The organism is Paludibacillus litoralis (genome assembly GCF_037646705.1).
Lineage (GTDB): Bacteria > Pseudomonadota > Alphaproteobacteria > Rhodobacterales > Rhodobacteraceae > Pikeienuella > Pikeienuella litoralis.
Window position 1 is genome coordinate 1 of record NZ_JBBHER010000001.1, and the last position, 228,253, is coordinate 228,253.

The 228,253-nt window shown below is 68.1% G+C and carries 203 protein-coding genes, 2 tRNA genes and 2 riboswitches (1 of these 207 cut by a window edge); of the genes, 91 read left to right on the forward strand and 114 right to left on the reverse strand.

Translation table 11 applies throughout. The features are described 5' to 3' along the window. Positions 1–543: tetratricopeptide repeat protein (locus WG921_RS00005; RefSeq protein WP_461786843.1), on the forward strand; the 543-nt coding region annotated here is incomplete at its 5' end. Positions 544–692: 149 nt separating this feature from the next. Here WG921_RS00005 and WG921_RS00010 read toward each other — a convergent pair. The 6 genes from WG921_RS00010 to WG921_RS00035 all read right to left on the reverse strand — a co-directional run bounded on the left by WG921_RS00010 (position 693) and on the right by WG921_RS00035 (position 6,039). Next, the gene (locus WG921_RS00010) at positions 693–1,892 is read right to left on the reverse strand and encodes a glycosyltransferase (RefSeq protein ID WP_340107110.1); all 1,200 of its coding nucleotides are present in this window, start codon (positions 1,890–1,892) and stop codon (positions 693–695) included. Between the two features lie 177 nt (positions 1,893–2,069). After that, positions 2,070–2,768 (reverse strand): M48 family metalloprotease, encoded by a 699-nt coding sequence (locus WG921_RS00015; protein ID WP_340107111.1) that lies wholly within the window; start codon positions 2,766–2,768, stop codon positions 2,070–2,072. A gap of 54 nt (positions 2,769–2,822) precedes the next feature. Next, on the reverse strand, positions 2,823–3,593 hold the full coding sequence (locus WG921_RS00020) for a class I SAM-dependent methyltransferase (RefSeq protein ID WP_340107112.1): 771 nt from the start codon (positions 3,591–3,593) through the stop codon (positions 2,823–2,825). Next, complete coding sequence (locus tag WG921_RS00025) at positions 3,590–4,648, reverse strand: glycosyltransferase family 4 protein (RefSeq protein WP_340107113.1); 1,059 nt, start codon at positions 4,646–4,648, stop codon at positions 3,590–3,592. Before WG921_RS00025 ends, WG921_RS00020 begins: the two co-directional genes overlap by 4 nt. After that, a complete protein-coding gene (locus WG921_RS00030; RefSeq protein WP_340107114.1) occupies positions 4,645–5,037 on the reverse strand; it encodes a 6-pyruvoyl trahydropterin synthase family protein in 393 nt (130 codons plus the stop codon). Before WG921_RS00030 ends, WG921_RS00025 begins: the two co-directional genes overlap by 4 nt. 6 nt (positions 5,038–5,043) lie before the next feature. Further along, positions 5,044–6,039, reverse strand: a complete 996-nt coding sequence (locus WG921_RS00035) for a zinc-dependent alcohol dehydrogenase (RefSeq protein ID WP_340107115.1) — start codon at positions 6,037–6,039, stop codon at positions 5,044–5,046. A gap of 50 nt (positions 6,040–6,089) precedes the next feature. On the opposite strand from WG921_RS00035, the gene mdoH reads away from it, so the two are divergent. Next, positions 6,090–7,922 carry a glucans biosynthesis glucosyltransferase MdoH gene (gene mdoH / locus WG921_RS00040; RefSeq protein WP_340107116.1) on the forward strand — a complete coding sequence of 611 codons (1,833 nt, stop codon included), beginning with the start codon at positions 6,090–6,092 and terminating at the stop codon, positions 7,920–7,922. Positions 7,923–7,988: 66 nt separating this feature from the next. On the opposite strand, the gene chrA is transcribed toward mdoH, so the two are convergent. The 8 genes from chrA to WG921_RS00080 form a co-directional block, all read right to left on the reverse strand. Continuing rightward, on the reverse strand, positions 7,989–9,215 hold the full coding sequence (chrA, locus tag WG921_RS00045) for a chromate efflux transporter (RefSeq protein ID WP_461786844.1): 1,227 nt from the start codon (positions 9,213–9,215) through the stop codon (positions 7,989–7,991). Between the two features lie 282 nt (positions 9,216–9,497). Beyond that, a complete protein-coding gene (locus tag WG921_RS00050) occupies positions 9,498–10,049 on the reverse strand; it encodes an RSP_2648 family PIN domain-containing protein (protein WP_340107117.1) in 552 nt (183 codons plus the stop codon). Between the two features lie 120 nt (positions 10,050–10,169). After that, positions 10,170–10,337 (reverse strand): RSP_7527 family protein, encoded by a 168-nt coding sequence (locus tag WG921_RS00055; protein WP_340107118.1) that lies wholly within the window; start codon positions 10,335–10,337, stop codon positions 10,170–10,172. 133 nt (positions 10,338–10,470) lie between these two features. Further along, the gene (locus WG921_RS00060; protein WP_340107119.1) at positions 10,471–11,040 is read right to left on the reverse strand and encodes a sarcosine oxidase subunit gamma; all 570 of its coding nucleotides are present in this window, start codon (positions 11,038–11,040) and stop codon (positions 10,471–10,473) included. Beyond that, complete coding sequence (locus tag WG921_RS00065; protein ID WP_340107120.1) at positions 11,033–14,065, reverse strand: sarcosine oxidase subunit alpha family protein; 3,033 nt, start codon at positions 14,063–14,065, stop codon at positions 11,033–11,035. Before WG921_RS00065 ends, WG921_RS00060 begins: the two co-directional genes overlap by 8 nt. Further along, positions 14,066–14,374, reverse strand: coding sequence for a sarcosine oxidase subunit delta (locus tag WG921_RS00070; RefSeq protein WP_340107121.1), 309 nt, complete (start codon positions 14,372–14,374; stop codon positions 14,066–14,068). 177 nt (positions 14,375–14,551) lie between these two features. Beyond that, a complete protein-coding gene (locus WG921_RS00075; protein WP_340107122.1) occupies positions 14,552–14,749 on the reverse strand; it encodes a hypothetical protein in 198 nt (65 codons plus the stop codon). A 158-nt stretch (positions 14,750–14,907) separates the two neighbouring features. Further along, positions 14,908–16,152: a sarcosine oxidase subunit beta family protein gene (locus WG921_RS00080; protein WP_340107123.1), complete on the reverse strand. Its 1,245-nt coding sequence runs from the start codon at positions 16,150–16,152 to the stop codon at positions 14,908–14,910. A gap of 203 nt (positions 16,153–16,355) precedes the next feature. Between WG921_RS00080 and ccmI the strand changes: the two genes are divergently transcribed. From ccmI to WG921_RS00115, 7 genes are all read left to right on the forward strand, one after another. Beyond that, a complete protein-coding gene (gene ccmI, locus WG921_RS00085) occupies positions 16,356–17,894 on the forward strand; it encodes a c-type cytochrome biogenesis protein CcmI (protein WP_340107124.1) in 1,539 nt (512 codons plus the stop codon). Then, the gene (gene ruvX / locus WG921_RS00090) at positions 17,891–18,388 is read left to right on the forward strand and encodes a Holliday junction resolvase RuvX (protein ID WP_340107125.1); all 498 of its coding nucleotides are present in this window, start codon (positions 17,891–17,893) and stop codon (positions 18,386–18,388) included. The genes ccmI and ruvX overlap by 4 nt, the downstream gene beginning before the upstream one ends. Continuing rightward, complete coding sequence (locus WG921_RS00095; RefSeq protein ID WP_340107126.1) at positions 18,385–18,639, forward strand: DUF1289 domain-containing protein; 255 nt, start codon at positions 18,385–18,387, stop codon at positions 18,637–18,639. Before ruvX ends, WG921_RS00095 begins: the two co-directional genes overlap by 4 nt. Before the next feature lie 451 nt (positions 18,640–19,090). Then, the gene (locus WG921_RS00100; protein ID WP_340107127.1) at positions 19,091–20,062 is read left to right on the forward strand and encodes a DctP family TRAP transporter solute-binding subunit; all 972 of its coding nucleotides are present in this window, start codon (positions 19,091–19,093) and stop codon (positions 20,060–20,062) included. 69 nt (positions 20,063–20,131) lie between these two features. Further along, positions 20,132–20,647, forward strand: coding sequence for a TRAP transporter small permease (locus WG921_RS00105; RefSeq protein ID WP_340107128.1), 516 nt, complete (start codon positions 20,132–20,134; stop codon positions 20,645–20,647). A gap of 9 nt (positions 20,648–20,656) precedes the next feature. After that, on the forward strand, positions 20,657–21,952 hold the full coding sequence (locus WG921_RS00110) for a TRAP transporter large permease (protein WP_340107129.1): 1,296 nt from the start codon (positions 20,657–20,659) through the stop codon (positions 21,950–21,952). Between the two features lie 9 nt (positions 21,953–21,961). Then, positions 21,962–23,470 carry an amidase family protein gene (locus tag WG921_RS00115; protein WP_340107130.1) on the forward strand — a complete coding sequence of 503 codons (1,509 nt, stop codon included), beginning with the start codon at positions 21,962–21,964 and terminating at the stop codon, positions 23,468–23,470. A 64-nt stretch (positions 23,471–23,534) separates the two neighbouring features. On the opposite strand, the gene WG921_RS00120 is transcribed toward WG921_RS00115, so the two are convergent. The 4 genes from WG921_RS00120 to WG921_RS00135 are packed head-to-tail and all read right to left on the reverse strand — an operon-like array spanning position 23,535 to position 29,789. Further along, positions 23,535–24,344, reverse strand: a complete 810-nt coding sequence (locus tag WG921_RS00120; protein WP_340107131.1) for a TIGR03084 family metal-binding protein — start codon at positions 24,342–24,344, stop codon at positions 23,535–23,537. Further along, on the reverse strand, positions 24,337–26,316 hold the full coding sequence (locus tag WG921_RS00125; RefSeq protein WP_340107132.1) for an acetyl/propionyl/methylcrotonyl-CoA carboxylase subunit alpha: 1,980 nt from the start codon (positions 26,314–26,316) through the stop codon (positions 24,337–24,339). Before WG921_RS00125 ends, WG921_RS00120 begins: the two co-directional genes overlap by 8 nt. Positions 26,317–26,359: 43 nt before the next feature. After that, entirely contained in the window at positions 26,360–27,982 is a 1,623-nt protein-coding gene (locus tag WG921_RS00130) for an acyl-CoA carboxylase subunit beta (RefSeq protein WP_340107133.1), read from the reverse strand. 1 nt (position 27,983) lies between these two features. Then, a complete protein-coding gene (locus WG921_RS00135) occupies positions 27,984–29,789 on the reverse strand; it encodes an acyclic terpene utilization AtuA family protein (protein WP_340107134.1) in 1,806 nt (601 codons plus the stop codon). 261 nt (positions 29,790–30,050) lie between these two features. Here WG921_RS00135 and WG921_RS00140 point away from each other — a divergent pair, with 261 nt between their 5' ends. The 4 genes from WG921_RS00140 to WG921_RS00155 all read left to right on the forward strand — a co-directional run bounded on the left by WG921_RS00140 (position 30,051) and on the right by WG921_RS00155 (position 34,278). Then, entirely contained in the window at positions 30,051–31,175 is a 1,125-nt protein-coding gene (locus tag WG921_RS00140) for an ABC transporter ATP-binding protein (RefSeq protein WP_340107135.1), read from the forward strand. A 156-nt stretch (positions 31,176–31,331) separates the two neighbouring features. Continuing rightward, complete coding sequence (locus tag WG921_RS00145; RefSeq protein ID WP_340107136.1) at positions 31,332–33,476, forward strand: acetate--CoA ligase family protein; 2,145 nt, start codon at positions 31,332–31,334, stop codon at positions 33,474–33,476. After that, positions 33,463–33,861 (forward strand): hypothetical protein, encoded by a 399-nt coding sequence (locus WG921_RS00150; RefSeq protein ID WP_340107137.1) that lies wholly within the window; start codon positions 33,463–33,465, stop codon positions 33,859–33,861. Before WG921_RS00145 ends, WG921_RS00150 begins: the two co-directional genes overlap by 14 nt. A gap of 12 nt (positions 33,862–33,873) precedes the next feature. Further along, positions 33,874–34,278: a MaoC family dehydratase gene (locus tag WG921_RS00155; RefSeq protein WP_340107138.1), complete on the forward strand. Its 405-nt coding sequence runs from the start codon at positions 33,874–33,876 to the stop codon at positions 34,276–34,278. Between the two features lie 310 nt (positions 34,279–34,588). Here WG921_RS00155 and aptA read toward each other — a convergent pair whose 3' ends face one another. Further along, positions 34,589–35,929, reverse strand: a complete 1,341-nt coding sequence (gene aptA / locus WG921_RS00160) for an omega-aminotransferase AptA (RefSeq protein WP_340107139.1) — start codon at positions 35,927–35,929, stop codon at positions 34,589–34,591. Between the two features lie 113 nt (positions 35,930–36,042). Between aptA and WG921_RS00165 the strand changes: the two genes are divergently transcribed. Continuing rightward, complete coding sequence (locus WG921_RS00165) at positions 36,043–37,497, forward strand: aminotransferase-like domain-containing protein (RefSeq protein WP_340107140.1); 1,455 nt, start codon at positions 36,043–36,045, stop codon at positions 37,495–37,497. 15 nt (positions 37,498–37,512) lie between these two features. Further along, positions 37,513–38,613 (forward strand): NAD(P)/FAD-dependent oxidoreductase, encoded by a 1,101-nt coding sequence (locus WG921_RS00170; protein WP_340107141.1) that lies wholly within the window; start codon positions 37,513–37,515, stop codon positions 38,611–38,613. Between the two features lie 8 nt (positions 38,614–38,621). Here the strand turns inward: WG921_RS00170 and WG921_RS00175 are convergent, their stop codons facing one another. Genes WG921_RS00175 through WG921_RS00185 form a run of 3 tightly spaced genes read right to left on the reverse strand, consistent with a single transcriptional unit; the run spans position 38,622 to position 42,341 of the window. Beyond that, complete coding sequence (locus tag WG921_RS00175; RefSeq protein ID WP_340107142.1) at positions 38,622–39,512, reverse strand: SDR family oxidoreductase; 891 nt, start codon at positions 39,510–39,512, stop codon at positions 38,622–38,624. Positions 39,513–39,524: 12 nt separating this feature from the next. Beyond that, on the reverse strand, positions 39,525–40,610 hold the full coding sequence (locus WG921_RS00180) for an MBL fold metallo-hydrolase (protein WP_340107143.1): 1,086 nt from the start codon (positions 40,608–40,610) through the stop codon (positions 39,525–39,527). 3 nt (positions 40,611–40,613) lie between these two features. Next, complete coding sequence (locus tag WG921_RS00185) at positions 40,614–42,341, reverse strand: acyl-CoA dehydrogenase (protein WP_340107144.1); 1,728 nt, start codon at positions 42,339–42,341, stop codon at positions 40,614–40,616. A gap of 187 nt (positions 42,342–42,528) precedes the next feature. Between WG921_RS00185 and WG921_RS00190 the strand changes: the two genes are divergently transcribed. Both WG921_RS00190 and WG921_RS00195 read left to right on the forward strand, forming a co-directional pair. After that, on the forward strand, positions 42,529–43,503 hold the full coding sequence (locus WG921_RS00190) for an L-threonylcarbamoyladenylate synthase (RefSeq protein ID WP_340107145.1): 975 nt from the start codon (positions 42,529–42,531) through the stop codon (positions 43,501–43,503). Next, positions 43,500–44,918 (forward strand): FAD-binding oxidoreductase, encoded by a 1,419-nt coding sequence (locus WG921_RS00195; protein WP_340107146.1) that lies wholly within the window; start codon positions 43,500–43,502, stop codon positions 44,916–44,918. Before WG921_RS00190 ends, WG921_RS00195 begins: the two co-directional genes overlap by 4 nt. A gap of 22 nt (positions 44,919–44,940) precedes the next feature. Here the strand turns inward: WG921_RS00195 and WG921_RS00200 are convergent, their stop codons facing one another. The 11 genes from WG921_RS00200 to WG921_RS00250 form a co-directional block, all read right to left on the reverse strand. Further along, positions 44,941–46,611: a hypothetical protein gene (locus WG921_RS00200; protein ID WP_340107147.1), complete on the reverse strand. Its 1,671-nt coding sequence runs from the start codon at positions 46,609–46,611 to the stop codon at positions 44,941–44,943. A 93-nt stretch (positions 46,612–46,704) separates the two neighbouring features. Continuing rightward, positions 46,705–47,439 (reverse strand): DNA repair protein RecO, encoded by a 735-nt coding sequence (gene recO / locus WG921_RS00205; protein WP_340107148.1) that lies wholly within the window; start codon positions 47,437–47,439, stop codon positions 46,705–46,707. Positions 47,440–47,442: 3 nt separating this feature from the next. Then, positions 47,443–47,868: a PaaI family thioesterase gene (locus tag WG921_RS00210; protein WP_340107149.1), complete on the reverse strand. Its 426-nt coding sequence runs from the start codon at positions 47,866–47,868 to the stop codon at positions 47,443–47,445. A 42-nt stretch (positions 47,869–47,910) separates the two neighbouring features. Further along, a complete protein-coding gene (locus WG921_RS00215) occupies positions 47,911–48,243 on the reverse strand; it encodes a DUF1491 family protein (protein ID WP_340107150.1) in 333 nt (110 codons plus the stop codon). Continuing rightward, complete coding sequence (gene era, locus WG921_RS00220; RefSeq protein ID WP_340107151.1) at positions 48,240–49,187, reverse strand: GTPase Era; 948 nt, start codon at positions 49,185–49,187, stop codon at positions 48,240–48,242. The genes WG921_RS00215 and era overlap by 4 nt, the downstream gene beginning before the upstream one ends. Continuing rightward, positions 49,180–49,866 carry a ribonuclease III gene (gene rnc, locus WG921_RS00225; protein ID WP_340107152.1) on the reverse strand — a complete coding sequence of 229 codons (687 nt, stop codon included), beginning with the start codon at positions 49,864–49,866 and terminating at the stop codon, positions 49,180–49,182. Before rnc ends, era begins: the two co-directional genes overlap by 8 nt. A 6-nt stretch (positions 49,867–49,872) precedes the next feature. Further along, a complete protein-coding gene (gene lepB / locus WG921_RS00230; RefSeq protein WP_340107153.1) occupies positions 49,873–50,643 on the reverse strand; it encodes a signal peptidase I in 771 nt (256 codons plus the stop codon). A 70-nt stretch (positions 50,644–50,713) separates the two neighbouring features. Beyond that, positions 50,714–51,121, reverse strand: a complete 408-nt coding sequence (acpS, locus tag WG921_RS00235) for a holo-ACP synthase (RefSeq protein WP_340107154.1) — start codon at positions 51,119–51,121, stop codon at positions 50,714–50,716. Continuing rightward, positions 51,118–51,750 (reverse strand): LysE family transporter, encoded by a 633-nt coding sequence (locus WG921_RS00240; protein WP_340107155.1) that lies wholly within the window; start codon positions 51,748–51,750, stop codon positions 51,118–51,120. The genes acpS and WG921_RS00240 overlap by 4 nt, the downstream gene beginning before the upstream one ends. Next, positions 51,747–52,517: a pyridoxine 5'-phosphate synthase gene (locus tag WG921_RS00245; protein ID WP_340107156.1), complete on the reverse strand. Its 771-nt coding sequence runs from the start codon at positions 52,515–52,517 to the stop codon at positions 51,747–51,749. Before WG921_RS00245 ends, WG921_RS00240 begins: the two co-directional genes overlap by 4 nt. A gap of 32 nt (positions 52,518–52,549) precedes the next feature. Then, positions 52,550–53,185 carry a GntR family transcriptional regulator gene (locus WG921_RS00250; RefSeq protein ID WP_340107157.1) on the reverse strand — a complete coding sequence of 212 codons (636 nt, stop codon included), beginning with the start codon at positions 53,183–53,185 and terminating at the stop codon, positions 52,550–52,552. Positions 53,186–53,339: 154 nt separating this feature from the next. Between WG921_RS00250 and ftsY the strand changes: the two genes are divergently transcribed. From ftsY to WG921_RS00265, 3 genes are all read left to right on the forward strand, one after another. After that, on the forward strand, positions 53,340–54,407 hold the full coding sequence (gene ftsY, locus WG921_RS00255) for a signal recognition particle-docking protein FtsY (RefSeq protein ID WP_340107317.1): 1,068 nt from the start codon (positions 53,340–53,342) through the stop codon (positions 54,405–54,407). A 407-nt stretch (positions 54,408–54,814) separates the two neighbouring features. Next, positions 54,815–55,717 (forward strand): DMT family transporter, encoded by a 903-nt coding sequence (locus WG921_RS00260; protein WP_340107318.1) that lies wholly within the window; start codon positions 54,815–54,817, stop codon positions 55,715–55,717. 48 nt (positions 55,718–55,765) lie between these two features. After that, a complete protein-coding gene (locus tag WG921_RS00265; RefSeq protein WP_340107158.1) occupies positions 55,766–56,362 on the forward strand; it encodes a septation protein A in 597 nt (198 codons plus the stop codon). Positions 56,363–56,395: 33 nt separating this feature from the next. On the opposite strand, the gene WG921_RS00270 is transcribed toward WG921_RS00265, so the two are convergent. Beyond that, on the reverse strand, positions 56,396–57,391 hold the full coding sequence (locus WG921_RS00270) for a 2-hydroxyacid dehydrogenase (protein ID WP_340107159.1): 996 nt from the start codon (positions 57,389–57,391) through the stop codon (positions 56,396–56,398). A gap of 94 nt (positions 57,392–57,485) precedes the next feature. On the opposite strand from WG921_RS00270, the gene WG921_RS00275 reads away from it, so the two are divergent. Next, positions 57,486–57,995: an SH3 domain-containing protein gene (locus tag WG921_RS00275; RefSeq protein ID WP_340107160.1), complete on the forward strand. Its 510-nt coding sequence runs from the start codon at positions 57,486–57,488 to the stop codon at positions 57,993–57,995. Positions 57,996–58,377: 382 nt separating this feature from the next. After that, positions 58,378–59,496, forward strand: a complete 1,119-nt coding sequence (locus WG921_RS00280; RefSeq protein ID WP_340107161.1) for a TRAP transporter substrate-binding protein — start codon at positions 58,378–58,380, stop codon at positions 59,494–59,496. 70 nt (positions 59,497–59,566) lie between these two features. Here the strand turns inward: WG921_RS00280 and WG921_RS00285 are convergent, their stop codons facing one another. Together WG921_RS00285 and WG921_RS00290 are read right to left on the reverse strand one after the other, a co-directional pair. Continuing rightward, positions 59,567–61,357: a TRAP transporter large permease gene (locus WG921_RS00285; RefSeq protein WP_340107162.1), complete on the reverse strand. Its 1,791-nt coding sequence runs from the start codon at positions 61,355–61,357 to the stop codon at positions 59,567–59,569. After that, the gene (locus tag WG921_RS00290; protein ID WP_340107163.1) at positions 61,350–61,958 is read right to left on the reverse strand and encodes a TRAP transporter small permease subunit; all 609 of its coding nucleotides are present in this window, start codon (positions 61,956–61,958) and stop codon (positions 61,350–61,352) included. Before WG921_RS00290 ends, WG921_RS00285 begins: the two co-directional genes overlap by 8 nt. 272 nt (positions 61,959–62,230) lie before the next feature. Here WG921_RS00290 and WG921_RS00295 point away from each other — a divergent pair, with 272 nt between their 5' ends. The 4 genes from WG921_RS00295 to WG921_RS00310 are packed head-to-tail and all read left to right on the forward strand — an operon-like array spanning position 62,231 to position 66,474. Continuing rightward, positions 62,231–62,860 carry a paraquat-inducible protein A gene (locus tag WG921_RS00295; protein WP_340107164.1) on the forward strand — a complete coding sequence of 210 codons (630 nt, stop codon included), beginning with the start codon at positions 62,231–62,233 and terminating at the stop codon, positions 62,858–62,860. After that, positions 62,857–63,486, forward strand: coding sequence for a paraquat-inducible protein A (locus WG921_RS00300; RefSeq protein WP_340107165.1), 630 nt, complete (start codon positions 62,857–62,859; stop codon positions 63,484–63,486). The genes WG921_RS00295 and WG921_RS00300 overlap by 4 nt, the downstream gene beginning before the upstream one ends. Then, complete coding sequence (locus WG921_RS00305; protein ID WP_340107166.1) at positions 63,479–65,896, forward strand: PqiB family protein; 2,418 nt, start codon at positions 63,479–63,481, stop codon at positions 65,894–65,896. Before WG921_RS00300 ends, WG921_RS00305 begins: the two co-directional genes overlap by 8 nt. A gap of 5 nt (positions 65,897–65,901) precedes the next feature. Next, a complete protein-coding gene (locus tag WG921_RS00310) occupies positions 65,902–66,474 on the forward strand; it encodes a PqiC family protein (RefSeq protein WP_340107167.1) in 573 nt (190 codons plus the stop codon). A gap of 12 nt (positions 66,475–66,486) precedes the next feature. Here the strand turns inward: WG921_RS00310 and WG921_RS00315 are convergent, their stop codons facing one another. Next, a complete protein-coding gene (locus tag WG921_RS00315) occupies positions 66,487–66,795 on the reverse strand; it encodes a hypothetical protein (protein ID WP_340107168.1) in 309 nt (102 codons plus the stop codon). Further along, a complete protein-coding gene (locus WG921_RS00320; protein WP_340107169.1) occupies positions 66,792–68,663 on the reverse strand; it encodes an OmpA family protein in 1,872 nt (623 codons plus the stop codon). The genes WG921_RS00315 and WG921_RS00320 overlap by 4 nt, the downstream gene beginning before the upstream one ends. Positions 68,664–68,827: 164 nt before the next feature. Between WG921_RS00320 and WG921_RS00325 the strand changes: the two genes are divergently transcribed. Next, positions 68,828–70,048: an NAD(P)/FAD-dependent oxidoreductase gene (locus WG921_RS00325; protein ID WP_340107170.1), complete on the forward strand. Its 1,221-nt coding sequence runs from the start codon at positions 68,828–68,830 to the stop codon at positions 70,046–70,048. A 6-nt stretch (positions 70,049–70,054) separates the two neighbouring features. On the opposite strand, the gene dnaA is transcribed toward WG921_RS00325, so the two are convergent. From dnaA to mutM, 4 genes are all read right to left on the reverse strand, one after another. After that, entirely contained in the window at positions 70,055–71,407 is a 1,353-nt protein-coding gene (gene dnaA, locus WG921_RS00330) for a chromosomal replication initiator protein DnaA (RefSeq protein WP_340107171.1), read from the reverse strand. Between the two features lie 79 nt (positions 71,408–71,486). Beyond that, positions 71,487–71,927, reverse strand: coding sequence for a rhodanese-like domain-containing protein (locus WG921_RS00335; protein ID WP_340107172.1), 441 nt, complete (start codon positions 71,925–71,927; stop codon positions 71,487–71,489). Positions 71,928–72,332: 405 nt separating this feature from the next. Next, a complete protein-coding gene (gene rpsT / locus WG921_RS00340; RefSeq protein WP_340107173.1) occupies positions 72,333–72,599 on the reverse strand; it encodes a 30S ribosomal protein S20 in 267 nt (88 codons plus the stop codon). Between the two features lie 92 nt (positions 72,600–72,691). Next, the gene (mutM, locus tag WG921_RS00345; protein ID WP_340107174.1) at positions 72,692–73,543 is read right to left on the reverse strand and encodes a bifunctional DNA-formamidopyrimidine glycosylase/DNA-(apurinic or apyrimidinic site) lyase; all 852 of its coding nucleotides are present in this window, start codon (positions 73,541–73,543) and stop codon (positions 72,692–72,694) included. A gap of 97 nt (positions 73,544–73,640) precedes the next feature. On the opposite strand from mutM, the gene ubiE reads away from it, so the two are divergent. Both ubiE and ubiB read left to right on the forward strand, forming a co-directional pair. Further along, positions 73,641–74,453 (forward strand): bifunctional demethylmenaquinone methyltransferase/2-methoxy-6-polyprenyl-1,4-benzoquinol methylase UbiE, encoded by an 813-nt coding sequence (ubiE, locus tag WG921_RS00350; RefSeq protein WP_340107175.1) that lies wholly within the window; start codon positions 73,641–73,643, stop codon positions 74,451–74,453. Further along, the gene (ubiB, locus tag WG921_RS00355) at positions 74,453–75,997 is read left to right on the forward strand and encodes a 2-polyprenylphenol 6-hydroxylase (protein WP_340107176.1); all 1,545 of its coding nucleotides are present in this window, start codon (positions 74,453–74,455) and stop codon (positions 75,995–75,997) included. The genes ubiE and ubiB overlap by 1 nt, the downstream gene beginning before the upstream one ends. Positions 75,998–76,015: 18 nt before the next feature. Here the strand turns inward: ubiB and WG921_RS00360 are convergent, their stop codons facing one another. Beyond that, positions 76,016–76,525, reverse strand: coding sequence for a hypothetical protein (locus WG921_RS00360; RefSeq protein ID WP_340107177.1), 510 nt, complete (start codon positions 76,523–76,525; stop codon positions 76,016–76,018). A gap of 178 nt (positions 76,526–76,703) precedes the next feature. Here WG921_RS00360 and WG921_RS00365 point away from each other — a divergent pair, with 178 nt between their 5' ends. Further along, positions 76,704–77,819, forward strand: coding sequence for an NADH:flavin oxidoreductase/NADH oxidase (locus WG921_RS00365; RefSeq protein ID WP_340107178.1), 1,116 nt, complete (start codon positions 76,704–76,706; stop codon positions 77,817–77,819). Between the two features lie 10 nt (positions 77,820–77,829). On the opposite strand, the gene WG921_RS00370 is transcribed toward WG921_RS00365, so the two are convergent. Further along, complete coding sequence (locus WG921_RS00370; RefSeq protein WP_340107179.1) at positions 77,830–79,137, reverse strand: NAD(P)H-dependent oxidoreductase; 1,308 nt, start codon at positions 79,135–79,137, stop codon at positions 77,830–77,832. Between the two features lie 278 nt (positions 79,138–79,415). Here WG921_RS00370 and WG921_RS00375 point away from each other — a divergent pair, with 278 nt between their 5' ends. Beyond that, on the forward strand, positions 79,416–80,597 hold the full coding sequence (locus WG921_RS00375; protein ID WP_340107180.1) for a MalY/PatB family protein: 1,182 nt from the start codon (positions 79,416–79,418) through the stop codon (positions 80,595–80,597). A 23-nt stretch (positions 80,598–80,620) separates the two neighbouring features. Here the strand turns inward: WG921_RS00375 and ubiA are convergent, their stop codons facing one another. Further along, positions 80,621–81,595 carry a 4-hydroxybenzoate octaprenyltransferase gene (ubiA, locus tag WG921_RS00380; RefSeq protein WP_340107181.1) on the reverse strand — a complete coding sequence of 325 codons (975 nt, stop codon included), beginning with the start codon at positions 81,593–81,595 and terminating at the stop codon, positions 80,621–80,623. A gap of 24 nt (positions 81,596–81,619) precedes the next feature. On the opposite strand from ubiA, the gene WG921_RS00385 reads away from it, so the two are divergent. Genes WG921_RS00385 through WG921_RS00395 form a run of 3 tightly spaced genes read left to right on the forward strand, consistent with a single transcriptional unit; the run spans position 81,620 to position 84,308 of the window. Next, positions 81,620–82,336, forward strand: a complete 717-nt coding sequence (locus tag WG921_RS00385; protein WP_340107182.1) for a 16S rRNA (uracil(1498)-N(3))-methyltransferase — start codon at positions 81,620–81,622, stop codon at positions 82,334–82,336. Continuing rightward, positions 82,333–82,884, forward strand: a complete 552-nt coding sequence (locus WG921_RS00390; RefSeq protein WP_340107183.1) for a hypothetical protein — start codon at positions 82,333–82,335, stop codon at positions 82,882–82,884. Before WG921_RS00385 ends, WG921_RS00390 begins: the two co-directional genes overlap by 4 nt. Before the next feature lie 53 nt (positions 82,885–82,937). Then, on the forward strand, positions 82,938–84,308 hold the full coding sequence (locus WG921_RS00395; protein WP_340107184.1) for a glutamate--cysteine ligase: 1,371 nt from the start codon (positions 82,938–82,940) through the stop codon (positions 84,306–84,308). 80 nt (positions 84,309–84,388) lie between these two features. On the opposite strand, the gene WG921_RS00400 is transcribed toward WG921_RS00395, so the two are convergent. The 5 genes from WG921_RS00400 to WG921_RS00420 form a co-directional block, all read right to left on the reverse strand. Continuing rightward, positions 84,389–85,186 (reverse strand): ferredoxin--NADP reductase, encoded by a 798-nt coding sequence (locus WG921_RS00400; protein WP_340107185.1) that lies wholly within the window; start codon positions 85,184–85,186, stop codon positions 84,389–84,391. Positions 85,187–85,392: 206 nt separating this feature from the next. Continuing rightward, the gene (rpmG, locus tag WG921_RS00405) at positions 85,393–85,560 is read right to left on the reverse strand and encodes a 50S ribosomal protein L33 (protein WP_340107186.1); all 168 of its coding nucleotides are present in this window, start codon (positions 85,558–85,560) and stop codon (positions 85,393–85,395) included. Between the two features lie 99 nt (positions 85,561–85,659). Continuing rightward, positions 85,660–86,841: an MFS transporter gene (locus tag WG921_RS00410; RefSeq protein ID WP_340107187.1), complete on the reverse strand. Its 1,182-nt coding sequence runs from the start codon at positions 86,839–86,841 to the stop codon at positions 85,660–85,662. Then, complete coding sequence (locus WG921_RS00415; protein ID WP_340107188.1) at positions 86,841–87,527, reverse strand: NUDIX hydrolase; 687 nt, start codon at positions 87,525–87,527, stop codon at positions 86,841–86,843. The genes WG921_RS00410 and WG921_RS00415 overlap by 1 nt, the downstream gene beginning before the upstream one ends. A gap of 91 nt (positions 87,528–87,618) precedes the next feature. Next, complete coding sequence (locus WG921_RS00420; protein WP_413788552.1) at positions 87,619–88,008, reverse strand: DUF983 domain-containing protein; 390 nt, start codon at positions 88,006–88,008, stop codon at positions 87,619–87,621. A gap of 163 nt (positions 88,009–88,171) precedes the next feature. On the opposite strand from WG921_RS00420, the gene WG921_RS00425 reads away from it, so the two are divergent. The 4 genes from WG921_RS00425 to WG921_RS00440 are packed head-to-tail and all read left to right on the forward strand — an operon-like array spanning position 88,172 to position 90,288. Then, positions 88,172–88,663 carry an EF-hand domain-containing protein gene (locus WG921_RS00425; protein ID WP_340107190.1) on the forward strand — a complete coding sequence of 164 codons (492 nt, stop codon included), beginning with the start codon at positions 88,172–88,174 and terminating at the stop codon, positions 88,661–88,663. A 37-nt stretch (positions 88,664–88,700) separates the two neighbouring features. Further along, entirely contained in the window at positions 88,701–89,279 is a 579-nt protein-coding gene (locus WG921_RS00430; protein WP_340107191.1) for an RNA polymerase sigma factor, read from the forward strand. 20 nt (positions 89,280–89,299) lie between these two features. Continuing rightward, on the forward strand, positions 89,300–89,821 hold the full coding sequence (locus tag WG921_RS00435) for a hypothetical protein (protein WP_340107192.1): 522 nt from the start codon (positions 89,300–89,302) through the stop codon (positions 89,819–89,821). Continuing rightward, entirely contained in the window at positions 89,818–90,288 is a 471-nt protein-coding gene (locus tag WG921_RS00440) for a periplasmic heavy metal sensor (RefSeq protein ID WP_340107193.1), read from the forward strand. Before WG921_RS00435 ends, WG921_RS00440 begins: the two co-directional genes overlap by 4 nt. Before the next feature lie 20 nt (positions 90,289–90,308). Here the strand turns inward: WG921_RS00440 and WG921_RS00445 are convergent, their stop codons facing one another. Next, positions 90,309–91,694, reverse strand: coding sequence for a diguanylate cyclase (locus WG921_RS00445; protein ID WP_340107194.1), 1,386 nt, complete (start codon positions 91,692–91,694; stop codon positions 90,309–90,311). Between the two features lie 49 nt (positions 91,695–91,743). Continuing rightward, positions 91,744–92,109: a response regulator gene (locus WG921_RS00450; protein ID WP_340107195.1), complete on the reverse strand. Its 366-nt coding sequence runs from the start codon at positions 92,107–92,109 to the stop codon at positions 91,744–91,746. A 90-nt stretch (positions 92,110–92,199) separates the two neighbouring features. Here WG921_RS00450 and WG921_RS00455 point away from each other — a divergent pair, with 90 nt between their 5' ends. The 4 genes from WG921_RS00455 (at position 92,200) to rpoD (ending at position 97,356) form a co-directional block, all read left to right on the forward strand. Next, positions 92,200–92,478 (forward strand): DUF3572 domain-containing protein, encoded by a 279-nt coding sequence (locus WG921_RS00455; RefSeq protein WP_340107196.1) that lies wholly within the window; start codon positions 92,200–92,202, stop codon positions 92,476–92,478. A gap of 3 nt (positions 92,479–92,481) precedes the next feature. Next, complete coding sequence (locus tag WG921_RS00460; RefSeq protein ID WP_340107197.1) at positions 92,482–93,177, forward strand: hypothetical protein; 696 nt, start codon at positions 92,482–92,484, stop codon at positions 93,175–93,177. A 67-nt stretch (positions 93,178–93,244) separates the two neighbouring features. Then, the gene (gene dnaG / locus WG921_RS00465) at positions 93,245–95,218 is read left to right on the forward strand and encodes a DNA primase (RefSeq protein ID WP_340107198.1); all 1,974 of its coding nucleotides are present in this window, start codon (positions 93,245–93,247) and stop codon (positions 95,216–95,218) included. An 83-nt stretch (positions 95,219–95,301) separates the two neighbouring features. Continuing rightward, complete coding sequence (rpoD, locus tag WG921_RS00470) at positions 95,302–97,356, forward strand: RNA polymerase sigma factor RpoD (protein WP_340107199.1); 2,055 nt, start codon at positions 95,302–95,304, stop codon at positions 97,354–97,356. 27 nt (positions 97,357–97,383) lie between these two features. Here rpoD and WG921_RS00475 read toward each other — a convergent pair whose 3' ends face one another. Further along, a complete protein-coding gene (locus tag WG921_RS00475; RefSeq protein ID WP_340107200.1) occupies positions 97,384–98,403 on the reverse strand; it encodes a phytanoyl-CoA dioxygenase family protein in 1,020 nt (339 codons plus the stop codon). 419 nt (positions 98,404–98,822) lie between these two features. On the opposite strand from WG921_RS00475, the gene WG921_RS00480 reads away from it, so the two are divergent. Continuing rightward, positions 98,823–102,485, forward strand: coding sequence for a vitamin B12-dependent ribonucleotide reductase (locus WG921_RS00480; RefSeq protein WP_340107201.1), 3,663 nt, complete (start codon positions 98,823–98,825; stop codon positions 102,483–102,485). A 246-nt stretch (positions 102,486–102,731) separates the two neighbouring features. Here WG921_RS00480 and WG921_RS00485 read toward each other — a convergent pair whose 3' ends face one another. The 7 genes from WG921_RS00485 to WG921_RS00515 all read right to left on the reverse strand — a co-directional run bounded on the left by WG921_RS00485 (position 102,732) and on the right by WG921_RS00515 (position 109,252). Next, on the reverse strand, positions 102,732–103,937 hold the full coding sequence (locus WG921_RS00485) for a CaiB/BaiF CoA transferase family protein (protein ID WP_340107202.1): 1,206 nt from the start codon (positions 103,935–103,937) through the stop codon (positions 102,732–102,734). Beyond that, positions 103,934–104,710 (reverse strand): enoyl-CoA hydratase, encoded by a 777-nt coding sequence (locus WG921_RS00490; RefSeq protein WP_340107203.1) that lies wholly within the window; start codon positions 104,708–104,710, stop codon positions 103,934–103,936. The genes WG921_RS00485 and WG921_RS00490 overlap by 4 nt, the downstream gene beginning before the upstream one ends. Then, positions 104,707–105,144, reverse strand: coding sequence for a GlcG/HbpS family heme-binding protein (locus WG921_RS00495; RefSeq protein ID WP_340107204.1), 438 nt, complete (start codon positions 105,142–105,144; stop codon positions 104,707–104,709). Before WG921_RS00495 ends, WG921_RS00490 begins: the two co-directional genes overlap by 4 nt. Continuing rightward, entirely contained in the window at positions 105,141–106,421 is a 1,281-nt protein-coding gene (locus tag WG921_RS00500) for a TRAP transporter large permease (RefSeq protein ID WP_340107205.1), read from the reverse strand. The genes WG921_RS00495 and WG921_RS00500 overlap by 4 nt, the downstream gene beginning before the upstream one ends. 28 nt (positions 106,422–106,449) lie before the next feature. Continuing rightward, complete coding sequence (locus WG921_RS00505; protein ID WP_340107206.1) at positions 106,450–106,962, reverse strand: TRAP transporter small permease; 513 nt, start codon at positions 106,960–106,962, stop codon at positions 106,450–106,452. A 64-nt stretch (positions 106,963–107,026) separates the two neighbouring features. Continuing rightward, complete coding sequence (locus WG921_RS00510; protein ID WP_340107207.1) at positions 107,027–108,007, reverse strand: TRAP transporter substrate-binding protein; 981 nt, start codon at positions 108,005–108,007, stop codon at positions 107,027–107,029. A 66-nt stretch (positions 108,008–108,073) separates the two neighbouring features. After that, positions 108,074–109,252: a pyridoxal-phosphate-dependent aminotransferase family protein gene (locus WG921_RS00515; protein WP_340107208.1), complete on the reverse strand. Its 1,179-nt coding sequence runs from the start codon at positions 109,250–109,252 to the stop codon at positions 108,074–108,076. 87 nt (positions 109,253–109,339) lie between these two features. Here WG921_RS00515 and WG921_RS00520 point away from each other — a divergent pair, with 87 nt between their 5' ends. Further along, on the forward strand, positions 109,340–112,222 hold the full coding sequence (locus tag WG921_RS00520) for an FAD-binding and (Fe-S)-binding domain-containing protein (RefSeq protein WP_340107209.1): 2,883 nt from the start codon (positions 109,340–109,342) through the stop codon (positions 112,220–112,222). A 2-nt stretch (positions 112,223–112,224) separates the two neighbouring features. Then, the gene (locus WG921_RS00525; RefSeq protein WP_340107210.1) at positions 112,225–112,881 is read left to right on the forward strand and encodes a GntR family transcriptional regulator; all 657 of its coding nucleotides are present in this window, start codon (positions 112,225–112,227) and stop codon (positions 112,879–112,881) included. A 45-nt stretch (positions 112,882–112,926) separates the two neighbouring features. Here WG921_RS00525 and WG921_RS00530 read toward each other — a convergent pair whose 3' ends face one another. After that, entirely contained in the window at positions 112,927–113,277 is a 351-nt protein-coding gene (locus tag WG921_RS00530) for a hypothetical protein (RefSeq protein ID WP_340107211.1), read from the reverse strand. A gap of 239 nt (positions 113,278–113,516) precedes the next feature. Between WG921_RS00530 and ileS the strand changes: the two genes are divergently transcribed. Continuing rightward, entirely contained in the window at positions 113,517–116,438 is a 2,922-nt protein-coding gene (gene ileS, locus WG921_RS00535) for an isoleucine--tRNA ligase (protein ID WP_340107212.1), read from the forward strand. A gap of 34 nt (positions 116,439–116,472) precedes the next feature. Here ileS and WG921_RS00540 read toward each other — a convergent pair whose 3' ends face one another. Then, positions 116,473–117,210, reverse strand: a complete 738-nt coding sequence (locus WG921_RS00540) for a CDP-alcohol phosphatidyltransferase family protein (RefSeq protein WP_340107213.1) — start codon at positions 117,208–117,210, stop codon at positions 116,473–116,475. Between the two features lie 98 nt (positions 117,211–117,308). Between WG921_RS00540 and WG921_RS00545 the strand changes: the two genes are divergently transcribed. Next, positions 117,309–118,694, forward strand: a complete 1,386-nt coding sequence (locus WG921_RS00545) for an aminotransferase (RefSeq protein WP_340107214.1) — start codon at positions 117,309–117,311, stop codon at positions 118,692–118,694. Between the two features lie 176 nt (positions 118,695–118,870). On the opposite strand, the gene lpdA is transcribed toward WG921_RS00545, so the two are convergent. Genes lpdA through WG921_RS00565 form a run of 4 tightly spaced genes read right to left on the reverse strand, consistent with a single transcriptional unit; the run spans position 118,871 to position 123,811 of the window. Beyond that, positions 118,871–120,262 carry a dihydrolipoyl dehydrogenase gene (lpdA, locus tag WG921_RS00550; protein WP_340107215.1) on the reverse strand — a complete coding sequence of 464 codons (1,392 nt, stop codon included), beginning with the start codon at positions 120,260–120,262 and terminating at the stop codon, positions 118,871–118,873. 4 nt (positions 120,263–120,266) lie between these two features. Next, complete coding sequence (locus WG921_RS00555; protein ID WP_340107216.1) at positions 120,267–121,565, reverse strand: dihydrolipoamide acetyltransferase family protein; 1,299 nt, start codon at positions 121,563–121,565, stop codon at positions 120,267–120,269. A gap of 3 nt (positions 121,566–121,568) precedes the next feature. Next, the gene (locus WG921_RS00560) at positions 121,569–122,582 is read right to left on the reverse strand and encodes an alpha-ketoacid dehydrogenase subunit beta (RefSeq protein WP_340107217.1); all 1,014 of its coding nucleotides are present in this window, start codon (positions 122,580–122,582) and stop codon (positions 121,569–121,571) included. Between the two features lie 2 nt (positions 122,583–122,584). Next, complete coding sequence (locus WG921_RS00565; protein ID WP_340107218.1) at positions 122,585–123,811, reverse strand: 3-methyl-2-oxobutanoate dehydrogenase (2-methylpropanoyl-transferring) subunit alpha; 1,227 nt, start codon at positions 123,809–123,811, stop codon at positions 122,585–122,587. 331 nt (positions 123,812–124,142) lie between these two features. On the opposite strand from WG921_RS00565, the gene WG921_RS00570 reads away from it, so the two are divergent. Continuing rightward, positions 124,143–126,656: a cation:proton antiporter gene (locus tag WG921_RS00570; protein WP_340107219.1), complete on the forward strand. Its 2,514-nt coding sequence runs from the start codon at positions 124,143–124,145 to the stop codon at positions 126,654–126,656. Positions 126,657–126,687: 31 nt separating this feature from the next. Here WG921_RS00570 and WG921_RS00575 read toward each other — a convergent pair whose 3' ends face one another. The 10 genes from WG921_RS00575 to thiD are packed head-to-tail and all read right to left on the reverse strand — an operon-like array spanning position 126,688 to position 134,143. After that, complete coding sequence (locus WG921_RS00575; protein WP_340107220.1) at positions 126,688–127,437, reverse strand: ABC transporter permease; 750 nt, start codon at positions 127,435–127,437, stop codon at positions 126,688–126,690. Continuing rightward, positions 127,434–128,183, reverse strand: a complete 750-nt coding sequence (locus tag WG921_RS00580) for an ABC transporter ATP-binding protein (RefSeq protein WP_340107221.1) — start codon at positions 128,181–128,183, stop codon at positions 127,434–127,436. Before WG921_RS00580 ends, WG921_RS00575 begins: the two co-directional genes overlap by 4 nt. Continuing rightward, on the reverse strand, positions 128,180–128,869 hold the full coding sequence (locus WG921_RS00585) for a TenA family protein (protein WP_340107222.1): 690 nt from the start codon (positions 128,867–128,869) through the stop codon (positions 128,180–128,182). The genes WG921_RS00580 and WG921_RS00585 overlap by 4 nt, the downstream gene beginning before the upstream one ends. Beyond that, entirely contained in the window at positions 128,866–129,816 is a 951-nt protein-coding gene (locus WG921_RS00590; protein ID WP_340107223.1) for an ABC transporter substrate-binding protein, read from the reverse strand. The genes WG921_RS00585 and WG921_RS00590 overlap by 4 nt, the downstream gene beginning before the upstream one ends. Beyond that, positions 129,813–130,820 carry a HesA/MoeB/ThiF family protein gene (locus WG921_RS00595; protein WP_340107224.1) on the reverse strand — a complete coding sequence of 336 codons (1,008 nt, stop codon included), beginning with the start codon at positions 130,818–130,820 and terminating at the stop codon, positions 129,813–129,815. The genes WG921_RS00590 and WG921_RS00595 overlap by 4 nt, the downstream gene beginning before the upstream one ends. Beyond that, positions 130,817–131,419: a thiamine phosphate synthase gene (locus tag WG921_RS00600; RefSeq protein ID WP_340107225.1), complete on the reverse strand. Its 603-nt coding sequence runs from the start codon at positions 131,417–131,419 to the stop codon at positions 130,817–130,819. The genes WG921_RS00595 and WG921_RS00600 overlap by 4 nt, the downstream gene beginning before the upstream one ends. Beyond that, positions 131,416–132,177, reverse strand: a complete 762-nt coding sequence (locus tag WG921_RS00605) for a thiazole synthase (protein ID WP_340107226.1) — start codon at positions 132,175–132,177, stop codon at positions 131,416–131,418. Before WG921_RS00605 ends, WG921_RS00600 begins: the two co-directional genes overlap by 4 nt. Positions 132,178–132,179: 2 nt before the next feature. Then, positions 132,180–132,377 (reverse strand): sulfur carrier protein ThiS, encoded by a 198-nt coding sequence (gene thiS, locus WG921_RS00610; RefSeq protein ID WP_340107227.1) that lies wholly within the window; start codon positions 132,375–132,377, stop codon positions 132,180–132,182. Next, positions 132,367–133,347 (reverse strand): FAD-dependent oxidoreductase, encoded by a 981-nt coding sequence (locus tag WG921_RS00615; RefSeq protein ID WP_340107228.1) that lies wholly within the window; start codon positions 133,345–133,347, stop codon positions 132,367–132,369. Before WG921_RS00615 ends, thiS begins: the two co-directional genes overlap by 11 nt. Beyond that, positions 133,340–134,143 carry a bifunctional hydroxymethylpyrimidine kinase/phosphomethylpyrimidine kinase gene (gene thiD, locus WG921_RS00620; protein WP_340107319.1) on the reverse strand — a complete coding sequence of 268 codons (804 nt, stop codon included), beginning with the start codon at positions 134,141–134,143 and terminating at the stop codon, positions 133,340–133,342. The genes WG921_RS00615 and thiD overlap by 8 nt, the downstream gene beginning before the upstream one ends. A gap of 60 nt (positions 134,144–134,203) precedes the next feature. Continuing rightward, a riboswitch (TPP riboswitch) is annotated at positions 134,204–134,303 on the reverse strand. A 155-nt stretch (positions 134,304–134,458) separates the two neighbouring features. Between thiD and WG921_RS00625 the strand changes: the two genes are divergently transcribed. The 11 genes from WG921_RS00625 (at position 134,459) to WG921_RS00675 (ending at position 147,156) form a co-directional block, all read left to right on the forward strand. Beyond that, entirely contained in the window at positions 134,459–136,387 is a 1,929-nt protein-coding gene (locus WG921_RS00625; protein ID WP_340107229.1) for a hybrid sensor histidine kinase/response regulator, read from the forward strand. A gap of 113 nt (positions 136,388–136,500) precedes the next feature. Further along, positions 136,501–137,298 carry a GntR family transcriptional regulator gene (locus tag WG921_RS00630; protein WP_340107230.1) on the forward strand — a complete coding sequence of 266 codons (798 nt, stop codon included), beginning with the start codon at positions 136,501–136,503 and terminating at the stop codon, positions 137,296–137,298. Further along, entirely contained in the window at positions 137,295–138,380 is a 1,086-nt protein-coding gene (locus WG921_RS00635) for an Ldh family oxidoreductase (RefSeq protein WP_340107231.1), read from the forward strand. Before WG921_RS00630 ends, WG921_RS00635 begins: the two co-directional genes overlap by 4 nt. A 13-nt stretch (positions 138,381–138,393) precedes the next feature. Further along, a complete protein-coding gene (locus WG921_RS00640) occupies positions 138,394–138,675 on the forward strand; it encodes a UxaA family hydrolase (RefSeq protein ID WP_340107232.1) in 282 nt (93 codons plus the stop codon). Between the two features lie 10 nt (positions 138,676–138,685). Further along, on the forward strand, positions 138,686–139,837 hold the full coding sequence (locus WG921_RS00645; RefSeq protein WP_340107233.1) for a UxaA family hydrolase: 1,152 nt from the start codon (positions 138,686–138,688) through the stop codon (positions 139,835–139,837). A gap of 83 nt (positions 139,838–139,920) precedes the next feature. Continuing rightward, the gene (locus WG921_RS00650) at positions 139,921–140,952 is read left to right on the forward strand and encodes a TAXI family TRAP transporter solute-binding subunit (protein ID WP_340107234.1); all 1,032 of its coding nucleotides are present in this window, start codon (positions 139,921–139,923) and stop codon (positions 140,950–140,952) included. Between the two features lie 56 nt (positions 140,953–141,008). Beyond that, a complete protein-coding gene (locus WG921_RS00655; protein ID WP_340107235.1) occupies positions 141,009–142,898 on the forward strand; it encodes a TRAP transporter permease in 1,890 nt (629 codons plus the stop codon). 121 nt (positions 142,899–143,019) lie between these two features. Beyond that, positions 143,020–144,174, forward strand: a complete 1,155-nt coding sequence (locus WG921_RS00660) for a UxaA family hydrolase (RefSeq protein WP_340107236.1) — start codon at positions 143,020–143,022, stop codon at positions 144,172–144,174. Between the two features lie 44 nt (positions 144,175–144,218). Continuing rightward, entirely contained in the window at positions 144,219–145,169 is a 951-nt protein-coding gene (locus tag WG921_RS00665; RefSeq protein ID WP_340107237.1) for a tripartite tricarboxylate transporter substrate binding protein, read from the forward strand. A 21-nt stretch (positions 145,170–145,190) separates the two neighbouring features. Further along, positions 145,191–146,705 (forward strand): tripartite tricarboxylate transporter permease, encoded by a 1,515-nt coding sequence (locus tag WG921_RS00670; protein WP_340107238.1) that lies wholly within the window; start codon positions 145,191–145,193, stop codon positions 146,703–146,705. A 4-nt stretch (positions 146,706–146,709) separates the two neighbouring features. Then, a complete protein-coding gene (locus WG921_RS00675) occupies positions 146,710–147,156 on the forward strand; it encodes a tripartite tricarboxylate transporter TctB family protein (protein WP_340107239.1) in 447 nt (148 codons plus the stop codon). 265 nt (positions 147,157–147,421) lie between these two features. Here WG921_RS00675 and WG921_RS00680 read toward each other — a convergent pair. Then, positions 147,422–147,508: transfer RNA gene (locus WG921_RS00680), tRNA-Leu, on the reverse strand. 237 nt (positions 147,509–147,745) lie between these two features. Between WG921_RS00680 and WG921_RS00685 the strand changes: the two genes are divergently transcribed. Next, positions 147,746–148,732: a complex I NDUFA9 subunit family protein gene (locus tag WG921_RS00685; RefSeq protein WP_340107240.1), complete on the forward strand. Its 987-nt coding sequence runs from the start codon at positions 147,746–147,748 to the stop codon at positions 148,730–148,732. Between the two features lie 45 nt (positions 148,733–148,777). Here WG921_RS00685 and WG921_RS00690 read toward each other — a convergent pair whose 3' ends face one another. After that, the gene (locus tag WG921_RS00690; RefSeq protein ID WP_340107241.1) at positions 148,778–149,581 is read right to left on the reverse strand and encodes an undecaprenyl-diphosphate phosphatase; all 804 of its coding nucleotides are present in this window, start codon (positions 149,579–149,581) and stop codon (positions 148,778–148,780) included. A gap of 248 nt (positions 149,582–149,829) precedes the next feature. Here WG921_RS00690 and WG921_RS00695 point away from each other — a divergent pair, with 248 nt between their 5' ends. The 5 genes from WG921_RS00695 to queG all read left to right on the forward strand — a co-directional run bounded on the left by WG921_RS00695 (position 149,830) and on the right by queG (position 158,540). Further along, positions 149,830–151,260 carry an NAD(P)-dependent oxidoreductase gene (locus WG921_RS00695; RefSeq protein WP_340107242.1) on the forward strand — a complete coding sequence of 477 codons (1,431 nt, stop codon included), beginning with the start codon at positions 149,830–149,832 and terminating at the stop codon, positions 151,258–151,260. A 91-nt stretch (positions 151,261–151,351) separates the two neighbouring features. After that, on the forward strand, positions 151,352–155,884 hold the full coding sequence (gene gltB, locus WG921_RS00700) for a glutamate synthase large subunit (protein WP_340107243.1): 4,533 nt from the start codon (positions 151,352–151,354) through the stop codon (positions 155,882–155,884). Between the two features lie 120 nt (positions 155,885–156,004). Continuing rightward, positions 156,005–156,691, forward strand: a complete 687-nt coding sequence (gene mtgA / locus WG921_RS00705) for a monofunctional biosynthetic peptidoglycan transglycosylase (protein ID WP_340107244.1) — start codon at positions 156,005–156,007, stop codon at positions 156,689–156,691. A 56-nt stretch (positions 156,692–156,747) separates the two neighbouring features. Then, positions 156,748–157,416, forward strand: coding sequence for an FtsZ-binding protein FzlA (gene fzlA / locus WG921_RS00710; protein WP_340107245.1), 669 nt, complete (start codon positions 156,748–156,750; stop codon positions 157,414–157,416). A 2-nt stretch (positions 157,417–157,418) separates the two neighbouring features. Next, the gene (gene queG, locus WG921_RS00715) at positions 157,419–158,540 is read left to right on the forward strand and encodes a tRNA epoxyqueuosine(34) reductase QueG (protein ID WP_340107246.1); all 1,122 of its coding nucleotides are present in this window, start codon (positions 157,419–157,421) and stop codon (positions 158,538–158,540) included. Here queG and WG921_RS00720 read toward each other — a convergent pair. From WG921_RS00720 to lipB, 5 genes are all read right to left on the reverse strand, one after another. Next, entirely contained in the window at positions 158,532–159,170 is a 639-nt protein-coding gene (locus WG921_RS00720) for a response regulator transcription factor (RefSeq protein WP_340107247.1), read from the reverse strand. The genes queG and WG921_RS00720 overlap by 9 nt on opposite strands. Positions 159,171–159,253: 83 nt before the next feature. Then, positions 159,254–159,814 (reverse strand): DUF2244 domain-containing protein, encoded by a 561-nt coding sequence (locus WG921_RS00725; RefSeq protein ID WP_340107248.1) that lies wholly within the window; start codon positions 159,812–159,814, stop codon positions 159,254–159,256. 17 nt (positions 159,815–159,831) lie between these two features. After that, the gene (locus WG921_RS00730; protein ID WP_340107249.1) at positions 159,832–161,484 is read right to left on the reverse strand and encodes a cytochrome c oxidase subunit I; all 1,653 of its coding nucleotides are present in this window, start codon (positions 161,482–161,484) and stop codon (positions 159,832–159,834) included. 294 nt (positions 161,485–161,778) lie between these two features. Next, positions 161,779–162,201: a c-type cytochrome gene (locus WG921_RS00735; RefSeq protein ID WP_340107250.1), complete on the reverse strand. Its 423-nt coding sequence runs from the start codon at positions 162,199–162,201 to the stop codon at positions 161,779–161,781. Between the two features lie 12 nt (positions 162,202–162,213). Next, positions 162,214–162,870 (reverse strand): lipoyl(octanoyl) transferase LipB, encoded by a 657-nt coding sequence (lipB, locus tag WG921_RS00740; RefSeq protein WP_340107251.1) that lies wholly within the window; start codon positions 162,868–162,870, stop codon positions 162,214–162,216. Positions 162,871–162,975: 105 nt separating this feature from the next. Here lipB and WG921_RS00745 point away from each other — a divergent pair. From WG921_RS00745 to WG921_RS00765, 5 genes are all read left to right on the forward strand, one after another. Beyond that, positions 162,976–163,062 (forward strand) — tRNA-Leu (locus WG921_RS00745). 343 nt (positions 163,063–163,405) lie between these two features. Beyond that, positions 163,406–163,705 (forward strand): helix-turn-helix domain-containing protein, encoded by a 300-nt coding sequence (locus tag WG921_RS00750; RefSeq protein ID WP_340107252.1) that lies wholly within the window; start codon positions 163,406–163,408, stop codon positions 163,703–163,705. Between the two features lie 46 nt (positions 163,706–163,751). Beyond that, complete coding sequence (locus WG921_RS00755) at positions 163,752–165,473, forward strand: SulP family inorganic anion transporter (RefSeq protein ID WP_340107253.1); 1,722 nt, start codon at positions 163,752–163,754, stop codon at positions 165,471–165,473. Between the two features lie 216 nt (positions 165,474–165,689). Continuing rightward, positions 165,690–165,887 (forward strand): CsbD family protein, encoded by a 198-nt coding sequence (locus tag WG921_RS00760; RefSeq protein ID WP_340107254.1) that lies wholly within the window; start codon positions 165,690–165,692, stop codon positions 165,885–165,887. Positions 165,888–166,095: 208 nt separating this feature from the next. Then, positions 166,096–167,214 (forward strand): baeRF11 domain-containing protein, encoded by a 1,119-nt coding sequence (locus tag WG921_RS00765; protein WP_340107255.1) that lies wholly within the window; start codon positions 166,096–166,098, stop codon positions 167,212–167,214. A gap of 88 nt (positions 167,215–167,302) precedes the next feature. Here WG921_RS00765 and WG921_RS00770 read toward each other — a convergent pair whose 3' ends face one another. From WG921_RS00770 to WG921_RS00790, 5 genes are all read right to left on the reverse strand, one after another. Continuing rightward, positions 167,303–168,235: a 3,5-dioxohexanoate:acetyl-CoA acetone transferase gene (locus tag WG921_RS00770; RefSeq protein WP_340107256.1), complete on the reverse strand. Its 933-nt coding sequence runs from the start codon at positions 168,233–168,235 to the stop codon at positions 167,303–167,305. 2 nt (positions 168,236–168,237) lie between these two features. Continuing rightward, positions 168,238–169,161 (reverse strand): 3-hydroxyacyl-CoA dehydrogenase, encoded by a 924-nt coding sequence (locus tag WG921_RS00775; RefSeq protein WP_340107257.1) that lies wholly within the window; start codon positions 169,159–169,161, stop codon positions 168,238–168,240. 11 nt (positions 169,162–169,172) lie between these two features. Continuing rightward, positions 169,173–171,680: a branched-chain amino acid ABC transporter ATP-binding protein/permease gene (locus tag WG921_RS00780; protein ID WP_340107258.1), complete on the reverse strand. Its 2,508-nt coding sequence runs from the start codon at positions 171,678–171,680 to the stop codon at positions 169,173–169,175. Positions 171,681–171,684: 4 nt separating this feature from the next. Next, positions 171,685–172,563, reverse strand: coding sequence for a branched-chain amino acid ABC transporter permease (locus WG921_RS00785; RefSeq protein ID WP_340107259.1), 879 nt, complete (start codon positions 172,561–172,563; stop codon positions 171,685–171,687). A gap of 76 nt (positions 172,564–172,639) precedes the next feature. After that, complete coding sequence (locus WG921_RS00790) at positions 172,640–173,890, reverse strand: ABC transporter substrate-binding protein (protein ID WP_340107260.1); 1,251 nt, start codon at positions 173,888–173,890, stop codon at positions 172,640–172,642. A 149-nt stretch (positions 173,891–174,039) separates the two neighbouring features. Here WG921_RS00790 and WG921_RS00795 point away from each other — a divergent pair, with 149 nt between their 5' ends. Continuing rightward, on the forward strand, positions 174,040–174,714 hold the full coding sequence (locus WG921_RS00795) for a GntR family transcriptional regulator (RefSeq protein WP_340107261.1): 675 nt from the start codon (positions 174,040–174,042) through the stop codon (positions 174,712–174,714). A gap of 12 nt (positions 174,715–174,726) precedes the next feature. Beyond that, a complete protein-coding gene (locus WG921_RS00800; RefSeq protein WP_340107262.1) occupies positions 174,727–175,494 on the forward strand; it encodes an SDR family oxidoreductase in 768 nt (255 codons plus the stop codon). 89 nt (positions 175,495–175,583) lie between these two features. Here WG921_RS00800 and WG921_RS00805 read toward each other — a convergent pair whose 3' ends face one another. From WG921_RS00805 to WG921_RS00825, 5 genes are all read right to left on the reverse strand, one after another. Continuing rightward, complete coding sequence (locus WG921_RS00805) at positions 175,584–175,712, reverse strand: hypothetical protein (RefSeq protein WP_340107263.1); 129 nt, start codon at positions 175,710–175,712, stop codon at positions 175,584–175,586. 106 nt (positions 175,713–175,818) lie between these two features. Continuing rightward, on the reverse strand, positions 175,819–177,333 hold the full coding sequence (locus tag WG921_RS00810; RefSeq protein ID WP_340107264.1) for a multicopper oxidase family protein: 1,515 nt from the start codon (positions 177,331–177,333) through the stop codon (positions 175,819–175,821). A 72-nt stretch (positions 177,334–177,405) separates the two neighbouring features. After that, a complete protein-coding gene (locus tag WG921_RS00815) occupies positions 177,406–177,741 on the reverse strand; it encodes a hypothetical protein (protein ID WP_340107265.1) in 336 nt (111 codons plus the stop codon). Between the two features lie 196 nt (positions 177,742–177,937). Next, complete coding sequence (locus WG921_RS00820; RefSeq protein WP_340107266.1) at positions 177,938–179,323, reverse strand: ATP-binding protein; 1,386 nt, start codon at positions 179,321–179,323, stop codon at positions 177,938–177,940. Continuing rightward, a complete protein-coding gene (locus WG921_RS00825; RefSeq protein WP_340107267.1) occupies positions 179,320–179,979 on the reverse strand; it encodes a response regulator transcription factor in 660 nt (219 codons plus the stop codon). Before WG921_RS00825 ends, WG921_RS00820 begins: the two co-directional genes overlap by 4 nt. Before the next feature lie 145 nt (positions 179,980–180,124). Between WG921_RS00825 and WG921_RS00830 the strand changes: the two genes are divergently transcribed. From WG921_RS00830 to WG921_RS00850, 5 genes are all read left to right on the forward strand, one after another. Further along, a complete protein-coding gene (locus WG921_RS00830) occupies positions 180,125–180,442 on the forward strand; it encodes a PepSY domain-containing protein (protein ID WP_340107268.1) in 318 nt (105 codons plus the stop codon). After that, positions 180,435–181,790, forward strand: a complete 1,356-nt coding sequence (locus WG921_RS00835) for a ferredoxin reductase family protein (protein ID WP_340107269.1) — start codon at positions 180,435–180,437, stop codon at positions 181,788–181,790. The genes WG921_RS00830 and WG921_RS00835 overlap by 8 nt, the downstream gene beginning before the upstream one ends. 419 nt (positions 181,791–182,209) lie before the next feature. After that, positions 182,210–184,177, forward strand: a complete 1,968-nt coding sequence (locus tag WG921_RS00840) for a heavy metal translocating P-type ATPase (protein WP_340107270.1) — start codon at positions 182,210–182,212, stop codon at positions 184,175–184,177. Positions 184,178–184,809: 632 nt separating this feature from the next. Further along, on the forward strand, positions 184,810–185,895 hold the full coding sequence (locus WG921_RS00845; RefSeq protein WP_340107271.1) for an efflux RND transporter periplasmic adaptor subunit: 1,086 nt from the start codon (positions 184,810–184,812) through the stop codon (positions 185,893–185,895). Further along, positions 185,892–188,984, forward strand: coding sequence for an efflux RND transporter permease subunit (locus WG921_RS00850; RefSeq protein WP_340107272.1), 3,093 nt, complete (start codon positions 185,892–185,894; stop codon positions 188,982–188,984). Before WG921_RS00845 ends, WG921_RS00850 begins: the two co-directional genes overlap by 4 nt. 82 nt (positions 188,985–189,066) lie before the next feature. Here the strand turns inward: WG921_RS00850 and WG921_RS00855 are convergent, their stop codons facing one another. Both WG921_RS00855 and WG921_RS00860 read right to left on the reverse strand, forming a co-directional pair. Then, the gene (locus WG921_RS00855) at positions 189,067–191,397 is read right to left on the reverse strand and encodes a molybdopterin guanine dinucleotide-containing S/N-oxide reductase (protein ID WP_340107273.1); all 2,331 of its coding nucleotides are present in this window, start codon (positions 191,395–191,397) and stop codon (positions 189,067–189,069) included. A gap of 182 nt (positions 191,398–191,579) precedes the next feature. After that, positions 191,580–192,797 (reverse strand): D-amino acid dehydrogenase, encoded by a 1,218-nt coding sequence (locus tag WG921_RS00860; RefSeq protein WP_340107274.1) that lies wholly within the window; start codon positions 192,795–192,797, stop codon positions 191,580–191,582. A gap of 137 nt (positions 192,798–192,934) precedes the next feature. Further along, positions 192,935–193,025: riboswitch (glycine riboswitch) on the reverse strand. A gap of 102 nt (positions 193,026–193,127) precedes the next feature. Between WG921_RS00860 and WG921_RS00865 the strand changes: the two genes are divergently transcribed. From WG921_RS00865 to WG921_RS00875, 3 genes are all read left to right on the forward strand, one after another. After that, positions 193,128–193,901: a hypothetical protein gene (locus WG921_RS00865; RefSeq protein ID WP_340107275.1), complete on the forward strand. Its 774-nt coding sequence runs from the start codon at positions 193,128–193,130 to the stop codon at positions 193,899–193,901. Positions 193,902–193,990: 89 nt separating this feature from the next. After that, positions 193,991–195,094: a 3-isopropylmalate dehydrogenase gene (gene leuB / locus WG921_RS00870; protein WP_340107276.1), complete on the forward strand. Its 1,104-nt coding sequence runs from the start codon at positions 193,991–193,993 to the stop codon at positions 195,092–195,094. A gap of 5 nt (positions 195,095–195,099) precedes the next feature. Next, on the forward strand, positions 195,100–195,693 hold the full coding sequence (locus WG921_RS00875) for a GNAT family N-acetyltransferase (protein ID WP_340107277.1): 594 nt from the start codon (positions 195,100–195,102) through the stop codon (positions 195,691–195,693). A gap of 46 nt (positions 195,694–195,739) precedes the next feature. Here the strand turns inward: WG921_RS00875 and pheS are convergent, their stop codons facing one another. The 6 genes from pheS to WG921_RS00905 all read right to left on the reverse strand — a co-directional run bounded on the left by pheS (position 195,740) and on the right by WG921_RS00905 (position 201,139). Then, positions 195,740–196,819, reverse strand: coding sequence for a phenylalanine--tRNA ligase subunit alpha (gene pheS / locus WG921_RS00880; protein ID WP_413788548.1), 1,080 nt, complete (start codon positions 196,817–196,819; stop codon positions 195,740–195,742). 75 nt (positions 196,820–196,894) lie between these two features. After that, positions 196,895–198,337: an NAD-dependent succinate-semialdehyde dehydrogenase gene (locus tag WG921_RS00885; RefSeq protein WP_340107278.1), complete on the reverse strand. Its 1,443-nt coding sequence runs from the start codon at positions 198,335–198,337 to the stop codon at positions 196,895–196,897. 148 nt (positions 198,338–198,485) lie between these two features. Further along, positions 198,486–199,130, reverse strand: a complete 645-nt coding sequence (locus tag WG921_RS00890) for a VPLPA-CTERM sorting domain-containing protein (RefSeq protein ID WP_340107279.1) — start codon at positions 199,128–199,130, stop codon at positions 198,486–198,488. A 330-nt stretch (positions 199,131–199,460) separates the two neighbouring features. Beyond that, complete coding sequence (gene rplT, locus WG921_RS00895) at positions 199,461–199,823, reverse strand: 50S ribosomal protein L20 (protein WP_340107280.1); 363 nt, start codon at positions 199,821–199,823, stop codon at positions 199,461–199,463. Between the two features lie 17 nt (positions 199,824–199,840). Further along, complete coding sequence (rpmI, locus tag WG921_RS00900; protein ID WP_340107281.1) at positions 199,841–200,038, reverse strand: 50S ribosomal protein L35; 198 nt, start codon at positions 200,036–200,038, stop codon at positions 199,841–199,843. Positions 200,039–200,158: 120 nt separating this feature from the next. Then, the gene (locus WG921_RS00905) at positions 200,159–201,139 is read right to left on the reverse strand and encodes a FliM/FliN family flagellar motor switch protein (RefSeq protein ID WP_340107282.1); all 981 of its coding nucleotides are present in this window, start codon (positions 201,137–201,139) and stop codon (positions 200,159–200,161) included. 134 nt (positions 201,140–201,273) lie between these two features. Between WG921_RS00905 and WG921_RS00910 the strand changes: the two genes are divergently transcribed. The 5 genes from WG921_RS00910 to WG921_RS00930 all read left to right on the forward strand — a co-directional run bounded on the left by WG921_RS00910 (position 201,274) and on the right by WG921_RS00930 (position 207,265). Next, positions 201,274–202,113, forward strand: a complete 840-nt coding sequence (locus tag WG921_RS00910) for a flagellar motor protein MotB (RefSeq protein ID WP_340107283.1) — start codon at positions 201,274–201,276, stop codon at positions 202,111–202,113. Positions 202,114–202,278: 165 nt separating this feature from the next. Then, positions 202,279–203,592: a flagellar hook protein FlgE gene (locus WG921_RS00915; RefSeq protein ID WP_340107284.1), complete on the forward strand. Its 1,314-nt coding sequence runs from the start codon at positions 202,279–202,281 to the stop codon at positions 203,590–203,592. 55 nt (positions 203,593–203,647) lie between these two features. Beyond that, a complete protein-coding gene (gene flgK, locus WG921_RS00920; RefSeq protein WP_340107285.1) occupies positions 203,648–205,114 on the forward strand; it encodes a flagellar hook-associated protein FlgK in 1,467 nt (488 codons plus the stop codon). 28 nt (positions 205,115–205,142) lie between these two features. After that, positions 205,143–206,153, forward strand: a complete 1,011-nt coding sequence (locus tag WG921_RS00925; RefSeq protein ID WP_340107286.1) for a hypothetical protein — start codon at positions 205,143–205,145, stop codon at positions 206,151–206,153. Further along, a complete protein-coding gene (locus WG921_RS00930) occupies positions 206,150–207,265 on the forward strand; it encodes a flagellar basal body P-ring protein FlgI (RefSeq protein WP_340107287.1) in 1,116 nt (371 codons plus the stop codon). Before WG921_RS00925 ends, WG921_RS00930 begins: the two co-directional genes overlap by 4 nt. A 303-nt stretch (positions 207,266–207,568) precedes the next feature. Here the strand turns inward: WG921_RS00930 and WG921_RS00935 are convergent, their stop codons facing one another. The 6 genes from WG921_RS00935 to aroQ all read right to left on the reverse strand — a co-directional run bounded on the left by WG921_RS00935 (position 207,569) and on the right by aroQ (position 212,609). Further along, positions 207,569–208,675 (reverse strand): FliG C-terminal domain-containing protein, encoded by a 1,107-nt coding sequence (locus WG921_RS00935; RefSeq protein ID WP_340107288.1) that lies wholly within the window; start codon positions 208,673–208,675, stop codon positions 207,569–207,571. Continuing rightward, a complete protein-coding gene (fliP, locus tag WG921_RS00940) occupies positions 208,672–209,424 on the reverse strand; it encodes a flagellar type III secretion system pore protein FliP (protein ID WP_340107289.1) in 753 nt (250 codons plus the stop codon). The genes WG921_RS00935 and fliP overlap by 4 nt, the downstream gene beginning before the upstream one ends. Before the next feature lie 11 nt (positions 209,425–209,435). Next, the gene (locus WG921_RS00945) at positions 209,436–209,816 is read right to left on the reverse strand and encodes a FliM/FliN family flagellar motor switch protein (RefSeq protein ID WP_413788549.1); all 381 of its coding nucleotides are present in this window, start codon (positions 209,814–209,816) and stop codon (positions 209,436–209,438) included. Next, entirely contained in the window at positions 209,813–210,442 is a 630-nt protein-coding gene (locus WG921_RS00950) for a hypothetical protein (RefSeq protein ID WP_340107290.1), read from the reverse strand. Before WG921_RS00950 ends, WG921_RS00945 begins: the two co-directional genes overlap by 4 nt. Next, the gene (gene fliF / locus WG921_RS00955) at positions 210,439–212,007 is read right to left on the reverse strand and encodes a flagellar basal-body MS-ring/collar protein FliF (protein WP_340107291.1); all 1,569 of its coding nucleotides are present in this window, start codon (positions 212,005–212,007) and stop codon (positions 210,439–210,441) included. Before fliF ends, WG921_RS00950 begins: the two co-directional genes overlap by 4 nt. Before the next feature lie 149 nt (positions 212,008–212,156). Beyond that, entirely contained in the window at positions 212,157–212,609 is a 453-nt protein-coding gene (gene aroQ / locus WG921_RS00960; RefSeq protein ID WP_340107292.1) for a type II 3-dehydroquinate dehydratase, read from the reverse strand. A 212-nt stretch (positions 212,610–212,821) separates the two neighbouring features. Here aroQ and WG921_RS00965 point away from each other — a divergent pair, with 212 nt between their 5' ends. After that, on the forward strand, positions 212,822–213,772 hold the full coding sequence (locus WG921_RS00965) for a zinc ABC transporter substrate-binding protein (protein ID WP_340107293.1): 951 nt from the start codon (positions 212,822–212,824) through the stop codon (positions 213,770–213,772). Between the two features lie 13 nt (positions 213,773–213,785). Here WG921_RS00965 and WG921_RS00970 read toward each other — a convergent pair whose 3' ends face one another. Both WG921_RS00970 and WG921_RS00975 read right to left on the reverse strand, forming a co-directional pair. Beyond that, positions 213,786–214,688 (reverse strand): CobW family GTP-binding protein, encoded by a 903-nt coding sequence (locus tag WG921_RS00970; RefSeq protein WP_340107322.1) that lies wholly within the window; start codon positions 214,686–214,688, stop codon positions 213,786–213,788. Then, positions 214,676–216,319 (reverse strand): amidohydrolase, encoded by a 1,644-nt coding sequence (locus WG921_RS00975; RefSeq protein ID WP_340107294.1) that lies wholly within the window; start codon positions 216,317–216,319, stop codon positions 214,676–214,678. The genes WG921_RS00970 and WG921_RS00975 overlap by 13 nt, the downstream gene beginning before the upstream one ends. Before the next feature lie 190 nt (positions 216,320–216,509). Between WG921_RS00975 and WG921_RS00980 the strand changes: the two genes are divergently transcribed. The 5 genes from WG921_RS00980 (at position 216,510) to WG921_RS01000 (ending at position 221,968) form a co-directional block, all read left to right on the forward strand. Further along, complete coding sequence (locus WG921_RS00980; RefSeq protein WP_340107295.1) at positions 216,510–218,081, forward strand: ABC transporter substrate-binding protein; 1,572 nt, start codon at positions 216,510–216,512, stop codon at positions 218,079–218,081. Between the two features lie 69 nt (positions 218,082–218,150). Further along, positions 218,151–219,125: an ABC transporter permease gene (locus WG921_RS00985; RefSeq protein WP_340107296.1), complete on the forward strand. Its 975-nt coding sequence runs from the start codon at positions 218,151–218,153 to the stop codon at positions 219,123–219,125. Then, positions 219,125–220,009: an ABC transporter permease gene (locus WG921_RS00990; RefSeq protein WP_340107297.1), complete on the forward strand. Its 885-nt coding sequence runs from the start codon at positions 219,125–219,127 to the stop codon at positions 220,007–220,009. Before WG921_RS00985 ends, WG921_RS00990 begins: the two co-directional genes overlap by 1 nt. A 1-nt stretch (position 220,010) precedes the next feature. Continuing rightward, positions 220,011–220,994 (forward strand): ABC transporter ATP-binding protein, encoded by a 984-nt coding sequence (locus WG921_RS00995; protein ID WP_340107298.1) that lies wholly within the window; start codon positions 220,011–220,013, stop codon positions 220,992–220,994. Further along, complete coding sequence (locus WG921_RS01000) at positions 220,991–221,968, forward strand: ABC transporter ATP-binding protein (RefSeq protein ID WP_340107299.1); 978 nt, start codon at positions 220,991–220,993, stop codon at positions 221,966–221,968. The genes WG921_RS00995 and WG921_RS01000 overlap by 4 nt, the downstream gene beginning before the upstream one ends. 78 nt (positions 221,969–222,046) lie before the next feature. Here the strand turns inward: WG921_RS01000 and WG921_RS01005 are convergent, their stop codons facing one another. From WG921_RS01005 to WG921_RS01025, 5 genes are all read right to left on the reverse strand, one after another. Continuing rightward, a complete protein-coding gene (locus WG921_RS01005; protein WP_340107300.1) occupies positions 222,047–223,144 on the reverse strand; it encodes an NAD(P)/FAD-dependent oxidoreductase in 1,098 nt (365 codons plus the stop codon). Continuing rightward, positions 223,144–224,163, reverse strand: coding sequence for a histone deacetylase family protein (locus tag WG921_RS01010; RefSeq protein WP_340107301.1), 1,020 nt, complete (start codon positions 224,161–224,163; stop codon positions 223,144–223,146). Before WG921_RS01010 ends, WG921_RS01005 begins: the two co-directional genes overlap by 1 nt. 215 nt (positions 224,164–224,378) lie before the next feature. Beyond that, positions 224,379–226,295, reverse strand: a complete 1,917-nt coding sequence (gene uvrC, locus WG921_RS01015) for an excinuclease ABC subunit UvrC (RefSeq protein ID WP_340107302.1) — start codon at positions 226,293–226,295, stop codon at positions 224,379–224,381. A gap of 402 nt (positions 226,296–226,697) precedes the next feature. Next, positions 226,698–227,519 carry an SDR family oxidoreductase gene (locus WG921_RS01020; protein ID WP_340107303.1) on the reverse strand — a complete coding sequence of 274 codons (822 nt, stop codon included), beginning with the start codon at positions 227,517–227,519 and terminating at the stop codon, positions 226,698–226,700. Further along, positions 227,516–228,253, reverse strand: partial view of a calcium/sodium antiporter gene (locus tag WG921_RS01025; RefSeq protein WP_340107304.1) — the 3' portion only. The gene runs 207 nt beyond the window's last position; the window shows 738 of its 945 coding nt (coding positions 208–945); its start codon lies off the right edge, out of view; its stop codon occupies positions 227,516–227,518. The genes WG921_RS01020 and WG921_RS01025 overlap by 4 nt, the downstream gene beginning before the upstream one ends.

Genomic DNA, 228,253 nt, shown 5'->3' on the forward strand with positions numbered 1-228,253 from the left:
CGTGGTGATACGGACGAGATGTGGTGCATTGTTGACCGGGATATCGATCCGCGCGGGGCATGGGGGCCTCCGTTAAATGTAATGGTTGATCTGGCGGCGGTTCTATATCGGGCGGAGCTTTCGGGTGTAGAGGTTCCCCAAGAACGGTGGCAGATCGTTTGCGACTATGCCGCAGAGAAGTTTCCGAACCCCGGCTTAGGTTTTGCGGACGCACATGCAGCACTTGGATATGCGATGGCAGGAAGATCCGAGGCACTTCAACGGATCATTTTAGGTGCCAAGGGACCGGCAGCCGACCTTGTGCGATATCTGGCAGAGGCGTTCGGTGCCATCGCTGATCAGAACTGGTCGGGCGCGAATGACTTTTTGACAAAAGCGCTCTGGGATCACGCGCGGCTTGGTGGCAGTCGCGCGCAGCGTGATTTGATAGAATATGCGTCAGTCGGTGTCCTGCTGCGGTTGGGGCGTCATGACGAAGCGCGTAGGCAACTTGCCATGCATCGCCCCAAAGCAATTATCGGAAATGCCGTTAAGGGCATCTGACAATAACTTTTCTAAAGCAGACGTGGGCGCAAGCGCAGCGGATGGCAGCTCCGCCCGCGAGCCTCCTTCGCGGACTATTTTCACAGCTGCTTTTTCTCGTGGATAATAGGGTTTTCTTTTGTGGCTCGCTGGGCGGCGGAGGTCCGAGGTCAGGCCAGCGCCTGGAGCAGCTTCTCCTTTTCGGGCCAGAGCGTGGCGAGGTCGTAGCGCGTGCGGATGACGCGGCGGGCCGCGAGCCCGCGCGCGCGCATCGCCTCTCGGCTGTCCAGCGCCTCCGCGATCCGGGCCTCCAGCGCCGCCTGATCATGGAGCCCGCAAAAAAGCCCGGTGTCTTCGGTCATGAACTCGCGCACCGGCGCGCAATCGGAGACGATCAGCGGGCATCCGGTCGCCATCGCCTCCAGCATCGACCAGGAAACGACGAAATCGGCGGTCAGGTAGACATGGGCGTGGCTCGCCTGAAGCAGCCTGGCGTATTCCCTGCGGGGCTGAAGCCCGACGAAATGCGTGCGCGCGAGGTCGAGGCGGCCATCGAGTTCGGCCAGCATGCGGGTCTTCCAGCTTTCGCCTTCGGGAAGCCGCGCGCCATAGGCGACGCGGTCTTCGCCGCCGATAATCGCGTGAAGCCCCGGGCGCGCGGCCTGCAGGTTGGCGAGCGCGCGCATGAATTGCGGAAAGCCGCGATGCGGCTCCATCCCGCGGGTGATGAAGGTGACGATCTCCGGCATCCCGGCGAGGTCGAGCCCGGCGGCGGCCGGGACAGGCGCATCGGCGGGGCGGTGAAGAACGCAGTCGATCCCATCGTGAATCACCGTCAGCCGCTCGCGGAGCGCGGCGGGGAACCGGCCGGCCTGATACCGCGTCGGGCAGAGCGAGAGCGCGGCTCCCTCCATGTCGAGAAGGAGCGGGGCGTTCCGGGTCCGCTGCGCCAATTGCGCATTCAGATCAGGGGTGTGCGTCCCGAGCGAGAGCGTGTCGGGCGGGGGGTAACGATACCACCATTCAAGATAGGGGACGAAGCGCGCGTCCGGCCAGATGTCGCGGGCGAACATGCCCGACCCCCAGCCGGAATGAGCCATGACGATATCGGGCGCATATCCCTTCTCGCGCGCGGCGAGAAACGCGCGCGCGGCGGCCTGACCATTGATGACGGCTCTTTCGAAGCTCGCCGCGTAGGGGTGGACGCCGGATGTCGGGGCGCGGTGGCTCTTGTAGCGGAGAAAACGCGGATAGTCGCCGACGCCTTCGCGCGCGGTCGCGAAGCGGACGTCCCAGCCGCGCCGCGCCAGCCATTCGCCAAAAGCCCCGAACTGCGCGGGGAAATTGTCATGTGCGAAGAGTATCTTCATTCGCCAGTCCTCTCGCTCGGGGGACCATAGCCGCGCCGGCGGCGCCGGCAAGGCCGTCCTGAGGATGGCGTGTGAAACTCACGGGCGCGAAAGCGCGATCCGGGCGCCGGTCGAGGAGGGGGCGGGTGCGGCGCTCGCTTCCATCCCTGCGAAACATCAGGCCGCGGGGTCAGACAGCTAGTCCGTCTTCTCCATGACGCCGGCCCAGCCGGCGGCGCGCGCTCTGATCGCGGCGATGCGCTCCTCCGTCTCCGGGTGGCTGGCGAGCCAGGCGACGCCGCGCTGACCGGGCGCGTGTTTCGAGAGCTTTTCGAACATCGAGATCTGCGGCGCCGTCCCGAAGCCCGCTTTCATCATCAGCGCGGAGGCGTATTCATCCGCCTCGAATTCATCCCTGCGCGAGAGCCGGGACATCATCATCGCGGCGAGAAAGTTCGCGATGTAATAGCCGACGATGGGAATGAAGCGGCTGATGATCAGGCCGAGGGCCATGCGCGCCGCGTTCTGCCCGGTCCAGTCGATCATCCGGCGCTTGGCGTGGCCGCGCGCGACATGGCCCATTTCATGGGCGATGACGGAGCCGATCTCCCGCGCGGTGAACTCACCCTGCTTGTAGCGGTTGAAGAGCCCGGAGGTGATGAAAATGCGGCCATCCGGCGCGGCGAGCCCGTTTACGGCGTCCATCTGGTAAACATACGCCTGAAGATGGTCCACGCCGACCTGCCGCCCAAGGCGGCGGATCGTGGCCTCCAGTTCAGGATCGTCGATCAGCGCCGAATTCCGCTCGAGCTCCGCTTTCATCCGCGAGAGGCTCGCGCGCCACATCAGCCAGCCCCAGAGGGCCGCGAGGATTACGGGAAGGAGGATTCGCACCATGCGGTGAATATGAGAGCGGACGGCGCCATTGTCACGCTCGGCGACGCCGCCGCGTCAACCGGGCGGAAAGGCGAGAAGGTCGCGGTGGCCGATCCTGACCGTGTTCGCCGCTTCACGCGCCGCGCGCCAGTCCCGAAGCGCCGCCGGCGCGAGCGCGGCGCGAACCTCTCCGGCGGCCGCGCCGCCTGCGGCCAGCGCCTCGATCAGGGCCTGATCCTCCGGCCGGGCCAACCGCCAGTCGCTCTCGCCTTCATGAACGGCGTAGCCGAAGCCGCGAAGCGCGGCGGCGAGCGCGCCGTGCGCCGCCGGGCCGAGCGCCGGGCCGAAGCCCTTGTCGGCCCGCATGTCGCGGTGGAACGCGCCGAGCGCCCGGGCCTCGTGCGGCGGCTCGGGGCGCCAGTCCTCTTGTCCGTCATAGGTCAGCGCCGCGTAGAGGGGCGCGCGCGCGGCGGCGAGACGCGCGGCCAAGCGCCGTATCCAGTCCAGGGAGACCAGATCGAAGAAGGCCGAGGCGGTGATCAGGTCGGGCGCCGGTTCGAAAACGCCGCCGGGCGCGGCGGCGAGGTCGATGAGCACGATCTCCAGATCCGGACGGGGAGAAATGGCGGCGAGAAGCGCGGCGTCATGGTCGAGGATGCGCCAGCGCGCGGCGGGAAGACGGGGCGCGAGCGCGCGGCGCGTCGCCCCGGTCCCGCCGCCGAGATCAGTGATCAGGAGCGGCCGGCCGTCGGCCCATGTGGTCAGCCGGTCGAGAAGCCCGGGGTTGCGCGCCCTGTCGTCGGCCCCTGCGCGGAGCGCGAGCCAATCGGCGGAGAACCCGCTCACGCCGCGGCCCTGAGCGCCGCCTGAAACGCGGCCCATGTCGCGGGCCAGCCGGGGAGCGTCAGCGCGTGGGCGCGCGCGGCCGCGCCGATCCTGACGCGCTCTTCCCGATCATCGAGCAGCGCCGCGAGCGCCGCCGCGAGCGCCGGGGCGTCCTCCGCGGGAACCAGGCGGCGCGCGGCGTCCGGCGCGTCGGCGCCCGCCGCGCCCGTATCCGCCGCGATGACCGGAAGGCCCCGCATCATCGCCTCGGCGAAGGCCATTCCATAGCCTTCATAGCGGGAGGGAAGCGCGAAGATCGCGGCGCGATCATAAAACGCGTCGAGCGCCGCCCCGCTCGCCGCGCCTATGAGGCTGATGCGCGGCGCAAGCCCGGCGGCGCCGATGGCCGCGCGGATCGCCGCGGCGGTCTCCGGCGCCCGATCCTCCGGCCCGACGAAGGCCGCGCGCCAGCCCAGATCCGGGCGCTCCGCCGCGAGGCGTTCAAACGCGCCGACGAGCGTCAGATGATCCTTTCGCGGCAGGAGCGCGGCGACGGTGAGGATGAGCGGCGGGCTCTCCCCCTTCCCCCGCTGCTCGGCGGCGGGCGGCGCCGGATCGAGCCCCGGCGGCGCGACGGTGACCCGGCTCTCCGCGACGCCGAACTCGGCGACGAGGCCGCGTTTCGTCTCCGCGCTGGTCACGATCACATGCGCGGCGAGGGCGAGGGCGGCGCGTTCGCATTCCAGCAGCCGGCGCGCGGTCTCCGGCGGCAGGCCGGTCTCCTTCCCCAGCGGATGATGGCAGAGCGCGATCGGCCTGCGCGGCAGGTTCTCGATCAGGGCGGCGGGGAGCGCGCCATAGGCGAGCCCGTCGACGATCACCGGCTCCGGCGCCGCGGCGATGGCGCGCCGCGCCTCCGCCAGCGCCGCCGCGTCCGGAAAGGGGAATCCGCCGGGCAGCGCGAGCGCGGCGAGCGCCCCCCGGGACGCGGCGATCACGCGGCGGTCATAGATATAGCCGCCGGTGGGCGCCGCCGGATCGCCGGGGATGGCGAGCCGGGCGACGGCGGCCCTCAAAGCGCGCCTTCGTACCAGGCGAGCGCGGCGTGGCTTTCGTTCAGCGTGATCCGGAGGCGCTCCACCGCATCGCCGCCCGGGCCGAGCGCGCCGGCCTTCGCCGCGGCCGCGATCTCGTCGAAGATCCATTTCGCGAGCCATTCGGTGGTGGTCAGCTCGCCCTTCAACGTCTCGTCGAGGTCGGAATAGTTGATCTTGGCGAGGGCCGCCTTCAGCGCCTCGGTCGCGCGGCCGATATCGACGACGATACGCTCGGGGCCGAGGGTCTCGCGATAGAACGTGGCGTCGATGACATAGGTCGCGCCGTGCTTGTTTTGCGCCGGGCCGAAGACCTCCCCCGGCAATGAATGGGCGATCATGATGTGATCGCGAACCTGAACGGCGTACATGCGGCCTCACTCGTAGCGGATCACGGTCGCCACCCCTCCGGCGTCAGAGGCGAGGAGGGCCGGCGCCCGCGCGGCAAGCTCGCCGAAGGGCGCTTCGGTGTCAATCAGCGCGTCGAGCGCCGGATCGTCGAGAAGCTGAAGCGCCTTTTCGAGCCGGCGCCGCGCGGGCCAGCGCGGGCGGCGCGACGGGCTGACCCGCCCGACCTGGCTGGAGATGATCTGCAGGCGTTGCGAGTGAAACGCGCCGCCAAGCGGGACCGCGACGTCGCCCTCCCCATACCAGGAAAGCTCCACCAGCCGGCCCTCGGGCCCGAGGCAGCCGAGGGCCGCCGCCAGGCCTTCGGCGCTGGCGCTGGCGTGGACGGCGATATCGAAGGCGCGGCCGGGGATCTGGTCTGACGTAAAATTCACGTTAAGTTGCGCCGCAAGATCGCGCCGCCCCGTTAAACGGTCCATGAGGATCACATCCGCGCCCGGGATCCGCCGGGCGAGACGCGCGACAAGGCAGCCGATGAGCCCCGCGCCGATCACGGCGATGCGGTCCCCGGGGCCGGCGCCCGCGTCCCAGAGCGCGTTGAGCGCCGTCTCCATATTGGCGGCGAGCGTGGCGCGGCGCGGGGGAAGCGCGGCGGGAAGCGGAATGAGTTCGGCGGCGGGAAGGCGAAAGTGAGTTTGATGCGGATAGAGCGCGAAAACATCCCGGCCGATCAGAGCCGCCGGCCCGGCGACGACCTCGCCGACCATGGCGTAGCCGTATTTGACCGGAAACGGGAACTCCCCCTCCTGATGCGGCGCGCGCATGCGCGCCCATTCCGTGGCGGGAACGCGGCCCTGATGCACCAGGCGTTCCGTCCCCCGCGAGATCAGCGACCAGCGCGCGCGGATCAACGCGTCGCCTTCGCCAACCGCGCCGGCCCGGAGCGCCGCGCGGCCGGGCGCGACATGCCAGAGCGCAAGCGGGCGCCCGAAAAGATTCGCGCTGTCGTCGGTCGGTTCGGTCATTGCGGGACCATAGTGCGGCGCGGGACGGCGCGCATCGGAAAGACGAAGCGATGAATGAAATTTTTCGGCATCCGCCCGTGTCGGAGCTCCGCGCTCCCGCCGCCCCCGAGAAGGGGCGAACCCCGGCGGGTCTCCAGGCCACGCGCGCGTTGACGGCGCGGCGGGTCTTCGTCGCGCTCCTGAATATCGGCTCTCTCTTCGCTCTCGCGCTGGCGCTGGCCCGGATCTTCGCCGCCGGCGGCTGGTCGCCGGCCGATATCGTCATCTTCATCTGCTTTCTTTTCGGCGCGCCGTGGATCGTGATGGGCTTCTGGAACGCGGCGATCGGGCTTTGGCTGCTGCACGGCGCGCGGAACGGGGTTCTGGCGGCGGCGCCGCATCTCGCGGAGATCGATCCGGCGGCGCCGATCCGCTCGCGAACGGCGATTCTGATGACGCTCCGGAACGAGGACGCGGAGCGCGCGCTCTCCCGGCTCGCGGCGACGAAGCGCAGCCTCGACGCGGCGGGCGGCGGCGACCGGTTCAGCGTGTTCGTTCTCTCCGACAGCGACGATCCGGCGGTGATCGAGGCCGAGGCGGCGGCCTTCACGCGTCACCGGGCCGCGCTCGGCCCCGGCGCGCGCTACCGGCGCCGGGAGCGGAACACCGGCTTCAAGGCCGGAAACATCCGGGACTTTCTCGTCACCGAGGGCGCCGGATACGATTTCTTCCTCCCGCTCGACAGCGACAGCGCGATGTCCGGCGACGCGATCCTCTCGCTCACGCGGATGATCGAGGCGCATCCGCGCATCGGCATTCTTCAGTCGCTCGTCGTGGGCGCGCCGGCGACCAGCGCGTTCGCGCGGATCTTCCAGTTCGGCATGCGGGCGGGCATGCGCAGCTTCACGTTGGGCGCGGCGTGGTGGCATGGCGATTGCGGCCCCTATTGGGGGCATAACGCGATGGTCCGGATCGCGCCCTTTCAGGCGGATTGCGGATTGCCGGTCTTGCCCGGCGAGGGCCCGCTCTCCGGCCATATCCTCAGCCACGATCAGGTCGAGGCGGCGTTGATGCGCCGCGCAGGCTACGAGGCGCGGGTGCTGCCGGTGGAAAGCGCAAGCTTCGAAGACAACCCGCCGACGCTGCTCGAGTTCATCCGGCGCGATCTTCGCTGGTGCCACGGCAATATGCAGTATTGGCGCCTGCTCGGGCTTCGCGGGCTGAAGCCGATGAGCCGGTTTCAGCTCTTCGCGGCGATCATGATGTATTTCGCCGCCCCGGCGTGGATGCTGATGACGGTGGCGGCGGTCTTCAAGATCTATGAGCAGGATTACGGCGACGTCGATTTCGCTTTCGCGATCTCGATGTTCTTCGTGATCTTCGCGGTGTCGCTCTTCCCGAAGGTCGCCGGCTGGCTGGATATCGCGCTCAGGCCCGGCGGCGCGGCGGCCTATGGCGGGCGATTGCGGTTTTTCGCGGGCGCGGTGGTGGAGACCCTGTTCTCGATCCTGCTCGCGCCGGCTGTCGCCTTCCGGGTGACGCTCTTCATGGCCGGGCTCGTCTTCGGCGGGCGGGTCGGCTGGGCCGGTCAGCAGCGGGACGCGCATCGATTGAGTTGGGGAACGGCGGCGCGGGCGCTCTGGCCGCAGACGGTCTTCGGCTTCGCGCTGGCGACAATGGTGGCGTTGAACGCGCCGTCGGCGCTGCCCTGGGCGGCGCCGGTGCTGGCGGGGCTCTGCCTTTCGATCCCGTTCGCGACGCTGACCTCGCACCCGCGCCTCGGCCGGTGGGCGGCGCGCGCCCGGCTCTGCGCGACGCCGGAGGAGTTCGCGCCCACGCCGGGGCTGGCGCAGGCGCGGGCGGCGCGGGCGGGCCCCGCGCTTCCAGCGGTCAATCCGCGCTGAACGCCGGGGCTCTCTCAGGGGAGCGTGCGCGCTCGGCCCGTCCGTCTATCCGCGCGCGCTCCGCGGTCAGAATTGAGCGAAGGCTGCGCCGCCCGCCGCCATCAGCAGAACCACGACCGAGGGCGGCGCCCTCCAGACGGTGAGCAGGACGAACCCGACCAGCGCGAGCGCGAAATCGCGCGGATCGAAGATCGCGCCGGTCCAGACGGGATCGTAAAGCGCGGCGCCGAGAACGCCGACCACGGCCGCGTTTGCGCCGCGCATGGCGGCCTGCGCGAGCGGCCGGGCGCGAAAGGCGTCCCAGAACGGAAGCGCGCCGATCAGCAGCAGGAAACCCGGCAGGAAGATGGCGACGAGGCCGATCATCGCGCCGGCCGCGCCATTCGGCTCCGGCGTCATCACTGCGCCGAGATAGGCGGCGAAGGTGAAGAGCGGCCCGGGAACCGCCTGCGCCGCGCCATAGCCGGCCAGAAAGACATTCTGGTCCACCCAACCCGGAGCGACCACTTCGGCCTCGAGCAGCGGCAGGACGACATGGCCGCCGCCGAAGACGAGCGCCCCCGCCCGATAGAAGGCGTCAATCAGCGCCGCTCCTCCATGCGGCGCGACCGATGACAGAACCGGCAGCAGAAAAAGCAACAGGGCGAAGGTCGCGAGCGCGGCGATTCCAACGCGCCGCGAAACCGCGAACGCCAAGCGCCCCGCGGTCGGCGCGGCGCCGCCCCGGCAAAGCGCCAGACCGGCGAGCCCGCCCCCGGCGATGGCGGCGATCTGGCCGACCGACCCGGCCGCAAAAATCACGATGAGCACGGCTGCAACAGCGATTCCGGCCCGCCGCCGATCCGGCGCGAGTGTGCGGGCCATGCCCCAGACCGCCTGTGCGACCACCGCGACGGCGACGACCTTCAATCCGTGCAGGACCCCGGCCCCCGCCGGCCCCTCGAATGCGGACGCGCCGAACGCGAAGATCACGAGCAGCAGGGCCGAAGGAAGGGTGAAGGCCGCCCACGCGGCCAGCGCCCCGAGCGGGCCGCCTCGCAGCAGGCCCAGCGCGAAGCCGAGCTGGCTGCTGGCGGGCCCGGGCAGAAACTGGCAAAGCGCGACCAGATCGGCGTAACCGGCGTCGTCGATCCATTTTCGGCGCGTGACCAGTTCGTCCCGAAAATAGCCGAGATGAGCGATCGGACCGCCAAAGGAGGTCAGTCCGAGCTTCAGAAACACCCGGAAAACCTCGCGCGCCGAGCCGTTTTTCGGGGATGTTTCAGGCGTTGTGGCCTTCAGTTGCGACGTCACGAAACGACTCCCTTGCCCCGCCCCGCGCCCTCCTGAAAGCGCGCCGCCGCAGGCGCTCTTCGGCGGATGCGATGGCGTGAGCGTAGCCGAGCGTTTCCGAGCCGTCGATCTTCCGCATGGCGGTTTGACCCGAGGCGGCGAGCGTTCGGAAGGGATCTTCGCCGCGCGCCTGCGACAACCTGGCGGCGCGCCGGGGCGCCGATTTGGAGGCGCTTTCTCAATTGCGGCGATCTAAGGCCGCCGCCGGTCCGCGCGTCGGGTTGGTTCCGGGGCGGACCTGCTTCAGGCGTCCGGCCTGCTCCGCTCCCACGCCTTGCCGAGCCGGGGCAGCGCGGCGCGCTTCAGGAACGCCCGAAACGGCGCTCCCTTCGCAGCCGCGATATCGGCGAGCGGGCGCAGCGCCGCCTCCAGCCGCTGAGCGTCGCGTTTGAACGCCATCGAGAGATATTCGTCGGGGTGGAGCCGACCGACCCCGTGATGGCGAAGCAGCCGAAGCGGAAAATCCCGGGTGTTGAACGTGAGGATCGCATCCGCGCCTCCCATCCGCGCCGCCGCGATCACATGCGCGTCGGCCGGGTCCGGGGGCGAGATCCCGGCCTCGAGCCGCTCATAACCGCCGATCTCGGCGGCAGGAAACGCGGCTCTGAGCAGGGCTGCGTCGCCGCGCGCGCGGGCCTCGGCCTCCGGCCCCTGTTTCGCGGCCGTCGCGCGCGCCCATTCTTCCAGAACCCGCGCGGAAAAGAGCGGGGCGAGCCCGCCGGCCCGCGCATAGGCCAGCACGATCTCCCGCGTCGCGACGGGATAGAGAACGCAACTGTCGAGAAAAAGCCGCATCAGCGGCGCCGGAGGAAGAGGGACTTCAGCATCGGCGCACCATGGCGCCGCAAGTGCGAAAAAGAAAGCGGGCGGGGGAGCGCCCCGCCCGCTGGATCGTCATCGTGGCGTCAGGCCGCGTCAGTGCGCGTTGACCGCGCCAGCCGACGGTTTGACAAAGAGCGCATGAAGCCATTTCCATGCGCCGGTGACGCCGGCGCGCAGCATTTCTGCGCGCAGCCTGTGAGCGTGGGCGTAGACCGCCTGGACTTCCTCGTCGCTCGGGGCGACATATCTCAGATCGTTCATTCTCGTAAGCTCCTGGTATCCCGGCGCGCCAGTGTCGCGCGCCCTTCCGATACCAGGGTAGATAGGCGTCCGAGCGCCATGTTGCACTGCGTCATTAGGCAGCCCCGCCATGCGCCGGGCGCATGACGCAGCGCTAGAAGATGTGCGGGCCCGCGCCGGCGCGGGCGGATGTCTTCAGCCAATCGAAGACATGCGCGCCCAAAGACCGGAAGCAGATCAGAGTGAAGGCGTCGTCCGTCCCAAGCCAGAACGCCGCCGCGACCTGCCCGAACCGGGTTCGGCGGAGGTCCCCATGAACGAAGGCCTCCGGCGCCAGATCCACCGGCGCGCCGCGCGCGAGCAGCTCGCGCGCGCCGGGGCCGGCGATGCGGAACGCGGCGCGCGCGTCCGACACATTCACCGCGAGATGATGGCGCCCCGCCAGCCCGGCGCGGAGAGCCGCCTCCGCCGCCGGGGCCGCCGCATAGTCCGTGACGAACAACAGCTCGTCCGGCGCCATCCAGCCGAGCCCGCCGCCGCCCGCCTCGCTGAAGCGCCGGATCTCGGGCGGCGCGCAGCCGCAGACGGCCTTCACCGCCGCGGCGAACTCCGGATCGGCGAAATCGCCGCGAATCGTGACCATGCCAACCGGGCCGCGGTCGCGGATCGAGACCTCCGGCGCTTCGAAAGCCGCGCCGGCGGCGGCGGAGACGGGTTCAGACATTCTGCCGCGCTCCTTCCTTGTCATAGGCCGCCGGATCGACGATCCGGGCGCGGATCACCTCGCCGCCGCCAACCGGAAAGCTCAGCACCTCGCCCATCCGCGCCGCGCCGTTCACAATGAGGCCGAGCGCGATGGAGCGCCCCAGCGTCGGAGACCAGTAGGTCGATGTCGCGCGGCCGATGACCGTCGGCGGCGATGCGCCCGGGTCGGCCACGGCATGCGCCCCGTCCGGCAACATCCGCATCGGATCCTCCGTGGCGAGGCCGACGAATTGCGGGCGGTCTTCACGCCGCAAGAACACCCGCTCCTGCGCGCGTTTGCCGATGAAATCCGCCTTCTTCTTCGAGACCGCCCATGAGAGGCCGAGATCCTGCGGGGTGACGGTTCCGTCCGTCTCGTCGCCGATCATGATGAAGCCCTTTTCGGCCCGCATCACATGCACCGCCTCGGTGCCGTAGGGCGTGACGCCGTGTTCCGCCCCGGCGGCCGCGATCGCATCCCAGAGCGCCAGGCCGTGATTGGCGGGGACGGCGATCTCGTAGGAAAGTTCGCCGCTGAATGAGATTCGGTAGATCCGCGCGGGAACGCCCGCGACCTCGCCCTCCGCCAGCGCCATGAAAGGCAGCGCGTCGGCCGAGATGTCGATCCGGGTGAGCGAGGCGAGCGTCTCGCGCGCCTTCGGCCCGGCGATCCCGATCTGCGCGTATTGCTCCGTGAGATTGGCGGTGAACACCTTCAGATCCCACCATTCCGTCTGAAGCCATTCCTCCATCCAGCCATGCACGGCGTCGGCGCCGCCCGTGGTGGTGTGGCAGATGAATTCATTCTCCGCGATGCGCGCGACGACGCCGTCATCGAAGAGAAAGCCATTTTCGTTGCACATCAAACCATACCGGCAGCGGCCCGGCTTCAACGTCGACATCATGTTGGTGTAGAGAAGGTCGAGAAACCGCCCGGCGTCCGGCCCTTTCACCAGAATCTTGCCGAGCGTGGAGGCGTCGAGCATGCCGACGCCGCGCCGCGTCGCCAGCACCTCGCGGTTCACCGCGTCTTCGCGCGTCTCGCCGGGGCGGCGATAACAGAACGGTCGGCGCCAGTCCGCCACCGGCTCCCAATCCGCGCCCGCCGCCTCGTGCCGCGCGTGCATCGGCGTGCGGCGGAGCGGCTTGAACAGCGGCCCCGCCTCGCGCCCGGCGATCGCGCCAATGGAAATCGGCGTGTAGGGCGGGCGGAAGGTCGTCGTTCCCACTTCGGGAATCGGCGCGTTGAGGGTGTTGGCGAGAATGGCGAGGCCGTTGATGTTGCTCAGCTTGCCCTGATCGGTGGCCATGCCGAGCGTCGTGTAGCGCTTGGCGTGCTCCACGCTCTCGTAGCCCTCGCGCGCCGCCAGTTCGACATCGGCGGCGGTGACGTCGTTCTGAAAATCCAGAAAATGCTTCGTCCCATGCGCGTATCTGCCGGTGGAGGGCGCGAACCAGAGCGGCTCGAGCGGCGCCATCGCGGGCTCCTCCACCTCCAGCCGGGGCGCCGCCTCCATGGAAAAGCCAAGATCCGCCGCCGCCTTCGCTCCCGCCTCCCAGCCGTCGTTCAGCCCGTCCGAAGCGCCGAGACGGCCGTTCGCCGCGCCCGCGCAGAGGGTGTTGACGGCGCCGTCCGCGCCGATCGGCGCGCCCCGCTCCGGCGCCGGGCGGAACATCGCTTCGGCCTCGTCCCACGCGAGCTTGCCGCCGCAATGGGAGAAGAGATGCACGACCGGCGACCAGCCGCCGGACATCGCGAGGCAATCGCAGGCGATCTCCTCGGCGCCGCCCCCGACCCGGCCATCGGCCGCCCGCCGCGCGATGGCGACGCCGGTCAGCGCCTTGCCGCCCTTCGCCCGGACCACGATCGCGCCCGTCCGCACCGCGATTCCCAGCGCCCGCGCCCGCTCCGGCAGAGGGCCGGCGGCCTCCGGGCGGGAATCGATGATCGCCGGCGTCTGCAGCCCCGCTTCGAAGGCCGCGATGGCGGTGCGATACGCGTCGTCGTTATTGGTGAAGAGCGCGATCTTCCGCCCCGGCGCGACGCCCCAGAGCGCGATGTAATCGCGGACGGCCGAAGCCAGCATCACGCCCGGCCGGTCATTGTTCGCGAAAGCCAGCGGCCGCTCGATGGCGCCGGCCGCGATCACGATGCGCTTCGCCCGGACCCGCCAGAGGCGGTGGCGCGGCCCCTCCGCGAGGCCGAGGTGATCGGAGCAACGCTCGTTCAACAGCGCATAGCCGTGGTCGTAGAGCCCCGCCGCCTGACAGCGGGTGCGGATCGTGACATTCGGCATCGTCGCCAGCGCCGCCGCTTCGGCTTCCGCCCAATCGGCGCCGGGGCGCCCGTCGATGCGCAGATCCGCCTCGCTCAGCAGACGCCCGCCGATATGCGCGCTCTGCTCGACCAGAAGAACCCGCGCGCCCGCTTCGGCGGCGGCGCGCGCCGCCCGCAGCCCGGCTTGCCCGGCGCCGACGACGAGGACATCGGCGAAGGCGTGGAAATGCTCGTATTCGTCGGGGTCCGCCTCGCGCGGGGCGGGGCCGAGCCCGGCCGAGCGCCGGATCACCGGCTCGTAGAGATGCTTCCAGGCGATGCGGGGGAAGAGGAACGTCTTGTAATAAAATCCGGCCGGAAACACCGGCGCGACGGAGGCGATGGCCGCATTCACCGCGCCGACGTCATGGTCGAGGGTCGGCCAGTGGTTCTGGCTTCTGGCGGAGAGCCCGTCATGAAGTTCGGTCATCGTCGCGCGCTGGTTCGGCTCGGCGCGCGCGCCCTCGCCGACCGTCATCAGCGCGTTCGGCTCCTCGACGCCGGACGCGACCACGCCGCGCGGGCGGTGATATTTGAACGACCGCCCCATCAGAACCCGCCCCGACGCGAGCAGGGCCGAGGCGAGCGTGTCGCCGGCGTAGCCCTCAAGCCAGGCGCCGTTGAAGCGATAGTCGATCTTCCGGGACCGGTCGATCAGGCGACCGCCCTGGTTGAGGCGATGCGCCATCTATGTCCCCCGCCGTTTTTCGATCAGGTCCAGAAGCGCCTGCGGCGGGCCGACGACATCGGCCGGATAGGCTCCGTAGATCTCCAGCGTCATGGTGTCCCGGGCCAGATGAAACCACTTGCCGCAGCCGAAGGCGTGCCGCCACCGTTCAAAATGCGGGCCGCGCGGGTTCTTCCGCTCGAAGAGGTAGGCCTCGAACGCGGCGGCCGTGGACCCGGGCCCTCGCCGCGCGATATGCGCTTCGCCGCCGGCCTGGAACTCGGTCTCTTCGGCGGTCACGCCGCAATGGGGGCAGGTCAGCTGGAGCATGCCGGGCCTCTTCACGCAAAAAAGATCGCCGCGAAGAGGAACCGGCTGCGGCGATCATCGGTCGTCGCCTACTGGATGGCACAGGCGCGCCCCGCGCCGCAACGCAATCCCGACCTGTCGCCTCCAGGTTCCGACCAGATGGCGGCCCCGGCGCCTCGGCCGGGGCCGCCGCTTCGATCAGTCGCCGCTGGCCGGCGCCGCCGCGCCGCCGGTGGTCTCGCCGCCCGTCGGCGCCGCGGGATCGACGCTTACGGACGTCGCGTCGCCGCCAAACATCGCCATCCCGTCGCCAAAGACGAAATAGGCGATGATCGCGACCGCCACGATCAGGCCTCCGATGATATAAGCTCTGGAATTGCCGTCGCCTTGAGCCATGTCGCTCTCCTGTTTCACTGAACTTCACCGACAGGTGGAACGCAGCAAGCGGGGGAGGTGTCCCTCGCCCCGGTTCCCTGGTTAACATGGGATCGTGACGGCTCTGTGGCCACACCCCAAGGCGCCGCCGGGAGGGGCCGCGGGCCAGCGTCAGGCGGTCAGTGCGCCACCGCCGCCGCGACGCTCTCGTCGATCATCCGGCCCTCGCGAAAACGCTCCAGCCCGAAGGGGCCGGCCACCTCGTCCTCGCCATTCGCGATCAGCGACGCCGTCGCCCAGCCGGAGCCCGGGATCGCCTTGAACCCGCCCGTGCCCCAACCGCAATTGAGGAACATGCCCTCCACCGGCGCCTTGCCGATGATCGGGGAGCGGTCTCCGGTCATGTCGACGATCCCGCCCCACTGGCGCAGCATCTTGAGGCGGGAGAGCATCGGGAACGTCTCCTTCAGCGCCCGCACCGTCTCCTCGATGTGATGGAAACTGCCGCGCTGGGTGTAGTTGTTGAACCCGTCCGCGCCGCCGCCGATCACCATCTCGCCCTTGTCGGACTGGCTCATGTAGCCGTGAACGGTGTTCGCCATCACCACGATGTCGAGGCAAGGCTTCACCGGCTCGGTGACCAGCGCCTGCAAGGCCACCGATTCGATCGGTAGGCGAAACCCGGCCATCTCCGCGATGACGCCGGAATGCCCGGCGACGATCATCGCGACCTTCTTCGCCCGGATCGGCCCGCGCGTGGTCTGAACGCCGGTGACGCGCCCCTGCGCCACGTCGACGCCGGTCACCTCCGTTCGTTGCAGGATATCGACGCCGAGCGCGGAGGCCGCGCGCGCATAGCCCCAGGCGACGGCGTCATGGCGCGCGGTGCCGCCGCGCGGCTGCCAGAGCCCGGCGAGGATCGGAAAGCGCGGGCCGGAGATCTCGATGATCGGGCAAAGCTGCTTCACCCGCTCCGGGCTGACCATCTCGGTCTCGATCCCCGCCAGCCGGTTGGCGTGGGCGGTGCGGCGGAGCGCGCGAAGCTCATGCTCCGTCTGGCAGAGCATCATCACGCCCCTTGGAGAGAACATGATGTTGAAATTCAGCTCCTGGCTCAGATCCTCGTACAGCCCGCGCGCCTTCTCGTAGATCGTCGCCGACGGCTCCTGAAGGTAGTTCGAGCGGATGATCGTGGTGTTGCGCCCGGTGTTGCCGCCGCCAAGCCAGCCTTTCTCGAGCACGGCGACATTGCGCACGCCGTGATTCTTCGCGAGGTAATAGGCCGTGGCCAGCCCGTGCCCGCCGCCGCCGATGATCGCCACGTCGTATTCGGGTTTCGGCTCCGGCGCGGCCCACGCCCGCTCCCAGCCCTGATGGTAGCCGAGCGCCTCACGCGCGACCGCGAAAGCGGAATAACGTTTCATCCGGTCTCAGCCTTCTGTTCGTCGACAGATCCTCTATATCGCAGCTCGGTCGCCAATGGCGCCCCCGGGCGGCGCCGCGGCGCCGGATCGCGACATCTTCATGCCGCGCGGCGCCGGGGCTCATGCGAACGTGTGACTTCGCCGCGTTGCCGCCGGCGCGGCTTGCGGTTAGGTGTTGGCTGAAACCGAATGCGGAGCCCGATTTGGCCTTCTGGATCATCGCCGTCGTCGCCGCGCTCGTCGCGGTTTTCATCGTCATCCGGCCGCTCCTGAAATCGCGGACCGAAGCCGCGCCGCGCGCCGCGCATGACGCGCAGGTGTTTCGCGCCCAGCTGATCGAACTGGATCATGACATCGCGCGCGGGCTGGTCGCGGAGGCCGACGTGGAGCCGACGCGGCTGGAGATCTCCCGCCGTCTGCTCGCCGCCGACGCTGAAAGCCGCGCCACCGCCGGTCTGGTCGCCGCGCCGGCGGCGCTCTCGCGCGGGCTTGCGATCATTCTTGTCGTCTCGGCGCCGCTCGCCGCCGCCGCGCTTTACATGAACCTCGGCGCCCCGGGGGCGGCCGACATGCCCTTCGCCGACCGCGCCGAGGCGCAACGCCCGAGTCAGGAAGAGGCGGAGAGAATGATGGCCGGGCGGGGAAATCTCGCTCCGCCGGCCGGCGCCGACACGGCGGAGTTCGAGCAGCTGATCGAGCAGCTGGAGGAGCGGCTCGCGGAGACTCCCGACGACGAGCGGGGCGTCCTTCTTTACGCGCGCGCGCTGATGAACCTCTCCCGGTTCGACGAGGGCTGGCGGCAGTATGAGAAACTGATCCAGCTCCGCGGCGCGGCGGCCGACGCCAGCATCTACGCCGGAGCGGCCGAAGGCATGATCCTCGCCGCCGGCGGCTATGTCTCGCCCGAGGCGGAGGCCGCGCTTCTCGAGGTTCTGAAGCAGGAGCCGACAAATCCAGCCGCGCGTTACTATCTCGGCCGCCTTCAGGCGCAGGAGGGGGCGCCTGAGCGCGCGGCCGAGATCTGGACCCGCCTCCTGGACGAAAGCCCGCCGGACGCGCCCTGGGTCGCGCCGATCCGCTCGGAGATGGCGGCGCTCAACCTCGGGCCCCGGCCGCGCCGCGGAGACGGTCTGCCCGGCCCGACCCGTGAGGAGATGGAGGCCGCCGCGGCCTTGCCGGAGACGGATCGCCAGGCGATGGCGAACGATATGGTCGATCGACTCGCTGAGCGGCTGAAGACGCAAGGCGGGGACGTCGCGGAATGGCGCCGGCTGATCCGGAGCTATTCGGTCCTTGGCCGGAACGCCAGCGCGCAGGAGGCGCTGAAAGCCGCCGAAGCCGCCTTCGCCGGCGACCCGGCGGCGCTCGCCGCGCTCCGCGCGGACGCGCCGTCGCCGCCGCGCTCTGGGGCCGACTTCTCCCCGCCGCCCCAGGCGCCGCCCGGCGCCGCGCTTCGGGGGCCGACCGAGGACGAGATCGCCGCCGCCGCCGACATGGCGCCCGAGGACCGGATGGAGATGGTCCGCTCGATGGTCTCGCAGCTTCATGAACGGCTGCAGGATGAAGGGCGGGCCGGCGACGTCAACGACTGGGGCAGGCTGATGAGGTCCTACAATGTGCTCGGCGACGTCGACGCCGTGCGCGCGGTCTATGATGAAGCGATCCAGATCTATCGTGACGACGCGATCGGGCTCGCCTATCTGAAGGAGGCGGCGCTGCTGAACGGCGCCGAGTTCGATTGACCGGCGCCGCCGCCGCGCTCCTCACCGACGACATCGAGGAATTCGGAGCGGCGCTGGCGCCGGGGCGTCCCGTCTTCGGGCTCGACCTGGGTACCAAGACCATCGGCGTCGCCATATCCGACACCCGCCTCAGCATCGCCAGCCCGGCGGAGGTGATTCGGCGCGCGAAGTTCACGGTTGACGCGGCCGCTCTCCTCGCCCTCGCGGAGACGCGCGCCGCCGCCGGATTCGTCCTCGGCCTGCCGCGCAACATGGACGGCTCCGAGGGGCCGCGCTGCCAGTCGACCCGGGCTTTCGCGCGCAACCTTTCGCGGCTTACGCCGCTCCCGATCATGTTCTGGGACGAGCGTCTCTCCACCGTCGCGGTCGAGCGGACGCTGCTGGCGGCGGATCAGTCCCGCAAGCGCCGCGCGGAGGTGATCGACAAGATGGCCGCCGCCTTCATCCTTCAGGGCGCGCTCGACCGGCTCGCCTACGTCCGGCGGCCCGCATGAGCGCGGAGCGGACCGAGGACGATATCTGGCGGCGGGCTGAAATCGACAGCCCATGCGTCAAGATCTGCGTCATCCATCCGGAAAGCGGCTTTTGCATCGGCTGCTATCGGACCGGGGACGAGATCGCGGCGTGGTCCGGCATGACGCCGGCCGCCCGGCGCGTGGTGATGGAGGAGCTGCCCGCGCGTGAGGCGAAGCTCTCGCGCCGGCCGCGCCGGGGCCGGGCCGCCCGGCGCGGCGGCGCGGACTGAGAGCGGACTCCACAAGATCAGATGGAGAATTCAGGGCGGCCCGCCCCGACTCCTGCGCGTTAGCCGGAGGCGCGGGAAAATTATCATTGAGAGCAGGGCGGAGCTCCCATAGGGTCGGGGCTGATTGGGTGTTGTTCGGGCACCGATTCCGATTCGGGGGGAGTATGTTTCGGAACAATCCGCATCGGCATGTCCGCGGCGATGTCACGGACGGCGTGAGACCGGATGACCGTTCGGATTTCGGCCAAGCGAGCGATTCTCGCCTGCGCGAGACGTCGGAAGAGCGCCCCGACCATCATGAAACATTGACGAAAAGGGCGGCGGCTCGATCCAAGGCCGCCTGAGCGCCCTTGCGCCGCGCGCCAATCGGATGCGCAGGCGCCCAATATCAGCGGACAGTGAGGAGAGGAGAAGCAACATGCGGTTTTCAGGAATAGTGGCGGCGTCCCTTGTGGCGCTGGCGGCGCTCGCGACGGCCCCCGGCGCGGAGGCCAAGACCCTCCATCTGTCCTACAATGTGGCCGAAGGCTCCAGTTGGGACAAAGGCGCGAAGATGTTCGCCAAGCTGGTGAAGGAGCGGTCGGACGGCGCTTACCAGATCAATACGCATCCCAACGCGGTGATGGCCGGCGGCAATGATCGCGTCGAGTTGGAAATGGCGCAGGGCGGGGCGATCCAGTTCCTGATCAAGGGGTCTGGCTGGCTGACGGGGATAGACCCGAGTTTCCAGGCTCTCAGCTTGCCGTGGCTTTTTCCGGATCACGCCACCGCGAACGCGGTTCTGGATGGCCCTGCGGGGGACGAGGTCCTGAAGACCCTCGAAGGCCGTGATCTCGTCGGCCTCGCATGGGGCGCAAACGGTTTTCGGCAGGTGACCAATTCGCGCCGGCCCATCGTTACGCCAGCGGATCTGGAGAACGCCAAGATCCGTGTGCCGGGAATAGAACTCTACCGCTCGGTCTTCTCCGAGTTGGGCGCGAACCCCACCACGATGAGTTTCGCGGAGGTCTTCACTGCGTTGCAGACGGGCGCTGTCGACGGTCAGGAAAACCCGATGTCCCTGATCTATTCATCGCGCTTTTACGACGTGCAGAAATACATGACGATCTGGAACTACTCTTATGACGCCATCGTCCTGGTCGCCAATGCAGGGTTCTGGAACGGCCTGAGCGCGGACGAGCAGAAGATGTTCAGGGACGCCGCTCGCGAAGCGATGAACTATGAGCGAGAGGTGGTGGCGCAGGAAGACAAGTCTCTAGCCGCCGAGCTCGAGAAGGCCGGTATGGAGATCACCCGACTGACGCCCGAGCAATTGGCGGTCTTTCAGGAAGCGATCCAGCCGGTTTATGACGAATATAAAGAGAAGCTGGGCGTCGATCTCGTGAACAAATTCGAAAACGAGGTGAAGAAAGCCAGCGAGTAATTCTGGAATTTGGGTGCGCGCGGCTCCGGCCGCGCCTCCCGATCGACCCCCTCTCGCGCAAGGCATCCGATGAAGACCATTTGGCGATCAGCTCTATTCGCGTTCAATCATATTGAAGAGGCCGTAGTGGTTATTTGTATGACCGGCGTCACGGTTCTGACGTTTCTGGCCGTGATTTCACGCTACGTGCTCAATTTTTCCATCGTCGGCGCGGATGAGATCGCTGCGTTCATGTTCCTTTGGGCGGCGCTGTTCGGCGCGGCTGCGGGCTTCAAGTACAACCAGCACGGTAGCGTGCCTCTCATCGCCGACAGGTTGCCGGCGCGCGCGCGCCGGGTCGCCGATCTGGCCGTCCTGTTCGCCATGGCGGCGTTCTTTCTATTCCTCACTTGGTATACCTGGCTGTTTCTCACGCAATCGTATCGCGTGGGTCAGGTCAATCCGGCCACCGGCATTCGGGTCTGGGTTGTGAATGCAGGCATTTTCGCCGCGCTGGGCCTTTGCGGCCTGCGCTGTCTCATCGCGGCGTTGCGCGATCTTCTCGGGCTCGACCGTTACCCCGACATGCCCAAGCTGCCGGAGTAGGACAGCGCCATGATGGATATTCCGAGTTCCGGCCTCTTGGCCTTCGTTCTGTTCTTCCTGTTCATTCTTGCGAATTTTCCGATTTCGATCTCGCTCGGACTCGCGGGTCTGGCCGCGTTCGCGGTTTTCGAACTGGCGCCGTTCCAGACGCTTCCGATGATCTTTTCCGGGGCGATCAGCTCGTTCACATTGCTGGCGATTCCGCTGTTCGTCGTCGCCGGCGCGATGATCTCGAGGACGGGCGTGGCGACGCGCCTGATCCATTTCGCGCAGATCATCGTCGGCGGGCTGCCCGGCGGGCTCGCCATCACCGTCATCGTCGCCGGCGCGTTCATGGGCGCGCTCTCGGGTTCGAACGTGGCGGCCATCGCCGCGCTCGGGTTCCTGATCGGCGCGATGCACAAGGTCGGCTATCCCATAGGCTTCGCCTGCGCGACGGTGGCGGCGGGCTGCACGTTCGGCGTGGTGATCCCGCCCAGCATCAACCTGATCCTCTATGGGGTGATCGCCAACACCTCGATTCCGGCCCTTTTCGCCGCCGGCATCGGGCCGGGCCTCGCTCTGGTGGGCGTGCTGTCCGTCTACATCTTTTTTGTGGCCAAATATCGCAAGTATCCCATCGTTCCGGTCGAGCGGAGCTGGCCGATCTTCTGGAAGGCGGCGCGGGATGCGTTCTGGGGGCTGCTGGCGCCGATCATCATTCTCGGCGGCATCTATAGCGGCGTGTTCACCGCCACGGAGGCGGCCGCCGTGGCGGTCGTCTATATCTTTCTGATCGACCGGCTCGTCTACCGTGAGATGAAGTGGCGTGAATATCCCTACCTGATGCTGGAGTCGGGGGTGACGACTGGCGTGATCATGCTGATCCTCGCCATGGCCTCGATCCTCTCCTACGTGCTGATGATAGACGGGACCGCGCTTCTGGTGCGCGACTGGCTGGTGCACGCGAGCGGGGGCAGCATGGTGATCATGCTGCTGCTGGTGAATGTGATCCTGGTCTTCGCGGGCATGTTTCTCGACCCGGTGTCGGCGATCTATCTGCTGGTGCCGCTGTTCTTGCCGGCGGTGCAGGCGGTTGGCGTCGACACCGTTCATTTCGGCGCGATCATGACGGTGAACCTTTCCATGGCGCACATCACGCCGCCGGTCGGCCTCGCGCTCTATCTCGCTTCGCAGATCGCTGGTATCCCGTTCACCCAGGCGGCGCGCGCGGCGGTGCCGTTCGTGGTGTGCGAGGTCATCGTTCTCATGCTGGTGACCTTCATACCGGGGTTGTCCCTCGGGTTTGTCCGCTTGCTGGTTTGAGGAATGTCCATGGCTTCGAGTGTCTCCACGCCCTGCGAAATCGAAGAAGCGACCATAGCCGGGCTGCAAAGGCGCATTCTCGCCGGCGAGCTGAGCTCTACGGCGCTGATCGACGCCTATCTGGCGCGCATCGCCCGATGGGACCAGGAGGGGCCGGCGCTTCGGTCGGTGCTGGCGCTGAATCCGGCGGCGCGCGCGCGCGCCGCGGAGCTCGACTCGGCATTCGCCGCCGAAGGGCGGCTCACCGGGCCGCTTCATGGCGTCGCGGTCGCGGTCAAGGACAATTGCGACACGGTGGACATGCCCACCACCGGCGGGGCGCTGGCGCTGAAGGGCGCGCGCGCCCGGAGCGAAAGCGCGGTGACGCGCAAGCTCGCCGGCGCCGGCGCCGTCATACTCGCCAAGACCAATCTGCATGAATTCGCTCTTTCCGGCGTCACCGCAAGCTCGCTCGGGGGGCAGACGCGCAACCCCTACGATCTCACCCGGACGCCGGGCGGGTCGAGCGGCGGCTCGGGCGTGGCGGCGGCGATGAGTTTCGCGACCGCCGCCATCGGCACCGACACCGTCAATTCGATCCGCTCTCCGGCTTCGGCGAATTGCCTCGTCGGGCTCCGGCCGACGAAGGGTCTGGTCAGCCGCGCGGGGATCATGCCGGTCTCCGAGTCGCAGGATGCGGTGGGGCCGATCACAAGAACGGTCGCGGATGCGGCGCGCCTGCTCGATGTGATCGCGGGATACGATCCCGACGACCCGGTCACCGCGCGCTGCCTCGGCAAGATCCCGCGCGCCTATGCCGATTGCCTGGACCGCGCCGCGCTCAAGGGACGGCGGATCGGCGTTTTCCGCACTTTGATGGGCGACGCCCCCCGGCACCGGGAGGTGAACGCGGCCATGGCCGCGGCGGCGCGCGCCATGCGCGACGGCGGCGCGGAGATTGTCGAGGTGGACGATCCCGCCTTCGACAGCGATGCGCTTATCGAAAATTTCGATGTGCAGAAATGGGAGTTCAAGCGGGCGTTCGAGGCCCATCTGCAAACCCTGTCGAACGGCTCGGTGCGCACGATTGACGCTCTTCTGGCGTCTGGAGGGTATCATCGGGAGTCGCTCCATGATTTCTTGACATCGGCGGACGGCGTGGTCGCTCCGGACCGCGATATCGACTATCTTCAGCGGCTCGCCGCCCGGCGGCGGCTCCGCGATCGCCTCCTCGGCCTCATGGCGGCGCACGGTCTCGATGCGTTGGCTTATCCGTTGCAGAAATGTCTGGTGGTTCCGATCAACGGCGGCGGGCAGATCGACCGCAACGGCATCGTCGCCGCGCTCACCGGGCTCCCCGCCTTGACCGTGCCCATGGGGTTCTCCGCGCCGGACGCGAGCGCGCCGATTGGCGTTCCGATGGGGATGGATCTGCTGGCCCGGCCTTTCGACGAGCCGTTGCTGCTCGGCCTCGGATACGCTTTCGAGCAGATCACCCGGATCCGGAAGCCCCCGTCGCGCGACTCGTGGCCCGGATGAGAGGCGCCCCCGCCTGATCTCTTACGCCGAGGCCGGATCGGGCGGGGGATGCGGGCGCGTTGAATCACCCCCGTTCCCCGGTCTGGCGATACCGCGCGCCCGGCGCGGGCGGGTCATGCGGCGCGCCGGCGAAGCACTGCGCGATTTGAAGCCAGCGTTCGGCCGCCGGCCCGGTGGCCCGCAGGTCGGTGTCCGCGGCGTTCCGCACTTGCGCGGCGGTCTGGCAGAACGCGGTCGCCGAGCCGTCGATGCGGTTGTCGGTTTGCGGCTCGTTCCATTCCCAGATTGCGCCGGAGGGGGCGATCAGGCGGACATGAAGCGGCGGGTCGGGCGGCGTCTCCCCGCGGATCGAGAAGGCGAAGGGGATGGTGACGACGCCGAGATGCGCGATGTTGCGCAGCCGGTCCGTGTCGGCGCGGCTCGCCCCAAGGAGATCGAACACCTCCTGCCCGTGCGCCCAGGTCTCCATCTGCCGCGCCGTGATGGAGGAGCGCGCCGACATGTCCGGCCCGGCCCATTTCACCCGCGTTTTCGGATCGGCGGCGGCGTAGACTTCGGCCAGCCGCGCCGCGCCGTCGCGCCACGCCGCCAGGAGCGCGCGGCCGGTGAGATCGCCGATCCAGCCCCGTTGCGCCTCCGCCAGCGTCCGGCCTTCGGCCACCTGATCCATGATCGAGGCCAGAAACGGGCCGAACGCGTCAGGTCTGGCCAGCGTGAGCTCGGCGGCGTGGTTGAAGATATGGAGATGGCCGAGCACATCGTCGATCGTCCAGCCCTTGAATTGCGTGGGCCGGGCGAAGTCCTCGTCTTCGAGCGGGGCGAGCAGCGCCGCCAGAGCCTCGCTCTCTTCGAGAAAGTCCTGCGCTTCACGCATCGTCGTCCTCCATTCGAATCTCAAGAATCAGGTCTCCGGCGGAGACCTGCCCGCCGATGGCGGCCATGATAGCGCCAACCCGCCCGGCGATCCCGGCCCGAATCTCGTGGTGCATCTTCATCGCCTCCAGCACCGCCAGGCTGTCGCCGGGGGCGACGCTCTGGCCCGGCTCCACATGCAGCGCGGTCAGCGTCCCGTGCATCGGCGCGCGCACGTCGCCCGCCGATCCGGGGGCGTCCGCCTCGGCCAGCCGAGAGAGCCGACCGATGGAGGCGCTGATCCCGTCCAGCTCGATGCAGACGCCGGCGGCGGTCCTGATCCAGATGGCGCCGCCGCCCCGCCCGTCGATCCAGACCGCATCCCCCCTCAGGGCGATCTCATGGGTCGCCTCGCCGAGATGGACGATGTACGTCTCCGCGCCCATGGGCCGCACCGCGACCGCATGGACGGCGCCGGCGTGGGTCAGGTCGATCATCGACTTCAGCGCCCCGCTGCTGGACCAGTTCAGCAGGCCGCGCGAGACGCCCGGGCTCGCGGCGAGAGCGTCGTCGCGGGCGGCCCGACAGAGCAGCGCCGCGGCGGCGGCCAGCATGCGCGAGTCCGGCGCGGGGTCGGCGAGGTCCGCTTCGGTGAACTCCTCCTCGATGAAGGCGGTGGTGGCGGCGCCGGCGGCGAAAGCCGGGCGCTCGAGGATCTGCGTCAGGAACCGCTTGTTGTTCGGCGCGCCGAGCAGGGCGCTGCGGTTGAGCGCCGCGATCAGGCGGCGGCGCGCGATCTCCCTCGTCTCGCCCCATGCGATGATCTTGGCCAGCAGCGGATCGTAGAACGGGCTGATCTCCTGACCGCTCCTGACGCCGTCATCGATCCGGATTCCGTCTCCACCGGCGGGCGCCCAAAGCTCGATCCGCCCGGTGGCGGGGCGAAAGCCGCGCGCCGGATCTTCGGCGTAGAGCCGCGCTTCGATGGCGTGGCCGTTGAGCGTCACGTCCTCCTGCGCGAGCCCGAGCGGCGCGCCCTCGGCCACCCGGATCTGCAGCGCCACGAGGTCGAGGCCGGTGACCATCTCGGTCACCGGATGTTCGACCTGGAGCCGCGTGTTCATCTCCAGGAAATAGAACGCGCCTTCGGCGTCCAGCAGGAACTCCACCGTCCCGGCGCCGACATAGCCGATGGCGCGGGCGGCCTCGACCGCGGCGGCGCCCATGGCTGCGCGCAGGGCGGGCGAAAGGTTGGGCGCGGGCGCCTCCTCGATCACCTTCTGGCGCCGCCGCTGCACCGAACAGTCGCGCTCCCCCATATGGATGACGTCGCCGGCCTGATCCGCGAATATCTGGATCTCGACATGCCGGGGCCGCATGAGCGCCTTCTCCAGGATCAGAACCTCCGAGCCGAACGCCGATCGCGCCTCAGCCCGGGCGAGCCTCAACGCGCCGTCCAGATCCTCGGGCGCGTGGGCGAGCCGCATGCCGCGCCCGCCGCCGCCCGCGGACGCCTTGATCATGACCGGAAAACCGATCTCGTCGGCGGCGGCGTGAAACCGCGCGTCGGATTGGTCCGCGCCCTCGTAACCCGGCGCGCAGCGGAGCCCCGCCGCGATCATCCGGCGCCTGGCCTCGGCCTTGTCGCCCATGGCCTCGATCGCGGCGGCGGGCGGACCGACGAAGATCAATCCGGCCGCTTCGACCGCGCGGGCGAAGCCGGCGTTCTCAGAGAGGAACCCGTATCCGGGATGGACCGCGTCCGCGCCCGTCGCCCGCGCGGCCTCGATGATGCGGTCTCCTCTCAGGTAGCTTTCGGCGGCGGGGCCGGGGCCGATCCGCGCCGCGTCGTCGGCGAAGGCCACATGCGGCGCATCGGCGTCGGCGTCCGAATGAACGGCGATCGCCTTCAGGCCGAGGCGGCGCGCGGCGCGCATGACGCGAAGCGCGATCTCGCCGCGATTGGCGATGAGCAGGCTGCGGATTGCGGTCATTGGCGGGCCTCGCTCAGAGAAAACCGGATGTGCGGCGCGCGGCTCACATCCGCGCCACGCCGAAGGAATTGGGGCGCAAGGCGCGGCGGCGCGCCTCGTCGATGGTCTCGAGCGCGAAGGCCAGCACCCGGCGGGTGTCGCGCGGGTCGATCATCCCCATGTCGAGCATCCGCCCGGAGGTGTAGAACGCGTCGGACTGGCTGTCGAAACGCTGGACGATCCGCTCGCGCTGCGCGGCGAGCTTCGCCTCGTCCACATCGACGCCGCGGCGCGCGGCCCCGGCGCGGGCGACCTGATCCATGGTCAGCGCCGCCTGTTCGCCGCCCATCACGCCGGTCGCCGCGTTGGGCCAGGAAAACAGGAAATCCGGCTCATAGGCGTAACCGCACATGCCGTAGTTCCCGGCGCCGAAACTCGCCCCGATATAGAGCGTGATCTTGGGGATCGAGGCGTTGCTGACCGCCTGGATCATCTTCGCGCCGTGCTTGATCATGCCGGCGCGCTCATAGTCGGCGCCGACCATGTATCCGGTGGTGTTGGACAGGAAGATCAGCGGCGCGCCCGATTGATCGCAAAGCTGGATGAACTGCGCCGCCTTGGCCGCGCCGTCGGGGTCGATCGGGCCGTTATTGCCGATGATCCCGCAGTCCCGCCCGTGGATGCGCGCCTGAAGGCAAACGGTGGACACGCCGTAGCGCGGTTTGAAATCGGCGAAATCCGATCCGTCGACCAGCCGCGCGACCAGCTCGCGCGCCTCATAGGCTTTGCGATAATCGACCGGCGCGATCCCGGCGATCTCCTCCGGGTCGTAGCGCGGCTCGTCGAAGGGCGCGCCCGCCGGCCGCTTCATGGCGCGGTTCCAGCCGAGCCGCGCCATCAGGTCGCGGGCGGTCTCGATTCCATGCGCGTCGTCATCGGCCAGATATTCGACCAGCCCGGTGGTCGAGGCGTGCATCTCCGCGCCGCCAAGCTCGGCGTCGGTCGCCACCTCGCCGGTGGCGGCCCGCACCAGCGCGGCGCCCGCCAGCGCGGCCATGCCGTTCTTGCGCACGCCGATCACGTAATCGGAGAGGCCGGGCTGATAGGCGCCGCCGGCGGTCGAGGGCCCGTGCAACACCGTCACCACCGGGATCCCCATGGCCGAGAGCCGCGCCAGCCCGTGGAACATGCCGCCGCCATGGGCCCAGAGCTCGACGGTGTAGTCCATCAAGTTGGCCCCCGCGCTTTCCACCAGATGGATGAAGGGCAGCTTCTGCCGCCGCGCGATCTTCAGCGCGCCCAGCGCCTTCTCGACCGATTTGGCGGTGACCGCGCCGGCGTTGACGCCGCTGTCGTCGACGAACACCAGCGCGCGCACGCCGCTGACGAAACCGACGCCGATGATCATCGACGCGCCGGGGATCGACGTCTCGGGGTCGGGGTCGTCGACCAGATAGCTCGCCAGATTGTAAAGCTCGAGCCACGGCATGCCCGGATCCAGCAACCGGGCGAGACGGTCGCGCGGGGTCAGCTGACCGCGCGCCTCGAACCGCGGCCGGCGCTGTTCGGAGCGGGCCTCGGCGCGGGCTTCGATCTCGCGGAGGCGCGCGACCAGAGCCAGCATGGCGGCGCGATTCTCGGAGAAATCGGGCGAAGCCGGTGAAAGGCGGGAGGCGTAAACGGTCATCTCAGCTTCTCCGCCCGCGCGCCGGGATCAGGTCCTCCGGGATCGGAATCGGGCAATCCAGCAGCAGTTGCGAAAACCCCTTGCCTTGCGGGTCGTTGCGGAGGCTGGCGATCCCGCCGCCGCCCAGCGCGTCATGCAGGAGGAGGTTGATCGCATGCGCGCCGGGCAAGAGGAACATGTCGATCTCCCCGGCGACCACATGCCCGAGCCGGGCGCGAAGGAGCGCCGGGGTCAGCGCGGCCCAGACATAGGGCAGATAGGCCGGGTCCCGCGCCATGACGCCGACATTGGCCTTGTCCCCCTTGTCGCCCGAGCGGAGCCACGCCAGCCGCACGAGCGCCGCTTCCCCGGTCGCGGCGCCGGGCTGGACGGGGGGCGGCGGCGCGGGGCGGCGGATGGCGGCGGGCGGCGCTGCGGCGCGGCGGGGCGCCGCCTCCACGGGGAGGCTTCGTTCGTCAAAATGCAGCGCGGCCCGAATGTCGGCTTTCGGCGCGATGAAGGAAAAGAGCCGCACGACGGGCGATGGACGCCCCAGCCCGCCGCCGAAGCCGCAGAGGCCGGGCGGGGCGGCCAGCGCCAGCCCGACCGCCTCGCTGAACATCGTCTGGGCGCCCGCCTTTTCCGGGTGCCGCACGGCGAGCTTCAGGGTCACCTCGCGGGTGTCGCCGCGCCGGGCCTCGGCGCCGAATTGCGCTTCGGTCCCGAGAATCTCGATGCTGGTCTCGCTGAACCCGGCGAGACCGGCGCCGCGCAGCGCCGCCTCCGCCCGGCTCAGCGCCGCTTCGGCGAAGCGGCGGGCCTTTCGCGGCGCGTCGGCGCCATAATAGCCGAAGAGCTGGACGCCGCGCCAACCGTCCTGATGGGTGAGGCTGACCTTGTAGCCGTCCGGGGCGCCGCGGCCCGTCGCGCCAGCCAGGCGCACCCGATCCGGCCCCGCCTGCGTGAGCGTCACCGCCGAAAAGTCGCAGATCACATCCGGCAGCGTATAGACTTGCGGGTCGCCGATCTCGTAGAGCATCTGCTCGCCGACGGAGCCGATGCTGACGACGCCGCCGGTTCCCGCCGGTTTGGTCAGCGTGAAGGCGCCGTCCGCCTCGATCTCGGCGATGGGATAGCCGATGGTCTCGATGCTTTCCGCAACCAGCTCCCAATCGGTATGGTTGCCGCCGGTCGCCTGCGGGCCGCATTCCAGGATATGCCCGGCGAGGGAGCCGCCTGCCAGCCGGTCGAGGTCGTCCGCGCTCCAGCCGAAGGCGTGGATGCAGGGGCCGAGCGTCAGCGCGCTGTCGACGCAGCGCCCCGTCAGCACGATATCGGCCCCCGCGTCCAGCGCGGCGGCGATCGGGAACGCGCCGAGATAGGCGTTGGCCGAGGCGATCGCGGAGAGGGGCGGAAAGGGCGCCCCGGAGAACATCTCCGTCACCCGCGCGGCGGCGTAGCGCTCAAGCCGGTCCGACAGATCGTCGCCGGTGATCACGGCGACGCGAAGCGTCAGCCCCTTCTCCGCGATCATCGCGCGGAGCCGCTCGGCGCAGGCCAGCGGGTTGAGGCCGCCGGCGTTGGAGATGATCTTCACGCCCCTGTCGGCGATGGCGGCGAGGTTGGGGCCGAGCGCGGCGGTCAGAAAGTCGGGAGCGTAGCCCATCGCCGGATCCCGCGCCCTCGCCCGCGCCATGATCGACATGGTGATTTCCGCCAGATAATCATAGACGATCACGTCGACATCCGCGCCCAGAAGCTGCGCTGTGGCCCCCGGCGCCTCGCCCCAGAATCCGCACGCGCCGCCGACCCTGAGCGTCCTGGTCATGAAGCCGCCTCTCGCAAAAGATCAGTCATCTTTTGTGGCCCCCACCCGGTTTGCAAGGAATTTCTGGGTATCGGAGGCTGTGATCGGGTGCGGTCTTTCGGTGGGCGCGCGCGCGCGGCGGGGCTGGCTCCGCCGACCGGGATGGAGACGCCCGGACCGGGGCGCCTCGGAGGAGTTGAAGGCTTTGGGAAATTGATCCAGAGTGCGGGCTCTCCTGCTGACTCCGGACGCAGCAGCGCATCACCGAATGACGGAGAAGACATGACGTCGGACGCCCGCGCCATCGTGGAATTCAAGAATGTCGACAAGTCCTATGACGGCGTCAGCTACGCCGTTCGGGATCTGGACCTCGTGTTGCGGGAGGGGGAGTTCATCACCCTTCTCGGCCCGTCCGGCTCCGGCAAGACGACCACGCTGATGATGTTGGCGGGGTTCGAGCAGCCGACGTCGGGCGACATTCTTTACGAGGGGCGCGGGTTGGCCTCGATCCCGGCGCACAAGCGCAATTTCGGCATGGTGTTCCAGAATTACGCGCTGTTTCCGCACATGTCCGTCGCGCAGAACGTCGCCTTTCCGCTGAGCATTCGGCGCGTGGGCAAGGCGGAGGCGGCGGAGAAGGCGCGCGCGGCGCTCGACATGGTGCATCTCGCGCATCTGGCCGATCGCCGGCCGGCTCAGCTGTCCGGCGGGCAGCAGCAGCGCGTCGCGCTGGCGCGGGCGCTGGTCTTCAGCCCGAGGGTCGTGCTGATGGACGAGCCGCTGGGCGCGCTCGACAAGAAGCTCCGCGAGGAGATGCAGATCGAGCTGAAGCATCTTCATGAAGACCTCGGCATGACCTTCGTCTTCGTGACCCATGACCAGGACGAGGCGCTGACCATGTCGGACCGGATCGCGGTGTTCGACGAAGGCCGGATCCAGCAGGTGTCAGACCCTGCGGGCCTTTATGAAACGCCTGAAAATGCGTTCGTCGCCTCGTTTCTCGGCGACACGAACATGTTGCGCGGGAAGGTTTGCGGCGTTCACGCGGGCGTGGTCGAGATCGAACTGGGCGACGGGAGCCGCATCCACGCGGCCGACCGGGGCCGGCTCGCCCCCGGCGCCGAGGCGCTGGTGTCGATCCGGCCGGAGCGGATCGGGCTCGGCGTCGACCCATCCGACCTCTCCGGCGCTTCCGGCGTCAACGCGCGCAAGGTGGAGACCATCTATCGCGGCGCGCACGCGTCGGTTCTGTTTCGCTCCGACGCCGGAGAGACCATCACCGTGAGGATGCCGGCCGACGCCTTCGAATCCGCGGAGATCGGCGACGCGGACGTGAAGCTGAATTTCTCCCACAGCCATGCGCATGCTTTTCCCGCCGCCCCCACGGGCGCGCAAGAAGCGGGCTGAATTCGCCCGGACGCGGGGGCGGGAGCCATCCTCCGCCCCTCCGCCGCGTAGGGGGCGCATGGCCGACCGCCCGAATCCTGCTTGTGGCCGAGCGTTTGATCGCGTTGAATCCGTCTGGATGGCGGCGCGAACGGCCCGCATGCGAAAGGAGAAGGCATGACTGGACCCGCAGCGGCCGAAACCGAAACGCGCGGCGCGGGCGTCGACGCCTTCTTCGCGCCGCGCTCGATCGCGGTGATCGGCGCCTCGAGCGATCCGACGCGGATCGGCGGGCGGCCGGTCGACTATTGCAAGAAGGCCGGGTTCTCCGGGCCGATCTACCCCGTAAACCCGAAGCGCGAAACGGTGCAGGGTCTTGCGGCCTGGCCGGATGTCGGGGCGATCCCGGGGGCGGTGGATCTCGCGATCCTCGCCGTTCCCGCCAGCCGCGCGGTGGAGACGCTCGAAGCGTGCGGCGAGAAGGGAGTGCGCGCCGCTGTCGTGTTCAGCGCCGGGTTTTCCGAAACCGGCGCTGAAGGGGAGGCGGCTCAGACAAGATTGCTCGCGACCGCGCGGCGCTACGGGATCAGGCTGCTGGGGCCGAATTGCCTCGGCCTCTACAGCGCGATCTCGGGCGCCTGCGGCACCTTCTCCAGCGCGCTCGAAGACGGAATGCCGGCGCGCGGCCGGGTCGGGTTGATCACGCAATCCGGCGCCTATGGCACGCATCTTCTGTCGATGGCGAAGGCGCGCCGGGTCGGCGTCGCGGGCTGGGTGTCCACCGGGAACGAGGTGGACGTCACCGCCGCCGAGTGCCTTGAATACATGGTCGAGTCGGATGAGGTGGACGCCATCGGGCTCTATATGGAGGGGGTCAAGCGGCCCGAGACGCTGATCCGGGCGCTCGCCCGCGCCCGCGCGCTCCGCAAACCGGTGACGATCATGAAGGTGGGCCGCTCCGACGTGGGGGCGGAGGCCGTGCGGTCCCATACCGCGTCTCTCGCCGGCTCCGACGCGAGCTTTCAGGCCGTGATCGAGCAGTTCGGCGCCATTCGGGCGGACACCACGGAGCAGATGTTCGATATTCTCTACATGGCGTCGATCGCGCCGCCGCCGACGGGCGACAGGCTGGGGATCCTGACCATGTCGGGCGGCGCGGGCGTGTTGATGGCCGATGCGGCGGCGGCCTGCGGCATGACGGCCCCGCCCATGCCGCAGGCGTCGGTCGCGAAGCTTCTGGAGCGCAACCCTCTCGCGTCGGCGCGCAACCCGGTCGACATCACCGCCCAGGCGCTGAATGATTTCTCCCTGGTGGGCGAGTCCCTCGATGAGATGATCCACGCGGGGGATTATGACGCGTATGTCGGGTTTTTCACCTCCTGGCCCAGATCTCCGGTCAACGGGCCGCGTCTTCATGCGGCGCTCCGCAAGGGGCTGGAGGGGTTCGACCGGCCCTTTGCGCTTGTCGGTCTGATGTCGGATGCGCACGCGGCGGAATACGAAGCCGCCGGAATTCCGGTGTTCGAGGACCCGTCGCGCGCCGTGGCGGCGCTTGGCGCGCTGGCGCGTTTCGCCCGGAACTTCAACGCCGCCGCCCGAACGGAGACGCCGCCCGCGATTGAAAACGCGCGGCTGGAGGCGGTCCGGATGGGGGAGGCCGCGGCGAAGGCGCGGCTGGCCGAGGCGGGCGTCCCGGTCCCGCCGGAGGCGGTCGCTGAAACCGCGGAGGACGCCGCCGCGCTCGCCGCGCGCATGGGGTTCCCGGTCGCGTTGAAGATCGTCTCTCCCGACATCGCCCACAAGACGGAGCTTGGCGGCGTCGCGCTGAATCTCGCCGATGTCGAGGCGGTGCGGAGCGCGGCGGACCGGATGCTGAGCGAGATCCCGGCCATGGCGCCCGGCGCGCGGATCGAGGGCGTGCTGGTCGGCCCGATGGCGGGCGAGGGGATCGAGCTGATCGTGGGGAGCAGGCGCGATCCGGTCATGGGGCCGATGGTGATGGTCGGCTTCGGCGGCACGCTGGCCGAAGTGCTGAACGACGTCTCCCTGGCGCATGCGCCTGTCACGAAATCCGAGGCGCTCGCCATGCTCGGGCGGCTCAGGGGGGCGGAGCTTCTCGACGGGGTGCGCGGGCGGGCGGGCGCCGACAAGGATGCGGCGGCGGAGGTGATTGCGCGCGTCTCCGTCCTCGCCGCGGCGAACGCCGGGACGATCGAGAGCATAGAGATCAACCCGCTTCTGGCGCGGCCGGAGGGCGTCGTCGCGCTCGACGCGCTCATCCTGCCTGTGCGGAAGGAGGAGGAGGGCGATGACCGACGGTGAAGAACTCTGGACATTCGAGCGGCTTGAGCCCGGGATGGATTTCGGCGTCGTTCGGATTCCGCTCGACGCCGCGCGCGTGAAAGGGTGGGAAGCGGTCTATGGCCCGGTCGCCGGGGCGGTCGCGCCTGACGGCCTGATCGTCGCCGGGATGATGGAGGCGTATATCCGCGCCATCCAGCCCCGCCCCGACGGCAATATCCACGCGGCGCAACGCCTCGCGTTCACCGGGGCGCAGGCGGCGCTTGGCGACGAGATCGCGTTCACGATTCGCGTCGCCGCGAAGGAATTGAGGAAAGGCCGCCGCTGGGTGACGTTTTCGGCCCGCGCCGCGGTGGAGGGGCGCGATCTGATGCGCGGCGAGATCGTTTCGATCTGGGCCGCCTGAGAGGGGTGAGGCATGCCTGATTTTCCGGAATCGATCGCGCCGATGACGATCCAGACCAGCCACGCGGCGGCGGAGGGTTACGCGGCGCTCACGAAGGACTGGAACCCGATCCATCTTGACCCTGATTTTGCGGCCAGGACGCCATTCGGCCGGCCGATCGCGCACGGGACCATGGCTCTCAACCTGCTGGTCGAAGCGGTCGGCCGCGCATCTGGCGGCGCGCTGCGGGTGGCCGATCTCGATATTCGTTTCGTTTCGCCGACCTTCGTCGGGGAAAGCCTGACCGCGGACGGGACCCGCGATGGGCGGGAGGGCGCTTACGAGGTTCGGGTGACGGCGGGCGAAGGCCGGATCGTGCTGCAGGGCCGCGCCACGCTCGCGCCGAAGACCCGCGCGGGGGGCGCGGAATGCCGATGAGGTCCGAGCGACAATGGCGAGCCGCGCCCTATCGCCCCTGAGAGAGCGCGGAGCCGACCGCGCGGCTGGGGCCGGCGGGACCTGTGGAGCCTCGTGGCGATGGCGAAAGGCGTGGAGACCCGAGGGGCCGCGCGAAACCGGATGAGAGCGTCAGCTCTCAGGACGCCTGCCGGCGGCGAGGATCAGGCTCGCGCGCGGAAAATAGGGGCGAGCGCGCTCTTCGGGGAATGGACCGAAGCGGCCGACGGCGAGTCGCCGGCCGCTTCGATCCACGCCAGGGGCCGGAGGCGCGCTCCGGCCCCTGGGCGTTTCAGGCGAGTTGCTGGTCCAGCGTCTTGCGGAACGTGTCGATGATTTCGTCGACATGCGACCGCGTCGCGATGAACATCGGCGCGATGAGGCCGCTGTCGCCGGTGAACTTCACATGGCAGCCATTCCAGAAAAGATCCTTCTGGAACTTGCCGCCGCGCCGGCCGGGGACGCCGTCATCCTGAAGATCGACGCCCGAGAGGAGGCCCTCGACGCGGATATCCTTCACCAGCTCATGGTCGCGAAGGCTCATCAAGGCGTCCTTGAAATAAGGGGCGAGCGCCGCCGCCTTCTCGAACAGACCCTCGCGCTCGAAGATCTCCATCGTCGCGATGCCTGCGGCGCAGGCGGCGGGATGGGCCGAGTAGGTGTAGCCGTGGAAGAACTCGATCGCGCTCATCGGGCTGGCGTTGGTGATCGTCTCGTAGACCTTGTCCTGCGCCGCGACGGCGCCCATCGGGATGCAGCCGTTGGTGAGCGCCTTCGCCATGGTGCAGATATCCGGCGTGACGCCGTAATGCTGCGAGGCGAAGGGCGATCCGAGCCGCCCGAATCCGGTGATGACTTCATCGAAGACGAGGAGGATTCCGTGCTCGTCGCAGATCTCGCGGAGCCGCTCCAGATAGCCCTTCGGCGGCACCAGCGTGCCGGTCGAGCCGGCGACCGGCTCGACGAAGACGGCGGCGATGGTGGAGCCGCCATAGGTCTCGCAATGGCGCTGCAGATCGTTGGCGAGTTCGACGCCGCCATGCTCGGGCTGACCGGCGCAGAACAGGTCCTTGCCGGTCCAGGTGTGGCGGATGGTGACCACGTTCGGCAGCACGACCGGGAAGGTCTCGCGGTTCTTGACCATGCCGGCGAGGCTGACGCCGCCCATGTTGACCCCGTGATACGCGCGCTCGCGGCTGACGAAGCGGAGCCGCTGGCTCTGGCCGTTGGCGCGGTGGTACGCCATCACCATCTTCATCGCGGTGTCGACGGACTCGGAGCCGGAGTTCACGAAGAAGACGTGGTTCATGCCGTCCGGCAGCAGCGAGGTCACCCGCTTCGCAAGCTCGAAGGAGCCGGGATGGCCCATCTGGAAATGCGGCGTGTAGCTGTTGGTCGTCATCTGGTCGTAGACCGCCTTCGCGATCTCCTCCCGGCCGTGGCCGGCCGGGCAGCAGAAGAGGGCCGAGGAGCCGTCGATCAGCTTCCCGCCCTTGTGGTCCCAGCAATAGACGCCTTCGGACTGAACCACGAGGCGGGGGTTCTCCTTGAACTCCCGGTTGGCGGTGAAGGGCATCCAGTGCTCTTCGAGGCTGTTTGGCCGGGCGGGCAAGCCGTTTGGAAGGTCGTGCATCATGGACTCCGTGACATCAGGGATTGCAACTCGGGATTTCGCCGATCCGGACTAGAGTAACCCGGCGCGAAGAGGATAGAGTAGCGCCAGATTTCCCTATTGCGGATGAGCCAGTGCGCGAGTTCATGTTTCCGATCGAGCGGGACGACAGGAGGAGCCTGCAAGCGCAGATTCGCGACGCGCTGGAGCGCGCCGTCGCCTCCGGGCGGTTCTCTCCCGGAGACGTCGCGCCCTCGACCCGGCGGCTGGCGGCGGCGCTCGGCGTCTCGCGGAACACGGTGTCGCTGGCGTTTCAGGCGCTGGTGGATCAGGGCCTGCTCGAAGCGCGGGAGCGGAGCGGATATTACATCTCGTGTTCCGAGGTCGAGGCGCCGCCGGCCCCCCTGCTGGGCGGGTCCCAGATCGACTGGGCCGAACGGATGGCGGGGCCGAGCGCCGCGTTCGAAGCCGTGCCGCGCCCGGAGCTGTGGCGGGAGGCGCCGTTCCCGTTCATCTACGGGCAGTTCGACCCGGATCTCTTCCCGATCTCCGAGTGGCGCGACGCGTCGCGCCGGGCGATGGGGCGGCGCTGGCTGGAGGACTGGACCGCGGATCGGTACGGCGAGGACGACCCGATGCTGATCGACGAGATCCGGCGGCGGATCCTGCCGCGGCGCGGCGTCGCGGCGGAGCCGGAGGAGATCCTGATCACGCTCGGCGCGCAGAACGCCATCTTCCTCGCCGCCAGCCTCCTGATCCCGCCCGGCGCGGCGGCGGCGATGGAGGATCCCGGCTATCCGGACGCCCGCGCCACCATCGGCGCCCGCGCCGGTCGGCTGATCCTGCAACCGGTCGACGGGGACGGGATCCTGGTGGACGAACGGCTGAAGGGCGCGCGGCTGATCTTCGTCACGCCGAGCCATCAGCACCCGTCGCTGGTCTCGATGTCGCTGGAGCGGCGGCGCGCGTTGCTCGATTTCGCGGAGGCGGAGGACGCGCTGATTCTGGAGGACGATTACGAGCCGGAGGCGATCGCGGTCGGCCCGCAACGCCCGGCGCTCCGCGCGCTCGACCGGAGCGGGCGGGTGCTCTACGCGGGGTCGCTCTCCAAGAGCATGATGCCGGGGCTGCGGCTGGGGTTCCTTGTCGGAGCGCCGGAATTCATCGCCGAGGCGCGCGCGCTCCGGCGGCTGATGTTCCGCCATCCTCCGGGGATGAACCAGCGCGTCGCCGCGCTTTTCATGGCGGCGCGCCATCATGACATGCTGCTTGGCCGGATGCGCCGCGCGCTCCAGGCGCGCCGTCTGGCCACGATTGAGGCGCTCCGCGTTCATGCGCCGGGGTGGCGGTTCACCGGCGCGGACGGGGGCGGCGGGCTCTGGGTCGAGGGGCCGGCGGCGCTCGTTTCGCGCCGGCTCGCCGCGGCCGCGCTCAAGGTCGGGGTGGTGATCGAGCCGGGAGACGTCTTTTTCGGCGCCCCTGCGCCGACGCGGTTTTTCCGGCTCGGGTTTTCGGTGATCTCCGAGGATCGGATCGAGGAGGGGGTCGTCCGTCTCGCGCGCGCCGCGGCGGGACTCGGGATGACATGACGATGGAGCGGGGCGATGGATGAGGTTCAGACCGTTGTGATCGGGGCCGGAGTGGTCGGCCTCGCGCTGGCTCGGGCGCTGGCGCGAAGCGGCCGGGAGGTTCTGATCCTGGAGGCCGAGTCGGCGTTCGGCTCGCATACTTCGGCCCGGAATTCGGAAGTGGTTCACGCGGGGATCTACTACGCGGCGGGCGGCCTGAAGGCGCGGCTCTGCGTCGAGGGACGCCGGCGGCTCTACGCCTATTGCGCGGAGCGCGGCGTCGATATCCGGGCCTGCGGCAAGCTGATCGTCGCGGCGGACGAGGCGGAGGCGGCCACGCTGGACGGAATCGCGATGCGGGCGCGGGCGAACGGGGTCGATGATCTCCAGCGCCTCACCGGAGCCGAGGCGCGGCGCATGGAGCCGGCGCTTCAGGCCGCCGCCGCGCTCTGGTCGCCGTCGACCGGGATCGTCGACAGCCACGGGCTGATGCTCTCCCTCCTCGGCGAGGCGGAGGAGGCGGGGGCGATGCTGGCGCTCCGCGCGCCGGTCGCGGGGATCGAGCGGCGGGGCGAGCGGTTCGAGATCGAGGTGGCGGGCGAGGCGCCGGTCCGTCTGCTCGCGCGGGAGGTGGTGAACGCCGCCGGTCACGGCGCGGCGCGGCTCTCGGGCGCGCTCACGGCGGCGCCGCGGATGTGGATGGCGAAGGGGAGCTACTTCCGGCTCAGCGGCCGGGCGCCTTTCACGCGGCTGGTCTATCCCGCGCCGATCGTCGGCGGGCTCGGCGTGCACCTCTCGCTGGATCTGGGCGGCCAGGCGCGGTTCGGCCCGGACGTGGAGTGGGTCGACCGGCTGAATTACGAGGTCGATCCGGCGCGGGCCGCGGGGTTCTACGCCGCGATCCGCCGATACTGGCCGGATCTGCCCGAGGGCGCGCTGGCGCCGGATTACGCCGGCGTGCGCCCGAAACTCGCCGGGCCGGAGGCGGGGGGCGGCGCGGATTTCCGCATCGATGGGCCGGACGATCACGGCGTCCCGGGGTATCTCGCGCTTTACGGGATCGAGAGCCCGGGCCTGACGTCCTGCCTCGCGCTCGCCGATCACGCCGCCGCGCTGCTCGGCGCGCCGCGCGCCTGAGCGGGAGCCTAGCCGAGAGCGGGGAGGGTGGGCGCCCGCCAGCCGACGGCGCCGTTCGCCTCGCCCGGCGCGGGGGTGTCGGCGGGGAGGAAGAAATCGCTCTGGAGCGGCCCGCCGGGCGTCACCGCGAAGCGCTCGAAATCGCTGACGCCCTCCGCCGCCAGCACCAGATCGTCGAGGCAGCACCAGCCGGTGAAGGCGCGCCCCTTGGCGAGGATCGCCGCCGCGGCCTCGCCCATGATCTCCGGCGTGCGCGACTGCGCCGCCAGCGCCGCGCCGCCGAGCAGGTTTCTCACCGCCGCGGTGTCGATGGGGGTGCGCGGCCAGAGGCAATTGGCCGAGATCCGCCCGTCGAACTCGGCCGCCCAGGAGAGGGTCAGCATCGTCATGCCGTATTTCGCGAGCGTGTAGGCCGGATGCGAGCGAAGCCAGACCGGGTTGAAATCGAGCGGCGGCGCCAGGGTCAGGATATGGGCGTGATCCGAGTTCAGGAGATGCGGCAGGCAGGCCCGGGTCACGACGAAGGTCCCACGGCTGTTGACGCCGGTCATCAGGTCGTAGCGTTTCACTTCGGTCGCCGCGGTCCCGGTCAGCTGGATCGCCGAGGCGTTGTTCACGCAGATGTCGATCCCGCCGAAATGGGCGGCCGCGCGGGTCACGGCGTCCGCGACCTGGGCCTCGTCGCGGATGTCGCAGATGAGCGGGAGCGCCTTTCCGCCGGCCGCCTCGATCGCGGCCGCCGCGGTGTGGATCGTTCCGGGGAGCTTCGGGTGCGGCGCGTCGGTCTTCGCCGCGATGGCGATATTGGCGCCCTCGCGCGCCGCCGCGACCGCGATGGCCTCGCCGATGCCACGGCTGCCGCCGGACATGAACAGTGTGCGTCCCGCCAGCGCGCCCATGACGTTCTCCTCTCAGCTCTTCAGTTGGAAACGATAGGCGCCGTCGGGGGCGAGCCGACGCTCGGCTTCGCCCGTCGCCGCCATATGGTTGAGATGGGCGATCGCCTCGACCATCGCCAGCCCGAACTCGCCATCCTTGATCGGCCGTTTGAAGATCGCGTCGAAACACTCGATCGCGGTGGCGGGCTCGACGAGGCGCTTGCGCAGCCGGCGGATCGCGCCGTGATGGTTCTCGATCAGTTGCCCGAGCCGTTTCGGCAAGCCGGTGAACGGCCGGTTGTGTCCGGGCAGCGCCAGATGCCGCTCCTTGGCGAGGGGCAGGAATTTCTTGCATGAGGCGAGCCATTCGCCCAGCGGGTCCGCCGCCGGCTCCGCGGCGTGAACGCCGATATTGGGCGAAATTCGTGGCAGGATCTGGTCGGCGCTGATCACGATGTCGCCGTCCACGGACCAGAACGTCGCCTGTTCGGGCGCGTGGCCGTCCCCGGTGAAGACGCGCCACGCCCGCCCGCCCATCTCGATCCGGTCGCCGTCCCTCAGCCGCTTGTAGCCGAGCGGGAGCGGCGCGACGATGCGCGAGAAGTTGAGCGGCTCGCGCGCCCGCGCCCAGGCGAGGCGCGCCGCGTCCGCGCCGGCGCGTTTCATGTGGAGCAGGCTCGCCTCGCTGGTCCGGTCTTCATGATCGAAGGTCAGCATCCGCGCGTAGAGCCATGCGGTGCGGGTGGTCAGGAGGCTGGCGCCGTGCTCGGTCTGGAACCAGCCGGCGAGGCCGATATGGTCCGGGTGGTGATGCGTGGCGATCACCCGGCGGACCGGCTTCGCCGCCAGCGGGCCGTTCATCAGGTCGGCCCAGGCCGCCTTTATCTTTCCGGTCTGGAACCCGGTGTCGATGATGGTCCAGCCGTCGCCGTCGTCGAGCGCGTAGACGTTCACATGATCCAGCGTCATCGGCAGCGGCAGCCGGAGCCAGAGGATGCGCTCGGCGACCTCGATCGCCTCTCCGGGGCCGGGGAACGCCTCGCCATGCGGGTAGGCGAGCCCGGCGGGGAGGCGGCGGCTTTCGTCGAGAGGCGGCGGGGCGATGGCGTTGTGGTTCATCCTTCAGTTCGCCAGCGCGTCGGCGGACAGCGCGTAGAGCGGCTCCGCGCCTGCGGTCGCCGCGGCGAGAAGGCCGGGGATCGCCGCCATGACCTGGCGGATCTGGAACGCCGCCAACGGCAGGCGGCCGGGCGCGCCGGCGCCTTTCAGCGCGTAATGCCCGCCGAGAAGCAGCGCCCAGGCCCGGAGATAGGGCGTGGCGCCGGCGAATCTGTCGTTGATGTCGGGCGCGTTCAGCATCCACTCGGTGGCGGCGCGAACCTCGTCATGCGCGGTCAGAACCCGTGTGGCGAGATCCTTCGCCGCGTCGTCCTTCGCGTCAGCGATGGCCTGTTTCGCGAATGTCTCGATCTCCGCGAGCAGGGCGCGCGCCGCCTCGCCGCCGTCGGAAAGCTTGCGCCCGACGAGATCCATCGCCTGCACGCCGTTGGTGCCCTCATAGATCGGGGTGATGCGCGCGTCGCGGGCGAGCTGCGCGGCGCCGGTCTCCTCGATGAAGCCCATGCCGCCATGGACCTGGATGTTGAGATGCGCGACCTCGTTGCCGATATCGGTGGAGAACGCCTTGGCGATCGGGGTGAGGAAGGCGGCGCGCGCGCGCCATGCTCCGCGCGCGCCCTCATCGGCGGCGCGGGCCATGTCGGTGCTGAGCGCGGTGTCGAGGCAGATGGCGCGCGCGGCGCCGGTCAGCGCCTTCATCCGCATCAGCATCCGGCGGATGTCGGCGTGGTCGATGATGGCGCCGGTCCCCTCAACCGGCGTCCTGCCCTGCTTGCGCTCGGCGGCGTAGGCGAGCGCCATTTGCGTCGCGGCCTCGGCGATTCCGAGCCCTTCGGCGGCGACGCCGAGGCGGGCGTTGTTCATCATCGTGAACATGGCCGCCATGCCGTCGCCCGGCTCGCCCACCATCCAGCCGGTCGCGCCCTCATAGGCCATCACCGCGGTCGGCGAGCCGTGAATGCCGAGCTTGTGCTCGAGGCTGACCACCTTCAGCGCGTTGGCGACGCCCGGTTTTCCGTCCGCGTCCGGAATCAGCTTCGGGACCAGAAAGAGCGAGAGGCCCTTGGTTCCCGCCGGCGCGTCCGGCAGACGGGCGAGCACGAGATGGCTCACGTTCTCGGCGAAATCATTGTCGCCCCAGGTGATGAAGATCTTCTGGCCGGTGATGGCGAACGTCCCGTCGTCGTTCGGCTCCGCTTTCGTGCGGAGCGCGCCGACATCGGTGCCCGCCTGCGGCTCGGTGAGGTTCATCGTGCCGGTCCAGGTCCCGTCGATCAGCTTCGGCAGATAGAGCGCCTTCAACGCGTCCGACGCGTGATGCTCCAGCGCCTCGATCTGCCCCTGCGTGAGAAGCGGGCAGAGCGAAAGCGCGAGATTGGCCGCCGCAGTCATCTCGTTCACCGCCGTGCCGAGCGTGAAGGGCAGGCCCATGCCGCCGTGCTCCGGGTCGGCCGAGATGCCGATCCAGCCGCCCTCCGCGAGGGCGCGAAAGCCTTCGGCGAAGCCGGGGGAGGTACGGACCACGCCGTTCTCCAGCCGCGCGGGATGAAGATCGCCCGCGCGCAGGAGCGGCGCGAGCGCGTTCTCCGCCATGCGTCCGGCCTCTTCGAGGATCGCGGCGCGGGTGTCCGGCGTCGCCTCGCTGAAAAGCTCGGTCTCGGCGAGACGGTCCGCGTCGATGACATGGGAAAGGATGAATTCAATCTCCGCGAGGGGGGCGCGATAGGTCATGGCGGCCTCAGGCTGTTTGGGGCGGGCGTGAAGCGCCGGATGTGCGACGGCGCGGCTGTTTCGTCAAGGTTACGTTGACGTTAAAGTCATTATCCGGGCCGGGCAAGCGGCTTGTCCGCGGGGCGGGGCGCCGCTCCGGTTTCGCGGCCTCGCCATCGGCCGCTGGCGGTGCTATCGGAAAATAATGATGACCAGCCCAGAGTCCGCGTTCGCCGCTCGCACCCAGATCTGGCGGGCTCAAGATATCTCCGTCGCCGCGGCGGCGTTGCGGCGGGGCGCGCTCGTCGCCTTTCCGACCGAGACCGTCTACGGCCTCGGCGGAGACGGCGGGTCCGACGAGGCGGTCGCGGCGATCTACGCGGCCAAGGGGCGGCCGGGATACAATCCGCTGATCCTGCATGTGAACGGGGTCGAAGCGGCGCTGGCTCTGGCCGATCTCGGCTCCGGCGCGCGGCTGCTGGCGGAGCGGTTCTGGCCCGGCCCGCTGACGCTGGTGGCGCGCGCGCGGCCGGGCGCGCGCATCTCGGCGCTGGCGCGCGCGGGGCTGCCCACCGTCGCGCTCCGGGCGCCGGCGCATCCCCTGGCGCGGGCGCTTCTCGACGCTTTCGGCGGGCCGCTCGCCGGGCCTTCGGCCAATCCTTCGGGGCGGATCAGCCCGACCACCGCGGCGCATGTGCTCGCCGGGCTCGACGGGCGGATCGCCGGGGTTCTTGACGGCGGGGCGTGTCCGGTCGGCGTCGAGAGCACGATCGTCGGCTTCGATGACGATGCGCCGGTTCTGCTCCGCCCCGGGGGGCTGGCGGCGGAGGAGATCGAGGCGGCGCTCGGCCGCCCGCTCGGCCGGCCCGGGCCGGAGATCGCCTCTCCGGGACAGTTGGCCAGCCATTACGCGCCAAGGGCGCCGGTCCGGCTCGATGCGGCGGCGCCGCGCCCGGGCGAGGCTTTGCTCGGCTTCGGCGGCGCGGCTGGGGCCGCGCTCGATCTTTCGCCATCGGGCGATCTGGGGGAGGCGGCGGCCAACCTCTTTGCGATGCTGCGCGAGCTGGACCAATCCGCCGCGGCCATCGCCGTCTCGCCAATCCCCGGGCACGGGCTCGGCCGGGCGATCAACGACAGATTGCGCCGCGCCGCCGCGCCGCGGCCGGAAGGAGACGCGCCATGACGCTCAGACCCGCAACCGAAGATCTTCTCGCCGGCCTGCGTGAGCTGCTCGGCCCGAAGGGCTGGCGCGCGCCGGGGGACGCGCCGGAGATTTTCGCCGAGGACCGGGACCGCGTCACCGGGCGCGGCGCCTTTGTCGCGCGGCCGGCCGCCACCGCCGAGGTCGCCGAGCTGGTCCGCCGCTGCGCCGCGGCGCAGGTTCCGATCGTTCCGGTCTCCGGCGGCACCGGGCTGGTCTGCGGGCATGTGATGGTGGCCGATCCCCCGCCGATCATGCTTTCTCTTCAGAGGATGGACCGGATCCGCGTGATCGATGTCGCCGACAACGCGCTGATCGCGGAGGCGGGCGCGATCCTGAAAGACATCCAGACGGCGGCGGCGGAGGTGGATCGGCTCTTTCCGCTCTCGCTGGCGTCGGAAGGTTCATGCCGGATCGGCGGCAACCTCTCGACCAATGCGGGCGGCGTGAACACGCTTCGCTACGGCAACGCGCGCGATCTCTGCCTCGGGGTCGAGGCGGTGCTGCCGGACGGGACCGTCTTCAACGGGCTGAAGCGGCTCCGGAAGGACAATATGGGCTATGATCTCCGGCATCTCCTGATCGGCGCGGAAGGCACGCTCGGCGTCATCACGGCGGCGGCGCTGAAGCTTTCTCCGCGCCCGGTCGAGACCGCGACGGCGTGGCTCGCGGTTCCGGACGCGAAGGCGGCGGTCGATCTCCTGCATTTCCTGCGCCCGCGCGTCGGCGACGTGATCTCCGCGTTCGAGCTGGTGGATGTGGTGGGGTTCGACTTTCTCACCGAGGCGGGAATGGGCCGGCCGGCGCCGCTGAATCCGATGCCGAAATGGTCGGTGCTGATCGAGTGCGGCGGCCGGCCCGGCGTCGGCGCGGCGCTGGAGACGGCGCTCATGGCGGCGCTCGAGGCGGGCCTGGTGGAAGACGCCGCGGTGGCGCAATCGGGCGCGCAGGCCGCCGATTTCTGGACCATCCGGGAGACGATCCCGGTGGCGAACCGCGCGGTCGGCGCGGTCTCCAGCCACGATATTTCGGTGCCGGTCGCGCGGTTGCCGGATTTCATCACCCGCGCGACGGCGGCGATCGCCGAATTCGACCCGGAGCTCCGGGTGAACTGTTTCGGCCATGTCGGCGACGGCAACCTGCACTTCAACGTCTACCCGCCGCAAGGACGCGTAAAGGCGGATTACGCCAACCAGAGCGCGGCCGTGAAGCACATCGTTCACGACCTGACGCATGCGACCGAAGGTTCGGTCGGCGCCGAGCATGGCGTCGGGCGGACCAAGGTCGGGGATCTGGTCGAATATGGCGATCCGGGCCTTCTCATGGCGATGCGCGCGATCAAGTCGGCGCTGGACCCGAACGGAATCATGAATCCGGGCGCCGTGCTGGCGGCCTGACGGGGGCGGCCGGGCGCCCGTCTCAGGCCGCCTGGCTCCGCGCCGCGCGCCGGCGCCCCTCGGTCGCCACGGCGACGAGCGCGGGCGAGGCTCTGGGGTCGAGCCGGGAGAGCGCGGCGGCGTAGGCGGCGCGCGCCTCCGCGCGGCTCTGCGCGCCGGCGGCGCCGGGCTCCGCCGCCGCCTCCAGCGCCTGGCCGAGCGTGACCTGGAACGCGGCCAGACGGGTCGGACCGAGCACGGCGAGCCCCGGCGCCGTCGCCTGGCGGCAGAGCTTCACCGCGTCGGCCGCCGCTTCGGCGGCGCCGGCCCCATCGGTCGCGGCCGCCTCCGCCAGGCGCGCGCCGATCAGCGCGGAGATGCTCGCCGCCCAGCCGTCGACGCCGGCCTCCAGCGGGCGCGCCGCCAGCGCCGCCCGCGCCATGGCGGCGGCTTCATGCGCGAAGCGGGCCGCGGTCGACCGATCCGCGAGCGCCGCGAGATCGGTCAACGCGCGGGAGAGGTTGGTGCGAATCGCGGCGCGGCGCGGATCTTCCGCCGCGCCTTCGCCGCCAAGCGCGCTCAGCGCCTCGCGATACGCCAGGACCGCCTTGACCAGAAGCGCGCCGCCGCCGCCCGCGGCCGCCTGCGCCCGGAACGCGTTGCCGAGATTGTTTCGCGCCGCGGCCCAATGCTCCGGCGTCGCATCGCGGCTGTAGACGCTGAGCGCGGCCTCGCCCGCCGCGGCGGCCTCGTCCAGGATTCGCGTCCGCGCCCGCCGCGCCTTGCCGCTGGCCGCCGCGCCGAGCGCGAGGCTGAGTTCCGCCTGCGCCTGCGCCCAGTCGCCGGGCCGCGCGCCGCGCGAGCGGACCGAGAGCGCGGCGCGATACGCCTCCGCCGCTTCGGCGAACAGCGCCGCCGCCGCCGCGCCGCGCTTCCGGCGCGAGAGATTGCCGAGCGCGGTCGCCAGATTGCCCTGCGCCGCGCCCCAGCGGCGGGGCTGTTTCGCGCGGCTGTAGACCTTCAGCGCCGATCGATAGGCGGCGATCGCCTCTCGCAGAAGCGCCGGAGCCGCGTCTCCGCCCTTTCTCAGCGCGAGGTCATGCAGCGTGTTGCCGAGATTGTTCTGGGTCATCGCCCATTTTTCGGGATGTCTCTCGCGCCGCCAGTAATTGAGATTTCGGCGGAAGAGCCGCGCCGCCGCCTCTTCGCCTTCGACGCCGAAGATCCGGCCATGCCGATGCAGCGCGCCGGCCGACGCGTTCCGCAATTCCGCCGCGGCTTCCGGGGTGTAGGGGTCGAGAAAACCGGCCGCCGTCTCGTAATGCCGCTCCGCGCGCTCCGGCTCGCAGGCGAGAAGCGCGACATCCGCGCGCTCCTTGCGGGTCTGGATCCGCGCCGCTCCGCCATGGGCGATCGCCTCCGCCTTCGTCAGCAATCCGTCGCATTCGACGAAGGCGGCCCGGTCCACCGCCGCTTGCGCCGCGAGCATGAGCGGGCGGAGCGAGGCGCGCTCCTGGCCGAGCGCGGCGAGTCGGATGCGGACGTTGTGATATTCCGTGGTCTTGAGGCGCCGCGCCGCGCTCCGCGCGGCCTCGTCGTCGAGGGGGAACAGGCGCAGCGCATGCTCGATCACCGCCGAGGGCGGCGCGAGAGAGGCGGAGGGCGGCGCCGCGGCATGTCCGGGCTCGGTGTCGGAATTCAAGGAGGCACGCATAACCATACTCACGGTGATAGACGAACGGGACACATGCCCCAGTTTCGGCCTTCGTCCGCTTTTGAGCCACCGGATTTCCTGCGGTATTCGTCTCTAATCGCTGCGATCCCGCCGGCGGAGAAGCCGCTCGACGAGCCGATCCCGGGCGGCCGGCGGCGCGGAGGCGCCGAATGCGGGGGCGACCCATCGGCGGAGGAAGTGCCCGGTCAGCGCCAGCCCCTCGGCCAGCCCGGCGGCGTCGGCCGCGCCGCCGGTGAAGAAGGCCGGAAGCGCGAGAAGCTTCGGCGCGTAGGGCGCGCCGGCCGCGGCGCTGATCGCGCGCCCGGTGCGTGGGGAGACCCAGACCAGATCCTCCGTCGCTCCGGTCGCGGCGCAGACGGAGAGATCCAGCGGATAGCCGATCTCGGCCAGCAGCATGACCTCCCAGCCGACATAGCCGGCGGGCCAGTCCGCGTCGCTGCAGATCCGATCCAAGAGGCCGGTGGTGGCGGCGTAGAGCGCGGGGTGGGGCTCGCGCTCGGCGAGATAGGCGCAAAGAAGCGCCGCGATCGCCGCCAGAGCCGCCAGCGCGTCGCCCGAGGCCATCAGCCCCGCCGCGCGCGAGCGCGCCAGCTCCACCCGATAGGCGCCGAGATGCGCGTCGAGCCGAGCGCGCCACTCAAGACTGAGCTGGGCGCCGGGCTGCAGAAGCGGGGCCATGCGCCGGGAGGCGCCGCCCCTGACGATCCCGGCGTGCCGGCCGTGGTCGCGGGTCATCACGTCGAGGATCGCCGCGTCCTCCCCGTGGCGCCGAACGGTCAGGAGGACGCCTTCGTCCCGCCATTCCATCCGTCAGCCTTTCGGCCGGAGGATCATCTGCGTGCAGCGGAAATGCGCCATCGCCCGCCCGGTTCCGGCCGAGGAGACAACCGCGTCCCAGACCTGCGTCGCGCCGCCGAGATGGACCGGCGTCGCCGAGCAGGCGACGATCCCCTCGCGCGCGGTCGAGAGGAAATTCGAGGAGAGATTGATGGTGGTGAACCCCGTCGCTCCTTCGGGCAGGGTCTTCAGCGCGCCGTAGCCGCAGCAGCTGTCGGCGAGAGTGACGACGACGCCGGCGTGAAGATAGCCGTTCCCGGCGAGGAGCGCGGGGCGGATCTCGAGCTCCGCCGTCACCTCATCCGCTTCGACCCGGGTGAGCCGAAGGCCGAGCTCTCCGGGAAAGAAACCCGGGATGCGGGCGTTCCACTCGGCCAGGGTTTTCGGCGTCTCGCGCATGTCGTCGGCCTCCTTGCGGTCAAGTCTACGCGCGCCGCCGCGTCAGTCGAGCCCCTCTTCATCGAGCAGCGTGCGCCCTTTCGGGTCCTCGATCTCGACGATCCAGAGATCGGGGTCGAACCGGCGCTGGCGGGCGAGGGCTTCGTCCGCCTCGGTCTCGGGCGCCGCTTCGGCGAGGGGCGCCCAGACCCGCTCCCCGTCCGCGCCGTAGGCCCGGGTGAAGACGGAGGCGCGGCCATCCATCGTCGCCACCTTCACCGCGACGGCGCCGGCGGTCTTGTCGCCCTTCGCGGTGAGGTAGGCCGGGATCGCCGCCTGCTCCAGCCGCGCAAGATAGGCTGCGACCCAGAATTCTGCGGTGAGGCGTGGCCTCACTCGTCGTTCCCGGATGAAAAATCGAGTCCGATCGCGTCGAACCGCTCCTTCTCGTCGAGCCAGCCGGGCCGCGCCTTCACTTCGAGGAACAGATGCGCGCGCCGCCCGAGCAGCTCCTCGATGTCTTTGCGCGCTTCGGCGCCGATGGCCTTGATCGTCTCGCCGCGCTTGCCGAGGACGATGCCCTTGTGGCCGTCGCGGATCACATAGATCACCTGAACGATCCGGGCGGAGCCGTCCTTCAGTTCGGTCCAGCTCTCGGTCTCGACCGTCAACTGGTAGGGCAGTTCCTGATGCAGGCGGAGCGTCAGCTTCTCGCGGGTGATCTCGGCCGCGATCATGCGTTGCGGCAGATCGGAGATCTCATCCTCGGGATAGAGGAACGGCCCTTCCGGCATCTCCCCCGCCAGCCAGCTTCGCAGCGCCTCGACGCCGTGGCCGCGCGAGGCGGAGATCATGAACGTGGCCTGGAACGGGCGCTTCGCGTTCAGCGCCTCCGTCAGTTGCAGAAGCACCGGCGGCTTCACCCGGTCGATCTTGTTGATGACCAGCGCGACGCGCGCCTCGGGCCGGTTCGAGAGAATGTCGATGATCGCCTCGACGCCTTCGGTCAGCCCCCGGTGCGCCTCGACCAGCAGACAGACGACATCGGCGTCCTCGGCGCCCGCCCAGGCCGCCGCGACCATCGCCCGGTCGAGCCGCCGCCGCGGCCGGAAGAGGCCGGGCGTGTCGATGAAGACGATCTGCGCGCGCCCGCCGCCGGCGGAATCGGGCGCATCCGCCATCGCGACGCCCCGGATCCGGGAGCGCGTGGTCTGGACCTTGTGGGTGACGATCGCGATCTTCGCGCCGACCATCCGGTTCAGCAGCGTCGATTTTCCCGCGTTCGGCTCACCGATCAGCGCGACGAATCCGGCGCGGGTGGATGGCTCTGCCTCAGTCATCGATCTCTCCGATCAGATGGAGGAGCCTTGAAGCCGCCTCCTGTTCCGCGCCGCGTTTCGAGGTCCCCTGCGCGCTGGCGGCGGCGCCGTTCTCCAACGTCGCCTCCACCGTGAAGAGCGGCGCGTGATCCGGGCCGTCCCGCCCCTTCACCTCGTAGCGCGGCGGGCGCATCGCGCGGCTCTGGGCCCATTCCTGCAACCAGGTCTTCGGGTCGCGGGGGGCTTCGTCTCCCTGCGTCTCGATCCGCGCCTTCCAATGGCGGAGAATCATCTTTTGCGCCGCCGGCAGCCCGCCATCAAGATAAACCGCCGCGATCACCGCCTCCATCGCGTCGCCGAGGATCGCGGTCTTCCGGCGCACGCCGCCGCGGTTCTCGGACTTGCCGAGCCGCAACCAGCCGTCGACGCCGATCTCGCGGGCGATGGCCGCGCAGGTCTCTTTCCGCACCAGCTCGTTGAACCGGGGCGCCAGTTCGCCCTCCGCCGCGTTCGGGTAGCGCGCGGCCAGCGCGTCCGCGATCACGAGCCCGAGCACCCGGTCGCCGAGAAACTCCAGCCGCTGGTTGTGCGGGCGGGCGGGGCTGGCCGCGGAGGAATGGGTCAGCGCCTCATCCAGCACCGCAAGGTTCGAGAACCGATGGCCGAGGCGCGATTCGGCCGTATCAGCGTCGACGGCCATGCGCCGTCACCTGATGATGGTCAGGAACCGGCCCCAGCGCCAGTTCCAGATCTCGTAGAACGGCCCGTCGGAGGACAGCGCGATCAACTCCGCTCTCCCGACAAGATTTTCGTACGGCACGAAGCCGACGCCGAGGCGGCTGTCGTTCGAATTGTCCCGATTGTCGCCCATGAAGAAATACTCGCCTTCGGGCACGGTGAAGACGCGGGTGTTGTCGGTGCCCTGCGAGAGGTTCCCGTCCGCGTTCAGGATGACATGCTCGCGGCCGTTCGGCAGAGTCTCGACCCAGATTTCCTTCACGCATTTGATCTCGCCGTCGATCATCGGCTTGTCGATGCAGCGGGTGCGCATCGGGTCGATATCCTCGACGAAGAATCCGTCCTGGCGCATGCCGACCGGCTCGCCGTTGATGTGCAGGACGCCGCCCTGCATCTGCACCGTGTCGCCGGGAAGGCCGACCAGCCGCTTGATGAAGTCCTCTCCCGAGCGCGGATGCTTGAAGACGATCACGTCGCCGCGCTCCGGCTCGCCGCCGAAAATGCGGCCGTCGAACGGGCCAAGTGACCATGGGAAGGAGTACTTCGAATAGCCGTAGGCGTATTTCGAAATGAAGAGGTAGTCGCCGATCAGAAGCGTCGATTTCATCGATCCCGACGGGATCCAGAACGGCTGAAACAGGAAGGTGCGGAAAACCAGCGCGATCAGAATCGCCCAGAATATGGTGCGGATCGTCTCTCCGATTCCGTCTTTTCGTTTTCCGTGTTTCGATCTGGCCATCTGCCGCTCCGGCTGTGAGGCGTTGCTTGTGGCGGGGCGGCGGAGGCGTGTCAATATCGCGGGTCCGCGCTCAATCGGGCTGAATCTGCAGCGCTTCGATCACCACGAACGCCTGCGCATAGGGGGGATCGTCGGTGATGGTGACGTGGATCGCCGCCCTGTGCATCGGCGGAAGCAGCTCCGCGAGCCGGGCCGCGGCGCCGCCGGTCAGCGCCATGGTCGGCTGGCCGGACGGCAGGTTGACGACGCCCATCTCCACCCATGCGACCCCCATGCGGAGCCCGGTGCCGAGCGCCTTGGAGCACGCCTCCTTCGCCGCCCAGCGTTTGGCGTAGCTGGCGGCGCGGGCGCGGCGTTTCTCCGATTTCGCCTGCTCGACCGTGGTGAAGACGCGTTTGACGAACCGGTCCCCGAACCGCTCCAGCGTGCTCTCGATCCGCCGTATGTCGGCCAGGTCGGATCCGATGCCGATGATCATGGCGCCTCCGCCCGCCAGGCGAGGAGGCGGAGCCCCGCGAAGCCGAAGAGCGCCGCCGCCGCGCCCTCGACCCAGCGCCGCGCTCTGGCGTAGATCCGCCGCGCCGCCGGGTGGGCGAAGAGCGCGGAATAGCCGAGATAGACGAAGAGGCCGAGCGCCGAGCAGAGCGCCCAGATCGCCCAGACGTCCGCAGCGCCGGCGCCTGGCCGGACCCCGAGCGCGATCACCGCGCCCCAGGCGAGCAGCGCCTTGGGGTTGACGCCGTTGAGCGTCGCGCCGCGCAGGAGCAGCCGCCCGCCGGAGCGGATGGCCGCCGCGCCCGGCGCGGCTTCCTCCGCCTTGAGCGCGCTCCGCGCGGCGCCCCAGGCGAGCCAGAGAAGAAAGAGCGCTCCGCCGATCTTCAGCGCGAGAAGCGCCGGCGCGAACGCGGCGAGAAGCGGGCCGAACCCGGCCGCCGCCAGCGCGCCCCACCCGGCGAGGCTGAGGCCGAGGCCGGCCGAGAGCGCCGCCGCCGCCCGCCCGCCCGAGGCCATCGCCGTCTTCGCGACGGCCAATGTCGCCGGTCCGGGCGCGGCGGCGAGCGCGAAAAAGGCGAGGGCGGGCGCGAACAGGAAAGCGAACTCGCTCATGGCGCGGCCGCTTCGCGTCGCGCGCGCTCCATGACGTCGCGCATCTTGCGGATCGCGCTGTCGAGGCCGGAGAAAATCGCCTCGCCGATCAGGAAATGGCCGATATTCAGCTCCACCACCGCCGGAAGCGCGGCGATGGGCGGCGTCGTGTCGTAGGTGAGGCCGTGGCCGGCGTGAACCTCAAGGCCGAGCCCCTTCGCGAAGGCGGCCATCTCGGTCAGTTTCGCCAGTTCGGCGTCGCGCATGTCGAGCCGCCCTTCGGCGTCTGCGTCGCAATAGGCGCCGGTGTGAAGCTCGATCACGGGGGCGCCGATTCGCGCCGCCGCCTCGATCTGGCGCGGGTCCGCCGCGACGAAGAGCGAGACGCGCGAGCCCGCCTCGCGGAGCGGCGCGATGAACTCCGCGAGATGCGCCTCGTCCCGCACGACGTCGAGCCCGCCTTCCGTGGTGCGCTCCTCGCGCTTCTCCGGCACGATGCAGGCGGCGTGGGGCTTGTGGCGGAGCGCTATGGCCTGCATCTCGTCGGTCGCGGCCATCTCCAGATTGAGCGGGACCGAGATCGCCGCGAGGATCCTCTCGATGTCGGCGTCCATGATGTGGCGGCGATCCTCACGAAGATGTGCGGTGATCCCGTCGGCGCCGGCGGCCTCCGCGATCATGGCGGCGCGGGTCGGGTCCGGCGTCGCGCCGCCCCGCGCGTTCCTGATGGTCGCGACATGGTCGATATTCACGCCGAGCCGCAACCGGCCGGAAGGGGATTCGCGCATTGACTCGCTCCTTTTACGGGCAGTTTAGGCGGTCATCTCGCGGCTTCCAAGCGCAGCCGCACCGCGTAGGCGCTGACGATATGGCGGCGCGCCGCGGCTTCGGCCGCCGCGCCGTCCCGCGCCGCGATCGCGTCGACGATCAGCCGATGTTCGGCGTTCGAGGTCTCCGCCCGCCCCGGCGCCGAAAAGGTGGTGTCGCCGAGGAGCGAGAGCGAGCGGCGCACCGGCCCCAGCGTCTCGATCAGGTAGCGGTTATGGCTGGAGAGATGCAGCTGGCGGTGGAAGCGTTTGTTCGCCTGGGCCAGCGATTTCGGCGCGGAGACCCGCTCATCGGCGGCGATCATGTCGTAGAGGAGCGCGATTTCGGGCGCCGAGGCGTGATGCGCGGCCAGTCGGGCCGCCAGCCCCTCCATCACCTCCCGGACCGCGTAGAGTTCGCCGACCTGATCATAATCGAGCGAGGCGACGACGGCGCCCCTGCGCGCCTGATGCTGCACGACGCCTTCCGTCTCCAGCCGCCGCAGCGCTTCGCGGACCGGGGTGCGGCTCACGCCGAAACGGGCGGCGAGCTCGGCCTCCAGCAGCCGCGCGCCCGGCGGGTATTCGCCGCCGTCGATGGCGGCGAGGATCCGTTCGTGAAGCTCCTTTTCGTCCGTCTCCGAAACCATCGCCCGCTCCCACCTCTCCATGGGAGACATGCCCGCGCCGGCGGCGGCGCGCAAGGCGCCGCCCGGCGCGGCGGCGGTGGTCAAGTCGGAGGCGAGCCGCTATCAGGAGGCGGCGATTCAGAATAGGCGAGAACGAGGAGGCGCAGGCGCGGCGATGAGTTTCTTCCGCAAGCTGAAGGATCGGCTGCTCAAGTCGTCCTCGCGGCTCGACGACGGGGTGGACGCGCTGGTGGGCGCCGAAGCGCCCGCCGCGCCCGCGCCCGACTCCCCGCCCGAGGCCAAGCCCGTATCTCCATCCCGGCCGGCGCCGGCGCCTGAGGCGGCGAAGCCCGGTCTCGCGCAGCGGCTCGCCGGCGCGGTCGGCGGCCGCGGCGCGGAGCGCGGACGGGTCCTCGACGACGCCATGCTCAACGATCTGGAGGAGCTTCTGATCGGGGCGGACATGGGCGTCGAGACGGCGATGCGGGTCGCGGCGGCGATGGCCGAGGGCCGCTTCGGCAAGCGGCTCGGCGCGGAGGAGATCAAGACCCTCCTGGCGGCGGAGGTGGCGCGCATCCTCGCCCCGGTCGCCCGGCCGCTGCCGCTCTATGGCGTGAAACCGCAGGTGGTGCTGGTGGTCGGCGTCAACGGCTCGGGCAAGACGACGACGATCGGCAAGCTGGCGAGCCAGCTGAGAGGCGCGGGGAAATCGGTGATCATCGCCGCCGGAGACACGTTCCGCGCCGCCGCCGTCGAGCAGTTGCAGGTCTGGGGGGAGCGCGCGGGGGCGCCGGTCATGACGGCGCCCGAAGGGTCCGACCCCGCCTCGCTCGCCTTCGAGGCGATGACGCGGGCCGAGAAGGAGGGCGCGGATATTCTGCTGATCGACACCGCCGGCCGGCTCCAGAATCGCGCCGATCTGATGGCCGAGCTCGAGAAGATCGTGCGCGTGATTCGGAAGAAGGACCCGAAGGCGCCGCACAACACGCTTCTCGTTCTGGACGCGACGACGGGGCAGAACGCCCTCGCGCAGGTGGAGATCTTCCAGAAGATCGCGGCCGTCTCGGGCCTGGTGATGACCAAACTCGACGGAACCGCGCGCGGCGGCGTGCTGGTCGCGCTGGCGGACCGGTTCGGCCTGCCGATCCACGCCATCGGCGTCGGCGAGCAGATCGACGACCTGTCGCCCTTCGATCCGGAGGAGTTCGCCGCCGCGCTCGTCGGGATCGAGCCCGGAATGTAAGATTTATCACGTCAATCTTTCCACAATTATGTCATAATAGCGTGGCTAGTGCGTTTTGCTTGGCTGTTCGGGATGTTGTGGGGCTGGGGCGATGATCAAACGTGACGACGAAACGCCTGAATCCGTTCTGGATCTGGCGCTGGATTCGGTTCCTGCGGGGGCCTGCGCATATGTGCCATATCGGCCGAGAAGCCGGCCGCGCGCGCCTCAGGAGGGCCAGCGTGATTCGGTCGGCTGGGAGCTGACGCGAGATCCCGTCTACGAACGTTGACCGCGGGCGCGCCGACCTGAGCGCGACCTGACCGCTCCGAGCATGGCCGCTTTGCCGTGCGCGGCCGGCGTATTTCCTGTAATCGCGTCTCATCGCGCGCGGACTCGAGCGCGCGACTGGGGGGAATGGCGCGATGTTGGCCGACTGGATCTTGTCGATCGAGGCGACGGAGACGGGCGGGAGGGTCGCGCTCGTGCTCGCGCTCACCTCCGCGGTGGCGCATGCGGTCTTCGGCGCGCTCCAGAAAGGCAGGGGCGTCGACCCCTGGCTGATTCGCGGCGCGATCGACGTCTGGAATTGCGTGCTGGCGCTGCCGCTCGCGCTGCTCCTCGTCCCGCTTCCCTCGCGGGAGCTGGCGCTGGTTCTCGCCGGCGCGTTCGGGATCCACAGCGGCTACAAGCTGCTTCTCGCGGCGGCCTATGCGCGGGGCGCCTTCACGGTGGTCTATCCGGTGGTCCGGGGCGTCAGCCCGCTGGCGACGGTGATTTTCGCCGGGGTGGTCTTCGGCGAGACGTTCCGGCTCGGCCAGTGGAGCGGCGTGCTTCTGCTCTCGCTCGCGATCATGGCGCTGGCGGGGGTCAATCTTCGCCGCATCCGCATCGGCAGGGAGACGCTGGTCAACGCGCTGATTCTCGCGTTCGTCACCGGCGTCTTCACCGCGCTCTACACCACCTATGACGCATGGGGGATTCGCGTGGCGGAGAACCCATTCACCTTCCTGCTCTGGTTCTTCGTCGTCGACGGGCTCTTCTTTCCGGTCCTGTCGTTCACGCTCTGGCGCCGGAGCAAAACGCGGCCGCCGCTCGGGCCGTTGCTGCGGCGCGGATTCATCGCGTCGATAATCGCCTTCGTCAGCTTCGGCTCGGTCATGCTGGCCACCCGGCTCGACAAGGTCGGCGAGGCCGCCGCGCTTCGCGAGACCTCGGTGGTCTTCGCCGCGATCATCGGCTGGGCGTTCCTGAAGGAGGAGGTGGGGCCGATCCGCGCCGGGCTGATGGCGTTGATCGCGCTTGGCGCGGTGCTGGTCGAATTCGGCTGAGCGCGCATCGGCTTTCCGCCGGGGCGGTTTTCGGGTAAGCCCCGCTTCATGAGCGCGAAAGAAATCCACCCCCTCGTTCGTCTCGGCCTCGAATTCGGGCCGCTGGCGATATTCTTTCTCACCTACCGGGCCTATTCGGACCACGACGTGATGATTCTCGGGGAGCTTTATGGCGGCGTCGTGGTGGCGACCATCGCGTTCATCCCGGCGATTCTGGTCTCGCTGGCGATTTCCTGGGCGCTGACGCGGCATCTGCCGCGCACGGCGGTGGTCACCGCGGTGGTGGTGGTGGTCTTTGGCGGGCTGACGATCTGGCTGAACGACGCCACCTTCATCAAGATGAAGCCGACGATCGTGAATCTGATCTTCGCCGCGCTTCTCGGCTGGGGGCTTCTGCGCGGGCGGTCCTACCTGAAATACCTGATGGGCGAGCTTCTGCCGCTGACGGATGAGGGCTGGATGGGCTTCACCCGGCGCTGGGCGCTCTTCTTCGTCTTCATGGCGCTCTTGAACGAGGCGATCTGGCGCGGAACGTCAGAAAGCTTCTGGGTCAACTTCAAGACGTTCGGCAGCCCGGTCGTCACGCTGGCGTTCATCCTGTCGCAGATGAAGTTTCTTCGCCATCACACGCCGCCGGAGCCCTGAGCATCGGACCCCGGGCGTTCAGGGCTCCACGGCTCAGAGCATCGACGGGAGCACCTGATCGGGCGGGCGGTGCCCGTCGGCGAAGGTCTTGATGTTGATGATGACCTTCTCGCCCATCTCGATCCGGCCTTCCTCCGTCGCCGAGCTCATGTGCGGCAGGAGCATCACGTTCGGCTGCGCCATCAGCTTCGGGTTCACCGCCGGCGCGCGCTCGAACACGTCGAGCCCGGCCCCCGCCAGCTCGCCCCGCACCAGCATCCGCGTCAGCGCGTTCTCGTCCACGATCTCGCCGCGCGCGGTGTTGACGATATAGGCCGTCGGCTTCAGCAGCTTCAGCCGCCGCGCGTTCAGGAGGTGATAGGTCGCGGGCGTGTGCGGGCAATTCACGCTGACCACGTCCATCCGCGCCAGCATCTGGTCGAGGCTCTCCCAATAGGTCGCCTCCAGCTCGGCTTCGATGTCGCCATGCAGCCGGCGCCGGTTGTGGTAATGCACCTGCATCCCGAACGCCCGCGCCCGGCGCGCGACCGCCTGACCGATCCGGCCCATGCCGAGAATGCCGAGCCGCTTTCCGCTCACCCGCCGGCCCATCAGCGCGGTCGGCGACCAGCCGGCCCAGTCGCCGGACTGGATCAGCGCGGCGCCCTCGGCGATCCGCCGCGGCACCGCGAGGATCATCGCCATGGTCATGTCCGCGGTGTCCTCGGTCAGCACGCCCGGCGTGTTGGTGACGAGGATGCCGCGCCGGCGCGCGGTCTCGACGTCGATATGATCGAAGCCGGCGCCGTAATTCGCGATCAGTTTCAGGCGTTCGCCGGCCTGGCCGAGGATCTTGTGGTCGATCTCGTCGGTCAGGGTCGGGACCAGCACATCCGCCCGGCGCATCGCGTCGGCGAGTTGGGCGGAATCCATCGGCGTGTCGCTCTCGTTCAGCGTCACGTCGAAAAGCTCTCGCAGGCGCGTCTCCACCGGCTCGGGTAGACGGCGCGTCACGATCACGGAGAGACGGTGCGGCGGGCGATCTTGCATGGGGCGAGCCTTCAGGTTGCGACAAGGGCGTGAAGCCGTGATATTGTATGCGCTGAAGCGGCACAAGAAACCGATCGGGCGACGAGGCGCGGGCATGTTGAGATCGAAGGGCGCGGCGCGTGCGGCGGTGGCGGCGCTTTTGGCGGCGGCGCTGGCGATTGCGGCGCGCGCGGAGACGCTCGGCCCGGAGACGAACCTGCCCCTGCCGCGCTATGTCAGCCTCAAGACCGAGAAGGCGAACGTCCGCCGCGGGCCGGGGCTGACGCACAGGATCGACTGGGTCTTCGTCCGGCGCGGCATGCCGCTCGAGATCGTGGCGGAATACGGCCATTGGCGGAAGGTCCGCGATGTCGACGACGCTGGCGGCTGGGTGCATTTCGCGATGCTGCGCGGCGCGCGCTCCGCCGTCGTCACCGCGCCGCGCGCCGCCCTTCGCGAGGCGCCGGAGCGCGGCGCCCCACTCGCCGCGCTGGCTGAGGCGGGGGTGATCCTCTCGATCGAGAAATGCGAGCCGGACTGGTGCGAAGTCTCCGCCGGCGCCAATGATGGCTGGGTCTTGAAGTCGGAGATCTGGGGCGCGGGCCCGGACGAGGTTTTCGACTAGGCCGGCCGCGCCGCGCATTTTTGGGCGCGGCGGACAAGGGGGCGGCGGGGTCCCGCCCGCATCCGGGGCTCCGCGACTCACGCCGCGCCATCCCGGCGAAGCCGCCTTCCTCAACACGCGCTGAGTCGGGCGCCGATTCTGGTCGATGTCTTCGGCCGCACGCGACCTCATCATGTTTTCGCATCGGGACCCTTCGTTGACGGGATGGCGATTTCGCCCGGCAATTGGATGATTAACTTGAATTAATCGCCAATCGACGCCTGCATACTTATAAAGGATTGCTCCCGCGATTTGACATCTGGCGGGCTCGGTCATTTTATCCGCTTGTGTACTTCCGCCGGACCACGAGCGGAGCACCATCAATAGATTGGGGGTATATATTATGGATCGTCGGAAATTCATTCGCGCGGGCGCGCTGGGCGCGGCCGGCGCCGGCCTCGGCGCGACGCTTGCGGCGCCGGCCATCGCGCAGAGCCTGCCGAAGGTTCAGTGGCGCTGCACGTCGTCCTTTCCCAAATCGCTCGACACGATCTACGGCGGCGCGGAGGATATCGCCCGATACGTCTCGGAAGCGACGGACGGCAATTTCACCATTCAGGTCTACGCCGCCGGCGAACTCGTCCCTGGCCTTCAGGCCGCCGACGCCGTGATCAACGGCACGGTCGAGATGTGCCACACCGCCGCCTATTACTATGTCGGAAAGGATCCGACCTACGCCATGGGCGCGGTCATCCCATTCGGTCTCAACACGCGCGGGATGCGGGCCTGGCTGCATTACGGCGGCGGCTATGAGCTTCTGAACGAATTCTATCACGGCCAGGGAATCCACTATCTCGGCGCCGGCGGCACCGGCACGCAGATGGGCGGCTGGTTCCGCAAGGAGATCAACTCGCTCGACGACATGAAGGGCCTGAAGATGCGGATCGCCGGCCTCGCCGGTCAGATGATGGAGAAGATGGGCGTCGTGCCGCAGCAGATCGCCGGCGGCGATATCTATCCCTCGCTGGAGCGGGGCACCATCGACGCGGCCGAGTGGATCGGCCCTTATGACGATGAGAAACTGGGCTTCTACAAGGTCGCGCCGTATTACTACTATCCCGGCTGGTGGGAAGGAAATCTGGAGCTCAACGCGTTCATCAATCTCGACAAGTGGAACGAGCTGCCGGACGCCTACAAGAGCCTGCTCAAGACCGCCTCGACCGCGGCGTCGCAGCAGATGATGGCCGAATACGACTACAAGAACCCGACCGCGCTCCGGCAGCTGATCAGCAAGGGGGCGAAGCTTCGCCCCTTCCCGCAGGATGTGATGGAGGCGTCGTTCAAGGCCTCGACCGAGGTCTACGCCGACATCACCGCGAAAAACGCGGCCTTCAAGAAGATCTACGATTCGATGATGGCGTTCCGCGCGGAGACCTATCTCTGGCAACAGGTGGCGGAATACACCTACGACACGTTCATGATGGTCAAGCAGCGTGAAGGCGCGCTGAAGATGGGCGGCTGACGCTCCTCGCCCGGACGGCTGAGACGGCTCGCATGGGGATTCCCATGCGGGCCTTTTTTCGTTCAGGGCCTCAATCGAAGGATGGCGGTTGCGAGAGGTCGACCCCGCCCTCTCCACTTTCAGGAACGGACGGCTCGGGCGCGTCGGACCCGCCTCCGAAATCCAGCGGAGGCAGGCCGATGCCGCCGCCCGTGTCCGTCGCCCCGCCGGATGCGCCGTCCCCCGTCGGCAGGCCGAGCCCGCCGCCGGAGGCCGGCGCGATCCGGACCGGCTCGTCCGGAATGGCGAGAGGTTCGGTTTTGTAGTGCATCACCAGATAGGGGAAGGAGATCACCAGCATGATCATCGTGAACTGGATCACGATGAACGGCGCCACGCCCTTGTAGATCTGGGTGGTCCTGATCGCGGGGAGGGTCGCGCCGCTCTTGTCGTCGCGCCACGGCTCCGTCGGGGTCACGGAGCGCAGGTAGAACAGTGAAAACCCGAAGGGCGGCGTCAGAAAACTTGTCTGGAGATTGATCCCGAGGATCACCCCGAACCACACCAGATCGATCCCGAGCGTCTGGGCGATCGGGGCCAGAAGCGGCACGAGGATGAACGCGATCTCGAAGAAGTCGAGAAAGCAGCCGAGGATGAAAATGACGACCGTGACCACGAGCAGGAAGCCGAATTCGCCGCCAGGCAGGCCGAGCATCAGCTCCTCCAGCCAGACATTTCCGTTGACCCCGTAAAATGTCAGGCCGAACACCCGCGCGCCGATCAGGATGAACATGACGAAGGCGGAAAGCGTCGTCGTCGCCTCGATCGACGAGCGGAGCGTCGCAAGGTCGAGCCGCCGTTTGGCCAGCGCCATCACCAGCGCGCCGACCGCCCCCATCGCGCCGCCTTCGGTCGGAGTGGCGACGCCGAGAAAGATCGTCCCCAGCACAAGAAAGATCAGCGCCAGCGGCGGGATCAGCACGATGATCACCTGCTCGGCCAGCTTCGACATCACATGGAGCTTCAGCGCGCGGTTGAGGAGCGCCGCGAAATACACGGTCACGACGGCGAGCGTCGCGGACAGGACCAGCCGGTTCTCGTCGCTCAGCTCGGCGAAGACGGTGTGATGCGCGGCGTAATAAAGCGCGACGACGGCGCCAAACGCCACCAGCAGCGACGTGACGCCATGCCCGAGCGTGCGCTCTTCGGCCGGCAGCGCCGGAACCCAGGCGGGCCGGATCAACGAGAGCACGAAGATCCATGCGCAGTAGATCGAGATGATGATGAGGGCGGGCCAGATCGCGCCGACATACATGTCGCCGACGGAGACGCCGAGCTGGTCGGCCATCACGATCAGCACCAGCGACGGCGGCACGATCTGCGCCAGCGTCCCGGCCGCCGCGATCGAGCCGGTCGCCACCGACGCGTTGTAGCCGAAGCGCTGCATGATCGGCAATGAAATCAGCCCCATCGCGATGACCGAGGCCGCGACGACGCCGGTCGTCGCGGCGAGCAGGGCGCCGACGAGGATGACGGCGTAGGCGAGCCCGCCGCGAATCGGGCCGAACAGCTGCCCGATCGTCTCGAGCAGATCCTCGGCCATGCCGGAGCGTTCCAGAATCAACCCCATGAAGGTGAAAAACGGGATCGCGAGAAGGGTGTCGTTGTTCATGATCCCGAACACCCGTTCGGGCAACGCGCCGAGGAGCGGCCAGAACAGATTGATTTCTCCGGGGGCGATCTCGGAGAGGCCGACGCCGATGACGAAAAATCCCAGGCCTCCCGCCGCCAGGGTGAGCGCGACCGGATAGCCGAGCAGCAACATCCCCATGACGGTGATGAACATGATCGGCGCGAGATTGTGGGCGATGAGATCAAGCACGCCGATCTCCTCCGCCGATCGCGGCGTCGTCGCGATAGCCGGCGACGAGTTCATGCGCCTCCGGCGGCGCGTCCTCCCGGCCGCCGCCGGGCGGGGGGATGTCGCTGCGCAAGACCGCGATCTTCTTGATGATCTCCGAGAGCGCCTGGAAGGTCAGCAGGACAAAACCAAGCAGAATGAATATCTTGGCGGGCCAGAGGATCAACCCGCCCGCGTTCATAGATTGCTCGCCGGTCGCGTAGGAGCGCAGGAAGAACGGCCAGGACAGCCAGCTCATCAGGACGACGAACGGCGTCAGAAAGCAGATATGACAGATGAGGTCGATCCAGTCCCGCGCGCGCTGGGACAGGTGGGCGGAGACGACGTCGATCCGGACATGCTCGTTCTTTTGCAAGGCGGCGGCGGCGGCCATCATGAAGACTGCGCCGTAGAGATACCATTGCAGCTCCAGCCAGGCGTTGGAGGAGATGTTGAAGAACTTCCGGACGGTGGCGTTGACGGCGCTGACCAGGATCGCGACGAGGATCAGCCAGGCGACCCAACTCCCGACCCAGGCTGTCGCTCTGTCGATGGCCCGCGACAGCTTCAGGACGGGTTTCATGGTTGCTCTGCCCCCTGTCAAATATGGCGCAAAGACGAGAATCCCGATTGAAGACGGCGCGCGCCGACTGATGGGGAGCGTCATGGTCCCTGCATACCCCCCTATTTTAAACGAGTTCGAAGGCGCGCCAAGGAGAAAGCGTCCCGAATAGTGATGCGCCCCCTGCGTTTCGACCGGGCGCGGCGGGAGGAGCTTCTGGATTCGCCGGCCGATCCGTGTTTTTCTTCCTCTGCGCCGCAGCCGGCGGCGCGACCAACCAGAGGCCGCCGCAGTTGGCTGTTGACGCGCCTGTTTTCGCTCCAGAGCCCGATCCGGCGCTGATCGCATGCCATGCGTGCGACGCGCTGCTTGTCGAGCCGCCGATGAGGCCGGGCGCGCGGGCGCGCTGTCCGCGCTGCGGAGCGGTGCTGACGACGGAGCGGGCCGGGGCGCTCGACAGCGTGCTGGCGGCGGCGATCTCCACGGTCGTGTTGCTGGCGGCGGCGGTGTTTCTGCCGTTCATCACGATCGAGGCCGCCGGTCGGCACCGGGACGCGGCCGTGTTCGACGCGATCATCGCCGCCGGCGGGGAGGCGTGGCCTCTCGCGGTCGCGGTCGGCGCCATGGTCGTCGCCCTGCCGCTGGCGCGCGCGCTGGCGCTGCTCTGGGTCCTGGCGCCGATCAGGCTCGGCTTCGCGCCCGCCCCGCAGGCCCGCGCCGCGTTTCGGCTGGCGATCGAACTCAGGCCCTGGTCGATGATGGAGATCTTCATCATCGGGGTCGCGGTGGCGCTGGTGAAGATCTCGGGCATGGCGATTGTCGGGCTCGGCGCCGCGTTCTGGCTCTTCGTCGCGCTTGCGGCGGTCGCGCTTTACGAGGACACGGCGCTTTGTCGGCGGACGATCTGGCGGATCCTGTCATGAGCGCGGCGGCGCGCCCGTTTCTGACGGCGCGCGGCTCGCGCCGCGTCGGCTGCGAGATCTGCGGGCTCGCGGCGCCGGCCGGCGCGCATGTGTGCCGGCGGTGCGGCGCGCATCTGCCCCGCGATGGGCGGCGCAGTCTCGCGGCGGTCTGGTTCTGGCTGATCGCGGGGCTCGCGCTTTACATCCCGGCCAATCTTCATCCGATGCTGATCTCCACCTATCTCGGCCGGGTGAGCGGCAGCACCATCGTCGGCGGCGTGGTCGATCTCGCCACGCACGGCGCCTGGGGGGTGGCCGCGATCGTCTTCTTCGCCAGCGTCGTGATTCCGATCACGAAGTTTCTCATCATCGCCCGGCTGGCGTTGATGGCGGGCGGCGGCCCGGCGCTTGGCGCGAAGCGCGCCATCGGCCTTTACGAAGCGGTGGAGTTCATCGGCCGCTGGTCGATGATCGATGTTTTCGTCGTCGCTATTCTCGCCGCGCTGGTGCAAATGGGCTTTCTCGCCCGGCTCGAGCCGGGGCCGGCGGCGGCGCTCTTCGCGCTTTCCGTCGCCTGTACGATGTTTTCGGCGCGCGCGTTTGACCCGCGCCTGATCTGGGACCGGATCGGAGGGCGGCATGGCTGAGTCGAACCCGGGCCCGGTTCCGCCGGATATGGAGCCGACGCCGCGCCGGACGGTCGCGCTGATCTGGGTGTTCCCGCTGATCGCGGTGATCATCGCGCTCGCTCTGCTCTGGCGCGATTACGCCGAGCGCGGGCCCATGATCGAGATCTCCTTCCCGACCGCCGCCGGGCTGAGCGTGGGCGAAACCGCGCTGCGGTACAAGAATGTCGAGGTCGGGCGGCTGGAGGACCTTCGCTTTTCCGACGATCTGACCCGCGTCATCACGCTTTTCCGCATCGACCCGGACATCGCCCGCTATATCGACAGCGAGGCGGAATTCTGGGTGGTGCGCCCCGAAGTCTCCTCCCGCGGGGTCAGCGGTCTCGAGACGGTGATCTCCGGCGTCTATGTCGAGGGCGCGTGGGACGCGGCGCCGGGCGTGGCTCAGCGTGTCTTCATCGGGCTGAACGACCCTCCCCTGACGCCGAGCGACACGCCCGGAAAGCGCGTCCGGCTGCGCAGCCCCGACGGCGGGGCGCTGTCAGTCGGCGCGCCGATCTTCTTCCGCCGGGTCGAGGTCGGGCGGGTCGAATCCAAGCGCCTCACCCCGGATGGCGAGGGCGTCGAGTTCGACGTGTTCATCAATGCGCCGAACGACGCCAGATTGACGGAGGGGACCCGGTTCTGGGTCGTTTCCGGAGTGGACATCAGCTTCGGCGCCGATGGGGCGCAGTTTCGCATCGGATCCCTGTCCTCGCTTTTGCAAGGCGGAGCGGCGTTCCGGGATTTCTCGGACGGGACGGCGGAGCCGGTGGAGGCCGGCCATGTCTATACGCTTTACGACACGCCGCGCGACGCCCGTTCCGAGGTGATGGAGACGGACCCGGGCGAGCAGCTCCTGCTCGATGTCTATTTCGGCCGCTCGGTGCGGGGCCTTTCGACCGGCGCGCCGGTGGAGCATGAGGGCATTCGCGTCGGCCGGGTCTCGGGGATCGCGGCGCAGATCGACGCGGACGCCGGAACCTTCTCGACCCGGACCACAGTCGCGATCGCGCCGTCGCTTCTCGGCCTTGAGGAGGGCGACGTGGCCGGCGCGCTGAGATTCATGGAGCGCGCCGTCGCCGATGGGCTCCGGGCGCAACTGACGCAGGGCAGCCTCCTGACGGGCGAATTGATCGTACGGCTCGTCGATGCGCCGGATTCGCCTCCGGCGACGCTGAGGCGCGGAGATGAGGGGCGCCCGCTGCTCCCGGCGGTCCCCTCCGATCTTGATGAGATCACCGGCTCGGTCCAGGGCGTGCTCCGGCGGGTGGATCAATTGCCGATCGAGGCGATTTTCGACAATGCGGTGATCCTGCTCGAGAACATCAACACGCTGATCGCCTCCGACGGGGTGCGCGCGGCCCCGAAAAGCATGGTGGCCGCGCTGGACGCGGCGACGGCGCTCCTGGCCTCTCCCGGTCTCGCCGCCGCGCCGGATGAGGCGGCGGCGCTTCTGGCGCGGCTGAACGCGCTCCTGGAGTCGGATGAAGTCGCCTCCGCGCGCGCCGATCTGGCCGCGGCGCTGGCCAGCCTGCGCGCTGTCGCGGAGACGCTGGACGCCTCCGACCTTGCGGGAGAGTCCGCCGCCGCCGCCGCCGCGCTTCGCGCCCGGCTGGAGGATCCGGCGCTCGCCGGGCTGGCGGGGCGGCTTGACGAGGCGTCCGCCGCCGCCGCCGCGCTTCTGTCCGCTCCGGCGTTGCAAGCGGCGCCGGAGCGGGCGGTGGCCGCGCTCGACGCGTTGGAGGCGCTCTTGTCCGACCCGGCTCTGCGGGCGACGCCGGAGGCGCTGAACGCCGCGCTCGCGTCGCTCGGGAGCTTGCTGGACGATCCGGCGCTTCGCGCCGCCCCGGCGGAATTGACGGCTGGAGTCGCGTCCGCGCGCGCGCTGGTTCAGGCCCTTGAGCAGGAGAACGCGGCGGCGGAGCTCTCGGGCGCGCTGCGGGCGGCGCGGGCGCTGTTCGACGATCCGGCGCTCAGGCGTTTCTCCGGCGAGGCCGCGGCGACGGCCGCCGCGCTCCGTGAGATCCTCGCCGCGCCGGGCGCGACGGAGCTGCCGGCTTCGGCGACGGCGGCGCTCACCGCCAGCGCCGCGCTGCTGGACCGTCTCCGCGAGGATGATCTCGCCGGAACCGCCGCCGCCGCGCTCAAGAGCCTCGACGCGGCCACCACGGCGGTGAGGCGCGCGACCGAAGGAACGCCGGAGCTGATCCGGCGGCTCTCCACGCTCGCGGCGCGGACGGACGATATCCTCGCCTCCGTCGATGTCGGCTCGGAGCTGAATTACGAGACCGTCGCCGCGATCCGCGAAATCCGCGACGCGGCGCGGGCGATCAGCGATCTCGCCGATCTGGTCGAGCGCCAGCCGAACGCCCTGATCATCGGGAAATGAACATCATGCGCCGTATTTTCACGCTTCTCGCACCCCTCGCCGTCGCCGCGTGCATGGCCGCGCCGGCGCCGTCTCTCTATCTTCTCGAGGCGCCGAAAGGCGCCGCGGCCCCTCCGGCGGAAAGCGGCGGGGCTTCGATCGGGCTGCGCGAGATCGCGTTGCCGCTCTATGCGCGCCGCCTGCAGATCGCCGCGCAGGACGAGAGCGGCGCGATCACCGCGGCGGATGAGCGGCGCTGGGCGGAGGAGCCGCCGCGCGCCGCGACCCGCCTTCTGGCGCGGCGGCTCGCGGCGATCCGGGGCGCGCCCGCCTACGCGGACCCCTGGCCGCAAGGGGCGGCGCCGGACCTGATCGCGACTGTGGATGTCGATCGCTTTCTCGGCGGGCTTGGCGGCGACGTCGATCTGGTCGGTCAGCTCACCATCTCCCGCGCGGACCGGCGCGGCGGCGCGGCGACCACGCCCTTCGCCATCACCGCCCCTGTCGAAGGCGACGACTACGCCGCGCTCACGGCGGCCTACGCCGCCGCGCTGGCTGAACTGGCGCAGCTCATCGCCGGCGCCGCGGACGCATATTGAGCGGAGGCTCGGTCAGCCGCCGCGCCTGAGCGCCTCGATTTCGCTCCTTGCGGCGCCCAGCGCCTCCATCGCCGCCTGAAGCTCGGCCTCCCGTTCGCGGAGCGCGGCGGCCGCCTTCTCCTGCGCGAGCCGCGCCTCGGCGGAGATCCGGTCGCGGTCGGCTTCGGTCGTCAGCAATTCGGCGGCCAGCTCGTCCGCGCGATCGCTGCGAGGAGACGACGCGGAGATGAGGCGCAACCAGAGGGAATGCGCGAGCCAACCGACAAGAAACGCCGCCAGCAGCGCGCCGGCGATGGCGATCGCAATCTCCGCGCGGGTCATCGCGTTCCCTCCTTCGCAAGATTCCTGAACTCGATCCGGCGGTTTTGCGCCCGCCCCGCCTCGGTGGCGTTGTCGGCGATCGGCTCCGCTTCGCCATATCCCTCCGCCGTAAGCATGTTCAGCCGCGCTCCGGCTTGCAGAAGCGCGGCGAGAACCGCTTCCGCCCGCGCCCGGCTGAGCCGGAGATTGCCGGATTCCGAGCCCTGAGAATCGGTGTGGCCGGCGATTTCGATCGGCCCGCCGGCGCAGCGCCCGAGCGTCTCCGCGAGACGGGCGAGCACCGGCGCGCTGGAGGGATCGATGTCGGCCGAGCCCGGCGCGAAGCCGATCGGATCGGCCGCGGCGACGGCGGTCAACTCGCTGGCGCAGCGCGACGCCGGCAACGGCTCCGCCGCCGCCAGCCGCGCGGGCGAGACCGTGATCCGGGTCTTTGCGCTGATGGCGGGCTCCGCGCCTTCGGCGAGCCGCTGCTGAACGGCGGAGATGACGAGCGGGTCCAGAGCCACCCCCTCGATCAGGGCGGCGTCGGCGTCCAGCCGGCCTTCGCCGCTCTCCAGTTGCGAAAGGGCGGCGATCATCGCCATCGCCGCGCCGCGCCAGCCGGGCGGGAACGCGCCGCCATAGGTCAACGCGGTTTCGACCTCGTCGCCGGGCGCCGTCGCGCGGGCGTAGGCCGCGAGGCTCTCCCCGGTCAGCAAATCGGGCGCGGCGCCTGAAATCCGGAGCCGCGCGCCGTCGAGCGAGAGCGTGAGAACCGCGTCCGGCGCTGCGGCGGCGTCCGCGGGCGGCGGCGGGGCGGCGGCGGGCGGTTCGGGCGCGGCGAGGTCGGCGGAGGACAGGCTGGCCAGCCGATAGGACGGCGGCAGCGCCTTCCGCAGATCCGCCGCCGCCTGTTGAAAGGCGCGCCGGGTGGTTGGGGGCCTCGCCGTGAGGCGGGCGCGCTGGCCGATCAGGCTCACTTCGCCCGCCGGGAGCGCCGCGAGCGCGGCGAGCGCCGCCTCCGCCGCCGCGCCCCAGTCCGGAGGCGCCCCGGGGCCGACGGCGCAAGCGGCGGGCGCGCCGCCAAGAGGCGCCGCCAGCGCGATGATCCGCGCGGCCTCGTCGGCGTCGGACGCGGCGCAGGTCGTCAGGCCGGCGGCGCCGGGGCCGGTCTCCGCGCGGATGACGAACGTCGCCGCCGGCGCCGGCGCGGGCGCGAGGTCGGAGCGGACCGTCCAGCCCGCCGCCTCCACCTTCGCCATCGCGGCCTCGATCCGGTCGCGGCCGCCATCGTCGCGGGCGATGCCGGAGAGCGCGAGCCGGCCTGGCGTCAGCTCCACCCGCCCATGGGTCAGGTTCGCGGCGATCTCCGCGGCGGGGCGGGCGATCGCGGCCCAGTCGCGGGGGCCGGGCGCCGCGTCCGCGCGGCTGAGATCGCTGAGCGCGAGCGCCGGCGCCGCGTCGCCGAGCGCCGCCGCCAACGCGGCTTGCGCGCCGGCGCCGGGGGCCGCCCCGATGATCGTGAGATCGCCCGCGCCGCGCATGATCGTGACAGTCGCCTCAGGCGCCGCCGCGCCCGCGCCCGCAGCCGGCCGGATCGTCGCGCCGTTGAGGATGATCGCGCGGAAGGGGCGCGTTGCTCCCGCAGTCTGGGCCAGCAGCGTCAGCGCCTCGGCGCGCGCGATCTCGTTCGGCGCCTCTCCGGTCAGAGTGAGGCGCAGGCCGTCGGCGTCGACGCCCGCCCAGGACCACCCTTCCGCGGAGAGCGCGGCTTCAGCCCGGGCGCGCGCGCCATCTTCGAGCAGCCGCGCGCCATGAAACCCCGCGAGCCCGACTGCGACCGCGGCCGCAAGAAGGATCGGCGCGGCCTTGCGCCACCTGTCAGCCACGCCGCACGCTCCGTTCCGGGCCGGGCGGCCTTCCAGTATTCGCACTCGTCGATGTCACGCGCATGGTCGCGGCTTAGCACGGGTCGGCGCGCCCCGGAAGCGGGTGCGTTTACGGGCCGCGCCGCCGCCGTTATGCTCCGCCGCGAAGCCGGGCGGAGCGGACCATGAAACAGCGGATCGTCATTATCGGCGGCGGACAGGCCGGCGCGGCGATGGCGGCGAAGCTGCGCGCGCTTGGTCATCAAGGGCCGCTGACGCTCGTCTGCGAGGAGCCCGCGCCGCCCTATCAACGCCCGCCGCTTTCCAAGAAATACCTTCTCGGCGAGATGGAGGAGGCGCGGCTCTATCTTCGCCCGGCCGAATATTACGCCGACCAGAAGATCGCGCTGCTCACCGGACTCGCCGCCGCCCGGATCGACCGGACGGCGCGCGAGGTGACGCTCAGCGACGGGCGGACGCTCGCCTATGACCGTCTGGCGCTGACCACGGGCGCGCGTCCACGGCTTTTGCCGGCGACGATCGGCGGCGCGCTTGGCGGCGTCTATCCGGTGCGGACGCTTGGCGATGTCGACGCGATGGCGGCCGAATTTCGCGCCGGCGCGCGCGTGCTGATCGTCGGCGGCGGCTATATCGGGCTGGAGGCGGCGGCGGTGGCGGCGCTTCGCGGGCTCCGCGTCACGCTCATCGAGCTTGCGGACCGGATCCTTCAGCGGGTCGCGGCGCCGGAGACTTCGGCCTATTTCCGCGCGCTCCATCAGCGCCATGGCGTCGCGATCCGGGAAGGGGTCGCGCTCGAGCGGCTTGAGGGCGCTGACCGGGTGACGCGCGCGGCGCTCTCCACGGGGGAGACGCTCGACATCGATTTCGCGTTGGTCGGCGTCGGCGTCCTGCCGAATCAGGAGCTGGCGGCGGCGGCGGGGCTCATGGTTGGCGACGGGATCGAGGTGGACGCGGCGGGGCGGACCTCGGACCCGGCGATCTTCGCCGCCGGCGATTGCGCCTCCTTCCCCTATGGAGGCCAGCGGGTCCGGCTGGAATGCGTGCAGAACGCCATCGACCAGGCCGAGGCGGCGGCGGCGGCGATGCTGGGCGAGGCCGTCTCCTATGCGCCGACGCCGTGGTTCTGGTCCGATCAATACGACGTGAAACTTCAGATCGCCGGGCTGAACCGGGGCTATGAGCGCACGTTTCTCCGCCCGGGGGCGAATGGCGCGCAGTCGGTCTGGTATTACCGCGGCGACCGGTTGATCGCGGTCGATGCGATGAACGATCCGCGCGCCTATATGGTCGGCAAGCGGCTCATCGAAGCGGGGAAAAGCCCGCCGCCCGAGATGGCGTCGGATCCGGCGGTCGAGGTGAAAAGCCTGCTCGCCGTCGCGGGCTGAGGCGGTTCAGGCCTCCAGCATCCGGCGAAGCAGTTCGACGTCCTCAGCCATCTGGCTGTCGGTGTCGGTCAGCGATTCGACCCGCTTGACCGCGTGCATCACCGTCGTGTGGTCGCGGCCGCCGAATTTGCGGCCGATCTCCGGCAGGCTCTTGGAGGTCAGCGTTTTCGCCAGATACATCGCCACCTGACGCGGCCGCGCGATGGCGCGCGCGCGCCTCGGGGAGGTCATGTCCGTGAGGCGCAGGTTATAATGCTCCGCCACCTTGCGCATGATCTCGTCGATCGTGACCTTGCGGTCCGAAGCGCGAAGGAGGTCCGCAAGGCACTCCTGGGCCATGTCGAGCGTGACCTCGCGGCCGACGAGCGAGGCGAACGCGAAGAGCCGCGTCAGCGCGCCTTCGAGCACGCGGACGTTCGACGAAATCCTGTGCGCCAGAAGCTCCAGCACCTTGGGGTCGAACTTGACCGATGGCTCGCGCGCCAGCGCGATCTCGACCTTGGATTGGAGGATGCCGAGCCGAAGCTCGTAATCGGTCGGATGGATGTCGACGACCAGCCCCCATTGCAACCGGGAGCGGATCCGGTCCTCCAGATGTTCGATGTCGCCCGGCGCGCGGTCGCCCGAGATGACGATCTGCTTGCCGCTGTCGATCAGCGCGTTGAATGTGTGAAAGAACTCGATCTGCGTGGAGTTCTTTCCGGCGATGAACTGCACGTCGTCGACCATCAGGACGTCGACTGAACGGAACTGCTCCTTGAAGGCGATGGTGTTGTCTTTCCGGATCGCCTGAATGAAGCGATACATGAACTGTTCCGCGGAAAGATACAGCACGTTGCGCGCCGGCGTGCGCTCGGCGATCCGCCACGAGATCGCGTGCATGAGATGGGTCTTGCCGAGCCCGACCCCGCCGTGAAGGAAGACCGGATTGTACACTACGCTATCGTCTTCCGCGACACGGCGCGACGCCGCGTAGGCCAGCTCGTTCGGGCGCCCGACGATGAATTCGTCAAAGGTGAAGCGCCGCTCCAGCGGGGCGGAGCGGAGCGCTGCGGCGGGTTCGGGCGCGTCGCCATCCGGGCTTCGCGGCGCGCCATTGGGCGGACTGGCGGCGCCGGCGGCCACGACGACCTGCGCGCAGCGCCCGCCCGCCTCGTTGAGCGCGGAGGAAATTTCACCGGCGTAATGCCGGCGGACCCAATCGGCGACGAACTCCGACGGCGCCTCGAGCCGCGCGGTGTCCGCGGCGAGGCCGCAAAAGGTCAGCGGCTTGATCCACCTGCCCCAGGCCGCGGCGCCGATCTCGGTCTTCACGATCCCGCACGCGTCAGCCCACACCCGAGCGTCTTGACTCGTCATCGAAGCACTCCCCGCTGTCTTTCGCGCATGGCGCGCCGGGCCGGGCCGCTGACGCGGCGGGACCCGGACGCATCCCGCGTCAACTTTGCCGCCAGGGGAGACCGCGCGCTTTCCACCCGTTCATGGCGCCGCGCCGGCTTTCGCCATCGAGATCGCCCTCGAATCCCTCGGTGATGTTGAAGCAGGAGAGCGCCCGCCCGGCGGCCGCGGCCGCATGCGCCGTGACGAGCGCCGCCTTCATGGACCGGCCGCCCGAGCGGCAGAGAAAATACGCGGTCTCCGCCCCTGCGCGCTCGATCGCGTCGAGCGCCTCGGCGGCGAAGTCGGGATCGACTCCCATCGACGGGAAGCTCTGCCATTCCAGCAGCGCCGGCTCTCGCCCCGTGGCGGAAAGATCCGGCAGGCCGACGAACGCCCATTCCGCGCGGGTTCTCACGTCAATCAGAATCGCCTTCTCGCCCGAGTTCAACGCGCTCCAAGCCTCCTTTGGATCGACCTCGCCAATGCCTGAAGACGTCATCCCCACCTCCCTTGCGCGAATCTTCCGATGTCCGAGATAAGTAGATAGGCGAAATCCGCCGCTCCATTCAACAATAACTCGACACGATCTCGAGGAATTAAATTGCCAAAAAGGGGGTGATTGTATTGAGCTTCACAAACAAAGCTCATGTGCGTTTATTATTTTAGCAATAACAAACACAGGCGCCACTTGGACTTCTGTCCATATTGGTTGCGTCTGGATCGACGTCCTATTGAATGACCGGAACCATGCCGCCACGCTCCGATTCCTTCAACGGGTACAGAGAGTGAACGTAATTTTCTTGCCGCGAAATAAATCAACGCGTGCGAGATCGCCCTCGCACGCGTTGATTTCGGACGACTCGAACGCTCCCGGCCTACCCTTGGAAGGCGCAGGCGATGCGAGTCAGACGGCGAGCGCCTTCACTCGGGCGGCGAGCCGGGAGACTTTGCGGCTGGCGGTGTTGGCGTGCAGGACGCCCTTGCTGGCGCCGCGCATGATCTCCGGCTGCGCCTCGCGAAGCGCGTTTTTCGCGACCTCGGCGTCGCCGCTCGCGATCGCCTCCTCGACCTTGCGCAAGAAGGTTTTGATGCGGCTCCGGCGCGCGGTGTTCGTCGCGGTGCGGCGCTCAATCTGGCGCACACGCTTCTTGGCGGATGGCGAGTTGGCCATATCGTGATCCCGTTCTTCTATTCTTGAAACGAGTGGCGCGTATACGCGCGGCCCGCCGATCCGTCAAGGCGAGGGCGGGCCGGCGCTCCGGCTCAGCGCTGGCAGGCCGGGCAATGGAATGTCGAACGGCCGGATTGCACGATGCGCCGCACCGGGGCGGAACAGCCCGGCGTGGGGCAGGCCGCGCCCTCCCGGCCGTAGACGCGGAAGGAGTGCTGGAAATATCCAAGCTCCCCGTCCGCCTGACGATAGTCCTTCAACGAGGAGCCGCCGGCGGCGATGGCGTCGGAGATCGTGGCGTTGATCTCCGCCGTCAGGCGCGCGACGTCGGCGGGCCCGATCGCGCCCGCCATGCGTTCGGGAGAGAGCCCGGCGCGGTGCAGCGCCTCGCAGACATAGATGTTGCCGAGCCCGGCGATGATCCGCTGATCGAGCAAGGCCGCCTTGATCGACATTTTCCTCCCCGTGAGCCGCGCCGCCAGATAATCGGCGTGGAACGCGTTGGAGAGCGGCTCGGGCCCCAGCCCGGAGAGCAGGCGGTGATTGGCGATATCGGCCGTCGCCCAGAGATCCATCGCGCCGAAGCGGCGGGCGTCGTTGAAGGTGACGCGCGCGCCCCCCTCCATGTCCAGAACGACATGGTCGTGCTTGGCGCTTCCGCCGGCGCTCTGATGAAACACGCCCTGCTGCGCGCCGGAGACGAGCATGCGCCCCGACATGCCGAGGTGGATGAGCAGCGTCTCGCCCCCGTCCAGATCCGCGAGAATGTATTTCGCGCGGCGGCCGAGGCGCTCCACTCGCCGGCCGGTCAGACGCTCGGCGAATCGCTCCGGGAACGGCCAGCGCAGATCCGGGCGGCGCTGGATCGCCAGGATGATTCGCCGCCCCTCCATCGCCGGCGCGAGGCCGCGCCGGACCGTCTCGACTTCGGGCAATTCAGGCATCCGGATCCGGCATGCGGCCCCCCTTCGGCGCCGCGCCCGGCGCCGGGCGCGGCGTCAGGCGTGGCGGTGGTGCGAAATCGGGGCTATGTAGCGCGTCATGAGCGACAAGAGCGAGAGCCCGAGCGGCGACAAATTGGGTGGCGACGGCGGAACCCGCGCGGCGCCGGACGGCGCGACCACGCATTTCGGGTTTCGCGACGTGCCCGCCGAGGAGAAGGCGGGGCTCGTTCACGGGGTGTTTTCCTCCGTGGCGTCGAAATACGACGTGATGAACGATGTCATGTCCTTCCGCATCCACCGGCTCTGGAAGGAGGCGCTGATCGACTGGATGGCGCCCCGCCCCGGCCTTCGGCTGCTCGACGTCGCGGGCGGAACCGGGGACATCGCCTTCCGGACGCTCGACCGGCTCAAGGGCGACGGGGCGGCGACGATCTGCGACATGACCGCGCCCATGCTCGTTGAAGGCCGCAAGCGGGCGGAGGCGGAAAGCCTCTCGCATGCGCTCAGCTGGGTCTGCGGCGATGCGATGAGGCTTCCGTTCCCCGATCGGAGCTTCGACGTCTACACCATCGCCTTCGGAATCCGGAACGTCACGAGGATCGAGGCGGCTCTGGCGGAAGCGCGCCGGGTGCTGAAGCCGGGCGGCCGGTTCCTGTGCCTGGAGTTCAGCCGTGTCGATCCGCCGCTGATGCGCAAGGCCTATGACCTTTATTCTTTTCAGGTGATTCCCCGCATGGGACACCTGATCGCGAGGGATCGTGAAAGTTACCAGTATCTGGTGGAATCGATTCGGAAATTCCCCGATCAGGACCGGTTCGCCGCGATGATCCGTGAGGCCGGCTTCTCCCGCGTCGCCTACCGGAATCAGACGCTCGGCGTCGCGGCGATCCATTCCGGCTGGCGGCTCTGATGCTGCGGTTTCTGTTGGAGGTCGGGCCGAATCTCTGGCGTCTCGCGCGGGTCGCGGCGACGTTCCGGAAAACCGGCGCGATGGAGCGGGTGCTCGACGCCGCCGGCGCACCGCGCCGCGTGTCGACGCCGCTGATGATCATCACCGCGCCTGGGCTTCTCGTCGGCATGCGGGGCGACCCCTCCCTGCCGCCGGTGGCGCGGGCGATCAACGCGCTCGGCCCCGCCTATATCAAGCTCGGCCAGATCCTTTCGACGCGGCCGGACGTGATCGGGGCGGACCTGGCGGTGGACATGCGGAACCTGCAGGACAAGCTGCCGCCGTTCTCGATGCAGGAGGCGCGCCGCGCCGTCCGCGATGCGCTGGACCGCGAGGTGGAGGAGATCTTCTCGGAGTTCGGGCCGCCGGTCGCCGCGGCCTCGATCGCGCAGGTCCACCCCGCCATCGACCGGGAGACCGGGCGGAAAGTCGCGGTCAAGATTCTCCGCCCCGAGATAGAAAAGCAGTTCCGGAAGGATATCGCGGCGTTCCACATGATCGCGCGGGTCATGGAGTGGGTGACGCCGCAGGCGAAGCGGCTCCGTCCGCGCGCCGTGGTCGCCCATTTCGAGGGGGTGGTGGCGCAGGAGATGGATCTGCGCCTCGAAGCGTCCGCAGCCTCGGAATTCGCCGACAACGTGAAGGACGACCCCGGCTTCAAGGTGCCTGAAATCATCTGGCCGCTCTCCGCGAGGCGGGTGATGACGGCGAGTTGGGTCGAGGGGATCTCGATCGGGGAGCCGGAGGCGCTGGCGGCGGCCGGCCATGATCTGGTCGGCCTTGCGGAGCGGGTCATCCAGATCTTCCTGCTTCAGGCGCTCCGCGACGGATTCTGGCACGCGGACATGCATCAGGGGAACCTGAAGATCGCGGCGAACGGCGATATCCTGGCGCTGGATTTCGGCATCATGGGGCGGCTCGACCGGGTGACGCGGCGCTATTACGCGGAGATTCTGCTCGGCTTCCTCAGGAAGGATTATCACCGCGTCGCGGAAGTTCATTTCGAGGCCGGCTATGTGCCGGCGGATCGGGATGTCGACCAGTTCGCGCAGGCGCTCCGCTCGATCGGCGAGCCGATCTTCGGGCAGGACGCCTCCCGCATCTCGATGGCGCGGCTTCTGGCCCATCTCTTCGAGGTGACGGAGCGCTTCGGCATGGAGACGCAGACGCAGCTGATTCTGCTTCAGCGCTCGATGGTGGTGGTCGAAGGGGTGGCGCGCTCGCTCGATCCGAACGCGAATATCTGGAGCGCGGCCGGCCCCGTGGTGGAGGACTGGATGCGCGACAACCTCGGCCCGAAGGCGATGCTTCGCGATACGGCGGAGACGCTGCGCGCCCTCAGCCGGATCGGCCCGCGCCTGCCCGAGCTGGCGCAGCGGTTGGTGCGGCTGGCCGAGGCGCCGGAGCCGAAACCCGCGCAGCCCCAGAAATCCCGCGCTCTGCTCTGGCTCGCGCTCGGCGCCGCCTTGGGCGCCGGGGCGGTCTGGGCCGCTTTGCAACATTAGGCGCGGACCGGGCGGAGTTTACGCTTGCGTGCGCCGGCGCGCCGGCGTGTCTTGCGTTTCCCGCCGCTGGACCCGATGAAGCAGAAGGTCCAGAAAGTGAGCGATGACCAGCGTCATGCCCAGATGGCCAATGAAGGACGACTGCGTGTAGGGGCCGAAATCCATCATGAAGCTGCGCCCGATGAACGGCGCCAAGATCCCTTGAGCGACGAACCACAAGGCGAGCCCGGCCAGGGCGCCGGTCAGCCACGGCCGCAGACCGAACGCCCGGCGGATGAAGTGGACAAACAACCCGAACCCGAGGCTTCCGATCAGGACATGAACGCCGAACGCCGCGGAATAGGGCGGGCTGGCGCCGGTCAGCCTGGATGTGGCCGCAATAACCAGGTTGGCAGGCTCCAGAGAAAAGCCGAACAAGATCGGAGAGATTGCCCATGCGTAGAGTTCAAATGCGATCTCGCCAAGTAAACCCGATAGAATGATTGAAAGTAAAACTGGCGCTTTGGTCGGCGAATGCGTGTTGGGCATGGCGGCTTTTCCTTGTCGTGTGCGGCCCTCTTCCGTCGGCAGATAGGTCGCGAGAGGCGCATATAAAAGAAGCGCGACGAACACAACTTATCGATTTGCCGTGAATAGCCGCAAACGGCTTGAAGCGGCCGCGCGGACGAACCAGAATAATACGTCTTGAACCTGGGAGATTTCCTCAATGAGCCGACTTTTTGAACCGCTCGCCCTGGGCGGGCTCACGCTTGAGAACCGCGTGATCGTCGCGCCGATGTGCCAATACGCGGTCGAGGACGGGACCGCGGCGGACTGGCACATGGTCCATCTCGGGCATCTCGCGCTCTCCGGCGCCGGGCTTCTCACCTTGGAGGCGACGGCGGTGAGCGCCGAGGGACGGATCTCACCGCGCGATCTCGGGCTCTATTCCGACGAGAACGAAGCCGGGCTGGCGCGGGTGCTTGCGGCGATCCGCTCGATCTCTCCGATTCCGGTTGCGATCCAACTCGGTCACGCCGGGCGCAAAGCCTCCTCTCGCTCCCCGTTCGAGGGCGGCGCGCAGATCCGGCCGGAGGAGGAGGGCGGCTGGCTCGCCGTCGCGCCCTCCGCCATCCCGCATGGCGCCGACGACGCGCCGCCGGCGGCGCTCGACGAAGCCGGTCTCGCGCGGGTGAAGGCGGAGTTTGTGACGGCGGCCGAGAGATCCGCGCGGCTCGGGATCGACGGAATCGAGATCCACATGGCGCATGGCTATCTGCTGCATCAGTTCCTCTCGCCGCTCTCGAACCGGCGCGCGGACGCATACGGCGGCGCGATCGAAGGCCGGATGCGGTATCCCTTGGAGGTGTTCGAGGCGGTGCGGGCCGCGCTTCCGCCGGAGATCCCGGTCTGGGTGCGGGTCTCCGCGACCGACTGGGTCGAGGGCGGGCTCGAGGTCGGGGAGGTCATCACCCTTTGCCAGGCGCTGAAGGCGGCGGGCTGCGCCGCGGTTCACGTGTCGTCCGGCGGGCTCTCCGCGGCTCAGGACATCCCGGTCGGGCCCGGCTACCAGACGCATCTCGCGAAAGCGGTGAAAGAGGCGGTCGGCCTTCCCACGATCGCGGTCGGCTTGATCACCGAGCCGAAGCAGGCCGAGGCGATCATCGCCTCCGGCGAGGCGGACGCGGTGGCGCTCGCCCGCGCCATGCTCTGGGACCCGCGCTGGCCCTGGCGCGCGGCGGTGGCGCTGGGCGCGAAGATCGAGGCGCCGAAGCAATACTGGCGCTCGGCGCCGGCGGGGGTCGAGCCGCCGTTCCGGGGCTTCGCCCACGCTCAGCGATAGGCGGCGCGGCTCAGGCCGCGTTCGCCCGCTCCATCGCGCGCCGGTACGCGGCCACGTCGTCATCCGCGCCGATCTCGACATCGGCGTAGGTGACGACCGCGCCCGCCCCGACGTCCCGCGTGAGCTTCACATCCTGCGCGAGGCCGATCGGCAGGGCCGCCTCCTTCAGCGAGCGGGCGGCGGGCATGAGCTTTCCCCAGACGCAATATCCGCCCTCGCCGTCCAGAATCTCGCCCGCCTTCAGGTCGCGTTTCGCCGTCGCCGCCACGTCGCCGCTGAAGCTCAGGGTCTGGCCGGTCGGCTGGCCGAGAAGAGCGGCCGAGAGGATCGAGATGTTGAGCTCCATGCCGATCAGGTGAAAGGGTTTGTACATTGCGGAATAGCGCCCGCTGGCGTCGGTGTTCATGCCGTATTGCCGGAAACAGCCGGCGGCGTAGTCGTTCGGCGCTTCGAAGACCGCGTAGACCCCCCAGCGCAGATCGCGAAACACCGGCCTTCCGTCGCGCTCCTCCGAGGAGACGACCTCGACCATGCCCTTTCCTTCAAGCACGCCGCCTTCGGCCGCGGGCCGCAGGATATGGGCGAGGGAATCGACCCCGCAAGGCGGAAAGAGCAGCCCGTCCGATGGCGGCGTCAGGCCGCAGGCGTTGGCGATCGCGGCCATCTCCAGCGCCGATTTCGTGCCATCGGTGAAGGAGTTGAACATTTTCGGGTTCATGCCGTCGCGGCGCGCCTGCTCCGGGTCGAACCCCATATACTCCCACACCGTCTCCGGCGTGGACTGATGATAATGCGGGCGATATTTGGTGCCCTTGCCCGCCGCGACCACGCTGAAGCCGCAGGAGCGGGCCCAGTCGACGATCTCGGCGGTCAGCGCCGGCTGGTCGCCATAGGCCATCGAATAGACGACGCCCGCCGCGCGCGCCTCGCGCCCCAGCGCGGCGCCGGCGAGCACGTCGGCCTCGACATTGACCATCACGACATGCTTGCCCGCGCGGATCGCGGCGCGCGCATGGCGAACGCCCGCGTGCGGATTGCCGGTCGCCTCGACCACGACGTCGACATCGTCGGCGGCGATGGCGGCGGCGGAATCGTCGGTGAAGACGGTGGCGCCGATCCGGGCCTCGTCCCAGCCGACCGTGCGGCAGGCGGCGCGGGCGCCGTCGGGGCGAAGATCCGCGATCCGGGCGACGGTCAGGCCGGGCGTCGTCGGAACCTGCGAGAGAAACATCGAGCCGAACTTTCCCGCGCCGATCAGGCAGACCCGGACGGGGGCGTTCGCGGCGGCGGCCTTGCTGAGTTTGCTCTGCAGAAACATCATTTTTCCCTTCAGGTGATCCTGGCCCAACAATGCCGACGCGGGGGCCGCGCGCAAGGTGCGGCGCGCCGGCAATTTCCGGCCGGACGGGAGGGCCCGCCGTGGGGCGCGGTCCTGGCGGCTCCACCGCCTCCCGGTCATGCGCTCCGGCGAGGCCGCTCGAGTCGATTGCGGCTCGAGGATCGCATGACTCTTGCGATCCTCCGCCAAAACGGATGAAAATGCGCCCGCGGCCGCCGGCCGGCCCGAGAACCTTCCCTTCGACGAAAGGATGCGCCTTGACGAGCTTTGATTTTGATCGCCCGATCGCCCGCCTCGGGACCCATTCGGTGAAGTGGGACGGGCTGGTCAGCCGGTTCGGCGCGCATGCCGAGGGGGCGCTGCCGATGTGGGTCGCTGATATGGAGTTCGCGGCGCCGCCGGCGGTGAACGCGGCGCTTCAGGCCGCGGTCGATCATGGCGTTCATGGCTATTTCGGCGATCCGGCCGCCTATCTCGCCGCGATCAAGGGCTGGATGAAGCGGCGCCATGGGTGGGAGATCGAGGAGGACTGGATCCTGACGACCGCCGGAGTCGTCAACGGCGTCAACCTGGCGATTCAGGCCTATTGCCGCCCGGGCGACGGGGTGATCCTGCAGCAGCCGGTCTATCATCCGTTCGCGCCGGCGATCCGCAACAACGGCTGCCACGTCGTCGGCAATCTTCTCGTCCGCCGCGACGGGCGCTACGAGATGGATCTGGAGGCGCTGGGCCGCGCCGTCGACGCCAAGACCCGCGTCATGATCCTTTGCTCGCCCCATAACCCCTCCGGGCGGGTCTGGAGCCGCGAGGAGTTGCAGGCGCTCGCGGAGTTCTGTCTTGAGCGCGACATTCTCATCATCTCCGACGAGATCCACCACGACCTGGTGTTCGACGGGCCGCATACCGTGCTGGCGACCCTCAGCCCGGAGATCGCGGCCCGGACGGTGACCTTCACCTCCGCGTCCAAGAGCTTCAACATCGCGGGCGGGCACACCGGCAACGCCATCATCTCCGATCCGGGGCTCCGCGCCGCGCTTCAGCGCCAGATCGAGCGCTGCGGCCTGCATGGCGGTAACCGGTTCGGCTACCTGATGACGACCGCGGCCTACGCCGAGGGCGACGCGTGGCTCGACGCGCTGCTGGTCTATCTGAAAGGCAACCGCGACTTCATCGACCGGACGGTGGCGGAGCGCATGCCGGGCGTCGCGTCGATGACGCCCGACGCGACCTATCTGAGCTGGCTGGATTTCTCCGGAACCGGCATGGGGGAGGCGGAGGTCGTCGAGCGGCTGGAGAAGCAGGCGCGGGTGATCTGCAATCACGGCTCCAGCTTCGGGCCGGGCGGCGCGGGGTACATGCGGCTGAATTTCGCCTGCCCAAGGGCGATGGTCGAGGACGCGATGGGCCGGATCGCCGGCGCCTTCTCCGACCTGCAATAGGCGCGCGCCGCCTCGCCGTGGGCCTAGACGAGGCCCGCGGCGAGAAAGCCGGCCAGCAGGATCAGCCCGGTGTCCCGGTTGCTGCGGAAAAGCCGCAGGCAGACCGCGACGTCGTCGATATCGAGCCGCCGGATCTGCCACGCGAGATGCGCGCCGAAGGCGGCGACGCCGACAAGCGCGACGTTGAGCGCCGCGCCGTCGAGCGAAAGCGCCGCCGCCGCGCCCGCGCCGAGCGTCGTCAGCGCGACAAAACCGATCAGCCACACATGCGTCCGCTCGGCGAACAGCCTCGCGGTGGATTTGACGCCGATCAGCGCGTCGTCCTCCTTGTCCTGATGCGCGTAGACCGTGTCGTAGTGCAGCGTCCAGGCGATGCCGGCGAGGTAGAGAATCAGCGGCGCGGCCGTCAGCCCGCCAGTATGCGCGGCCCACCCCATCAGCGCGCCCCAGTTGAAGGCGAGGCCGAGAAAAATCTGCGGCCACCATGTCACGCGCTTCATGAAGGGATAGATCGCCACCGGCAGAAGCGCGACGATGCCGAGCCAGATCGCGTAGGAATTGAATGTGAGAAGGATCCCGAAGGCGATCAGCGCCTGCGCGATCATCCAGGCCGCCGCGCCCTTCACGCCGACCTGGCCCGAGGGGATCGGGCGCGAGCGCGTGCGCTCCACCTCGCCGTCGATATTCCGGTCGGTGATGTCGTTCCATGTGCAGCCGGCGCCGCGCATCAGGAACGCGCCGAGCCCCATGGCGGAAAACAGCCAGAAATCCTCGATCCGCCAGCCGGTGGCGGCGATGGCGAGCGCGAGCGACCACCAGCATGGCAACAGAAGCAGCCAGGTCCCGGCCGGCCGGTCCGCCCGCGAAAGCCGGAGCCACGGCCTCAGCCGCCCCGGCATGAATCTGTCGACCCAGTTGCGATCGGTCGCATCGGCGACGCGGCCGTTGGCGTCGAGAGGGGGTGAGGCGGGGCTGGCGTCGTTCGTCCGTTCGGTCATACTCGTCTCATGGCACGGGACGAGATGAAAATCAGGCTCTTTGTGGACGCGCCGCTCGGCTCCGGCGCATCTGTCGCGCTTGATCGGGATCAGGCGCGTTCTCTCGGCGCGGCCATGCGCCGCGGCGCCGGCGGGCAGGCGCTTCTCTTCAACGGCCGCGACGGTGAATGGCGCGCGCGGATCGCGGCCATCGACCGGCGGGGCGCGGAGGCGATCTGCGAGACGCAGACGCGCGCGCAGAAGGAGCCGCCGGATCTCTGGCTGCTCTTCGCGCCGCTGAGGAAGGCGAGGACGGATTCCATCGCCGAGAAGGCGGCGGAGATGGGCGCGCGGCGGCTCTGGCCGGTGTTCACCCGGTTCACGAATTCCGGGCGCGTGGACGCGGCGCGCCTTCGCGCGCGCGGCGTCGAAGCGGCGGAGCAATGCGGGCTGCTGTCCGCGCCGGAGATCGCGCCGCCGGAGCGGCTGGACCGCGTTCTCGACGCCTGGCGCCCGGAGCGGAGGCTCATGTTCTGCGACGAGACGCTCGCCGGGACGGACGCCGCGCTTTCGGGGGCGCCGCGCGGCCCGTGGGCGATTCTGATCGGCCCGGAGGATGGGTTCGCGCCGGAAGAGAGAGAGCGGCTCCGCGCGGCGCCCTTCGCGTGGCCGGTGGCGCTTGGGCCGCGCGTCTTGCGCGCCGACACCGCCGCCGTCGCGGCGATGACGCTCTGGCAGGCGACCTTGGGCGATTGGCGATGAGCTTCGTGCGCCCCGAGGTCGCGCGCGCGGCGCGGCGCTGGCGGGAGACGGCGCTCTGGGTGGCGCTGACGGTGATCGGCGCGGTCTGGCTCACGTCCTCCGGCGGCCTGGCGGGGTGGGGGCTGGCGCTCTGCTGGGGCGCCGCCGGGCTCTGGCTCGCGCGTTCGGCGTTTCTCTCCGCGCTGGCGGCGGGGCGGGCGCCGGCGCCCGGCGTCGTGACGATCGACGAGAGGAGAATCAGCTATTTCGGCCCCTATGAGGGCGGCGTCGTCGCGCTGGACGATATCGGCCGGATCGGCTGCGGACGCGTGGGCGGCGGGCCGGATGCGGTCTGGCGGCTCTGGTCGATCGAGACCGGAGATGAGGTGACGATCCCGGTCGCCGCGGACGGCGCGGAGGCGCTGATCGACGCGTTCGCGGCGCTGCCGGAGTTCGCGCCGGCGCGGGCGCTCTCGGCGTTGAACGCATCCTCCGGCGTCGTCACAATCTGGCGACGCCGACGCGGCGGGACTCTCCCCACACTTGCCGCGGGCGCCGCAGCGGACTAATCGGGGAGCGGTTGGTCGGCGCGGTTCGGCCTGATGCTGAAGGAACGAGCACCATGTCCATACCGCAAGAGGGCGGCGGCCCGATCGAAAATGAGGCGCAGCTCACGGAATATCTCGCTGAGGGCGAGAAGCCGAAGGCCGACTGGCGGATCGGCACCGAACACGAGAAGTTCGGGTACAGCCTGAGCGACCGCAAGCCGCTCCCCTATGAGGGCCCGTGCTCCGTCCGCGCGATGCTCGAAGGGCTCCGCGACACGTTCGGCTGGACGCCGGTGGAGGAGGCCGGACACATCATCGGCCTCACCAAGGACGGCGCCAATGTCAGCCTCGAGCCGGGCGGCCAGCTCGAGCTTTCCGGCGCGCCGCTGGAGACGATCCATCAGACCTGCGACGAGGTGAACGAGCATCTCGCCGAAGTGAAGACCGTGGCGGACCGCATCGGCGCCGGATTCATCGGCCTCGGCGCCTCGCCGGACTGGCGCGCGGACGAGATGCCGATGATGCCGAAGGGCCGGTATCGGCTGATGACCGACTACATGGGCCGGGTGGGCACCCACGGCACGCAAATGATGTACCGGACCTGCACGGTGCAGGTTAATCTCGACTTCGCGTCGGAAGCGGACATGGTGAAGAAATTCCGCGTCGCGCTCGCGTTGCAGCCGATCGCGACGGCGCTCTTCGCCTGCTCGCCGTTCTTCAATGGCGAGAAGACCGGGCATGTGAGCTGGCGCAGCCGGATCTGGCGCGATCTCGACCCGGCCCGGACCGGCATGCTGCCTTTCGTGTTCGAGGATGGGTTCGGCTTCGAGCGCTATGTCGATTACGCGCTCGATGTGCCGATGTATTTTGTCTATCGCGACGGAAAATACATCGACGCGCTTGGCCAGTCCTTCCGGGATTTCCTGAAAGGCCGGCTTCCGGCGCTGCCGGGCGAGATCCCGACCCTTTCCGATTTCGCGGACCATCTGACCACGATCTTTCCCGAAGCCCGGTTGAAGAAGTTCATCGAGATGCGCGGCGCCGACGGCGGCCCGTGGCGGCGGATTTGCGCGCTTCCCGCGCTCTGGGTCGGGCTGATCTATGAGCAGTCCTCGCTCGACGCGGCCTGGGACATCGCCAAAGGCTGGACCGCGCAAGAGCGTGAGGCGTTCCGCGTCGATGTTTCCGTGAAAGGCTTGAAGGCGAAGATCGCCGGGCGCTCCGCGCTCGACATCGCGTCCGAGGTTCTGAAAATTTCCGAGGCCGGGCTGAAGGCGCGCGGGCGCCGCGGCGTCGGCGGCATGGTCGCCGACGAGACGCATTTCCTCGACGCGCTTAAGGAGATCGTCGAGTCCGGGGAGACGCCGGCGGAGGAGATGCTGCGCTGCTTCGATGACGAATGGAAAGGCGATTTCGCCAATCTCTACCGCGACTGCAGCTATTGAGCGGCGGACGCTAAGTCTGGCGCTTCGTCTTCGACGCGAGGCCATGTCCGGGCGAGGCGCAAGCGCCCGTCGTCGGCGGCTCAGTCGACGAAAGCGCGCTCGACCACGTATTCGCCCGGCTTGTTGTTCGCGCCTTCGGTCAGCCCCGCCTCTTCGCAGAGCGCCTTGCAGTCGCGCAGCATGTCCATCGAGCCGCAAATCATCACGCGGTCGGTTGCCGGATCGAGCGCCGGCGCGCCGAGCGCGGCGAAGAGCGAGCCATCGGCGATCCGGGTGGTGATCCTGCCCATCACGGGCGAGGGCTCCCTTGTCGTGGCGGCGATATGAGTCAGGCGCTCGGCGGCCATCTCGCCGACAAGCTCGTTCGCGCGCGCCGCGGAGACGACCTCATGGCCATAGGCGAGCTCCGCAACCTCGCGGCATGTGTGCGTGAGGATCACATGGTCGAATTTTTCGTATGTCTCCGGGTCGCGGATGAGCGAGGCGAAGGGGGCGATCCCGGTGCCGGTGGCCAGCATGTAGAGCCGTTTTCCGGGCGATAGCGCATCGTTGACGAGGGTTCCGGTCGGCTTTTTCCGCATCAGCACCTGGTCGCCGGGGCGGATGTGCTGAAGGACGGAGGTGAGCGGCCCGTTCTCGACCTTGATCGAGAAAAACTCGAGCTCATCCGCCCATGAGGGCGAAGCGATCGAGTAGGCCCGGTAGAGCGGCTTGCCGTTGATCTCCAGTCCGATCATGACGAATTCGCCGGAGCGGAACCGGAAGCTCGCCGGGCGCGCGATGCTGAACGCGAAGAGCCGGTCGGTATAGTGAGTCACCGAAAGCACCGGTTCGCAGAAAACACCCGGCGGGGCCGTCTTGATCAGATCTTCGGGCATCGTCCCGCCCCTCTCGTGATGATTGGCGTGTCGCGGCGGAACCTAGGCGCTGGGCTGGCGAATGCAACCGCCGGCCCCGCGCGGGTTCTTCGTGGAGGCGCGCCTGAAAAGCCCGGCCGCGCCCCTGAAACGGGATCATGAGCGCGCGAAGATGCAAAAGGGCGCCCCGAGGGCGCCCTTTGCGGGATTTGTTCTCGATCAAGCGCTTACTTGATCTTGCCTTCTTTGTACTCGACGTGCTTGCGCACGACCGGATCGTATTTCCGCACCGCCATCTTCTCGGTCATGGTGCGGGAGTTCTTCTTGGTCACATAGAAGTGGCCGGTGCCGGCCGTCGAGTTGAGCCGGATCTTAACGGTTGTCGGTTTCGCCATGTCATCTCTCTTTCGCCACGCAGCCTTCGCCCGCCGCGCGGCGGGGAAATCTTCGACGCTCTGTCTACCGTCCGACGCGCCCGAGTCAAGCGTCCCGGTTCAGATGCGCGGCCGGTCCCCGCGCCGACGGAGGATCAGCAACAGGAAATAGGCCGCCGATACGGCCGCCAGCAGGTGAAACATGCCATGCGGGGGGAGTGCGTCCATCGCGGCGCCGAGGATCGGCGGCGAGAGCAGCGCGCCCAATCCATAGGCGGACATGAACGCGCCGGTGCCACGCGCCAGCTCCGCGCCCGAATACCGCGAGCCGAGCTCGTTGAGCGCGAATGTATAGAGCCCGACCACCAGCCCGCCCCAGAACGCGACGGTGAGCCAGAGCGCCCATGTCGTCCCGGCGAGCGTTGGAAAGAGAAGCGCGGCCGCGCAGGAGACCAGCGCGCAGAACCCGAGCAACCGGCGCCGGTCCAGGCGGTCGCCGAGCCACCCCATCGGGACCTGCATCACCACGTTTCCCGCGGCGATCAGCGCGACCAGCGTCAACGCCGATTGCTCATCCGACCCGATCCGGAGCGCCCAGACGGGAAAGAGCCCCATCGCCCCGGTCTCGATCACGCCGAACAGCGCGACCGCCCAGAGAATCGCGGGATCGGTGCGGAAAAACCGGAACACATCCCGCGTCGAGCCGCCGACCCCCGTCTCCGCCAGGACCGGCCGGTCCCGCCAGGCGAAAAGAACCGGCGCCGTCGCCAGAAGCGAGATCGCCGCGCCGGCGATGAAAGGCGAATGCCCCTCGGGCCCGATCAGTTTCAGGAGCGCCGGCCCGGCGAAGAAGCCGAGCGAGAGAAAAAGCCCGTACACGCCGATCGCCAGGCCGCGCTTTCCCGGCGGCGCCGCGGAGAGGATCCAGATTTCGGAGCAGAAAAAGAGCGACGCGGCGGCGAAACCGAAGAGAAAGCGCAGCCCCATCCAGATCCAGATGTCCGGGACCAGCGGGAAGAGCAGAAGCAGCGCCGCCATCGCAAGCATCGAGATCAGCATCAGCCCCGGCAGCGGGATCCGTTGCAGCGCGAACGGCAGAAACGCGCCGCCGAAGAGGATCGCCGCGGCCGACGCGGCCCCGTTGAGGCCGATGGCGACCCCGGACGCGCCCATCCGCTCCAGCAGGATCGCCAGAAGCGGCAGCGAAAGAGAAAGCCCGAACGCGAAAATGGAGATCGCGGCGATCGCCGCGACCATGCCTCTGATGCGGCCCGGCGCGGCGTCGCCCGGGATCGCCGTCATCAGAGATGGTCCAGATAGGACCGTCCCTGATCGTGGTGGAAGAAGGGCGTCGGGCGCGGCTTGTCGGGGGCTTTCAGCCGGGCTTCAACCTCGGCCAGCACCACCTCGGTGATGAAGGGCAGGTCGAGCGCGCGCGCCTCCGCGAGCGTCAGCCAGCGAAGGTGGCTCAATTCGCCATCCGCGCTCGTGAGATCGTCCGGGTCGCCATGGATCAGCTCCGAATCGGCGAGAAAGAACCGCGCGTCGAAGCGGCGGGTCCGCGCCGGCGGGGTGATCGCCCGGAAGACGAAGCGGAGCTGCGGCGTGGCCGGCCTGAGCCCGGCGGCGAAGAAACTCCGCCAGTCGCCCGGCGCCGAATCGGCGCGCGCCCGAACGCCTTCATCCGGCGCGCCGAGCGCGAGCCCGGTCTCCTCCCAGGTCTCGCGGACGGCCGCGAGCGCGAGAGCGGCCGGGCTCGCCGCCGGATCGGCGCGGGCGCGGAGCCGCTCGTCGTCCTCCGGGCATGCGTCAAACTCGGGGGCCAGCTCCAGATCGGACCTGTCGAGCGCGCCGCCCGGGAAGACGTATTTCGAGGGCATGAAGGCGGCGGCCCGGCCGCGCTGCCCCATCAGGACGCGCGGCGCGCCGGAGTCCTTGCGGATAAGGATCAGGGTCGAGGCGTGGCGTGGGGGAGGGATCTCTGTCATGGGCTGCGATCATCATCAGCGCCGCCCCGCTGTCCAGCGGCAAACGACGCGCCGGGCGGCGAGGCCGGGCCGGACCGTGCGATTTTTCCTTCTAGAGGCCGAAGCCGTGCATTCTCTGGGCCCATTGAAAGGCGACGACGCCGGCCTTCACGCGCGGAAGCAGCACGATGACCAGCGTCAGCGCGATTATCGGCCAGGCGATCGCATTGATCCAGGGGGGCAGCGCGATCCACGTATAGGTCATGAACATCAGAGGCCCGACCAGGTGGCCGGTGATGAGAATGGTCAGCCAGGCCGGCGCATCGTCGGCCCGGTGATGGTGCAGCGCCTCGCCGCAGATATCGCAGTTGTCGCGTATCTTGAGATATCCATCAAAGATCTCACCGCCGCCGCAGTGCGGACACCGGCGGCGCCACCCTTTGAGAAGGGCGGACCCCAGCGGGCGTTCATCCGAATCGTCTTGTTCGATCATGTCTTTCATAGGCGTGAAGATAGGCGCGGGGTCGAATGGATTCGACGGCGCCATGTGTCTTGCGGCGCCATGTCGCGATGGCCTGGCGCGCAGCGCCGGCGACGGAATCCGAAAACGGCTGCGTAAGACCCTTCGAGAGAGACGATGGCGTCTCTTTACTCAGGAGATGAAGATGAAGAAACGTTTTATCACGCTCGCCGGTCTGGGGCTCGCGGCTGTGACCGTCGCGGCGTCTGGCGCCGTATTCGCCGACAAGGCCGGCGGCCATGATCACGGCAAGAACCGCGCCGCCATGATCGACGGGATGTTCGAGCGCGTGGACGCGAACAACGATGGCTTCATCGACGCCGCCGAGATCGAGGCGGCGCGCGCGGCCCGTTTCGGCGCCATGGATGCGAACGACGACGGCGTCATTTCGCTTGAAGAGATGCAGGCCGCGGCGTCGGCGCGCGCGGAGAAACGTGCGGAACGGCGCTTCGCCAAGCTGGACGCCAACGGCGACGGGACCGTCGATCCGGAAGAGATGAACGCCAAGCGTGACAGGCGCGGCGGAAACATGCTTGAGAAGATGGACAAGGACGGAGACGGGCGCATCAGCAAGGATGAAGCCGCGGCGATGAAGATGCATCACCATCGCGGCCACGGGGCGCGCGCCGCGGATTGACGTGAGGAAGGCGGAGGGGGCCGGGGGACGCGTGCGGATGTCTTTTGACGGCGAGACCGAAGAGACGGACGAGGCGCTTCTGGCCCGCTTCGCCGCCGGGGACCGGCTGGCGGCGCGTGAACTCACGCTTCGGCGGACGCCGCGCGTCCTGGCGCTGGCCCGGCGCATGTTGAACGATCCTGCGGAAGCGGAAGACGTGGCGCAGGAGGCGATGATGCGGCTCTGGCGGGTCGCGCCGGACTGGCGGGACGGAGAAGCCCGGGTTTCGACCTGGCTGCACCGGGTCGCCGCCAATCTCTGCATCGACCGGCTGCGAAAGCGCCGCCGGAACGGGCCGCCTCTGGACGAGGTCGCGGAGCCGGTGGATCCGGCCCCGACCGCCGCCGCGCTGATGATGGCGGGGGATCGGGCGGCCGCCGTGACGGCGGCGATCGCCCGCCTGCCGGAGCGGCAGCGACTTGCGATCACGCTTCGGCATTTTGAAGATATGGGCAACCCCGAGATCGCAAGAATTCTGGATATCAGCGTGGAGGCGGTGGAGAGCCTGTTGATGCGGGGGCGAAGGGCGCTGGCGCGCGATCTCGCGGCGCTGGCTGCGGCGGGAGGAGGAGTGTGAACATGAATGAGGATCGGGATATGAAATTCGAAGAATTCGAAACCGGCCTTGCGCGGCATGGCGCCGATCTTTCGCTCTGGCCCGAGCTTGAGCGGCCGGCCGCCGCCCGGCTTCTCGCCCGGTCCGCCGAGGCGCGAGACGCGCAGGCGGCGATGGCGATGCTCGAAGACGGGTTCGAGGCGGCGCGCGCGGCGCCCGACGCGGCGTCGGAGGCGCTCCTCGCGCGGGTGATGGCGGACGCGGCCGATGTCGCGGCTGGATGGGCGTCGCCGCCGCCGCAGCCGACCGTCGGCCCGATGGGGCGGCTCTGGGCCGCGGCGCAGGCGAGAACGCCGTCTTTCAAAGCGCTTCGCCCCGCTTTCGTTTGCGCGGCCTCCGCGGCGTGCGGCCTCTGGCTCGGGCAGTCGGCGCTTGTCGCCGGCGCGGCGCAGACGCTGATCGTGGGCGAGGCCGCCGCCGCCGGGACCTTCGCGCTCGATAATGATGAGGCGCTCGACGACATCGCCTTCGCCTTCCTGCCTGATGAGGGGAGATGGAGATGAGCGGCGATTCGATTTTGGGGATGGCGCCGCGCACCGCGCGCTGGGTGCTGGGTCTGTCGCTCGCCGTGAATTTTCTGGTGCTTGGCGTCGCCGGCGGCGCGCTCTGGCACATGCGCGGGGACGGCCCGCGCGGCGGAGGATTTCAACTCTCCCGTCAGATGGTCGAGGTCGTCGGCCCGGAACGGCGCGACGCGGTGCGCGCGCTGGTCGAGCGGCCACGGAAGGACGACCGGCGCGGAGAGATCCACGCATGGATGGGCGAGGTTGCGGCGCTGATCGACCAGGCGCCTTTCGATCCAGCCGCGGTCGCGGCGAAATTCGAAGCGTTCGCCGATCAGAGGGAGTCGGCGCGCGCGGCGCGCGGCGCGGCGATGCTCGACGCTCTTTCGCTGCTGACGGACGCCGAGCGCGCGGCGCTGGCCGAACGGATGCGGGCGTATCTTGAGCGGCGCGCGAAGCGGGATTGAGACGCGGGGGCGAGCGGAGGTCAGGCCGCGTCGACCCGGACGCGGTCCCGCCCGCCGCGTTTCGCGGCCCGAAGCGCGGCGTCGGCCCTGCCGAGCAGATCCTCCGGCGTCTTGTCTCCGGCGAAGAGGCTGGCGACGCCGACCGAGACGGTGATCCGGACGGGATCGCCGGTCGCGGAGGCGATCGGCGCGCCGGAGATCGCGGCGCGCACCCGCTCCGCCGCCGCCTGCGCCTCCGTCGCGGCGGCGTTTCGCAGGATCACCGCAAACTCCTCTCCGCCGAGCCGGGCGACAAGGTCCGCGCCGCGAAAACCGTCGCGCAGCCGCATCGCGAAAGCGCGAAGCGCTTCGTCGCCGGTTCCGTGTCCGTACGCGTCGTTGACCGCCTTGAATCGGTCGATGTCGAAAACCAGCGCCGCCAGCCGCGCGCCGGATTCCTGCGCGCCGGCGAAGATGCGCGCGAAATGCAGGTCGAAATAGCGCCGGTTGTGCAGGCCGGTCATCGCGTCGACGGCGGCCTGGCGCAGGCCGCCGTCAAGCCAGGCGCGCAACGCGTCGTCGCGCCGCTTGGCGCGAAGCCGGATGGCGAGCCGCGCCGCCAGTTCGTTCGGCTCCACTGGCGCGCTGTCAGTCGCGCCGGCCTCGAACGCGGCGGCCAGCCGACGGCTCCACGCGGTCCTTGTCCTCGCATCGCTCGCGGGCGGGCTGGAAAGATGAATGATGGCCGCGTCCCGCGCCTCGGTTCGGGAGCGAAGGGCGCCGATGATGCTGACCGCGTCCTCGGATTCGGCCAGACCCGCCCCGCCGCCGAAGGCGCCGGCGCGTTCGGCGACGATCACCACGTCCGGCCGGCCTCGTTCAAGGACGCGCATCGCCGCGAAACCTGAAGGCGCCAACGCGATATCGGCCCCGGTGAGAGAGCCGAGCGCGCGCCGGAGCGCGTTCGCGGCGGCGCCGGCCGGCGCGATCAGAAGAATCCGCGGCGCGGAGTCGGGCGCCGTCGGCTCCTCGCTTTCGGGTTCGAGCCCGAGATCGCGCGCGGTCTTCTGGCGCAGCGCCAACTCGTCCGTCATCATTCGGCCTCGGATCAGGTTGCGCGTCCGCGCCAGCAACACCTCCGGCGCCGCGGGCCATGCGAGATGATCGTCGGCGCCGGCGCGGAACGCCTCCCTCGCGCTGATCGACGCGGGGTCGGACACGGTCAGAACCAGGGCCTTCGGCGGCAGGTCCGCGATGGCTCGGGCGAGGCCGCCAGCGTCCTCCCTCCCGAGAACGACGAGGTCCGGCGCCGGCCCGTCAGGGGGCGCCGGCGCGTCGACCACCTCGAAATAAGCGGCGGTCAGCGCGCCAACAAGCACCCGCTTCCGGTCCAGGTCCGAGTCAATGACGAGGATGCGACCCGACATCGGCGTCCTTTCCGCAAAGGGCGAACGTCACTTTCGGCTCCGGCGCGCGTCAGTGCAAGTGTCTGCGCACCGAGGAGAGGAAGCCGGCGAGAGAAACCGGTTTGGTCAGATAGTCGGCGAAGCCGGTGGCGCGGATCCGCTCCTCGTCGCCGGCCATGGCGCAGCCGGTGATCGCGATCACCGGGATGCTCCGCGTGGCGACGTCGCTCTTGATCCGACGGGTCGTCTCCAGCCCGTCCGCGGATTTCAGCCGAATATCCATCAGAATCAGGTCGGGAAGGATCGAGCGGGCGAGCCCGGCGACATCGCCTTCGCCGGTCGATGTCACCGTATCGTAGCCTTCAGACGCGAGAAGATCGTTGAAAAGCCGGAGATTGAGGTCATTGTCCTCGACGATGAGCACTTTTTTCACCATGGCGTTTCTCCTGCCGCGTCGTGACCGCGGGGCATGTCTAGCGCCAGATCTCTTAACGAAACCTTTTCGAAACGCAGAAAGATTGAAGCAATGAATCGAGCGGCGGCGGAAATCATCGCGCTTCGCGCGCTCGCCTGGATCGTGGCGGACGAGACGCTGTCCGGCGCTTTTCTCGCCGCCAGCGGCGCCGACGCAGCGGAGCTTCGGACGCGGGCGGGAGACGCGGAGTTCCTGGCGTTCGTGCTGGACTTCCTGCTGTCGGATGAGCGGGCCGTCCTTGCCTTCTGCGCCGCAAGTGGGGAAAAGCCCGATGCGCCGCTCATCGCCCGCACCGCCTTGCCCGGCGGGGATCTGCCGAACTGGACCTGACCCATGACCGAAAAACGCCCCAACTGGTTCGCCGCGGATCTCGACGAGATTCCGCCGCGCGTTCTTGCGGAGCTGGAATCGGCGCGGGTCGAGCCGGGGCGCCCGCTGATCGCCGTCGACGCGGACGAAGTTCTGGTTCATTTCGCGGAGCATTTCGGCGAATGGCTCGCGGCGCGCGGCTACGCGTTCCGGCTGACCGAATACAAGCTCGACACGGCGATCCGCGACCGGGACGGCGCGCCGCTCGATCGCGACCAGATCTTTCCCCTCGTCTGGAGCTTCATCGAGGGAGAGACCCGCCGCCAGCGAGAGATCGAAGGCGCCGCCGCCGCCTTGTCCCGGCTGTCCGACGTCGCGCAGATCGTGGTTCTGACCAACGCGCCGGCGCAGGTGCGCGCCGACCGGGTGTTCAACCTCGCGGATCTCGGCATGGAGTACCCGGTGGTCATGAACGAGGGCGGCAAGGGGCGCGCGTTGCGCTGGCTGGCGGAGCGCGCGGCGGCGCCGACGGCGTTCATCGACGACAACGCGAATCAGCTCGGCAGCGTCGCCAGACACGCGGTCGGGGCGACGCGGCTGCATCTGGTCGGCTCTGCGCTCCTGAGGCCGATCGTCGGGCCGGCGGAGACCGCCGATCTGCATCCCCGCGACTGGACGGAGGCGGAGGCGCTCATCCGGAACGCGCTCGCCGCCGATTGACGCGCGCCTCGCGGCGCCCCTGCGACGGGTCCTTGCCTCCGCGCGCAGGCGCCGCGATATAAGAGACATGTCTCTTCCACCCGGATTCCTTGATGAGATTCGCGCCCGCGTCAGCCTCGCGGCGGTGATCGGGCGAAAACTCGTCTGGGATCAGCGGAAATCCAACGCGGCCAAAGGCGACTATTGGGCCTGCTGCCCGTTCCACCAGGAAAAAACCTCGTCTTTTCATGTGGATGACCGGAAGGGATTCTACTACTGCTTCGGCTGCCACGCGAAGGGCGACGCCATCTCCTTCCTGAGGGACGGCGAAAACATGAGCTTCATGGAGGCGGTGGAGACGCTGGCGCGCGACGCCGGGCTGGAGATGCCCGCCCGCGACCCGCGCGCCGCCGAACGGGAGGACCGGAGGCTCGGTCTCGTGGAGGTGATGGAGCAGGCGGCGAGCTTCTATCGGCTCCAGCTTCGCGCCGCGAACGGCCGGGAGGCGCGGGAGTATATCCAGCGCCGCGGGCTGGTCGCGGCGACGGTGGAGCGTTTCGGGATCGGCTACGCGCCCAACAGCCGGACGGCGCTTCGCGACCACCTTGCGGGCAAGGGGGTGGCGATTCAGACCATGGACGAGGCCGGTCTGGTTATCGTTCCCGAAGACGGCGGCGCGCCTTACGACCGGTTTCGCGGCCGGGTCATGTTCCCGATTCGCGACGCGCGCGACCGGTGCGTCGCGTTCGGCGGGCGGGCGCTGAGCCCCGACGCGCGGGCGAAATACCTGAATTCGCCGGAGACGCCGCTTTTCGACAAGGGGCGGACGCTCTTCAACCACGGGCCGGCCCGAAGCGCCGCCGGCAAGGCGGGCGCTCTGGTCGTCGCCGAGGGGTACATGGATGTGATCGCGCTGGCGGAGGCCGGGATCGACCATGCGGTCGCGCCGCTCGGCACCGCGATCACCGAGGACCAGTTGCTGCTGATGTGGCGGATCGCGGACGAGCCGGTGATCGCGCTGGACGGCGACCGGGCCGGGCTGAAGGCGGCGGAGCGGCTGATCGACATCGCGCTGCCGCTGCTGGAGGCGGGGCGAAGCCTCCGATTCGCGCTGATGCCCGAGGGGCGGGATCCGGACGACCTGATTCGCGCGGAGGGGCCCGCGGCGATGCGCGCCCTGCTCGACAAGGCCCTGCCGATGGTCGAATTGCTCTGGCGGCGCGAGATCGAGGGCGGCTCCTTCGACAGCCCGGAGCGGCGCGCCGCGCTCGACCGGCGGCTGAAGACCGCGCTGGCGAAGATCAAGGATCGGAATCTGCGCGGGCATTACGTCGACGCGATTCGGGAGCGGCGCGCGCGGCTGTTCGGCGCCGGGCGCGGCGCGCCCGCATTCTCCGCGCGGCCCCGCGGAACGATGGGACCGGCGCGGCGCGGCGCATGGGCCCCGCCGCCGATGCCGACGACGGAGGTGAAAAGCTCCGCCCTCGCCCGCGCCTCGGGGCGTGAAGGAGAGGCTCGCGGGCGCGAGGCGGCGCTTCTTCTCACTCTGATCACCCATCCCGCCCTCGCGGAGCGGCGGATGGAGGCGCTTGAAGACATAGAATTTATTTGTCCAGATCTTGAAACTCTGCGCCGGGGGCTCATATCCGCCTCCGAGGGTGACGACGCGACCAAAGACAGCTCCGCATGGCTCGAGAGGATCGAGCGCGAGATCGGAGAACCCCCGCTGGCGCGTCTTTTGGCCATTCCTCAGGCGCGCGAAGCGAGTTTCGCGGCTGAAGATGTGTCTGAGGAAGTAGCTCGTCAGGGCTTCGATGAAACGTTGGCTCGCCACCGCGCAGTTTTGGCGCGGGCGCGGGAGATCGCGGAAGCGGAGATCGAATTGGGCGCGGACGCCGAAGAAAGCCTTGATCGCCGGATCGAAGCGGTGCTCCGACGTCATTTCCGTGAGGCGTCCCCGCCGTTGCCGGATGGCGACGAGGACGAATCTCATCTCGTGGCGCGGTTGGCGAAGAACGCGGAATCGAAGATATGGATAAAGCAGACACGGCGGCGCAGTTGACGAATCAGCGATTCGCTGTTGATTCGGCTCGCCCGCCCTTTCCCCGCGCGACCCCGCGCCGGGAAAACAGAACGGAGACGCTGATGGCCGCGAAAGACGTCGAGGAAAGTCAGACCGAAGAACAGCGCGAGGCCGAGCAGCGCGACGCGCCGGGCCCGATGCTGGACATGAGCCAGGCTGCGATCAAGAAGATGATCGCTCAGGCGAAGGCGCGCGGCTACATCACCTATGATGAGCTGAACGCCGCTCTGCCGCAGGATCAGGTTTCCTCCGAGCAGATCGAGGACGTGATGTCTCTGCTCTCGGAGATGGGCGTCAATGTCGTCGAAGCGGAGGAAAGCGCGGACAGCGACGAAGAGACCAAACCCGACAAGGCGAGCGGGAGCCGCGAAGTCGCGACGGCGCCGACGCCCGCCGCGGCGGCGCTGGACCGCACCGACGACCCGGTGAGGATGTATCTGCGCGAGATGGGGACGGTCGAACTTCTGTCCCGCGAAGGCGAGATCGCGATCGCAAAGCGGATCGAGGCCGGTCGCTCGACCATGATCGCCGGCCTCTGCGAAAGCCCCCGAACCTTCCGGGCGATCACGGTCTGGCTGGAGGAGCTGGAAGAAGAGCGAATCATGCTCCGCGACGTGATCGATCTCGAGACCACGTTCGGGCAGTCTCTCATCGACGCCGCGGCGGCCTCGGATGAGGAGGTCGTCGTCGAAGGGGCGAAGGGCGCCGCCGGCCAGGACGGGAAGCCGGCGGAAGCCGGGAAGCCGGGCGAGGGGGCGGCCAAATCCGCCGATTCGGAAGGCAAGCCCGCCGGCGACGGCGCGGCCGATTCGGCCGATGACGACGAAGACGAGGATGAACAGACCAATCTGTCGCTGTCGGCGATGGAAAGCGCGCTCAAGCCGCAGGTGCTTGATGTTCTTCGCTCGATCTCGGACGATTACGCCAAGCTCTACAAGATGCAGGTCAGCCGGATCTCGGCCGCGCTGGACGAGACGCGACATTTTTCGTCGGCGCAGGAGCGGGCCTATCAGAAGCTCCGCAGCCATATCGTCGATGAGGTGAATTCGCTTCATCTCCACAACAACCGGATCGAATCGTTGATCGACGAGCTTTACGGCATCAATCGCCGGCTGCTTACGCTCGAGAGCAACATCGTGAAGTTCGCCGACGCGCACCGGGTCAATCGCCGCGAGTTCATCGAGGAATATCGCGGCTCCGAGCTGGATCCGGGCTGGCTCGACCGGGTCGCGACGCTGCGCGGCAAGGGGTGGGCGGCGATGGTCGCGAAGGACCGCGACAAGATCGAGGCGATTCGCGGCGAGGTTGGCGAGATCGGCCAGGCGGTCGGCGTCGACATCAGCGAATTCCGCCGCATCGTCCAGACCGTGCAGAAGGGCGAGAAGGAGGCGCGAATCGCCAAGAAGGAGATGGTCGAGGCGAATCTGCGTCTCGTGATCTCGATCGCCAAGAAATACACCAATCGCGGGCTGCAGTTCCTCGACCTGATTCAGGAGGGCAATATCGGCCTGATGAAGGCGGTCGACAAATTCGAGTACCGCCGCGGCTACAAGTTCTCGACCTATGCGACTTGGTGGATCCGGCAGGCGATCACCCGCTCGATCGCCGATCAGGCCCGCACGATCCGCATCCCGGTCCACATGATCGAGACGATCAACAAGCTGGTCCGCACCGGTCGGCAGATGCTGCACGAGATCGGCCGCGAGCCGACGCCGGAGGAGCTGGCGGCGAAATTGCAGATGCCGCTGGAGAAGGTCCGCAAGGTGATGAAGATCGCCAAGGAGCCGATCAGCCTCGAGACGCCGATCGGCGACGAGGAGGACAGCCAGCTCGGCGATTTCATCGAGGACAAGAACGCGGTGCTGCCGCTGGATGCGGCGATTCAGGGCAACCTGAAAGACACCACGACCCGGGTTCTGGCCTCGCTCACCCCGCGCGAGGAGCGGGTGCTGAGGATGCGGTTCGGCATCGGCATGAACACCGATCACACGCTCGAAGAGGTCGGCCAGCAGTTCTCGGTCACCCGCGAGCGGATCCGGCAGATCGAAGCGAAGGCGCTGCGGAAGCTGAAGCATCCGTCCCGGAGCCGGAAGCTGCGGTCCTTCCTCGAAGGCTGAGGGGGCCGCGCCCCCTCCGTCGGCGCGTCAGGTGATGGCGGGCGCGTCGGCCTTTACGAGGCCGACGTCCTTCCAGATCGTGTCGCGCCGCAGGAAGTTCATCCAGGCGAAGTAGATATCCATCTGCCGGCCCTTCACGCCGGGCAGGGATTGAATGTCGAGCCCGTTCCACGGCGGGAACGGGTTGCGGCGCATGTGCCCGTGGACCTCCACCCGCGTCGTCGGCTTTTGCGAGGGCGAGCGGGCGTGAAAGCCGTAGGTGTCGGCGATGACCAGCGTGTTGGCGCGCACGGCGATCGGGCGCGGCGGCTGATAGCCGAATCGCTCCATCTCGTCGGCGCCGACGCGGAACGAGCCGAAGGAGTGATGCGCGCGCTTGGCCTCCTTCGCGGTCAGGCTCTGCTCGTACTCCCATCGCAGCCGCTCCGGCGTCAGCTTGTGCGAGCCGGGCGCGAACATGAACGGCCCGTCCTCCAGGTCGACATCATGGAGGAAAAGCCAGAACTTCGCCGTGGAATGGAACGTGTCCGCGTGAAGCGCCGTCTGCGGGTCGGCGGGGCCGCGCTGCGGCTCGGCGATGACGGTCTGGATGAAATGGATCGGCGCGCCCGTCCGCCCCGCCACATAGCCGGTGAGGCGGTTCAGCGCCGGATCCTGCGCGGCGGAGACGGTCTCCGGCGCGCGCCGCCGCGCGGCGTGGGTGAGCGGAATCATCCGGGTCACGGTCTGCCCCTGACGCATCTCCCGCGCGGGGTGAAGCTGGCCGAAAACCTCGGCGCAGACGCGCTGGAAGATGGCGTCGGGGAGATAATTCTCCTTGATGACGAATCCGTCGCGGTCATAGGCGGCGCGATCGTCGGCGGGGATGTCTGAAAGCCGGGCGCGGCGAAACCGGGCCATCCGTTCCGCCGCCGCGACGCGGGCGCGGTGCAGCCCCATTTCGTTCAACCTGCGGCTGCCGAGAATCGGATTCGCGAGAAAGGACTTCTCCGCGCCGAAGACCCCGGCCGCCCAGCCGATCGCGTGAATCGGAGTGAGGAGTTTCATGCGCGCCTCGAAAATTCGGACCGGGGCGCAGCTTATGATTTTCCGCGGGGCGGTTCCAGTGCGGCGCGGCGGCGCTGGTGGATGGAAGGAGTCGGCGGAGAGAGCCGCCCCGCTTTCCCCGCCACAGCTTCATCAGACCTTAACCTTTGGTTCCTAATTCGTTCACTACTGGTGGTGTTCGCGGCGGCGTCAACAGCAAAATGTAGTGCGCGTGTCGAAAATAGCCGTTGACCAAAGGAGCTCCTTCAACCAGAGTTTGTGTTCGGGGCCGCGATGACCACACCATCTGGTTAACGGCGGGCCGGAATTTTACTGGATCACCTGGCGCGCTGCGGCGCGCCGGCATGGAGACGCGGCGTCAACGCATCGCCGTGAACGGAAGCGCGCGGCCTGAGAACGGGCGAGCAGGGGACATAGAAATGAAGATCGAACGTCGTTTCACCACCGCTGGGGAGTCGCCCTATGCGAGCATCGAGTTTCGCGAGACGGTGAGCGAGATCCGCAATCCCGACGGATCGGCCGTGTTCAGGCTGGAGGGCGTTCAGACGCCGGCGAAGTGGAGCCAGGTCGCCGCCGACGTGCTGGCGCAGAAATATTTCCGCAAGGCCGGCGTTCCCGCCGCGCTGAAGCGGGTGAAGGAGAAGGGCGTTCCCTCGTTCCTCTGGCGCTCGGTTCCCGATGAGAAGGCGCTCGAGAAGCTGCCGGAGGCCGAGCGCGTCGGCGGCGAGACCGACGCGCGGCAGGTCTTTGACAGGCTGGCCGGCGCCTGGGCCTATTGGGGCTGGAAGGGCGGCTATTTCACCGACGAGTCCGACGCCCGCGCCTATCACGATGAGATGCGCTACATGCTGGCGATGCAGATGGCGGCGCCGAATTCTCCGCAATGGTTCAACACCGGTCTGCATTGGGCTTACGGCATCGACGGGCCGGGCCAGGGGCATTTCTACGTCGATTACCGGACCGGCGAGCTGGTGCGGTCCGAGTCCGCCTATGAGCATCCGCAGCCGCACGCCTGCTTCATCCAGTCGGTGAAGGACGATCTGGTCAACGAAGGCGGGATCATGGATCTCTGGACCCGGGAGGCGCGGCTCTTCAAGTACGGCTCCGGCACCGGCACCAATTTCTCCTCGCTCCGGGCGGCGAACGAGCGCCTCGGCGGCGGCGGCAAATCCTCCGGCCTGATGTCCTTTCTGAAGATCGGCGACCGCGCGGCCGGCGCCATCAAATCGGGCGGCACCACGCGCCGCGCGGCGAAGATGGTGATCTGCGACATGGACCACCCGGATATCGAGGCCTTCATCAACTGGAAGGTGACCGAGGAGCAGAAAGTCGCCTCGCTCGTCGCGGGCTCGAAGATGCATGAGCAGAAGCTCAATCTGATCTTCGACGCGATCCGCGCATGGGACGGCGCGATGGACGACGCGGTCGACCCGAAGAAGAACGCCGGCCTGAGGGCGGCGATCCGGGAAGCGCGGAAATCCGCGATCCCCGACGCCTATGTGAAGCGCGTGCTGCAATACGCGGCGCAGGGCTTCGCGAAGATCGAGTTCCCGACCTATGACACCGACTGGGACTCGGAGGCCTATCTCACCGTCGCCGGGCAGAATTCCAACAATTCCGTCCGCGTCACCGACGCCTTCCTGAAAGCGGTCGAAGAGGACGCGGATTGGGAGTTGATCCGCCGCACCGACGGCGGCGTCGCGAAAACCGTGAAGGCGCGCGATCTCTGGGAGCAGATCGCGCTCGCGGCATGGTCCTGCGCCGATCCGGGCATGCAGTATCACGACACCATCAACGACTGGCACACCTGCCCCGAGGACGGGCCGATCCGGGCGTCGAACCCGTGCTCCGAATACATGTTTCTCGACGACACCGCCTGCAATCTGGCGTCGATGAATCTGCTCACCTTCCTCAAGGACGGCGAATTCGACATCGCGGGCTACGAGCACGCGACCCGTCTCTGGACCCTGACGCTCGAGATCTCGGTGCTGATGGCGCAGTTCCCGAGCAGGGAGATCGCTCAGCGGTCCTATGAGTTCCGGACCCTGGGGCTGGGTTACGCCAATATCGGTGGGCTGCTGATGTCGCTTGGCCACGGCTATGATTCGGTTGAGGGCCGCGCGCTTTGCGGCGCGCTGACCGCGGTGATGACCGGCGTGAGCTACGCGACGTCGGCGGAGATCGCGTCCGAAGTCGGCGCGTTCCCCGGCTACGCGAAAAACGCCGATCACATGCTTCGGGTCATCCGCAACCATCGCCGCGCCGCCTATGGCGAGAACGACGGCTACGAGCAGGTGGCGACGAAGCCGGTCCCGCTCGATCATGCGGGCTGCCCCGATCAGCGGCTGATCGCCGCCGCCCGCGCGGCATGGGACCGGGCGCTGAGCCTCGGCGAGGCGCATGGCTACCGGAACGCGCAGGCGACGGTGATCGCGCCCACCGGCACGATCGGGCTGGTCATGGATTGCGACACCACCGGAATCGAGCCGGATTTCGCGCTGGTGAAATTCAAGAAACTGGCCGGCGGCGGCTATTTCAAGATCATCAACCGCTCGGTGCCGGCGGCGCTCGCGTCGCTCGGCTATGGAGAGAACGCGATCGCGGCGATCATCAATCACGCGGTGGGCAGCGGCACGCTGGTCGGCGCGCCGGGCGTCAACCATGTGACGCTCGCGGAGAAGGGGTTCGACGCCGCGACTCTGGCGAAGATCGAGGAGAGCCTCGCCGCCGCGTTCGATATCCGCTTCGTCTTCAACCAATGGACCCTCGGCGCCGCGTTCTGCGAAGAGAAGCTCGGCCTCGATCCCAAGGCGATGGAGAACCCGACCTTCGATCTTCTGCGCGAGATCGGCTTCTCCAAGGCGGAGATCGACGCCGCGAACAATTTTGTGTGCGGAACGATGACGCTGGAGGGCGCGCCGGGCCTCGACCCCGCTCATATCGGCGTGTTCGACTGCGCCAACCCCTGCGGGCGGACCGGCCGGCGCTATCTGAGCGTCGAAAGCCATATCCACATGATGGCGGCGGCGCAGAGCTTCATCTCCGGAGCGATCTCAAAGACCATCAACATGCCCAACGACGCGTCGGTCGAAGATGTGAAGGCGGCCTACCGGCTCTCCTGGGAGAAGGGCGTCAAGGCGAACGCGCTTTACCGCGACGGATCGAAGCTCTCGCAGCCGCTCGCCGCGCAGATCCTCGACGATGAGGAGGCGGAGGCCGAAGAGCCGGGTTCCGCCCGCATCGCCGCGGTGGCGGAGCGGATCGTCGAGAAGGTGGTGATCCGCGAGACCGCCGCGAAGCGGGGCCGCGAGCGGCTCCCCGACCGGCGGAAATCCTACACCCAGAAGGCGACGGTCGGCGGGCACAAGGTCTATCTCCACACCGGCGAATATGACGATGGCCGCCTCGGCGAGATTTTCATCGACATGCACAAGGAAGGCGCGGCCTTCCGGGCGATGATGAACAATTTCGCCATCGCCATCTCGATGGGGCTGCAATACGGCGTCCCGCTCGAAGAGTTCGTCGACGCCTTCACCTTCACCCGGTTCGAGCCGGCGGGAATTGTTCAGGGCAACGAGAACATCAAGACCGCGACCTCGATCATCGACTACATCTTTCGTGAGCTCGCGATCAGCTATCTCGACCGGACCGACCTCGCGCATGTGGAGCCGGAGGGGATGCGCTTCGACGCCATGGGCAGCGGCGAAGAGGAAGGCAAGCGCAACTTCGCCGAAGCGGGGCAAGACGCGCTGGCGCGGATCGAAGCGATCCGGGCCGCCGCATCCAACGGCTACACCCATGGCCGGATGCCGAAGGACTTCTTCGTCGTGACCGGCGGCCTTCAGCAGACGGCGTCGGCCGCCAGCGGCGGGGCGATGGGGCGGTCCTCGGTGATGGTGAGCGACGTCACGGTCGCCAGCGCCAGCGCCAGCAGTGGGGGCGGAGCCGTCCAACGCCGCGCGGAAGCGCGGATGAAGGGCTACGAGGGAGATCCTTGCGGCGAATGCGGCAACTTCACGCTGGTGCGGAACGGCACCTGCCTGAAATGCGACAATTGCGGCGCCACGACAGGCTGCAGCTGAGATGACGGCCGGGCGCGGCGCCCGCCGCGCCCGGCCGCTTGTGGAGAGGCCGCGGACGAGAGACCGGGCGGCAAGGCGGCCTGACCGCGAATGGGTCGGGAGCGAGGCGACGCCCCCGTCATGCGGCGTTCCCTCGCTCCGCGTCACCGGCTTGGCCGGGGCGGCGATCCGCCCGTCCGAACCGAGCCCAGGCCTGGGCTGCCCGTCGTCCTTCCGAGGCGACGGCGCCGAAACCCGGTCGCGCGATCAGCCGCCGGCGACCGCGCCGCTTTCCAGCATTTTCGCGATCTCGTCGTCGCGGTAGCCATATTCGCGCAAGATCTCGCGGGCGTGTTCGCCGAGCCTCGGCGCCGGTCCGCGCACGCCGCCCGGCGTCTCCGAGAATTTCACCGGCAGGCCGATGGTCTTCATCGCGCCAGCGGATGGATGGTCGACTTCGACCACCATCTCTCGCGCCTGCACCTGCGGATCCTCGTGCATCTCCGAGACCGACAGCACCGGCCCCGCGGGAACGCCGACTTCCTCCAGCGCCTTCAGCCAGTGCGCCGTGCTCTTCGTGCTGAAATACTTGGTCAGCGCGGCGGTCAGCTCCTCCAGATTCGCCATTCGTCCGGAGTTCGCGGAAAAGCGCGGATCCTCGGTCAGATCTTCAGCTCCGAGGAGACGGCAGAGCCGCTCCCAGTTTGCTTGATTGGCGGCGCCGACATTGATCCAGCCATCGGCGGTCCTGAACGCCTGATAGGGCGCGTTCAGCGGATGCGCGGAGCCCATCGGGCCCGGCGGGACGCCGGTCGCGAAGGCGATGGCGGATTGCCAGTAGGTATGGACGACCCCGGCCTCCAGCAGGGATGTGTCCACCTTCTGCCCGAGCCCGGTCTGGAGTTTGCGGGCGTAAGCCGCGGCGACGCCCATCGCGCCGAGAATCCCGGCGGTGATGTCCGTGACCGGAGCGCCGACCTTGACCGGAGGGCGCCCCGGCCCTTCGCCGGTGATCGACATCAGCCCGGACATGCCCTGCGCGATCAGGTCGAAGCCGCCGCGCGTCGCATAGGGGCCGGTGCGCCCGAAGCCGGAGATCGAGCAATAGATCAGGCCCGGATTCTCCTTGCGCAATGTCTCGTATCCGAGGCCGAGCTTCTCCATGACGCCCATCCGGTAATTCTCGATCAGGACGTCCGCGTCACGCAGCATCCGGCGCAGGACGGCGTTGCCTTCCGGGCTTTTCAGATCGAGAACAACGCCGCGCTTGTTCCGGTTCATCATCATGAAGGCGGCCGATTCTCCACCGATTTCGGGCGGCACCGAGCCGCGCGTGTCGTCGCCGGAGGCCTTCTCCACCTTGATGACGTCAGCGCCCATATCGGCCAGCATCAGCCCGCAGACCGGCCCGGCCATGACATGCGCCAACTCGATGACCTTCATCCCGTCGAGGGGGCCCTTCACGCCGCTCATCGGCCGGTCCACTCTGGCTTGCGCTTCGAGAGGAAGGCCTCCATCCCTTCGCGGAAATCCGCGCTGCCGTATGCGAGCGTCACGAGATCGTCGTCCGCCGCCCCGGCGCCCTCCAGCCGGAGCCGCCGCAGCGCCTCCTTCGTCGCGCGAAGGGTGAGGGGCGCGTGCCCCGCGACGGTTCTGGCCAGTTCATCCGCGCGCCGCATCACCGCCTCCGCGTCGTCCAGCACTTCGGAGACGAGCCCGGCGGCCAACGCCTCCTCCGCTTCGACCAGGCGCGCGGTGAAAATGATTTCACGCACCCGCCCCGGCCCGATCAGCGCCGAAAGCCGGGCGAGATTGCCGATGCTGAGGCAATTGCCGAGCGTCCGGGCGATGGGAAAGCCGAATTTGAGCCGGCTGTCGCAGATCCGCAGATCGCATGCGGCCGCGATGGCGCCGCCGCCGCCTGTGCAGGCCCCGGTGATCGCGGCGACCGTCGGGATCGTGCAGGACTCGATCGTCTCGAGGACGCCGTCCATCGTCTTTTCATATGTCAGCGCGTCGTCCGGAGTCGAAAATCCGCGAAATTCCGCCATGTCGGTGCCGGCGGCGAAGGCCCGCCCGCCCGCGCCGGTCATCACGATGGCCTTCACGCCCTCATCCGGCGCACGGCGGCAGATATCGGCCACCTCGCGGTACATCTCGAAGGTGAAGGCGTTCCGCCGGTCCGGCCGGTTGAAGGTGATGCGCCCGACGCCGTCCTCGACGTTCCAGAGGATTGTCTCGCTCATTTGGCGGGCCCACCCGTGTCCGCCTCAAACCCCGCAGCCGTGATGGCGGCGACGGCGCAGGCTTCATCGACATCCGATGTGTCGCCGGTGATCCCGACGGCGCCGATCACCTCCCCGCCGGAGCGGATCAGTACGCCGCCCGGCACCGGCACCAGCGCGCCCTGCGCCAGCCCGTTCATCGCCTGCATGAAATAGGGCTGCTCCTTCGCACGCTCGAAGAGCGCGCGGGATCCGGACCCGATCATGACCGCGCCATAGGCCTTGCCGTGCGCGATTGCGAACCGCATCGGGCTGGCGCCATCGGCCCGTTCGAACGCGATCACGTGCCCGCCGGCGTCCAGAACCGCGATGGAGAGCGGTTTGGAGCCGCGTGACGCGCCTTCGTCAAAGGCTGCGCGAACAATCTTTCGGGCGGATTCGAGGGTGAGTTTCATCGGTAGAAATACTCCACAAGGAACATCGGGATGGCTGGGACATAAGTGCAGATCATCAGCGTCGTCAGCAAGACCCCGACCATCGGCAGATTGGTCTTGGATACGTCCCAGATGTTGGCGCGGGCGATCGAGCAGGCGGTGATCAGCACGCTGGCGACAGGCGGCGTCTGCTGACCGATGGCCAGATTGAGCGTCACGATGAGGCCGAAATGAACCGGGTCGATCCCGACCGCGTTGATCAGCGGAATGACGATCGGAACGACCAGGATGATCGCCGCGGCGGAATGAAGGAAGAAGCCGATGATCAGGAAGAAGATGTTGAGGATCAGAAGGATGACGTATTTGTTGTCGGTGAAGGCGATGAGATCCGCAGCGAGTTGTTGCGGCACCTGAGCCCGGGTCAGGAACCCGCCCATGAGCACCGACGCGGCGACCAGAAGCATGACCACGGCGGTCTGCATGCCGCCGTCCAGCATCGCGGTCTTGAGCTTGCGGAAATCCACCTCGCGATACCACGCGCCGACCACGATGGCGGCCAGCACCGCGAGCCCCGCCGCCTCCGTCGCGGTGACGAAACCGCCGAAGATGCCGCCAAGAATGATGACCGGCAGAGCGAATGTCGGCAGCGCTTCGATGAAGGTGCTGCGCACGCGCCGCAGATTGAACGCCTCTTCCGTCGGCAGATTATAGCGGCGCGCGAAAAAATAGGCGACGGTCATCAGCCCCACTCCGCCCAGCAGGCCGGGCGCGACGCCGGCGACGAACAACTGCTCGATCGAGGCGTTCGCCGACACGCCGTAGAGAATCATCGGGATCGACGGCGGAATGATGATCGCCAGCGATGCGGAGGAGGAGGTGAGCGCCGCCGCGAACTCCTTCTTGTAGCCCCGCTTCTTCATCTCCGGGATCATGATCGAGCCGAGCGCGGCCACATCCGCCACGGCCGAGCCCGAAATCTCCGCGAAGAACAGCGAGACGCCGATATTCACCATCGCCAGCCCGCCGCGCACGAAGCCGATCAGCGCGGAGACGAAATTGATGAGCCTGACGGTGATCCCGCCCGCGTTCATGATCGCGCCCGCGAGCACGAACATCGGAATCGCGATGAGCGAGAAATTCGTGGAGCCGTCATACATGTCGAGCGCCACGCTCACGAGGGCGTTGGGCCCTTCCGTCAGCAGCAGACCGACGACGCCGGCCACCGCCAGCGCGACCGCGATCGGCACGTTGATCAGAATGAGGCCCAGCAGGACAACCAGCAATAACGCGATCACCATCGCGGACGCTCCTTCGCAAGCATGGGCATCATTCCATGGTCTCTTCGTCTTCGTGGTTTTCCAGAGAGATCCCGGCGCGGACGGCGCGGAGGTAGACCGGCGCTGAAAGAAGCTGCGCGACGATGAACAACGCCGCGCCGACCGGGATCACCGATTGGGTCAGTTGCACGGGCACCCATGTCAGAGAAACCAGCGTATCGCCTTCGAGCACTTGAAACACCCGGATCCCGGCCCAGGTCAGCAGGCCGAAAAAGCCGAGCGTCACCGCTTCGCCGAAAAGCGCGGCCGCGATCCGGAACCGGGGCGGCAGCGCGAGCAAGACCGAATCGAACCCGATATGCCGCCGTTTCAGCGCCGCGAGCGCCGAGCAGTAATAGGTGACCCAGGCGAGACCGATCGCCGCGACCTCGTCATACCAACTGAAGGATTCGCCCAGCAGGCGGGAGACGACGGCCACCACCACGACCACGGTCAGCCCGACCATGAGCGCGATGACGACCCATTCAAGCAGCCATTCCAGGCCGTTCCTGACGCGCGTCATGATATGAAATCCGTCCGATTTATCCAGTGAGCGGGGCGCGCGGGCGCGCCCCGCTCACGCGCTTTTACTGAAGATCCAGGACGGTCTTTATCAGCTCGCCGCCGCCTTCGACCGATTCGCTGAACTCGTCATAAATCGGTTGCGACGCCTTGATGAAGGCGGCCTTGTCGGCCTCATTGATCTCCATCTGGTCGGAGAGGGACTTCACGAGGTCGGCGTCCATCTGCGCGGCCGTCTCGTAGACGAAGGCCTGCGTCTCCTGCGCGGTCTCGACCAGAATATCCTGAACGTCCTGCGGCAACGCCTCGAACGCGCGCTTGGAGACGAGGACATAGGCCGGCGTGTAGACGTGGCCGGTCATCGAGAGATATTTCTGCACTTCGCCGAATTTGGCGGACCCGATCTGGGCCAGAGGGTTCTCCTGCCCGTCGATCACGCCGGTCTGGAGGGCGGTGAACACTTCCGAGAACGCCATCGGCGTCGGGTTGGCGCCATAGGCCTTGAACATCTTGACCCGCCATTCACCCTTCGGCGTGCGGAGCTTGATGCCGTCGAGATCGGCGGGCACGTTTATGGGATGCACGTTGTTGGTGATCTGGCGAAAGCCGTTTTCCCAGAGCGCGAGAATGCGGTAGCCCTTCTTCTCGGCCGCCGGCTCGAGGACGCTGTCGAACAGCGCGCCCTCGACCTTCTTCATATGCTCCCGGTCCTTGATGATGTAGGGCATCTCGAACACGCCGAACTCGTTCGAGACGGAGGACATCACCGAGCTCGGCAGCGCGAAGGTCACCTGATCGAGCTTCAGTTTCTGCAGCAGCTCGGCGTCCTTGCCGAGCTGCGATGAGCCGAAGACCTGAACCTCGGCCTTGTCGCCGAGCTTCTCATTGGCGCGGCGCGCGAACTCGTCGGCCGAAACGGAGAAGAGAGAGCCAGGCTCGCCCACATGGCCGAACTTCAGCTTCAGATCGGCGGCCTCGGCGCCGGTCGTCAGACCGGTCGCGAGAGCGAGCGCGCCAAGCGCCGCGAACATCTTTCCGAACGTCATCTTGTCCTCCCTTTTCATCATCTCGGTTCCTCAACACGGCGCCGCGTCTTCACGGTCGCCCGATTTCTACGGGCGCGCCAGCGGATTCGCCGCCAGATAGTCCATGGCGATCTGCGCGCCGCCGGGTTCATAGGCCACGCCCGCGCGGCTGAGCCCCATTTCGACGCCGCAGAGCGTTCCCATCAGCATCAGGTCGTTGAAATCGCCAAGGTGGCCGATTCGGAACACTTTGTCGCCGACCTTGTTCAGCCCGGCGCCGAGCGACATGTCGAATCCGTCCAGAATGGTCTTGCGGAGAGCATCCGCGCCCTTCTCCCCCGGCATCATCACCGCAGTGAGGGCGTTGGAGTATTCCTTCGGGTTCCGGCAGAGAATCTCCAGCCCCCAGCCAACGACGGCGCGGCGCGTGGCCTCGGCGTGGCGGGCGTGGCGGGCGAAGACGTTCTCGAGGCCTTCCTCCGCCAGCATGTCCAACGCCTCGCGGAGGCCGTAGAGCAGCGTCGTCGCGGGAGTGTAGGGGAAGAACCCGGTCTCGTTCGGCCCCACCATGGCGCGCCAGTCCCAATAGGAGCGCCGCCCGCCGCCGGCGTCGGCCGCCGCCATCGCCTTCTCGTTCACCGCGTTGAAGGAGATGCCCGGCGGCAGCATCAGCCCTTTTTGCGAGCCTGAGACCGTCACGTCGACGCCCCATTCGTCCATCCGGAAATCGATCGCGGCGAGGGACGAGATCGTATCGACGATCAGAAGCGCGGGATGATTCGCCGCGTCCATCGCGCGGCGAATCGCGGCGATGTCGGTGGTGACGCCGGTCGCGGTGTCGTTGTGGACGACGCAGACCGCCTTGATCGCATGCCCGCTATCGGCGCGAAGCTGAGCTTCGATCGCGTCGGCGTTGGCGCCGCTCCGCCAGTCCCCTTGCATGAAGATCGGGTCGTATCCGAGCCGTTCGGCCATCTGCCGCCACAGCGTCGCGAACTGGCCGGTTTCATACATCAGCACGCGGTCGCCCTGCTTCAGCGTGTTGACCAGCGCCGCCTCCCACGCGCCGGTGCCGGACGCAGGGTAGATGAAGACGCGATGTTCGGTCTTGAACACCGCCTTCAGGTCATGCAGCAGACCGGCGCCAAGCTCGCCGAAATCCGGTCCCCGATGATCGATGACCGCACGGTCCATCGCCATCCTGACGCGCTCCGGCGTATTGGTGGGCCCCGGGATCTGGAGGAAGTGTCGGCCGGATTTCATCATGTCTCACTCTTCGTCATCGCGCTTGATCTGTCGGCGCTTTCCCCTCTAATGAATTTTGAATTCATAATTCAGTCAAGGGGATTCGTAGTGGGACCCGTGAATATCGAGAAACTCCGGTCCGAGATTGAAGGCGAGGCGTCCGCCGGAGCCTTCGACAGAGGGCGCTACGCGACCGACGCTTCGATCTATCAGATCGTTCCTCGGGCGGTCGTGACGCCAAAGCGCTGGGAGGATGTCGAGGCGACGCTCGCCTTCGCGCGGGAGGCCGGGGTTCCCGTGATGGCGCGGGGCGGCGGCACGTCGCAATCCGGGCAGACGGTGAACGACGCCATCGTCGTCGATTTTTCGAAGCACATGAACCGCGTGCTCGACTATGACGCGGCGGCGGGGCGCGTCACCGTGGAGCCCGGGCTGGTTCTGGACGAGTTGAACCGCAAGCTGAAGAAAGATCGTCTCTGGTTCCCGGTCGACGTCTCCACCGCGTCCCGCGCCACGCTCGGCGGCATGGCCGCGAACAATTCCTGCGGCTCGCGCTCCATTCGCTACGGCAAGATGCGCGACAACACCCTCGCCATCGAGGCGATGCTCGCGAATGGGGAGATCCGCCATTTCGGGCCGGTCGGCCGGCCGGCGGGAGACGCGCTTTTCGATGACATGCTCGCGCTCGGCGCGCGTGAGGCCGAGGAGATCGAGGCCCGATTCCCCAAGGTTCTCCGCCGGGTCGGCGGCTATAACATCGACGCGCTGACGCCGAACGGCGCCGAGGCCAACATGGCGCATCTTCTGGTCGGCTCCGAAGGCACGCTGGCGATCAGCCGGCGGCTTGAGCTCCGCCTGTCGCCGACGCTCGATTCTAAGACCCTCGGCGTCTGTCATTTCCCCAGCTTCTACAAGGCGATGGACGCCGCGCAGCATATCGTCAAGCTCGGTCCGGTGGCGGTGGAGCTGGTCGATCACAACATGATCAGGCTCGGCCGCGACATCCCGCAATTCAAACCCATCGTCGATGAGTTCGTCCGGGGCGCGCCGGCCGCGCTCCTTCTGGTGGAGTTCGCCGAGCCCGACCCCGCCGAGAATCGCCGGCGGCTCGCCGCGCTTGGCGATCTGATGGCGGAGCTCGGCTTTCGCTGGGGCGACCCGGGCAAGGAGGAGGGCGGCGTCGTCGAAGCCGAGGACCCGGCCTTTCAGGCGCGGATCTGGGGGGTGCGCACGCAGGGCCTCAACATCATGATGTCGATGCGGACGGCGGGAAAGCCGGTCTCCTTCGTCGAGGATTGCGCGGTCGACCTGGAGCATCTCGCGGAGTTCACCGACCGCCTGACCCAGGTTTTCCATAAACACGGGACGGATGGCACCTGGTACGCGCATGCCTCGGTCGGCCTTCTTCACGTCCGTCCGGTGCTGAACCTCAAGGAGGAGCTCGGCGCGCGCCAGCTTCGCGCCATCGCGGAGGAAGCCTTCGAGATCGTCGCCGAATACAAGGGCGCCCATTCCGGCGAGCATGGCGACGGCATCGTCCGCTCAGAGTTTCACGAGCGCATGTACGGATCCCGGATCGTGCGCGCCTTCGAGGAGGTGAAAGACCGGTTCGACCCGACCGGCCTGCTCAATCCGGGCAAGATCGTCCGCGCGCCGCGGATGGACGACCGCAGCCTGTTTCGCACGCCCCCCGGCTACGCCGCGGAGCCGCGCGAGACCGCGTTCGACTGGAGCGCATGGCCGGGCGGCCTGACCGGCGCGGTGGAGATGTGCAACAACAACGGCGCCTGCCGGAAGCTCGCAGGCGGGGCCATGTGCCCCAGCTACCGCGCCATGCGGAATGAGCGCGACGTGACCCGGGGCCGGGCGAACACGCTTCGCCTTGCGCTGACCGGGCAACTCGGGCCGGACGCGTTCACTTCGGACGACATGATGGAGACGATGAAGTTCTGCGTCTCCTGCAAATCGTGCAAACGCGAATGCCCGATGTCGGTCGACATGGCGAAGATGAAGGTCGAGGTGCTGGCGGCGCGCGCGAAGAAATACGGCGTTCCTCTCCGCGAGCGGCTGATCGCCTATCTGCCGCGCTACGCGCCCTACGCGGCGCGGGTTCGCTGGCTGTTGAACGGCCGCGACAGGATTCCGGGGATCGCCGCGCTGTCGGAGGCGGCGCTCGGCTTCAGCGCCAAACGCCGGCTTCCGGTCTGGCGCAAGCCCTTCGCGCACAAGAAGTCTACCGGCGACGTGCTGCTCTTCGCGGACACGTTCAACCGGTATTTCGAGCCGGAGAACCTGAACAGCGCCGTGAAGGTTCTGACGCGCGCCGGCTATGACGTCGGGGTCGCGGCCGCGCCCGCCGGCGCGCCGCTCTGCTGCGGGCGGAGCTATCTTTCGGCCGGGCTGGTCGACAAGGCGAAGGCGGAGATGCGGCGCAGCGCCGGGGTCTTCGCCGAGGCGCTCCGGGCGGGCAAGACCATCGTCGGGCTCGAGCCTTCATGCACGCTCACGTTCCGCGACGAAGCGCCGGTTATGATCGGCGACGAATGGACCGAGGAGATGGGGCGAAGCATCCTGACTTTCGAGGAGTTCATCGTCCGGGAGGCGCGCGCGGGCCGCTTCAACGCGCCGCTCGCGCCGATCGCGCCGCGCGCGTTGATCCATGGGCATTGTCATCAGAAGGCGCTTGGCGCGGCGGAGCCGATAGAGGAGGCGCTGGGGCTTATCCCCGGCCTCGCGGTCGAGAAGATCGAATCCTCATGTTGCGGCATGGCCGGCTCGTTCGGCTATCAGGCCGAGACGGAAGGGGTCTCGCGCGCCATGGCGGAGCTATCGCTCGCGCCGGCGGCCCGCGCGGCCCCGGAGGACGCGTTGATCGTGGCGGACGGCACCTCGTGCCGCCACCAGATCGCGGATATCGCCGCGCGCGACGCGGTGCATGTCGCGCGTGTGTTCGCGATGTCGGTCGAAGCGGCGGAGACGCGTGGAGCATGAGCATGATGAAGCGACTCCCGCGCGTGTCCCTTCACGATCAGATCGTCGAGCATCTGCGCGAAGAGATCGTGACCAACGACCTCCAGCCGGGCGAAAGGCTGAACGAGAAGGAGCTCTGCGCCCGATTCGGCGTATCGCGCACTCCGCTCCGCGAGGCGATCAAGGTGTTGTCGAACGAGGGGTTGGTCCGGCTCACGCCGCGTTACGGCGCCAGCATCGCGCCGCTCACCATCGAAGATCTCGATGAGGTCTTCCCGATCATGGGCGCGCTCGAAGCTCTCGCGGGCGAGCTCGCCTGCGCGCATATCGAAGATGCGGAGATCGACGCGATCGACGCGCTGCACCGCCGGATGCTGGGCCATTTCGAGAAACGCGACCTGAGGCCCTATTTCGAGTGCAACCAGAAGATCCACGATTCGATTCTCCTCGCCGCGCGCAACCCGACATTGACGCAAACGCTCCGTGGGCTGGCGGGCCGGGTGCGCCGGGCGCGCTATTTCGCCAATATGTCCGAAGAGCGCTGGAGCGCCGCGGTCGACGAGCATGAGGAGATTCTGGCGGCGCTGAAAGCGCGCGACGCCGGGCGGCTCGGCCCGCTGCTGCGCTCCCATCTCGTGAACAAGCTGGAGACCGTCCACGCCCATCTGGCGCAACGCTAGCCGCGCGGCGACGGCGGGCCGAGCCGGGCCGCGCGGCCGATGTGGTTATCTGTCGATGTGGCGGTAGCGGCCATGGGCGCGGCGCTCGACCACGGGAGCCGGACGCGCGCGATAGACGCGCCGCTCGACGACGACCGGCTGTCTGTACGCCCGATAGTGGCGGCTCTGCGGCGCCGGGCGCCGATAGGCGTAGGCCGGTTGCCGATGGGGCTTGTATGTGGGCCGCTCCGCATAGGTCCGCCGGTCATGCGCCTTGGCGATCGCCGCCACGGTCCCGCCGAGGACGGCGCCGATCAGGACGCCTTTGAGAATATCGTCGTCAGCCTGCGCCGTCGTCGGCGCGGCGGCCATGAGAAGACCGAGCGCCGCGGCGCCGGCGATGAGGGTTCTGAACATGCCCGTCTCCTTCGGTGTCATGCTGTCTCCTACGCGGCCGCGGCGCGGTTCCGTCGCTCGCCGGTGATGGGCGATGGACCCCGCCGCGGCGCGCTGCTATGAGGCGGCCATGGCATTCATGGTGGGCAGCGTGCGAATTACGGGCCCGGCCTCCCGTTGAGGGAGAGCCGGGAATCATGGCGTTCTCGCCCCCGACCAGCAGCCGAACATCAAAAGATCATCAGACGGACAAAACGCCCATGTGCGCCGACCAGACCGCGCCCGCCCAGGCCGACTACAAAGAGACCCTTCTCCTGCCGAAAACGGCGTTCCCGATGCGCGCCGGGCTGCCCGCGCGCGAGCCCGACTGGCTCGCCCGGTGGGAGCGGATCGGCGTTTACGACCGGCTTCGGGAAAAGACCGGCCGCACGCCCTTCACGCTTCACGACGGCCCGCCCTACGCCAACGGCCACCTTCACATCGGCCACGCGCTGAACAAGACGATCAAGGACATGATCGTCCGCTCCCGGCAGATGATGGGCCATGACAGCCGCTATGTCCCCGGCTGGGATTGCCACGGCCTGCCGATCGAATGGAAGATCGAGGAGCAATATCGCGCGAAAGGGCTCGACAAGGACGACGTGCCGATCAACGAACTTCGCGCCGAATGCCGCAAGTTCGCCGCCGAATGGGTCGATATCCAGCGCGAGGAGTTCAAGCGGCTCGGCGTCACCGGGAACTGGGACGACCCGTACCTCACGATGGATTTCCGGGCCGAGGCGGTGATCGCCGAGGAGTTCATGAAATTCGTCATGAACGGCTCGCTCTATCAGGGCTCGAAGCCGGTGATGTGGTCCGTCGTGGAGAAGACCGCGCTGGCCGAGGCCGAGGTCGAGTATCACGAGCACAAAAGCCACACGATCTGGGTGCGGTTTCCGGTGGTCTCCGCGGACCCCGCCGCGGCGGATCTGGCTGGCGCGCAGGTCATCATCTGGACCACGACTCCGTGGACGATCCCGCAGAACCGCGCGATCTGCTTCAATCCGGCGATCGCCTACGGACTCTACAGGATCACCTCCGCGCCGGAGGAGGCGAAAGCCGCGGCGGGCGAGACGCTTCTGCTCGCCGACCGGCTCGCCGCCGAAACTTTCGAGAAGGCCAGGATCCCGGCGGATGGTTGGGAGAGGGTCCGCGATGTCTCCGCGGGCGAGTTGGCCGCGATCGCGTGCGCCCATCCGTTCCGCGGCGCCGAAGGCGCGAATGGCGAGTGGGATTTCGATGTCCCGGTGATCGCCGCGGACCATGTCACCGACGACGCCGGCACCGGCTTCGTTCATACGGCCCCGTCTCACGGCGCGGACGACTACGTCGTCGGCCTGAAGCATGGCCTGCCGATGACATTCAACATTCTGGAGGATGGCTCCTTCCGGGAGGATATCCCGTTTTTCGGCGGCCAGGTGATCTTCGATCAGAAGGGCAAGGAGGGCGGCGCCAATGTCGCCGTCATCAAGAAACTGGCGGAGACCGGCGCGCTGTTCGCCAAGGGCACGCTCCGCCATTCCTACCCGCATTCATGGCGCTCCAAGGCGCCGCTGATCTTCCGGAACACGCCGCAATGGTTCGCCGCCATCGACAAGCCGCTGAATGACGGCATGAACGAGAACGGAGAGACGATCCGCGCGCGGGCGCTCGCCTCGATCGATCATCTCGTGGCCTTCACGCCGCCCAGCGGAAAGAACCGGCTCCGCGCGATGATCGAGTCGCGCCCCGACTGGGTGCTCTCGCGCCAGCGCGCCTGGGGCGTGCCGCTCACCTCCTTCAAGCGCCAGACCGGGCCGGGCGAGGTCGAGGTGCTGAAGAACGCCGAGGTGAACGCCCGCATCGCCGCCGCCTTCCGTGAGGAGGGGGCCGACGCCTGGTTCAGGGAGGGCGCTAAGGAGCGGTTCCTCGGCGGGATCGAGGGCGTCGATCCGGCGGAATGGGAGAAAGAGACCGACATTCTCGACGTCTGGTTCGATTCCGGCTCCACCCACGCCTTCGTGCTTCGCGACCGGGAGGACGGCACGGCGGACGGCATCGCCGATGTCTACATGGAGGGCACGGATCAGCATCGCGGCTGGTTCCATTCCTCCCTTCTTCAGGCCTGCGGCACGCTCGGGCGCGCGCCGTACCGGGCCGTGGTCACGCATGGCTTCACGCTGGACGAGAAGGGCCAGAAGATGTCGAAATCCGTCGGCAACACCATTCTGCCCGAGCAGGTGGTGAAGCAGTACGGCGCCGACATCCTCCGCCTCTGGGTCGCGCAGACCGACTACACCGCCGATCAGCGGATCGGGCCGGAGATCCTGAAAGGCGTCGCGGACAGTTACCGGCGGCTCCGGAATTCGCTGCGGTTCATCCTCGGCAATCTCGCCGATTTCGATGAGGCCGAACGGGTCGCCCCGGCGGAGATGCCGGAGCTGGAGCGGTGGGTGCTGCACCGGCTTTCCGAGCTGGACGCGGTGGTGCGCAAGGGCTACACGGACTACGCCTTCCAGTCGGTTTTTCAGCAGCTCTTCCAGTTCTGCACCGTCGATCTTTCGGCGGTGTATTTCGACATCAGGAAGGACGCGCTTTATTGCGACGCGCCGGATTCTCTCCGGCGGCGGGCCGCTCGAACCGTTCTCGACCTGATCTTCCATCGGCTGACCACCTGGCTCGCGCCGATCCTGGTCTTCACCATGGAGGAGGTGTGGCTGGAGCGGTTCCCGGGGGAGGAAAGCTCCGTTCATCTCATGGATTTCCCCGAGACGCCGGACTGGAGCGACGCGCCCCTCGCCGCGAAATGGGAGACGATCCGGCGCGCGCGCCACGTCGTCACCGGCGCGCTTGAGGTGGAGCGGCGCGAGAAGCGCATCGGCGCCTCGCTGGAGGCGGCGCCGGTGGTGCATGTCGCCGATGACGCGGCGCGCGCCGCGCTGGAGACGGTGGATTTCGCGGATATCTGCATCACCTCGGCGGTTGAGATCCGCGCGGGCGAAGGGCCGGAAGAGGCGTTTCGCCTGGCCGACGTCCCCGGAATCGCGGTGACGCCGGCGCGGGCGGAGGGCGCGAAATGCGCCCGCTGCTGGAAGGTGCTGCCGGATGTGGGCGCGCACGCCCACGCCGATGTCTGCGCGCGGTGCGACGCCGCTCTGGAGTGAAGGCGCGCGGGCGAGGGGAGGCGGCGCGCGCCGCCTACTCCGCCCGCCCGAGGCCGAGAGCCTGCTGCGCGACCCCGGCGAGCAGAAGATAGAGCGACGCCGCCATCAGGCCGAGCGTGCAGATGAACGGCTGATCGAAATGCTCCCAGCACGCCCAGCCGGCGAATGCGACCCAGGCTCCGGAGATCGGCAGGGTGAGCGGGCGCCAGAGCGCGGTTCTCACCGGATGGACGAAGCGGAGCGGCAGAAACTGCGCGACGCTGATCGCGGCGATGATCCCGAATCCGGCCGAATTGGTGAGATCGGTGGCGAAAAGCGCCAGAACGACCATGTTCCAGCACCCGGGAAAGCCCTGAAAGCTGGCGTCCTTCGTCTTCATCCGCGTGTCGGCGAAATAGAGCGCGCCGGAGATGATGATGAGCGCCGCCGCCGGGATCGCCAGCGGGTGATACATCGTCTCCGAGGTCACCAGCGCGACCGCCGGAATGAAGACATAGGTGAGATAGTCGACGATCAGGTCCAGCACCACGCCCGACCAGCGGGCCGCCCGGGACTCCACCTTCAGGCGGCGCGCCATCGGCCCGTCCAGCCCGTCGACCACCAGCGCCGCGCCGAGCCAGCCGAACATCTCCGCCCAGGCGCCCCGCATCGCGGCGAGCATCGCCAGAAAAGCGAGGAAGGCGCCGGACGCGGTGAGAAGATGAACCGAAAAAGCGAGTAGCCGCGCTGTCATTTCGTCGTGGTAAGGGCAGAGCGCCGCGTTGACCAGCATTCTGCGCGCATATGGCCGCCGCGCGCCCGCCTCCGGGGGCTTGCTTCACCGCGCGGAAGAGTGCTCTATCTCTTAGGATAAATCTAGGAGGAATGGGCATGGACGGTCCACTCAGCAATGCGCAGACCCGCGACGTCGAGGCTCTGTTGCACCCTTACACAAATGCGGTGGAGCACCGGAAATCCGGCCCTCTCATCATCGAGACCGGTAAGGGCGTTTACGTTTATGACGACGCCGGCAAGCGGTATATCGAAGGCATGGCCGGCCTCTGGTGCGCCGGGCTGGGCTTCGGCGACGCGGAACTGATCGAGGCCGCCAAGGAGCAACTGGACAAGCTGCCCTATTACCACCTGTTCAGCGGCCGCAGCTTCGAGGCTGCGATTGAACTCGCCGAGAAGATCAAGGAAATCGCGCCGGTTCCGATCTCCAAGGTTATTTATCAGTCGTCGGGCTCCGAGGCGAACGACTCCCAGATCAAGTTGGTCTGGTACTACAACAACGCCCGCGGCAAGCCCGACAAGAAGAAGATCATCAGCCGCAAGCGGGGGTATCACGGGGTCACCATCGTCTCCGGGTCCCTCACCGGGCTGCCCGCCAATCATACGAAGTTCGACCTTCCGGTGGACCGGATCCTCCATACCGGCACCCCGCATTTCTGGCGCGAAGGCCGCGACGGCGAGACCGAGGCGGAATTCACCGCTCGTCTGGCGAGGGAGCTGGAGGAGATGATTCTCCAGGAGGGCCCGGATACGGTCGCGGCCTTCATCGCCGAGCCGGTGATGGGCGCCGGCGGCGTCATCGTCCCGCCCGAAGGATATTTCCCCGCGATTCAGGAAGTGTTGCAGCGATACGACGTACTTTGCATCGATGATGAAGTGATTTGCGGGTTCGGCCGCACCGGGAACTGGTTCGGCGCGGACACCTTCAACATGAAGCCGACGTCGATCTCCATGGCGAAACAGCTGACGGCGGCCTACGCGCCGCTTTCCGCCGTCGCGATCAATCAGGACATGGCCGACGCGATCGAGGCTCAGTCGGGCGAGATCGGGACCTTCGGGCACGGCTTCACCTATGGCGGGCATCCGCTCGGCTGCGCGCTCGGGGTGAAGGCGATCGAGATCTACCAGAAGCGCGACATCGTTGGACATGTTCAGCGTCTCGCGCCGGGGTTTGCCGCGAAGCTGAACAAATTGGCGGAGCATCCCCTGGTCGGCGAGGCGCGCTCCGCCGGCCTGATGGGCGCGCTGGAGCTGTCTCCGGACAAGGCGTCAAAGGCGGTGTTCGGGACGCCGGGCAAGGTGGGCGGCTACCTCGCCAATGAGCTTTTCAAGCAGGGGGTCATCCTTCGGCCCGCTGGCGACACGCTCGTCTTCTGCCCGCCGATGGTGATCACGGAAGATGAAGTTGAAGCCCTTTTCGCGCCGATCGAGTCCGCGCTGGACGCGACTCACGCCTGGGCGAAAGCGGAAGGCCATCTCGGCTGAAAATGGAACATCCCGGCCCGTTTTCGGGCCGGGCTTCCCCTGCGATGAGCGTCGCAAGGCGCCCGCCCCGCCTCTTTCAATCTCCGGCGCTTCGCCCTCGTGCGTCTCGGGATCGGCGCCGATGAAATGGCCGGCGCGCGCGCCAGGGACTCGGGCCGCGACCCGGGAGACGAAGCTCAGGCGTGCAGCGCCTGTCCGAGGGCGGCCATCGCCGCCTCCTGCAGCGCCTCGCCCAGAGTCGGATGCGCGTGAACCGTCGCGGCGATATCTTCAAGGCGCGCCTGCATCTCCAGCGCCAGACCGAACGCCGCCGACAGTTCCGAGACGCCCTTTCCGACGGCCTGAATCCCCAGCACCGCGTGATTGTCGGCCCGCGCCACCACCCGGACGAAACCCTGCTGGGCCTGCATCGTCATGGCGCGGCCATTGGCGCTGAAAGGGAAGACGCCGGTCTTGATCTCGCGCCCGGCGCCGCGGGCCTGATCGGGCGAGAGGCCGACCGAGACGATCTCCGGGTCGGTGAAGCACACCGCGGGAACGGCCTGTTTGTCCCATTCCATCTTCCGCCCCGCGACGATCTGCGCCACCAGCTCCCCCTGCGCCATCGCCCGGTGCGCCAGCATCGGCTCTCCGGTCACATCGCCGATCGCGTAAATTCCACGCATCGCCGTCTCGCAGTGCTGATCGATGCGCAGATACGGCCCGTCCATGTCCAGGGCCAGCTCCTCGCGCCCCCAGCCCTCGGTCACCGGCCTTCGCCCGACCGTCACCAGCACCTTGTCGGCCTTGATGCGGCTTTCCCCCTCGGGGCCGTCGATCTGCAGCACGCCCTTGCCGGTCAACCCGACCGCCTTGGCGTCGTTCAGAACCTTGACGCCGATCTCCTTCAGCCGCCGCATGACGGGGCGGGTCAGATCGGCGTCATATTGCGGCAGGATGCGCTGGGCCGCCTCGATCACCGTCACCTTCGTGCCGAGCTTGGCGAAGGCGGTTCCCAGCTCCAGCCCGATATAGCCGCCGCCGATCACCGCGAGGGTCGCCGGCGCCTCGGTCAGGGCCAGCGCGTCCGTCGATGAGATCACCGGCCCGCCGAAAGGCAGCGCCGCCAGCTCCACCGGGGCGGAGCCGGTGGCGATCACCACGTTCCCGGCATGGATCACCTGGACGCCGGTATCGGTCTCCACCTCGACCGTGCGGCCATCGCGAAATCGCGCCCTGCCGCCCACGCGCTTGACCCCCGCCTTCTTCAGCAACCCGCTGACGCCGACAGTCAGGCGGGTGACGATCCCGTCTTTCCACTCCATCGTACGCGCCAGATCGATCCGCGGTTTCCCCGCGCTGACGCCAAGCGCGTCTCCGGAGGCGCGCTCGGTCACGGCGGCGAACTCCTCCGCCGCATGGATCAGCGCCTTGGAGGGAATGCACCCGACATTGAGGCAGGTTCCGCCCGGGCGCGGCGCGGCGTCGACGATCAGGGTATCGACGCCCAGCTGCGCGGCGCGGATCGCGCAGACATAGCCGCCGGGCCCGGCGCCGATCACCAGAAGCTTGCAGGAAATATCCTTCACCGCCTTATCCCTCGACAAAGATCAGCGCCGGTGTCTCCAGCAGCGTCTTGATCTTCTGCACGAAAACCGCAGCGTCCCAGCCGTCGATCACCCGATGATCGAAGCTCGACGAGAGGTTCATCATCTTGCGCGGCTGAAAGCCCGCGCCATCCCAGACCGGACGAATGGCCATCCTGTTGACGCCGATAATCGCCACTTCGGGGCGGTTGATGATCGGCGTGCTCATGATCCCGCCCAACGCCCCGAGCGACGTGATGGTGATGGTCGAGCCGGAGAGTTCATCCCGCGCGGCCCCGCCCGCCTTCGCCGCCTCGCTGACGCGGTTCAGCTCCGCCGCGCATCCCCAGAGATCGCGCGCCTCGGCATGGCGCACGACCGGCACCATCAGCCCGGCGTCGGTCTGCGCCGCGATGCCGATATGGACGCCGCCGCTCACCATGATAACGCCCGCCTCGTCGTCGTAATGCGCGTTGAGACGCGGCTGCTCGGCGATCGCCCGCACCAGCGCCCGCATGAGAAACGGCAGCAGCGTCAGCTTCGGCTGATCTTCGCGGCGCGCCGCGTTGAGGCTGGCGCGCAGATCCTCCAGCGCGGTCACGTCGACCTCCTCGACATAGGTGATATGCGCGACCTTGGCGGTCGCCTGCGCCATCCTCTCGGCGATCTTGCGGCGTAATCCGATCACCCTGACTTCTTCGACCGAGGTGTTGCGCCGATAGCCCGCCGCCGGCCCCACCATGTCGGGCGCGGCCGCCAGCCGATCGAGATCCTCATGGGTGATCCGCCCGGCCGGGCCGCCGCCGGCGACGCGGCGAAGATCGATCCCCGCCTCGCGCGCCCGCGCCCTCACCGAGGGCGCCGCCATCGGCTTCTCCCCCTCGGGGCGCGGCGGGCGGGCGCCGCGAAGCGCGGGCGCGGGCGATGGCGAAGGCGGGGCGGAACGCCGGGGCGCCGGCTCCTCCGCGCCGCCCCTCTCGGGTGTTTCGGCGGCGGCCTCGGGCGCGGCTTCGGGCGCCGAGATTTGGGGCGCGGCTTCGGCTTCGGTCTCAGCGTCGTCCCCGCCCGCCACCTCCAGCCGGATCAACGGCGCGCCGACAGCCATCTTGTCGCCCGGGGCGCCCCCCAGCCAGAGCACCTTTCCGTCGAAGGGCGACGGGATCTCGACCGTCGCCTTGTCGGTCATCACCTCCGCCAGCACCTGATCCTCGCGCACCAGGTCGCCCACCGCGACGCGCCATTCCGCCAGCTCCACCTCCGCGATGCCCTCGCCTACATCCGGCGCCTTGATCGTATGCTGGCCCATGTCTCAGGCCTCCATCGCCAGGGTGAGCGCCGCGCCGACGCGGGCGGGGCCGGGGAAGTAATCCCACTCCTGCGCATGCGGATAGGGGGTGTCCCAGCCCGCGACCCGGCGGATCGGCGCCTCGAGGTGATAAAAACAATGCTCCGCGACCAGCGCCGCGAGCTCCGCGCCGAAGCCCGAGGTCAGCGTCGCCTCATGCACGATGACGCAGCGCCCGGTCTTGCGCACCGACGCCGTGATCGCATCCAGATCGTAGGGCAGCAGCGTGCGCAGATCGATGATCTCGGCGTCGACGCCGGTGTCCTCGGCGGCGGCCAGCGCCACATGCACCATGGTTCCATAGGCCAGGACGGTCACGTCGCGCCCCTCGCGCCTGACCTTGGCCTTTCCCAGCGGAACGGTGAAATATCCCTCCGGCGCCTCGCCGTCGGGATGTTTGTCCCATCCGGTCACCGGGCGGTCGTAGTGCCCGTCGAACGGACCATTATAGAGGCGCTTGGGTTCGAGAAAGATGACCGGGTCCGGATCCTCGATCGCGGCGATCAGCAGCCCCTTGGCGTCATGGGGATTGCAGGGCACCACCACCTTGAGCCCGGCCACATGGGTAAAGAGGGCCTCCGGGCTCTGGCTGTGGGTCTGCCCGCCGAAGATGCCGCCGCCGGTCGGCATGCGGATCACGATCGGGCAGGTGAAATCTCCATTCGAGCGGTAGCGGATGCGCGCCGCCTCCTGAGTGATCTGGTCATAGGCGGGATACATGTAATCGGCGAACTGGATCTCGACGCAGGGGCGCATCCCGTTGGCCGCCATGCCGATGGCGGCGCCGACGATGCCGCTCTCGTTGATGGGCGCGTCGAAACAGCGGCTGCGGCCGTATTTCTCCTGCAAGCCCTGCGTGGCGCGGAACACGCCGCCGAAATAACCCACGTCCTCGCCGTAGACCACGACGGTGTCGTCCCGCCCCATGGCGACATCCATGGCGTCGCGGATCGCCTGGATCATCGTGAATCGCGCCATGGCTAAACCCCCGTTTCCTGCCGTTGGCGCCGCAGATGCGGCGGCATGTCGGCATAGACCCCCTCGAACATGTCGCGCACCGAGGGGCGGTTGCCGGAATGCAGCGTGCCGTTGGCTTCGGCCGCCTTCTGCGCGGCGATGACCGTGTCGCGCATTTCCGCCTCGAGCTGGATATGGCGGTCCTCGCTCCACGCGCCCTTGCCGATCAGATGCGCCTTGAGCCGGATCACCGGGTCGCCAAGCGGCCAGGCGGCGGATTCCTCTTTCGGGCGATAGGCGCTCGGGTCGTCCGAGGTGGAATGCGCGCCGGCGCGATAGGTCACATATTCGATCAGCGTCGGGCCCAGATTGCGGCGCGCCCGCTCCGCCGCCCACCGCCCGACGGCGTAAACCGCGAGATAGTCGTTGCCATCCACCCGCAGCGACGGAATCCCATAGCCCAGCCCGCGCGCGGCGAAGGTGCCGACCCCGCCCCGCGCGATGCCCTGAAAGGTCGAGATCGCCCACTGATTGTTGACCACGTTCAGCACCACCGGCGCCTTGAACGTCGAGGCGAAGACCAGCGCCGCGTGAAAGTCGCTCTCCGCGGTCGAGCCGTCGCCGATCCAGCCGGCGGCGATGTTCGTCTCCCCCTTGATCGCGGAGGCCATCGCCCAGCCGACGGCCTGAGGAAACTGGGTGGCGAGATTGCCGGAAAGCGTAAAGAACCCGTGTTCGCGCACCGAATAGAGGGTCGGCAATTGCCGGCCTTTGAGCGGGTCTTCGGAATTGGTGTAGATCTGGTTGATCATCGTCTCCAGCGGGTACTCGTCCGCGATCAGCAGGCCCGCCTGCCGATAGGTGGCGAAATTCATGTCGCCTTTCCTGAGGACCTTGCGAAACGCGGTGCTGACCGCCTCCTCGCCGAGATGCTGGATGTAGAATGACGTCTTGCCCTGCCGCTGCGCGATGATCATCCGCGCGTCCAGCGCGCGCAGCAGCATCATGTGGCGAAGCCCCTCGATCAGGTCCGCGTCGCTCAACAGCCCCGCCCATGGGCCGACGGCCTCGCCCGCGCGGTTCAGCACCCGGATGATGGAGAACGCCATATCCCGGATTTCTCTGGGGTCGACATCGACCGGCGGGCGCCCCACCTCCCCGGCGGGCGCGATATGCACGTTGGTGAAATCCGGCGTCCCGCCGGGACGGACCGCCGGTTCAGGAACATGCAGGCTGAGCGGCGAAGACATCACGGTATTCCTTGCGATTTTAAATACGAAAGGACGACGGCTACTGCACCACATAATGGCGGCTATTGCATCACATAATAGCGAATACCACTTTGCGCGGGTTTGGCCAAAGGGCGGTGTGTTTCTGGCGAACGCCGGGCGCCTCGCCGCGGCGACGGCCGAAGCATGGCTTGGGCGGCCCGCGGCCGACGGACCCCGAGCCGCAGCGGGCCGCATTCCCGCCATCCTCCGGCTGGCGCGCGCCCGGGCGATGCGCTCCGCAGCACGATTCAATAGAAAAACAGGCTCTCTTTGTTCTTCCCAAAAGGCAGATTCTCGTTAAACGAGACCCATGGACATCATTCTGATCACCACGATCATCGCGTCCCTGTTTCTGCTGATCGGAGCGGCGGAGCCGGTCGCGGCGCGTTTGCGCCTGCCCTATGCGGTGATCATCGCCTGCCTCGGCATCATCATCGGCGCCGGCGCGATCTTCTTTCTGCGCACGGACCTCACCGACGCGCTGAACCCTGTCGCCGAGGCGATTCTCACGTTGCCGATCCGGTCGAACGTCTTCCTCTATGTCTTCCTGCCGACATTGGTGTTTCAGGTCACGCTCGGGCTCAACCTGCGGCGTATGGTCGATGACTGGGTGCCGATCCTGGTTCTGGCGGTGGTGGCGGTTTTCGTCGCGACGTTCGTCATCGGATATGCGCTGGCCTTCGTCAGCTCGCTGACCCTTGCGGCGGCGCTTCTGGTCGGGGCCATCGTCTCGACGACGGACCCGTCCGCCGTGGTCAGCATGTTCCGCTCGATCTCCGCGCCCCGCCGCCTGGCGCGGATCATTGAAGGCGAGAGCCTGCTGAACGACGCCGCCGCCATCGCCCTCTTTGGCCTGTTCATGGAATATGTCATGGCGGGGGTGCCGGACCCGTCGATCCAGAGCGCGCTGGCGCGGTTCCCCGTCCTGCTTGTCGGGGGGGTTCTGGTCGGCTGGATCGCGGCCCGCATCGCGATCTGGATCATGGCCATTTTCAGCCGGTATGAGCTGGCGGTGGTCTCCGTCTCCATCGCCGTGCCCTATCTGGCCTATATCGTCGCGGAGCAAAGCATAGGCGCGTCCGGCGTGATCGCGGTTGTGGTCGCGGCGATGACGCTCCAGCTGGCCGGGCCGGGGCGGCTGCCGCCGAATATCTGGCAGAACCTGCGCGAGGTCTGGGACCTGCTGGCGCATTGGGCCGGCGCGCTGATCTTCATCCTCGCCGCGCTGCTCATCCCGCGCATGCTGGAATCCCTGCGGCTGGCGGATCTCGGGCTGATCATGGTGGTCGTCGTCGCCGCCTTCGTGGCGCGGGCGATCATCCTTTACGGGTTGTTGCCGCTCCTCACATGGCTTCGGATCTCGCCGGTGGTCGAGCGGCCTTACCGCGTGGCGATCATGTGGGGCGGATTGCGCGGCGCCGTCACCCTGTCGCTGGCGCTGGCGGTCACCGAGAGCCTGCTCGTGCCGGTCGAGGTCAAGCGGCAGGTGGCGATTCTCGCCACCGGCTTCACGCTGTTCACGCTGCTGATACAGGGCGCGACCCTCCGCTGGGTGATCGGGCTTCTGAAGCTCGACAAGCTCGTCCCGCTCGACAAGGCGCTCTACGATCAGGTGATCGCGGTGGCGTTGCAGACGGTGCGCGAAGATCTGGCCAAGGTGACCGAGAATTACGAGCTGACCAAGGAAACCGTGCGCGCCGAAGCCAAGCGCTTCGGCGAGCGCCTCGACCGCGCCGTCAAGGCGGCCGACGGCAAGAGCGGGATCCTTGATCGCGACCGGGTGACGCTCGGGCTGATCGCGCTGGCGAGCGCGGAGCGCGACACCATCATCGCGCGATTCCGCGACCGGACGATCTCATCGACCTTGTCCGAGCGCCTGCTGTCGCAGGCTGACGCCTTGATCGAGGCGACCCGTCACGGCGGACGCACGGGCTACAAGCGGGCGTCTCGCGACAGTCTCGGCTTCGGGCGTTGGCTGCGGCCGGCGATCTTTCTGCATGATCGGCTGCGCATCTCGACGCCGCTGGCGCGGATCACCGCGACGCGGTTCGGGCTCCTGCTGTCTCAACGGCTGACGCTGCGCGACCTTCCCGATTTCATCAATGGGCGCATCCGGCGCATCCATGGCCGCCGCGTGGCCGACCTTCTGCAAGAAATGCTCAGCCGGCGCATCGAACTGGTCGAACAGGCGCTGGAGGGGCTGCGCCTGCAATATCCCGGCTACGCCGAAGAAATGGAGCGGCGGTTCATCCGCCGCACCGCGATGCGGCTGGAAGAGCGCGAATACGCGACGCTTCTTGAAGACGGGCTCATCGGCGAAGAGGTCTATAGCGCCCTGATGCGCGGCGTCGCCGCGCGCCGCGATCTCGCCGAGAAGACGCCGCTGCCGGATCTGGCCATGCGCAAAGCCGAGATCGTGCGCCAGTTTCCGTTGTTTTCCGGCATGAGCGACGCCGCGTTGAGGCGGTTGGCCCGGGTGCTGAAGACGCGCTATGTCGACGCGGGCGAGACGATCATACGCCGCGGCGTCATTGCGCGCAGCGTCTATTTCGTCAGTTCCGGCGCGGTCGAGCTGAAGACCGCGGGGCAAACCTGGCGCCTCGGCCGCGGCGAGATGTTCGGCCAGATGCGGATGCTCCTGAAAAAGCCGCCCCGCACCCAGGCGCGCGCCATCGCTCCGACGACCTTGCTCGTGCTGGACGAGGCGCGGTTCCTGAAAATGGTGAAGCGCAACAAGGCGCTGCGGGCGGCGATCCGCGAAAGCGCCGAGCGGCGCGGCGTTCCGCTCGAACAGCTGACAGCCGGAGAGAACATCGACCTTTGAGCCGGCTCCGGCCGCGGCCTGGGCCGCCCCGTCAGAAACGGCGCGCGAGGGCCTCGATCGCGGCCCAGAGGCTCAGGCTGAGCGCCGCGAGAACCATGAGCGACGCGAACATCAGATCGGTCTGGCCGCGCCCGCTCGACATCAGCATCAGATGCCCGAGCCCGCGCGACGCGCCGACCCATTCCCCGATCACCACCGCCAGCGGCGCGTAAACGGCCGCCAGCCGCAGCCCCGAGGCCAGCGCCGGCAGCGCATGCGGGATCTGCAGATGGATGAGCCTGCGCACGGGGCCGGCGCCGGACACCTGCGCCAGATCGGCCAGGCCGGGCGGCAAGCGCATCAATCCATCGAAAAACGCCGAAGCGATCGGGAAATAGGTGACCAGCGCCACCATCACGATCTTCGACGGCGCGCCGTAGCCGAGCCACAGCGTGATCACCGGCGCGAGGGCGAAGACCGGCACCGCCTGCGCGAAGATCAGGACAGGGCGCAGGAACAGCCTCGCCGCGGGCGAAAGCGCGAGATTGAGCGCCGTGGCCACACCGAGGACCACCCCGAGCGCCAGCCCCTGCACGAGATTGACGGCCGAGAATCCGGCTTGCGCCAGCAGCAGCGCCGCGTTGGCGTGAAGGGCGCGGCCGACATCGAGCGGGCCGGGCAGGATGAAATCTGGCGCGCCGGTGAGCCACACCACCAGATGCCACCCCAGAAGCGCCGTCGCCGCCGACAGGAACGCGCGGCCCGCCCGCCGCCGCATCGCCCCAGCTTTCACGCCGCTCATGCCGCGATCCGCGAATCCTCGGCCGCGGCCCGGATCAGCCCGCGCAGAAGAGCCGCCTGCGCGGCGATGGTCTCGGGCGAATCGACCGGGCGCGGCGGCGGCGCCGACGGAATGTCGAGCGCGCGGGCGCCTTCGGCCCCGCCGATGAGCCAAGCGGCGTCGGCCAGGCGCATCGCCTCCTGCGGATCATGGGTGATCATCAGCACCGAGCGCCCGGTCAGCAGACCGGCGGCGAGATCCTGCATCGCGTGGCGCGTCACCGGGTCGAGCGCGGAAAAGGGCTCATCGAGCACGACGATGGGCCGGTCTTCGTAGAGCGTGCGCGCCAGCGCCACCCGTTGCCGCTGCCCGGTCGAAAGCGTGTCGGGCCTGCGCCCGGCGAGCGGGAGCAGGCCGACCGCGTCCAGAAGCGCGCGGGCTCGGTCGAGATCCGGGCGCGCGCCGCGCAGCCGGGCGCCGATGGTGACATTCGCCAATGCGCTGGCCCATGGCAGCAACTGATCGTCCTGCGCCATCACGCCGACGCGCCCCGCCAGCGGCGCGCCGTCATCGGCGCGCACCTCTCCCTCGAGCCGCGCGCCGGTCGGAAGCCCGGCGACGAGGCGCGCCAGCGTCGTCTTGCCCACGCCGGAGGGCCCGAGGAGCACCGTCCATCGCCCGGCCGCCACGGTGAGGCGAAAGCCGGGCAGCAGGACCGCGTCGCCAAGACGCAGCGCGCCCTGCAGGATGACGCCCGGGGCGGTCATGGGCCGCCAGGCGGCGGGGCGAGCGCCATGTCCCAAAAGCCGATCTCCAGACGGGTCGCCATCTTGAACCGCTCGGCCAGCTCCGCCGCGCGCGGCAGGCCGGCCCAGTCGTCTCCGAGACGGCGGACGAGCGCTCCGTCGATCAGCGCTCCCACATCGCGGCACAAGGTCTGGAACTCCGCGCCGCCATAGACCTGGAACCAGGCGGCGTAGGGCCCGCCGGAGCCCGCCAGCCGCGCCCCGATCTCGCCATAACCCAGCACGCAGGGCGCGAGCGCGGCCATCAGGTCGAGAAAATCGCCCGAATAGCCGGCCTCCAGCACGTAGCGGGTATAGGCGAGGTTCGCCGGCAGTTCCGGCGTCGCCTCGAGCGCGTCCTTTCCAACGCCCCGCGCCGCGCATGTCTCGATATGAAGCGGCATCTCGACATGAACGAGGGCGTGAACCGTGGCGCTGGCGGCCGTCATTTCCCGAAGGTCGCCGGCCTTCACCGCGGCCAGCGCCCAGGCGCGGGCGAAATGGATCAGAAAGACATAGTCCTGTCGCAGGTAGTTTATGAACTGCGCCTCGGGCAGGGCGCCATCGGCCAGTCGTTCGACAAACGCGTGGCGGGTGTAGGCGTCCCAGTCGGGCTGCGCCCCCTCGCGCCAAAGCGCGAAGGTTCGCCCGTAATCCGGCGCGCTCATTGCGTCGCCTCCGCGGTCACGTCGACCGCAAGCTCGGAGATGGCGCGGCGATCTTCGATGACGCCTCGCGCGGCGAGGAACGCTTCGAAGCGGGTGTAGCGCCCGGCGTCCAGCGCGGCGGGGCGGAGCGCGAAGCGGGGCCAGGTGTCTTTCCAGGCGCGCGCGTTCAGGTCGGTCTGCAATTCACGGTCGGTGGCGGCGAAGAGGCGCCAGGCCTCTTCGGGATTGTTGACGATGAAGCCGCCCGCGCGTTCGGTGGCATCGAGGAAGCGGGCGATCACGGCGGCGTCCATCGTGTCGGGGTTGGCCACATAGATCAGCTCATCGTAGCTCGGAACGCCCTCGGCCTCCGGATAGAAGCAGCGCCCTTCATGGCCCTCCAGCGCCATCTGGTTCAATTCGAAATTGCGAAAGGCGCCGATCACGGCGTCGACCTGCCCCGACATCAACGCCGGCGAGATCGACCAGCCGATATTGATCTGCTCAACGGCGTCGGGGGCCATATCGTGATGCGCCAGCATCGCATCGAGCAGCACTTCCTGCACGCCCGCCACCGCGAATCCGACCTTGCGGCCCGCCAGATCCGGGATCGACCGCACCGGGCCGTCGGCCATCGCCACGAGACAGGTCAGCGGCGTCTCGATCAGGGTGCCCACCCGGCGCAGCGGCAGACCGTTATGGCGGCTCAGGTGCAATTCAGGCTGGTATGAGACCGCGATGTCCACCCGCCCCGCGGCGGCCATGCGCGGCGGATCGTTGGGGCCCGCCGGGGTCACCAGCTCGACCTCGAGCCCGGCGTCGGCGAAATAGCCGAGCTCCTCGGCCAGGACGATCGGCCCGTGATCGGGATTCACGAACCAGTCCAGCATGACGGTCAGCCGGTCCTGGGCCGCCGCGGACGAGGCGCAGAGCGCGAGGGCCGCAATCGAGGCGAATAAGCGTTTCATCGGATACTCCGGTGCGAGAGAGGGGATGTGTCGAAGCTGTTCGGCCCGTCGGGCACGCTCAGAAGGGCGATTTGGCCGGGCCAGCGCGTCCGCAGCAGCCCGGCGCCGTTATGCGCGCGCAGCCCGGTGCGGCAGGCCAGCACGACCCGCGCGACGCCAGACGCCACGTTCAGGTCGCCGAGGGCCTCGGTCGGCAGATGCAGCGCGTCGGACCGGAACGGGGCGGGCGCCTCGGTGCGCAGGTCGATCACCAGATCCCCGGCGCGGATCGCGGAAGCCGCGATGAAAGGGAAAGACGCGGCGGGTTCGGGCGCGTCGTCGAAGCGGAAATCCGCCATCCGCCAGCGCTGCGCGTCGAAAACCAGCATCTGCCCCAGCGGCGAGGGCGACAGCCCGAGAAGCGCCGAAAGCGCCATCTGGGCTTGAACCGCGCCCATCGTGGCGACGACGGGGCCGAGCACGCCGGCTGTGGCGCAGGTCGGCGCAGAGCCCGGCAGGTCGGGAAAGATCGCCCGCAACGAGGGCGCGGAGGCGCAGACGCCCGCCACGTAGCCCTGAAGCGCGAGCGCCGAGGCGGTGATGAGCGGCTTGCCCGCCGCGAGACAGGCGTCCGAGAGGGTGAGGCTCGCCGCGAACGTATCCGCGCAATCGAGCACGAGATCGGCGGCGCCGACCAGTCCCGGCGCGATATCAGGGTCGAGCCACGTCTCCAGGGGGCGCGCCCGCACATCCGGATTGATGGCGCGGATCGCGTCCGCCGCAGCCTGCGCCTTGGGCCGGCCGACATCCGCCATGCGATAGATCGGCTGCCGGTGCAGGTTGCCTTCCTCGACGTGATCTCCGTCGAGAATCGTGAGATCGCCCACGCCGGCGCCGGCGAGGTATTGCATCACAGGCGAGCCCAGCGCGCCTGCGCCCACCACCAGAACCCGCGCGGCGCGGAGCCGGTCCTGCCCTTCGGCGCCGACCTGCGGCAGGATGGTCTGCCGGGCGTAACGGCTCATCTGCAGACCTCCAGCCATGCGCGCATCCGCTCGTCCGGGGCGCTGTGGAGCGTGATGTCGGTCACCGCCGCCACGAGATCGGCCCCGGCGGCGAAGACCCCCGGCGCGCGCTCGACCGTCAGGCCGCCGATGGCGCAAAGCGGCACGTCGCCGATCAGGCGCTTCCATTCGGTCACGCGGTCGAGCCCCTGTTCGCGCCACTTCATTTTTTTCAGGATCGTCGGATAAACCGGGCCGAGCGCCACGTAATCGGGCGCGAGCGTCAGCGCCCGGTCAAGTTCGGCGTGGTCATGGGTGGAGACGCCAAGGCGCAGCCCGGCGCGGCGAATGGCCTTGATGTCCGCGGCGTCGAGATCCTCCTGACCGAGATGCAGCCAATCAGCGCCCGCATCGATGGCGATCCGCCAGTGGTCGTTGACCACCAGCGCGGCGCCATGCTGTCGCGCCAGCGCCAGCGCCCGGCCGATCTCGTCGCGGAGCGCCGGATCAGGTCGGTCCTTGATGCGCAACTGCACCAGGCGCACCCCCGCCGCCAGCGCGCGCGCCACCCACTCGGCGCTGTCGAAAACGGGATAGAAGCGCGGGATGCGGGGCGTCATAGCCAGGCCTTTCCGATCAGGGGCGTCGAAGGCGCGGCCATGTCGCGCGCCGGCATCGGGCCGGAATTGGCGGCGAGCCGGCCCGCCTCGGCCGCCAGCGCGAAGGCGCGGGCCATGGCGGCGGGATCGTCGGCCTGCGCCACGGCCGTGTTCAGCAGCACCGCGTCATAGCCCATCTCCATGGCCTGCGCGGCGTGACTGGGCATTCCGAGACCCGCGTCGACCACCAGCGCCAGATCTGGAAACGCCGCCCGAAGGCTACGCAGCGCGTAGGGATTGGCCAGCCCGCGTCCGGACCCGATCGGGGCGCCCCAGGGCATCAGCACGCGGCAGCCGGCCTCGACCAGCCGCGCCGCGATCACCTGATCCTCGGTCGTATAGGGAAAGACCTTGAAGCCATCGGCGCACAGGACCTCTGCGGCCTCAACCAGTTCGAACGGATCGGGCTGAAGCGTGTCGTCATGGCCGATCACCTCCAGCTTGATCCAGTCGGTTTCGAAGTATTCGCGCGCCATCTGCGCGGTCGTGATCGCCTCGCGCGCGCTGTGGCATCCGGCGGTGTTGGGCAGGACGCGCACGCCAAGCGAGCGCACCAGATCCCAGAACGCCTTCCCGTCGCCGCGTTCGCGGCGCAGCGAGACCGTGGCGACCGCGGCGCCCGAGCTGCGGAACGCCGCCTCGAGCACCGCGGGGGACGGGTATCTCGACGTGCCGAGCATCAGCGGGCCGGCCAGCGTGACGCCGTAAAAATCGCGCATCGTCAGCCCCCCTGCATCGCGGCGAGGACTTCCAGCCGGTCGCCCTCCGCCACGGGCGTGTCCGGCCGGGCCGAGGCGGGTATGAAGCGCCCGTTCAACGCCGTGGCCACACGCGCGCCGCCCCAGCCGAGCTGCTCCAGCGCGATATCGAGGGTCGCGGCGTCGATCTCGCGGGGGGCGCCGTTGACGTCAATCATCATGGAAAAGATCTCCCTTTTCTGAGGTGGCGACATACGCCGCGGCCTGGCGCGCCAGCGCGGGCGCCATCAGATAGCCGTGGCGGAACAGCCCGTTGAGATGCAGCACGCGCCCGCGCCGCACGATGCGCGGGACATTGTCGGGAAAGGCGGGGCGCAGGTCGGCGCCGAACTCGACGATTTCCGCCTCGCCGAAGCGCGGATCGAGCGCATAAGCCGCCGAAAGCAGCTCCAGCGCCGATCGGGCGGTGACCGGACCGCGCGCGGCGCTTTCGATCTGGGTGGCGCCGAGCATGAACACCCCGCCGCCGCGGGGGACGATGTAGAGCGGATGACGCGGATGCAGCAGGCGCACCGGGCGCGTCAGTTCAATCTCGGGCGAGCGCAGCACCACCATTTCGCCGCGCACCGGCCGCAGATTCGGCAGATCGGCCCGCGCCGCGATCCCGCGGCAGTCGATCACCAGGCCGGGCAGGTCGGAGGGGTCGGCTTCGGCGCGCCACACCGTCACGCCCTCCGCCGCCAGCGCCGCCGTGAGGTCCGCCAGCGCGCGCCGCGGGACGAGATGCGCCTCGTCCTCGAAGAACAGCCCGCGCCGGCGCCGCCCGCCCAGATGCGGCTCCAGATCGGCGATTTCCTCCGCCGCCACCGTGCGGTGGCCGGTGGTGCGGGCGGCGAAACGGTCGAGGTCGACATGGTCTCGTTCAAGCGTGAGCACCAGGGTGCCGGCGCGCCGCACCGTTGTGACCGCGCTCCAAGCCGCAGCGGCGGCGGCGCCATGGGCGACCACGGCGGGCTCGCTCTCCGCGCCCTCGCAATGCGGCGCCAGCATGCCGCCCGCCCACCACGAACAGCCATGCGGCCCCGGCGGGCCGGCGCGGTCGAGGATCTGCGGCCGGACGCCATGCGCCAGCAAGGCCCGCGCCGCCCAGAGCCCGGCCACGCCGGCGCCGAGAATGGTGACCTCAGACATCGCGCCAGACCTCGTGGAAGTGATGCACCGGTCCGTGGCCCTGACCGATGGCGAGCCCATCCGCCGCTGCGATCGCGCCCTGGAGATACCGATGCGCGGCGCGCACCGCTTCAGACAGGCCACACCCGCGCGCAAGGCCCGCCGCGATCGCCGCTGAGAGGGTGCAGCCGGTCCCATGGGTGTTGCGCGTGGCGCGGCGCGGCGCGGTGAGCCGCTCTTCCCGCTCCGGCAGCACGAGAAGATCGATGCAATCGGGCCCGGAGCCGTGCCCGCCCTTCATCAATACGGCGCCCGCGCCCAGGCCGATCAGCGCGCGGCCCTGATCACGCATTTCGGCCTCGTCGCGGGCCTCGGCGCGGTCGAGCAGCCGGGCGGCCTCCGGCAGATTGGGGGTGAGCAGGGCGGCGCGCGGCAGCATCAGGCTGCGCAGCGCGTCGGTCGCGTCCTCGGGCAGCAGCATATCGCCCGATTTGGCCACCATCACCGGATCGAGCACCACCGGAACGTCGCGCCCGGCGAGTTCCCCGGCGGCCGCGGCGATCGCCTCGGGGCCGCCCAGCATGCCGACCTTGACCGCGCCGATGGCGAGATCGTCGAACACCGCCTTGATCTGGGCGCGGATCATCGCGGGGCTGACCGCCTCGATCATGGCCACGGCGCAGGTGTTCTGCGCGGTGATCGCGGTGATCGCGGTCGCGCCATAGACCCCGAGCGCGGAGAACGTCTTGAGATCGGCCTGAACGCCCGCTCCGCCGCCGCTGTCCGAGCCCGCGATGCTCAACGCCTGATACGCCACTACGTCCACCCTCCGTGTCAGATCGGATCGTGGGCGGCGAGTTGCGGGAGTTGCAGCCTCGGCTGCGAAGTCACCGTTCCCTCCGCCGGTATGACCCGGATCAGGTTCGATGGGTCGGCTTGCGCCTCTCAGCCGGTATCCGGCACCCCAACGGTTATGAAGAGAGGCTATTTTTGTTACGGCGCTCTGTCAATGGAGGCGCCTACGCGCGGCTGGCTTTCGGCGCCGGCGCCGCGATCGGAATGCGGCCATGGCGGCCGGTCAATATGTGTTAATATGGAGGGTCCGCGGCGCGTTGAAAGGATCTGATTCGGAATGGTGGACGGATCTCTTTCCATAGGCTGCGCGGATCTGTTGATCCGGAGCGTCACCGGCTACGCAATCCTTGCGCTCGATCGCGACGGGGTGGTCGCGAGCTGGAACGCGGGCGCTGAACGGCTGTATGGCTACCGGTCCGAGGAGATCGTCGGCGCCCATCTCTCTCGTTTCTACGCGCCTGAGGATCGCGCGGCGGGCTCGCCCGACGCAGCGCTCGCCAGCGCGTCGACCAGCGGTCTGTTCGAGGCCGAAGGGTGGCGCGTCCGGAAGGACGGCGCGCGCTTCTGGGCCAATGTCGCGATCGAACCCATACGCGATGAGAGCGGCGTCCTCGCGGGGTTCGCCATGATCGCGCGCGATTCCACGGAGCAGATGAAGACCGAGGAGGAGTTGCGAAAGAGCGAGGAGCGCTTTCGCCTGCTCGTGCAGGGCGTGACGGATTACGCGATCTACATGCTCGACCCCGAGGGCCGGGTCTCGAGCTGGAACGCCGGCGCGGAGCGCTTCAAGGGCTATTCGGAGCGCGAAATCATCGGACAGGATTTCTCCCGGTTCTATCCGCCCGAGGACCGGGCGGCCGGCGTCCCGCAGAAGGCCTTGTCGACAGCGGCGTCGGAAGGGCGGTTCGAGGCCGAAGGCTGGCGGCTGCGGAAGGATGGATCGCGCTTCTGGGCGCATGTCGTGATCGACCCGATCCGCAGCGAGGGCGGCGTGTTGCTCGGCTACACCAAGATCACCCGCGACCTGACGGAGAGGAAGATCGCCGAGGAAGCGCTCGAGCAGTCGCGAGAGCAACTCCATCAGGCGCAGAAGATGGACGCCATCGGCCAGCTCACCGGAGGCGTGGCGCACGATTTCAACAATCTGCTCGCGGCGATCATGGGCGGGCTCAGGCTGGCGCAACGCCGTCAGGAGAACGGCGAGGACGGGGCCGGGTTCATCAACAGCGCGATCGAGGCGGCTGAACGCGGCGCGGCGCTGACCCAGCGGATGCTGGCTTTCGCGCGCAAGCAGAAACTGAAACTCGAGCCGACCGACATCCTCGGCTCCCTGAACGAGACGACGGAGCTGCTCCAGCGTACGATCGGCCAAGGCATAACCATCCGGACCGACTTTCCGCGCGCGCTTGACCCCGTGCTGACCGATCGCGTGCAGCTCGAGCTTGCGGTCATGAACCTGGCGGTCAACGCCCGCGACGCGATGCCGAAGGGCGGCGAGATCATTTTTCGCGCGCGCGCGGTCGAACCGAACGCTGAGGGAGAGACGTTCATTCGCCTGTCGATCGAGGATCAGGGAGAGGGCATGGACAAGGAAACCCTCACCCGCGCCACCGAGCCGTTTTTCACGACCAAGGATATCGGAAAGGGAACAGGGTTGGGCCTTTCCATGGTGAAGGGGATCGTCGAGCAATCCGGGGGGCGTCTGGTTCTTCGCAGCGAGATCCAGCGCGGGACGACGGCGGAGATCTGGCTGCCGGTCGCGGCCCCGAGCGCCGAAAGCGCGCCCGAAAAAGGCGGCGAGGCGCCCGTGAACGGCGCGAAATTGCGCATTCTCGTGGTGGACGACGAACCGATCGTTCTGCTGAACACGGTCCTGACCCTCACCGACATGGGGCATGTCGCGCTGGAGGCCCATTCCGGCGGCGTGGCGTTGGAGATTCTTGAGAGGGAAGATGTCGATCTCCTGATCACCGACTTCGCCATGCCGAAAATGATGGGAGCGGAACTGATCGAACGGGCGAGGGCCGTGAAGCCCGATCTCAAGGTGATCATCGCTTCGGGATATTCCGACCTGCCGGAAGGCGCGGCCGTCGAGGCGCACCGACTGCCGAAACCCTTCACGGAACAGGATCTCGCGAAGGCGATCGCCGCGGTGGGCGATCAACATGCGGCTCACGTCGACGCGCGCGCCCATTCCGGCCTCTGAAAGCCGGGCCGTTCGCGGTATGGATCAATCGGAATCCAAACTGAGGAGCGACCCAATCTAGCCACAGCGCTCCTGGCGTTCGCAGTCGTCGCGGCGCCGGGAGCGCCGCCGTCTTGCGCCATACAGCCTGGCGCGCGCCATTTGTCATCAAAGTTGTTGACAAAATTGCTGACAAAAATCAGGCTGCTTTCAACGATAAGGAAACGCGCGTGAAACCCGATCATCAAGCTCTGGAAAACCTGACGAAAGGCGCGCCGACGAAGGCGAACGCGTCGGACGTTCAAAAGCTCGTGGACCAATTGCGTGTGAAACTCGCCCAGCACGAGATCGCGCCGGGAACGAAGCTCAAGGAACAGGAACTCGCGCGCGAGTTCGGGGTTTCGCGCGCCAAGGTGCGCGAGGCGCTCGCCGCGCTGGAGCTGCGCGGCCTGGTCGAGCGCACGCCGAACCGAGGCGCCGTCGCCCGGCGGCTGGAGCTCAGTCAGGTTTTCGAGATTTACGATGTGAGAGAGGTTCTGGAAGGTCTCGCCGTCCGGAGATCCGTGGAGAATGGGAACCTCGACATCTGGGCGGGGTTCCTGGCCGAATCCGCCGGCGATTTCGAGGAGCGGGTGCTCGCCGGCGAGCTTCACCTCTATGAAAAGCTGTTCCAGCGCTTCCGCGATGCGGTGATCGAGGCGGCGGCCAATCCTGTTTTGACCGATATGCTCGACAGCGTTCGCGACCAGACCCAGGTCACGTTGCGCCGCGTCGTCGTGCTGCCCGGCCGCGCCGAACAAGGGCTGCGCAACCTTCGCCTCGTGCTCGAAGCGATGACGGCCGGGGACGCCGCAGGAGCGGAGCGCCTCAGGCGCAACGGCATCCGGGAGGCGATCGAGGCGCTGAAGCGTTATCAGAGGTTCGTGCTATGACCGGTCCGGCGGCCGCTCCCCCGCCGCCGCGCGTGCGCCGCGCGGATCTGGAGCGCTGGGCCGCGGCGATGTTGGGCGCGGCCGGAATCCCGGAGGACGACGCCGCGCTGGCGGCGCGAACCCTCGTCAGATGCGATATGCGCGGCTTTCGCACCCATGGTCTCGCGCGGCTCTGCGATTACCTCAAGAAGATCGCCGCCGGAGAGATCGCGCGAGAAGCGCCGAACCCGCCGCCGCCGTCGGCTCCGGTCTTCACCTATCAGGCCGGCGGAATCCTCGGGCAGGTCGCGGGCCCGCGGGCGGTGGATCAGGCGCTGGCTCTGGCCGCCGAGCATCCGGTCGTGGCGTGCCAGATCCAGAACTCGGCCCATCTCGGGGCGCTTGGGGTCAATCTTCTCCGCGCCGCCGACGCCGGCTGCGCCGCGCTCATGTTCCAGGCGACGCCGCCGGTCATCGGCGCGCCCGGGGCCAAGCGGCCGATGATCGGCAACAATCCGCTTGCGATGGTCGCGCCGCGCCCCGGCCGGCCGGCCTTCGTCGTCGATATGGCGTGCTGCGTGGCGGCGCGCGGCAACATCCTGCTCGCGGCCCGAAACGGCGAGCCGATCCCGGAAGGCTGGGCGCTCGATCGCGAGGGCGAGCCGACGACCGACGCGGAAGCGGCGCTGCTCGGATCGCTTCTTCCGGCCGGAGGCCACAAGGGGCTCGCGCTCGCGATGATGGTCGAGATTCTTGCGGGCAGCCTCGCAGGCGCGACCTTTCGCGACAGTCTCAACCCCGCCGGCGGCGTCGCCAGCGGCGGCGGGCGCCTCAATGCGCTGGTTCTCGTGTTCAACCCGGACCTGCTGCAGGGCCGGGCGGCCTATGAAGAGCATATCGCCGCCTGGACCGCGCATTATGGCGCGGCGGGCGGCCCCTCCGCGCGCATCCCCGGCGAGCGCGCCCATGAGGCGGAGCAGGCGGCGGAGCGCGATGGCGTGCCGCTCCCGCCCGCCATCATCGACGAGCTGAAGGCCGCCGGGGCCGGCGCGAACATTCCTTTTCCCGCAATCGAACGCGGACATGGTCCGGACCAGCAATAAACGAGGAAACGTAATGACCCGTGCGATCGTGCTTCACCCCGACGACAACGTCGCCACCCTGATCGATCAGGCCTCAAAAGGCGCCTCAGCGGAACTGCGCGGGGAGCGCACGGGCGCCGTCGAGCTTCGGGACGACATTCCCTATGGCCACAAATGCGCGGTCGTCGCGCTGTCCGTGGGGGACGACATCCTCAAATACGGTCAGGTCATCGGCAGGGCGACCGCGGATATCGCGATCGGCGATCACGTCCACACCCACAACGTCGAGGCGCTCCGCGCCCGCGGCGACCGGTAAGGCGCGCCCGATGTCATTCCTTGGATATGAGCGGCCTGACGGCCAGGTCGGACTTCGCAACCATGTCGGCGTCGTTTCGGTGATGGACAACTGCAACCCCGTCACGCGTGCGGTCGCGAACGCGGTGGAGGGGGCGCTGCCGGTCACCACGCTTTTCGTGCGCGGCCAGCTCGGGCGCGATCTGGACATCGCCTATGACACGCTCGCGGGGCTCGCGCGCAACCCGAATATCGCGGCGATCGTCCTGATCGGGCTCGAACCGGTGACGACCGAAGAGGTGGCGTCGCGCATCCGGTCCTGCGGCAAACCGCTGGAGGTCGTGAACATCCAGCTCGTCGGCGGCACCATCGAGGCGACGGCGCACGGCGTCCGGCATGCGGCGCGGCTGATGCGCGAGGCGAGCCGTCAGAGGCGGACGAGCCAGCCGCTCTCGAAACTCACCATCGGAGTCGAGTGCGGCGGCTCCGACACCACCTCCGGCCTGGCCTCCAATCCGTCGATCGGCGTCGTCGCGGACAAGGTGGTCGCCGGCGGCGGCAAGGTGGTGATTTCGGAGACGTCCGAGTTTTTCGGCGCCGAGCACCTCTTCGCCGAGCGCGCCGAAACAGAGGATGTCGGACAGCGGTTTCTCGACGCCATCCACGACTTCGAGCAGGAGGTGATGGCGCGCGGGATCGATCTCAGGGGCTCCAATCCCACGAAGGACAACATTCGCGGCGGGTTGACGACGATCGAGGAAAAGGCCCTCGGCGCGATGTCCAAGGCCGGAACCTCCCCGCTCGTCGGCGTGCTCGAATACGGCGAAGCGCCGGTGACGGCGGGGCTCCATTTCATGGCGACGCCCGCGCCTGCGGTGGAGTCGTTGACCGGGCTCGCGGCCGGCGGATGTCAACTCATCCTCTTCTCCACGGGGGTCGGCAATCCGATCGGCGGCATGGTCGCGACCACGCTGAAGGTGTCGGGCAACCGGAACACGGTGGCCACGTTCAGCGACAACATCGATTTCGACGTGTCCGACGTCATCGAAAGCGGAACGCCGCTCCGCGAGGCTGGCGGGCGGCTCTTCGACTTCGCGATGGAGGTCGCCTCCGGCGCCCTCACCTGTTCGGAAGTGCTGGATGTGCGTGAAACCGCGATCAGCCGTTTCGAACCCTCGATGTGACCTCGACCCTCCCGCCGCGCCCGCCGGGGGCGACGGCGGGAGTAAAAAAAGCACCCGGCGGCAAAAAAAGGGAGACGTGCACCATGAAGGCAATGATCACGCCAAGAGCCGGACGCCGCGCGCTCGCGCTTTCCACGCTCATCGCTGTCGGACTCGCGAGCGGCGCAAGCGCCCAGGAGAAGGAAATCGGGTTCCGTTGCGCGCCGTTCGGCTCGATCATGTACACTGTCGGCAACGCCATTCAGGATCTGACCCAGAAACGCCATCCGACGCTCCGGGTGACGAATGCGGAAGGTCCGGGTTCGACCGCCATCACGGTGAATCTGATGACGGGCGGCGAATGGGTGAACACGATCGGCTGTACGAGCCTGCTCGACTACACCTACGCGGAACAGGGTATCGAGCCGTTCTTCGCCGAGAAACATCCCGAGGTCCGTACCGACGTCAAGGTGCTGTTCAACGGCTTTTATGGCGCGATCGGCGTGCTGACCACGGATCCCTCGATCGAGTCCGCGACCGATCTTGATGGCGAACCCCTGGCGCTCGGCCGCCGCGCGCAGGCGCATTGGGGCGGGCTGCCGGCGCTGTTCTTCGAGAAGGGCATGCCGGACACGCGCCCTGATATGGAGTTCATGGGAACCGCTCCCTCGCACGAGGCGCTGGCGGAGAACCGGACCAAGGCGATCATCTCGCAGATCGTCATTTCGCCGGACGGAAAACAGGCCTTCAAGCCGGGTGTCGTGAACCAACTCTTCGCGTCCGGGCGCGACATCTATCTGGTCGGCTTTCCGGATGCGGCGTTCCAGAAGGCGGTGGAGGAGGGCATGCGCTTCCGGCCGATCAAGGTCTCCGGCGATCAGATCCCGGAGGCGGTGGGCGACCGGAGCGTGAACTGGATCTTCGCGCCCGCCGCGATCTCGGTCCACAAGGACTTCCCCGAGGAGGACGCCTACGAGCTTACCAAGTTCATGATCGAAAACGCGGACGCGTTGCCGGACTACGCCGCGACGTTCCGCGTCATCGCCTCCGGCGAAGGGCTCCTCGGCGACTGGCGGGCCGATGACCTGCATCCCGGCGCGCTCCGCGCGTATCGGGACGCGGGTCTGATCGAATAGCGACCCGGAGCTTGCGCGGGAGCCGCTCCCGCGCTTCCCCGCACAGGGATAGAGCCATGAACTGGATATCTGTCTTCGCGTCGGGCGCCGCGCTTCTGGCGGCTCTCTATCACCTCGGGTTCGCATTCGAGCGGCCGTTCACCGAGGGCGAGCATGCGATCATCCATGTCGGCTTCGCCGCCCTCATCGTGGGCGTCGATCAGGCCCGGCGGCGGCGGGGCGCATTTCGCGCCCTCGCCATCGCGTGCCTCGTCGCGGCGCTGGCCGCGAGCGTCTATTTCTTTCAGATCAGCGAAGAGCTCGAGCTTCGTTTCGGAATAGGGCTGACCACGCCTCAGGTGGTCGCGGGAATCGCCATCATCGTCGCCGTCATCATCCTGTGCTGGATGGAATGGGGGGTCATAATCGCCTCCCTCGCCGTGATCGGGCTGTCCTATTTCTTCTTCGGCGACAACATCCCCGGCGCGATGCGCGCCGCGTCGCACCCCTCGTTCGAATACGCCATGACCTTCCTGATATCCTCGGGAGGAACCGGTCTCTACGGGCAGGTGACGCCGATCTCCGCCAACATCATCTTTCTCTTCATGATCTTCGGGGCGCTTCTCGCCTCCACCGGCGTCACGCGCCTGTTCATGGAGCTCGGCAACTGGATGGGGCGGCTCCTGAAGGGCGGCGCGGCGGTGACGAGCGTCATCTCGAGCGCGCTCCTCGGGACGGTGACGGGAGCGACCGTCGCCAATGTGGCGATCACCGGCGTTTTCACGATCCCGACGATGAAGCGCCAGGGCTTTCGCGCCGAGGACGCCGCCGCGATGGAGTCCGTCGCGTCTTGCGGCGGGCAGGTCCTGCCGCCGGTCATGGGCGCCGGCGCGTTCATCATGGCTGCGTTTCTTGGCGTCAGCTACGTGGACATCGCGTTGCAGGCGCTTGTCCCGGCGCTTCTCTTTTTCGGTTCGGTCCTGCTCGTGATCGCGTTCATCGTTCGAAAGTCCGGCCATATCGAAGAATGCGACCCGCCCGACTTCAGGTGCATTCGCGGCGAGATACTTCCCTTTCTCGCGCCGATGGCGACGTTGGTCTATTTCCTGATGAACGGCTACTCGGCGACGACCGCGGTCGTGTTCGCCATCGCCGCGATCGTCGTCTCGACGCTCCTCAGGCCCTCCACCTGGCGTTCGAAAACGGGATTCGTGACCTCGCTCCGGACAATCCTTGATGGATTGGTCTCGGGCGCGCAGCAGGGCGCGGGGCTGGCGATCGTCATCGTGGTCATATCGCTTGTCGCGCAATCCCTGATCACGACCGCGCTTGGCCCGAAATTCGCCAGCGCGCTCTCGGGGCTCGCGGGCGGGTACACGTTCCTGGCGCTCCTGCTGATCATGCTGGCGTCGCTCATTCTGGGCTGCGGGCTGCCTACCGTCGCCGCCTACACGATGGTGGCGATCATGATGATCCCCGCCCTGAGCGCGCTCGGGGTGGATCCGCTCGCCGCCCACATGTTCGTCTATTATTTCGCCGTCTACGCCGCGGTGACGCCGCCCGTCGCGACCGCGGTGATCGTCGCGTCGAGGATCGCGGAAACGAGTTTCTGGGGCGCCGCATGGGCGTCGATGAGGCTGATGGCGGGGCCGATCATCCTGCCGTTTCTCTTCATCTATCATGGCGACATCCTCACGTTCCCGCTGAACATGGGCGCGCTGCTGCCGATCTTCGCCTGGCTTGTCGCGACCGTCAGCCTCCAGATCGTCACCGTCCGCCATTTCGTCGGCCCCGCGTCGGCGCTCGACATCGCGGCGGCGGGGGCGTCGGCGGCTTTCGCCTTCGCCTGGATCGTGGCGGGCGCCATGCCGCTGCTCGCCGTCGCTGTCCTCCTGCTCGCATTCGTCACGACCTTGCAGTTGAGACGCCGGTCGCGGGCCGCCGCGCCACGCTCCGGCGCCGCATGATGACCCGTGCGGGGTCCCCCGCACCCAACCCGAGAACCGCGCAATCAAAGGAGAGCGCCATGATCAGACCAACCGCAGCGCCCAGAACCGGACTCCCACTTCGCCTTGGGAGGGTCGCGCGATGACTGAGTTTCTCGGCTATCGACGCGATGACGGGTCTGTCGGGATCCGGAACCATGTGGTGGTCCTCTCCGCCATGGACACCGCCAGCCCGACCGCGCATCGCATCGCATCGAGCGTCCGCGGCGCCGTGCCGATCTCGATCTCATTCGGGCGCGGGCAGATCGGTTTCGACTACGAGATGACCGTGCGGGCGCTGGCGGGCCTCGGCGCCAACCCGAACGTCGCGGCGGTCCTCGTGGTCAGCCTCGAGCCGACCTCCGCCGAGCGGGTGGCGGCCCCCATCGCGGCGACCGGAAAGCCCGTGGAGATCGTCACGCTGATGGGCGACGGCGGCGCGATCAACGCGACGGCGCGCGGCGTGCGCTGGGTCGCCGAACAGACATTCGCCGCGTCCCGGAAGCGGCGCGAACCTTGCCCGATTTCCTCTCTGATCGTCGGGGTGGAGTGCGGCGGGTCCGACACCACCTCGGGGCTCGCATCGAATCCGGCCGTCGGCGCGATGGCGGATCTTCTGGTCGACGCCGGCGGATCCGTCATCCTGTCCGAGACGTCGGAATGGATGGGCGGCGAGCATCTCCTCGCCGAGCGCGCCGTGGATTCCGATGTCGCGAAACGGATCATCGAGGCTGTTGAGCGGGTGGAGCAAGACGCGCATGAGCGCGGCGTCGATATCCGGGGCCAGCAACCGACCGCCGACAACATGCGCGGCGGATTGACGACGATCGAGGAGAAATCGCTCGGCGCCATCCTCAAGGGCGGGACGCGGCCGGTGGCGGACTTCCTGGAGTATTGCGAGCGGCCCCGGAAGCCGGGGTTGAACCTGATGGACACCGCCGCGCCGGCCGCCGAGTCCATCACCGCGCTGTCCGCCGGCGGTTGCCAGATGATCCTGTTCTCGACGGGGCAGTGCAACCAGCTCGGGGCGCCGCTCTCGCCCACGCTGAAAGTCAGCGGGAACGCCACCACGCTTTCGCGCATGGCCGACCACATCGACGTCGACGTCGGAGTTCTGCTGAGCGGCGACATAAGCCTGCAGGACGCTGGCGCGCTCGTCATGGGGGCCGCGATGGAGGTCGCGAGCGGAGGGCTCACCCGCGCCGAGATCTTCGGTGAAGAAGTCACCACGGTCAGCCGATTCGAGCGCTCGCTCTGAAACGCGGACCTGCTCGACCACACTCAAAAGGGAGAAACAAACGCATGAAGATTCACACCATCGCCGCCGCCCTGCTCTTTGGCGCGGCCCTCGCCGCGCCCGCCGTTGCGGATGACGGTTTTCCGAACCGGCCGATCACCATGGTCGTGCCCTTCGGCCCCGGCGGCGGCAGCGACCTCATCGCCCGCACCGTGGACAAATTCGCCGCCGACGAGTTCGGCGCCAACTTCACCTTTGAATACCGGCCGGGCGCCGGCGGCCATATCGGCGCCAACGTGGTCGCCACCGCCGAGCCGGACGGCTACACCATCGGCACCTATAACGTGCCTCAGATCGCTCTCGGGCCGATAACCGGCGTCGCGCAATACACCCTCGAAGACTTCACCTTCCTCGGACAGGTGGCCGGAGACCCCGTCGCGATCGCGACTGCGCCCGACAGCGGCTACGAGACGCTCGCGGACTTCATCGCGGCCGCGAAAGCCAACCCCCGGAAGCTGACGCTCGGCACCGCGGATCAATTCGGCGGCTCCCATCTCCTCGCGCTGCAGATCGCGGACGCCAGTGAAATCGACATCACCGTCGTGCCCTTCCCCGGCGGCTCGCAGCTCGTCGCGGCGGTGCTTGGCGGCCATGTCGATGCGGGCGTCGCGGGCCTGCCGCCCTTCCTCGGCTCGAAAGATGGAACGCAGTTCCTCGCCCTCGCCGGCGCCGAGCGCGACGACGCGTTGCCGGATGTGCCGACGCTCAAGGAGCAGGGTGTCGATCTCGTCATGCGCACCGGCCGCATCTTCATCGCGCCGGCCGGCCTCGAAGACGCTGTCGCGGCGCGCCTGCGCGCCGGGTTCAAGGCGATTTACGACAATCCGAATCTCCAGGCGGAACTGAAGAAGGTCGGACAGTCGCCGAACTGGATGTCCGGTGACGAATTGGAGGAATCGCTCCTCGGCTACGAAAACGCCGCGGCCCGCTTGTTCAAAGAAGCGCAGGCGAAGTGATCGCATAGCGAGGGACGTGCAATGGAAAGTCTCGCCTATCTCTCGGACGGTTTCGCCGCGACCCTCGCGCCCCGGATCGTTCTGGTGATGCTCGCCGCCATCGTCGGCGGCATCGTCATCGGAACGCTCCCCGGCCTGACCTCGGTGATGGCGATCTCGCTGATGTTGCCGATCGCCTACAGCCTCGACCCTGTCACGGGGCTCGCCATGCTCGGGGCGATCTACTCCGCCGCGATCTACGGCGGCGCCAATTCGGCGATTCTGCTCAACACGCCCGGCACGCCCTCCTCCCTCGCGACCACGTTCGACGGCTATCCGATGACGTTGCAGGGCCGCGCGGACGACGCGCTCTACGCGTCGCTGATCGCCTCGGTTGTCGGCGGCCTCGTCGGCACCGTCATCCTGATCGCGAGCTTCGGCCCTCTCGCCCGGATCTCGCTCGCGTTCGGCCCTCCGGAGTATTTCTGGCTCGCGATCCTCGGGCTTCTCACCATCGCGGCGATGTCCTCCGGCAACATGGTGAAAGGCGTCTTCTCGGGGGCGCTCGGCATGCTGCTGGCGACGATCGGACTCGATCCCTCCATCGGCCTGCCGCGGTTCACCTTCGGCTATTCGCCGCTGATCGAGGGGATCGGAATGGTGCCGGCGCTCCTTGGCATTTTCTCTTTCTCGCAAGCTCTCAAGCTGCTCGAGGACCGCTCCTCCTACATCGTGGAGTACAAGCCCCGGCGGCGCGTGATCCGGTCCCTCATTCCGGTCTTCGTGAAGAGGTGGTGGCTCATCCTGCGCTCGTCGCTCATCGGCACCGGCGTCGGCGTCCTGCCCGGCGCCGGGGGCGTCATCGCATCGTTGATCGCCTACAATGAGGCGCGGCGCTGGGATCGCGATCCATCGCGCTACGGCAAAGGCGCGATCGAGGGGCTGATCGCCTCCGAAAGCGCCAACAACGCGCAGGTCTCGGGCTCGCTCGTTCCGATGATGGGCCTCGGGATCCCCGGCAGCGCCAACGCGGCCATCATCCTCGGCGCGCTTCTGGCCTTCGGCATCCAGCCCGGCGTCGGCCTCCTCCGCGACAGCGGCGACGTCGCCTACGCGTTCATGGCCTCGTTGATCGTCGCCAACGTCCTCATGCTCTTTGTCGGCGCCGTGATGATCCGGGCGACCGTGCGGGTGTTGCTCGTGCCGTCGTCCTTCATCTCGCCAACAATCATCGTGTTCTGCGTCATCGGGGCCTACGCGGCCTCCTACGGCCTCTATTCCGTCGTCGTGATGGCCGGCGCCGGCTTCCTGGCCTACCTCCTGTCGAAGGCGGACATTCCGCTTGGCCCGATGGGGCTCGGGCTGGTGCTCGGCCCGATCGCCGAGCAGGGCTTCGGCCTCTCGCTGATGATCGGGCGCTCGGCGGACAATCTGCTCGACGTCTTCGTGTTCCGCCCGATCTCCATCGTGTTGATTCTGCTCTGCGCCGCGACGGTGGTGACCGCATTCATCCTCGAGCGCCGCGAGAAAATGAAAACGGCCATGGGAGCGGGGTGAGATCATGCGTGTGACATACGCCTCGGGCGTTTATCTGATCGCGATCGCCGCGGTCGGCGTTTTCTGGGCCCAGACCGCGGACCTCATGTACCCCGCGGGCGTGTTCCCGAGGATGATTCTGGCCGTGATCGGCCTCACCGCGATCATCGCCCTCGTTCGGGAGATCCGCGAGCCGACCGCGACGAAGGTTCTGAATCGCGGCTTCATCTTCGCGCTCTGCGTTTCGGCGTCCGTCGCCGTCTATATCGCCGCGGTCCCGACGATCGGCTTCTATACGGCCAGCGCCGTCTACCTTGCGCTTCTCTACCCGATAACCATGCGAATAAAGGACGGTCAGACGCTCACGCTACGCTCGGTCGGGGTGGCCATCCTCACGACCGCAGGCGTGGTCACGGCGCTCTACGTGGTCTTTTCGGCGATGCTGAAGGTCAACGTGCCGACATTGTTTTAGGTTCGCGACCCGAGCGAGCGGAGGTCTGCGGCCCGGCGGGGAGATCGCCCGTTCGCCGGTCCCTTATGACGAGGATGCATGTCGCAACCAGGGCGAGCGGGCGTTCCGCTCGCTGACGGCTCGGCGGCGCGTCGCAATCCGCTGCGACACGCTCATGTGGGACGTCCCGTTCAGGCGTCGCCGGTCGCCGCCGTGGGGCGGCTTATGAGCTTGGGAAAATCGAAAGCTCGAAAGTCCAATGGGCATTGGACCTTGAGCTTTGCTTTGGTGCCCAGGAGAAGACTCGAACTTCCACGTCCTTGCGGACACCAGCACCTGAAGCTGGCGCGTCTACCAATTCCGCCACCTGGGCTTTGGGGCGAGACGGTCGTTTACGCTGGGCGCGAAAAGGTGTCAACGGGCCTTGGCGTCCTCGTGGGGGGGAAGCCTCGGTCGCGGCTTGTCGCGTCCGCGCGCCTGGCGCGTCTTTCGCCCGAGCCGATCGCGCGGCCGGGGGGAGGCGCGTCAACACGTCGGCGCATCGGCTCTTGAGCCGGGGCGCCGGGGCGGCCTAAAAGGGGCGGCGAAACGCCTCTGACGGGAGAGTGAGATGGCCCCCCCTATCGTGACCATTTTCGGCGGATCAGGCTTCGTCGGCCGCTATGTCGCGCGCCGGATGGCGCGGCGCGGCTGGCGCGTGCGCGTGGCTGTGCGCCGGCCGAACGAGGCGATCTTCGTTCGGCCCTACGGGGAGGTCGGCCAGGTCGAGCCGATCCTGGCGAATATTCGCGACGAAGCCTCGACCCGCCGGGCGATCGAGGGGGCGACGGCGGTGATCAACTGCGTCGGCATCCTCTATCAGAACCGCCGCCAGCGCTTCGAGGCCGTGCAGGCCGATGGCGCGGCCCGGATTGCGCGGCTCGCGGCGGAATGCGGCGCGGCGCGGCTGGTTCATGTCTCGGCGATCGGCGCCGATCCCGAATCGGACAGCGCCTATGCGCGGACGAAGGCCGCGGGCGAGGCCGCGGTGGCGGCGGCGTTCCCGGACGCGACGATCCTCCGCCCGTCGGTCGTCTTCGGGCGCGAGGACCAGTTCTTCAACCGCTTCGCCGCGATGGCGAGATTCACCCTCGTCCTGCCTCTGGTCGGGGCGGGGACGCGGTTCCAGCCGGTCTATGTAGACGATGTCGCGGAGGCGGCCTGCCGTGCGGCGGTGGGCGACGCGGCGCCGGGGCTTTATGAGCTTGGCGGGCCGCGGGTCTACACGTTCCGTGAGCTCATCGAGATCCTGCTGAAGAAAGTGCGCCGCCGCCGGCTTGTGCTGCCAATCCCGTTCTTCGCCGCGAAAATCGTCGCGGGCCTGCTCGACGCCGTGCAGGCGGTCACATTCGGGCTTGTCCCCAACCGGCAGATCACCAGCGACCAGGTTAAGCTGTTGCGCGTCGACAATGTCGTATCGGATGGGGCGCGGACGCTGGAGGACATGGGCGTCTCGCCGACCAGCGTTGAGAGCGTGATCGGCGATTATCTCTATTCCTACCGGCCGAACGGCCAGTTCGACGCCATCATGGAATCGGCGGAGCGGCTGAAGACCTGAGCGCGGCCCGCAAGACTGGCGCCGCCGCAGAAACCCGGCGCGGCGTCAGCCGTACACGATCATGAGAAGCGCCGCGCCGAGCGCGAACCGGTAGAGGACGAAAACCGTCATCGACCACGTCTGAAGCATCTTCATGAAAAGCGCGATGGCGGCCAGCGCGGCGAGAAACGAGAGAAACGCCGCCAGCGCCGCGTCGGTCGTGAGCGCCGGGTCGCCGGATTGCGCAAGCTCCAGCCCGACCAGACAGCCGGCGGCGATGATCACCGGGATCGACATCAGCATGGAGATCCGCGCCGCGTCCGGCCGCCGGTAGCCAAGCGCCCGCGCGCCGGTGATGGTGACGCCGGAGCGGCTCATCCCCGGAATGAGCGCGGCGATCTGAACGAGACCGAGAAGCAGCGCGTCCCGAAGGCGCCACTGGCCGGCGTCGAGGCGTTGGGCGCCGTAGCGGTCGGCCAGCCAGAGAAGGGCGCCGCCGATGAGCGTCGCCCAGGCGATGACCGAAAGAGAGCGCAGCGCCTCCGTCGCGCCGAGCGCGGACAGCAGGCCGCCGACGAGGACCGCCGGGATCGTGGCGACGATCAGCATCAGTGCGAGCGCGGCGTCCGGGGTCTTGGCGTCGCCGCGAAGAAGCCGGAAACCGCCTCGCGCCGCCGCGCCCACGTCGGCCCGGAAATAGAGCATCACCGCCGCGAGCGTGCCGATATGCACCGAAACGTCGAGCGCGAGCCCCTGGTCGGCGACGCCGGTGAGCAATGGGTAAAGCGCAAGATGGCCGGATGACGAGATCGGCAGAAATTCCGTCACGCCCTGGATCAACGCGAGGATGACGAGATGAAGCAGAGGCATGGAGGGATCCGGCGACAGAAGGGGGCGAAGTGATTCGCGAGGCCCGCAGGTTAGGCCGGGCGTTGGCGCGGGTGAAGGAGCGCATATAGGTCAATAAGCGTTCCCTAAATTATAAAAAGGATCGGAAATGTGAACGTCATCTGCATAAAAAACGCCAGATAGGTCATACATACTGACTTTTTATCGACCAAGGCCTGCTATAAGCAACTCCCCCGCAGGGATGCATGAGCAACCGAGGAGCAGAGGGAATGGCGCAACGAATGCTGAAATTCGTCGATGTGGCGCGCGAGACTCCCGAAAAGCGCGCCGCCGGAACGCGGAGCGCCGATTTTGATGAAATCTACCGCGAATACGCGCGGGAGAAGGCGGCCGAGCAGGCCGCGCGCTGTTCGCAATGCGGCGTCCCGTTCTGTCAGTCGCATTGCCCGCTGCACAACAACATTCCCGATTGGCTGAAATTGACGGCGGAGGGGCGTCTTCGCGAGGCGTATGAGCTCAGCCAGTCCACCAACACCTTTCCCGAGATCTGCGGCCGGATCTGCCCTCAGGACCGTCTCTGCGAAGGCAATTGCGTGATCGAGAAGGCCGGCCACGGCACGGTCACCATCGGCGCCATCGAGAAATACCTCACCGACCTCGCCTTCGAGGAAGGCTGGGTCGACGCGATCTCGCCGCCGGTGGAGCGCCCTGAAAGCATCGGGATCATCGGCGCCGGGCCGGGCGGCCTCGCGGCGGCGGACCGGCTGCGGCGGGCGGGGTTTCAGGTCGTGGTCTATGACCGCTACGACCGCGCGGGCGGGCTGATGATGTACGGCATCCCCGGCTTCAAGCTGGAGAAGTCGGTGGTGATGCAGCGGAACGCGCAGCTCGCCGATGGCGGGGTGGAGTTCCGGTTGGGCGTCGATGTCGGCGGCGATATTCCGTTCGACGAGATTCGGAGCCGCCACGCGGCCGTCATCATCGCCACCGGAGTCTACAAGAGCCGCGATGTCGGCGGGGCGGGGGCGGGGCTGGACGGCTTGGCGCAGGCCATCGATTATCTGACCGCGTCGAACCGCAAGAGCTTCGGAGACGCCGTCCCCGCGTTCGATTCCGGCGAGCTTGACGCCGCCGGCAAGGATGTCGTGGTGATCGGCGGCGGCGACACGGCGATGGATTGCGTGCGCACCGCCGTGCGCCAGGGCGCGAAATCGGTCAAATGCCTCTATCGGCGGGACCGGGCGAACATGCCCGGCTCTCAACGCGAGGTCGTGAACGCCGAGGAGGAAGGCGTCGAGTTCGTGTGGCGGACGGCCCCGAAAGGGTTCGTCGGCCATGAAAGCGTCTCGGGCGTGCGGATCATCCATATCCGGCTCGGCGCGCCGGACGCCACCGGCCGGCAGACCCCGGAGGAGATCGAGGGCTCCGAAGAGACGCTGAAAGCGGATCTCGTGATCAAGGCGCTCGGCTTCGAGCCGGAAGAGTTGCCCCGGCTCTGGGGCGTCGAAGATCTCAAGGTGACGCGCCAGGGCACGATCAGAACCCATTTCCGAACCCACCAGACCTCGCTCCCGGGCGTCTACGCGGTCGGCGACATCGCGCGGAGCGCCTCGCTCGTGGTCTGGGCGATCCGGGATGGGCGCGAGGCGGCGGACGCCATCATCGCCGAGATCGACGCCGCCAGGATCGCGGCCGAATGAAAGACACGCCCGACCCGCGCGCCGGCGATCCGCCGAAAATGACCACGAAAGAGGTCTTTGCGCTGATCGCGCCACAAACATGAGGAAGTCCATGACCCATGACGCCGCCTGGGCGAAGGCCCATGAAGCCGCCCGCGCAGACCTCGCGGCGAGAGGCATGTTTCGCGAAGAGGACGAGCGCTCCTCCTGCGGCGTCGGCCTTGTCGTCGCCATGGACGGCGCCCCGCGCCGTTCGGTGGTGGAGATCGGCGTCGCCGCGCTGAAATCGGTCTGGCATCGCGGCGCGATCGACGCCGACGGCAAGACCGGCGACGGCGCCGGCATCCATGTCCAGATTCCGAAGGCGTTCTTCACCGATCAGATCCGGCGCACCGGCCATGAGCCGGAAGCGGGCGAGGCCATCGCCATCGGCATGATCTTTACGCCGCGGAGCGATTTCGGCGCGCAAGAGACCTGCCGCACGATCATGGAGACCGAAGTCCTGCGACTGGGCTACAATATTTACGGTTGGCGCCAGGTGCCGGTCGATATCGCCTGCCTCGGCGAGAAGGCGAACGCCACCCGCCCCGAAATCGAGCAGATCATCATCGCCAACCGCAAGGGCGTGGATGAGGAGACGTTCGAGCGCGAGCTCTACGTCATCCGCCGGCGGGCGGAGAAGGCGGTCGCCGCCGCGCAGATCTCGGGGTTTTATGTGTGTTCGCTCTCGTGCCGCTCCGTCATCTACAAGGGGATGATGCTGGCGCAGGATGTCGCGGTCTTCTATCCCGATCTTCAGGATCCGCGTTTCGAGAGCGCGTTCGCGATCTACCATCAGCGGTACTCCACCAACACCTTCCCGCAATGGTGGCTGGCGCAGCCGTTTCGCATGTTGGCCCATAACGGGGAGATCAACACGCTGAAGGGCAACCGCAACTGGATGCGGAGCCACGAGATTCGCATGGCGTCGGCCGCTTTCGGCGACATGGCCGAGGAGATCAAGCCGATCATCCCGGCGGGCGCTTCCGACAGCGCCGCCCTCGACGGCGTGTTCGAGGTGATGGTCCGCGCCGGGCGGAGCGCGCCGATGGCGAAAACGATGCTGGCGCCCGAGGCCTGGTCCAAGGCGACGACCGGCATGCCGGAAGAATGGCGCGCGATGTACGCCTACTCCAACTCGGTGATCGAGCCCTGGGACGGGCCGGCCGCGCTCGCCGCGACGGATGGGCGCTGGGTGATGGCCGGCGCGGACCGGAACGGCCTCCGCCCCATCCGCTATGTGGTGACCGGCGACGGGCTGCTGATCGCGGGGTCGGAGACCGGAATGGCCCCGTTCGACGAGGCGACCGTCCGTGAGAAGGGCGCGCTCGGCCCCGGCCAGATGATCGCCGTCGACATGGCCGAAGCGCGGCTCATGCGCGATGTCGAACTGAAGGACGAACTGGCCGCCATGGAGCCTTTCGCCGAATGGACCGCCGGGATCACCGATCTCGAATCCATCGTCGCGGATCAGGCCGAGCCGCGGATTTTCGACGCTGGTCAGCTCAGGCGCCGGCAGATCGCGGCCGGCTACTCGATCGAGGAGCTGGAGGCGATCCTGCATCCGATGGCGGAGGACGCGAAAGAGGCGATCGGCTCGATGGGCGACGACACGCCCGTCGCGGTGCTGTCGAACCGCTACCGGCCGCTTTCGCATTTCTTCCGGCAGAATTTCAGCCAGGTGACGAACCCGCCGATCGACAGCCTCCGCGAGCACCGGGTGATGAGCCTCAAGACCCGGTTCGGCAATCTCACCAACGTGCTCGATCAATCCTCGGCCCAGACCGAGATCGTCACGCTGGAGAGCCCGGTGGTCTCGACCGGCCAGTTCATGGCGATGAAGGCCGCCTTTGGCGACCAGGTGGCGGAGATCGACTGCCTGTTTCCGGTCGACGGGCCGGAGGACGCGCTCGCCCAGGGGCTGGAGCGGATCCGCTATGAAGCGGAGCGGGCCGTGCGCGGCGGGGCGATGCATCTCATCCTGACCGATGAGCGGATCGACGCCGAGAACATCGGCATGCCGATGATCCTCGCCGCCTCCGCCGTTCACAGTTGGCTGGTGCGGCAGGGTCTGCGGACCTTCACCTCGCTCAACGTGCGCGCGGCCGAATGCCTCGATCCGCATTATTTCGCCGTCCTGGTCGGCGCCGGCGCGACCACGGTGAACGCGTATCTGGCGCAGGAATCGCTGGCGGCGCGGGTCGACAAGGGGTTGCTCGACATGTCGGTGGAAACTGCGGTCGAACGCTATTGCGAAGCGGTCGATCAGGGTCTCCTGAAGATCATGTCGAAAATGGGAATCTCCGTCGTCTCCTCCTATCGGGGCGGGCTCAATTTCGAGGCGGTCGGCCTCTCGCGCGCCATGGTGGCGGAATATTTCCCCGGCATGCCGTCGCGGATCTCCGGAATCGGAATCTCCGGCATCCAGAAGAAGACCGCGGAGATTCACGCGCTGGCGTTCCGCTCCGGGGCCGAGGCGTTGCCGATCGGCGGGATCTACAAATCCCGGCGCAAGGGCGAGACCCACGCCTGGGGCGCGGACGCGCTCCATCTCCTGCAATCGGCGGTCGACACCGGATCCTACGAGCGGTTCAAGGCCTATTCCGGGACGATGCGGGCGCAGCCCCCGATCCATCTGCGCGATCTGCTCGATTTCAAGCCGCTCGGCGCGCCTGCGCCGCTCGACGAGGTCGAGAGCATCACCTCGATCCGGAAGCGCTTCGTCACTCCGGGCATGAGCCTCGGCGCGCTCAGCCCCGAGGCGCACAAGACGCTGAACATCGCGATGAACCGGATCGGCGCCAAATCCGACAGCGGCGAGGGCGGCGAGGACCCGAAGCATTTCCAGCCCGAGCCGAACGGCGACAATCCCTCCGCCAGAATCAAGCAGGTGGCCTCCGGCCGCTTCGGTGTGACGGCGGAATACCTGAACAACTGCGCCGAGCTCGAAATCAAGATCGCGCAGGGCGCGAAACCGGGCGAGGGCGGGCAGCTTCCCGGCTTCAAGGTGACGGAGATGATCGCGAAGCTGCGGCTCTCCACGCCGGGGGTCACGCTGATCTCGCCGCCGCCGCATCATGACATCTATTCGATCGAGGATCTGGCGCAGCTCATCTACGACCTGAAGCAGATCAACCCCGAGGCGAAGGTCTGCGTGAAGCTGGTCGCCGCCACCGGCATCGGCGCCATCGCCGCCGGCGTCGTCAAGGCGAAGGCGGACGTGATCCTGATCGCGGGCCATAATGGCGGCACCGGCGCCAGCCCGCAGACGTCGATCAAATACGCCGGCCTGCCGTGGGAGATGGGGCTCAGCGAGGCGCATCAGGTGCTTTCGCTCAACAAGCTCCGCGACCGGGTCTCGCTCCGCACCGATGGCGGGCTGCGGACCGGGCGCGACATCGTGATCGCGGCGATGATGGGGGCGGAGGAGTTCGGCATCGGCACCGCCGCGCTGGTCGCGATGGGCTGCATCATGGTGCGCCAATGCCAGTCGAACACCTGCCCGGTCGGCGTCTGCGTGCAGGATCCGCGTCTCCGCGCGAAGTTCACCGGCACCGCGGACAAGGTGGTGAACCTCTTCACCTTCCTCGCCACCGAGATCCGCGAAATTCTGGCCGGGCTCGGCGTCCGCTCCATGGAGGAGATCATCGGCCGCGCCGACCTTCTGGCGCAGGTCAGCCGCGGCGCCGCGCATCTCGACGACCTGGATCTCAACCCGATGCTGGTGCGCGTCGACGAGGGGGCGTCGCTCTCCTATCCGATGGGCAAGAAGCGGAACGAGGTTCCCGACACGCTCGACGCGCAGATCGTCGCCGATGCGCAGCCCTTCTTCCGCGACGGTGAGAAGATGCAGCTGAATTACACCGTGCGAAACACGCTCCGCACGGTCGGCGCGCGCGTCTCCTCGCATATCGTCCGCCGGTTCGGGATGCGAAACGAGCTGCAGGCCGATCATCTGACGGTGCGGCTGAACGGCTCGGCCGGGCAGAGCCTCGGCGCGTTCGCGGCGCCCGGGCTGAAGATCGAGGTGCATGGGGACGCGAACGATTATGTCGGCAAGGGGCTTTCGGGCGGCGTCATCGCCATTCGGCCTCCGCTCGGCAGCCCGCTCACGCCGCATGAGAACACCATCATCGGCAACACCGTGCTTTACGGCGCGACGGCGGGGCGGCTCTTCGCCAATGGCCGCGCGGGCGAGAGGTTCGGCGTGCGGAACTCCGGCGCGATCGCGGTGATCGAAGGGTGCGGCTCCAACGGCTGCGAATACATGACCGGCGGCGTCGCGGTGATCCTCGGTCGGCTCGGCGACAATTTCGGCGCCGGCATGACCGGCGGCATGGCGTTCGTCTACGACCCGGCCAACGGCTTCGAAAGCCGGGCGAACCCGGAAAGCATCGTCTGGCGGCGGATCGGCTCCGCATATTGGGAGGCGGAGCTGAAGGCGCTCATCGAGGAGCACGCGCGCGAGACCGCGAGCCCGCGGGCGGCGGAGCTTCTCCGCGAATGGGACGTGGCGCTGGGCCGGTTCTGGCAGATCTGCCCGAAGGAGATGCTGAATCGTCTGGCGCATCCGCTTTCGGACGAGCTGGAGGCCGGCGCCGCCTGAGGCCGCCGCGATTGTCGGCGCGGCGCTTCTCGGGTATGTCGCGGCCATGCGGCCCGATGGATGCACCTCCGCGCTTCGCGCGACACCGAGCCGGCGCGGCGGGCTCCGGCGGTGAGGTCCGTGCGCCGATGGGCGCGCAAGGCGCGGCGGCGCGCGTTCCGTCTCGTGTTGGCGTTGACGCTTTTCGCGGTCTGCTGGGTGGTCGCCTATCGCTGGGTCAATCCGCCGATCACCTATCTCATCGCGGCCGAATGGATCCGGCTAGGCGACGTCAGCCGCGACTGGCGCGATCTCGACGAGATCTCCCCGGACCTGGCCCGCGCGGTGATGGGCGGAGAGGACGCGCGTTTCTGCGCCCATTACGGCTTTGACGTCGAGGCGATCCGGAAGGCGCTGTCGGAGAAGAAGCGCCGGCGCGGCGCCTCCACCATCACCCAGCAGGTGGCGAAGAACGCGTTCCTCTGGCCGGACTCGAACTGGGTGCGCAAGGGGCTCGAGGCGGGCTTCACCGTTCTGATCGAGATGAGCTGGCCGAAGGCGCGGATCATGGAGGTCTATCTCAACATCGCCGAGATGGGGCCGGGCGTGTTCGGGGCCGAGGCGGCGGCGCGTCACTGGTTCGGGAAATCGGCCGCCGATCTCAGCCTGCGCGAGGCGGCGCGGATCGCCGCGATCCTGCCGAACCCGCGTGAGCGGAGCGCCGCCCGGCCCTCCGGCTATGTTCAGCGCCGCGCCGGCGCGATCGCGCGCGGCGCCGACACGCTCCGCGCCGAAGGACGGGCGGCCTGTGTCTCGCGCGGCGGTTGATTTCCTCGCCCCGAGGGGGCACTGAGGCGGAAGTCGCAGCATCGAGTCAGGATCCCATGCGCCGCCTTTTTCATCTCCCGCTTTCCCCTTTCTGCCGCAAGGTGCGCCTCGCGCTCGGCGAAAAACGGATCGAGGTGGAACTGGTGGAGGAGCGCCCCTGGGAGCGGCGGATCGATTTTCTCCGGCTCAACCCCGCCGCCTCGGTGCCGGTCTTCATCACCATGGAAGGCGCGGTGATCTCCGATTCGAATGCGATCTGCGAATATCTGGAGGAGACCGGCCCGGCGCCGCGGCTTCTCCCGTCCGACCCGATCGACCGGGCCGAGGCGCGCCGGCTCGTCGCCTGGTTCGACGACAAGTTCCACCGCGAGGTGACGGTGAATCTGGTCTACGAGCGGGTGAACAAGCGGCTGAAAAAGACCGGCTACCCCGACAGCGCCTTCGTCAAGGCGGGCGCGAAGAACGTAAAGCACCATCTCGAATATATCGGCTGGCTGATCGAGGGCCGGAAATGGCTCGCGGGCGACGAGCTTTCGCTCGCGGATTTCGCCGCCGCCGCGCATCTCTCCTGCATCGACTATTGCGGCGATTGCCCCTGGGATATCGCCCCGGCCGCGAAGGACTGGTACGCGCGGGTGAAATCGCGCCCGGCGTTCCGGCCGCTTCTCGCCGACCACATCCCCGGCTTTCCGCCGAAGCCGCATTACGCCGATCTCGACTTCTGACCATGGCCGATCTTCGCGCCGCGCTGGAGGAGCGAGCCCGCGCGGAGGGCTTCGCCGCCATCGGCGTCACCCGCCCCGACGCGATGATCGAGGAGACCGAGCCCGCGCTGGCGGGGTTCCTCGCCGCGGGCCGCCATGGCGAGATGGGCTGGATGGCGGAGCGGACCGCGTGGCGCGGGAGCCCGGCCGCGCTCTGGCCCGCGGCGCGCTCGGTCATCATGCTGGCGGAGGATTACGGGCCGTCGAGCGACCCGCTCGCGCTGCTCGACCGGAAGGATCGGGGCGCGATCTCGGTCTATGCGCGCGGGCGCGACTACCATGACGTGGTGAAGAAGCGGCTGAAACGTCTCGGGCGCTGGCTGGTCGCGGAGACCGGGGCGGAGATCAAGGTTTTCGTCGACACCGCGCCAGTGATGGAGAAGCCGCTCGCGGAAGCCGCCGGGCTCGGCTGGCGCGGCAAGCACACCAATCTCGTCAGCCGGGAGTTCGGCTCCTGGGTCTTCCTCGGCGCGATCTTCACCACGCTGGATCTCCCGCCCGACGCGCGCCATGAGGACCGCTGCGGCGGCTGTCGGCGCTGCCTCGACATCTGCCCGACGGCGGCGTTCCCCGCGCCCTATCAACTCGATGCGCGGCGCTGCATCTCCTATCTCACGATCGAGTTGAAAGGCCCGATCCCGCGGGAGATGCGCCCGCTGATCGGGAACCGGATCTATGGCTGCGACGATTGCCTCGCGATCTGCCCGTGGAACAAGTTCGCGCGCCTCGCGAGCGAGATTCGCTATCGGGAGAACCCGGCGCTGACCGCGCCGGCGCTCGCCGAGCTGTCCGCGCTGGACGACGCCGCGTTCCGGGCGCTGTTCTCCGGCTCCCCGGTGAAGCGGATCGGCCGGGCGCGGTTCATCCGGAACGTTCTCGTCGCCATCGGCAATTCGGGCGACCCGGCGCTGGCGCCGGCGGCGCAGGCCCGGCTCGCGGACGAGGCGCCGCTGGTCAGGGGCGCGGCGGTCTGGGCGCTGTCGCGGCTGCTCGGGCGGGACGAACTCGCCGCGCTCCGCCGCCCCGAGGCGGATCCGGAGGTTTTGGAGGAATGGGAGGCGGCGCTGCAGGCTCCGCTATTCTGAGAGAAACATCGCCACCGCCTGCGCGCGGTTCCGGACATTCAGCTTTTCGTAAAGATTGCGAAGGTGGAACTTCACCGTGTTCACGCTGACGCCGAGCTCGTCCGCGAGCTGATTGTTCGAGGCGCCCCGCGCGAGCGCCGCGAGCATTTCCTGCTCGCGCTTGGTCAGCGCCTCCATCGGAGGCTGGCGCCGGGCGGCGGCGGGAAAGTCGCGGCCGCCGGCGGCCGCGGTGGCGATCGCCTGCAGGAGCCGTTCGGGCGGCTCCGATTTGTGCACGAGGCCGGCCGCCCCCTCCCGAATCGCGGCGCGGAGCGCCATGTCGGACATCTCCCCGGTGTAGATCACCACTTTCGGCGGGTTCGCCATGGAGGAGATCCGCTGCAGCAGGCTCTTGCCGTCGCCGCCCCTCGGCATCACCCAGCCCGAAACCGCGACATCGACAGGCGCCGCCACGCCGCGCGACGCGTAATCGGCGAGGAACACGTCGCCATCCGGCGCCGACATCACCAGTTCGAACCGCCCATCCTCGCGCAGCATCTGGTCAAGCCCGCGATGCACCAGCGGGTTCTTGTCGATCACCGCGACGGTGATCGGCTGCGGACGGCGCTGGGAAAGGGAGATCGGGCTCATGGGCGACGTTATGGCAGGGGAACGCAACCCTGCCAAGCGAGGCGTATCGGCGCTCCCGCGATGTCGGGACGGAGGGATGCGAATCAGATCGGCCGGTGGAGCGCGGCGATCCTGGCGCGCAGCTCCGCGGCCAGGGCGACGCGCTCATCGGGAGTGAGGAAGGCGCCGAGCTCGATCTTGCGTCCCGCGCCGCGGAGCGTCAGGTAATGCTCGACATTCCTCGTGTCGACGAGGCTGATGTCGACCCAGTAGGGGTTGGCCGCCCAGCGGCGGATCCGGCCGCGCGGCTCCCGCCGCTCGACCGCGATCACATCGGGCCAGAGCCGCAACTCCTCCGTCAGCCGACCGTTCCGATAGCTGAGCCTGATCAGCGCCCAGAGAGCGAGGAGCGCGGCGCCGACATAGGGCGTGAGCGTCAGCGCCGCCGCCGGCGTGCCCGAGAGCGCGAGGATCGGCAGGGCCATCATCACGGCGCAGAACCACATCAGCTGGCGGAATCCTTTAGGCGGCAGCGAGCGATGCGGCCAGAGCGTCACCGACCAGGCCGGCGGATCCGTCCGCTGGAACGGGTCGGCGCCGGACAAACGAGACGCGGCCGGGAGGTCCCCCCCGGCCGCGGTCAATCTTTCGCTATCGGTCGCCATCAGGCGCGACGCTCCATTCAGTGGCGCGCCTTGTCCCACATGTCGGGAGTCGGCAGCGTTACGAACGTATGGGCGGGCGGCGGGTTGGACAGGGTCCATTCCAGCGTGTCCGCGTGCTCGCCCCAATAGGCGTGCTCGGAGATCTTCGCGCCCCTCGTCACCGTATACCACATGATTCCGACGAAGAAGAGCAGCGACGCGCCGGAGATGAACGCGCCCCAGCTGGAGACATAGTTCCAGAGCGCGAACTGCTCGGGATAGTCGATATAGCGCCGCGGCATGCCCTGGCGGCCGAGGAAGTGCTGCGGGAAGAAGGTGAGGTTGGCGCCGATGAACAGCATCCAGAACTGCAGCTTGCCCGCCAGCTCGGGATACTGCCGGCCCGACATCTTGCCAATCCAGTAGTAGTATCCCGCGAAGGCCGCGAACACCGCTCCGAGGCTCATCACATAGTGGAAATGGGCCACCACGTAATAGGTGTCGTGATAGACGCGGTCGATGCCGGCCTGGCTGACGACGATGCCGGTGACGCCGCCGACCGTGAACAGGAAGATGAAGCCGAAGGCGTAGAGCATCGGCGTCTTGAACTCGATCGAGCCGCCCCACATCGTCGCGATCCAGGAGAAGATCTTGATCCCGGTCGGGACCGCGATCGTCATCGACGCGAGCATGAAATAGGCCTGCGAGTTCGCGCTCATGCCGACGGTGTACATGTGGTGGGCCCAGACGAGGAACCCGAGCAGGCCGATGGCGATCAGCGCCCAGACCATGCCGAGATAGCCGAAGATCGGCTTCTTGGCGAAGGTCGAGACGACATGGGAGATGATGCCGAAGCCCGGCATGACGATGATGTAGACCTCGGGGTGGCCGAAGAACCAGAGAATATGCTGGTAGAGGATCGGGTCGCCGCCGCCGGAGGCGTCAAAGAACGTGGTGCCGAAGTTCCGGTCGGTCAGCAGCATGGTGATCGCGCCCGCAAGCACGGGAAGCGCGAAGAGGATCATGAACGCGGTGATTACGATCGACCAGGCGAAGAGCGGCACCTTGAAGAGGGTCATGCCCGGCGCGCGCATGTTCAGGAAGGTCGTGATCATGTTGATCGCGCCGAGGATCGACGAGGCGCCGGAGAGATGGATCGCGAAGATCATCAGATCCATCGCATAGCCGGGCTCCTGCGTCGAAAGCGGCGCGTAGAGCACCCAGCCGACGGCGACGCCATCCTGCCCGGAGCCTCCCGGCACGAACAGCGAGAGCACGGCGAGCGACGCCCCGGCGATGAAGAGCCAGAACGAGAGGTTGTTCAGGCGCGGGAACGCCATGTCAGGCGCGCCGATCATCAACGGCATGAAATAGTTGCCGAAACCGCCGAACAGCATCGGGATCACCACGAAGAACATCATGAGGACGCCATGATAGGTGATCATCAGGTTCCAGAGATGCCCGTTCGGCGTGCAGTCGGCCGCCGCCAGCCCCTCCATGCACATGTACTGGACGCCCGGGTCCATCAGCTCGAGCCGCATAAACATCGTGAACCCGACCGAGACGAGGCCGAGCGCCGCCGTGGCGAGCATGTAGAGAACGCCGATATCCTTGTGGTTCGTGGACATGAACCACCGGGTGAAAAATCCCATTTCGTGATGGTGCGCGTCGTGCGCGGCGGCGTCAGCCATTTGCAGTCTCCCAGACCCTCGGTCCGCGCCGCGATCCTTACGACGCTCTCACCCTCGCAATACCGGGATTGGCGCTCCGCCTCAACCGTTTGAATCGTCGCGACCTGCGGCTTCACGTCGCCATTGTGAATCGGTCTCCGACCGATCGGGAACGGGCGCCTCGCCCGCCGTCCCGAGGGGGCGCCGCGCGCGCCGGCGTCCTGGCGTAAGGGCCCGCCCGCCGCCTCTCACGTCAGGTGGGCGCCCCGGTGAGGCGGCGCGCAATCCGCCGGATCGCGGAATGCGCGCCAGGCCTCAGTTCGACGCGGGCAGCGTGGCGATATAGGCGGCGATATCCTCGCGGTCGTCCTCCTTGCGCAGCTTGAACGCCATCTTGGAGCGCGCCTTTTTGTTGTCGAGATATTCGGCGAGGAACTTTTTCGGGTCTTCGAGATAGTCCTCGATCTCGTCCGGGGTCCAGACGAGGCCTTTCTCGCCAGCGGCGACGATATCGTCGCCATAGCGGAAATCATCGTAGGTTCCCGCCTGGCGGCCGATGATTCCATAGAGATTCGGGCCGGTCTTGCCGCCTTTCAGAATGACCTCGTCGCCATTCGATATGGTGTGGCAAGCCTTGCATCTCTTCGACACGAGCTTCTCGCCGTTGGCGACGTCGCCGTCGGCGTATACGCTTCCGGCGAACAGCATGGCTGCGATCATTGTGAGTGCGCGAAGCATGATTTCTCTCTCCTAAGGTTTCCGGTCAAACACAGAAGCAAAACTTCGCCTCAGCGCCTGATCGACTTCAGACATACTCGCCGGCGCGCCGAGATCAACGAGACTTGTCGCCCCATAGTCGCGCAGGCCGCAGGGAACGATTGCATCATAATGAGAGAGATCGGGTTCAACGTTGAGCGCGATTCCGTGAAACGCGACCCAGCGTCGCAGCCGGACGCCGATCGCGGCGATTTTCGCTTCGGCGGGCCGTCCGTCGGGGCCCGGCGGGAGGTCGGGGCGGGTCACCCAGATCCCGACGCGGCCGGCGCGGCGCTCGCCCTTCACCCCGAATTCCGCGATTGCGCGGATCGTCCATTCCTCAAGATTGCGAACATATGCGCGCACGTCGCGCCCCCGCGCGCCGACGTTCAGAATCGCGTAGATCACGCGCTGGCCCGGCCCGTGATAGGTGAACTCGCCGCCGCGCCCGGTCCGATGGACCGGAAACCGATCGGGCTGCAGGAGATCCTCGGTCCGCGCGCTGGTCCCCCCGGTGATGAGGGGCGGATGCTCGAGCAGCCAGACGCATTCCTCCGCCCGCCCGGCGAGAATCTCCTCCACCCGCCGCTCCTGCCAGGAGACCGCCTCGGTGTAATCCACCGGCGCGTCGCTGATCCGCCATTCCACCATGGGCCGACCTAAAGCCCGGACGAAGGGCGGGGCAAGGCGAAAGACGCATTTCTCCCCTTCACATCGCGCGAACCCGGTGCTATTCCCCGCGCGCTGTCATGAAATGCGGTCGTGGCGGAATTGGTAGACGCGCAGCGTTGAGGTCGCTGTGGGGTAACTCCCGTGGAAGTTCGAGTCTTCTCGACCGCACCATCTTTCTTGTCTGGCTGCGAAGCCCGGCCACCCTTGTGAAGGGGAGAGTCGGCTCTTGCGGGTTGACGACAGCTTCCCCGCGCATGCCAGCGAGCGCCCTCGAAACGCGGATCTCGGCGCGGCCCGCTTGAGAGCAGGGGGCGCGTTTTTCATATATTCCAATGTGTTGGCTGAAAGCCGCGCGACGGCGCGCTGACGTCGCGTGCGCGCCTCGCATCGCCCGCACCGACGGGCGCGCATCTGGCGGCGATCGCGTGTTCAAGTGGTGTGGAACATTAGGATTGATATTACAGATATCTACTAGTATGTCTCAGGCGGCAATCATTCCTGCAGGATCCGCATCATGATCACTTCCGCTCAAATGCGCGCGGCGCGGGCTCTGCTCGGTATCGATCAAAAGACTCTGGCGGAGCGTTCGGGCCTGTCGGTCCCGACCATCCAGCGAATGGAGGCGAGCCCCGGCAATGTGCGCGGCGTCGTGAGCAGCCTCACGCAAGTGGTCGAGGCGCTTGACCGCGCCGGAATTGAACTGATCGGCGACGGCGCCGCCAGCCCCGCGGGTGGACGCGGCGTCCGGTTGAAGGCGCCCTCCACGCCCTCCGATTCCACCCCCCAATCCCCGACGGCGACCGCCGACAGATAGCCGACGATCCCGCCGACCTAATTCTTGATCAAGGTGCGGCCGAGACATGCGAGACACGACTTCCCAGAATGGCGACGGGCCCAGCTTCGTCGAACTTTTCACGCCCAAGTTTGTGACCGTGCTGCGCGAGGGCTACAGCCTCGCGCATCTCCGGGCCGACGCCATCGCCGGGTTGACGGTCGCCATCGTCGCGCTGCCGCTGTCCATGGCGATCGCGATCGCCTCGGGCGCCACGCCGGCGCAGGGGCTCTATACGGCGATCGTCGGCGGGTTTCTGGTCTCGCTCCTCGGCGGCTCGCGCTTCCAGATCGGCGGGCCGGCCGGGGCCTTCATCGTGCTGGTCGCCGCGACCGTGGCGCAACATGGAATGGACGGGCTGATCCTCGCCACCTTCCTGTCGGGGCTCATGTTCGTCGCCGCGGGGTATCTCCGCCTCGGCACCTTCATCAAGTTCGTCCCGTTTCCGGTGACCGTCGGCTTCACGGCCGGAATCGCGGTGATCATCGCCGCCAGCCAGATCAAGGATCTGCTTGGATTCTCGCTCGACCATGAACCGGGCGAGCTGCTGGAGAAGGTCCCCGCGCTCTGGGACGCGCGCGCGACCTGGACGCCCGCGGCCGTCGGGGTGTCGCTCGCGACCGTGGCGCTGATCCTCGGGGTGCGCAAGCTGCGCCCGAACTGGCCCAACATGCTGATCGCCGTCACCGCCGGCGCCGCGGCGACAGCCCTGCTGAACCTGCCGGTCGAGACCATCGGCACCCGATTCGGCGGCATCCCGTCGAGCCTGCCCTGGCCGGAGCTTCCCACGTTCACCCTGGAGAAGATTCTGGCGGTTCTTCCGGCGGCGGTGTCGTTCACGCTGCTGGGGGCGATCGAATCGCTCCTCTCCGCGGTGGTGGCCGACGGCATGACCGGGCGCAGGCATCGCTCGAACTGCGAGCTGGTGGCGCAGGGCGCGGCCAATATCGGCGCCGCGCTTTTCGGCGGGTTCTGCGTGACCGGCACGATCGCGCGCACGGCGACAAATGTGCGCTCGGGGGCTCACGGCCCGGTCGCCGGCATGCTGCATGCGGCGTTCCTGCTGCTCTTCATGCTGGTCGCGGCGCCGCTTGCGGCCTACATTCCTCTGGCGGCGCTCGCCGGCGTTCTGGTCGTCGTCGCCTGGAACATGATCGAGAAACCCGCCATCGCGGTTCTCCTCCGCTCCGGGTGGGGCGAGGCGATCCTGCTGGCCGCAACCTTCTCTCTCACCATCTTCGTCGGCCTCACCGAGGCGATCGTGGTGGGTTTCGCGCTCGGCTCGGCGATTTTCATTCAACGCATGAGCCGCGCGACGGCGGTTGCGACGCACACGCCCTTCGTCGGCCGCGACCGTGCCGACACCGCCGCGCCGCGCCCGCCCTATGATGAAGACGCGGCCACGAATCCGGATGTGGTGGTCTATCGCATCACCGGCGCGCTTTTCTTCGGGGCGACCGCCTCCATCGGCTCGGTTCTCGACCGCATCCAGGACAGCTACAAGGTCCTGATCGTGGACTTCTCGGCGGTTCCGTTCCTCGATTCCAGCGGAGCGAACATGATCGAAGGTCTCGCGCACAAGGCGCATAAAAGCGGTGTGGCGCTGTGGCTGACCGGCGCCAACCGGGACATGCGCCGCGCGTTTCTCCGGCATGGTCTGAAGAAGCCCCTGGTGCGCTACGCCTCGACGGCGGACGCGGCGATTCTGGCGGCGAGAAAAGAGGCGTCGACCGGAACCGGCTTCGCATGATGAGCGGACCGCGCGCCGAATAGCGCGCGCTCCGGAAGCGTCCGACATTAGGCGCCGGCCCCGATCCATCGGCGCCGCCAGCGAGGGATTCGTCCCCGCCGGGTTCAGCCCAAGGCCGAGCCGGGGCCGGAACCATTGCGCGCCCACTCACGTTCACATGACACCAGCCCCGCAGAACCACCCAGGCCGCGGGCGACGCAAGCAAGGAGATTGAACATGAATTCGGACGAACTCTCGGGCAAGTGGAAGCAGATCAAGGGCGCCGCCCAGAAGCAATGGGGCGAGCTCACCAATGACGACCTCGACGTGGTCGAGGGCGACAGGAAGAAGCTGGTCGGCAAGATTCAGGAACGCTACGGCAAGGCCAAGGCCGACGCGGAACGTGAAGTCGACAACTGGCTCTCCAAGAGCTGACGACGCTTCAGACGCGCAGGCGCCGCCGCCCCTTCGGGGGCGGCGGTTCGCGTCGTCCAAAGATGGCGGCGGCGGCGCCATGGAAGCGCGTCCGCCGCGCGATCATGCGCGACATAAGGCCGTCATCGGGGAGGCGCGGCTTGAAATCCGCTTCGCCGGTTCCGAGGTCAAGACGATATAGCCGCAACATCTTTCAGGAGATATTTCAATGCTCTATGTCGATATGCCTTCAGCCCGACAGGTTGGCGAGCTCAATCAGGTCCGCTCGGACGCCTGTGTCTCGATCTATTTGAAGACCACCCCGCTGACGCAGGCGATCGGCGAAAGCCGGACGCGCCTCGGCAATCTGGTCAAGACCGCCATCGCGCAGGTGGAGGAAGGGGACCTCGCCAAGCGGCGCGTCTGGCCCCTGCGGGAGCATTTCGATCATCTGCTGGAGGATGACGAATTCTGGGCGCATCAGGCGAACAGTCTCGCCATTCTGGCGACCCCCGATAAGATCCGGACCTATCGCCTCGCGAACAGCTTCACCGACATGGTCGAGGTCTCGGACCGCTTCCATCTGAAGCCGCTGCTGCGCGCGATCACCTTTCCCCATTCCGCGCATGTCCTCGCCGTATCGGAGAACGGCGCGCGGCTGATCGAGGTGTCGTCGGACTTGCCGGCCACCGAAATCCGCGTGCCGGACATGCCGAAGGACGCCGCCAGCGCGGTGGGCCAGGCCTCGATCAACCAGAGCGGGGCGGGGCGGCGCGTTCACGGGCTGGAAGGGCAAAAGGTGCGTCTCGGCCAATATGTCCGCAAGGTCGACGCCGCGCTGCGCCCGATTCTGGCGAATTCGGACATGCCGGTCATCCTCGCCTCGACCCAGCCGCTCGACGCGCTGTTCCGGTCGCTCACGTCGATCGATCTGCTGCCCCAGACCATTGAGGCCAGCCCCGATCGCATGACCGAGGCGGAACTGGCCACCGCGGCCCGGCCGGTGCTGGACGCCTATTACGAGAGCCGGATCGAGGCGTTTCGCGCCCTGTTCGAGCAGCGCGCGGGCCAGAGGCGGGCGACCAGCGATCTCTCCGACGCGGCCCGGGCGGCGACATTCGGCGGAATCGAAAGTCTGGCCGTCGATTTCGATTCGGTGACGAACGGGGTGATTGACGAGGAGACTGGCGAGATCACCTTCAATGACGGCGGAGACGCCGCCAATTACGGCGTGGTCGATGAGATCGCGGGGCGCGCGCTCCGGTCCGGCGCGCGGGTCATGGCGGTCCGCAAGGCCGACATTCCCGATGGGAAGGAACTGGCGGCGATCCTGCGCTATCCGATCTGAAGCGCCCGCCCCGGTTGGCTCATGGCCTCCTGAAACCGCGTCGCCCGCCCCCCGATCCTGCCCGAACGGGGGCGGGCGACGCGTCAGCCTAAAACGCGACGCCGTCGACACCTTTCAGGCTCAGGATTTCACGCGCCTCGTCGGGGGTCGCGACGCTTGATCCCAGCCCCTCGATGATCTGGCGCACCGCGCGAACCTGCACGGCGTTGCTCTCGGCCAGGCGCCCGGGCCCGGCCCAGAGCGAATCCTCCAGCCCTACGCGGACATGCCCGCCCATGGCGGCAGCGATGGCGGCGATATTCAGCTGGTTGCGCCCCGCGCCGAGCACCGACCAGCGGTACTGGTCGCCGAAGAGCCGGTCGGCGGTCCGTTTCATGTGCGCCACGTCTTCGGGATGCGCGCCGATTCCGCCCATCAGCCCGAACACCGTCTGGATGAAGAGCGGCGGCTTCACGATGCCGGCGTCCATGAAGTGTTTGAGATTGTAGAGATGCGAGGTGTCGTAGCACTCGAATTCGAACCGGGTGCCATTCTCGCTCAGCGTGGTGATGATATGCTCGATGTCGCCGAAGGTGTTGCGGAACACGATGTCGCGATTCGACAGATATGTCCGCTCCCAGTCGTGCTGGAGATCGTTCGCGAACCGCCCCAGCATCGGAAAGAGCCCGAAATTCATCGTGCCCATGTTGAGCGAGGCGAGCTCCGGCTTCCACGTCGCGGCGGGCTGGATCCGCTCTTCGATCGACATGGTCGGCGCGCCGCCGGTGGTGATGTTCACGACGCAGTCGGCGCGCTGCTTGATGATCCGCAGGAACGGCTCGAACGCGCCCGGCGTCTGGTCGGGCCGGCCGTCTTCGGGGTTGCGGGCGTGCAGGTGGACGATGGCCGCGCCCGCCTCGTAGGCGCCGACGGCGGCGTCGGCGATCTGTTCGGGCGTGACCGGCAGATGGGGGGACATCGATGGGGTGTGGATCGCGCCGGTCACAGCGCAGGTGATGATCGTCTTCTGTTTGCCAGCCATGGTTAGTCTCCTGATTGCCGTATTCGCAGATGCGCGTCGAGCGCCGCCAATTCTCCGTCGCGCCATGCCTGCCGCTCGCGGATCGCGGCGGCGTCGCTCAGGCCGGGGAACGCCCGCGCCACGAGCGCCGCGGCGTCGGCCGAGAACGCCTCCGCGCCCGCCGCATCGTCAGCCAGCCGCCCCATCGCCGCGCCGTAGCGCGCGATATAATCCGGCGCTCCGCCCGGCGCGTTCAGCGCGATCGTCTCGAGCGGGCCCATGAAGGCCCACCTCCGCCCAAGCCCGTGACGCACCGTATCGTCCAACCCTTGAACGTCAACAATCCCCTCGGCGACAAGCCGCAGCGATTCGGCCACCAACGCGGCCTGCAGGCGGTTGAGCACGAAGCCGTCGATCTCGCGGGTGAGGCGGACCGGAACCTGCCCCGCGCGGCGGTAGAGCGCCTCGGCCCGGTCCATCGTCTCCGGCGCCGTCGCGGGCGACGGGCAGAGCTCGACCACGGGCACGAGATGCGGCGGGTTCACGGGATGCGCGACGATGCAGCGCGCGGCCCCCGGCAGATCGCCCGCGAAGAGCGACGGCACCAGCGCGGAGCTCGACGAGGCGAGGATCGTGTCCGGTTCGGCTGCGGCGTCGAGGCGCCGAAAGAGGGCGCGCTTGACCTCGAGCAATTCCGGCCCGTTCTCCTGCGCGAGCGCCGCGCCGGCGAGCGCCGCCTCGAGCGTCGGAGCGGACGTGATGCGCGCGCCGATCGCCTCCGCGTCGGGGATATCGGCCTCGCGCAGCATGGCCGCGATGTCGGCGCGCAGCCGGTCGCGCACCTCCGCCTCCGGGTCCCAGGCGGCGACGTCCATCCCCGCCCGGGCGAAGACCAGGGCCCAGGCCCGCCCGATGAGGCCGGCGCCGATAATTGCGATCTTGGTCATGCGCACCCCTTTTAAAGCCAGAGCACCTTGCGGCGCAGGTCGATGTCCTCGGCCAGATCGCGCGACGGGCCCTCGTGGAACACCTTCCCGGTCTCCAACGCGACGGTCCGGTCCGAAAGTCCGAGAGCGAGGTCGAGATTGTGATCCACGATCACGATCGAGAGCCGTTCGCGGAGCCGGTCGAAGCTGACGAATAGCTGCTCGACGATGGCGGGCGCCAGTCCCTCGAACGGCTCGTCCAGCAGCAAGAGCCGGGTGTCGCCCGACAGGGCGCGCGCGACCGCGGCCATCTGTTGCTCGCCGCCCGACAGCTTGTCGGCGTCCGTCTCCATCCGGTCGGCGAGGCGGGGGAAGAATTCGAGGATCTCATCCTCGGTCCAATGCGTCCCGGCCCCGGTCTGACGGCGGATGCGCCCGAGCTCCAGATTCTGGCGCAAGGTCATGCCGGCGAACAGCCCGCGCCCCTGCGGCACATAGCCGACGCCGACCCGCGCGATCGCCGCGGAATCCAGACCCGCGAGTTGCGTCCCGGCGAGATCGATGGAGCCCGACGTCACCGGCGCGATGCCGACGATGGCTTTCAGCAGGGTCGACTTGCCCGCGCCGTTGCGGCCGAGAAGCGCCAGGATCTCGCCTTCGCGGACGTCGAAGCTGACATCCTGCAGGATATGGCTCTTGCCGTAATGCACGTTCACATTCGCGACCGTCGCCAGCGCCGTGTCGCCGACCGTGTGGTGGGCCATGGCGGCCACCTTGGTCGTGCCCGAGCCGATGTAGATTTCGCGCACCCGGTCGTCGACGCGCACCTCCTCGACCGAGCCGTCGAGCAGGACCTTGCCCTCGTTCATCACCGTCACATGGTCCGAGAGCCGGAACACCCGGTCGATATCGTGCTCGACCAGCAGCACCGGCAGGGACGCGGACACCTGCTTCAGCATGTTGCCGACCCGCTCGCGCTCCGCCGCCGAGAGGCCGGCCAGCGGCTCGTCGGCCAGCAGAATCCGCGGGCGCGAGGCCAGCGCCAGCGCCAGATCCAGCAGACGTTGACCGCCATAGGACAGCGACGAGGCGCGGGCGCCGTCCATCCCCGCCAGCCCGGCCCAGCGCAGCATCTGGCCGGTCTCGTCGTCGATCTCGTCGAACCCGGCCGCCGCGCGCCACGGGTTCATCCGCGCGGCGTGGCTGACCTGAACCGCAAGGCGCACGTTCTCGCGCACGGTCAGATCGGGGAACAGGCTGGTGATCTGAAACGACCGGCCGACGCCCATCTGCGCCGCCCGGTCGGGGGAGAGGCCGGCCAGGCCGACCCCGCCCAGCGTGACGGCGCCCTCATCGGGCGGGATCATCCCCATCAGCAGATTGAAGGTCGTGGTCTTGCCGGCGCCGTTTGGCCCGATGAGCGCGTGAAGCGTCCGGTCCATCACCTTGAGGTCCACGGCGTCGACCGCCCGGAACGCGCCGAAGGATTTGCCGATCCCCCGCGCCTCCAGCACCGGGCCGCTTTCGGGCGCGCGCCGCAGCATCGGCGGGAGCGGGAGAACCTCGGCCTTGCGGGCGGCCATGGCGGCGTCGGTCTCCGGGCCGGGAAAGAAGCGCTCGAGGAACTGGCGGCCCAGGCCGACCAGACCCTCGCGCGCGAAAAACACGAACCCCATGAAGATCAGGCCGAACCACAGCAGCCAGTTGTCCGTGTAGATCGACAGATATTCCCGAAAGAGGATGTAGAAGAGCGCGCCGAGCGCCGGCCCCAGAAATCCCCGCATGCCGCCGATGACGACCATGGCCAGCAACTCGCCCGAGAACACGATCGACATCGGCTCGGCCGAGGTGAGGCGATTCTTGAACACGAGGAGCGATCCGGCCAGCCCCGTGACCATGGCCGAGGCGACGAAGGCCGCCAGCTTGTAGCGCGCCACGTCGTATCCCAGCGCGATGGCGCGGGTCTGGTTCTCGCGGATCGCCTCCAGCACGGTGCCGAGCGGGGCGTTCACCAGGCGCCAGAGCGCGAAAACCACCGCGAGCGTGATCGCGGCGACGACGTAGTAGAAGGTCCAGCCGTCATTGAAATCCAGCGGCCCCCAGATCGGGCGCTGGATTCCTCCGAGGCCGTTCTCGCCTCCCGTCAGGCTGGTCCAGCGGAACGCCACCGTGAAGGCGAGGGCGGAGAGCGCCAGCGTCATCAGAGAGAAATAGATGCCGCTTCGGCGCAGCATCAGCATGCCGAATCCCGCCGACACCACAGCGATGAGCAGCATGGACGCCACGATCGGCGCCACGAACGGCGCGCCGGGCAGGGCCAGCGCGACCAGCCCCGCCGCATAGGCGCCGAGCCCGAACCATGCGCCATGCCCGAACGACACGAGGCCGGTGTAGCCCACCAGCAGGTTGAGCCCCATCGCGGCCAGCGCGTAGATCACGATCTCGGCCGCCGATGTGGTGGTCAGCCCAATCGGAATCAGCACGAAGGGCAGGGCGGCCAGCGCGACCGCGGCGATCAGAAGAGGGTGTGGGCGCCGCATGTCGTTACTCGAACCTGAGGATGCGCTCGCCCATCAGCCCGCGCGGCCGGACGAGAAGCACGATGAACATCAGCAGATAGATCGACGCCAGCGACCATGACGACAGATCGATCGCCACCATGAAGCCCTTGACCAGCCCGACCAGCATCGCCGACCAGACGACGCCCCAGAACGATCCCAGCCCGCCGATCACCACGACGACGAACGCCGCGACCAGAACATCGAGCCCCATCGCCGGATGAACCGGCTGGATCGGCGCCATGAGGATGCCCGCCAACCCCGCCAGCCCGATTCCGATCGCCGCGACGGCGGAGAGATAGGGTCTGAGCGAAATGCCGAGGGTTCCAAGGATGTCGGGGTCCTGGATGCCCGCGCGCACGATGCGCCCGAACGCGGTGCGGTTGAGCAGCCACCAGAGCGCCGCGACGGCGATGATCGCGACCACGATGGTGAAGATGCGGTAGCGCGAATAGATGAAGTCGCCCATGAACACCTGCCCGCGCAGAAGATCGGGGATGTTGTAGGCGAGAGGCGCCGACCCGAAGATCCAGCGCAGGCTCTGCTCCAGAACCATCGCCAGCCCAAATGTCAGCAGCAGCGAATAGAGCGGATCGATCCGGTAGAATCGGCTGAAGAGCAGCCGCTCGACGATCACTCCCAGCCCCGCGACCAGCAACGGCCCGACGATGACCGCGCCGAGGAACCCGATATGGGGCGCCAGCACGATCACCATGTAGGCGCCGACCGCAAAGAAGGCGCCATGGGCGAGGTTCACGATCCCGCCCAGCGAAAAGATCAGCGACAGCCCGAGGGCGATCAGCAGGTAATAGAAGCCGTCCAGAAGGCCGTTCAGGATCTGTGACAGAAACAGCGCCGCTTCCATGTGCGTCCTCAGCTTGGTCGAATCGGCTCGGACGCGAGGCGGTGTCCCCTCGCGCCCGGCGGCGGCGGCGTCTGGATCAGGCCCCGAACGTGCAGGTTCCGCCCACCGCGTCCTTGATCAGCAGCTCAAGCGGCTGGTCCGGCCGAAGCACCGGCGCCGACGTGGTGAAGATGTCCCACTCGTTCTCGACCTCGGATTCCGGGAGCGCCGTGATCGCGTAGACGTCCTGCAGAAGCTGGTGGTTCTCCGGGTGGAAATAGCCCTGACGGTTCTTCATCACGTCGAACTTGGCGTCGCCTTCCATATACGCGATCAGCGCGTCGGGATCGGTCCCGCCCACATCGTTCATGGCCTTGGCCAGGATCTTGAGCGCGATGTAATCGGACCAGGCCTGGTTCTCAGGCGGTTTGCCGTATTTGTCGGTGAACGCCTTGGCGAACGCCTGGCTTTCCTCGGTGTCGATGCGGTGGTTCCAGACGCTCGGCCATGTCCCGCGGAAGTTTTGCGCGCCCGCGGCCCACGCCGCCGCGGTGTCGAAGCCGAAGCCGCCGATCGGGTAATCCAGCCCGAATTCGCCATATTGCTTGAGGAAGCCGGTGATCTGCGTCCCCGCGAGGTTCAGCGCCACCACGTCCGGTTTGGCGCTGCGGATCTTCAGCATGATCGCCGAGAAATCCGTGGCGTCGGTGGGGAGCAGATCGTCACCGACGACTTCGCCGTTGTTGCGCTTCAGAAACCCTTTCGCCCCTTCCAGAAGGTCGTGGCCGAAGGCGTAGTCCGCGGTGGGAAGATACCATTTCTTGCCATCCACCAGACCCGCGTCGAGGAAGTAGAAGCCCTCGCCGTTGAGGTACATCGCGTTCTGGGTCTCGACGTGGAACATGTGCCGCTTGCAGTCCGAGCCTCTCAGAAAGTCGGAATTGCCGCCGGTGTTGATGAACACCGTGCCGGTCCGCTCCGCGACCTGGCCGATCGCCAGCGTCGACGCGGACGAGATCTCGCCGGTGATCGCGGCAACCTTGTCGCGTTCGATCATCCGCTCGGCCTTGGTCGTGGCGGTCTGTGGGTTCACCGAATCTTCCTTGATGACCTGAATCTGGCGCCCCATGACGCCGCCATCGGCGTTGATGTGCTCGACCGCCAGATCGACTCCCATCACCGCATAATCCCCGAACGGGCCGAGGAAGCCGGTTCGCGGCGTCAGATGTCCCAGCACGATCGGGCCGTCCTGCGCCCGCAGGATCGCCGGCGCGGCCAGCGCCCCCACGACCATCGCCCCGCCCGAACGCAGCACGGCCCGGCGATTCATGTTTCGTATCACAGCCATCTTTATTCCTCCCTGGCGACGTCGGGTCCGTCCCGATCACTCTGTTAACTGGGATCACAGTTGCGGCCGGCCCGGACTTCTGTCAAGGGTTTGTTATCGTTCGGTCGCGACCGCTTGATGGGGGCAGGAAAATAGCTCTAAGATCACAGATGGTTGAAAATGAGTTGACTCTCATCGACGGCGTCTCGCTCACGACGAATGTCTACGACGTCGTCTCGGAGATGCTGCTGTCGGGCGCGTTGAAGCCGGGCGATCAGATCCCGTTGCGGCGGCTCGCCGAGCAATTGGGCGTGTCGGTGATGCCGATCCGGCAAGCCATCGGCCGGCTCGCCGCGCGCGGCGCGCTCCGGGTCGAGCCGAAGCGCGCGGCGGCGGTGCCGATCCTGCGCCGGGCCGAATTTCTCGATCTTACGCGCAATCGCATCCACCTTGAAAGCTGGGCCGCGTCGCTGGCCGCCCGAAACGGCATGGACCCCGTGCTGCTGGGCGCCGCCGAGCAGGCGTTTCGCAGCGCCTTGTCGCATGACGACGCGCAGAAGGCGGTGCGCGCCAACAAGGCGTTCCATTTCCACATCTACGCCGCGGCCGGCTCCCCGGTGCTTCTGGAGCTGGTGACGATCATGTGGCTGAAGGCCGGCCCCATCATCAACCTCGACGTCGGCGAGCAATCGCGGCGCACGCGCCGCGCCGCGTCGCTGGAGGCGCACGCCCGCCTCGTCGCGGCCATCCTGCGCGGGGACGAGGACGTCGCCGCGGAAGCGCTCGCCCAGGACATTCGCACCGCGGCGGACTTCATCCTGTCGCGCAATATTCTTCTCGATTAAGAGGTGACGGACATGGATCTCGGTCTTGATGGAAGCAAGGTCCTGGTGACCGGCGGCGCCGCCGGAATCGGGCGCGCGATCGTGGACGCCTTTCTTTCGGAGGGCGCGGCGGTCGCGGTCTGCGACATCGATTCGGACGCGCTGAAGACCTTGCCGGAGGGCGTGTTCCACCGCCGGGTGGATGTCGCGGACGCGGATGAGTTGCGTGGGTTCATCGAAGCCGCGATCGAGCGGCTCGGCGGCCTCGACTGCCTCGTGAACAACGCCGGAATCGCCGGCCCCACCGCCGCGGTCGACGAGATCGACCTCGCCGACTGGGAGCGAACGCTTGCGATCTGCCTGACGAGCCAGTTCATCGGCGTCTCGGCCGCTCTCGGCGCGCTCCGGCGCAGCCCGAACGCGTCGATCGTGAACCTCTCTTCGGTCGCGGGGCGCGTCGGCTTTCCGCGCCGCACGCCCTATGCGGCGGCGAAATGGGGCGTCGTCGGCCTCACGAAATCCCTGTCGATCGAGCTGGGGCCGGACCGGATCCGCGTCAACGCCATCATGCCGGGCCTCGTCGCGGGCGACCGCCAGCGCCGGGTGCTTGAGGCGCGGGCGCAGAGCCGCGGCTGCAGCTTCGCCGAGGTCGAGGCGGAGGCGTTCTCGCTGACCTCGATCGCCGAATACGTGACGCCGCGGCAGATCGCCGATCAGGTGCTGTTCATCGCCAGCGAACGCGGCCGCACCATCTCGGGACAGGCGATCTCGATCTGCGGCGACACGCGCGCCCTGGCCTGAGAGCAAACCTCTCCGGATCCGAGGCGCCGGGACCGCGACGGGCCGGCGTCTCGGCGCCGGGCGCTCATGCCATCGTCATCGCCCCCTGTTCATTTCCGAAGATACTTGATCAGCGCGGCTATCGCCAAGCCGATAAGCACAAGCAGCAGAATGCAGAAGATCCAGCCGAAGCCCATGCCGAGCCCCATCCCGTAGCCCACTTCGCTTCCGTACATCATGACGTTCTCCAATGAATGTCGTTGTGGAAGGCGCCCCGCGTCCGAACCCTGCGGGTCGGTCGGAGAGGCGCCGCGCGGGGCGCCCGTTGCGGGCGCCCATCTCAGGTCAGGCCGAAGCCGCGACCGCGAACTCGGTCATCATTCCCGAGGCGAGATGCGGCATGTGATGGCAATGCAGCATCCAGCGCGCGGCCTCGCCGGCGTCGAGCGCGACATCGACCATCGACATCGGCGGCGCGTAAACGGTGTCCCGCACCGCGCCCGACACCGCGCGGCCGTTCAGCCCGACGACCTGGAACGCGTGGCCATGAAGATGCATCGGGTGGCCCATCATCGACATGTTGTGGAACGACAGCACGACACGCTCGCCGCTCCGCTCGCCGCTCCGCGCGACGACCGGGCGATGCCGGCCCCAGACGGCGCCGTCGATCGTCCACACATAGGGCTGCATCGAGCCGCCCAGCATCAACACCCGGCGGCGGTCCACCGGCCGATCCGGCAGGGCGTCCAGCGCGCTCAGGCGCGCCTCCTGCGCGAGATCGGTGTCGAAGGCCGGCGCCTCGGTCTCCGCCAACGCCGGGAGCCGGCGGATCTCGGCGCCTTTGGTGGCGAGGATCAGGCCGGTCCGCTCGCGCGCGCCTTCCCGCAATGCGAGGATCGGCCAGGCGCCGCCCTCGTTCGGCAGGTCGATCTCGAGATCGAGCCGCTGCCCCATCGCCAGCCCGAACCGGCCGCCCGAAAGCGGCTGGACCGCGTGCCCATCCACCGCGACGAGCCGGGCCTGCGCCGCCCCGGTCTCGATCCAGAACACCGTGGCCGCGGCGGCGTTGATGACCCGGAGCCGGATGCGCCCGCCCCGCTCGACCCGCACCACCTCGGGGTCCGACAGGGTCCGGTCGTTGGCGAGATAGGCGTCCCAGTCATGATCGTTCAGATCCATGGCCATACCCATCATGCCGCCCGCGCCGCCCATGCCGCCCATGGGCATGTTCCGCATCGGCATGTCCCCCATGGCGCCATGGCCCATCCCCGCGCCCATGCCGCGCATCGGCATGCCGGCCCCCGGGGCCGCGCCGGCGCCATGTCCCGCGTGGATTTCGGCCAGAACCTCCTCGGGGGATTTGAACGAGAAGTCGTGCAGGAACAGCGTGACCTCCTGCCGGTCGGCGGTCAGGTCGTCCGGCGCCCGAACGATCAGCGGCGCGGCGAGCAGGCGCATCTCCTGGATCGGCACATGGCTGTGCATCCAGTGCGTGCCCGGCCGGGCCTCGAAATCATAGGATCGGGTCTCTCCCGGCGCCAGAAGCGGCATCGGGATGTCCGGCACGCCGTCCTGCGCGTTGGGCGGAATTTGGCCATGCCAGTGGATGATCGCGCCAACATCGAGGTCGTTGGTCAGATCGACCCGGAACCTCTGTCCGGGGTCGAGAATCAGGCCCTGCCCACTGGGGCCGGCCAGACCGAAGACCGTGGCCGCGCGCCCGTCGATATCCAGCGTGCGGGTCGCGGCGGACAGGGCGAGAGGCGCCGCCGCCTGCGCCATGGCGGCGCGCGGAAGCTGTGCGGAGGCAAGCGCCGCCGCGCTTGCGGCGAGAAAGCCGCGTCGCGAAAAGGTGTTCATTATCGTCTCCTCGGGACGTTCCGTCCCGTCAAAATCACCGATGGAGCGCCGCGGGCCTCGGCCCGTGCGCGATCAGAGGAGACGTGATTTTGGGGGGCGCTCGTTCAGCGCGGGCGCCCGGCCGGCGTGGGTCGCCTCGGGCGGCGGGCCAAGGCTGACGGGCTCGTATCCGCGCCCGGCGCCCGCGTCCGGCGCCGTCAGGAAGGCGGAAAGCCCCGCGCAGACGAACACGCACATGGCGGAATCGGCTGATTCACACGGCTGTTCGACGTTGCAGGGAAGCGCGCAACCGGCCGACGCCTGCATCATTCCGCCGGCGTGAGCCGCATGGTCCGGCGCGACGCTCATGCGCGCCGCATGCGCGGAGGCGACCGTCGCGGCCAAGGCGATCGCGAGGATGGCGAGCATGGAGATGATCCGTGAGACCATGCGATGAAGATTAGGCGCCGCTTGGACGAATGTCCATCGCCGGAGGCGGCGCGCCCCCTGGCGAATCATCACCTCGGCGTGACGCAAAACGGGGGGCTCCGGGTCGCCGGAGCCCCCCGTATCGCCGAAAATCATTTGCAATACTGTCCCGGTCGAAACGCCCGCCGGCCCCGCGTCACGGCTCGTGCGGGGCGGCGTCAGGCGCTGGCCCCGGTCGGCGCGGGAGGGGCGCATCCTCCACCGGCAAATGGATAGACGCCTCGATTCCCGATGAAGCGCCGGGACGCGGTGATGTCAGAACCAGCGGGCTTTCGATACGGTCGGCGATGGCGGCGACGATGGCGAGGCCCAGCCCGCCGCCATCGGCGCTTGCGCCCCCGCGCTCGAACCGGGCTGTCAGACGGGCCAGAGTTTCAGGGGGGAGGACGGGCCCCTCGTTTGCGACGGTCAACCGCCCGCCAGGCGTCAAAGTCACCTCGATCGGGGCGGCGTCGGCGCCGTGACGCACAGCGTTCTCCACCAGATTCCGACACAGGATCGCGAAGGCGTCGGGATCGAGATTTGACATCACCGGCGCCTTCGGCAGCGTCAGCGCGATGCGGTCGGACGCTCCGGTTCGCGCGATATCCTCGATCACGACGCGCGCGACGGGGCTGAGATCCGCAGGCCGATCCAGACGAAGCCGTCCGCCCTCGGCTCTTGCGAGTTGCATGAGGCGTTCGGACAGGCGCGTCAGCCGCTTGAGGGTGGCCTCGATGTCGGCCGCGCGCGCCCCGGCGGCCGGGTCGCGGGTTTCCGACCGCAGGCGCTGCGCTTGCGCGATGGCGCCGGCCAGAGGCGTGCGCAGCTCATGCGCGGCGTTTGCGGCGAAGCTGCGCTCGGCGTCGAAGGTGGCCTTGAGCCGGGTGAGCAGCCGGTTCAGAGTGATCGCGACAGGCGCGATCTCGGACGGGATGTCTCCGCTTGGAACAGGGGACAGATCCCGCGCGTTGCGCGCATCGAGCCGATCGCGAAAGCGCCGTAGCGGGGCGAAGCTCGCCCTGATGACGAGAACGATGGACAGAAGCGCAAGGGGCGCCACGATCAGCAGGGGCAGCCCCAGGCCCAACCGGATCTCGCGCGCGACGGCGGCGCGGCGCTCCAGCGGCTCGGCGACCGTGATCCTGATCGTCCCCTGCAGCGCATCGTCGTTGTAGAGCCGGTGGGCCGCCGTGCGGCGGAAGCCCGGCCCGTCATAGGCGGGGAACACCGCAGGGTCCGCTTCGTGCGATTGCAGCAGAACGAGCCCATCGGCGTCGCGAACGATATAGGTGAAGAACTCGTCATGCGCGCGGATCACGCCAAGCCGTTGCGTGACGCCGTCATCCTCGCGCCCGACGATCTCCACGACGACCAGCGGCAGGAGGCGCTGCGCGGTTTCCTGCAATGCGGAATCGAAGACCTCGTCCATCTCGTCCCGCAGGATCACGGACGTCACGGAGGCGGCGGCGATCCACAGAACCGTCAGCAGAACGCCGAGGGACAGGCCCAGCCGCGCCTGCAGGCTCCGTGGCGGCCTCATGGTGTCCCCAGCCGATAGCCGAGGCCGCGTTCGGTCTCGATGAACTTTGGCCCCAGCTTCTTGCGCAGGCGGCTGACATGGACCTCGATGGTGTTGCTCTCCACCTCCGAGTCGAAGGCGTAGAGCTTCTCCTCCAGCTGCGGCTTGGACAGAAGCTGCCCGGGGCGGGACAGGAACGCTTCGAAGAGCGCCCATTCGCGAGCGGTCAGCTGAACCGGTTTTCCGTCGCGGCGGACGCTGCGTGCGGCGAGGTCGATCTCAAGTGCCCCGTGGGTGACGATCGGATTCGGGTTGCCGGAGTAGCGCCGGGCGACCGAGCCGATCCGCGCGGAAAGCTCGGCAAGGTCGAACGGCTTCACGAGGTAGTCGTCGGCGCCCGCGTTGAGCCCCTCGATCCGGTCCGAAATCTGGTCGAGCGCGGTGAGGATGATCACCGGCGTCACGTCGCCCTGCGCGCGCAGGCTCTTCAGGAAGCCGATGCCGCGGCCATCGGGCAGCATCAGATCGAGCAGCGCCAGATCGTAGGCGGCGCCCGCCATGGCGTCCTTCGCCTCATCGAGCCGCGTGACCCAGTCGACCGAGTGGCCGTCGCCCGCGATCTGGTCCCGCACGGCGGCGCCCAGCACGGTGTCGTCCTCGATCAGCAGGATGCGCATCTCTGGTCCCGTTCCTTTCGCGATGACCCTCCATGATCCGTCCGGCTGACGCAAACCTGACGGCGCCAGGGCCCGCGCGTCAGGCTCCTGTCAGCTTCGCCCGGCATGAGATGCGTCAGGATCAACGCGGCAAGGAGTTTGGCTCATGAAGAAGACATTGACAATTCTCGGCTTTCTCGCGGTCTTCTCGGCCGGGGCGGCGTCGGCTGACGACGACTGCTTCGTGCCGATGGCGGACTGGCAGCCGCGGGACGCCGTGGCGCGGCTGGCCGAAGAGAACGGCTGGAAGGTTCGCCGCATCAAGATCGACGACGGCTGTTATGAGATCGACGGCCATGACGCCGAGGGGCGCCCGATCGAGGTGACGGTTCATCCCGGCACGCTGCAGGTGATCGAATTCGAATACGAGGACGATGATGACGATCGCCCCCGCAGGGATCGGGGTGTGAAAAGCAATGACTGATGCGGCGCGCCAGGCGAGCACGGTTCGCCTGGCTCCGGGCCGTCGCTCCACCCGCTGGCGCTCGGCCGGCGGCGACGCCCTGCGTTTGATCGGCCCCTTGCTGGCCGCGACGCCATGCGTTCTGGCGGGCGTTCTCGGCCTCGCCGCTTACGCGCCCTATGGCGCGGATGCGGCCATCGGGGTCGGCGTCGGGGCCGCGGCGCTCGTCGCCATGAGCGAGGCCCTGATCCTCGCGGCGCGCCCGCGCCTGCTGGAGCCGTTGTTTGGCGGGCTCGACCGCATGTATCGGGCGCACAAGTGGCTGGGCGTATCCGCATTGATCCTGATGATCCTGCACGACCAGTTCGAGCCCGATTTCGGGCGCGCGGTCCGGGAGACGGGCCTGGGCGAGCTGGCCGGCGACGCAGGCGGGCTCGCCTTCAATGCGCTGCTTGCGCTGATCGCGATCAGCTGGTTCCGGCGGCTGCCATTCATCCGGCTGGAGATTCCCTATCAGCTCTGGCGGTTCAGCCATCGCTTCATGGGCGCCCTGTTCGCCGTCGTCGTGTTTCACCAGTTCTTCGTCGATACGCCGACCGGGGCCGGGCCGTCGCTCTCGGCGCTTCTGAACACGTTCGGCGCGGCGGGGGTGATCGCCTGGATTCATACCGAATTCGTCGCGCCGCGCCTGCGGCGGAGGGAGTTCACGGTCAGCGAGGTCAGCCGGCTTGGAGACACCACCGCGGTGACTTTGACGCCCAAGGGGCGGGCCATGCGCTGGCGGCCGGGGCAATTCGCCTTTTTCAGCGCGCCTGAGGCGGGATTGTCCGAGCCGCATCCCTTCACGATCGTCGGCGCCCCGCGCCCCGACGGCGCGCTGACGCTGGCCATCCGCGCGCTCGGCGGCTGGACCCGGCGCCTGCCCGGCGCCTTGCGGGCCGGGATGAGCGTGCGGGTCGAAGGGCCCTATGGCCGGTTCGACTTCCGCGAGGGCGGCGCGCGCCAGATCTGGCTCGCCGGCGGCGTCGGCGTCACGCCGTTCCTCGCATGGGCGGAGAGCCTGACCGAGGCGGAGCGGCGCGACATTCACCTCGTTTATTGCGTCCGCGCGCCCGAAGACGCGATCGGGGTGGAGACCCTGAAGGCGGCGGCCGCGCGCAATCCGCGGTTCAGCTTCAAGGTGGTTCCGACCGCGCGCGACGGTCGCCTGACCGCCGAGCGTCTGATCGAAACGGCGCCGTTCGCGGTCGGAAAGGCCGACCTCTGGTTCTGCGGCCCGCCGGGTCTGAAGGCTGGGGTCCTCAAAGGGCTGAAGGCGTTGGGCCAGACGCCGCGCCGGGTGCGTTTCGAGCATTTCGAATTTGCTTGAGGCGCGGCCCTTCCTGACGGCGAGCCGAAGCGGGACTGTCCGCGCTGTCAGGCCTCTCTCGGGCCGGATTCCCAGATTGGTCTCGGCGAATGAAAGGAAAACCCCGCCATGCGAGAGATCGACTCAAGGGCGCGAGCGGGCTCGGCCCCGCCGGTGTTGAAGCGCGCCCTGGGGGCGAGCCATTCGACGGCGATCCGCCGGATCGGCGCTTTCAAGGACGCGATCTCGCCCCGCGGCCCCGCCGAGGCTCCGGCGAAGAAGGCGCGCGACGCCGCGTCTTCGGCGACGCCAGCCGCCGCGCGCCCTCTCACGAGAGGCATTGCCGCCGTCAAGGCGAGGGCTCATGCTGGCAGACCCCGACATTCTTGTCCGGCAACCGGGTCGACGATGTGAGAAATCTGTTCGCCGCGGATCGCATGATGGCGCTGACCATCCTGACCGTCCTCGGGATGCTCATGGCCGTTCTCGGTCTATGGCCGCTGCGGGGCGTCGGCGCCGAGCTTTTCTCTCTCGCCGGTCTGGCGCTCGTATATCTGGCCGGGGGGCTGCCGGCGACATGGCGGGCGCTCGTCGCGCTCTGGGAAGATCATATTCTCGATATCGATCTGTTGATGGTCGTCGCGGCCATAGCGGCGGCGGTCGTCGGCGCGCCCTTCGAAGGCGCGGTGCTGCTCACCCTTTTCAGCGTCTCGACAACTCTGGAGGGCCGGGCGCTTGGGCGGGCGCGGCGCGCCGTCGAGGCCTTGATGGCGCTTCGTCCCGAGACGGCGTTGCGAAAGGCGCCCGATGGCGTCGTCACGGAGATTCCGGCCGCGGAGCTGAAGACGGGCGACATCGTCGTGTTGCGGCCGGGCGCGCGCGTGCCCGCCGACGCGGTGATCGTCAGCGGCCGCGGCTCGCTCGACGAGGCGAACATCACCGGCGAGTCCATGCCCGTCACCAAGCAGCGGGGCGCGCAGGTTTTCGAAGCGACGGTGAATATCGACGGCGTGCTTGAGGCGGCCGTCACCAAGACGGTCGAGGAAAGCACCGTCGCGCGGATGATCGCCCTCGTGACCGAGGCGCAGGCCGCGAAGGCCCCGTCCGAACGCTTCAGCGCGTGGTTCGGGCGGCGATACACGATCGCGGTCATGGTCGGCGCCATTCTCGCCTTCGCGGTCTTCATCTGGCTTGGGCGCGACTGGCATGAGGCGCTCTACCGGGCCGCGACCCTGCTGGTGGCGGCGAGCCCCTGCGCGATCGTCATCTCGGTGCCCGCCGCGATCCTCTCCGCGCTTTCGGCCGCCGCGCGGGGGGGCGTGTTGTTCAAGGGCGGGGCCGCGCTCGAAACGCTCGCGGCGGTCGACACCTTCGCGTTCGACAAGACGGGAACGCTGACCACCGGCAAGGCGTCCGTCACCAGGCTGGTCGCGCTTGACGGCGATGAGCGGGGCTTCCTGTCCCTGCTGGCCGGCCTCGAGGCGCAGTCGGAGCATCCCAGCGGCGCGGCCATCCGGCGGGAGGCGACCATCCGCGGGAGCGAACCCGTCGAGGCGAGGAACGTGATCAACTGGCCAAGCGAGGGGATCGTCGGCGACGCGGATGGCGGCAGGCTCTGGGCGGGCAATCCGCGCATGGCGGCGCGGATGGGGGCCTCGATCGACCACGCGGCGGTGAGGGCGCTGGCGGAGAATACGCAGACCGTCATCTACTTCGGGCAGGGCGCCATGCTGCTCGGGGCCGTCAGCATCGCCGATCAGGCCCGCGCGAGCTCCGGACCTGCGCTCGCCGCGCTTCGGGAAGGCGGCGTCCGGAAGATCATCATGATGACCGGCGATCGCCGCCCGGTCGCGTTGCGGATTGGCGGCGAACTCGGCCTTCACGCCGACGAGATCCACGCCGACATGCTCCCCGAGGACAAGGTCCGCATGATCGGCGCGCTCGCGGCCAAGGGCAAGGTCGCGTTCGTCGGGGATGGCGTCAACGACGCGGCGGCGCTGGCGCGCGCGGATGTGGGGATCGCGATGGGCGCGGCGGGATCGGAGGTCGCGCTTCAGGCCGCCGACGTCGCGCTGCTGTCGGAGGACATCGGGCGGCTCGCGGAGGCGCATCGACTGGCGCGCCGAACCGCTGCGATCATCCGGCAGAACCTGATCTTCGCCATGGGCGCCATGGTCGTGCTGGTGATTGGCGGATTGTTCTTCGATCTGCCCCTGCCGCTGGCCGTGGTCGGCCACGAAGGCGGCACGGTTCTGGTGGTGCTCAATGGCTTGCGCATGCTCCGGGCCTCCGTTCTGCATGGCGGAGCGAAGAAGCCCGACGCGGCCGGCGCGTCCATTCTCCCGGACCCGAGCCGGCCCGACCCGCCGCGGTCCTACTGGAGAAAGATACAGAGGCGCGGGGGCTGACTTCTCCGCGCCGCCCGGTCCCGGCGTTTGATGGGATGGAGCGATTGCGCCGGTTTTCGCTCAACCAGACGCGCGCGCCGCATCGCTGTTCGGCCCTGAACGGCCTCCGCCCGGATCGGAGAACGGGACAAAGGATGCGGGAGCGCCGCCCGCAAGTTGCGGATGCCGCGCCAGATCGGCAGGGCCGACATCGTTCACGACTTGCGCACATATGCGTTCCGGGGGGCGAAACCGTCGCCGGATCGCTTGAAAGGCGCGGAATGGACCCCGTAAGCTGATCGGCGGATGCGGCGATCGACATGAACAAGGCTGCAGTCGCAGATCGCCCGTCAGGATGCTCGCAAATAGAAGGATCCAGGCGCATATTGAGCTTTCGGCCCATCTCCAGCAGTTCGCCGTGCGGGCTTTGCGGTCGCCGTTCGGCGGCTTTTCTCGATCTGCGAAAGAGGCCGCCGGTAAAACCGCCGCGCCTGAAAGATCAAATCCGCTCGAAGAGAACGGCGGAGCAAGAAGATATGCCTGAACCGAGGGGCGCGAGAACTGTCGACGCTCGCGCCTATCCGCTATATGTTCGGCGCCGCATCCGGCGCGGAGGGCGGTGGGCGCCTGCGTGGGTGTTTTCGGAGCGATGAATGGCGATCTGGCGGCAAGTGCTGATCCTTCTGATTCTGGCCGGGCTCGGCTATGGGGGCCTGCTCGGCTACGAGCGCTATTATGGCGCCGGGGAAGCGACGGAGGCTGGCGCCGAGCGGGCCCGGCGCGCCGCTTCGGTGGAGACTGCGATCGCGGAAATCATGACGCTGGAGCGCACCGTGGAGGCTGTGGGGACCACCCGCGCCCGGCGGTCGGTGAAAATCACGCCGCTCGCTTCCGGCCGTCTGGTGGAGCTGGCGATCGACCCGGGCGACCGGGTCGAGGCGGGCGCGGTGCTCGCCCGCCTCGACGACGAGATCGAGCGCGCCGATCTTGTCGAAGCGGAGGCGCTGGCCGAGGAGCAGCGGAACGCGGTGGCGCGCGCCCGACGGCTTCGCGAGAGCAAGGCTGTCGCCGCGATCGTGCTCGAGAAGGCCGTGGCCGGGCTCGCGGTGGCGGAGGCGGCGCTGGAGCGGGCGCAGCGGCGACTGGAGGACCGGGTGATCCGCGCGCCATTCGCCGGGCAAGTCGGCTTCACCGATGTCGATCTCGGCGCGCGGGTGAACGAGGGCGACGAACTGACCCGGCTTGACGACCTGACCGAGATCGAGGTGCAGTTCTCCTTGCCGGAGACGCTCTTCGCCGAGATCGCGAAAGGCATGCCGATCTCCGCCATCAGCGCCGCCTTCCCCGGCCGGACGTTCACGGGCGAGGTGGCCGCGATCGACAGTCGGATCGATCCGGTCGGGCGGTCTTTCAAGGTCCGCGCGACGATTCCCAATCCGGCGGGCGAGCTTCCGGCGGGGATGTTCATGTCGCTGTCGCTGACGTTGTCGGCGGAGCCGGCGCTGGTCGTTCCCGAAGAGGCCATCGTCGCGCAGGCGGCGGACACCTTCGTGTTCGTCGTCGCGGACGGCAAGGCTGTGCGCCGCGCGGTGAAGACCGGGCTTCGCAAGGAGGGGGTGATCGCCGTGACCGAGGGGCTCGCCCCCGGTGAAGCGGTGGTGACGCGGGGGCTTCAGAGCGTCAGGGACGGCGCGCCGGTCCGGGTGCTCGCGACCGCCGGCCAGGCGCTGAAGTCATGACGCTTTCGGATATCTCGGTTCGCCGCCCGGTTCTGGCGGCGGTGGCGAGCCTGCTGATCCTTGTTTTTGGCGTCGCCGCGCTTCAGGATCTGCCGATCCGGGAGTTGCCCGATGTCGACACGGCGGTCGTCACCGTCACCACGACCTATCAGGGCGCGGCGTCGGAAGTGGTCGACACCGACATCACCGAGACGATCGAGGGCGCCGTCACGACCATCGCCGGGATCCGCTCGATCAGTTCCGAGAGCCGTCAGGGCCGCAGCCGGACCGTGATCGAGTTCGAAACCGGCCGCGATGTCGATATCGCCGCGAACGATGTTCGCGACGCCGTCGGCAGGGTGCTCTCGCGGCTGCCCGAGGAGGCGGACCAGCCGCAAGTGGTGAAAAGCGACGCCGACGGCGATCCGGTGATGCGCCTCGCCGTCACCTCCAGCCGGATGACCGCGGCGGAGATCACCGACTATATCGAGCGCTACATCACCGACCGGCTTTCCACGATAGACGGCGTCTCCACCATCAGCATCTACGGCGGCCGCCCGTTCGCGGTCCGGATCTGGCTGGACCGGCGGGCGCTGGCGGCGCGGAACCTGACCGTGGCGGATGTCGAAGCGACGCTCAGGCGCAACAATCTCGAACTGCCGGCTGGCGAAGTGAAATCGGTGGAGCGTCAGCTGACCGTGCGGCTGAACAGCCGGCTGGGCTCGCTCGAGGATTTCCGCGATGTCGTCATCGACCGGGTCGCGGGATATCCGGTCCGTCTCGGCGATGTCGCGCGGGTCGTGGCGGGCGTAGAGGATGAGACCACCATCGTCCGCTCCGATGGCGAGGAGGCTGTCGGCATCGCGGTGCTGCGCCAGAGTCAGGCGAACACGCTGGCGATCTCGGAGGCGGTTCGCGCAGAAATCGAGGAAATCGCCCCCACGCTTCCGGAGGGCATGGCGATCTCCATCGGCTCCGACGACGCGATCTTCGTCGGCGCGTCGATCAACGAAGTGAGCAAGGCGCTGATGATCTCGCTCGGGCTGGTGGTCATGGTGATCCTGGTCTTTCTCCGCTCGCTCCGGGCGACGCTGGTGCCGGCGATCACCATTCCGGTCGCGCTGGTCGGCTGCTTCATCCTGATCGGAGCTTTCGGGTTTTCAATCAACACGCTGACGCTTCTCGCGCTCCTGTTGGCCATCGGTCTCGTGGTCGACGACGCCATCGTGGTGCTGGAGAATATCCAGAGGCGGATCGAAGATGGGGAGAGCCCGCTCGCCGCGAGTTTCCGGGGCGCGCGTCAGGTGACCTTCGCGGTGATGGCGACGTCGCTCACGCTGATCGCCGTTTTCGTGCCGCTTTCCTTTCTTCCCGGTCAGGTCGGCCGCCTTTTCGTCGAGTTCGGTTTCGTCATGGCCAGCGCGGTGGCGATCTCCACGTTTGTGGCGCTGACCGCGTGCCCTGCGCTCTCGTCGAAGATCCTCTCGGCGCGAAAGCCGCGCGGCGGGGGCGCGGCCGCCCCGCGCAAGGGCCCGTTCATCCGCCTCTACCGGCGCGCGCTCCGCGCCGCGGTGCGTGCGCCGCTGGTCGTGATCGCCATCACTGTGGTTGTGACGCTCGGCGCGATTCCGATCTACGAGACGCTGCCGCGCGAGTTGACGCCGCCCGAGGATCGCGGCGTCGGCTTTGTGCCGCTGACGGCCCCGCAAGGGTCCACGCTTGAGCATACCGACATTGCGGCGCGGCAGGTCGAGGAGATCCTGAAACCGTTTCGTGAAAGCGGCGAGATCGCGTCCGTCTTCACCTTTTCCGGCAGCTTCGGCCGCGCCTACCGCTCATTTGTCGTATTCCGCCTTGCGCCATGGGAGGAGCGCGAGCGCAACATCGCCGATATCGTCCGGGACATCGCGCCGGAGATGAGCCAGGTGACGGTCGCGCGCGGCTTTCCGGTCACGCCGGCGGGGCTCGGGCTTCGCGGCTCCTCGACGCCGGTCAGGATCGTCATCGGCGGCCCGGATTTCGAGAGCGTGAAGGAGTGGGCGGCGGCGATGCTGGACGCGGCCAAGGAGAATCCCCGCCTGATCAACCCGGAGCTGGATTTCGAAGAGAACCTGCCTCAACTCGACATCACCATCGATCGGCGCCGGGCCGACGATCTCGGCATTTCGGCGGAAACCATCGCGTTGACGCTGCAGACCATGCTCGCCTCGCGCGAAGTGACCGGGTTCGTCAGCCGTGGGCGCGAATACCCGGTGCTGTTGCAGGCGGGAGACGACGACCGGCGCGCGCCGTCGGATATCACCAATATCTTCGTTCGCTCCGGCGACGGCGTGACGCTGGTCCCGCTCGGCGCGCTGGTGACGCTGGCCGAGACCGCGGCCGCGCCGTCGCTTCGCCGGTACGACCGGCTGCCCTCGATCCAGCTCTCGGCCGCGCTGGCGGAGGGTTACGATCTCGGCGCCGCGCTGACGTATCTGGACGACGCGGCGCGGGATATCCTGCCGGCGGAGGCGCAGCTCGGCTATGAGGGGCAATCGCGCGCCTTCAAGGACACGTCCGCCGGCGCGGGGTTCGTCTTCGGGCTGGCGCTGCTTGTCGTCTTCCTGGTGCTGGCGGCGCAGTTCGAAAGCTTCATCCACCCGATCGCGATCATGCTGACCGTGCCGATCGGCCTCGCGGGCGCGATCTACGCGATGGCGCTCGGCGGGCTGTCTCTCAACATCTACAGTCAGATCGGCGTGATCCTGTTGATCGGGCTCGTGGCCAAGAACGGCATCCTGATCGTCGAATTCGCGAACCAGCTTCGGGACGAAGGGCTCGATGTGCGCGAGGCGGTGATCGAGGCGTCGGCGCTGCGCGCCCGGCCGATCGTGATGACGGCGATCTCCACGATTCTGGGCGCGCTGCCGCTGGTGCTGGCGAGCGGCGCCGGCGCGGAAAGCCGGATCGCCATCGGCAGCGTCATCGTCGCCGGTCTGGCGCTGGCGACGACGTTGATGCTGTTCGTGACGCCGGTGCTCTACGACATTTTCGCGCGCTTCACGACGCCGCGCGGGATGGCGGAGAAAATCCTCGCGCGGGAAATCGGCGGCCCGGCGATCGGGGAGTGACGGCGCGGCCGACGCCGGAGCGCCGCTCCGGCGGAGCCCGGCGGGATCGCGCGCCTTCGCCCGGAGCGCGGTCCGTTCGCTTTCAGCCGGTGCTGACTTTCTTCGGCCCCCGGGCCGTGCTGAATTCGGGCGGATCGAAAGCGGTGACGGGCGGCGCCGAGTTGATCGGCCCGCGCACGCGCACAAGGCATGTGTGCGCGATCGGCCCCTGGCCCAGCCGCGATGTGCCGACATCGAGCGTCAGCACGTTCGGGTTGCCGTGCTTGTCGCGCCCGTCGGGGTCCGGGTCGTACCATGAGCCTGTCGGGAGCCGGACGACGCCCCGCATGATGAGCGGGTTCAGCCGCGCGGCGGCGAGGCAGCGGCCGCGCGCGTTATAGAGCTCGACCACGTCGTTATCCGCGATGCCGCGCTCGGCGGCGTCCGCGGGGTTGATGTCCATGACCTCGCGCCCGTCCACCTTGGCGGCGCGGCTATGGGCGGAGGCGTCGAGCTGACTGTGCAGTTTCCGCGCCGGCTGATCCGAAATCAGATGGAGCGCTCCGGCGCCTTCGCCGTCGGCGGCGGCGTCGGCGGATCCCAGCCACTCATGCGGCTCCAGCCACGTCGGATGCCCGGGGCAATCGTCGAGGCCGAAGCCGTCGATCACCTCGGAGAAGATCTCGATCTTGCCTGACGGCGTGATCAGCGGCGCGGCGTCCGGGTCGGCGCGGAACGCCTCGAACATCACGACCGGGGCCGCCTCGGCGGCGAGATCGATCATGCCTTCGGCCCAGAAGTCGTCGAACTCCGGCAGGGTGACGCCGCACGCCTGCATCTTCGGGCGGCTTTCCTCGTAAAGCCGGCGCAGCCAGCCGGCGGCGTCCAATCCTTCCGTGAAGGTCTCCTCGACGCCGAGCCGGGCGGCCAGCGCCGAGAAGATGGCGTAATCGTCGCGCGCCTCGCCGATCGGCGGCGCGGCCTGCTTCATCGCCACCAGATGCCCCTCGCGCGTGCCGGAGCCGATGTCGTCGCGCTCCAGCGCGATGGTGGCGGGAAAGACGATGTCCGCGCGTTTCGCCGCCGCGGTCCAGTATTGCTCGTTGATGATGATGGTGTCCGGCTTGCGCCAGGCGCGAGCGAAGCGGTTCAGGTCCTGATGGTGGTGCCACGGATTGCCGCCCGCCCAATAGATCAGGTGGATATCGGGATAGGTGTGGCGGGCGCCGTCGAAATCATATTCGCCGCCCGGATTGAGCAGCATGTCGGAGATGCGGGCGACCGGGATGGCGGTTTTGACGGCGTTGAAACCCTGCGGCAGGGTCGGGCCGGGCAGGAGCGCGTCGTTGCTGCCAAGCTGGTTGGTCGCGCCATAGCCGAAGGCGAAGCCGCCGCCGGGCAGGCCGATCTGGCCCAGCATCGCCGCCAGAGTGACCTGCATCCAGCAGGCCTGCTCGCCATGAGACGCGCGCTGGAGCGCCCATGTCATGTTGATCATGGTCCGGTTCGCGGCCATGTCGCGGGCGAGGGCGGCGATCGTCGCCGCCGGCACGGCGGAGATCGCCTCCGCCCATTCGGGGGTTTTCGCCCCGGAGCCGTCGGCGCCGGTCAGATACCGCGCGAACGTGTCGAAACCGGTGCAATAACGCTCCAGGAACGCGGTGTCGTGCAGGTTCTCCTGCAACAAGGTGTAGGCCAGCGCCAGCATCACCGCGGTGTCGGTGTTCGGGCGCGCCGGGATCCACTCGACGCCCTCGGCTTCGAGATTGTCGCCCACCGGGCCGATGGTCACCATCCGCGCGCCGGCGTCCCGGATCGCCTTGAGGCCGGGCCGCATCCGGTGGCGGGCGACGCCGCCGGCGGAAATCTGCCCGCTTTTCCATGGCGCGCCGCCGAACCCGACGAAGAGCGTGGTGTGCTTCGCCATCACGTCCCATGAGGTGTGGCTCACCATGAATTCGCTCATCTCGGCGATGACATGAGGCAGGATCACCCGCGCCGCGGCGTAGCTGTAATTGTGCAGATGGCGCACATAGCCGCCGGCGGCGTTCAGGAATCTGTGCACCTGGCTCTGGGCGTGATGAAAGCGCCCCGCGCTCGACCAGCCGTAGGATCCGCCGAAAATCGCCTCATTGCCATGCGTGCGCCGAACCCGGTCGATCTCGGCCGCGGCGAGATCGAGCGCCTCATCCCATTCGACCTCGACGAACGGCTCGCGCCCGCGGAGCTCGGGCGCGGCGCCGGGGCCCTGTTCGAGCCAGCTGCGCCGGATCGCCGGCCGCCGCACGCGGAGCGCCTGAAGCCCGTCCTCGCCTTGATCGAGCCCGATCATGTTCGGATCCGGATCGCCGGAGAACGGCGTCAGGCGCGGCTTGCCGTCCGGTCCCGGCGTCACCTCGCGAATGCCCCAATGGGTTGACGTGTAATGGGTCATGGAGGCGCTCCTTCTGGTTATCCGAGGTCGGCGAGGCGCTTCACCCGCGCGTTCGAGGCGGATCTCACCCAGCGGCCAGACGTATACGGGATTGGTATATCCATAACCTGGCCTTGGGAATAGCCGTCGGGGGCGGGACGCGCGTCTCTCTCATGGTCCCGCCCCGGCGCGGCGTCCGCTCATCAGTCCTGCGCGTAGGATCCCCTCACCACCTCGGCCACGATCCGCGCCGTCGCGGAGGACAGGGTCCAGCCGAGATGGCCGTGGCCGGTGTTGTAGAAGACGCCTTTCGCGCGCCCGGAGCCGACCCGCGGCAGCATCGAGGGCAGCATCGGGCGGAGCCCCGCCCAGGGCGTCGCGTGTTCGGTGGAGACGCCGGGGAAATACGTCTCGCTCCATTTCGTCAGCGGCTCGATCCGGTCGGCGCGGATATCGCGGTTGAGCCCGTTGAACTCCGCGGTGCCGGCGATGCGGAGGCGGTTCTCTCCGAGCCGGCTGGCGACGATCTTGGCGCGATCGTCGAGCAGGCTGACCCAGGGCGCCGCGGCGCGGCTCCGCTCGTCGGGGAGGTCGATGGTGATCGAATAGCCCTTCACCGGATAGATGTTCACCTTGTCCCCGAGCGCGCGCGCGATCTCCGGGCTGGAGACGCCGGCGCAGACCACCACGCCGTCGAACCGGAAATCCTCGCCGGCTTCGGAGGTGAACCGCAGCATGTCGCCGTCGCGCCCGGCGTAGGCGACCGGCGTGCCGAAGCGGAACGTCGCGCCCTGGCGCGCGCAGACCTCGGCCAGCCGCATGGTGAAGCTGTGGATGTCGCCGGTGCTGTCGGACGGGGTGAAGAATCCGCCGACGAAGTCGCCCGAGAGCGCAGGCTCGATCTGGCGCAACTCGTGCCCCGCCAGTTCGCGCCGCTCCAGCCCGCCTTCGGCGAGCAATTCATTGACCTTCCTCCCGTGGGCGAAATCCGCCTCGGTCGAGTAGAAATGCATGATGCCGCGCTTTTCGAGATCGAAATCGATGCCCTCCCGCTCGGCGGTCTCGTAGAGCGCTTCGCGCGATTTCAGCGCGAGGCGCACGGTCTCGATGGTGTTGGCGCGATAATTCGGGATCTGGGCGATGAACGCCGCCATCCATTTCAGCTTCCGCCATTCGGGGCGCGGGCTGACCAGAAGCGGCGCATCGCGGCGGAACATCCACTTCAACCCTTTCAGGACCATGCTCCACTGGGTCCAGGTCTCGGCGTTGGATGCGGAGAGCTGGGCGCCGTTGGCGAAGCTGGTCTCCATCGCCGCGTAGCGCCGGCGGTCGAACACCGTCACTTCGAAGCCGAGCCGGGACAGCTCGTAAGCGGTCGTGACCCCGGCCACGCCGGCGCCGATCACTGCGATATGAGTCATGTTGAACGCTCCTCGGGCGTATGCGGCCCATCGCCGCCACGCCCCCTCCGTCTTTTTGCCTGAGAGTTTGCCCCTTGCGGCGCGCCGCGCGGGGGTGCTCCTTCGGCGGGCCGCATTCGGCCACTCTTCGGAGTTCCGACGTCGCGCCGGTCCCTGGCGCCTGAGAGATTCCGGGGCGGTTGCTCCTTCGGCGGCGGGGCATGACCCGCACTCTCCCGTCACGACGTATACACGCCGCCCGGATAGGGGGAGCGCCTGCGTTTCGCAATAGATATCCGGAGCCTGCGGCGGATAGAGTCCGATTGTGACTTTAAAGCAAGAGGGTCCGAAGTGAAACCCGATCTCCAACTTCTGATCGTCGAGGGCGATCCGCCCGAGCTTGCGCTTGGCGCGAAGCGCGGCGCGGGCGCGACCGGCGCGCGCAGGCTCGCCCGGGCGCTCTCCGTCATCGCCCCCGACTCGCGTTTCGCCTATGTCGAGCCCTGGTTTTCGGACCATGATCCGGCGGCGGTCGACCTCGCGGCGTTCGATGGCGTGGCGATCGCGGGCTCGGGGCGCGCGCCGGATGCGGGGGAGGCGGGGGCGGGGCCGGTCGCCGCCTTCTGCGCCCGCGCCTTTCGGGCCGGGCGGCCGGTTTTCGGCTCCGGGCGCGGCATGTTGTCGGGCGCGGCGCTTCTTGGCGCGGCCGTCGGGCCAGGGCCGGAAAGCGGCGTCGCTCGCGGGATCCGGCCGCTGGAGCATCCGCTGACAGGCGGGCGGCGGCGCCGGTTCGACGCGCCCATGCGGGGCGGCGAGGCGGTGGCGCGGCCGCCTTCGGGCGCGGAGATCGCGGCGGTCGACGCCGCCGGCGCGCCGGTCGCGTTGGCGTATGATGTGGGCGGGGTCCGGTTCTGGGGCTGCCGGTATCAGCCGGAGGCGACGCTTTTCGACCTTGCGTTCTGGCTGAAGCGCCAGGCCCCCCGCGCCGCGCGCGAAATCGCGCTGGCGGCGCAGGATCCGGTGGCGCATGCGCGGCTGATCGTGAAGCATCGGATCAACGCGGACCTTCTCGATCCCGCCTATCGGACCACCGAACTCGCCAACTGGCTGGAGTCTCTCGGCTGAGGCGGCGGCCCGCCCCATTCGCCCTTCATCTTGACCTTGGCCTGCCGGGTGGGTACGCGATCCGCACGGTAAACCAGAGGAAACGCGCCATGCCCAAGCCCTCCATTCTCATCCTGCCCGGCGACGGGATCGGCCCCGAAGTGATGACCGAGGTCCGCCGCGTGATCGGCTGGCTGGAGACGGAAAAGGGGATCGGCTTCGATGTGAGCGAGGATCTGGTGGGCGGCGCCGCCTACGACGCCTACGGCACCCCGCTTCATGACGACACGATGGCGCGCGCGCAGGCGGTGGACGCGGTTCTCCTCGGCGCGGTCGGCGGCCCGAAATATGAATCGCTGGATTTCTCTCTGCAACCGGAGCGCGGGCTCCTGCGGCTTCGCAAGGAGATGGATCTATTCGCCAATCTCCGCCCCGCGGTTTGCTTCGACGCGCTCGCCGAAGCCTCCTCGCTCAAGCATGATGTGATCGCCGGGCTCGACATCATGATCGTGCGGGAGCTGACCTCCGGCCTCTATTTCGGCGAGCCCCGCGGCATCTTCACCGAAGGCAATGAGCGGGTCGGGATCAACACCCAGCGCTACACCACGTCCGAGATCCAGCGCGTCGCGCGCGCGGCGTTCGAACTGGCGCGGAAGCGCCGGGGCAAGCTCTGCTCGATGGAGAAGGCGAACGTGATGGAGTCCGGCGTGCTCTGGCGCGACGAAGTCCAGAAGATCGCCGATGCGGAATATCCGGATATCGAGACCAGCCACATGTACGCCGACGCCGGCGCGATGCAGCTTGTCCGCGCGCCCAAGCAGTTCGACGTGATCGTCACCGACAACCTTTTTGGCGACATCCTCTCCGATGTCGCGGCGATGCTGACCGGATCGCTCGGCATGTTGCCTTCGGCCTCGCTCGGCGCGCCGATGGCGAGCGGACGGCCGAAAGCGCTCTATGAGCCGGTGCACGGCTCCGCGCCCGATATTGCGGGGCGCGGCGTGGCGAACCCTCTCGCCTGCATCCTCTCCTTCGCGATGGCGCTTCGCTATTCCTTCGACATGAGCGATGTCGCCGAACTGATCGAGAACGCGGTCGAGGCGGCGCTCGCCGACGGGCTCCGCACGCCCGATCTGATGACGGTCGAAGGCGGCGTGAAGGTCGGCACGGCGGAGATGACCGACGCGATCCTGGCGAAGATGAGCGCGGCCTGACGGCGATGGCCCCACGGCTGGTCCGCGGCCTTCCTGAAGAACACAGGCGGGCCGCGGCGCGGCTTTATCTGGAGGCGTTCGCCGCCAAGCTCGGCCCGGTCATCGGGCGGGGCGAAAGGGCGGAAGCCTATCTTGCGGCCACGATCCGCCCCGGAAACGCGCTCGTCGCGCTGGACGACGCGGGGAACCTGCTCGGGCTCGCCGGATTTCGCGACGAAACAGGCGGTTTCCTCGGCGGCGGCCTGAGCGAGATCCAGCGCGTTTACGGCTGGTTCGGCGGATTCTGGCGCGGCCTCATTCTTTCGATCTTCGACCGCGAACCCGAGCCGGGCGAATTGATGATGGACGGGGTCGTCGTCGCCCCGGCGGCGCGCGGGCGCGGCGTTGGCGGCGCGCTGATCGAGGCGGTCGCGGCGCTCGCCCCCGAACAGGCCGCGCTTTATGTCCGGCTCGACGTGGCGAACACAAATTCCCGCGCCCGGGCGCTCTATGAGCGCCGAGGCTTTGTGGCGACGCGCGAAAGCGGCTCGCCGCTTCTCAAGCCGTTCTTCGGCTTCAGCCGCGCGGTGACGATGCTGCGCCCGGTCGGGCCCGTCTAGACCCTGCGGGCGCTGCGCGTGCCGCTCGATGACAGAGACGCGCGGGCTACGCGTTGAGCCCGCCATGCGCGGTCGGCGCGTCGAGCGCGGCGAAGCCGTAATGGCGCAGCCAGCGCAGGTCGCTGTCGAAAAACGCCCGGAGATCCGGGACGCCGTATTTCAGCATCGCGAGGCGATCGATCCCCATGCCGAAGGCGAAGCCCTGCCATTCGTCGGGGTCGATCCCGCCGGAGCGGAGCACGTGCGGGTGGATCATTCCGGAGCCGAGCACCTCCATCCAGTCGTCGCCTTCGCCGATCCGGAGCTGCCCGCCCGCCCATGAGCACTGGATGTCGACCTCCGCCGAGGGTTCGGTGAACGGGAAATGGGAGGCGCGGAACCGGGTTCTCACCGACGTGCCGAAGAATGCGGTGAAGAATTCCTCAAGGCACCATTTCAGATTCGCCATCGAGATGTCGCGGTCGATGGCCAGCCCCTCGAGTTGGTGGAACATCGGCGTATGGGTCTGGTCGTAATCGGCGCGATAGACGCGGCCGGGGCAGATGAAGCGCGCCGGCGCGCCGCCCTCCAGCATGCCGCGGATCTGGACCGGCGAGGTGTGCGTCCGCAGCACATGCGGCGGGCGCTCATCGCCCTCGGCGCGGGTCATGTAGAACGTGTCCATCTCGGTCCGGGTCGGGTGCTCCGGCGGGATGTTGAGCGCGTCGAAATTGTGCCAGTCCGTCTCGATCTGCGGGCCCTCCGCCACGGAGAAGCCAAGCTCGGCGAAGATTACGGTCACCTCTTCGGTTACCTGGCTGACCGGGTGGATCGTGCCGCGGGGCGCGGGGCGCGGGGCGAGGGTGACGTCCAGCCATTCCGTCTGAAGCCGTTCCGCCAGCGCGGCGTCCGCCAGCCCGGCCTTCGCGGCGGCGAGCGCGGCCGTGATCTCGTCCTTCAGCGCGTTGAGCGCGGGTCCCGCGCTTTTTCGCTCTTCCGGGGACATCGCGCCGAGCGCCCGCATCGCGAGGCTGATCTCGCCCTTCTTGCCGAGCGCGGCGAGGCGCGCCGCTTCAAGCGCAGATTCGTCCGTGGCGGCGGCGATCTGGCCAAGATATTTTTCGCGAAGCGCGGTCAGCCGGTCCATTTGGCCCTCATATGATGCGTCGCGGCCGGGTTAACCGGCGACGACGGGCCGCGCAAGGGCGCGGCCCGCCATTCGTCAGACGTCGACTTCGGTGATGAATTTGACCCGCTGATAGGCCTCGAGTCCCTCGATCCCGCCTTCGGAGCCATAGCCGCTCTCGTTGACGCCGCCGAACGGGGTCTCGACGGTCGAGATCCCCGGATTGTTGACGCCGACCATCCCCGCTTCAAGCTCGGCCGCCATCGTGCGCGCGACGCCGCCGTTCGAGGTCCAGACATAGGAGGCGAGGCCGAACGGAAGCGAGTTCGCCCGCTCCAGCACGTCGTCGACGCCGGTGAACGATGTGATCGGCGCCAGCGGGCCGAACGGCTCCTCGTTCATGATCATCGCGTCGTCGGGCACATCCGTCAGCACCGTCGGCGCGAAGAAGGAGCCGACATTGCCGATCCGCGCGCCGCCGGTCCTGATCGTGGCGCCATGGTCGACGGCGTCCTTGATGAAACGGTCCATCACTTCGATCCGCCGCTCGGCGATCAGCGGCCCCATCTCGACGCCCTCATCCATGCCGTTGCCGATCTTGACCGCCTTGGCGACCTCGGTGAACCCCTCCACGAACTGCGAATAGACCTTCTCCTGCACATAGAAGCGCGTCGGAGAGATGCAGACCTGGCCGGCGTTGCGGAACTTGAAACCAGCCATGGTCTTGATCGCGCGGTCGACATCGGCGTCGTCGAAAACGATCACCGGGGCGTGGCCGCCGAGCTCCATCGTGCAGCGCTTCATCGTGTCCGCGGCGAGTTTCTGGAGGTGTTTGCCGACAGGGATGGAGCCGGTGAAAGACAGCTTCTTGCAGACCGGCGACGCCAGAATATGGCGGGAGACGGTGTCGGGCACGCCGAAGACGACATTGAGAACGCCGTCCGGCAGGCCCGCATCCTGAAGCGCGCGGGCGATGGCGACGGCGGTTCCGGGCGTCTCCTCCGAGGGTTTGATGATGATCGAACAGCCGGCGCCGAGCGCTCCGGCGATCTTCCGGATCGTGTTGGTGCCGGGGAAGTTCCAGGCGACGAAAGCGGCGACGGGGCCGACCGGCTCCTTGGTCGCGATCTGCCTTGCGCCGGGCATGCGGGCGGGGATGACGCGGCCATAGGCGCGCTTTCCCTCCTCGCCATACCAGCGGAAGAGATCGATGACGAAGCCGACTTCCGCCTTCGATTCGCCGAAAGGCTTGCCCTGCTCGCGCGTGAGCGTCTCCGCGACCGCGTCGATCCGGTCTTCGAGGATCCGCGCCGCGCCCTCCATCACCTTCTGCCGGGCGAGAGGGGTGGTCTTGCGCCAAGTCTCGAACCCTTTCGCGGCCGCGGCCAGCGCCATGTCCAACTCGGCGGCCGATGCGTGCGGGCAGACGCCAAGCACTTCGCCGGTGGCCGGGTTGACGATGTCTTCGCCCCCGCCCTCGCCGCCGCCTTTGCCGCGCCAGGCGCCGTCGATCAGCATCTCAATTGTCTCGTAAGCCATGGCCAGCATCTCCTTTAACGAATCGGTCGTCCGGACCTTACCTTGCGGGCCGGAAAAGAAAACGCCCGCCACGGAGATGCGTGGCGGGCGTTCAAATCTTCTGGTCCGCCGGCCGGGTTTCGGGCGGGCGCGACCGGGGCGGCGCGGCCTACGCCTTGCGCCGCGCGACGAACCCGAGGCCGCCGATGACGAAGGCCAGCAGCGGCAGCGTCGCCGGAAGCGGGACCGCGGCCACGGGCGAGCGCTCGGTGAAGACCCGGATATAATCGCCGGGCGTGTTCGCGCGCCAGTTCACATAGATGCGCGAGCCGGCGACCGTCACATGGTCGTCATTCTCAAGCCCGCGAAGAGTGGGATTTCTGTAAGTGACGTCGTTGTTGGCGAGAAAATCGCTCGCGCTCAACGTCCCCCTCGACGTGGCGACGCCGATGATGTCGGCGTCGAAGTCCACATAGCCCTTCTGGCGGTTGAGCTTCAGCGGATCGAAGAAGACGTAATGGGACGCGATCATTTCGCCGGCGAGCATGTCCCGGCCGATATCCACGTTCAGCGTGTCCGCAAGGACGATGTTCTGGTCCTCGTTGAAAGCGTAGAGGTTCGCGGTGTTGAATGTGTTGTTGCCGACGGTGTTGTTCGGGTTCGACTCCGAAAACGGCACCGTCAGGTTGATGAATGTCCCGGTGGCGTTGCCTGAATAACTGGTTACTTCGCCGCCGACGATGACCGCGGAGGCGCCCCCGGCGTAGGCCAGCCCGAGCGCGCAAAGGCCCGCGAATATATAGCGATTGGACATGATTTCCCCAGTCTTTTACAAACATCCACAAATTTTCAGATAAGGCCGGATCACGGATTTGTCAACCGAATGGCCCATGTTTGTGTGATCTGGCGCGCCTTTCATCAAGAGTCTACGCCACGTGTTCTGATTGTAAGGCTCGCTATATTGTCATTAAATTGAATTATATTGATGTATTGCAACTTAAGATTGTTTGCGTATTGCGGCGCCGCGCCGATCCGGCCTCCCCCGCGGCGGGCGTTGGCCAGACTTCGCCCCACGCCACATAAAGAGACGCCCGCCACGGAGATGCGTGGCGGGCGTCTGAACTTCCGGGCGCGTCGGCCAGTTTCAGGCGAGCGCGGCCTTCGCCTGATCGACGATCACGCCGAAGGCTGCGGGCTCGCGCACCGCGAGATCGGCGAGCACCTTGCGGTCCACTTCGATCCCGGCGACGGCGAGGCCGTTGATGAACCGCGAATAGGTCAGGCTCTCGTCATGGGCGCGGACGGCGGCGTTGATCCGCTGAATCCAGAGGGCGCGGAAATTGCGCTTCCGCACCTTGCGGTCGCGGGTCGCGTATTCCTGCGCCTTGTCGACCGCCTGTTTGGCGACGCGGATGACGTTCTTGCGCCGGCCGTAATAACCGGCGGCGGCCTTGCGGATCTTGGCGTGGCGGGCGTGCGTGGTGACGCCGCGTTTGGTTCGTGACATGTCTCAGCGCTCCCGGGTCAGCCGTAGGGCATGAATTTCTTGACGATCCGCGCATCGGCCTCGGACAGGGTCCTGGTGCCGCGCGCGTTGCGGAGAAACTTGTTCGTCCGCTTGATCATCCCATGACGTTTGCCCGCGTGTTGACCGCGGACAAGCCCGGTCGCCGTGAGCTTGAATCGCTTCTTGGCGCTTGATTTCGTCTTCATCTTGGGCATTTCGATCTCCTCTCGTGTGAAGAGCGTTCAGGAACCGCTCGGCAGCCCTTTGGCCGGCGGTCCCGCTCAGATCGCGGTCTATATGGGAATGCGTGAGAAGGCGCAAGCGACGGTCGGCGCTCAGCGCCGCGCCGCATACGGCATGAGATTGTTCGTGAACTCCGCGTCCGGCGGCGTGGCGATCTTGACCGCGCGCCGTCCGTCCACGACCCCCAGCGCGCCGGCGGCGAGGTCGGGCGCTCCGGCGACGCCCTTCGGGGTGTCGATCCGGAGCCTGACCTGCATCCGCGTCTCCGACGGCAACGGCAGCACCACGCCCGGCGTGAGTTCGCCAATTTCGCTGACGGTCAGGGTCAATTCGTGGAGAACGCCGATCAGCCGGTATTCCGCCATCTGCGCGGCCGCGAGCATGGTCGATGTCCAGATCGCGTCCGGCGCCGACGATTCGCCGATGAGAGGGCGTTTCGACGCGGCCGCCTTCTCCACCGCCCGGTACATGTCGAGAACCCCGAGCGGCGTCACGAACGAGAAGACCGAAGGCTCCATCTCGCCGCCCAGCCCGAGCGTGAGCCGGAACGCCAATGTGTCCAGATCGTCGGGCGCTTCGGCCAGAGATGTCGCCTTTCGGGCGAAGCGGACGAAATCAACCGCGAGACCGCCTTCCGGGCGGGGGCCGGGCGCGACGGCGCGCTCGAAGCAATCGATGACGTCCTCGGCGAATCCGGCGATCAGCGCCTCGTCGATCGCGGTCGGCATCCGGCCCGGAGAGACCGCCGCGCCGGGGGCGCCGGTCAGCGCTTCGACCACGCGATGCACCAAGGGCGCGCTCAGCGTCAGAACGCCGCCTAGCTGGCCGGCGCGCGTCTCCGCCACGCCGTAAAGCGCCGGCTCCTCGGCGTCTCCCAGCGCCGCCGCGAGCTTCATCATCTTTGGAGCCGCAATGGTGACGGAGACCGGCCCCCCAAGCGATACGCGGAGCCGCTCCTCCAGCAGCCGGGCGAAGAGATCGCTGACGAATCCACTGTCGCGCAGCGGCGGCCGGCTGCTCCGCGCCACGCCGATTTTCCGCCTGATCGTCGCATGGGGAACTGCGCCCGTCATCTTTCACTCCCGCGGTTGTCTGCGGCCCGATCTATCGAGCCTCCACCTTGCGATTCCTTTAATTAAAGCCGCCGAAACGCTTTCTTAGGCGGAAGGCGACGATAAGGGCGCGAAGACAGAGCACGGAGGCCGCGATGGCGGATGGCAAGAACGATCTGCGCCCGATCATCAAGCGAAAGAAGATCGCCGTGAGCGGCGGCCATCATGGCGGCGCCTGGAAGGTCGCCTATGCGGATTTCGTGACCGCGATGATGGCGTTCTTTCTTCTCATGTGGCTGCTGAACGCGACGACCGAGAGCCAGCGCAAGGGAATTGCGGATTATTTCGCGCCGAGCATTCCGATTTCGCCGATCTCCGGCGGCGGCGACGGCGTTCTGGTGGGCGATACGATGTTTTCACGCGACACGCTGGCGCGCGACGGCGTCGGCGGGGCGCGCGTCACCGCCAATGAGGGAGAAAAGGACAAGATCGGCGCGGCGTTGACCGATTCGGAGGCGCCGCTGGCCGAACTCGAATCGCTTCTCCTGGGCAAATCCGGCGAGAGCGACGTCGCGGACGATCTTCTGAGCCATATCGTCACCCGCATCACCGACGAGGGGTTGGTGATCGATATCTTCGCCAAGGAGGGCCAGCCGCTGTTTCTGGTCGGCTCTGATCAACCGACGTCGAAAATGCAGGCGATTCTGGCGATGGTCGGGGAGGTGATCGACCTCGTCTCCAACGGCGTCGCGATCAGCGGCCACACGGACGCGGCGCCGTTCGCAGAGACCGGACCTGACGCGACGAGCGACAATTGGCGCCTTTCATCGGCGCGCGCCGACGCGGCGCGAAGGGCGCTCCTGGCCGCGGATGTGGAGCCGAGCCGGTTTCGGCGCGTCACGGGCGAGGCGGACCGCGATCTCGCCCTGCCGAGCGCGCCGCTGGACCCGAGAAACCGGCGCGTGACGGTGACGTTGCTCCGCTCCGACCGGTAACGCCGGTTTGGTTCAAATTACGGACACCGCTTTACGAAAGCTAAAGAAACCCGAGCGCAGATTGAGCAAGGGCCAGCATGGCCCGGCTCTATGCGGCGCCCGACCCGGCGCCAGGGGCCCCTGCGCCACGCGCCATTACGGCGCTTCATCGAAGAAGGAACGGCGATGACGCTTTCATCCTCACTGAACGCCGGCGTAGCCGGGCTCAACGTGAATTCGAGCAAGCTGGGCACGATCTCCGACAATATCGCGAATTCGCAGACCGCGGGCTACAAACGGGCCGACACGCAGTTCTCTTCGCTTGTCGTCACCGAATCGGGGGGCGGCAAATATGCGGCGGGGGGCGTTCGGGCGACGTCCTTTCGTCAGGTGGACGCGCGCGGCGGGCTGATCACGTCGGAGAACCCCACCGACCTCGCCATCGGCGGACGGGGGCTTCTGCCGGTGACGCCGGTCTCTTCGCTGAACAGCGCGGATGGCGCGCTTCCGGTGCAGTTCGTCACCACCGGCTCGTTCCGGCCGGATGAGAACGGCGTCCTGACCTCCGCGTCGGGGCAGGTTCTTCTCGGGTGGCCGGCGGACCGCGACGGCACGATCCTGGCCTTCCCGCGCGACAACACCAATGGGCTGGAGCCGGTGCAGATCAGCAACGGCGCGCTGGTCGGCTCGCCGACCTCGAAGATCGGGCTCGGCGTCAATCTGCCGGCGCAGGAGAGCCGGGCCGGCGCGAGCGGCGCGGCGCTCCCGCTGTCGATCGAGTATTTCGACAATCTGAGCGCGACGCAGTCGCTCGATTTCACCTTCACGCCGACGATCCCGCCGACGGGCGCCTCGAACCAATGGACGGTCGAGATCAGCGACTCGCAGAGCGATCCCCTCTCGAATCCTATCGAGAGCTTCCTCGTCGATTTTGACACCACGTTCGCCGCGGGCGGGTCTATCGATAATGTCGCCACCCTGACCGGTACTGGAACCTATGACTCAAATACGGGGATTTACAGCTTCATGACCGGAGGCGGGCCGATCGAACTGGATATCGGCAAGCCGGGCGGCAATTCGGGGCTGACGCAGCTCGCGTCCGAATTCGGCCCCACCGGCATAACCAAGGACGGGTCCACAGCAGGGTCTCTTTCCAGCATCGACGTCGATGAGAACGGTTTCGTTCGCGGCGTGTTCGAAGGCGGTTTCGTCCGCACGCTTTATCAGGTCCCGGTCGCCGACTTCCCCAATCTGAACGGAATGCGCGCGACCGACGGCCAGGCGTTCCTCGCCTCTCCGGATAGCGGCGCGATGTTCCTCTGGGACGCGGGGGATGGCCCGACCGGCGCCGTGGTCAGTTTCGCGCAGGAGGGGTCGACCTCGGACATCGCCGCGGAGCTCACCTCGCTCATCACCACGCAGCGCGCCTATTCGTCCAACGCGACGGTGATCCGGACGGTCGACGAGATGTTGCAGGAAACCACGAATATCAAACGCTGAGGCGCGGGCCGAGCCAGACTGACGGCGGTGGTCCGCTCATGGGAAGGATAAAACGATGACCCTCTCTCTGGCCCTGTCCAACGCCGTCAGCGGCATTCGCGCGACGACGCTGCAGACAGAGCTGATTTCGAACAACATCTCCAATGCGCTGACCGAGGGCTATGGCAGGCGCGAGGCCGCGCTTTCCGTCGCGGCGGTCGGCGGGGTGGGGGGCGGCGTTCGAACCGACGCCGTCGTCCGGGCGTCCGCGCCCGGGGTGCAGGCGGCGTTCCGGATCTCCGCCGCCGGCGCCGGCGACGCCGACGCGCGCGCGGCGGCGATGGCGCGGATCGCGGATGCGGTTGGCGAGCCAGGCGAGGTCGGGGCGTTGGCGACGGCGGCCGACCGGCTCGACTCGGCCATCGCCGCCGCCGCCGACACGCCTGAAAGCGGCGCGCTTCTGGCCGATGTGGTCTTCGCCTCGAACGGCTACGCCGCGGCGATCAACCGGATCGCGGCCGAGACGATGGCGCTCCGCACCGAGGCGGACAGCTCGATCGCCTCGCAGGTGCGCACGCTCAACGACACGCTGACCAAGGTCCAGTCCCTGAACGCGGAGATAAAGGGGCGCTCCATCGGCGGCGGCGACATTTCCGCGCTGGAGGATCAGCGCGACCGGCTGATCAGGAACGTCTCCGGGATGATCCCGATCAAGGTCGTGCCGCGGGAGTTCGGAACGGTCGCGCTCTTTGCGAAGAACGGCGCGCAGCTTCTGGACGGAAAGGTGTTCGAGCTGGGCTTTGAGCCGACCGCGCTGGTGACCCCGGAGAAGTCCCTGGGGAACGGCGCGCTGTCAGGCCTGACGATCAACGGCATTCCGGTCCCGATCGGCTCCGGCAATGGGCGGGGGCTGCTCGATGGCGGCTCGCTCAGCGCGACCTTCGAGCTCCGCGACAACGTGATCCCGGAGATTTCCGCGACTCTCGACGATCTCGCGGCGGATCTCATCACCCGGACGCAAGGCCTCGCCGCGGACCCGACGCTCGGGCCGGGGGACGCCGGGCTCTTCACCGATGACGGCGCCGCGTTCGACCCGGCGGATCTCGTAGGCGTTTCCCTCCGGCTCTCGATCAATCCCGAGGTCGATCCGGCGGAGAACGGCGAGGTCTTTCGGATCCGCGACGGCATTGGCGCGGCGACGCCCGGCGATGTCGGCGCCTCCGGCGTTCTTCGCGGGCTTCAGGATGCGCTTGGCGGCCTTGTCGCCGCGCCGGCGGGATCCGGGATCACCGGGCGGCGCGACGCGGCGGGATTCGCGATGGAGTTCAGCGGCTCCGCCCTTTCGGCCGCTTCGGCGGCGGATGGCGAAGCCGCGTTCCTGCGCGGCCAGAACGATGAGCTCAGCGATGCGCTCGTCGCCCGGACCGGCGTCGACTCCGATCAGGAGCTGGCGCGCCTTCTGGTGGTCGAGCAGGCGTTCGCCGCAAACGCGCGCGTCGTGCAGGTTGTCGATGACCTTCTCGAAATTCTGACCAGACTCTGACCGTCCTGATTCCGAAGGGAACGAGCGCATGAATGTCACTGGAAGCCCCGATCTGGTGTCGCACAGCCGGGTCACCCGCACTCTGGCCCAGGTCCAGAAGGACTTCACGCGGGTCTCGGAGGAATTGACCACCGGCGTGAAGTCCGACGTGGTGGCGGCGACGGGCGGCGACCCGGCGCAGCTTTACGCGTTGGAGCGGAATATCGCGCTGAACGAGAAGCAAGGCATTGTGATCGAACTCGCGATCAGCCGCTCAAGCGTCACGCAAGACGTGCTCGAGCGGCTGGAGGCGGCGACCGGAGCGGTCGGCGTCCGGCTGGCGGCGGCGGTGTCGATCGGCGATCTGCGCGGCGCGGAGATCGAGGCGGGACGGGCGCGGGGCGCCTTCGAAGAGGCGGTCTCGGCGCTCAACAGCCGGTTCGGCGAGCGCTCCCTGTTCGCGGGCGCGGCGACGGATGGGCCGGCGCTCGCGCCCGCGGACGCCATCCTCGCGGAGATCAAGGCGCGGGTCGCGCCCGCGGCGACCGCGGCTGACGCGATTGCGGCGGTCGAAGACTATTTCTCCGACCCGGCCGGGTTTGCGGCGACAGGGTATCTCGGGTCGACCACGGACGCCTCGGCCGCGGAAATCGCGCCGGGTCAGCGGATCGATTTCGCGGTGCGCGCCGATCAGGCGGAGGTCGTCGCGGCGCTCAGCGCGCTCGCGATTGGCGTCATCGGCGCCGAAGGCGGGTTCGCCGGAGCGACTCAGGCCGCCCGGCTGGAGGTCATGGGAGGGGCCGCCACGCGCGGGCTCGCCGCGAGCGACGGCGTCGTCGCGCTTCGGGCCAGGACCGGCGTCGCGGAGGAGCAGCTCGACATCGCGAAGGTTCGCACCGAATCCGAGCGCACCTTTCTGCAGATCGCGCGCAATCGGGTGATCGCCAGCGATCCTTTTGAGGCTGGCGTCGCGTTCAATGCGCTGGAGACCCAATTGCAGACGATCTTCTCGGTGACGGCGCGGCTCTCTTCGCTCAACCTCGCGAGCTACCTGCGATGATCCGCCTCGGGCCGATATGGGCGGCCGCCGCATTCATCGCCGCCGCCCTTCTGGCGTCCCCGGCCGTGAACGCGGATGTGAGGATCAAGGATCTGGTCGAATTCGACGGGGTGCGCGGCAACGATCTCGTCGGCTACGGGCTTGTCGTCGGCCTGCCGGGAACCGGGGACGGGATCCGCAATTCGCCGTTCACCGAGGAGGCGCTGGCGAATCTGCTGGAGCGGCTCGGCATCAATGTGAACGGTGAGCAGTTCCGGCCGAAAAACGTGGCGGCGGTGCTGGTGACGGCGGAATTGCCGCCTTTCGCGCGGGCGGGGCGCCGGATCGACGTTTCCGTCTCGGCGATCGGCGACGCGAAATCGCTGCGGGGAGGCACGCTGATCATGACGCCGCTGAACGCGGCTGACGGCAGCATCTACGCCGTGGCCCAGGGGCCGGTGCTGGCGGGCGGCGTCACCGTGGAGGGGGACGCCGCCTCGATCACGCGCGGCGTGCCCACCGGCGGCGTAATCCCGGACGGCGCGCGCGTCGAGCTCGAGATCGGCTTCGAGCTCGCGTCGCTTGACGATCTTCGGCTCGCGCTCCGCGACCCGGATTTCACCACCGCCTCGCGTATCGCCAAGGCGATCAATCGCGGCCTTGGAGGCAATGTCGCGCGCATGCTGGATTCGGGCACGGTGATCATCGATTCATCGCAAATCGCGATTGCGGGCGCGGCGGAGACCATCGCCCGGATCGAGAATCTCCGCGTCGACAAGCAACAGAAGGCGCGGGTGGTGATCGATCAGCGTTCGGGCACGGTCGTCCTCGGAGACGACGTGCGCATCAGCCGCGTCGCCATTTCTCAGGGCGATCTGACGCTCCGCGTCCGCGAAACCCCGGTGGTCTCGCAGCCGAGCCCGTTCGGAGACGGCGAGACGGTGGTGGTGCCGCGCACCGAAGTCGGGATCGAGGAGCGGGTCGACCAGGTGGCGCTCATCCCGGAATCGGTCTCGCTCGCCAATCTGGTGGTCGGGCTGAACGCGCTCGGCGTCTCCACCCGGCAGATGATCGATATCCTGAGCGCGGTGAAGGCCGCGGGCGCGCTGAACGCGGAGTTCGTGCTGCAGTAGCTCTGATAGGCGCCGGCGGCGGGCGATGGACACAGGGGGCGCTTCGGCGTCCCCTTCGCCGTTCTGCGTTCTGGCTGCGTTCTGGGCGAGAACGGCGCCCAATGGCGAGCCGGGCGCCCGCGCGCCTTCTTCGACTGGAGGGCTGGCGCGGGCGTCCGGCTGATGTTCCGAAGGAACCGGCTTTCGCGAGGGAGCGCGCCGGGAGGCGGGGCCGACGAGTTTCAGCGTGTCAGCGCCGGAGATCGGCGCGGCGGGGGCGGAGACGGGATGGCGCTGCGCCGCTCCCGTTCATCCGGTCCCGCGTCACTCTTCGGCGGTCTCCGTGACGATCATCTTGAGCGCGCCGGCGTTGCGAAGGTTGATGATCGCGGCGACGATTTCGGCCTGCGCCTCCTCACCCTCTCTTCGGGTGGCCGCCGGCAGCGCCTCCAGATCTTCGCGCAGCCGCTCGGCCAGCCTCTTGGAGACGTTGTCCAGGATGAATTCGGTTGTGCGCCGGGTGCGCTCGCCGCCCGATTTGAGGGCGCGGAGCAGCACCGCCTCGTCCACGGTCTTGGTGATCAGGCTGACATCGCGCGGATTGATCCGGTCGGCGATGTGCTCGAATGTGAACATCACCTTCCGCACCGCTTCGGCGAGCGACGGCGCGGCGCTCTCCATCGCCTCCAGCAGACGGTCGCGAACCGGGCCCGAGACGTGGTTCATCACGCCCGCGATCAGATCCGCCGGCTCCTGCCTGCCGCCGCGCGAGAGCGCCGTGGGCAGGAAATCGCGGGCGATGACCTCGCCGATGCGCGCCGCGACAGCGGGATCGGCGGCCGCGGCCGGGCCCATGCGGATGACGATATCCTCCGCCTCGGATTGCTCGAAGCGCTCCAGCACTTTCGCGGCCTTCTCCGAGGTCAGCCGTGAGAGCGCGATGGCGGCGACCTGCGGGTGCTCCGATTTGAGCCACGCGGCGATGCGCGCGTCGCTGATGTCGCCAAGCAGGCTCCAGACCGTGCGCCCGGCGACGTCGAGGTCGCTCATGATCTGGTTGACCTGGTTCTTGTCCAGAACTTCGGCCAGGAAGCGCCGCGCCTCGGCCGCGCCGCCGCCGACGGAGCGGGTGTCTTCGATCTTGTGCAGGAACTCGGCGATGACGCGCTCGACCACGTCCGCCGGCACCTCGCGAAGGTTGCTGACCGTGCGCGCGAAGCGTCTGAGCCGCGCTTCGCCGAGGCCGGCGAGAAGCCGGGATGCGACTTCGGGGCCAAGCGCGACCAGAACGATGGCGGCTTTCTCCGCCGGCTCGAGCTGCTCCGCGCGATAGAGCCCCTGCCGCCCGGTCGTGGTCGTCAGCGCGCCTTCGGACGTCTTGGCGACGCTTGTGGGCGCAACCGGCGCGAGCGCCGTTTCCGTATCGGTCATGTTCCGTACCCTCTGACAAGCGCGCCAGCCAGCAGCGTCCAGCCGTCGGCGAGCACGAAAAAGGCGAGTTTGAACGGCAATGAGACAATCGCCGGCGGCACCATCATCATCCCCATCGCCATCAGGATCGAAGCGACGACGAGGTCGATGATGAGAAACGGGATGAAGATGAGAAAGCCGATCTCGAACGCGCGCTTGACTTCGCTGAGAAGAAAGCTCGGCACGAGAAGCGAGAGCGGCGTCGCGGCGTCCGGGTCGGGAGGGCCGGCGTCGACCGCGGCCGCCTGCGGCGCCGCTTCGCGCAGCGCCTCGATCGTGTTCGGGTCGACCCGCCCCTCCATGAAGACGCGGAAGGGGGCCATCGTCTCGCTGAAGGCGGCCTCCGCGGTGATCTCGCCGGCCAGAAGCGGCTGGACGCCCTGCTCCCATGCGACGTTGAAGACCGGGGCCATGACGAAATAGGTCAGAAACAGCGCGAGGCTGACGATCATCATGTTCGGCGGCGCCTGTTGCACGCCGACCGCCTGACGCAGGATCGAGAGCACGGTGACCATGAATGGAAAGCAGGTGATCATGATCGCGATGCCAGGCGCGAGGCTGAGAACCGTCAACAGCATGAAGAGCTGGACGATCTGAAGCGTCAACGCGCCTTCGCCGCCAAGATCGATGCTGACGGCCTGCGCCGAGGCGTCGCTCGCGAAGCCGAAAACGGCGGCGAGGGTGAGCGCGACGGCGATCCGGCGAAGCATGATCACCGGGTTCAGAGCGATTGCGAGAGATCGGCGACTTCGGTGAGCCGAACGCCGAGACGTCCGGTCTCGCCGTCGATTTCCTGCAATTCGCCGCGGGCGATGACGCGGTCGCCGATCAGGATCTCCACCGGATCCTCGATCTTGCTGTCAAGTTCGAGCACGCTGTCGCGGCGCAGCCCGACAAGCTCGCTCAGGAGCGGGCGCGCCTTTCCGACGGAGATGATGACCTCGATCGGAACGCTGAGAACCGCCTTGCGCCGCCTGTCGGGGGCCGTCTCCGGCGCGTTGGGGTCCGCGACGGGAATGAGGCCGCCGACCTGCGGCGCGAATGAGGCGGTCCCGTCGTCTCCGGCGGCTTTCGTTGCGGTTTGCGTGGGGGCGTCGGTCATCGATCTTGCTCCGGTTCTTCTGTCTCTTGGTGCGGGGCGGCGGCGATATGGGCGTCGAGGACGGTGAGCGCGCGTTCGATCGCGGCCCCGGTGTCGACAAGGTCGAAGCCATCGCTCCAGCGAATGCGCGCTTCGGTCTCGCGCAGACCGGCGTTGGCGGAGATTTCGGCGTCGGCGCCGCGCCGCCCGATGGCGGCCGCGATCTGCTCGACCTTGTCGGGCGCCACCTCGATGAGAAGTCTGGATTCCGGCGCCGCGGCGAAGGCGGCGTCGAGGGCGGCGACGATCTCGGGGGCCAGATTGAAATCCGCGAGGCGCGGCGCGACGGCGCGCAAGAAGACCGAGACGATCGCCGTCGCCTCCGCCGCCGCGCGCCGCGCGTCGGCGGCCCGGTTCGCCCGCATGTCTTCGAGCGCGGCCGCAATGGCGTCGAGCCGCGCCTCAAGCTCGCGCCCGATCCGCGCCTCGGTCTGCGCGACGCCATCGGCGAATCCGTCCGCGCGGGCCCGCCCGCGGACGCGCGCAAGAACGACCTCCGCCACGGCCTCGGGCGTCTTGGTCGCGCGCGCCGGCGCGGCGGCGGAGGCGGTGTTGAAGTCGGTGTATCTGAAAGCGCGCGCGTTCATGCTCCAGCCCCCTGTGTGGATTGATCGTCAAGCCAGAGTCCAAGCAGGCGGATCGCTTCCTCCGGCTTCTCGGCCACCGCGCTTTCAAGCAGCGCGCGGCGGTCGACATTCAACGCCTCGGCGTCGATCATCTCTCCCGAGGGAATGGCGAGCGCCTCGCCCAGCGCGTCGCCGGTCAGGAGAGGATAGTCGTTGTCGCCGGCCGGCTCCGGCCCCGACACCGAGAGAATCGGTCGGACGACGAAGAGCCCCAGCATCAGCGCGACCAGGCCCAGCGTCAGGATCTGGATCAGCGACATCGCGTTCGCGGCCAGAATGTCGATAAATCCGGATTCGGCCACGGCGCCGAGTTGCGGCTGGTCGGTGAACTCCATGCTCTGGATCGTCACCCGGTCGCCGCGCGCTTCGTCGAAGCCGACGGCGTTCTCGACCAGTTCGCGCAGCGCGGCGATCTCCTCCGGCGGGCGGGGCGCCCATTCGCCGTTTTCGCCACGGATGCCGTCGACCATCACCGCGACGGTGATGCGGCTGACGTCTCCGGGCGGGCGTATGGTTTCGCGGACGGTCTCGGAGACCTCGAAATTCACCCGCTCGCGGGTGCGGGCGGCGTCGCGCTTGGAGCTGTCGCCGCCGCCTTCGACATCGCCGTCGGCGAGATTGGAGGCGACGGTCACCGCCCCGGCCTCGCCATTGGAGGAATCGGTGCTCTCCTCCGTATCGGTATGGATCGCGACCCGGCTCGTCGGGTCGAGGAGCCGCTCGCGCAGGGTTTCGCTTTCGCGCTGGGTGGAGAGCGAGACCTCGACGACGGCGGCGCCCGCGCCGACGCGGGCTTCAAGGAGCCGGGTGACGCTTTCCTTCATCTCCTTTTCGCGCGAGGGGCCGTCATTTCCGGCGATTGCTTCGTTCGCGTCGTCGCCCGAGCGCAGGATGACGCCGTGCTCCTGGTCGATCACCGCGACGTTGTGCGTGGAGAGCCCCGAGACTGCGGATGCGACGAGATAGCGGATCGCCTCCGCCTGATTGACGCTGATCGCGCCGTTCGATGTCGAGACCGTCACCGACGCGGTGACCGGTTTCTCCTTCTCGAAGGGGCGCCGTTTGCTCTGCGCGATGTGAACCCGCGCGCGAATGACGCGATGCGACGCGAGGATGGTCCGGGCGAGCTCGCCCTCCTTCGCGCGCCAATAGGCGGCGTCGAACATCTCGGCGGTCGTGCCGAACCCCGAGAGCCCGTCGAGAATTTCGTATCCGGCGGCGCCGGCGGCCGGCAGGCCCTGGCCCGCGAGGGTGATCCGGATGCGGTCCCGCGAATCGGAAGGCACGAAGATCGAATCGCCGCGCACCTCATAGGTGACGCCCTGTCGCTCCAGCCCTTCGATCACGCCGCTCGCCGCGACGCTGTCCAGGCCGGAATAGAGCAGCGCCATCGTCGGGGTGGAGACGATGCGGATGAAAAGCCCAAGCGCGAGGATGAGCGCCGCCGCGCCGACGGCGAGCATGGCTTTGCGCCGAGGCTCCATCGCGCCCCAGGATAATGTCAGTCTGGATAGAATCGTGTTCACGTCGCGATCGTTCCTGTCGCTCGCCGTTCTGGGAGCGGGGGAACGTTGCGCATCAGCAGCCTAATTTTCGGTTATCAGACGCGGTCTCCGGCGATCTTTCTTGCGGCGCCGGCCGGAGTTCACGGAGAAAAATCGACGCGGCGCCGCGCTCAGGCCGGGCGGCGCGGCGAGATGAGCGCGCCAAGGCGCTGGAGCGCGAGAACATAGCCCTGAACGCCGAATCCGGCGATCACCCCGTCGGCCCGGAGCGAGACGTAGGAGTGATGGCGGAACGCCTCGCGTTTATGAACATTGGTGATGTGAATCTCGAACACCGGCGGGTCGAACGCGTTGAGCGCGTCGAGAATCGCGACGGATGTGTGCGTGAAGGCGGCGGGATTGATGACGATGCCGGCGGCCGTCTCTCTCGCTTCGTGGATCCAGTCGATGATCCGATGCTCTGCGTTCGACTGGTGAAAGCGCAGCTCGAGACCGAGCTTGTCGGCCGCCTTTCGGCAGGCGGCCTCGACATCGGCGAGCGTCTCATAGCCGTAGACGTCGGGCTGGCGTTTGCCGAGCAGGTTCAGATTCGGACCGTTGAGGACGAAGACGAGATTGGACATCGGGCGCGTTCCGGTTGGCGTGCGGCCGGCTCTTCCGGCGGAGCCGAGGCGCATGGGGACGATCAGACATCTCTCTCTACCTGGGTTTGCCGTGCGAATACAACGCTCAAGCGCTATCCTTGCCGGCCCTGTCGAGCCAGGGCGACCGGGGGTTGATTGCATTGATATGTGATTGTATAACATCTCAATCATCCATTTTGAAAGCCGCCTCCGTGACGTCATTCACCTCATTCCTGGTTGCGCCGGCCTTTGCGCTGGCGTGCGCCGTCTCCGCTGCGGCCGCGCCGCGCGTCGCCGTTGATATTCCGCCGATCCATTCCCTTGTGGCGCGGGTGATGGTCGGGGTGGGCGCGCCCGCCCTGATCACGCCGCCCGGCGCCACGCCGCACGGGCGCGCGATGAAGCCCTCGGAGGCGGCGGCGCTGGACGGGGCGGATCTCGTCTTCTGGGTGGGGGAGGCGCTTTCACCGGGCCTCGGACGGCTGATCGGGAACCTCAGCCCCGGCGTCGTGGTCAAGCTGATGGAGGCGCAAGGCGTGACGCTGCTGCCCTATCGCGAGGGCGCGGGCTTCGCTGCGCATGGGGCGTCCCGGCATGACGATGGACATGGACATGACCATGACCATGACCATGGGCATGGAGACGGCCGAAATGACCCGCATATCTGGCTGGACCCGGTGAACGGCGAGGCCATCCTCGCCGCCGCCGCGGCCGCTCTCTCCAAGACAGACCCGGAGAACGCCGCGCTTTACGCCGCCAACGCCGCCGCCGGAAAACAGGAGCTTGAGGCGCTCAGGGGAGATATCGACGCGGCGTTGGCCCCGGTCCGGGGGCGCTCGTTCGTCGTCCTTCACGATGCGTTTCACTATTTCGAAGCGCGTTTCGCGTTCGAGGCGGCGGGCGCGCTTTCACCGCCTGACGCGTCCGCGCCGGGGCCGGCCTGGGTTCAGGAGTTCCGCGACCTGATCGGGGCGCGCGGCGTCGTCTGCGCGTTCATCGAGCCGCAGATGAATCCCAAACTGTTGATGGCGGCGGTCGAGGGGACGCCTGCGCGCGTCGGCGTCCTCGATCCGCTGGGCGTCGATCTCGCGCCGGGGCCGGAGCTTTATCCGGCGCTTCTGGGGAATCTGGCCCGAAGCCTCGCCGATTGTCTGGCGGAATAGCCGGCCGGCCGGGTCAGGGCGTCGTGGCGCTGATCCGGCTCCAGTGGCGGGCGAAAGCGTCGGAGTCGAAAAGGGAGGCCAGACCGACCGCGGCGACGCGGGTGGTCGTCTCGTCGATCGACGAGATCTCGAACGTCTTCCCGACCAGGTGCGCCTCGACGGCGCCGCCGCCCGTGAGCGCGACCCGGCCCTTGAAGCGATAAAGGCCGGGCGGAGGCGCGTTCAGAAGCGCCAGCAGCCCGGCCCGGTCCACCCGCCCGCCCGCGCTCGACCAGGAGCGGTAGACGGCGTCGTGATGGTGGGCGCCGCCACCTGGCGCCGGCGTCGCGCCGGCGGCGTCGAGCACGAGATCCGCCGGAATCTCGGCCCGCGGCGCGTCGAGCGCCGGCGCCGACGAATGCTCGCGGATCGCGGCCAGCGCCTCATCCAGCGGCGCGAGGTCCGTCTTCGTGACGAGGATGAGATCGGCGCCCCGGAGCTGCTCCGCTACCTGGCCGCCGATCATCGGGTCGCGGAGGAGCGCGGCGATGTTTGCGGCGTCCGCCATCGCGACGACGCCGCAATAGCGCATCTCCGGCTCGGCATGGGCCGCGGCGGCGATCTTCTGCGGGTCGGCGACGCCGGAGGCTTCGATCAGCAGGCAATCGGGCCGCGGGCGCCGGTCGAGCGCGTCGGAGAGCGCATAGAGAAGCTCGGTCCCCATCGTGCAGCAAATGCAGCCGTTGGAGAGCGTCAGCGTGTCCTCGTCCGCGCTTTCAAGCAGGTCGGCGTCGATGTTCAATTCGCCGAAATCGTTGACCATCACCATCAGCCGCCGCCCGCCGGCGTTGCGAAGGAGATGGTTCACGAGGCTGGTCTTGCCCGAGCCGAGATAGCCCGAGACGACCGTGACGGGGAGGGGGCTCAGTTCAGGAATACCCTGCCTCCGCTCACCACGCCGAGAACGGCGACATCCTTGAGCGCCATCGGCTCCACCGCAGTCGGATCGTCGGCGAGGACGGCGAAATCCGCAATCTTTCCGGCTTCGATCGAGCCGATTTCATGGTCCAGCTTCAGCGTGTAGGCGGCGCCGAGCGTGATCGCATGAAGCGCTTCCGAGACCTCGATCCGCTGCGCCGGGCCGAGGCAGCGCCCCGACATCGTGATCCGGTTGACCGCGCACCAGGCGGTGAAGAGCGGAGCGAGCGGCGTCACCGGCGCGTCCGAATGGATGGCGAGCGGCACGCCCTCGTCCAGCGCGGTGCGGCAGGCGTCCATCCGTCTGGCGCGATCCTCGCCGATGCTTTTTTCGACATGCATGTCGCCGAAATACCAGATGTGATTGGCGAAGAGATTCGCGCAGAGGCCGAGCGCCTTCATCCGCTTGAACAGCGCCCGGTCGAGCATCTGGCCGTGCTGCAGCGTGTGGCGGTGATCGGGCCAGTTGTGCAGCGCGAGCGCCTTCTCGATGGCGTCGATCGCGACGACGGACGCCTCGTCGCCATTGGTGTGGATATGCATCTGCACGCCGGCCTGATGCAGGCTCAGGATCAACTCCTCCGCCTGTTCCGGCGCGATCACCCAGATCCCGTTCGGCGCGCCGTTGACGTGATACGGCCAGCGCAAGCGCGCGGTGTAGCCCTGGATCGAGCCGTCGAGAACCAGCTTCACTCCGCCGAGGCGAAGCATGTCGGTGGCCTTCTCGCGGAGCGCGAGCGCCCGCGGCGCGACCTCCTTCGGCGGCATCATCGCGGCCCCGAGCATCGGCACGATCCGAAGCGGGAAATCCGCGGCGCCGGTGGTGTCGAGAAGGGTGGGAATATCCTTCTCGGGCAATTCGGCGTGAAGATCGGTCATCGTCGTCGTGCCGGTCTGCCGGGCGATGGCGGCGAAGGCGCGGATGCAGTCCGGGCTGGCGGAGAGCGAGCGGAAATCCACGCCGACGCGGCGCATCAGCGGGAACATCGCCGCCATTTCCTGCAATTCGCCGTTCAGCTCCCCGTCAGGGCCTTTCGCGACGCCGACGGCGTTGGTCTCGCGGGTGTAGCCCGCCATCGCGAGCGCAGGGGAGTTCGCGGTCAGGAGATGGAAGTTCGAATGCTGGACGACGATCGGGCGGGTGGCGGAGACCGCGTCGAGATGGCTCCGGTTCAGCCGCTCGACCGGCAGGAAGATCGGGTCGAAGCCCCATGCGAACAGCGGCTTGTCGTCGGGCTCTCCGGCGGCGGACATCGCCGCTTCCGCCTTTTTCAGGCCTTCGATCACCTCTTCGATCGTGGTGAGCCCGGGCCAGAGTTCGCCTTCGGCGTCGAGCCGGTCGTGAAAGCCGACATAGGGGTAATTCCACATCGCGCCCGCCATCAGATGAGCGTGCCCTTCGATGAGGCCGGGCATGAGCACCGCGTTCGCGAAGCGATCGTCATCCACGCCGCCGCCCCACTGCTCGGCGCAATTGGCGCCGCCGACGGCGAGGATCCGGCCGTCCCGGACCGCGACATGCGTCGCCTCGGGGCGATTGGGATCCATGGTGATGATCTTTTTCGCGCGATAGACAATCGTGTCGGACATGTCGGCGTCTCCCTCAGCTTCGAGGCATCTTAACCACATCGTCGTGGGGGCCGATGGCGCCAGTTAACTCGATTCTCCTGGGCCTGTCGATAAAAGGAGTGGACAGGCGATCAACGCGGCTGGTTTGGTGGGCGCATAAGGATGTGGCTGGTTTTGCGGCCGCACAAGACTGCAACAGGGAGTTGATCGGATGAAACTGTCTCGATTTATCGGCGGGCTTGCGATGGCGGCCTCCGTCGCCTTCGCGCCTTCCGGCCAAGCCGAAGAGACTGCGGGCGGCACGCTTATCATCGTCTCGACGCAGGTTCCGCGCCACCTGAACGGCGCGGTCCAGTCCGGCACGGCGACGGCGGTGCCTTCGACGCAGATTTTCGCGTCGCTGCTTCGGTACGACGACGAGTGGAATCCCGAGCCCTATCTCGCGAAAAGCTGGGAGGTCTCGGATGACGGGCTCTCGGCCACCTTCCATCTGGTGGAGGGCGCGACCTTTCATGACGGCGAGCCGATCACCTCTGAGGATGTCGCCTTCTCGATCATGACGATCAAGGAGAACCATCCCTTCAAAACGATGTTCGCGCCGGTGGAGGCGGTGGAGACGCCAGACCCGCTCACCGCGGTCTTCAGGCTCTCGCAGCCGCACCCGGCGCTGCTTCTCGCGCTGTCGCCCGCGCTGGCGCCGATCATTCCCAAACATGTCTTTGACGACGGTCAGGATATGAAAAGCCATCCGATGAACCAGATGCCGGTCGGCTCGGGGCCGTTCATGGTGAAGGAGTTCACGGCGAGCGAGGCCGTGATTCTGGAGAAGAACCCGAATTTCTTCCGCAAGGGCTATCCGAAGCTTGACGAGATCATCATCCGGATCATCAAGGATCCGAGCGCCGTTCTGATCGCGATGGAGAACGGCGAGGCCGACATGTTCCCGTTCGTGAGCAGCTCGACCGGGATCAGGCGCATGAAGGAGGCCGAGCGGATCGCGGTGACCGACCGGGGGTATGAGGGGATCGGCCCGATCAACTGGCTGGCGTTCAACACGCGCAAGGAAAAGCTCTCCGATCCGCGGGTGCGCCAGGCGATCGGCTACGCCGTCGACCGCGAGTTCATCACCAAGGCGCTGATGCGCGGCTACGCCAAGACGCAGAGCAGCCCGATCGTCGAATCCTCGCCGTTCTTCGACCCGATGATCCCGCGCTATGACGTCGATCTCGACAAGGCGAAGGCGCTGCTGGCCGAAGCAGGTTACGGCGACGGGTTCGAACTGATGGTGGATTACCTGCCCGGAGTGGACGAGCAGCAGAAGAATATCGCCGAATATCTGAAGTCGCAGCTGAAGAAGGTCGGAATCGACGTCACCGTCCGCGCCTCCCCCGACTTCCCGACATGGGCGAAGCATCTCTCCAACGATGATTTCGAGATGTCGATGGATGCGGTCTTCAACTGGGGCGACCCGGTGATCGGCGTGCACCGGACCTATCTCTCCACCAATATCGTGCCGGGGGTGATCTGGTCCAACACGCAGGGCTACAAGAACCTGAAGGTCGACGAGATCCTGGACGCCGCGGCGGTGGAGATGGACCTGGAGAAGCGCAAGGCGCTCTACGCCGAGTTTCAGCGGATCGTGGCGGAGGACCTGCCGATCTACTGGATCAATCTGCTGCCCTATCACACCGCCTATGACGATCGGCTCGGCAACCCGCCGATGACGATCTGGGGGCCGATGTCGCCGCTGGACGAAGTCTACTGGAAAGAGCCGAAAGAGTGATCTTCATGCGCCGGCCGGCGATTTTCCGGCCGGCGCGTCATCTGCGCGACTGATGGGAGATAAGGTCGAGTGACGGCGTTCATCATCAGACGACTTCTTTACGGCGCGCTCCTGCTGCTCGGCGTCGTGATCCTGAATTTTTTCCTGATCCGCCTCGCCCCCGGCGACCCGGCCGAGGTGATCGCCGGCGACATGGGCGGCGCGACGGCGGAGATGCTGGCCTCGATCCGGGCCGAATACGGGCTCGATCAGCCGCTCCTGACGCAGCTTTTCGCGTATCTGGGCGGGATCCTCAGAGGCGATCTCGGCCAGTCCTATTTCTTCAACCAGCCGGTTACGACGCTGATCGGCGCGCGGATCGGGCCGACCATCCTGCTCGTCGTCGCGGCGCAGGTCGTCGCCATCACGGTCGGAACGGCGATGGGCGTTTTCGCCGCGCGAAAGCCGAATGGCGTCTTCTCCGGCGTGGTCACGGTGATCGCGACGATCGGCTACGCGGTTCCGGTGTTCTGGCTCGGCATCATGCTGCTGATCCTGCTTGCGTCGATCATCCCGGCCTTCCCTGTCGCCGGAATGGAGGATGTGCGTCTGAGAGACGCGACATGGCTGGCGCAGATGGTGGACATCCTGCATCATCTTTTCCTTCCCGCCCTTTCGCTCGCGGTGATCTTCCTCGCGATCTACGCGAGACTGGCCCGCGCCTCGATGATCGACGTGCTCGGGGCGGACTACATCCGCACCGCGCGCGCCAAGGGCGCGTCTGAGCGGTCGGTGTTGTTCCATCATGCGCTGCGCAATGCGGCGCTGCCGATCATCACGGTCGCGGGGCTTCAATTCGGGGCGCTGATTTCCGGGGCGGTCCTGGTCGAGACGGTGTTCAACTGGCCCGGCCTCGGCACCCTCGCCTTCGATGCGATTCTCAGGCGGGACTACACGACGATCCTCGGCATTCTTTTCTTCGCCGCGATCATGGTGGTGATCGCCAATCTCGTGACCGATCTCTGTTATCGGCTCGCCGACCCGCGCCTACGGGAGAAGTTGTGATGACGACCGGGGTTCGAACCGAGCCGCAAGGCGTCGAGGCGCAAAGCCCGATGATGGACGCATGGCGGATGTTCCGGCGGAACGGGCCGGCGATGGCCGGTCTCGCCGTCCTGCTGATCATCATCCTCGCCACGATCTACGGCACGTTCTTCTATGGCGGCGACCCCTACGATATCGTCTGGGCGCCGCATGAGCCGCCGGGCGCGACGGCGGAATTCCCGCTCGGCACCGATTATCTCGGCCGGGACCTGCTCGCGGGGCTTCTGACCGGAGGCGGGCCGACCCTGATCGTCGGCGCGACGGCGGCGCTCATCACCATGGTGATCGGGGTCGCGGTCGGAGCGATTTCCGGCTTTTTTGGCGGCGCGGTCGACAATCTCCTGATGCGCTTCACCGAGTTCTTCCAGGTGCTGCCGGCGCTCCTCTTCGCCATGGTTCTGGTGACGCTGTTCTCGCCCTCCCTGACCACGATCGCCGTTTCGATCGGGGTCGTTTCGTGGCCGACGACGGCGCGGTTGGCGCGGGCGGAGTTCCTCAGGATCAAGCGGCTCGAATACGTCACCGCCGCGAGCGCGATCGGGGCGAAGAACGGGCGGATCATGTGGCGCGTGATCCTGCCGAACGCGTTGCCGCCATTGATCGTTTCGGCGACGCTGACCGTCGGCATCGCGATCCTTTTCGAGGCCGGGCTGTCCTTCCTCGGGCTCGGGGACCCGAACACCATGAGCTGGGGGCTGATGATCGGCGCGAATCGCGGCTATATCCTGACCGCATGGTGGCCGGTCACCTTCCCCGGCATCGCCATCTTCCTCACCGTTTTCGCCGTCTCGCTGATCGGCGACGGGCTGAACGACGCGTTCAACCCCAAACTCCGGGTCCGTTGAGATGGCGTTGCTCGATATCGAGGGGCTCCGGGTCGAGTTTGCGACCCGATATGGGCCGGTCACCGCGCTTGACGGCGTCTCGCTGCATGTGAACGCGGGCGAGACGCTGGGCGTCGTTGGCGAATCCGGTTGCGGCAAGTCGATCACCGCGCTCTCCGCGATGGGGTTGATCCCGTCGCCGCCCGGGCGCGTCGCCGCCGGCTCCATCCGTCTCGATGGAGAGGAGCTGGTTGGCGCGTCGGATCACCGGCTCCGGCAGCTTCGCGGCGCCGAGATCGCGATGATCTTCCAGGAGCCGATGACCTCTCTCAATCCGGTCTTCACCGCCGGGGATCAGATCGCGGAAGCGATCATGCTGCATCAGCATGTCGGGCGCGACGCGGCCAAGAAGGCCGCCGTCGCCTTGCTCGACCGGGTCGGCATTCCGGAGGCGAAACGGCGCGCGGACGATTTCCCGCACCAGCTTTCGGGCGGGATGCGCCAGCGGGTGATGATCGCGATGGCGGTCTCGTGCCAGCCGAAGGTGCTGATCGCGGATGAGCCGACCACCGCCCTCGACGTCACGGTGCAGGCGCAGATTTTCGATCTGCTGAACGACATCCAGCGCGATCTCGGCACCGCGATCGTCCTGATCACCCACGATATGGGCGCGATCGCGGAAATGGCGGATCGGGTCGCGGTGATGTACGCCGGCCGGGTGATCGAGGAGGGCGTGGCCGACGCCGTTCTCGATGAGCCCAAACACCCCTATTCGCGCGGGTTGATCGCCTGCATTCCGGCGCTTGGCAAGGATGACGAAGACACGCCCCCGCCGCTGGCCGAGATCCCCGGAGTCGTCCCGCCGCTGCATCTGCTCGGCGACGGCTGCGCCTTCGCGGATCGGTGCGCCAATCGGTTCGAGCGGTGCGACCGGGAAAGGCCGCTTCTGCGCGGCGACCCGGCGCATCCGGCGGCCTGCCACGCCGTGGAGGAGGGGCGGATATGAGCGTGATCCTGGAGGCGCGGGGTCTGACGGTGCGCTTCGCGCTGCCGCAGCGCAGGTTATTTGCGCCCCGTCAGCATCTGGAGGCGGTGAGAGAGGTCGATTTCACGCTGGAGGCGGGGCGCACGCTCGGCATCGTCGGAGAGAGCGGCTCGGGCAAGACCACGACCGCGATGGCGGCGATCCGTCTGACCGGGCCGGCGACCGGGGAGGTGCTGTTCGAGGGGGAGGATCTTTTCGCCCTCGACGCGGAGGACATGCGGAAACGGCGCAAGGATATCCAGCTCATCTTTCAGGATCCGTATTCCTCTCTCAACCCGCGCGACCGGGTGAACCATATCGTGCGCGAGCCGCTCGATCTGCTGAATATCGGCGATTCCGCCAGCCGCGACGCGCGCGTCGCGGAGTTGTTCGGCCTCGTCGGGCTTCGGCGCGATCAGCTCAATCTCTTTCCGCACCAGTTCTCGGGCGGGCAGCGCCAGCGCATCTCCATCGCCAGGGCGCTGGCGACGAACCCGAAACTGATCGTCTGCGATGAGCCGGTCTCTGCGCTCGATGTGGCGATACAGGCGCAGATCCTGAATCTGCTGGTGAAGCTGCAGGACGAGCTCGGGCTCAGCTATCTTTTCATCTCTCACGATCTCGGCGTGGTGCGGCAGGTCTGCCACGACATTGCGGTGATGTATCTGGGCCGGATCGTCGAGCGGGCGCCGAGGGCCGAGTTGTTCCGCATGCCGCGCCATCCCTACACGGAGGCGCTGCTCGGGGCCGCGCCGTCGTTGACGCGGCGGAAGTCGCAGGGATATGTCCGGCCCGCGAAGCTGAAAGGCGACCCGCCGAGCCCGATCAATCCGCCGCCGGGCTGCGCTTTCGCGGCCCGTTGCCCGAAAGCGCAACCGATTTGCCACGAGCTCCGTCCGGTGCTGGAGCCGCATGGGGCGGCGGAAGTCGCCTGCCACTTTCCAGCGGGGAGCTGAGCCGCGCCCCCGCCGCGCCATGATGACTGGCGGGAGCCCCCCGGCCGGGACGCGTTCGCGCGCGCCGCAGGGGCGGCCTCACGCAGTGAGGAGGCGATCAGGCGCGAGCGCGCGCCGAAGCGGTTCCGGCGTGCTTTCGCGCTTGAGAAGCGCGGCGGTCAGCCTGGCGAGCGCGGGCGCCGTCTGAACGCCGTATCCGCCTTGTCCCGCCAGCCAGAAGAAGCCGGGCGTGTCGGGGGCGAAGCCGACGGCGGGGGTGCGGTCGCGGGTGAAGCTGCGCAGACCGGCCCAGCTTCGCTCCACCCGCGTGACCGGCGCGGTCACCGCCTGCTCGTAGCGGTGCAACCCTTCGGCGAGAACCAGATCGTCGGGCCAGGCGTCCTGCGCCTCGACCGGGTCTTCGTCGGCGGGGGAGACCATCAGTTTTCCCGCCTCCGGCTTGGCGTACCAGGTTTCGGCCGCGGTCCCGAACAGCGGCCAGTTCCAGATATCGGCGCCGTCCGGCGCCGGGATGATGGCGGCGGAGCGGCGCATCGGCGTCACGCCGAGCGGGCGGGCGCCCGCCATGGCCGCGACGCCGTCCGCCCAGGCGCCGGCGGCGTTGACGAGGATCGGGGCGCGGAAGGTCTCGGTTTCGGTTCGGACCTCCCAGACCCCATCCGCGCGGCGGATCGCTCCCGCCCGGGCGCCGGTCGCGATGCGCCCGCCGCGGCGGCGGAGCAGCTTCGCATAGCCCTGCAACATCCGGTCCACGTCGATATCGCGGGCGTCGCGTTCAATGGCCGCCGCCGCTATGCGCTCGGGGCGGAGGATCGGCACGAGCTCCACCGCTTCTGCGGGGGAGAGCCAGTCCAGGCCCTCGGCTCCGGCGGCGTAGGCGTCAAGTTCGCCCACCTCGTCCTCCGCCGCGATCAGCATCTGGCCGCGGGGCGAAAGCAGGCTGCTCTCCGCCACGCCGTCCGGCTCGATGAAGAGCGGCTCCGCCATCGCGTTCAGCGCGCGGAGGGTCTCGTTGCCGTAATTGCGGATGAAGATCGCGGCCGAGCGTCCGGTCGAATGCGTTCCGATGGCGCCTTCCGCCTCCAGCACGACGACGCGAAAGTCGGCCGCCATCTCCGCCGCGGCGCTGATCCCGGCGACGCCGCCGCCGATCACGATGGCGTCGGGCGCGTCCATCAGCCTGCGGCGCCCTCGAGCGCCTTGGTCAGATTCGGGCCGAGATCGTCGGAGATGTACCCGCCCTCCTGCACCAGGAGAACCGGCGTTCCGACCCTGCGAATGGCGCTGGTGATTCGCTCGAATCCGGGCGTCGTCACCGCAAAGCCCTTCAGCGGGTCGTTGACGTGGGCGTCGAGGCCGAGGCCGACGATGATCACGTCGGCGCCGAAGCTGCGCACCCGCGCCAGCGCCGCGTGGAGCGTCTCGAGGAAGAGCGCGTCGTCCGCGCCCCGCGGCAATGGCAGGTTGAGATTGGCGCCGAGACCGGCGCCTTCGCCGCGTTCGTGGGCGTGGCCCCAGAAGAAGGGGTAGAACCGCGCGGGGTCCGCGTGGATCGACACCGTCAACACATCGGCGCGGCGATAGAAGATCCCCTGCGTGCCGTTGCCGTGATGAACGTCGACATCGACGATGGCGGGCCTGAGCCCGGCGGCGCGGAAATACTCCGCCGCGATCGCCGCGTTGTTCAGGAAGCAGAAGCCGCCAGCCATGTCTCCGAACGCGTGATGCCCGGGCGGGCGGCTCAGCGCGTAGACGGCGCGCTCCCCATCCAGCACCAGTTCGGCGGCGTGGAGCGCGGTCTGCGCCGACCAGTAGGCCGCCGCCCATGTGCCGGCCGCAATCGGGCAGGCGGTGTCGGCCTGATGATAGCCGGCCTGACCGACGGCGGATTTCGGATAGCTCGCGGTTCGGCGATCCGGGTGAACGTTCGGGATCACCTCGTCCCCGGCGCCTTCGATGCGCTGCCAGCGGGGATAGATGCCTTCGAGAAACGCGAGATACTCCGCGCTGTGGATGGCGGCGATGGGGCCGAGCCCGCGATCTTCCGGCGCGGTGAACGTGCAACCGGCCGCCTCCGCCGCCTGATGCAGGATACGAATTCTCGTCGGCTGCTCCGGATTGGGGGAGACGACGCCGTTCGCCATGAAATGCTTCGGGTCGTGGCGCCATTGGCGTTGGTCGAATACAGCTTTCATAGGGCCCTCGATCTCCCGATCCTGGCCGCGTCGAACGGCGAGGAGGCGACTTCAAACTGCGCCGCGAATCCCATCAGATGACGGATCGCGCGCGCTGCGGCATGTTCAGCATAAACCATGAGGTTCAGAAAGCACGCAACCGGACGCGCGTGAAAGTTTCCCCGCCGGGGGGCGGGCCGATCGTGATGGCGGCGCGCGCGCGTCAGGGGCGCGGGTCAGCCGTCGTCATTGAAGAAGTCATGGAGAGATTGCGCCATTTTCTCTGAAATGCCCTCGACGGACATCAGATCGGCGAGGCCCGCGCGCGCCACCGCCTTCGCCGAGCCGAAATGCGCGAGAAGCGCGCGTTTTCGCGCCGGGCCGACGCCGGGCGCGTCGTCCAGCGGTGAGCGGCTCATGGACTTCTTGCGCTTGGCGCGGTGAGCGCCGATGACGAAGCGGTGCGCCTCGTCGCGAAGGCGCTGGATGAAATACAGCGTCGGGTCGCGGTGCGGCAGGGCGAAGGGGCGCCCGCCCTCGGGGCGGTGGAACTCCTCCTTGCCGGCGTCGCGGTCGACGCCCTTGGCGACGCCGATCATGGCGACGTCGGCGACGCCCAGCTCCTCCATGATGCTCTTGACCGCGCTCACCTGTCCGGCGCCGCCGTCGATCAGGATGAGATCCGGCCATTCTGGCGTCTCGCGGTCAGGATCTTCACGCAGGAGCCGCTGAAAGCGGCGCGTCAGAACCTCTTTCATCATGCCGAAATCGTCGCCGGGCGTGAGGGAGGCGTCCTTGATGTTGAATTTCCGGTAGGCCTTGCGCTCGAAACCGTCCGGGCCGGCGACGATCATCGCGCCGACCGCATGCGCGCCCTGGATATGAGAGTTGTCGTAGACCTCGATCCGGCGCGGCGGCGCCTCCAGCCCGAAGGCTTCGGCGACCCCGGCCAGAAGCCGGGTCTGCGCCGCGCTCTCGGCCATGCGCCGGGCGAGCGCCTCCCGCGCGTTGGTCAGCGCATGTTCGACGAGCATGCGCTTCTCGCCGCGTTGCGGGCGCGCAAGAGTCACCTTGCGTCCGGCGGCGAGGCTGAGCGCCTCCTCGACCAGATCGCGATCCTCCGGCTCGCAGCTTGTCAGGACCAGCCGCGCCGGCGTTTTCCCGCCATAAAACTGGGCGAGGAAGGCGGCGAGGATTTCCTCCTCCGGCGCATCGGAGCCGGTGCGCGGAAAATAGGCGCGATTTCCCCAGTTCTGATGCGAGCGGAAGAAGAACACCTGAACGCAGGCCTGCCCGCCATCGGCGTGAACGGCGACGACATCGGCCTCCTCCACCGTTGCGGGATTGATCCCCTGCGCTTGCTGGACCCGGGTGAGCGCGGCGATCCGGTCGCGGTAGACCGCCGCTTGCTCAAACTCCATCTCCGCGGCGGCGGCGCGCATCTGTTCGGCCAGACCTTGCTGAACGGTCGTGGATTTTCCCTCGAGAAAGCGGACCGCGTCCGCGACCAGAGCCGCGTAGTCCTTCTTGCTGATCAACCCGACGCAAGGAGCGGAGCAACGTTTGATCTGGTGGAGAAGGCAGGGCCGGGTCCGGCTTTCGAATACGGAATCGGAGCAGGTTCGGAGCAGGAACGCCTTTTGCACCTGATTCAGAGTCCAATTCACCGCGCCGGCGGAGGCGAAGGGGCCGAAATAGCGGCCCGGCTGGGTCTTCGCGCCGCGGTGCTTCACGATCCTCGGAAAGTCGTGATCGCCGGTGATGAGGATATGCGCGAAGCTCTTGTCGTCGCGGAGGATCACATTGTAGCGCGGCTTCAGCTGTTTGATGAGATTGGCTTCGAGAAGCAGCGCCTCGGTTTCGGTCGGCGTGGTGACGAACATCATCGATGCGGTGGCGAGGATCATTCGCTGAATCCGCGCGCTGTTTCCCTGAAGGCGCGCATAGTTGGTCACGCGCGCGCGCAGCGAGCGGGCCTTGCCGACGTAGAGCACCTCGCCTTTCCTTCCCAGCATCCGGTAGACGCCGGGCCGCGTCGGCAGGCGCGGAAGATAGGCGCGGATCACATCCGGGCCGGTCGCGGCGTCGCCGCCCCTGGGGGACGCGTCCTCTTCGAAGCCGAGTCGGGCGCCAGTTTCAGGTGTGTCGGTCATGGGCGCAGTCTATCCGATCTTGTCATCCGTGCGGCGTGAGGGCGACGAAACGACGCCCGCGCCACACGGTCCGGCCGAATCCTCGGCCAGTGCGCGCCTGCCTCAATTTCCCCCCCGGATCAACGATTTTCATATCCCCCGTTTCTGTGGATAACTCTGTCCATAATATCGGCGCGAACGCGATTCATGAAGCAATCGTAACGGTTTTGTCATGTTGCCCAAAAAAGGGGCGGCGGCGTTAACTATTTGGATTTGCTGTTCTTTCTGAACGTCGAGTCGCCAAATGCGATAGCGCTTTCGGGATCGGTTGCGAATCGCCGCCCGCGATCTGGAAAGTGGAAAAGCTGGGCCGCCCGGGCGCAAAACAAGGGTTTCAGACGTCTCTGAGGCGGAAGCCCTAAGTCACTCGACGCCAAGCACATCCGGGGTTTTCCAGCCGAGGTGTTGGCCGCCGTCGACGGCGATCATCTGCCCGGTCAACGCGGGGGACGCGAGGATGAAGCGGAGCGTCGCGACGATATCATCGGGTCCGGCGCCGCGGCCGAGAAGGGTCGCGGCGCGCTGCGCGGCGAAATGGGGCGCGGACTGGCGCACGCCGCGCAAGGTGGGGCCGGGGCCGATTCCCATGACCCGAATCTGGGGCGCCAGCGCTTGCGCCGCCATCCGGGTGAACGCCCAAAGTCCCATCTTGGCGATCGAATAGGACATGAACATCGGCGTCGGCTTCAGCACGCGCTGGTCGATCATGTTGACGATGACGGCCGAGGCGAGAGGCTCGCCCGCCTGATCCCGCCCCGGCGGGGGGGCCTGAGCCGCGAAAAGCTGGGAGAGGCGAACCGGGGCGCGGAGATTGCTCTCCAGCGCGCGGTCCCATCCCGCGCGACTCATGCCGGTGAGGTCATCGAACTCGAAGATCGAGGCGTTGTTGACGAGACAGGTCAGCGGCGCGCCAAGCGCGGCGGCGGCCTCGTCGATCAGCTTCTCGGTTTCGGCCTCCGCCGTCAGATCCGCCCGGAGCGCCGCGCCTTTCCGGCCGGTCGCGCGGATCTCGGCGAGGGTCGCCTCGGCCTCGCTTTCGGCCTCGAGGTAACTGATCGCGACATTCCACCCGTCCGCCGCCAGCGCCAGCGCCATGGCGCGGCCGAGGCGTTTCGCGCCGCCGGTGATAAGTGCGGCCCCTGGCGTCATCATCGATCTCCGCGATTGTTGCGGCGCGCCGCTCACATTCTCGGTCCGAGCGCGAAAACGCAATAAACAACGTAGGCCGCCATGAAGACCAGCCCCCAGGCCCGGCCGATGCTGGCCCGCGTCATGATGAAGGGCGCCAGCGCCAGCGCGGTCGCGAGCATGATCCAGAGGTCGAGTTCGAAAAACCCGGCGGGCGTCGGCAGGTCTCCCACCAGGGCGGAGACGCCGAACACGCCAAGGATGTTGAACATGTTGGAGCCGACGACATTTCCGATCGCGACATCGGCATGGCGGCGCACGGCGGCCATCACCGTTGTCGCCAGCTCCGGCAACGATGTTCCGACAGCGACGAGCGTAAGACCGATCGCCGTCTCGGAAATGCCGAAAGAGGTCGCCATCGACCGCGCGCCTTCGATCAGAAGATGAGCGCCGATCGGCAGGCCGATCACGCCGATGGCGATGCTGAGGGCGATCATCGGCGCGGACATGCAATCGGGCGCGTCCGCCTCGAGATCCAGCTCGATCCTCCCATTTTGCGCCAGGAAATACGTGTCGCAAAGTACGGCGGCGAGCAGGAGGAGGAACGCGATCCCGGTCCAGGTGTAAAGACCGCCAAAGCCGCAAGCCGTGATCAGCGCCAGCGACGCGACGATCATCATCAGGAAGTTCCTGAGCACCCCTTTCTGGCTCACCGCGACCGGCGTGATGAGCGCGGGGATGCCGAGCACGAGAAGGACGTTGGCGATGTTGGACCCGACGATGTTGCCATA

Coding starts and splice junctions, on each gene's coding strand:
- WG921_RS00010 (WP_340107110.1), bottom strand. CDS start 1,892: ATGAAGATACTCTTCGCACATGACAATTTCCCCGCGCAGTTCGGGGCT.
- WG921_RS00015 (WP_340107111.1), bottom strand. CDS start 2,768: ATGGTGCGAATCCTCCTTCCCGTAATCCTCGCGGCCCTCTGGGGCTGG.
- WG921_RS00030 (WP_340107114.1), bottom strand. CDS start 5,037: ATGTACGCCGTTCAGGTTCGCGATCACATCATGATCGCCCATTCATTG.
- WG921_RS00035 (WP_340107115.1), bottom strand. CDS start 6,039: ATGACCGAACCGACCGACGACAGCGCGAATCTTTTCGGGCGCCCGCTT.
- mdoH (WP_340107116.1), top strand. CDS start 6,090: ATGAATGAAATTTTTCGGCATCCGCCCGTGTCGGAGCTCCGCGCTCCC.
- WG921_RS00050 (WP_340107117.1), bottom strand. CDS start 10,049: ATGCGGCTTTTTCTCGACAGTTGCGTTCTCTATCCCGTCGCGACGCGG.
- WG921_RS00055 (WP_340107118.1), bottom strand. CDS start 10,337: ATGAACGATCTGAGATATGTCGCCCCGAGCGACGAGGAAGTCCAGGCG.
- WG921_RS00060 (WP_340107119.1), bottom strand. CDS start 11,040: ATGTCTGAACCCGTCTCCGCCGCCGCCGGCGCGGCTTTCGAAGCGCCG.
- WG921_RS00065 (WP_340107120.1), bottom strand. CDS start 14,065: ATGGCGCATCGCCTCAACCAGGGCGGTCGCCTGATCGACCGGTCCCGG.
- WG921_RS00070 (WP_340107121.1), bottom strand. CDS start 14,374: ATGCTCCAGCTGACCTGCCCCCATTGCGGCGTGACCGCCGAAGAGACC.
- WG921_RS00075 (WP_340107122.1), bottom strand. CDS start 14,749: ATGGCTCAAGGCGACGGCAATTCCAGAGCTTATATCATCGGAGGCCTG.
- WG921_RS00080 (WP_340107123.1), bottom strand. CDS start 16,152: ATGAAACGTTATTCCGCTTTCGCGGTCGCGCGTGAGGCGCTCGGCTAC.
- WG921_RS00095 (WP_340107126.1), top strand. CDS start 18,385: ATGAGCGCGGAGCGGACCGAGGACGATATCTGGCGGCGGGCTGAAATC.
- WG921_RS00105 (WP_340107128.1), top strand. CDS start 20,132: ATGAAGACCATTTGGCGATCAGCTCTATTCGCGTTCAATCATATTGAA.
- WG921_RS00110 (WP_340107129.1), top strand. CDS start 20,657: ATGATGGATATTCCGAGTTCCGGCCTCTTGGCCTTCGTTCTGTTCTTC.
- WG921_RS00115 (WP_340107130.1), top strand. CDS start 21,962: ATGGCTTCGAGTGTCTCCACGCCCTGCGAAATCGAAGAAGCGACCATA.
- WG921_RS00120 (WP_340107131.1), bottom strand. CDS start 24,344: ATGCGTGAAGCGCAGGACTTTCTCGAAGAGAGCGAGGCTCTGGCGGCG.
- WG921_RS00125 (WP_340107132.1), bottom strand. CDS start 26,316: ATGACCGCAATCCGCAGCCTGCTCATCGCCAATCGCGGCGAGATCGCG.
- WG921_RS00130 (WP_340107133.1), bottom strand. CDS start 27,982: ATGACCGTTTACGCCTCCCGCCTTTCACCGGCTTCGCCCGATTTCTCC.
- WG921_RS00135 (WP_340107134.1), bottom strand. CDS start 29,789: ATGACCAGGACGCTCAGGGTCGGCGGCGCGTGCGGATTCTGGGGCGAG.
- WG921_RS00140 (WP_340107135.1), top strand. CDS start 30,051: ATGACGTCGGACGCCCGCGCCATCGTGGAATTCAAGAATGTCGACAAG.
- WG921_RS00145 (WP_340107136.1), top strand. CDS start 31,332: ATGACTGGACCCGCAGCGGCCGAAACCGAAACGCGCGGCGCGGGCGTC.
- WG921_RS00150 (WP_340107137.1), top strand. CDS start 33,463: ATGACCGACGGTGAAGAACTCTGGACATTCGAGCGGCTTGAGCCCGGG.
- WG921_RS00155 (WP_340107138.1), top strand. CDS start 33,874: ATGCCTGATTTTCCGGAATCGATCGCGCCGATGACGATCCAGACCAGC.
- aptA (WP_340107139.1), bottom strand. CDS start 35,929: ATGCACGACCTTCCAAACGGCTTGCCCGCCCGGCCAAACAGCCTCGAA.
- WG921_RS00170 (WP_340107141.1), top strand. CDS start 37,513: ATGGATGAGGTTCAGACCGTTGTGATCGGGGCCGGAGTGGTCGGCCTC.
- WG921_RS00175 (WP_340107142.1), bottom strand. CDS start 39,512: ATGGGCGCGCTGGCGGGACGCACACTGTTCATGTCCGGCGGCAGCCGT.
- WG921_RS00180 (WP_340107143.1), bottom strand. CDS start 40,610: ATGAACCACAACGCCATCGCCCCGCCGCCTCTCGACGAAAGCCGCCGC.
- WG921_RS00185 (WP_340107144.1), bottom strand. CDS start 42,341: ATGACCTATCGCGCCCCCCTCGCGGAGATTGAATTCATCCTTTCCCAT.
- WG921_RS00190 (WP_340107145.1), top strand. CDS start 42,529: ATGACCAGCCCAGAGTCCGCGTTCGCCGCTCGCACCCAGATCTGGCGG.
- WG921_RS00195 (WP_340107146.1), top strand. CDS start 43,500: ATGACGCTCAGACCCGCAACCGAAGATCTTCTCGCCGGCCTGCGTGAG.
- WG921_RS00200 (WP_340107147.1), bottom strand. CDS start 46,611: ATGCGTGCCTCCTTGAATTCCGACACCGAGCCCGGACATGCCGCGGCG.
- recO (WP_340107148.1), bottom strand. CDS start 47,439: ATGGAATGGCGGGACGAAGGCGTCCTCCTGACCGTTCGGCGCCACGGG.
- WG921_RS00210 (WP_340107149.1), bottom strand. CDS start 47,868: ATGCGCGAGACGCCGAAAACCCTGGCCGAGTGGAACGCCCGCATCCCG.
- era (WP_340107151.1), bottom strand. CDS start 49,187: ATGACTGAGGCAGAGCCATCCACCCGCGCCGGATTCGTCGCGCTGATC.
- rnc (WP_340107152.1), bottom strand. CDS start 49,866: ATGGCCGTCGACGCTGATACGGCCGAATCGCGCCTCGGCCATCGGTTC.
- lepB (WP_340107153.1), bottom strand. CDS start 50,643: ATGGCCAGATCGAAACACGGAAAACGAAAAGACGGAATCGGAGAGACG.
- acpS (WP_340107154.1), bottom strand. CDS start 51,121: ATGATCATCGGCATCGGATCCGACCTGGCCGACATACGGCGGATCGAG.
- WG921_RS00240 (WP_340107155.1), bottom strand. CDS start 51,750: ATGAGCGAGTTCGCTTTCCTGTTCGCGCCCGCCCTCGCCTTTTTCGCG.
- WG921_RS00245 (WP_340107156.1), bottom strand. CDS start 52,517: ATGCGCGAATCCCCTTCCGGCCGGTTGCGGCTCGGCGTGAATATCGAC.
- WG921_RS00250 (WP_340107157.1), bottom strand. CDS start 53,185: ATGGTTTCGGAGACGGACGAAAAGGAGCTTCACGAACGGATCCTCGCC.
- ftsY (WP_340107317.1), top strand. CDS start 53,340: ATGAGTTTCTTCCGCAAGCTGAAGGATCGGCTGCTCAAGTCGTCCTCG.
- WG921_RS00265 (WP_340107158.1), top strand. CDS start 55,766: ATGAGCGCGAAAGAAATCCACCCCCTCGTTCGTCTCGGCCTCGAATTC.
- WG921_RS00270 (WP_340107159.1), bottom strand. CDS start 57,391: ATGCAAGATCGCCCGCCGCACCGTCTCTCCGTGATCGTGACGCGCCGT.
- WG921_RS00275 (WP_340107160.1), top strand. CDS start 57,486: ATGTTGAGATCGAAGGGCGCGGCGCGTGCGGCGGTGGCGGCGCTTTTG.
- WG921_RS00280 (WP_340107161.1), top strand. CDS start 58,378: ATGGATCGTCGGAAATTCATTCGCGCGGGCGCGCTGGGCGCGGCCGGC.
- WG921_RS00290 (WP_340107163.1), bottom strand. CDS start 61,958: ATGAAACCCGTCCTGAAGCTGTCGCGGGCCATCGACAGAGCGACAGCC.
- WG921_RS00300 (WP_340107165.1), top strand. CDS start 62,857: ATGAGCGCGGCGGCGCGCCCGTTTCTGACGGCGCGCGGCTCGCGCCGC.
- WG921_RS00305 (WP_340107166.1), top strand. CDS start 63,479: ATGGCTGAGTCGAACCCGGGCCCGGTTCCGCCGGATATGGAGCCGACG.
- WG921_RS00310 (WP_340107167.1), top strand. CDS start 65,902: ATGCGCCGTATTTTCACGCTTCTCGCACCCCTCGCCGTCGCCGCGTGC.
- WG921_RS00315 (WP_340107168.1), bottom strand. CDS start 66,795: ATGACCCGCGCGGAGATTGCGATCGCCATCGCCGGCGCGCTGCTGGCG.
- WG921_RS00325 (WP_340107170.1), top strand. CDS start 68,828: ATGAAACAGCGGATCGTCATTATCGGCGGCGGACAGGCCGGCGCGGCG.
- dnaA (WP_340107171.1), bottom strand. CDS start 71,407: ATGACGAGTCAAGACGCTCGGGTGTGGGCTGACGCGTGCGGGATCGTG.
- WG921_RS00335 (WP_340107172.1), bottom strand. CDS start 71,927: ATGACGTCTTCAGGCATTGGCGAGGTCGATCCAAAGGAGGCTTGGAGC.
- rpsT (WP_340107173.1), bottom strand. CDS start 72,599: ATGGCCAACTCGCCATCCGCCAAGAAGCGTGTGCGCCAGATTGAGCGC.
- mutM (WP_340107174.1), bottom strand. CDS start 73,543: ATGCCTGAATTGCCCGAAGTCGAGACGGTCCGGCGCGGCCTCGCGCCG.
- ubiE (WP_340107175.1), top strand. CDS start 73,641: ATGAGCGACAAGAGCGAGAGCCCGAGCGGCGACAAATTGGGTGGCGAC.
- ubiB (WP_340107176.1), top strand. CDS start 74,453: ATGCTGCGGTTTCTGTTGGAGGTCGGGCCGAATCTCTGGCGTCTCGCG.
- WG921_RS00360 (WP_340107177.1), bottom strand. CDS start 76,525: ATGCCCAACACGCATTCGCCGACCAAAGCGCCAGTTTTACTTTCAATC.
- WG921_RS00365 (WP_340107178.1), top strand. CDS start 76,704: ATGAGCCGACTTTTTGAACCGCTCGCCCTGGGCGGGCTCACGCTTGAG.
- WG921_RS00370 (WP_340107179.1), bottom strand. CDS start 79,137: ATGTTTCTGCAGAGCAAACTCAGCAAGGCCGCCGCCGCGAACGCCCCC.
- ubiA (WP_340107181.1), bottom strand. CDS start 81,595: ATGACCGAACGGACGAACGACGCCAGCCCCGCCTCACCCCCTCTCGAC.
- WG921_RS00385 (WP_340107182.1), top strand. CDS start 81,620: ATGAAAATCAGGCTCTTTGTGGACGCGCCGCTCGGCTCCGGCGCATCT.
- WG921_RS00390 (WP_340107183.1), top strand. CDS start 82,333: ATGAGCTTCGTGCGCCCCGAGGTCGCGCGCGCGGCGCGGCGCTGGCGG.
- WG921_RS00395 (WP_340107184.1), top strand. CDS start 82,938: ATGTCCATACCGCAAGAGGGCGGCGGCCCGATCGAAAATGAGGCGCAG.
- WG921_RS00400 (WP_340107185.1), bottom strand. CDS start 85,186: ATGCCCGAAGATCTGATCAAGACGGCCCCGCCGGGTGTTTTCTGCGAA.
- rpmG (WP_340107186.1), bottom strand. CDS start 85,560: ATGGCGAAACCGACAACCGTTAAGATCCGGCTCAACTCGACGGCCGGC.
- WG921_RS00410 (WP_340107187.1), bottom strand. CDS start 86,841: ATGACGGCGATCCCGGGCGACGCCGCGCCGGGCCGCATCAGAGGCATG.
- WG921_RS00415 (WP_340107188.1), bottom strand. CDS start 87,527: ATGACAGAGATCCCTCCCCCACGCCACGCCTCGACCCTGATCCTTATC.
- WG921_RS00420 (WP_413788552.1), bottom strand. CDS start 88,008: ATGAAAGACATGATCGAACAAGACGATTCGGATGAACGCCCGCTGGGG.
- WG921_RS00425 (WP_340107190.1), top strand. CDS start 88,172: ATGAAGAAACGTTTTATCACGCTCGCCGGTCTGGGGCTCGCGGCTGTG.
- WG921_RS00430 (WP_340107191.1), top strand. CDS start 88,701: ATGTCTTTTGACGGCGAGACCGAAGAGACGGACGAGGCGCTTCTGGCC.
- WG921_RS00435 (WP_340107192.1), top strand. CDS start 89,300: ATGAAATTCGAAGAATTCGAAACCGGCCTTGCGCGGCATGGCGCCGAT.
- WG921_RS00440 (WP_340107193.1), top strand. CDS start 89,818: ATGAGCGGCGATTCGATTTTGGGGATGGCGCCGCGCACCGCGCGCTGG.
- WG921_RS00445 (WP_340107194.1), bottom strand. CDS start 91,694: ATGTCGGGTCGCATCCTCGTCATTGACTCGGACCTGGACCGGAAGCGG.
- WG921_RS00450 (WP_340107195.1), bottom strand. CDS start 92,109: ATGGTGAAAAAAGTGCTCATCGTCGAGGACAATGACCTCAATCTCCGG.
- WG921_RS00455 (WP_340107196.1), top strand. CDS start 92,200: ATGAATCGAGCGGCGGCGGAAATCATCGCGCTTCGCGCGCTCGCCTGG.
- WG921_RS00460 (WP_340107197.1), top strand. CDS start 92,482: ATGACCGAAAAACGCCCCAACTGGTTCGCCGCGGATCTCGACGAGATT.
- dnaG (WP_340107198.1), top strand. CDS start 93,245: ATGTCTCTTCCACCCGGATTCCTTGATGAGATTCGCGCCCGCGTCAGC.
- rpoD (WP_340107199.1), top strand. CDS start 95,302: ATGGCCGCGAAAGACGTCGAGGAAAGTCAGACCGAAGAACAGCGCGAG.
- WG921_RS00475 (WP_340107200.1), bottom strand. CDS start 98,403: ATGAAACTCCTCACTCCGATTCACGCGATCGGCTGGGCGGCCGGGGTC.
- WG921_RS00480 (WP_340107201.1), top strand. CDS start 98,823: ATGAAGATCGAACGTCGTTTCACCACCGCTGGGGAGTCGCCCTATGCG.
- WG921_RS00485 (WP_340107202.1), bottom strand. CDS start 103,937: ATGAGCGGCGTGAAGGGCCCCCTCGACGGGATGAAGGTCATCGAGTTG.
- WG921_RS00490 (WP_340107203.1), bottom strand. CDS start 104,710: ATGAGCGAGACAATCCTCTGGAACGTCGAGGACGGCGTCGGGCGCATC.
- WG921_RS00495 (WP_340107204.1), bottom strand. CDS start 105,144: ATGAAACTCACCCTCGAATCCGCCCGAAAGATTGTTCGCGCAGCCTTT.
- WG921_RS00500 (WP_340107205.1), bottom strand. CDS start 106,421: ATGGTGATCGCGTTATTGCTGGTTGTCCTGCTGGGCCTCATTCTGATC.
- WG921_RS00505 (WP_340107206.1), bottom strand. CDS start 106,962: ATGACGCGCGTCAGGAACGGCCTGGAATGGCTGCTTGAATGGGTCGTC.
- WG921_RS00510 (WP_340107207.1), bottom strand. CDS start 108,007: ATGACGTTCGGAAAGATGTTCGCGGCGCTTGGCGCGCTCGCTCTCGCG.
- WG921_RS00515 (WP_340107208.1), bottom strand. CDS start 109,252: ATGATGAAATCCGGCCGACACTTCCTCCAGATCCCGGGGCCCACCAAT.
- WG921_RS00525 (WP_340107210.1), top strand. CDS start 112,225: ATGATGAAGCGACTCCCGCGCGTGTCCCTTCACGATCAGATCGTCGAG.
- WG921_RS00530 (WP_340107211.1), bottom strand. CDS start 113,277: ATGTTCAGAACCCTCATCGCCGGCGCCGCGGCGCTCGGTCTTCTCATG.
- ileS (WP_340107212.1), top strand. CDS start 113,517: ATGTGCGCCGACCAGACCGCGCCCGCCCAGGCCGACTACAAAGAGACC.
- WG921_RS00540 (WP_340107213.1), bottom strand. CDS start 117,210: ATGCTGGTCAACGCGGCGCTCTGCCCTTACCACGACGAAATGACAGCG.
- WG921_RS00545 (WP_340107214.1), top strand. CDS start 117,309: ATGGACGGTCCACTCAGCAATGCGCAGACCCGCGACGTCGAGGCTCTG.
- WG921_RS00555 (WP_340107216.1), bottom strand. CDS start 121,565: ATGGGCCAGCATACGATCAAGGCGCCGGATGTAGGCGAGGGCATCGCG.
- WG921_RS00560 (WP_340107217.1), bottom strand. CDS start 122,582: ATGGCGCGATTCACGATGATCCAGGCGATCCGCGACGCCATGGATGTC.
- WG921_RS00565 (WP_340107218.1), bottom strand. CDS start 123,811: ATGTCTTCGCCGCTCAGCCTGCATGTTCCTGAACCGGCGGTCCGTCCC.
- WG921_RS00570 (WP_340107219.1), top strand. CDS start 124,143: ATGGACATCATTCTGATCACCACGATCATCGCGTCCCTGTTTCTGCTG.
- WG921_RS00575 (WP_340107220.1), bottom strand. CDS start 127,437: ATGAGCGGCGTGAAAGCTGGGGCGATGCGGCGGCGGGCGGGCCGCGCG.
- WG921_RS00580 (WP_340107221.1), bottom strand. CDS start 128,183: ATGACCGCCCCGGGCGTCATCCTGCAGGGCGCGCTGCGTCTTGGCGAC.
- WG921_RS00585 (WP_340107222.1), bottom strand. CDS start 128,869: ATGAGCGCGCCGGATTACGGGCGAACCTTCGCGCTTTGGCGCGAGGGG.
- WG921_RS00590 (WP_340107223.1), bottom strand. CDS start 129,816: ATGAAACGCTTATTCGCCTCGATTGCGGCCCTCGCGCTCTGCGCCTCG.
- WG921_RS00595 (WP_340107224.1), bottom strand. CDS start 130,820: ATGAGCCGTTACGCCCGGCAGACCATCCTGCCGCAGGTCGGCGCCGAA.
- WG921_RS00600 (WP_340107225.1), bottom strand. CDS start 131,419: ATGACGCCCCGCATCCCGCGCTTCTATCCCGTTTTCGACAGCGCCGAG.
- WG921_RS00605 (WP_340107226.1), bottom strand. CDS start 132,177: ATGCGCGATTTTTACGGCGTCACGCTGGCCGGCCCGCTGATGCTCGGC.
- thiS (WP_340107227.1), bottom strand. CDS start 132,377: ATGATGATTGACGTCAACGGCGCCCCCCGCGAGATCGACGCCGCGACC.
- WG921_RS00615 (WP_340107228.1), bottom strand. CDS start 133,347: ATGTCTGAGGTCACCATTCTCGGCGCCGGCGTGGCCGGGCTCTGGGCG.
- WG921_RS00625 (WP_340107229.1), top strand. CDS start 134,459: ATGGTGGACGGATCTCTTTCCATAGGCTGCGCGGATCTGTTGATCCGG.
- WG921_RS00635 (WP_340107231.1), top strand. CDS start 137,295: ATGACCGGTCCGGCGGCCGCTCCCCCGCCGCCGCGCGTGCGCCGCGCG.
- WG921_RS00640 (WP_340107232.1), top strand. CDS start 138,394: ATGACCCGTGCGATCGTGCTTCACCCCGACGACAACGTCGCCACCCTG.
- WG921_RS00645 (WP_340107233.1), top strand. CDS start 138,686: ATGTCATTCCTTGGATATGAGCGGCCTGACGGCCAGGTCGGACTTCGC.
- WG921_RS00650 (WP_340107234.1), top strand. CDS start 139,921: ATGAAGGCAATGATCACGCCAAGAGCCGGACGCCGCGCGCTCGCGCTT.
- WG921_RS00655 (WP_340107235.1), top strand. CDS start 141,009: ATGAACTGGATATCTGTCTTCGCGTCGGGCGCCGCGCTTCTGGCGGCT.
- WG921_RS00660 (WP_340107236.1), top strand. CDS start 143,020: ATGACTGAGTTTCTCGGCTATCGACGCGATGACGGGTCTGTCGGGATC.
- WG921_RS00665 (WP_340107237.1), top strand. CDS start 144,219: ATGAAGATTCACACCATCGCCGCCGCCCTGCTCTTTGGCGCGGCCCTC.
- WG921_RS00670 (WP_340107238.1), top strand. CDS start 145,191: ATGGAAAGTCTCGCCTATCTCTCGGACGGTTTCGCCGCGACCCTCGCG.
- WG921_RS00675 (WP_340107239.1), top strand. CDS start 146,710: ATGCGTGTGACATACGCCTCGGGCGTTTATCTGATCGCGATCGCCGCG.
- WG921_RS00685 (WP_340107240.1), top strand. CDS start 147,746: ATGGCCCCCCCTATCGTGACCATTTTCGGCGGATCAGGCTTCGTCGGC.
- WG921_RS00690 (WP_340107241.1), bottom strand. CDS start 149,581: ATGCCTCTGCTTCATCTCGTCATCCTCGCGTTGATCCAGGGCGTGACG.
- WG921_RS00695 (WP_340107242.1), top strand. CDS start 149,830: ATGGCGCAACGAATGCTGAAATTCGTCGATGTGGCGCGCGAGACTCCC.
- gltB (WP_340107243.1), top strand. CDS start 151,352: ATGACCCATGACGCCGCCTGGGCGAAGGCCCATGAAGCCGCCCGCGCA.
- fzlA (WP_340107245.1), top strand. CDS start 156,748: ATGCGCCGCCTTTTTCATCTCCCGCTTTCCCCTTTCTGCCGCAAGGTG.
- queG (WP_340107246.1), top strand. CDS start 157,419: ATGGCCGATCTTCGCGCCGCGCTGGAGGAGCGAGCCCGCGCGGAGGGC.
- WG921_RS00720 (WP_340107247.1), bottom strand. CDS start 159,170: ATGAGCCCGATCTCCCTTTCCCAGCGCCGTCCGCAGCCGATCACCGTC.
- WG921_RS00725 (WP_340107248.1), bottom strand. CDS start 159,814: ATGGCGACCGATAGCGAAAGATTGACCGCGGCCGGGGGGGACCTCCCG.
- WG921_RS00730 (WP_340107249.1), bottom strand. CDS start 161,484: ATGGCTGACGCCGCCGCGCACGACGCGCACCATCACGAAATGGGATTT.
- WG921_RS00735 (WP_340107250.1), bottom strand. CDS start 162,201: ATGCTTCGCGCACTCACAATGATCGCAGCCATGCTGTTCGCCGGAAGC.
- lipB (WP_340107251.1), bottom strand. CDS start 162,870: ATGGTGGAATGGCGGATCAGCGACGCGCCGGTGGATTACACCGAGGCG.
- WG921_RS00750 (WP_340107252.1), top strand. CDS start 163,406: ATGATCACTTCCGCTCAAATGCGCGCGGCGCGGGCTCTGCTCGGTATC.
- WG921_RS00755 (WP_340107253.1), top strand. CDS start 163,752: ATGCGAGACACGACTTCCCAGAATGGCGACGGGCCCAGCTTCGTCGAA.
- WG921_RS00760 (WP_340107254.1), top strand. CDS start 165,690: ATGAATTCGGACGAACTCTCGGGCAAGTGGAAGCAGATCAAGGGCGCC.
- WG921_RS00765 (WP_340107255.1), top strand. CDS start 166,096: ATGCTCTATGTCGATATGCCTTCAGCCCGACAGGTTGGCGAGCTCAAT.
- WG921_RS00770 (WP_340107256.1), bottom strand. CDS start 168,235: ATGGCTGGCAAACAGAAGACGATCATCACCTGCGCTGTGACCGGCGCG.
- WG921_RS00775 (WP_340107257.1), bottom strand. CDS start 169,161: ATGACCAAGATCGCAATTATCGGCGCCGGCCTCATCGGGCGGGCCTGG.
- WG921_RS00780 (WP_340107258.1), bottom strand. CDS start 171,680: ATGCGGCGCCCACACCCTCTTCTGATCGCCGCGGTCGCGCTGGCCGCC.
- WG921_RS00785 (WP_340107259.1), bottom strand. CDS start 172,563: ATGGAAGCGGCGCTGTTTCTGTCACAGATCCTGAACGGCCTTCTGGAC.
- WG921_RS00790 (WP_340107260.1), bottom strand. CDS start 173,890: ATGGCTGTGATACGAAACATGAATCGCCGGGCCGTGCTGCGTTCGGGC.
- WG921_RS00795 (WP_340107261.1), top strand. CDS start 174,040: ATGGTTGAAAATGAGTTGACTCTCATCGACGGCGTCTCGCTCACGACG.
- WG921_RS00800 (WP_340107262.1), top strand. CDS start 174,727: ATGGATCTCGGTCTTGATGGAAGCAAGGTCCTGGTGACCGGCGGCGCC.
- WG921_RS00805 (WP_340107263.1), bottom strand. CDS start 175,712: ATGATGTACGGAAGCGAAGTGGGCTACGGGATGGGGCTCGGCATGGGC.
- WG921_RS00810 (WP_340107264.1), bottom strand. CDS start 177,333: ATGAACACCTTTTCGCGACGCGGCTTTCTCGCCGCAAGCGCGGCGGCG.
- WG921_RS00815 (WP_340107265.1), bottom strand. CDS start 177,741: ATGCTCGCCATCCTCGCGATCGCCTTGGCCGCGACGGTCGCCTCCGCG.
- WG921_RS00820 (WP_340107266.1), bottom strand. CDS start 179,323: ATGAGGCCGCCACGGAGCCTGCAGGCGCGGCTGGGCCTGTCCCTCGGC.
- WG921_RS00825 (WP_340107267.1), bottom strand. CDS start 179,979: ATGCGCATCCTGCTGATCGAGGACGACACCGTGCTGGGCGCCGCCGTG.
- WG921_RS00830 (WP_340107268.1), top strand. CDS start 180,125: ATGAAGAAGACATTGACAATTCTCGGCTTTCTCGCGGTCTTCTCGGCC.
- WG921_RS00835 (WP_340107269.1), top strand. CDS start 180,435: ATGACTGATGCGGCGCGCCAGGCGAGCACGGTTCGCCTGGCTCCGGGC.
- WG921_RS00840 (WP_340107270.1), top strand. CDS start 182,210: ATGGCGCTGACCATCCTGACCGTCCTCGGGATGCTCATGGCCGTTCTC.
- WG921_RS00845 (WP_340107271.1), top strand. CDS start 184,810: ATGGCGATCTGGCGGCAAGTGCTGATCCTTCTGATTCTGGCCGGGCTC.
- WG921_RS00850 (WP_340107272.1), top strand. CDS start 185,892: ATGACGCTTTCGGATATCTCGGTTCGCCGCCCGGTTCTGGCGGCGGTG.
- WG921_RS00855 (WP_340107273.1), bottom strand. CDS start 191,397: ATGACCCATTACACGTCAACCCATTGGGGCATTCGCGAGGTGACGCCG.
- WG921_RS00860 (WP_340107274.1), bottom strand. CDS start 192,797: ATGACTCATATCGCAGTGATCGGCGCCGGCGTGGCCGGGGTCACGACC.
- leuB (WP_340107276.1), top strand. CDS start 193,991: ATGCCCAAGCCCTCCATTCTCATCCTGCCCGGCGACGGGATCGGCCCC.
- WG921_RS00875 (WP_340107277.1), top strand. CDS start 195,100: ATGGCCCCACGGCTGGTCCGCGGCCTTCCTGAAGAACACAGGCGGGCC.
- pheS (WP_413788548.1), bottom strand. CDS start 196,819: ATGGACCGGCTGACCGCGCTTCGCGAAAAATATCTTGGCCAGATCGCC.
- WG921_RS00885 (WP_340107278.1), bottom strand. CDS start 198,337: ATGGCTTACGAGACAATTGAGATGCTGATCGACGGCGCCTGGCGCGGC.
- WG921_RS00890 (WP_340107279.1), bottom strand. CDS start 199,130: ATGTCCAATCGCTATATATTCGCGGGCCTTTGCGCGCTCGGGCTGGCC.
- rplT (WP_340107280.1), bottom strand. CDS start 199,823: ATGTCACGAACCAAACGCGGCGTCACCACGCACGCCCGCCACGCCAAG.
- rpmI (WP_340107281.1), bottom strand. CDS start 200,038: ATGCCCAAGATGAAGACGAAATCAAGCGCCAAGAAGCGATTCAAGCTC.
- WG921_RS00905 (WP_340107282.1), bottom strand. CDS start 201,139: ATGACGGGCGCAGTTCCCCATGCGACGATCAGGCGGAAAATCGGCGTG.
- WG921_RS00910 (WP_340107283.1), top strand. CDS start 201,274: ATGGCGGATGGCAAGAACGATCTGCGCCCGATCATCAAGCGAAAGAAG.
- WG921_RS00915 (WP_340107284.1), top strand. CDS start 202,279: ATGACGCTTTCATCCTCACTGAACGCCGGCGTAGCCGGGCTCAACGTG.
- flgK (WP_340107285.1), top strand. CDS start 203,648: ATGACCCTCTCTCTGGCCCTGTCCAACGCCGTCAGCGGCATTCGCGCG.
- WG921_RS00925 (WP_340107286.1), top strand. CDS start 205,143: ATGAATGTCACTGGAAGCCCCGATCTGGTGTCGCACAGCCGGGTCACC.
- WG921_RS00930 (WP_340107287.1), top strand. CDS start 206,150: ATGATCCGCCTCGGGCCGATATGGGCGGCCGCCGCATTCATCGCCGCC.
- WG921_RS00935 (WP_340107288.1), bottom strand. CDS start 208,675: ATGACCGATACGGAAACGGCGCTCGCGCCGGTTGCGCCCACAAGCGTC.
- fliP (WP_340107289.1), bottom strand. CDS start 209,424: ATGCTTCGCCGGATCGCCGTCGCGCTCACCCTCGCCGCCGTTTTCGGC.
- WG921_RS00945 (WP_413788549.1), bottom strand. CDS start 209,816: ATGACCGACGCCCCCACGCAAACCGCAACGAAAGCCGCCGGAGACGAC.
- WG921_RS00950 (WP_340107290.1), bottom strand. CDS start 210,442: ATGAACGCGCGCGCTTTCAGATACACCGACTTCAACACCGCCTCCGCC.
- aroQ (WP_340107292.1), bottom strand. CDS start 212,609: ATGTCCAATCTCGTCTTCGTCCTCAACGGTCCGAATCTGAACCTGCTC.
- WG921_RS00975 (WP_340107294.1), bottom strand. CDS start 216,319: ATGTCCGACACGATTGTCTATCGCGCGAAAAAGATCATCACCATGGAT.
- WG921_RS00980 (WP_340107295.1), top strand. CDS start 216,510: ATGAAACTGTCTCGATTTATCGGCGGGCTTGCGATGGCGGCCTCCGTC.
- WG921_RS00990 (WP_340107297.1), top strand. CDS start 219,125: ATGACGACCGGGGTTCGAACCGAGCCGCAAGGCGTCGAGGCGCAAAGC.
- WG921_RS00995 (WP_340107298.1), top strand. CDS start 220,011: ATGGCGTTGCTCGATATCGAGGGGCTCCGGGTCGAGTTTGCGACCCGA.
- WG921_RS01000 (WP_340107299.1), top strand. CDS start 220,991: ATGAGCGTGATCCTGGAGGCGCGGGGTCTGACGGTGCGCTTCGCGCTG.
- WG921_RS01005 (WP_340107300.1), bottom strand. CDS start 223,144: ATGGACGCGCCCGACGCCATCGTGATCGGCGGCGGCGTCGCCGGGATC.
- WG921_RS01010 (WP_340107301.1), bottom strand. CDS start 224,163: ATGAAAGCTGTATTCGACCAACGCCAATGGCGCCACGACCCGAAGCAT.
- uvrC (WP_340107302.1), bottom strand. CDS start 226,295: ATGACCGACACACCTGAAACTGGCGCCCGACTCGGCTTCGAAGAGGAC.